Here is a 230,686-nt window from a genome sequence, read left to right on the forward strand (position 1 = left end):
ACACAGATTTTACTGGAGGGGGGCTTAACCTATCTCGAGATGGTTTCGGCTTCAATGTTAGTTTTGTACACAATACAGTTGGTGCTTTTGCACATTACGTAGTTGGAGATCACAATAACACATTAGATTTTGAGGTTAGCTACGGAGGAGTAGTCGAAATAAATGGCAGTAAATCGTTAAGGCTTTCTTATAAATTAAATAAAGGCTCTAGTCGAATAGACGGTATAACCGTTGGTAATCTTTTTGCTGATACTACCCAAGATTTAACTCCATCAGGAACAGCTGTTAGTAATTGTTTATTAGAATATTTAGAAGAAAATTCAGAAACAATCTCAAGTGTACCTTTTGGAGGCGGTGATCCTGATTCGGGTTCTGGCGATGGAATAGGTGATGGTGATGATGGTGGAAATAATATAAATCTATGTACAAAAACAGTAAAAGCTACTGTTTGTAATAGTCAATCAGGTCAGTGCACTACGACTATATTTAGATTTGTCAGACCGTGTAATTAGTTTCTTTTAGGTACTTGTTTGATGGGTTTGGCTGTACATCAATCAAGTACATTATGGTTATTAGAACAGCTTCAAATGTACAATTTCAAAAATTTTATTAGGTCGTCATATACGATGCAATCATTAAATTAATAACATTTAAATTTATAACTATTTCTTAAAACTAATTTTTCCTAAATTAAGCCGCAACGTCTTTTTTATAGCTGTAGAAGTAGTTTAATTTAACGACCGTTATTGTTAACTAAAGCTTCAAGCATACTTCAAACAATAGAATCAGCTTTATATGGTTAACTAAACTGGTTTACTTTATCTACGTTCAGTTTACTATTTACTCATGAGTAAACTGAACGAATTTCAATTATGAAGATTGGTTATTGCCGAATTAGCACTAAAGGACAAAATTTTGATTTACAACTTGATGCATTAAACCGTGAAGGCTGCGAGAAAATTTTTAAAGATATAGTGTCTGGTTCCAAGTCAAATCGTCCAGGATTGGATGAAATGCTTTCTCAGCTCAGAGCAGGCGATATTATCATTGTTTATAAGTTAGATCGCCTTGGACGATCGCTGCGACATTTAGTTGAGCTGATTAATGATTTGTCACATCGAGAAATAGGACTGAAAAGTCTAAATGATCCGGTCGATACAACATCTGCACAAGGAAGGCTGATCACCAATTTATTTGCATCTATTGCTGAGTTTGAGCGAGAACTTATCCAAGAACGCACGATGTCGGGATTAGAAGCTGCCAGATCAAGAGGACGAACAGGCGGTAGACCAAAAGGGCTGGATAAGGAAGCACAATCAAAAGCAATAGTTGCCGCTACCTTATATGAAGAAGGGCTACTAAGTGTTCAGCAAATAGCTAACCAATTGACCATATCTAAAACAACGCTTTATAAATACCTCAAATATAGAGGTGTTGCAGTTGGCAAGTAATCAAAACCACTTTTTGAACAAATAAATACCTGTAAAATTAATTTCTTATACCAAAAACGGCACATTTGGGGGTTCTTCCACACGCCCCCAAATAAATCACCCCGGTCATAGGGGCGAGGAATTACCCTCAAAGTGATAAAAAATTCAATTTAGGCAGTAAAATAAAGTCCTAACAATCACTAAAATATGACTGTAGAGACTTTATCAAGAATATTATTTCAATGAATCAACAAATGCTTCTGCACTTCCAATATAATTTGAAGGTGTAAGCTTTTTAAGTTCAGCTTTTACATCACTTGGCAATTCTAATCCATCAATGAAAACGACTAATTGCTCAGCGTCGATTCTTTTCCCGCGTGTCAACTCTTTGAGCTTTTCGTAAGGTTTTTCAATACCATATCGACGCATAACAGTTTGAATCGGCTCAGCTAAAACTTCCCAATTTTGGTCAAGTTCTGCAAGTAATTGTTCTTCATTGACTTGTAACTTACTTATCCCTTTAAGGGTGGCTTGATAAGCAATTAGTGAGTGTGCTATACCAACACCTAGATTGCGTAATACTGTTGAATCAGTAAGATCACGCTGCCAGCGTGAAACAGGAAGTTTGCTAGCTAAGTGCTGCATTAGTGCATTCGCAATGCCTAAATTACCTTCTGAATTTTCAAAATCAATTGGGTTAACTTTATGAGGCATTGTTGATGACCCAATTTCGCCAGCTATTGTACGTTGTTTAAAATGACCCAGTGCAATATACCCCCAAATGTCACGATCAAAATCAATCAAAATAGTGTTAAAACGCGCAATGGCGTCAAACAATTCTGCAATATAATCATGTGGTTCAATTTGGGTTGTATAAGCGTTCCAATTAATACCTAAGCTTGTTACGAATTTTTCTGATAAGTCATGCCAGTTTACTTCAGGATATGCAGACAAATGTGCATTAAAATTCCCAACTGCGCCATTTATTTTACCCATCACTTCAACATTATTGATTTGATTAAGTTGTCTTTGAAGACGCATTACCACATTAGCCATTTCTTTACCTAATGTAGTAGGAGAAGCTGGTTGACCATGTGTACGGGACATTAATGGAACTGAGCGAAGTTCGTGAGCAAGCTGCTTTATAGTGTCAGTGACTTGGTTACAATAAGGAACTAATACAAGTTCACGTGCTTCTTTTAACATTAGAGCATGTGATAAATTATTGATGTCCTCGGATGTGCAAGCAAAATGAACAAACTCATCGACTGCAGCAAGTTCTGCATTATCTGCAATTTGTTCTTTAATGAAATATTCAACGGCTTTTACATCATGATTAGTCGTGAGCTCAATGTTTTTTACTCGCAAAGCGTGCTTTTCATTGAAATTATCTTTGATATTATCCAATACAGATATGGCCGCTGCACTGAAAGGTGGAACTTCCTTAATTCCTTCACAATCAGCTAAAAGTTTGAGCCATTCAATCTCAACTTGAACACGATACTTAGTCAAACCAAACTCACTAAATATCTCTCTTAATTCTGCGGTTTTACAGCTATATCGACCGTCTACTGGAGAAATTGCAGTCAGCGCGGAAAGTTCCATTGTAAGCTCCTTTATGAACTTTGATTTTATTGTAGGGTACAAATTTAATTATTTAGATTATATTTGGCGGCATCGATAATGGATTTACGCGAAAATATTAAATCTCGTCTTTTTCCACCAAGCTGGCGCCATAAAACAGCATTTCGTATAGCACTTAGAAGAAGGGCTCTTATTCTATGCATCGTAATAGGACGATTTATAACGTTGGGGTTGCCTGCGACCACAATTTTAGGGCCTAAATTACTGATTAAGTCAGTATAAATACTCGATAGATTAGCGATTACTTGTTCATCAGTAATTTTAAAATGTGCTAATTGTCGGTTAATTTCGTCGATTCTATTGGCCATATCAGACATTGACCCAGACCTAGAAAGTTTGCGTTCCAGTGATAATATACCCACTAAATAACGAGTTAATTCGATATCTTTTTGCTTTCTATCTTCTAACTGCTTAAGTAAAGTATGATAGCCATCTTTAAGCATTCGTTCATTAGGATATATATCTGCAATTTTGTCAGGATCTGTAACAACCAGTGTATTTAAACAGTCTTCAATAGCTTCATTATTAAAACTGTCATTTCTTGCGATAATCTGCACTTGTGCAAGCGCATGAATTGTGGCTGAAAACGCTTTAGTCCTATCAATTAACTGCTGATTCATTTTATTAACTCGTCAATAATCCCGCCACCCAAGCATACTTCACCATCATAAAATACGGCTGACTGACCAGGTGTGACTGCGGCGACTTCTTCATCAAATACAACTTTAAGGGAAGTGTTATCAACAAAGGAAATTTTACATTTAACGTCCTGCTGACGATAACGGGTTTTAACAGTGACTATTGAACCATCCTGAAGGTCATCTGAATTCACCCAATGCAATTGGTTTACTCGCATTCCTTTAGACATTAGACGAGGGTGCTTGCCACCTTGGGCAACAATAAGTTTATTCCGGTCTAAATCCTTATCGACAACATACCATGGATCCTCATTACTATTTTTGAGACCACCAATACCTAGGCCTTTTCTTTGACCTAAAGTGTGATACATCAAACCTTGGTGTTGGCCAATAACTTCACCATCAACCGTTTCAATTTCACCAGGTTTAGCTGGTAAATAATTGGATAAAAATTCTGTAAACTTTCTCTCGCCAATAAAACAAATACCTGTTGAGTCTTTTTTATTATGCGTAACGAGGCCGAGCTCCTCTGCAATACGTCTTACTTCAGGCTTTTCTAATTCTCCTACTGGAAATAGACTCCTTGAAACTTGTTTGTGGCTCAATGTATATAAAAAGTAACTTTGATCTTTGTTGCCATCGACGCCCCGAAGTATTTGAGTTTTTCCATTGATATCAACCCGGCGAACGTAATGACCCATAGCAATATAGTCAGCCTCTAAGATTTCGTCTGCAAAATCTAAAAAAGCTTTAAATTTAATTTCCTTGTTACACATAATATCAGGATTAGGAGTTCGCCCAGCTTTGTATTCAGCAAGAAAGTACTCAAAGACGTTATCCCAATATTCAGATGCAAAGTTTACGGTATGAAGCTTAATTCCTAATTTATCACATACCGCCTGAGCATCTTTGAGATCTTCAGCTGCTGCACAGTACTCATCATTATCATCTTCTTCCCAATTCTTCATAAATAAGCCTTCAACTTGATAACCTTGTTGTTGAAGTAAATAGGCTGAAACTGAAGAGTCAACACCACCGGACATGCCGACGATGACTTTTTTACCGTTAGATAGGGAAGTTGTAGATGTCATAAATCCTGAAACCAAGTTAGAAAATTTAGCCGACACTGAAATATGGATACTCTGAAAAGTGCATCAAAATTCGGCGCGTAATTCTAACATGGCTTTTATTTAAGGGCTATGTTGAAGCAAGTAATTTAAGCGTGTTTGAGTAATTATTTTAAGGTTAAAAACTCGTCTGATAGTGTATTTAAGCTTGCACTTTTACCTTCTTGATAATCTTTAATAGACTTTAATATAAGAGGGCTTCGCAATTGCGACTCTAGCGATTTTATTTCATCCAAAGTCATCCAATGTGAAGCGACGATTTGTGGATCTTGAGGCCTTGTTTGTGGTGGTTCAAGTGTTGTACCGTATTGATTTACGATGCAATGAAAAGTAAACCTTAAAAAGTCTAATTCTTCTGCTGCTTTGTATTGATATATTCCTGTCATGGATTGACATTTTGTGGCGATGCCAGTTTCTTCTAGAATCTCACGCTCACAGGCGCTTTGTATACTTTCATTTGCTTCTAAATGGCCAGCAGGCTGATTATAAACCGTTTCTCCATCGATAACTTCTTCTACCATTAAAAACCATTCCTGCCAGACTACAATTCCAGCAACGGTAACATTGGGTTTGAAACGTTCAGCCATTTTTAATTCCTTAAAATAATAATATTAAATGGAAGTATAGGGTATTTCGATATACTCGCCCGATGATAACATTGCAACATTATCTTTTTTCAGTGAATATTTTCCAATACTGTAACGAATAAGTCTTAAAGTTGGGAATCCTATGGCTGCGGTCATACGTCTTACTTGGCGGTTTTTACCTTCACAAATATGAATTTCGATCCAACTGGTGGGTATCGTTTTTCGTTCACGAATAGGGGGCACACGTTGCCACACAGGCGGTGCTACTATAACATTTACCTTTGCAGGTAAGGTTATGCCGTCTTTTAATTCAACACCTTTTCTCAATTTTTCTAAATCATTTTCTGTGGGTTGACCTTCAAGCTGAACCCAATATTTTTTGAATACTTTTTTCTTTGGCTGAGTCAGTTCTGCTTGTAACTTACCGTCATTGGTTAGAAGCAATAAGCCTTCACTATCTCTATCGAGCCTACCCGCTGCATATACGCCTTCAATAGGAACATAATCCTTCAGTGTCTTCCTTCCAGTTTCATCCGTGAACTGACATAAGACATTGAAAGGCTTATTTAATAATACGAGTTTAACTTGCTCCGATGGTAAGCATTTATTAGGTGATTGGATTCTTTGATACTTAACTCTTCGATTTGAAGAGCGATTTTGGCTAAATTTATTGGCCTTTGGTTTATTTGAACGATTTTGATTCACTTTAAAATGATTTTTGAAAGTTTGTGTGTTTATCTTGACAGTCTACTGGTGATTGAACCATTTGGGAATTTGAATATTACTGTTAATGATTTATGATTACTCATCATTTTGTAGGGCATCACGAAATCAACTTTTGATATCACAGGTCTACTTAACCCGACTCTATTCGCTTAACTGATATTTTCAGTTAAGCGATAAAATAACAATTAGTCATCCACTCATGTAGGACGAGAAATGAAAGCTGAATCTCCAACCATTATCTATACAGAAACTGATGAAGCGCCAGCATTGGCTACTTTATCTTTACTACCAATCATCAAACGCTTCACAGCTGTTGCAGGTGTAAATGTTGAAACACGAGATATTTCACTATCTGGTCGTATCATTGCAAATTTCCCTAGTTATTTAAAAGATGAACAAAAAATTTCAGATGCCTTAGCTGAGCTTGGTGAATTAGCTAAAAAACCAAAAGCTAATATTATCAAGCTACCTAATATCAGTGCATCAATTCCGCAGTTGAAAGCGTGCATTACAGAGCTTCAAGCTAAAGGTTATGCACTACCGAATTACCCTGATGAGCCTAGCTCTGAAGAAGAAATAAAAGTTAAAGCTATCTATGACAAAATTAAAGGTAGTGCTGTAAATCCTGTTTTGCGTGAAGGTAACTCTGATCGCCGTGCTCCTAAATCAGTTAAGAATTATGCGAAGAAGAACCCACATTCAATGGGGCATTGGGCTTCTGGCTCTAAATCACATGTTGCACATATGACTGATGGTGACTTTTTTAGTACTGAACAATCTGTAACAGTTGCTCACGAAACAACTGTAGATATAGTATTAACAGAAGTTGACGGTACTAAAAAGGTACTAAAAAAAGGTATTAGTTTACTAGCGGGAGAAATTATTGATTCTGCTGTTATGAGTAATAAGGCTTTAACCTCTTTTTTTGAAACAGAAATTGAAAAAGCTAAACAAGAAGATTTGTTGCTTTCGCTTCACCTTAAAGCAACCATGATGAAAGTGTCAGATCCAATTATGTTTGGTCATGCTGTCAAAGTATTCTATAAGCCATTATTCGAAAAGTATGCTACTGAATTTACCAATTTAGGTGTCGATGTCAATAATGGTTTTGGTGACGTTCTTGCAAAAATTAAAACCTTGCCTGCTGAGCATTGTGCACAAATTGAAGCTGAAATTGCTGAGATTTACAAAAAACAGCCAGCACTAGCCATGGTTGATTCAGATAAAGGGATCACCAACCTGCATGTTCCAAGTGACATTATTATTGATGCTTCAATGCCAGCGGCCATTCGCTCATCAGGACAAATGTGGGGCCCTGATGGTGAGTTAAAAGACACCAAATATATGATCCCTGATCGTTGTTATGCAGGAATATACCAAGAAACAGTCAACTTCTGTAAAGAACACGGTGCTTTTAATCCTAGTACAATGGGAAGCGTACCAAACGTAGGCTTAATGGCACAGAAAGCTGAAGAATATGGAAGTCACGATAAAACATTCGAATTAGCAAGCTCGGGTGTTGTAAACGTTACAGATCAGAGTGGCGATGTTCTAATGACTCATAATGTGGAGCAGGGCGACATCTTCCGCATGTGCCAAGTGAAAGATGCTCCAATTCGTGACTGGGTTAAATTAGCCGTGAATCGTTCTCGATTGAGTTCAACGCCTGCTGTTTTCTGGTTAGATGAAAACAGGGCTCATGATGCTCAAATAATTTCGAAAGTTCAAAACTATTTGAAAGATCATGACACATCAAATCTAGACATTAAAATTTTGCCACCACAAGCCGCAACAGTACATACATTAGCTCGAATTAAGGATGGAAAAGATACCATTTCTGTTACAGGTAATGTGCTGCGTGATTATTTAACCGATTTGTTCCCAATTCTTGAATTAGGAACAAGTGCAAAAATGTTATCTATTGTTCCATTAATGAATGGTGGCGGATTATTTGAAACTGGTGCCGGTGGTAGTGCACCAAAACACGTGCAGCAAGTTGAAAAAGAAAACCACTTACGTTGGGATTCATTAGGTGAGTTTCTGGCATTAGCAGCTTCTCTTGAGCACTTAGGCCACGCTACCGATAATCAGAAAGCACTTGTTTTGTCTAAAACACTAGATGAAGCTATTGGTGAGTTCTTAGACTTGAACAAGTCACCATCAAGAAAAGTGGGTCAACTAGATAATCGTGGTAGTCATTATTATCTCGCTAATTATTGGGCCAAAGCAGTTGTTAAACAAGGTGACGATGCTGAGTTAGCTTCTGAATTTGTTGAATTATCTAAAAGTCTTATATCTAATGAAGACTTAATAGTAGCGGAGTTGAATGACGCTCAAGGCCCTTCTGTTGATCTTGGTGGTTACTATCGTTTAGATGCAGGTAAATCTGTTAATGCGATGCGTCCAAGCACAACATTAAACCGCATAATCAATGCATAGTTCTTGATAATCAGAAATAAAAAAGGCAGAGTCAATACCCTGCCTTTTTTTGTCCGTCATACGAGTAATATTATTTTACAGCTGTAATAGCTGATGCATGCATGCCTTTAGGGCCTTCTTCTACCTCATAATTAACTGGTTGACCAGCCTTTAGAGTTCGATAACCTTCCATATCGATGGTAGAATAATGTGCAAAAATATCTTCACCGCCTTGATCTGGACATATAAATCCGAATCCTTTGGCGTTGTTGAACCACTTAACAGTTCCGCTTGCCATACTTCCACTTCCTTCTGTTGTCTACTTCCCAGTAAGATGATTAAATAAAAAAGTTAATCACTCGATGACCAGAATGAAATCCCTAAAAGAATATGTCAAGTTAATTTTAACATTATTACAACAAATTTCGTATGATTGTAACAATAACAGATGAAAATTGTATAGTCGTCATCAATTCGTTAGTAAATTTTAATTTATTCACTTAAAAAACTGAATTAGTTACTGTAGTGTAGATGTGCAAGCTTGAAGTCAAGTCAAAAACTAGGTGTTATTAATAAAATGAGTAAAATAGGTAGCATAGAACAACTCGAAGATGTTGTTGAAACAGAAGTTGCCCCTCCGTCAATGTATCAAGTCATACTCAATAACGATGACTATACTCCAATGGACTTTGTTGTAGAAATATTGCAAACATTTTTTAACAAAAATGAACAAGAATCCACGGATATTATGTTAACCATACATCATCAAGGTAAGGGGGTTTGTGGTGTTTATCCTTTTGATATAGCAGAAACAAAAGTACTGCAAGTTAATCAGTTTTCAAGAGATCATGAACATCCATTGCTTTGTTCGCTAGAGAAAATATGAAAATAGATTACGCTGTATATATAGGATTATTTTTTTGGGGGGCATATGCTAAATAAAGATTTAGAGATAACGTTAAATTTAGCATTTCAACAAGCAAAAAATTCACGTCATGAATACATGACAGTTGAACATTTATTACTCGCACTTTTGGATAACCCATCTGCACGTGAAGCTTTACTCTCATGTGGCGCTGATATTGATAAACTTCGAGATGAAGTCGCTCGCTTTATTGAACAAACAACACCGTTGATGACAGATCCTGATCTTGAAAAGGAAACTCAACCAACCCTAGGTTTTCAAAGGGTTCTTCAACGCGCCGTATTCCACGTTCAATCTTCGGGTCGAAACGAAGTTACAGGTGCAAATGTACTTGTTGCCATTTTTAGTGAACAAGAATCACAAGCTGTCTATTTATTAAGACGTTGCGATATTACACGTTTAGATGTTGTCAATTTCATCTCTCACGGTGTTTCAAAAACTGAGGATACGGAAAGCGCAATCAGTTTTGAAAGTGACGATTCTGATGTTAATACAGAAGAAGAACGCAGTATTCTGAGTCAATTCACGACTAATTTAAATGCTCAGGCTGAAAGGGGGGAGATAGATCCACTAATAGGCAGAGATAATGAAATAGAAAGGACAATTCAAACCCTCTGCCGTCGTAGAAAAAATAACCCTCTACTCGTTGGCGAAGCTGGTGTTGGCAAAACCGCAATTGCCGAAGGCTTGGCCTTGAAAATACATTCAGGAGAAGTCCCTGATGTAATGGTTGATGCAACGGTTTATTCGTTAGATCTTGGCGCCTTACTTGCGGGCACTAAATATCGAGGGGACTTTGAAAAGCGATTTAAAAGTCTTTTAAAAGAGCTTTCATCGGATGAACACTCAATTCTATTTATCGATGAAATCCATACTATTATTGGTGCAGGAGCGGCATCAGGTGGAGTGATGGATGCCTCAAACCTGCTAAAGCCACTTCTTTCTAGCGGAAACCTTCGATGCATGGGCTCAACGACTTTTCAAGAGTTTCAAAACATTTTTGATAAAGATAAAGCGTTAGCTAGGCGTTTTCAAAAAATTGATATTAACGAACCCACAGTTGCAGAAACAACTTTGATCCTTAAAGGCTTAAAGAGCAAGTATGAAGATCATCATAGTGTACGTTATACGCTTTCTGCTTTAAGTACCGCGGCAAAACTAGCTGCAAAACATATAAATGATAGACACTTACCTGATAAAGCTATAGATGTTATTGATGAAGCTGGCGCTCGTATGGTGATGCAGCCATCAAGTAAAAGAAAAAAAACAATTGGGCAAACAGAGATTGAAGAGATTATTGCCAAAATAGCAAGGATCCCAACTAAGACTGTTACTGCCACGGATAAGGATGTTCTAAAAAATCTCGAAAGAAATTTAAAAATGGTGGTGTTTGGTCAGGACAAAGCCATTGAAAGCTTAAGCTCAGCAATTAGACTATCACGCAGTGGATTGAGTACTGAACAAAAACCTGTTGGCAGCTTTTTATTTGCAGGCCCAACAGGTGTAGGTAAAACAGAAGTGACTAATCAATTAGCCTCTTGTTTAGGTATGAAACTTCTGCGGTTTGACATGTCTGAATATATGGAAAGCCATGCCGTAGCCCGTTTGATTGGTGCGCCACCAGGGTACGTAGGTTATGAGCAGGGTGGATTACTCACTGATGCAGTGATAAAACAACCCCACAGTGTTGTGCTACTCGATGAGATAGAAAAAGCTCATAGTGACGTTTATAACCTGCTATTACAAGTTATGGATCATGGTACTTTAACTGATAATAATGGCAGAAAAGCTGACTTTAGAAATGTCACGTTAGTGATGACAACGAATGCTGGGGTGCAAGAAACAATCAGGCAATCAATTGGTTTCCAACAGCAAGATCACAGTGCAGATGCATTATCAGAAATAAACCGTGTTTTTTCTCCAGAATTCCGTAATCGACTGGACTCAATCATTTGGTTTAATCACCTCGATATGACTGTTATTGCAAAAGTTGTTGATAAATTCTTAGTTGAACTTCAAGCTCAACTTGACGAAAAGAGTGTCAATTTATCAGTAACAGATGAAGCTAGAACGATGTTATCTGAAAATGGGTATGATAAAAACATGGGCGCTAGACCTATGAGTCGAGTAGTAACTGACTTATTGAAAAGACCGTTAGCTGATGAAATCCTATTTGGGAACCTAATGGATGGTGGTACAGCAGTTGTTGATGTCGTTGATGGTAAGATTAAGGTAAAAACTGAAGGTGTAAAAAAATTAGTTAATTAAATCTTAGTAGGTTATCGAGCAATAGAAAAACCCGGAGCACCGGGTTTTTCTTTGCTTGAAGTCTAATTAGCGTGCACGGAAAACGATGCGCCCTTTAGTTAAGTCATAAGGTGTCAATTGCACCGTTACCTTATCACCAGTAAGAATACGAATGTAGTTTTTACGCATTTTTCCAGAGATATGCGCAGTAACAACGTGACCGTTTTCAAGTTCTACACGAAACATTGTGTTCGGCAAGGTTTCAAGGATAGTGCCTTGCATTTCAATGTTGTCTTCTTTCGCCATTAAATAATAGTCCCATTAGCCTTCAAATATAAAAATCGGGCGTATCATGCCCCAATTTCAGGCTAGTGTAAAGAGTAGGTTAGTATCAATATGAAACAATTGGCCTAATTCATAAGTTAATATTTCAAAAATGCATAGTGCGAGTTTAATAAATACAACAAGTTATTCAGGTTTCCATCCATTCTCAGTTAATATCTGAAATGGACGATAATTTTTTTTATAACTCATTTTTCTATTACCATCTACTTGAAAACCAAGGTAAAGGTAGTCTTTATTTAGTTTTTTTGCTAATTCGATTTGGAGAAGGATTAAGTAACTTCCCAAAGAGTGCTTATCGTAACTAGTAGAAAAAAAGCTATAAACAGCACTTATACTGTTGTTCAAAACATCAGAAACCGCAACGCCAATTAAAATATCTTCGTCATATAACTCTATAAATTGTGGTTGCAGCCAATCACAGAATAAAAAATGTTGATATTGCTCTTTAGTTGCAGGAAACATTGGTCCATCATCATGACGTTCGTTGATGTAACGCTCATAAAGATAGAAATATTCATCCTTTGCCGTTGAGCTGCATTTCCAAATGAAATTGATGTTTTTTTTGACAGTTCGCTTTTGACGTTTTGAGTGACAAAAACGCTGAACAGGTAATCTTATTGGGCGACATTGACTACAAAATTGGCAATGAGGTTTATAAATTGCATTGCCGTTTCTCCTAAAACCGAGGGTTAGTAATCTTTCATAAATCAGATAATCTAAAGGATATTCAGTCAAAGTTAAAAGCTGTTCTTGTTGATTATCCAAATAACTACAAGGGAAAGGCTTTGTTAGGCCAAAATAAATAGACTCGTTTTCATCTGTTTCTTCAGTCAATTTCTACGCCTCATTCATCAAGTATTTTGGGCTGCCAACAATTATTATTTGGGTGTAATGATTTTAACTGCGAAAGTAATTTTATAAAGTGATTTCTGTTTATTGTTTTTGCGCCTAAACTTTTTAAATGAGGGTTCATAAGTTGGACATCGATCAAAGCAAAATTATTTGACTGAAGATGTTTATCTAACTCATACATTGCAACCTTAGATGCATTTGTTCGGGTGTGAAACATCGACTCTCCACAGAACACTCGTCCCACGCTAACCCCATAAAGCCCGCCAATGAGCTCTTCACCTTCCCAAACTTCAAGTGAATGTGCTTGGCCAATTTCGTGCAAATTTATATAGGCTTGCTGTATTTCATCTGTAATCCAAGTACCTTGATGTTTCTCCCTAAGTTTGGCACATTGCTTAATTACTTGAGAGAAACTTTTGTTGATAGAGATTGTCCACAAACTTTTTCGAATAAATTTGCTTAAGCTACGGCTGATATGTAATTGACCAGGAATTATTACAGCCCTTGGGTCGGGTGACCACCACAGAACAGGATCTTCTTGGTTAAACCACGGAAATATGCCATTCCAATATGCAGATAAGAGTCTTTCTGTTGATAAACTCCCACCAATGGCTAACAGTCCATTCGGCTCATCAAGTGCTAAACTTGTGTCAGGAAAAGGCTGATTAGTATCAGAAAGAAAAGTTAATGAATTCACAGTTATCTAATTTTTTTAAACTTAATTATAAATTAGCGGAAAAATGGCCATGTTGAAACCTAAAATGTTTACTTTGTTATTTCTATGTCTACTAACAAGTATTACTCATGCAACCCCTTATAATAGAAATAAAGCTGAACCAGTAGAGAAAGTTATATATGGAGATATAGTATCGGTAAGAAATATCACACAAAAAGAATTAGTAACGGATAAAAACAGAGGATGGAAAACATTTGGCGGTGCAATACTTGGTGGCATAGTCGGAAATCAGTTTGGTAAGGGAAGCGGTAGGGATATTGCTACTGTGCTCGGTGCGTTAGCTGGAGGGACAATTGCATCTCAAAGTAATAATCAACCAAGATACAAACAATACCAGCTTGTAGAACTAATGATTAAACAAGACGACAGCCAAACCGTGATGATTATACAAGAAAAAGATTCAGGAATGATTTTCAACTCTGGAGATAGAGTGAGAGTAGTTTATCTTATAGGGCGTGTACGAGTTGATTTAGCGATGTAAATTAGATTAAAACTTTTTGAGTCTAGCAACTCAGTTATCCCGTGCTACCTGAAGATATATCTTCAAACATCACGGGCAAAAATAGCAAAGATTTTATTATTTATAACTTAAAAACCACGAGGCAAAGTAAAAGTACCGCCGATGGTAGTAAGGCGTTCTAACCACAGCTCTTTTGGTAACTTGCCGACGATTGTACTTTTAGTTTTTTTCGATGTCATTTTCTGAACTATTGGAGCTGTTTTATTTTTTGGTTTAGCTTCAGCTACAGGCTTTGTCTTAACACTATCAGATGATGAACCTGAATTAAAAGATTCTAACATAGATTCTAGTTCGCCAAATCTCAGTGATTTTCCACCATCAATTTTGTACCAACTACCTTTTTGTTCGATGGCAACCTTACGGCCTTCATGATTTAAAATAGCAGCTTCTAAGGCACTGATTGTTTCTTCTTTGGTCAATTTAGACATGGTATAACCTATTTGTTATTAATCTGTTGCAACATATTTTATGTAATTCTAGCTCTTAACAGAACATAAAGTCCAATCGAGCTGTTGTTGCATTGTTGCAAAGTGAAAATATCATGTTATTAAAAGCTGTTTTTGGGTTAAGTTCATGGCCATGTTAATATTAATTTCAGTAGAGAAATGATATTGGAAGCCCCTAATGACACGAAATGAGTTAATAAGCTATTTAGATAACTACCTAAATGTACAGCAGTATAAAGACTATGCACCCAATGGTATTCAGGTTGAAGGGAGAGACCAAGTTAGACGAATTATTACTGGTGTTACCGCTTGCCAATCACTCATTGAAGAAGCTGTAAAACTAAATGCTGATGCTATTTTGGTACATCATGGCTATTTTTGGAAAGGTGAGCCACAGGTGATTGTGGGGATGAAACAGCGTCGAATTAAAACCCTACTAATGAATGATATAAGCCTTTTCGGGTATCACTTACCATTGGATGGACATCCTGTTGTAGGTAATAATAAACAACTAGGTGTAAAGTTAGGAATATTAAATCCTACAGTAATCGATGGTGTCGAACAAAACCTCATTTGGAAAGGTGACTTGATTGAAGCTATACCTGCTTCAGAGTTCTCAAATCTAATAAATATGAAGTTAAATCGTAAACCGTTGCATATTGGTGAACCCAATTCATTAATTAAGTCAGTTGCGTGGTGCACAGGAGGAGCTCAAGACTATATAGACATTGTTGCAAACCTCAACATTGATGCTTTTATCAGTGGTGAGGCATCTGAGAGAACCTTTCACAGTGCTACCGAGCAAACCATTCACTACTTTGGGGCTGGACATCACGCGACAGAGAAATATGGAGTACAAGCCTTGGGTGAGCATTTAGCAAATCAATTTGGTCTTGAACATCATTTTATTGATATTCCCAACCCTATTTAATCTTAACGTTTTTTTGTATTAGACTTTTAATCTATACATTATTCAAACTGGCTGTAAGACAGAGACTTATTTGTATATTACTTTGATTGTAAGGTGTTAGACCAATCCACATTCAATAGTGATCGCTCAGTAAGAGCGAAAGGCTTTCAGTACAAGGCGCAAGTTTGCAATACTAGCGGGATAATATAAAAACTTGTAACGCAGTAATGGCCTTCTTCCTTCTTGCCCTTTAGGAGCTTACCAGCGACCAAACTACATCATCTAATTGGCTTGATGTAGAACAGCTGTGACACTTCCAATTAGGTTTGTATTGTGCTCGCTGATAGAGCACTGAGTAGATCAAATTTGAGTAAGGATTGGTTTTACTGCACACTTAGGGATCTAGCGATTTAGAAAGTACCAATCTTTGTCATGCCAGCAAAGGCACTAGACTACCGAGATACAAAACTGTCGTTACTTTGTTTCCAGCCTGCGCTGGAGTGACGAGAACTCATCGGTATACTTTCTTCCGCAACTGTCCTTATTTAAAATAGGTACTGCTATGAAATCGCATATTCAAAAAGTTATTGTTCTAACTATTGGCACTGTAGCGCTCTGTCCTTATGCCCATTCAACCAGCATAGGATTCAAGTTTCAAAATATTACCAAAGATCAAACTAAAGTACTTTACATGGGATCATGTGGAAATCAAATAGGAACTGGGGTTAAGACAAGAGAAGGGAACTGCGGAGGGAAAAAAGGGCACGAAGGAAGTTGTGGCGGAAAGCTTTCACAACAAGGCAAATGTGGTGAAGGTAGATGTGGATCCATGAGTTCTCATAAGGGAAAGTGTGGTGAAGGTAAATGTGGAGAAAAAATGACAGGAAAAGCCGCAAAAAGTGGTGAAGGAAAGTGTGGAGGAAAGACAGCACATGAAAGCAAATGTGGAGGAAGCATGTCTGCAGAAGGTAAGTGTGGTGAGGGACGTTGTGGAACTAAAAAAGAAGATCGTTTCTGAAATTAAACACATTAAAGCTTGAAAACTGTTCAAGCTTTAATGTTTAACAAATTAGTTATTTCACCCCGTCGGGGAGAGTAACATTTAACTCAAGCACAGAAAGATTTTCATCATTTTGATCTACGTGAACTGAGACTTGATCCTCGGATATCTGTACGTATTTTCTGATAACTTCAACAATTTCCTGTTTCATCTTAGGAAAGTAATCAGGTGTACTTTGCGCTCCTCTTTGATGAGCAACAATAATTTGTAATCTTTCCTTGGCTAAAGATGCCGAGGAGGATTTTTTATTTATTTTAAAATAATCAATAAGAGACATAATTTAGCTTCCAAATATCCTTTTTAATAATCCTTTCTTTTGTTCTTCTACAAATCGCAAAGGCAAATTTTCACCTAATAAACGAGCAACAGCGTCAGAGTATGCAAGTCCTGCGTCACTAGCTTCATCTAAAATTACAGGAACTCCCGAATTAGAAGCTTTGAGAACAGCTTGAGATTCCGGAATTACACCGAGTAATGGAATAGCAAGAATTTCAGATACATCATCAACACTAAGCATTTCCCCAGATTTTACTCTAGATGGTGAATAGCGAGTTAAAAGTAAAAATTCTTTAATGGGTTCAAGGTTCTGTTCTGCTCTTCGAGATTTACTTTGTAGCATCCCTAAAATTCTGTCTGAATCTCGTACAGAGCTAACTTCAGGGTTTGTTGTTACAATGGCAATATCTGTAAAATATAAAGCCATCATTGCGCCTTGCTCAATCCCTGCTGGCGAATCACAAACAATATAATCGAATTGTTTTGACAATTCATCTAATATTCGACCAACACCTTCTTTCGTTAGAGCATCCTTATCACGAGTCTGTGAAGCAGGCAAAATAAATAGATTTTCACAGCGCTTATCTTTTATCAGAGCTTGATTGAGATTTGCTTCTTGATTGATAACATTGACAAAATCATAAACTACGCGCCGTTCACAACCCATTACTAAATCAAGGTTCCGTAAACCAATATCAAAATCAATAACTACAGTTCTATTGCCTTTCATAGCTAAACCAGTTGCAATCGCAGCACTGGAGGTGGTCTTTCCGACGCCACCTTTTCCGGATGTGACAACAATGATTTGTGCCATATATTTTTCCTTATTTAGCAACTAAAGTGCTAAAGATTCAATAATTAAAGATTTATTTTTTAAGCGAATGCAAGCTGATAGCCCATCGCAATGCTCTTGTAAACTTTCTGTTAACCAATACTGACCAGCAATAGAAACAAGTTCAGCTTCAGTTTTTTTTGCAATGATTATAGAGTGTTCATCACCAGAAGCCCCAGCCATTGCTTTGCCACGTAGGGCTCCATAAATATGAATATTCCCATCAGCGATAACTTCAGCCCCATTACTCACTGCACCAATAACGATGAGATCAGCATTTTTTGCATATATTTGCTGACCTGAACGAACTGTTTTTTTGACTAACATTGTTGTTCTTGCAGGTGGAGGAGGGCAATTAACTGATTTTCCGGATTTCATAATCGCAAGACCAATTGATTTAGCTTGCTGATTAATGGATTGTGCAGCACCTGTAATCCCTACAATAACAAGTTTTTTATTCGATAAGATATCTCTTAATGCTATCAGATCAAAATTATCATTATCGATAAGTGAGAAGTTTAACACTAGTGGTGCACCCAAAAAAAATTGAGGTGCCTGATTAAGCTTGTTATCTAACTCTCTAGATAACAGCTGCAAATCTGAACTTTTTAAATGAAGAACAGATAAAGTAAAGGATGAACCCTTTAACTCGAGATTTGATTCTAGCATCCCGGCTTACGCGCTCCTGAATTTCATCAGATATTATACTGATTCAGATTATTTTTTTATAGCATCATGTTATAGTGTGAACCATTAACTGGCAAGCTGTAACCTAGGGATTTGTAGACAAATATGATATGTGCTGTTTATAAAAGTAGTTTAAAAGAAGAAACATATCTTTTTATAGAGAAAAAAGGGCAGTTTGATAATGTGCCAGAGCCTTTATTAGCAATGTTTGGTACTCCTCAATTACTCATGCTTTTGCCTCTCAGTAAAAGAGAAAAGTTAGGCATTGCTGACATAAACAGAGTAAAAGAAGAAATTCTTAACAAAGGGTTTTACTTACAAATTCCACCTCCAAAAGAAAACTTACTGGACATTCACCGGAAAGAGCTTGGGGTAGAGGCCTAGAGCACACCAAATTGGTGGGTATGACAATATTTACCCATCATGATTATTGGTTTTTAAAGCTAACCTCGTCACTAATTTCAACAAAAACATGTTGTTTTACACTGTCGTTACGCTAGTATTCATACTTAAGTATTATAATAATTAAGCTTGACCACTTTATATTGTTTACTTAATGACAATAACCCAATGCTTAATTTGTTATACATGGACGGTTTATATATGGCAGTTATTAGAACAATAAGATCGGGGTTATTCTGTACAAGTTTACTTCTTGCTCACTCACTTTCAGCTGAAGAACAAAGTTTTCGACAATACGCAGATTCTATAAATCAAGAAGCAATACAGCTAGGTGTAACAGAGCAAACGATTTCTATAATTGAAGAAAAATTAAAATATTTTCGAAAAAAAGTAATAAATAATAATGCCGATTCTAGTTCTGAAGTACATTTCGAAGATTTTTTAACCAAATCACTTGCGGATGAAAAAGTAGACAAGTTACTTAATTTATTTATTACCTACCATCAGCAGCTCACAGAAATTGGTGAACATTACCAAGTTCAACCACGATTTATTCTTGCATTGTGGGGGGAACTTTCAAACGCGGGTACCAGCTTAGATTCCTTTTCCGTTTTATCAGTAATGTTATCAAAAGCTTTTATTAGCCAGTCTGATTTTGACAGAAATCAATATCTTGCTGCCGCAGAGGCATTAAATAGAAATATGGTGAGTATCGAAGAACTGAATAGTGATCATAACGGCTTAATGGGACAGTTAAAAATATCTCCTAAGTTTTTTGAGAAATACGGTCAAGACTGGGACTCTGACGGTAAATTTGATATTTGGCATAATAAGTTAGACAGCTTTGCTACTATTGCCTATTTTTTACAGCAGTCAGGTTGGGATAACTCTCTAACTTGGGGAAGGCAAGTTAAGATTAAAAGCAATTTAACAGAGCCAAAAGATAGTTACCTCGGCACTAAAAGTTTCGCCCAATGGGGAAAACTTGGCGTTACAAAGTTTACCGGAAGTCCTCTTCCAAACCGCCCTGATGTTTTAGCCACTTTCCTTACACCTGCTAACACAAAAGACCGTCATTTTTTAATTTATAAAAATTATAAAATCATCAAAACATGGCCTAATTTTGATGATTATAAAAGCCTAAGCGTCCTCTTTCTTTCTGAGCGCCTAAATGCCTCCATCAAGAAATGGCGAAGCAAGCAGCAACTACAAACTGAAACATGACTATCCAATTTTAATTTTTATTTCTATGTTGGGGTAAAGGATGATGTTTTGTAGTAATATATTTATCCTTTTTTCATTATAAAAAACTATTATGCCGTTCTGGGAATCAAAATCACTTGCTGAAATGTCTACTGAAGAGTGGGAATCATTATGTGATGGTTGTGGAAAATGCTGTTTAAACAAACTCATCGATGATGATACAGAAAAACTTTACTATACAAATTCGGCCTGCAAACTCCTAAACCTCAAACAGTGTAGTTGTAAAAAATACAAAAATCGTTTGAGTATAATTCCAGAGTGTACCGTTATTAAGATCCAAGATTTGCCTGAATTAGATTGGCTTCCTGAAAGTTGCGCATATAAACGTTTATATTTAGGGCAAAAGCTTCCAAGTTGGCATCCACTTATCACAGGCTCAAAGAGTGAAATGCATAAAAAGGGTATGTCTGTAAGAGGAAAGGCCGTTTGCAAAACAAAAATCGACGATATTGAAAATCACATAGTTTCTTGGCCTTTAGAGTTTATAGAATAAAAGAGTACTAACAACCATAAGGTTAGTACTCTAGAGCTATTCGTTAATCTTTTCTGAGAGATCCAAATAATGAAGGCAGAGAAAATAGTCCAAAAGTTATTATATAAATGATAAATACCACTACCATCCATTCTCCCATGGTTACATTAAATAAACTCCAAGGACTATCGCTACACATGCCGGTAGGCATAAAGACAGAAGGTAACCACTCATGAAGTGGCATCCAATTTGGAAACTCAGGTAAAAATGAACAAGTAGCGAATGGAGATGGGTTAGATTGTAGCTGAACAAGCTCAATGGCAACTTTCAAGCCCCAAGCAGCACTTACTCCCCACAATAAAACCCCAATGCTCCTAAATGCCCTAGATTTTGGGTTTATAAAACCAATAAACCCTGCTGCAAAGATTCCAAAAATGGCGAGTCGTTGATATATGCACATCACACACGGATCAAGCTTCATGAAGTACTGAAACCAAAGAGCGGTTATTTCTAATCCCAATGCGGTTCCAATTAATAACAGCCATGATATTCTTTTTTGAGAGAAAATAGTTAACTGGTTCAAATCAAGCTCCGTTTACAAATAGCCCTCCAATTGGAGGGCTAATATTATCGATATCAACACAATTTAAATGTTAATGGCTAGAAACCGCCGTTTCTAAAACTTCGCTCACCGTATGATGCATTAATAATTGTGAATCATAAAAATACTGAGTGAGATCTTCCAGTAATCCCATTTGAATACACATTACGCCAACAATAGATAAAACAATTGTGTAAGGTAATGCCATCCAAACCATACGACCATAAGATAAACGTATAAGTGGAGCTAATGCCGAAGTCAATAAGAATAAAAAGGCTGCTTGTCCATTTGGAGTTGCTACTGAAGGTAAGTTTGTACCCGTGTTAATGGCCACTGCAAGTAAATCGAATTGGTCTCTTGTAATTTGACCATTAATCAGAGCCGTTTTAACTTCATTAATGTATACCGTACCTACAAAAACATTATCACTTACCATCGATAACAAACCATTTGCAATATAAAAAACAACAAGCTGAGTGTTTCCTTCGAAACTCAGAGCCCATTGAATCACTGGTCCAAATAGTTGTTGGTCAATAATTACACCAACAATAGCAAAGAAGACAGCTAATAATGCTGTGAAAGGTAAAGCTTCTTCAAATGCTTTCCCTAATGCATGTTCATCTGTGATTCCGTTAAACGCGGTATTAATTATGATTACAGACAATCCAATGAGACCTACAGAAGCAAGATGGAATGCTAAACCAACAACTAACCATACGCCTACAAGAGCTTGGACAATTAGTTTAACTTTATCTTTTTGTGTTCTAGTTCGGTCTTCATGTTCTGCGTAATCTGATAAGATTTTGTGAACAGCCTCTGGTAATTGAACACCATAGCCACAAATCTTGAATTTCTCTACCAAACCACAAGTAATAATACCAGCGATAAAAACAGGAAAAGTGACTGGTGACATTCTAAGTGCGAACTCACCGAATCCCCAGTTTGCTTGTGCCGCGATAATCAAGTTTTGAGGTTCACCGACCATGGTACAAACACCACCAAGAGCCGTACCTACACCAGCATGTAACAGAAGATTACGTAAAAAGCCGCGGAAGTTTTCGAGTTCTTCCTCGTTAAGTTGCTGTCGTTCTTCTTTTGTGTGGTCATGCTCATCATGGAAGTTCTTACCTGATGCAACTTTATGATAAATCGAATAGAAACCAACAGCTACAGCAATTACTACAGCAATCACTGTAAGAGCATCTAAAAAAGCTGATAAAAAAGCTGATGATGCACAGAAGAGCAAAGAAACTACAATCTTAGATCGAACACGGGTAATAATTTTAGTAAAGCCAAAAAGTAACAGCTGCTTCATGAAATAAATGCCCGCAACCATAAAGATTAAAAGTAGTAATACTTCAAGGTTAGCTTGAATTTCATGTAACACTTGGTATGGGGATGTCATACCAATTGCGACAGCTTGAAGAGCCAGTAAGCCTCCGGGTTGTAAAGGATAACACTTTAAAGCCATCGCCAAGGTGAAGATGAACTCGATTACAAGAAGCCAACCAGCTGCAAATGGGTCGACAAAAAAGAAAACTAAAGGGTTAATAATTAAACAAGCTAAGATAGCGATTTTGTACCACTTAGGCGATTGGCCTAAGAAGTTATCAATAAACGCCTGACCCATTGTCAATGGCATAAGGTTTCTCCAACTCTTATTTGTACCTAGATACCTTTCTAGGAATTAACGAAAATAATTAATCGACTTACTTTAGACGAAAAAACAAATAAATAAAATTACAGTTAATCGTCAAAACATCAAAACTTGATGTTAATGACAAAATAGTAGAGTTTTAATTAAAAAATTGCTATCTCTGTCGTACACATGAAGTAAAAAAGTGCCATATTTCTTCATTTTTGGTGAATTGAGGAGTTTTTATTTGCCCTCGCTCTGGTATGATCAGTTTATTAGACATGAATCTTGATAGTGGAAAATTAGGCTGATGATAATCAATGCCAAAGGACCTGCGAGTTTTGCAGAAAAGTATATCGTACGTTCTATTTGGGACAATAAATTTGCTCCTGGCACTATATTGCCTGCCGAACGAGAGTTATCTGAGCTAATTGGAGTAACAAGAACCACATTACGTGAAGTTTTACAGCGCTTGGCAAGAGATGGTTGGTTGACCATTCAGCATGGGAAACCAACAAAAGTAAATAACTTTTGGGAAACATCAGGCTTAAATATTCTCGAAACTATTGCAGACTTAAACCCTGAAGGTTTTCCTCTATTAGTTGACCAATTACTTTCTGCTCGAACTAATATAAGTACAATTTTCTTTAGAGCCGCAGTTCGAACTAACCCTCAGATCGTTGTTGAAGTTTTAGAACAAACTCATGATATTGAAGATACTGCTGAAGCCTATAGCGAATTTGATTACCAGCTTCATCATAAACTTGCTTTCTCTTGTGGGAATCCGCTTTACGTACTAATTTTGAATGGCTTTAAAGGGTTATACAGTCGTGTAGGTCGTTATTACTTTTCTAGCTCAGAAGCAAGAAAACTTGCTCTCGATTTTTATAAGAAACTTGAAAAGCTGTCAATTGAAAAAGATTATGAATCTGTTCCAAGCCTTATGCGTGAATATGGGATGGCGAGTGGAAGATTATGGGCATCTTTAAGAGATTCGATGCCTGCTGAAATTGCCCACGAAAGTTAAAGTTTTATTCGATAGAATGTATAAAATGCCATTACTTTAATTAGTTGATGGCATTTTTTTGTCCTCATTTTCAAATTTTAGCTCAGGACAACTCGATAGATATTTTACTTCTCCACTTAATGCCTGTTCTTCTATGTGTACGTTAAATTTCCATAACCTATGCAAATGCTTCATCACCTCAATGTAATCATCAGCGAGTGGTATTGAATTAAAAGGAACATGCCGTAATGTTAATGATCGGTCTCCGTTAACATCGACGCGTTGAATTTGAATATTAGGTTCAATATTAGATAAGTTATATTGTTGAGATAGCAATTTTCGTATTTCCTGATAACCAGAATCGTCATGTATTGCTGAAATGGTTAAATGGTCTTTTTCACTGTCATTCACAACGCTGAAAAGTTTAAAATCTCTCATGAGTTTCGGTGATAAATACTGGCTGATAAAGCTTTCATCTTTAAAGTTTTTCATTGCAAAGTGAACTGTTTCTAACCAGTCAGATCCAGCGATATCAGGAAACCATCTTTTATCTTCTTCAGTTGGCGATTCACAAATACGCTTAATATCGCAAAACATATTAAAGCCTAGTGCATAGGGGTTTATGCCTTGATAGTAAGGGCTATCAAAATTTTGCTGTTTAACAACGCTTGTATGGCTCTGCAAGAATTCAAGCATAAATCTATCTGTTACTACTCCATCATCATATAAATGATTCAAGATTGTGTAATGCCAAAACGTCGCCCAGCCTTCATTCATAACTTGGGTTTGTTTCTGTGGGTAAAAATACTGTGCAATTTTCCTAACTATTCGAACAATTTCTCTTTCCCATGACTCCAATAGTGGGGCGTTTTTTTCGATAAAGTAGAGAATGTTCTCTTGAGCATCTTCCGGAAAACATTTCTGTTCGATTATATTTTTCTTTTGATAAGTGTTAGGAAGTGTTCGCCATAAATCATTAACTTGGCTTTGCAAATACTCTTCACGTTGCTTTTGTCTAGCTTGTTCTTCTTTAAAAGAAATTTCAGAAGGACGTTTGTACCTATCTACACCATAATTCATAAGTGCATGGCAAGAGTCTAGAAGGTTTTCAACCTTTTCTTTCCCGTGAGCCAACTCACATTTCAATATATACTCTTTTGCAAAGACCAAATAATCTATGATTGAACTTGCATCAGTCCAAGTTGTAAACAGATAATTGTTTTTAAAAAAACTATTATGTCCATAGCAAGCGTGTGCCATAACAAGTGCCTGCATAGTAATTGTGTTTTCTTCCATTAAATAAGAGATACATGGATCGGAATTAATGACAATTTCATAAGCCAGCCCCATTTGACCACGCTTATAACCTTGTTCTGTTTGAATGAATTTTTTCCCAAAAGACCAATGAGTATAACTAACAGGCATACCAATAGCCGCATAAGCATCCATCATTTGTTCTGCAGTTATGATTTCAATTTGATTTGGATAACTATCAAGACCATAGTAATTAGCAACTTTATCAATTTCAGATTCATATAAACTTAAAAGCTCAAAGGACCATTCTGGACCATCATCTAAAGGGTATTTTATTTCTGTTGTCATAATCTTTTCCCTTAACTGGTTTGCTTTTTAAACAAATCCATTTCCTGAAATTTTTTTGTCATACCTGCATAAGCCGGTATCCAGTGACTTTTATTGAAAAGAGCTAAAGACGCTAGACTCCTGCCTTCTCAGGAGTGACGCGAAACCTGTGTCTGGTTTAATTCTATATTCATGCACTATTTGACTGACGTTTGAATAGCTCTCTGAAAACAGGATAAATATCACTTATTTGTTTAATGTGTTGAACAGTCATATTATCGAAATCATTTTGCAGCTTCTGGTATTGCTTCCATAAAGATTGATGTGCTCGTTGAGTGATCTCAATATAGCTATAGTACCGAACAACTGGTAGTATGTTTTTTGTTAACGTTTCTACACATTTATTGCAATCATCCGCCCAATTATCACCATCTGAAGCTTGTGCCACATAGATGTTCCACTCATTCTCTGGGAAACGTTTTTTTTGTATCTCTGTTACAAGATTCAACGCACTAGAGACTATGGTTCCTCCTGTTTCTTGAGAATAAAAGAACTCTTGTTCATCAACTTCTTTAGCTTGAGTATGATGCCTTATGAAAACAACATCGAGATTTTTATAAGTGCGAGTAAGGAATAAATACAACAATATATAAAATCGTTTTGCCATATCTTTTGTTGCTTGATCCATTGAGCCTGATACATCCATGATACAAAACATTACCGCTTGAGATGATGGAATTTCATGCTTTGCATAATTGTTGAATCTTAAATCAAAGGTATCAATAAAGGGTACTCTTTTGATTCGTCCCTCAAGGCTTTGAATAATATTTTTTTTCCTTTCAATTTCATCGATGTCAGAACCCGGAACATTAAACAGTTTTTCGAGTTCAATCTTAGTCTGCTCTAATTCTTTTTTCTTACTTACAGTTAGTGCAATCCGTCTTGCTAATGAAGATTGTAAAGAGCGAACAATGTTGATGTTTGCAGGAACACCATCATTAGTAAAACCAGCTCTATGTATCTGGTATTCTGAAATTTTATTAAGTTCAGTGTTTTGTAAATTTGGTAACTCTAGATCTTCAAAAAGTAGCTCTAAATACTCATCTTTTGATATCTGGAAAATGAAATCATCATCTCCATCTCCAGTATCGGAAGCATTCCCGTCACCAGAACCACTTTGTTCACCGCTATCAGGGCGAGGGATTTTGTCACCTGCCGTAAACTCTTTATTTCCTGGATGAACTTGCTTGCGAATTCCACCAGAGCCTTGGTGGAAAATAGGCTCAGATAGATCTTTAGTAGGAATGCTTATGCTTTCACCTGTATCTATATCAGTCACACTTCTTTGGGTTACAGCATCGCTAACAGACTTTTTAATCTTAGATTTATACCTTTCAATAAATCTTTGCCGATTAACAGTACTCTTACCTTTGGCATTTAGCCGTCTATCAATAAAATTAGCCATCAATCCTCCTCATAATGGGTTAGAATTTATACCCACTAGATAATTCTGTTAAAAACCTATGAGGATTTTCTCACTCGCAAATACCACTCAGAGAGAAGTCTGACTTGCTTTTGTGTGTAGCCTTTTTCCATCATTCGATTGACGAAGTCATCATGTTTTCTTTGATCATCAGTTGAGGTTTTAGCATTGAATGAAATGACAGGTAATAAGTCTTCAGTGTTTGAAAACATTTTCTTTTCAATTACTGTTCTTAATTTTTCATAGCTTGTCCATAACGGATTGTTTCCTTCATGATTAGCACGAGCTCTTAGTACAAAGTTAACAATCTCGTTACGAAAGTCCTTTGGGTTACTAATTCCTGCAGGTTTTTCTATTTTCTCTAATTCAGAATTTAAAGAGGTTCTATCAAATAATTGTCCTGTTTCAGGATCCCGATATTCTTGATCTTGAATCCAAAAATCAGCGTAAGTGACATATCGGTCAAAGATATTTTGTCCGTATTCAGAATATGACTCTAAATAAGCTGTTTGTATTTCTTTTCCTATAAACTCAACATATTTAGGAATTAAATATCCTTTCAAAAATTCTAAATATCGTTCGCCTATGTCTTGTGGAAATTGCTCTTGTTCAATTTGTTTTTCAAGAACGTAAAAAAGATGGACAGGGTTAGCTGCAACTTCTGTTTTATCGAAATTAAACACTCTAGACAATATTTTAAAAGCGAAACGTGTTGATAACCCAGTCATACCTTCATCAACTCCTGCAAAATCTCGATATTCTTGATATGACTTAGCTTTAGGATCTGTATCTTTTAGTGACTCACCGTTATATACACGCATTTTCGAATAAATAGATGAATTTTCAGGGACCTTTATTCTTGATAACACAGCGAACTTTGCCAAAATATCTAGTGTTGAAGGTGCACAGGGTGCATCTGAAAGTTCAGAATGTTTAATGAGTTTATTGTAAATCCTGATCTCTTCAGTAATACGGAGACAATAGGGGACTTTAACGATGTAAACACGATCTAAGAATGCTTCATTGTTTTTATTATTTCTAAATGTTGACCATTCAGATTCATTAGAATGAGCAAGAATGATTCCATTATATGGCAGTGCTGATAAGCCCTCGGTACCATTGTAGTTTCCTTCTTGTGTTGCTGTAAGAAGTGGGTGTAAGACTTTTATTGGAGCTTTGAACATCTCTACGAATTCCATTACACCTTGATTTGCTCGACATAGTGCTCCTGAGTACGCATAAGCATCCGCATCGCTTTGTGAAAAATGTTCTAACTGTCTAATATCTACTTTACCTACTAGTGATGAAATATCTTGATTATTTTCATCACCAGGTTCCGTTTTTGCGATAGCAATCTGATCTAAAATTGAAGGAAATGCTTTCACTACTTTAAATTTAGAAATATCACCGCCAAATTCATGCAAACGCTTAACAGCCCATGGAGACATGATGTCTTTGAGATACCTTGAAGGAATGTTATATTCAATGTTTAAAAGCTTTCCATCTTCTTCTCTTGAAAATAAACAAAAAGGGTGATCATTAACAGGACTTCTTTCGCCATTTGCGCTCAGAACATATATAGGCATATGCTGCATTAATGATTTTAGTTTTTCAGCCAGCGATGATTTACCACCACCAACGGGGCCAAGTAGATATAGGATCTGTTTAGATTCTTCCATCCCTTGTGATGAATGTTTTAAATATGCAACAATTTGCTCAATGGCTTCTTCCATGCCATAAAAATCTGAAAAAGCAGGGTATTGCGTTATCACCCGGTTTGAAAAGATTCGACTTAGCACCGGATCTTTTGATGTATCGATAGTCTTAGGATCACCGATAGCGAGAAGAAGACGCTCAGCAGCCGACACATATGTACTTTTATCCTTAGCACAAATGTTTAAAAATTCTTCTAGCTCATACTCTTCGTCTAGTTTGTGTTCATAACGCTCTTGGTAATGTTCAAAAATACCCATAGTTTTTCCCTCAAAATGACGTAAAAATAATTTGAAAATTTACTTAGCGAATATTTTGAAGTTTAGACGTTTAAGGAAAGCTAGCAATAATATTGGCAATAAAAACAATGAAAAAGGTTGCATATGCAACAATCTAAGTGACTTAATTGGCCCGAATAATTTACTGAAAAATAATTTTCTAATGAGGTGTCCAATTAAAGATTTGGTTATTAATATCGCTATCTCCAACTAATGGCTCGGTTTACTCAATAAACTATACAATTATCATTATTAACCACCTTATTTCATTGCAATGACAGGGAAAGAAACCTCAAAGACTTTGAATCAAAAAATCATACGAATGTATACTATTTTATCAATTATGGTTTAGCAAAAATTAATTTTGTATACTGGGATTTTAGTTTTGTATTGTATTCTTCTCATTCCTGTTTACCGTTTATTTGAATTAAAACTCTAGAATGTTATTTTTTTGACAGCACAAATTTAAATATTTTCATTCACAACACCTATAAATGTCAGGTTTAAATATTGAGTCATCTAAAAAGCTCGAAATAAAAACCGATAAATAATAGGTGGTATAACATTTAATAATTCCACATCATTAACAGTGTCAATTTTTCAACTATAGCGAAATGTTAAATTGACTGTTAAAATCCCTTTTACTCGATTTATGCATATTTACGTAACAAAACAGCAAAAGTAAAGGTTGATAGTTATACGTAAATTTGTTCAGTTTTATTCTTTTTATTGTATCTGCAATTAGGGATTTTAATGCGTACAAACCTTCCTGTAACTCAACGAGAATATCCATTTGTAGGTTCTGAAAGGCTTATTTCATCTACCGATGCGAATGGAATAATCAAGCACTGTAATAAAGCATTCGCAGAAATGAGTGGATATACTTATGATGAACTAATAGATCAGCCACATAATATAATACGTCATCCAGATATGCCTGAACCGGTTTTTGCTGAAATGTGGAAGACGATTAAAAGCGGTAATGTTTGGATGGGTTTGGTTAAAAACCGTCGGAAAAATGGTGATCATTATTGGGTTAGTGCATTTGTAACTCCTGTGTTTGACGGAAAAACTTTAGTTGGATATGAGTCTGTACGAGTTTCTGCAGAAACCAGTGAAAAAGTCAGAGCAACTGCGGCTTATAAGAATTTATCGGCGGGAAAGAAATCAATTTCTCGAATGAAATCATATTATAATCATTTAATGGATTCAGTTTCGATTCTAGTACCTGTGCTTATTACTTCTATTATTCTTGGTGCTTTTTATTCTACATCAGCAGCTTTCGTGGCTGTCCTAATCGGTTTAATTAGTTTAATTTGGAACAAAACCGTTAGATATAAAGAATGGAAAAGCTTAATTGATATAAGCCCTAAATCATATTCGAACCAAGAAGTCGCTCAAACCTATTTTCCGGATATCGGTATTTATGCCAGAGCTAAATTAGTCTTAGCAACCGAAATATCTCGTACAAGAACGGCTTTAACCCGAATTAATGATTCCGTATCAAGTCTAGATGAAATAACCCAAGTAACAAAAACAGAAGCTAGCAAAACAGCTACAGTTGTTGAAGAACAAGGAAGCGCTACTCAACAAATAGCTTCTGCCGTTACTGAGATGTCTCAAGCTATTCAAGAAGTTTCTGAAAAAATAGAAGCAAATTCACAAAGTGCTGAACTTGCTATTAACAATGTAGATTCCGGTGCGCAACTTGCGAGTGAAGCACTTCGTGTTATTCACGACTTAAACGATTCAGTGCGCTCAATATCAAGTACTGTTGAAGAGTTGGCTGAATCCACCACTCAAATTGGACAAGCGGCAGATTTAATTACGTCCATAGCGGATCAAACTAATCTACTCGCACTGAATGCCGCCATAGAAGCTGCCCGGGCAGGGGAGCATGGTCGTGGCTTCAGTGTCGTAGCTGATGAGGTTAGAGCTTTAGCGTCTAAAACTCGAGAGTCTACCGATCAAATACACACTGTTGTTCAACAACTATCTAAACGAGCTTCTGTTGCTGTGGAGGCCTCAAAGCAAGGAGAGATCGCAGCAAATGAAGGAGTCGAAGTTGTTGATAGAACAAAAAATGCGTTAAATGAGATAAAAGAAGCAGTAAAACAAATAACAGACATGACATTCCATATGTCTGCTGCAGTTGAAGAACAAAGTTCAGTAGCTGATCATATTAATCAACAAATTGTAGATATCGCCGATGGCTCAACTCATACGAAAGATGCATCAAATCAATCATTAGCCGCTGCTGAGAACCTCGAAAAAACAGTGGGTGTATTCAGATCACTAATTGCACGTTTTGCAATTAAATAAAGTAGAGTAGACTACTGGCTTCGCTATCGCTTATCCAGTAGCCTACTTTACATAAAGATAGCGTGTTAGAAGATTTATTTGTTCTAAGTACCTGAGTATAAGTTATTGAGTACTTTTTTGTTCATAGGTTGAGTACAATACAAGACGTGGGGAGGGACGCATAGCGGTAGCTATGCAACCTGAGACACAACACTGTAGAGTGCTTAAGATATGAGCAAAATGTTTGATAATTTATCGTCAGGTACTTAACCTTCTGACGCTCTACAAACTAAGTTGTTTAATCGCTCAATTTTTCCTGATTGCTCTCTAAGAAAGCAGCCGTGAGCATCTATTTTAAGAAAAATAATGTAAGGCCGCTCAGATGAACGGTCGTTCATTAAACTACCGCTCAAACTCGAATGCTCCCTTCGTTCAATTACAAGCCGTGATTTTTTTACAAACACATTTTCAGATATGACCAGTGTTTTTAGTTTAAGTAAGTTTTTGAGCCCATTGGTGATCACCGCTGAATTCTGGGGGCTCAAGTCTATCATTGCTGGAGATGCCATATTATTTAATGTATTCGAATTATCTTCAATCATGGTACAAGCACATAAAATCAATACAATTAAAAGCATTGAGTTGTGATAAAAGATTTTCATCAAAATTGCACCATGACTATTTCCCTCTAAATTAGTGACTAATCAACACTTTATTTTGCATTATGGACTCAAATTTTAGGATAGGGCGATCTTGAATAGCTTTACCTGACAGCTCTTTATTCCGTGACAAAGCTAATTTACTCGTATTATTTGGTTGAGGGCAAGTTTGGTTGTTTCTATACTGTAATGCGGCTTTTAATAATGCTTCGTTGTTATCGCCTAGTTGGTGACTAAAATCGTCCAAAACAGAACAACCATGTAATTGATCACCTGTTATTGGATTACTGTTTGGGCTAAATCCTTCAGAGTAATCACCAAAGCCTTTGTTGTTTACGCCTTGAAACTGAATTGTGAAATAAGTGGTTCCACAATTTGGAGCTGGATAAAAGCCATAGGGTTTGCCGCAAGTTTTACCACCGATTTGTATTACTTCAACATCTATTCCCTTTAAACCATTCATAAAAGCTTCGCTGGCTGAACATGTGGAGTCTGTAGTCAAAACAAATACTCGTTGAAGGTCTAAAGAAGGCAGTAGGGTATTAGGTGCTAAAGAAAAATCAAGGCCAACATTATAAAAGGGTATTGGTTGTATAGTCTGACCAGTAATTGGATTAATAGTAGGATGTTTATCATTAAAATTAAGCAATTCAAATGTGCTAGTTTGAGAGTTTGATCCTGCAACCATGTAGGCTAATTGACTTGCGAGTGCTAATAACCCTCCACCGTTGTATCTTAAATCGACGATTAAATCTGTTACATTTTTCTCATTAAGATAAGACATGGAGTCAAAAAGCTCTTTCTCAGCTGTTGCGATATGTCTATTGAATTGGAAATAACCGACTTTACCCGTTTCGGTATCTATGACTTTAGTATTATGAACTGGACTGGATACCACTACCGAAGGTGTCATTGTAACACCGAATACAATACCTAAATTGGGGCGAGCGAATTCAAAAGAATAGTTATTGTCATCAGATATAGGAAACAATGCAGAATTTATAATGGCAATATCTGACTCTGAATTGGAGTTTATAACATCCACACCATTTACTGTTTGAATTACATCGCCACGTCTAATACTTGCTTCTGACGCGGGGCTATTTGGTTCAATGTATGCAACAACAACTTTTCTCGGAGGCGTCGCATTTATGACCTCAAACCTTGCGCCATACCCCAGTGAAGCTCCAGATTGATTTCTTTGCTCCCATTCTTCTGTTGACATAGAAAAATGAAAGTTATCCTTATTTGCACCACTTGGTGTTTGCTCATTTGTTTTTAGTTGTTCAAAATAATCAACTAAACTAAATGTATTGGGATTGTTATCAACTATTTCATCGAACCATAAATAAGTGTCATTGGACCAAGATCTTAACCACAACTTTTCGTGTAGTTCACTACCATTTTTATCTGGGAATGAACCACTTCTTGGGTTAGCACAAAAATCTTTAAACAGACTTTGATCTTGAAAGGTTCCTTGCTTCCACTCTAAATCAGAAGCCACTGGAGGAGTAGAGCTTTTATCATTATTAGAGCCTCCACAACCAGAAAGACTGAGAGTAATGAATACACATATCGACGAGCGTATTAATGACATTGTAAAGGCCTTTGATTATTTTTTAACATTATAATAACTTTAAACATGCCTTTTCTGCAATTACGCTTTTTTACAAATTTTTTATGCCTTCATATTTGATTTTGTAGTACACATAGTTTTTCAATATAATGCAGATATAACTTAGAATAAGAAAAAGTTATGATTACATTCTAGGGGCTGTTTATCTTTCGTGATTATTTTTGCAGCGATAAATTGGTCGTTTTATACAAGACAGAGCTTGTGCGGTTTGCTATTCCAAATAAGCAAGCGATAATGCAGTAGAAATGACCAATTTACGCTGTCTTAGATGGTTTTGAGCGTTCACTGTTCTGTGTTGTAACCCGTTTACTTAGATGACTAAGCTTCACGGCTTACGCCATGAACAGATAAACGCTCAAATAGCACAAAATTTAATCCTGAAAGATAAACAGCCCCTAATAATAAGAACATAATGCAAAAATTAAGGACAACTTATTGAAAACCGGCAGAATAGGAAAGTTTACATTAGCGCTGGGATCGGTCATCGTTATTATTTATGGATTAAGATTATATTTTTTGCCCACCACAGTAAACGAACAACATGAGTTAGTTTTAACAGCCAAAAATAGGCAGCAAGCACAAGCCTTGCCAGACTTTTCTGCAATCAAAGATATTCCTTCACGAAAACAAGCTTTTTTTGACTACTTAAGACCAATTGTGCAAAAAAGAAACACCATAATCGGTGAGCAACGTAGCTTTTTAACGTCGACACAAAGAACGTTAGAAGAAGGTCATCAACTTGATAATGCCGCACGATTCAGAGTTAAAAAAATAGCCAAGGAATATCAATTCAGTTTCACTAGAATCAATAAAAAGACAATAAGAAATTTATTGAAGCGAGTGGATGTTGTGCCTATTGACTTGGTTTTAGTGCAAGCAGCTAATGAATCTGGTTGGGGAAGTTCTAGATTTGCTAGAGAAGGACTAAATTTCTTTGGCCAATGGTGTTTTACAAAAGGTTGTGGTCTCGTCCCCAGCTCAAGAACAAAAGGATTGAGTCATGAAGTTAGCGTATTTGATTCAGTTGAAGATTCTATTGCATCCTATATGCGTAACCTAAATTCCAATGGCGCATATCGTTTATTCCGATCTATTCGAGCTGACTTGAGGAATCAAGGATTCGAGCCTGCAGCTGCAGAGCTAGCCTATGGCTTAATTAATTACTCAGAACGTCAAGAAGCTTATATTGATGAACTACTTGACATGTTACGTCACAATAAAAAGTATTTGGTGAAAAAATAATGTTCAGAAAACTGCTTCTTGTTACTTTAGCAACGATTTCTTTTTCAAGTCTTTCAGAAACAATATCCCTTGATTACAAAGGTTTTTATGACCGCATTAAAACGGTTAATAAAGGTAAATATAAACTAATTGAAATGGCATTTTTCGTTCCAACATCTCAAGATTGTCAAATAAAAAGCGGCTCAATTACAACAGAGAGTAAAAACTATCCTCTTACGTATAATTCAGAACAGCGTCTTTTACTTCCTTTCGATGAAAAATTAAAATCGAATAGAGCGCTTATTAATTTAAGCGTGTCAGGCAATGCAACGTTATGCTCAATTCAGATGAAGATTACGGAAAAACTTCCATCAAATACTTATGATAGCGCGCATCTGCAACAGTTAGAATCAGAAATGAATGAACTACTCTATAGTTTACAAGGGTTTCCTGTTAAATATTTTAGCGATCCAATTTCTGGTTTAAATTTTAACTTTAATGGCAAGAATGCAGAAGTTGTATTGGATGGGAAAGCTATTTCAATAGAGAAAGGTCAGTTTAAAATTACTAGTGCCAAAATAAAAAATACAGATAGTCTCCAATTCAGCCAAGTGCCTGATTCAGTTACACCTTGGTCTAAGTAATAATGAGGTTAAAATTGAGTGTGTTCAATCGTTTCAATCCACTCAATTAAAATTAAAGGTCGACAGGTATTTAGGGAAGTTGCGGAAGAAAGTATACCGATGAATTCTCGTCACTCCAGAGCAGGCTAGAAACGAAGTAACGACAGTTTTGTATGTCGGTAGTCTAGTGCCTTTGCTTTTTCCCATAGAACGTCTCTGGATACCAGCCTTCGCTGGTATGACAAAGATTGGTACTTTCTAAATCGCTAGATCCCATAAGGCTTCTATCTGTTGAGTGATATTCAAGCATATTTTATTTTAAATTATTAATTTAAAATAATTTTTTGTTTTAATGCTTTCGTTTCGATTTAAATTTAAAAGAATAAATGGCTAGGATAATCACTTTACGATTTTCAAAATATATTTAAAGACAGTTTAAAATAAGTATAATTCACTCCCTTAATATGAATCACACTTTAAAATTCTAAATCCTTGAGAAATTATATGAGTCCGATTAATGATAAAAAAAATCTTTATGAATTTAATAAACTAGAGAAACGACTACGTAGAAAGGTAGGAAATGCTATTAAAGATTACAACATGATTAAAGATGGTGATGTGGTAATGGCATGTATCTCAGGAGGCAAGGACTCTTTTGCAATGCTTGAGATATTGCTGAACTTACAAGCGAGGGCTCCTATTAATTTTAAAATCATTGCTGTCAATTTAGATCAAAAACAGCCTGGCTTTCCAGAAGATATACTTCCTAATTATTTTGATTCTTTAAATATTCCATTTTATATTGTTGATAAAGATACATACTCTGTCGTAAAAGAAAAAATATCTGAAGGGAAAACAACATGTGGATTGTGCTCTAGATTGCGACGAGGAACATTATACTCTTTTGCAGAAAAAATAGGAGCTACAAAAATAGCGCTAGGTCATCATTTAGATGATATCGTTGAAACCATGTTCTTAAATATGTTTCATGGTTCTAGATTAAAAGCTATGCCACCAAAATTACGTTCTGATGATGGACGAAACATAGTTATTAGACCTTTAACTTATTGTAGAGAAAAAGATTTAATTAAATATTCAGAACTGAAAAACTTTCCAATAATCCCTTGCAACTTATGTGGTTCACAAGAAAATTTACAAAGAAAAATGATCAAGAAGATGCTTACAGATTGGGACAAACAATCACCAGGACGTGTGGATAACATTTTTAAATCAATACAAAATGTAAGTCCAAGCCAGTTAGCTGATAATGAACTTTTTGATTTTGTTAACCTTCCATTAGACAGAGATGGAGATAGAGAAAAATACTTATTTGATGAAGCTGTCGTTTCTTCAAGTAATATAGATGAATCATTATTTATCAATATTGCAAATATCTAATGCAATCTATGACATTTTTTAATAGGATTTGTCTCTTTAAACAGAAATCGAAGCAATACATTTAAGGATTTTTTTCGAGTAGTAACTGACATTGAGTACATCTATTAAAAACCCAAAATTAACGAATGGTTACTCATTTTTGCGTTGTGAAAATGTTCATGTCGGTTAATTTTAAGTAAAACATAGATAAAAAGTGATTTCTTAATCAACCTTAACCACATAACTATTCCGTGTGCGCAATGTCAGGTAGTAAGTGACCGAAAATTGTTTTAGTTTATAATGTATCTTAAACGTAAATCATGCTTAAGGGACATCAGTAATTACGTAAGCGCTCATTCTTGTTTTTTGGGTACGTTTGTTTGTACTCGTTATTAATCAAGATACCTTTGCAAGGTAAGTGGTCAATATGAGATGACTTTCAAAATTTAATTTCAATGGGGATAGTAACTATCTCTTATATCTAACTGCTAACCATTATTACACCTTTAAAAACTTGAGTCTATAGTACCTAGTCTCAAGTAATAGCATGTGCCAGTTGCGTCATTGAATAAGCTTCTGAGTTAATCTAAGGCAAAGAGAATCTTATGAAAGCAATTAAATGTGTCTTGATGTTTTATTTACTATTAAGTTCGGCCGATGTGTTTGCGGTTACATATCATGGTAAAAACATAGATGGAAAACTTTTCCAGTGCAATGTTTGTAAGTATCCATATCCCAGTGGTGCACTGATCCGTGAGTGGACTAATGCTAGTTGTATATTTAAAAATAAAACAGCGACTTTAACGCTTCCTGAAAACTTTAAGTCAAATAATTTCAGCACAGATCCAACCGTGGATATCACTTTAGATAAGGAAGATTATGACTCTCTTTGGTACATGACTGGCTATAGCAGCGGGTTTAACTGGGTATTAGATATAAAACAGCCTCCGAAAGGTACTGTTCAAAAAGCAGCTCTTTGTCACTTTTCAGATATTCTAAAATGAAAGTAGAAGAGGTTTATTTTAAGTAGTTGCCTCTAGATCCGACATCAAATTGTATCGTTTAAATTTAATGTTCCACTGCTTTGGTATCAACTCTTCAACCTTGGAATTAGGATGCTGTGATACCCGTTGTAGCACGTCAACCAGATAATGGTACGGATTATCCCTTGTAGTCGGCAGGTGACCATCAGGCTTTGCAAAATGCCCAAATGTTCAGCACCCAGCTCCGTCCAGCAGAACAGGTAATATCAGTATGACGCTTGAGCATGATTTGACGGCTATTCTCCGAATGAAAAAAACAAAATGAAGTACTGCTTAGCGGATAAATCAGAGTGCAGTGCCGCCGAACTATTCAAAACTCAAGTAAAAGGCTGATGGCAAAACTAGCAGGGTTGCCTTATCAAACAAAGTCCATTGTCGTTGAGTTGAATCTAGCAGAAACGGCAAAGCTTGAGCCGAATTGGATTAAGGTTAAACTCGTCTTTTGTCGAGGTGTTAATCCTGATAATAAAAAGCAGGTAAACACTATTGGGCATTATTTTTAAGTACGGACGCTTCGCTAAGCGATGAAAAAATTCTTGAGATTTACGCTTTGCGTTGGGGAATTGAAGTGTACTTCAAGGAAGCCAAACAACATCTTGGCTTTTTGAGTGAGCAAAGTCGTCATTACAGTGCTTATATTGCTTCAATTCATCTAACAGGGTTGAGGTTTTGCTTGTTTCTGCATGCGAAGCAAAATGATGAAAACAGCAAAGTCTGTGACTCAAGGAACCTACTTTGCGACAGTCTACAAAATTTAGATTTTGCTTGTAAATTATGGGGCTTATTTAAGGCTTTGATCAGCGATGCAGTTTCTAGTATTTCTTCGTTATCAACAACAGAAAGCGAAATCATACTGAATAAAATCAACGAAGAAGTGACCTCGTTTTTTAATCAAGTAATGCAAATGGATACTTTACATTACGCCAAGATGCTATTTCTACTGGAAAGTACCCATGATTTTAGCTAAAAATGAACTCCGAAACTTGAGTTAATAACAATATTAAATCGAACACATGATTTTATTTGCCAACTTCAACCTACACGTTCATGATAGGCATAGATGTTATATGCGTTTACTTTGACTACTATTTTTCTATCACCCTACACCATGAAAATTGTATTCGCTGAGATTTGAAGATTATTTCCAACCTAAGCTAAAGGCGAAGTGATTTTTAGCTTTTATGCTTTCACTAACAGGCTTGGGAATAGGTGTTAGCGGCGATTTTCACGGTAAATAAATCGGTTGAACGCACAATTTAACTTTAATTTATTGAAATTATATACAAAATTAAACAACCCTAATTCACCTATCAGGGGGTGTAAGCCCAAACCCCAGATTTTTTTCCTCAGCTGTACGGATAACAATAGTCAGTTGAAATACAAATAATTGAAATTTAATTTGGGGCGGCGAAGATATCGAGTATAAATTTTTTATATTTTCTTGGTTATCAGAAAAAGTCATAGTTGATGATTCCAATTATTCTTACCTTTTAGCACATACTGCATTATAAGCGTTACTCAACCTTTAAATTTGTCTGCAAAGACATTAAGAAAGTGCAAGTTGGTTAAAAATGAGCTTTAACTTAACTGTTTTTAGTCAATGATTGTGAATATATCTGAGAAAGTAGTTTTATTTTTATTAAAAAGCTGTTCAAAAACCATAATACTCTTGCTGTATACCTTGTAGTTTGGATAAGGCTACAATAAATTTGACGGAACTCAATAAAATATGTTTAAGTTGGTCGACTTCAAAATTTGATAGGGATTTCAATGAAAGTTAACTTCAAACATCATATTCAAACTATACCTCTTACTCTATGTGCAGCGTTCTTTTATTCAAATTTTGTATTTTATGCAATTGGAATAAGTTCTGCCATTTCTAGGTCTCCAACAGAAAAAGCTATTTATGACATTATTTTTATTTTTTTGTCGGCTATTATTCCGATGCTAGCTTTGCTGAGTAAAGATAAGAGTATTAGTTATCTAAAAATTATCATTATGCTTGTTTTTTTTATGCATTTTCAAGGAGCTATACACTCTACACCGTTTGATATAAAGGGAGGATTCTATTTTTACAAAAATGTAACTATGGGTGACATATCAGCTAGTCCTGCATTGCTATCTATATTTTTATCTCCATTATTAATTTCAAAGCTAATCGAACATTACAAAAAAGGAATTTTAGATGTTTAAAAAATTTTTACCTATAATGGCTTTACTACTATTACCTTTGGTATCAGAGGCAAGCCCACAATTAAGCTCACTAAAGCGTTCTGTATATGTTGAATGTAATAGTTGTGAGTCAATTTCATCATACAAAAATTTCGCAGTTGGTCATTATAAATCAGCTTATAGGGCAATGGCACTAACTTAAGATTTAGCTGAAGGTTTACTAATTGAACAATAGAGAGTAAATCATACAGATTAAGGTTTTTCTAGTGTCACGCCATGAATACTACAACTCGCCAATTCTTCAATGATGCCCCAGAATTGTTACGTCGCTTTGCTCAAACGGAAGAAGATGAACTTTCTTCAATTCTCACTCTGCAAGATTTAGAAGATTTTCAAAAAGATAATACTCAAAGAGTACGCAAGTATCCCGCCTGCCACACACTTTCGCTTTTCATGAAGCAAGTAGCCAGTGAAAACAAGTCTTGTCGTTGCACACTAATCAGTGACGCTAGAGATCAAATTGCTATAGGTCGAGAGAAAAACAGCACAATTACAGGTCCCTACTGCAAAGCAAGAAAACGGTTATCTCCAGAGTCAATTAAATCGCTATTGAAGAAATCAGGAAAAAACTTAGATGAAGCGATTCAAGGGAAATACTTATGGCATGGCCGTAGAGTGCTATTAACTGACGGCTCAACACTATCTATGCCTGATACGCACGAGAACCAAGCCCAATTCCCTCAACCTAAATCACAAAAAGAAGGGCTGGGCTTTCCTCAGCTGCGGATTTTAGTGTTAATTTCTTTGGGAAGCGGTGCAGTCATTGACTCGGCTGTTTCACCTTGTAAAGGGAAAGGTACTGGCGAGCAGGCACTATTAAGAAGTATGCAGTCAGACTTGAAACAAGGCGACATTGTGCTGGGAGATGCTAATTTCGAAAACTACTTTGTTCTTGTAGGACTAATGGGTTTAGGCGTTGATGCTGTTTTCGAAAAAAACGGAGCCAGAAATGTCGATTTCAGAACCTGTGAAGAAAAGCTGGGTAAGCGAGATGGTTTATTTAAGCTAATTCGTCCATCCTGTCCAGAATGGATGACCCCAGAGGATTACGCTCAAGTGCCAGAAGAGCTTATCGTCAGAATGGTAGGAACAAAGAAACGTATCATTGTTACCACGCTCACGGATAAAGAAGTCTATCCGAAGCAAGATATTATTGATTTATACGTTTCACGATGGCATATCGAGTTGGATTTTAGGTCAATCAAGACCATGATGAAAATGGATATTTTAAGGTGTGGTAGTCCAGATATGGTGCGTAAGGAAATTGATGTTCATTTGTTAGTTTACAACATGATAAGGGCACTTATGTGCCGAGCGGCAGAAAAAAAAAGGAATATCGCCTAGAGAGGCAAGTTTTAAAGCCGCACATGACGCATTACAAGATTTTCAGATATTACTTTTGCAAGCCACCGAAGGGATCATTGACACTTTATTGGATGTGATAGCAAATATTATCGGCGAGCATATCGTTGGCAATCGCCCAGGGAGAAAAGAACCGAGAGCAAAGAAAAGGCGACCGAAACCGACACCAAGGTTACAACATTCAAGAAAGCAAGCACGTAGGCTTAAGGTATATCAGAAGTAATTCTTAAGTTAGTGCCATTGGCTTATAGGGGCTTTACAAATCTAGTATTTGCTTACACTGTAGTTAATCAATCAACTAACAAAGCCGTGTTTATTAATGTTATGCGTTTTTATGAATCGGAACCTGGTTTAACTATTGACAAGATTATACCAAGAGTGATGACAACGGAAGATGAAATGCATGATGACTATCTTCTGAGTAGATTTGTTATTAGAAATACTGGCCAATCCAGTACCTATGATTCAGTTGTCAATGGTAACAACGAAACGTCCATAAATTCATGGTTTAATAATGATCCTGAAGTTATAGAAGTTACATTAAATACAACTATTTCCGATGTGATGGTCACACAGTCTCATACAGGTTTGGGAATGGCATCAATTGCTGGTCAAATTAGTACAGCATTGAAATCTCATGTTAGTTCGGGTGCGTGGGCAAAATTAGCTGGTCGTACAGTTTTGATCGTTAATTTTGATGATGGTAGGTTAGCTTCATTTTTTGTAAATATCTATGTAACTGAACCTTATGTTTATTTGGAAGGCACTGCAGTTGATTTAAATGGCGAACCAATTTCGGTTAACTTTTCAGGCAATCCATCAAATGGAAGTGGAAGCGGTGGTACTGGTGGTTCAGGAGGTAGCGGACTCACAGGCTCTGGTTCAGGCTCTTGGATAATAAACGGCTCTGGTGGTAGTTCAGGTGGTGGAAGTATTCTAGCCTGTGTGAGTATAGATGGTGGTGAGCCAGAATGCACCATTGTACATACATAAATTAAATTTCTACTATCATGAATATGGTTAAGCTTGATTTTATAGTTTTTGAATAAACTAACTCTGTTAATTTCAAGCTTTGCATTAAACAAATATTGACTGTTTGTTTTTAATTCAGTATTTGAATTACATTTACCTTCACCACGAAAGAAAATATTTTATTTAGAGGCAGTAACTAATCAAACGTAATATTCAATTCGTAGTGAGGTGTGTTCTTTCTGAAGCAGGGAGCCATCGATAGAGGGTTGGTATTGAAACACCTAAATCTGAAGCTACATCTTTTGGTGGAATACCGTCTTCAAGTAATCTTTTAGCAGCTGCTATCTTGGAGTCTGTCATTCTTCGCTTACGTCCTCCAATTCTCCCACGCTTTCTGGCTGAATCTAAACCAGCTTTCGTTCTTTCAAGCATTAATTCTCGCTCCATTTGAGCAAGACTAGCCATTACATGAAAAAAGAATCTTCCAGCTGGAGTTGAAGTGTCAATATTATCTGTAAGGCTCTTGAAGTTGATTCCTTTTTGCTCAAGAGAGCCGACCATCGTAACCAAGTCCTTAACATTTCTTCCAAGGCGATCAAGCTTCCATACAACAAGGCTGTCGCCCTCTCTTAAGACTTCCAACGCTAAACAGAATTCTTTTCGGTCAGTTTTGATCCCACTTATTTTATCAGCATAAATTTTTTCACAACCAGCTTGTTTTAAAGCTTCTAACTGAAGTGATAAGTTTTGATCCTTTGTTGATATACGGGCATAACCAATCTTCATAACTTCTACTCTTTAATCATGCTGGTAAAGTCTGACCATTGCTCAACCCTGAATGCTCGTATATCCCGAACTGAATCAGAAAACCAAGGAAGTGCTTTCAAGGCTGTGATAGCTCGGAATAAGTTTGCCATATCTTCATTATCACAAACATATAAGCTGCCTTGAATTCTATTAAACCCAAAACCAGAAAGGGTTGAGGCAATATCAGTATAAGCTTGAGAGACACTTTTCGGGTGATGACGGTCAGTGTCTGCGACAACTAGATCAAAAGCGATAGCAAACATTAATGTACCTTTGGATCGTTTTTGACTTTTGAAAACCGATATTCGGTTTCCTCACCTGTTTCTAAGACCTCGATTAATAATACCCAATCATCTTTATCTACTCGACGAACAGGTCTAACTATTTTATAGGCAGGCCCCATTTCTCCAAACTGTCGATATTCACCGATAAGATCAGGTGATGGAAATTGATCATTTAACATAAGGTAAACCAAATCGTTCTCAAAACTCACCCTATAATAGGCAATCGAGAACTTTAATTCAAGAATGGTTTTTGATAACGTGTAAAGCCTTTTTGTTCGTTGTCGAAAAAGTTGAGTATTTAATTCTCAAAAACGACCGTTTTCGAGAAAAAGAATCATTATATTTTTATTCGAAATAGTTATAAATGAATCGAACATGGAGTTGTGATACTAGAAGAGCACATTCCGTATGGCTAACAAAAATAAAAATCTTAGTGTCTTATCTGAAGCTGAAATTTTTGCCTACTATGGTCTCCCCGATTTTGATGAAGAGCAACAGGTTCGTTTTCTACTCTTATCTGAGTCAGAGTTAGCCCTCGCAAAATCCCGACCAAATATTAATTCTCAAATATACTGCGCCTTGCAACTAGGTTTTTTCAAAGCAAAGAAGCTCTTCTTTAAGTTCGATTGGACTGAGGTTGAAGCTGACAAAGATTTCATCATTGAAAATTACTTCAGCTCTGCTGATGTTATTACGGCTAACGCTATTGGAAACAAAGAATATTACATGCAGCGAAAATTGATAGCCGAATATTTCGGTTATCAGATGTGGTCAACAGTTCATAAACCACAGTTGTTAAAACTTGCCAAGCAAGTAGCAAGAAGAGATGTTACGCCAATTTACATATCTGTTGAGTTACTATCTTGGTTAGATGAAAGTGAGATAATGCGTCCCGCCTACACCACCTTACAACTTATTGTTGTTGAAGCGTTGTCTTTCGAAAGAGGAAGAATTGAGCTTTTGATCGAAGAGACCTTAACCACAACACAAAAGCTCAGTCTTGATAACTTGTTGATTCGTGAAGATTCACTGTCGAATTTGGCTGCTTTAAAACAAGATGCTAAAAACTTTAGGTGGAAGCAAATGTCTTTAGAACGTGAGAAAAGAAGCTCTCTAAAATCAATTTACAAAATATCAAAAATGATATTACCAAAACTTGATATCTCTCTACAAAATCGGCTTTACTATTCGAGTCTTGCAATTTTTTACACAATTTATGACTTACGCCGCTTACCCAAAGGGCAGTCTTATCTTTACCTTCTTTGTTATGCATTTTACCGCTTCAGACAATTAACTGATAATTTAGTTGATGCAATGAAATTTCATTTAAAGAAGCTGGAAACAACTAATAAGACATCTGCGAACATTAAATTCAACAAACTACACGCTAATGAACGGAAGAAGGCGCCACTAGTTGGGAAGTTACTTTTATTGTATGTCGATGAAAAATTAACTGATATTACTCCTTTTGGTGAAGTAAGGAGAAGAGCATTTAATATTCTTTCAAAAGAGGAATTAAAAGAAGCTGGCAATAGTATGCTTGATAAATCAATCACAAGGTTATCATTGAGGTGGCAACTCGTTAGTGAAATATCAAAGCTCGTCACATATCATTTAAGACCTATTTTCAGAGAAATACATTTTGAAAGCTCAATCCCCAACAACCCATGGCTAAGAGCACTTAATTGGGTCAATAGCACACATGATAAGAAACAAACACTATCATCGAGATCGATAGATGAATGTCCATCAGAGACTCTACCAAAGAGATTGAAATCTTTTCTGTGCCAGTTCGATGATGACAATCAACCTATTTCTGTTTATGCAGACAGATATGAGTTTTGGCTTTACAGGCAGTTACGTAAACGATTGCAAGCGGGTGAACTCTATATTGATGACAGTATCCAATATCGAAGGTTAAACGATGAATTGGTTTCTGTTGATGACAAGGTATCAATTCTAGAGCAACTGAATATCCCTTGGTTGCAAAAGCCAATTGAGAGTCAGCTTTATGTATTAGGAAGAGAATTAGATGAACTATGGCAAAAGTTCGATAAAGAGTTAAAAGCTGGGAACTTAAAACATTTAGATTATGACACCCAAAAGCACAAACTTACTTGGCATCGAAATCAAGCTAAGGAGCCACCGACATTAGATACAATATTCTATGATCAAATACCATATTGTGACGTGACTGAAGTTTTCCGATTTGTTCACGAAAAATGTCAGTTTTTGGCGGCATTAAAACCACTACAACCCAGATACGCTAAAAAAGCAGCAAATTTAGATGACTTAATGGCAGTAATCATTGCTCAGGCTATGAACCATGGAAATAAGATTATGTCACAAACAAGTGACATTCCTTACCATGTACTCACAGCGACATACGAGCAATATTTGCGTCAAGCGTCATTGCAAGCGGCAAATGATACTATCAGTAATGCGATCATGGAATTACCCATATTTCAGCATTTTTCGCTTGATCTCGATGCATTATATGGAGCAGTTGATGGACAAAAATTTACGGTAAAACATTCAAACATCAAAGCCAGACATTCTAGAAAATACTTTGGTAAAGGCACTGGTGTAGTAGCATATACATTATTGTGCAATCATATTCCGCTACAGGGCTACTTGATCGGAGCCCATGAATATGAAGCTCATCATGTATTTGATATTTGGTATCGGAACACGTCAGAAATTACACCATCAGTGATTACTGGCGATATGCATAGCATCAATAAAGCTAACTTTGCAATATTGCATTGGTTTGGTCTAAGCTTTTCTCCCAGATTTACTAGCTTGAACAAACAACTAGATGACATTTACTGCTTTAGCCGTATTGAAAGGTTTAACGATCAGCTTATTAAACCCACTAAACAAATAGATTGTGATTTAATCGTTCGAGAAAAAGATACTATTGATCAAATTGTGGCTACACTTGGCTTAAAAGAAATCACGCAAGGTGTCTTGATCAGGAAGTTATGCACATATGCTGCGGCAAACCCAACAAGGCAAGCGATCTTTGAGTACGATAAATTAGTTCGAAGTATTTACACATTGAAATATTTACTAAACCCTGATGTAGAACAGATAGTTAACCATTCTCAAAACAGAATCGAAGCCTATCACCAATTACGAGCAGCAATAGCGAGAATCGGTGGAAAAAAGGAATTGACAGGTCATACGGATATAGAGCTTGAAATAAGCAATCAATGTGCTCGATTGATGGCAAACGTCATTATTTACTATAACTCAACACTTTTGTCTCACTTACTAACTAAATTTGAAACACAGGGGAATAATAGTGCTGTTGAACTTATCAAAAGAACATCGCCGATTGCATGGCGACATCTCCTTTTAAATGGCCACTATACATTTCATAGTGATGCACCATTAATTGATATTGAGAGTATCATTGAGCGAATAGAGTTGGATTAGGACTTAATCACCCTGAATTTTATAATAAAAAACCTTTATCGTATGATTGAGGAAAAAAATCTGGGGTTTGGGCTTACACCCCCTATCAGGATAGTGCTGAACATTCATATACTTGCCAAAATCACCGCTAGCTGCGTTATAAATTTTGCAAGTAGAACCACTACTTGTTGCTATTCATGCCTTGCTATCAATAATTTCTTCTGCGTATATGAACGCTCCCAACCGATTTATTTAGGATAAAAGTCGCTGGTATGAAAAAGATTGGTACTTTCTAAATCGCTAGATCCCTAAGTAAGCGATTTTGAAGTTTATGTTGTTGAGTTTGTTGTTTTAAAATAAAGTAAATGCGTCGTTACACATAAAAATGCACCTTGAGAGTATACTCAGGGCGCATATTATTCCACTAATAAAAGAGAAAGTTATGTTGTAACTGGCGAAATGTAACCGTCGGGTTTTAATGCCAATAAATCACAGTTTATATTATCAATTACATGTTCTGCTGTATTTCCAATTAATGCTGCTGAAATGCCTGTTCGCCCGACAGTACCAAGTATAACAAGCTCAGAATCCAACTCTTGGGCAACTTCAGGTATTACGTCTTCAGGTAAACCTTCTTTTGCATGACAATTTACTTGATTAATGCCATGCAACTCTGCCATTTTGATTAACTGATTTTCGTGTTCAATACGGACTGATTCGTTATAGCTAAATGCATCAAAAGATGGAAGCTCTATAGAAATGTTTACAGGTGTTCCTGGGTAGGCATTAACCAGATGAACTTCTGCTTCAAATTGATTGGCTAATTGCTTGGCATGTGCAATTATCTTGGTGTTAATAGCTTGATGTTCGTTATCGTCACTGACATTTACAGCGCAAACAATTTTCCCGTTTACTGGCCATGCATGATCTTTAACTAACAGAACAGGGAAGGGTGCTTTTCTCATCAAATGCCAATCAGTTGGAGTAAAAATCACTGATTTAAGTTTATCGTGTTCATGTGTGCCTTTGATGATGACATCATAATCACCCTTGATAGCATGTTGAATGATACTTTCAAAAGGCCGGTTATGCCAAACAACTACTGAATTTATATCAATGCCTTCAGATAAATACGGCTCTAAAATGGAATCTAACCAAGCTTTTCGTTGTTGGATAACTCCTTGACGCATGCCTTCTCGTTCATCAGCGGACAAAATAGAAGTCATTTCATAAGAGAAATCAAAAATAGTAAGAAATACAGTTATAGGGGAATCATTTTTTTGAGATAAAGCGACTGCACGATCAAGTGCAATTTGATGGTCTGTAGAAGGGGCAATAACAACTAGTAGTTTCTTATAATCCGTCATAAGATAATCTCGTAGCAGAATTCATAGTTAAAAACTAACATAACTGCTCAATAGAAAAAACAAAAACTATTGAGCAACATTAATTTCTAACTGTGTTTATTTAGATTTATTGTCCTAAATCAATAAAAGCTATTAGCCAACTCTAGTAGTCCCTGCTAAGGCCTTCAGTGCTTCAAAATTAATTATTGTAATGTACTTTCCATTGACCTCAATCAAATCAGATTTTTGGAAACGCCCTAAAATCCTACTTATGGTTTCAACCGTTAAACCAAGGTAATTACCAATGTCAGTACGAGTCATTGTAAGTCGGAACTCTTTTGTAGAGAATCCTCTGCTGCCGTAACGATGTGCTAAGTTGCTAATAAATGTAGCAAGCCTTTCTTCGGCGCTTTTTTTACTGAGAAGCAAAATCATTTCTTGATCAGTCATGATTTCATTACTCATTAAGCGCATTATTTGCCTTCGTAATTTTGGCATCGTTGCTGATAAATCATCAAGAGTCATAAATGGAATTTCACAAACCATTGATGTTTCTAATGCTTCAGCAAAACTTTGGTGTAACTCTGATTGAATGCCATCAAATCCAATAACATCTCCAGCGAGATGAAATCCTGTGATTTGTTCTTCGCCATGTTCTGTGATGGTATAACTTTTAACGGTTCCAGAACGAATAGCATAAAGTGACTTTAAAGGATCACCAGATTTAAAAATTTGCTCCCCTTTTTGAATGGGTTTTTTTCGCTCGATGATATCATCAAGTTTATCAAGTTCATTACTATTAAGCGCTACAGGTATGCAGAGATCAGCCATGCTACAATCGTGACAGTGGATTGTGCAGCCAGTTGCTTTGCGGGCCTTTTTTAATTCTAATGTCATTTTTTAATCCCACAATTATACGAATACATTACGTTACAGTCTAAAAATCAGCATATAATGCCTGTTAGCTCACAATTCGGCAAGTAAATAAAGAATTTTCAGTTCTAAGATAGTTGTTGAACAGCTATGAACAGTGTGTGAATACCAAATAAAATAATTGATACACCGCTAACAACTTTTATAGCACGTTGTTGTAGCCATGAAGATACGGTCTTTGCTGCTGCACCTGCTGCCAGTAAAGATGGAAGCGTACCTAATCCAAATGCAGCCATAATCGTAGCGCCATCAAGAGCAGACCCTGAAGCAACAGCCCAAGTTAACATTGAATAAACTAACCCGCAGGGTAACCATCCCCAAACAAGGCCAGCTATTATAGCCTTAGGTCTTGTTTGGATAGGCAGCAATTTTGTAGCGAAGGGTTGTATGAACTTCCATAAAAACTTGCCAATAATTTCAATTTTGGTTAATCCAAACCATATTTGTGACACATATAGACCTGTAATAATCATCATTAGGCCAGCGAATATTCTTAGCCCAATGAGATAATTATCAATTTCAAAAAATGAGCCTAATGACGCTGCTGAACCACCAACAATGGCTCCAGCTAGCGAATAACTCACTATGCGGCCAAAATTATAGCTCAATTGCAGCCATATTTGCTTTAATAATAGATTTTCACCGATTTTTACCGTCGTAGTTTGACTGGAAAAAGCAGCAACTAAACCTCCACACATACCAAAACAATGGCCAGCGCCCATTAAGCCAACAAGTAGGGCGCCTGAAACATCAAAGTTAATCATTGTTTGACACTTTTATATCGTTTGATTTGTTAACCTCACTTTCTGGCGATTCATCTTCAAACAAAATCGACGAACCTTGTCGATTTAAATCATCAAATTGATCTGATTTAACAGCCCAGAAAAAAATACCTACCGCAATTGCAACAAAAAGCATTGCGATTGGAATCAATACGTAAATTATACTCATGTTGGTTCCTTTAATAATCTCAAACTGTTTGATACAACAATTAATGAACTAAGTGACATACCAATTGCAGCGATGTAGGGAGCAATATTACCTGAAACAGCTAATGGCAATACAATAATGTTGTAACCTAACGCCCAAAATAAATTTTGCTTTATTATTGCGGTTGTCTTTTTAGCAACCGTTATAGCATCATTAAATCGTGAAAGTTTATCGCCTAAAAAGATTAAATCTGCACTGTTTTTTGCAATATCAGTTCCGCTTCCAATAGCGACAGATAAATCTGCACCAGCTAGAACTGGAGCATCGTTAATTCCATCACCAAACATTGCGACTTTTTTGCCATTAGCCTGAAATTCATTAACAAGCTGAAGTTTATCATTTGGCGATAAGTTGTGATGAATGTTTCTCACGCCAAGCTGCTCGGCGACCATTTTTACTGGACCCTTATTATCACCGCTGGCAATAACGATCTTAATTTTTTGCTGTAAAATGTTATCTATCGTGGCATATGCGTCAACACGAATAACATCTTCAAATGATATTCTGGCAATAATTTCATCATTTTTTGATAACCAAATAGTTTGGTGATTTAATTCATCAGCTTCATGCTCAAAAGCAAGTCCCGAAGAATTAATATTTTGTAACGGGAGACATACAAAACTAAAGCTGCCTACTTTATATTTATGTTCACCAATTTTACCTAAAAGTCCTTTTCCTACATGATGCTTTATAGAATGAACTTGATATTTATCATTGCGGTAGTAGGGTGAAAAAGTTTTTGCAACTGGATGAATAGAGCCATGTTCTAGAGAAGCAATAATTTCAAGTATGTCTGTTTTTTGATTTGAAACAGAGGTATCTACGGACTTTATTGAAAGGTTACCATAGGTCAAAGTTCCAGTTTTATCGAAAATAACTTGCTGGATTTGGGGTAAGGTCTCAAAAACTCCCGAGCGACGTGTAATGATCCCTAATTTCGTGAACATTGCTGTTGCACAAGTTACTGCTGTTGGCGTTGCAAGCGATAATGCACAAGGGCAGGTGGCAACAAGAACAGATAATGTTACCCAAAAAGCATCTTCTGAAGAAATGAAATAATACCAAATGATGTAGGTGATAAAACTAATGCTTAGCACTCCTGCTGAAAAATAACGTGCAAGTTTATCAACTAAAAGTGAAATAGCAGGGCGATTGTTTGACGCTACCTCTTGTAACCTTATGATTTCTGCTACAAATTGATCATTCCCAATAGCATTAATTTCGACTTTAATAGGTTGCTCTACATTTATGGTACCCGCGAACACTTGTGCTCCAATATTTTTTGTTACGGGTAAATGCTCACCCGTCAACATTGACTCATTAATACTGGTTGAACCTTCAATAATAAGGCCGTCAGCAGCAATCACCTCACCGGGTTTAACTAAGATAATTTGGTTAACTTCAAGTTGCTTGGCCGCAACCTCTATTATTTTATTATCAGTGAGAAGATTTGCTGTTAATGGTACAAGTTTATGTAGGTTACTTGAGTTAACGGATGCTTTTTGTTTCGCTTTTTGTTCAAAATAACGGCCTAAAAGAAGAAAAAAGGTAAACATTGAAACGGATTCATAATATACCTCGCCTGATCCGTTAATCGTTGCAATACAGCTCGCAAAGAATGCACCTAATATGGCAATCGACACTGCAACATCCATATTAATCTTGCCAGCAAAAATTGACCTGATAGCACTAAAATAGAAAGGCTGCGCTGAATATAATGCAACTGGTGCCGCAAAAATCATGCTGACCCAACGAAAATAGTCTCTAAATTCAATATCTAAGTCAGTAAAATAACCACGATATAAAGCCAAAGCAAACATCATAACTTGCATTGTCGCAAAGCCTGCAAGCCCGAGTCTTAACAGAAATTGTCGACTATTTTTATCTGCTTTTTCTTCTTGTTTGTCTATTTGAAATGGAGCTGCCACATAACCAATTTTGTTGATAACATTAAGAATTGCACTTAATTTAATTTCTGAGTTAACCCACTCAACGATTGCCCGTTGTGTTGTAGAGTTAACTAGAACTTTTACTACACCAGCAAGTTGTTTTACCTTATTTTCGATTAACCAAGCACAAGCCGAACAGGTAATACCATCAATCGAAAGAGAAACTGATTGAATGTCATTTTTATTATGAACAAATTCTTTTTGAACTTCATTTAAATCATAAGCACTGAAACTATTAAGCTCGTCTGGTACGAGCGTTGATTGTTTTTTTCCTGGCTCAGTTCTGAATTTATAATAATTATTAAGACCAGCATCCATGATAGCTTGTGCAACAGCTTGGCAACCGGCGCAGCACATTAATTCTGTACGTCCGTTTATATCGGTTGTAAAAGTTTGACCAGATAAAACAGGTTCAGAACAATGGAAACAACTCACTTCTTTCATAACATGATTCATACCTAATCTAGGTACTTTCCAATAGTTAGTTTAACCAGCGCTCAACATCACTTGTAAGATTGAATCGTTTTTGCAATCGCCAGCTTTTATTGAAATTTTCGACTCTGATTTCCCATTCACCTTCTAAAGGCTCTTTTAGTGTGATGTGATATGTATGGTTACCATCAGCTGACGCTAATGCAGCAAAATCTTTTTGTTGAATTGTCGGGTGATAAAATTCCACATTCAAAGCAGCGTTATACGGTTTGCCGCCATGCTGCTTTATCAGTACTTCGTCATCAAGGACATTAATTGAAAACTGCAATCCTAGCGACCGAGCTTTCTGTATTTTGTGTATATCCTGATTGATACCTTTACCTTTCTTGTAGTAATCATCAGCAACCAATGAATCTGCATTATCTAATGCAATTTTGAAAGTGATGACACTTGCAATAATAACAATAGAAGGGAGAATAATTAAGAACCAAGGCCAAAATTGCTTATACCAAGCTTCAGGTTTTTCCATGATATGCACCTATAAATTTTTCTTGTATTTTAACGCTAACCGCTAGGCTACGCATCAAAAAAAAGGCCTCGAACATTACGAGGCCTTAAATATCTATAAAAAAGATTATTGGTTAGACAAACTGTAAACGTAAGCTGTGATTACGTGAACCTTTTCTTCACCAAGTACATCTTTCCAAGCTGGCATAGCACCGCTTCGACCAAACTTAATGCTTTGTTCGATTGATTTACGAGATCCGCCGTATAACCAAGCATTATCAGTTAGGTTAGGCGCACCCATAAACTTATTACCTTTACCATCCATTCCATGACAAGCAAAACAGCCTTTCATAAATGAACCTTGACCTTGGGTTGCTAATTCAGCATTAACTTCATGACCAGAGATTTGGTATAAATATTCAGTCAATCCAGCAAGTTCACTATCTTCGATTGGTAAACCACCTTTAGGCGGCATAAAACCATTTCGACCACTCATGATTGACGTTTTAATCGAAGCTAAATCGCCACCATACAACCATGCACCATCTGTTAGGTTAGGGAAGCCAATACCACCTCGAGCATCAGATCCATGACATTGAGCACAGTTTTGAACGAATAAACGTTTACCAACATTCAAAGCGTCTTTGTTCTTAACAAGTTCCTCAAGCGGGGTAGCTAAGTATGCTGCGAAAATAGGACCATATGTATCATCGGCCTTTTTAACTTCTTGGTCGTACTGTACATAATGCCCATTTTCTTTAGCTGCTAAAACTGCAGCCTTAGAATCCGCTTTAATACCTTGTTCTGTACCAATACTTTGGTTAGAACTACTCCACTTAAGCACGCCTTGGAAATTACCTAAACCTGGATATAAAATCAGGTAGATAACCCCAAAAACAATAGTGACGTAAAACATATAACTCCACCACTTAGGTAGTGGGTTATTAAGTTCTTCGATGCCATCAAAGGAGTGTCCCATAGACTCACCTTCTTTAACACCTGTGTTATTTTTTGAAACGAGTCGAAGTAGGATGAAACATCCTGCAATCACAAATAAAGATATTACTGTGATCCATATACTCCAGAAGCTACTCATCAACATTACTTTTGCTCTCCTGAGTCCTTGTTTTTCAGCTGCTTAGAATCATCTTCATCAGAGAAAACAAGGTTGGCCGCTTCGTCAAATCGAGATTTACGTCGCGAGCCATAAGCCCAAGCGAATATACCGATAAAGACTAGCATTACAATAACTGTAATAATTCCTTGCAATGTGCCGTAATCCATATATTGCCTCCTTACTTGAGGGCGTGCCCCAATGACTGTAGATACGCAATCAACGCTTCAAGCTCAGTTTTACCTTCAACTGCTGCTTTTGCATTAGCAATTTCTTCATCAGTGTAAGGAACACCAAACCCTCTGAAGACTTCCATTTTTTTGCCTGTTAACTCACCATCTAGTGTGTTATCAGCAAGCCATGGAAATGCTGGCATGTTTGATTGTGGTACTACTGCGCGCGGGTCTAATAAATGTACTTCATGCCATTTATCACTATAACGACCACCTACACGAGCAAGATCAGGACCTGTCCGCTTAGAACCCCACAAGAACGGATGTTCCCATACTGATTCGCCAGCGACAGAGTAGTGACCATAACGTTCAGTTTCAGCACGAAGAGGGCGGATCATCTGGCTGTGACATACGTGACAACCTTCTTTGATGTAGATATCACGACCTTCTAGCTCAAGCGCAGTATATGGTTTAAGACCTTTTACAGGTTCTGTAGTATCTTTCTGAAAAATCAGTGGGGTGATTTGTACTAAACCACCAAAACTAATTGCAATAACAGTAAAGATACCAAGCAGACCGATGTTTTTTTCAACAAACTCATGATTAAATTTCATCGTATCTACTCCTTATGCTTCAGCTGGTTTAGGCAAAGAGCCGGCAGGTGCTTTAACTGTCTTGATAACGTTATATGCCATAATAAACATACCTGTTAAGAAGAAAGCGCCACCCAAGAAACGAACAAAGTAGAACGGGTAAGATGCTTCAATACTTTCAACGAAGCTATAGGTTAGAGTTCCATCAGAGTTCACAGCGCGCCACATTAATCCTTGCATTACACCAGAAATCCACATTGATACTATGTATAAAACAGTACCAATTGTTGCTAACCAGAAATGTACATTAATTAAATTAGTGCTATACATACGGCCTTGGTTGTATAAAACAGGAATCAAATGGTAAAGAGAACCGATAGAAACCATAGCAACCCAACCTAGTGCACCAGAATGTACATGACCAACAGTCCAGTCCGTATAATGCGAAAGTGCATTAACTGTTTTAATCGCCATCATTGGACCTTCAAAGGTAGACATACCATAGAAAGATAATGAAACAATCAAGAAACGAAGGATAGGGTCAGTCCGGAGTTTATGCCATGCACCAGACAAGGTCATAATACCGTTGATCATACCGCCCCATGAAGGTGCGAATAAAATCAGAGACATCACCATACCTAAAGACTGTGTCCAGTCAGGAAGGGCTGTATAATGCAAATGGTGCGGGCCAGCCCAAATGTAAAGTGCGATCAATGCCCAAAAATGAACAATTGATAAACGATACGAATAGACAGGACGACCAGCTTGCTTAGGTACAAAATAGTACATCATACCTAGGAAACCAGCGGTAAGCAGGAATCCAACTGCATTGTGACCATACCACCATTGAACCATGGCATCGATGGCGCCAGAGTACAATGAATATGACTTAAATAGGCTGACAGGAATCGCCATTGAATTAACAATGTGCAACACTGCAACGGTTATGATGAAAGCACCGAAGAACCAGTTAGCCACATAAATATGGGACGTGGTTCGTTTAATAATGGTACCGAAGAAAACAACTGCATATGCTACCCATACAATGGTAATAGCGATATCAATTGGCCATTCTAATTCAGCATATTCTTTACTACTTGTTAAACCAAGAGGTAATGTGATTACTGCTGACAAAATGATTGCTTGCCAACCCCAGAATGTAAACGCCGCTAATTTTGGCGCAAACAGTCGAGTTTGACAGGTACGTTGAACAATATAGTAGGAGGTAGCAAAAAGGGCTGAAGTACCAAACGCAAAAATCACCGCATTAGTATGTAAAGGTCGTAAACGACTATACGTTAACCAGGGAGTTTCAAAGTTTAGCGCAGGCCAGATTAACTGGGCCGCAATAAGTACACCAACTGCCATACCAATAATTCCCCACAATACTGTTGTGAGGGCAAATTGACGAACAATGGTATAATTGTAATCAGCGCCTGTAGGCTGGGAATGGTTCATCATAGTGCTTCCACTGCTTATTACTTTTACTTTAGCAAAGTAAAACTTTACTAGATTAAATAACACAAGCATTTAATTTTTATCATTAAAAAGTAAATACTGTGTCGATACGTTACTTGATCAACATTTGTGACGTTTTTCAAGCAAGGGTATGATACTTTAGCTCATCAAAAAAAGATACTGACTGAGCATGGCTAAAATTGATCTGGATCATGTTACAGCCCAGTATGTGAACGATATATCATTAAAGGCTTGTTAAAGTGCGTAAACTATCGATTACAAAAATATTTACCTTAATTATCATTATCCTAGTAGTGCAGGGGTGTGGCAAAAAAACAGATGAAAATATAAAACCCGACCAAAATGATAGGTCTTTATGTCAATTTTCTGTGGGTTCATGTAATAAGAAAGTAGCAGGGGTAGATTTCTCTATTTTGATCAACCCAGAAACAATCCCAAGCGAGAAAATGTTGCATTTAACACTTCAAACTAATCAGAAGGTGGATGCGATTAGTGCCAGAGTTGAGGGTAGAGATATGTTCATGGGAGTTATTCCAGTAACTCTGAAAGGCGTTGATAAATCGCATTATTCTTCCGACTTTATATTAGGCTCATGTGCCAGTGGTTATATGGTGTGGCGATTATTTATATCAGCTGAAGTTAACGGAAAAGCTGTGAGTGTTTTTTTTGATTTTCTCGCAGATAATAAACGGTAAAAAGAATTAAGCTTTATAATTGTCTATATTTATAGCAATTGAACAACCGAAATAAAAATAACCGAAAAAATCCATTTATTCATGTTAACTTACAATTATGAGTTAATGCCGATAAACACCATTATCGGCAATTTACATGAAATAAAATAATGAATTTGACTTTGCCTCTTGTAATCCCTCTGTTCGATAAACCAGAATTTCTTTTTCAGGGCAATAGCTTTGTAAACCAATATATAACTAATATAAGCCTTTCAAATGTAACCGATGCGGGTATTTTATTAGAACACAGCACGGATTGGCTTTATGAGCAAAAAAATCACGAAAATAACTACAAAGCATACCGTAGCGAACTCACAACTTTCTTACATTGGTGTTTTGATGTTGCTTCATTATCACCGATAGAAATGACTCGAAAAGATATGGCCAAGTACATTAACTATTGCCAAAATCCACCAAGTGAACTCATTGGTTATTTTAATGTCGCGCAATTCAAAGGCAAAGCTGAAAAAGATCGTATTCCAAATTCTGCTTGGAAACCCTTTGTCGGTAAAAAGGTAGATGGCGAGCCAATACCATACGAGTTAAGCGACAACGCATTAAAAACTAAACTTGGTATTTTGTCATCATTCTATACATATCTAATAACCGAAGAATACTGTGAGAAAAATGTCGCTCAAATTTGGATGAATCACAGTCGATTCTCAAAGCACAAAAACTTTAAATTAGATAACTCAGAGCCAGTATTGCCGATATTTACAGATTTACAATGGTCGTATGTAATGTCCACAGTAACAAGTTTGGCCAATGAAAACCCAATAGTATTTAAAAGACACAAGTTTTTAGTTCAATTGCTTTATTCTTGTTATTTACGAATTTCAGACGTTTCTGCACGCTCTGGGTATTCACCAGTGATGGGCCAATTTATTCAAAATCGTCAAACTGGTGTGTGGTTATTTCATATTCCTCAAAGCAAAGGTGGGAAAAAAAGAACCGTAACTGTATCAAACTCGCTATTAGAAGCGTTTAAAGAATACAGAAAGCACTTAGAACTAACAGACTTACCATCAAGCAATGAAACAACTCCATTATTTATTAGGCATAAAGCCGCAGGTCGTGGCCGTCAAACAGGAATTATCAACGCTAACCTTGGTATTAGGCAAGTACGTGAAGACATTCAGAATATTATTGATTTAGCAGCACAAGCTGCACAAGAAGCAGGTTTTGAACAAGATGCAATACAAATGAAACAGCTTAGTGCTCACAATATTAGACATACAGGGATCAGTCACGACATCAACTTAAATAACAGGCCATTAGCACACGTTCAGGCCGACGCTGGGCATGAAAGCATAGACACTACATCACAATATATACATACATCAGACGTTGAACGAGCTCAAAGTGCAGCAAACAAATCGCTTAATCACCTTGAGGGTATCGATTAAAGTAGAACATATAAGTATGCGCACAATGTATATTATGTTAAATACCCAACACTACTGATTTACTACATCTTAAAATGTAGATGTAAATTTACCAGCCAAAATATAATGCCGATAATGGTATTTATCTGCATTAATGAATCAGAGTTAACAAGTAAACTTTCACAACTAATTTACACCACTTTATATGCACAAATTAAATATTCATTTGTGTTCTATGTCACCCAAACACGCATTAGCTTTGAGTTCTGTTAAATGATTTTTTGATATTAAGAATATCAAGCGACTGAGATTCTTCTGATGTTTGCAATCTATTAAAAAGTATTTACTCATAATTTAATTTATCTAACCGAGAAATAATAAATACTTTTCCTTGTTTAAAGTTTGGTTGTCTGTAAATATGGGTATTATAGATAATGTTTATGCATCATTTAATACTTGGATTTAGATTATATAGGTAAATTACTACATGCTAAAGGTTTTAAAAATTGATGATAAGAGAGTTAGCCTGATTGACTCACAGACATTGCTCCCTACTTTTCTTTCTTTGACATATTGCATTCACAGTCTTCATAGGAAGTCAGTTAATTATCAACAGAAAGAATTAACTAGTATTAAATTTTTCTACGAGTACTGGTTAACCAAAGAAGGTCAATCTCTCGACTTTTCAATGATCAAAAGTAACTTTTCGGGTAAGACTTTATTATCGATGATTGAATTACTTGATGGTTTTTGGCTTTATTTGAACAACTCTAGAATTGAGCAAGCAAAAAATGTCTATAGCCTTAAAGCTTCACCTTATGACGTTCCTACTGAGGCATATAGCACTAATGCAGCGCATTATCATTCTGTCTGCCGATTTATCGAGCAGTTAATATCCAACTATATATCACCACATTACATTACTAAAGCACCTGATGAGGTTGAATTATGTAGACGAAACATTCTTGCCTTGTTAAGCCAAAAAAAGAAGCAATATTCGAGTTACTCCTCTGACAAACACAAAAACGATTATAAAAGCCTTAATGAAAATCAATTTAGAGATTTTGTTTCTGTGTTTCCTGTGCCAACAAATCCAACAAAAGATGGGTTAGGCAAAGTATCTAACTCTGTATATAGACAATACAGAGATCACATTTTACTTAGATTCTTGTCTAGTTATGGCTTGAGAATTGGAGAAGCTCTTTTATTACGTGGCTCGTCATTCAAACCAAACTTTTCTGAAACTAAATTTTTCATGATGGTTACTAACCTTGAAGACAATGTTGACCCTCGCTCAAAAAAACCATCAATTAAAACTGCTAGTAGTCACAGAGAGTTAGAGATTTCACAACAAGATTATATGATTGTTAAAGGGTTTATGTCACAAGTTAAATTAATAAGCCAACATGATTTTCTTTTCACTTCGTCAAGTACCAATGCGTCTCCTCTTTCATATCAAGGAGCCAGAAAGATAATAATAGATGCCAGTAATAGAATGAAAAAACTGTTTCCACATCATTTTGATATTACTAAGTCTGACCATTTACAAACTATTTCCCCTCATATGTTACGCCACACTTGGGCTTACTTTCAGCTTGAGCATATATTTCGCAGGTATACGGCTGATTTCATAAAGGCTGGAGCTGTAGACCCCAAAGGCATTATGAAATCAGCAATCGATCACTTAAGAAGTCTTGGGGGCTGGTCTGCAAGATCACAAATGCCTGCTTATTATGGCAAAAGGTTTATCGCTAAACGTGCAAATGAATTGAGCATGTCAAAGTTTAAAGAAGATGCCTTTAAGCATTTTAATATCGAATTACCAATTTTTTTAAGGAACATTGATGAGTCCTCAATTGATAAATAGCCAACATGAAACCAACGCAACTTTGACGCTTGAACAAATAGAATTTATTGACAAGATCAAGTTACAGGATACCGTTAAACAACAAACCTCCTCCAAGTTTGATAATGCTGAAGCTTTCACAAGTGATGAAAAATGGAATTTTAATATAGGTGGAAGAAGTGAAACTCTCACTTTTCCAAAAATAAAAAATATTATCCTGAGGAAACTTGCAAAATACTATTGCGTGTCAATGATTAATTCAGGAAAAGTTATCAGAAACACTCAGTTTGCTTTGATTGTATTTGCATTTACATTAGAAGAATTTTCCTCTGAGTGGTTTTTGAAAGAACTTGAAACTCCGTATTTACTTGATGAATCACCTGAGCGCTATTTTGCTGTAAAGAGTGTTTTTCGATTCTTGTGCCAACTAGATTGTCCTAGATTTCCAGCCAGCGCTCTTGACAAAATCCCTCACATCCCCACCCCAAACTCATCTAACAATTTCCATAAATATCAAGATATTGAAAATGCTTTCCCTTCAGCTTTAAAGGGACAAATAACCAGAGCTTTAATGGTTGCAAGCAAAAAGAGAAAAAATATCGAAAGTAATACGCTAACAAATCTGACTATTATTGGCTTGTTTTACTATGTTGGGCTTCGACCTATTCAATATGCTGGAATCACTGTAAATAACTTTAAATTGGATACTAGTGATAACGAAACAGGGCTCTATCGTTATAGCCTTGATTTGCCTTACGCGAAACAAAGTAAAATAACTACACAGACAGTTAAAATTGCATTGCCAGCAGAATTAGGTCTTCTTATTAAGGAGTATATTACACGCAATCAGCTAAAGTTGGATGATCGCTTTTGGCTAAAAAGTGCAGATATTACGAACTATATTAATTCAAGGCTTCAACATGCCTTACTTTCAATACAGCCCCAAGATGTTCAAAAAAACGTGAAATATGGTGAGTTCACTTTACCGAGGCTTACTTCTAGTTGTTTTCGTCACAACGTAGGACACTCATTAGCATTGGGAGGTGCTAGTGCTGAGGAAATTGCCCAACAGCTTGGACATACTTCATTGATAGCGGCCAGTTACTATATATCAGCCACGCCAGACTTAGCGTTATTAAAAAGTCGTGCGCTTGGTGAAAATCCCGTATGGGAAAACATGGTTAACTTAATGTTAACGGGCTATATAGTTGAATCTAGTGAATGGAATGGGCGAACTGTTACAGGAGCAATAGGAGATCAATTACACATTAAAGTGGGTGGATGTCAACGACCTGATAAGCAATGTCTTTTAGCAAAGGTACGATCTTGCTACGGTTGTTTTCATTTCAGACCTTTTAACATTTTAGATAAACATAAATCTGTCCTTGCTAGCGTTAATAAAGAATTGATTGAAACATTAGTTGTAAGTGAATCTTGCGGTAACTCCAAAAACCCAGCATTGAGTGTTCTTACTGATTTGAAAGCTGAGGTAAAAATGGTTATTAATCGATTGTCGATAGGTACACTTTAATGAAACAAAATATGCAAAACCTGAAATTATTCATCTCTGAGTATAAAGCCTATTTCGATACAGTCATTCGCCATGATGTATCATTTAATTGGGATGACGATAGTTGGAGTGCTAACACCCAAAATAAAGGTGTATTCTCAGGTGCAAAAACTGCTACTTTAAATTTCAATAAGCTAACGACCTTCAAAAAAGGAATATATTTTGAGGGCGATAATGAAGTTGATTTAACTGTAGGAGTTCATAAAGAGTTCAGGGATTTTATTAAAGCTTTCATGTGCTATTTAATAAAACTCAAGAATAGAAAAGTCTCTATGTCAGCACTGAATCGAGATTTATTACTTATAAAAAAAGTTTATATTCAACTCTTAGTTAATGGTCATATAAAGCCTGATGTTCATGTTATCAATAACGATATAATCCTTCATACCATGACGGCACACTGTACAGCCATCGCAAAAAAAACAAATGGTGTTGCTGACAGCCAGACTGCAATGCGTAGTCTTTGTAAACGTTTAACCGTTTTGGCTGTTACATTAACCCCCATATCTTTTAATGTTACGCAAAAACGTGCTTCTTCAGAAGCGACTGCAAAGGCTAAAGAAGCCGCTGAGAAATTTCACAATGCAGAATATGTCGAAGAAACTGACGAAGACGATAGCGACAAGTTGATTTCAATCCAGACATTCCTCAACATCGTTGCATTACGGAGTATGGTATCAACAGATGGCGAAAAAATATTACTTAATATGCTATTACTACTAATGGTGACTGGCTTTCGGTTCGGGGAATGCGCACGCCTTCGAACTGATTCATTAAAGAAGCTTGAGATAGATGATTCTGAAGCTATAAATATTCTAAAGGAAAAAGGACTCACACCTTATTATCTGGGCATAAAATATGTCGGTGAAAAATCTGCTGGAACAAGAACTCATTGGGTTGAACCCTTGGCAATTTCACTGGTAGAAATAATTTACGAAGATACTTTAAAACTGACAAAAAAACTTCGAACTCATATCTCAGAGTGTCGTAAACATAATTTCAATACGTTGTTGCCTATTGAGCTTCAAGCTAAGATTGAGATTCCTATTGACGACATTACAGATTATATTGTTGAATCACTTTCAGAAACTGCACAAAAAGGTGAGAGCCAAAGACGGGACTTTACGAACCGAGCATTAAAAAAAGCTAAAATAGAGCCATTACGGATAGAATTTGTTAATTCTAGGAGAAAAGTACAATACTATTCTGCTCGTGATATAGAAACATATTTACAAGAGCGTGTTTTAAAGTCGAAATCTTTGAGCAGCGATTTCATTCTGAACTTTCAGGATTCAAAAACAGGAAAAAATGTAAGAGTTTGTTATGAAGATATCCTTTTTATTGCCCCAGAAGGTTCTCTTGCACTTATAAAAACACAGGTGATAAAGCCTCTGCCAGCGTTGATATCCATACATGACATGAGTAAATTTCTTGGTGCAGCAGATGGTCAATCTGGTACTTCAATTTTTAAGAAATATGGATTGACTGATGAGAATGGTAACCACCCTTCTCTCACAACACATATGCCACGACATACTATTAACACTTTCTTAGCAATCGCTGGAATAACTGATCACATACAAGCTGCAATAATGGGGCGTGTTGATATTACACAAAACTCTGCATATCAACATCTTGCAATTCAAGAAAGAGCCATGGCGAGTGACGCTTCTTTTTCCGGAAATCAATTAGATATATTCGATAAAACAGTAACTGTGCAAGAGCCGTCTAGTTCTAACCCAATGGAGCTCATAAAGGAAACTGCTCAAATATCAATAAACCCTGACCTAAATTTAGCTAATGGTATTGCTCAAAACACACATTCATTCACTACTACTCAAGATGTAACCTCGTTAGTTTCAGATGTTTTCGAATCGAGTGGAATCGACCTAATGGCAGGTCTTGGCGTTGCCTCAGCTAATGAACAATCTAATGAATTGATTGAACGACATGCATATTTGTACTCCCTCGATTTTGGAAGTTGCATGAGAAACTTGAAAGCTTGGTCATGCCCATATTCAATGCGGTGTCAGGATGGTTCACCATGTCCATATTTTACCGTCATAGGGAGAGCTGACGATCAAATAAAACTTGAAAGTAAACGTGAATCGCTTCGAAATCAACTTCGAGAAATAGAGCTACTTTTCAGTAATGGCGACTTATCACTTGAGGAGTATCAAGAGCTTTCAGTTGATTTCAAAAGAAGACGAGAGTCACTAATGGAAATTAATGTCAATTCAAATAAAATTGAGGCAACGAAGCAAAAAATAAATCTTATTGAATTCGATCATCATAAAAAACCAAAATCGCTAGCTACCATTTTCGCCATTGAACACAGAAAAAAAGAACATTTAGAGAAAGCCAAATCATGAAAAAATTAGTCGGTCAGCAATTAAATGATGCCATTGAAAAAGAACTTAGAGCTATGGTGCGTGAAGGTTTTGATGTATCCCCTATTTCAAATAAGAATTTATATAATCGGCTCAAATCAAAGGGAATCATATCTGGTGCTATCAGTACATTAACTTCAAGAAAAAGTCTTATTGAACACTATAAGAAAACTCAATTAGATGAAGTGGGTGGAACTTTAGGTGATAGCCTTCGAAATGGTTCAACTCAAAGCCGTGCAGAATTAATCAAGGCTAATGCAACCCTCAGAGAGCAGGTAGAAGAATCAAAAGAACAATTAAAGCAAAATGTTGATACGGTTATTAAAATCATAACCGAAATTAAAGCTACAGGTATTCATCGAAATGTTGAGCGTACTCTTTCTCCTTTTTTTCTTCGTGAGCTTGAACGAAAAAAACTAAACAACATCCATGAAGAGGATGAAGAGGATGAAGAATTGTGAGTCAACAGAATAATATCGATAAGTTTTTAGCTTGGAAAGCTTCAATAAGCAAAGAAGACCTTACCCAAATGGTTTATAGGGGAAGGCTTAATCGTTCCATTATATGCAAAGAGGCTGGCATCGGAAGAACAGCCTTTAAAACCAACTCCCAACTAATACAGTTAATAGACGAATTCGAAGATTATCTGAGCCACCAAGGAGTATTAGGAAATAAAACGAAATCCCCAAAAGGTTCAGTAGCTGATGTTGATAGAAATATTTTTCCAATCAGAGATCTAAGTGCCGCTAAAATAGCGCAATTAGAGAGGGTGAATGGAAAGTTGACCCAGCAAGTTTTGGAGTTAAAAGCAGAACTATCTAAACTTCAGGAGTTAAAAGAAGTAGTGTCTGAAATGGGGTTACTGAGTGATTAACACAACTTCAAATATTAGAATAAAAGTTACTAGCGTTGTTAAGTCAGATGGCACAACTACTCACCTAAATGGCATGATTGTTAGTAAAGGCATTCATTTTACAAATACATCAGCTCGTTCTTATGTAACAGTAATTCTTCCGTCTTTCAGTTGTAATGCTATCCCGGCAAAAGGGCAAATATGGGAAGTTATAGGCTCACCTAAACTTGTTCAACAAGAAACTGGCAAGTATTCTGTAACCAATATACGCTTTACTCCACCCGACTCAGCAAAAATGGTAATGCCTGAGACTGCCGAAGAATTTAAAGACTTTATTATCAAAGAGCCAAAATTTGAAGGCATTGGAATTGTGGCCGCAGGCAAATTGTTCAATGAATTTGGTCTTGAACTGCTAAAGATGTTGGAGCTAGGCGACTTATCAAAAGTAGAGTCGCATCCAGACTTTCGAAAGTTTGCTGTTCCTCTAAAGAATGGTTACCGACAATTTGAAAATCTGAAATATGCAGCTTATTTTGCTGAGTTAAAAGTTCCTCCTTCAACACAGCAAAAACTATTTAAATTCCATAATGTTGATACCGTTGCGCAAATTAATAATAATCCCTACATTCTTCAAATATTTGGTATGGGATTTAATGCAGTTGATGAAATCGCCAAGCGTTGTTTTAATGTTTTAGATGATGACGTAAGACGTCTAAGTGCCATTGTAGAAAATGTTCTTAATGAACATTGTTCACATGGTCATACATATGCAAACTTGAATGTGTTATATAACAAACTCAGATCTCAAATTGGTAATCACTCATTAGTCATTGATGCGCTGATCAAAACAAAAAAGAATCTTGGCTTTTTCTACAACAAGCAATCAAAATCCGTACACCCTACTCCACTTTTCATTATGGAAAGTACAATAGCTAAACGTATCAATAATTTGTTGAGATTTGATCGTTCGGATAACGATGAAACCAGATGCGCTATAGACCATTCGTTACAACAAAATCCTTTCAAGTTAGCACCAAAGCAAATTGAAGGTGTTTATAATGCTGTTTTAAATAATATCAGTGTCATAGTAGGCGGAGCAGGAACAGGTAAAACCACAGTATTAAAAACGATAACAAGAACCTATTTTTCTTTAGGGTACAATATATATTCAATGGCTGTATCAGGTAGAGCGGCAAAACGTTTACGGGAGTCGATTGGATTTAACACCATGACTATTTATAAGTTCCTTTCTAATAATAATCTTGATAGTTCCCAGCCAAATATTATTGTTATCGATGAATCATCAATGCTTGATATACTATCCTTATTCTCAATTATCACTTCAGTCCCAGCCAACACCAAATTTTTATTTGTTGGTGACTCTGCTCAATTACCGCCTATCGGTAAAGGTTTAGTTTTGTCTGAATTGGTTGATTGTGGAGCTGTTCCTGTAACTGAACTTGACATAGTTCAAAGGCAGGATGAAACCACAGGTATTCCCGCATATACCAAATCCATAAGAGAGCAAGCGATCCCCGTTAGCTTGTCTTACAAAGACATACAGTTTGTCGAAATAGACACCCGATCTATTGCAGACAGATGCTTAGAATCCTTTAGTGAAGGAACACAAGTTCTTTGCGCTACAAGGAAGATGGCACACAGAATTAATCAAATATGCCAAGCAAAACTGAACAATTCAGAAGAAATAATCGTATCTGGGGAACGAACTGGTATCAGGGTTAATGACCCAATAATATTCACAAAAAACGATTATAACCTTGATGTTCAAAATGGAACACTCGGTTTTGTTTTGTCTCAAGACTCGAATGCTATTCAAATAAAAGTTGATGACGGACGGGTTATTCAAATTCCAGCAGCTGATGACATTATGCTTTCCTATGCAATAACACTCCATAAAGCTCAAGGCAGCCAGTTTGACACTGCAATTATTGCACTCGAAAACAGCCGATTAGTCGATAATTCATGGATATATACAGCTATTACCAGAGCTGTTAAACAAGTAAAAATCTACGGCATCAAACAGAAGTTTATTTCGGCTATTCAAACTAATTCAGCAATTCATAAGCGAGATGTATTTTTAGCTGACCTAATTAGAGAAAAAGCGTAAGCTCAGAAAAATGGTGTGTGAAGTGTAAAAATTAGTGGAACAACGACTACACTTCAATTCTGAAAGTTGCCGTATTTTAGTAGTGACTGCCTTGCCGTAAAACTTAAAGTTAATACGAAACTAATTCTAACGCTATTAAATCTCCCTCGCTTTTTCTGATTTATATTCTTAAGATTTTAAGTGATAGGAATACAAATTAACTAAACTCCTAACCCTTCCCCATGCTGTTTTAACCAATCCTTACACTCAGCATAATCAGGCATAATCCTTTCAACTTCACTCCAAAACTTTGGTGAATGATCATGATGAATCAGGTGGCAAAGTTCATGCACTACCACGTAATCGACAATGCGATTGGGAGCCATAACGATTTTCCAATTAATGGTAATATCCCCTTCAGCACTACAGCTCCCCCAGCGGTTTCTGTAGGTTTTTATCCCGACTGAAGCGTACTCAACCTCTATTATTTTGGCGTAGCGTTTTACTTTTTGTTTTAGCTTTATGTTGGCACTTTTTTTATACCAACTCTGAAGCGAATCTTGAATTAACTCAGGGTTCTCGCTACCACCTTGCAAGGTAATAACAAAGCGACCTTGGTTAAGCTTTGCAGGTTGATAATTACCCTGATGCACTTTTAAACGATAGTTACGCCCTAAATATGAAAAGCTTTCACCCGACACAAACTGTTTACTGCTCTTAGGCTGAGCTTCACGATGCAAAGCTAACTTCTCTTTAATCCAGCGGTTTTTATCTTTCAATAACTTGCTGATGCGCTCATTTTCAAGCAACAGAGGCACAACGACACACACATGACCTTCTTCAACCGTTATGGTGGCTGACTTAATGCGTTTGGTTCGCTTTATTTCAGCAACAAAGCCATTACCGTCAATGTACTCTGTTGCTTCTGTAGTAGTTGATAGTGTCGTCATGTTCAGCATTATCGCTTATTAAACTTCGTTTTGCCCAATTCCATAAAACGCTCTTGCACGATTTTAACTAAACTTGGCTCACCAAAAGAGGTTTCAATGATCGCTCGTTTAATGGCTTTTTTCATGCGCTTTACTTCATCTTGTTTGTTAAAAAAATCGACTATCTCTGTCGCTTCATCAAAGGCGCTAACCAAGATTTGAGTGGTGTTTTTTATTTCTTCAAAAACCTCAGCGTCAACCACATCAGTACCTTGAGCACTGGTGACTTCAGCCATTAAAATATTATAAAACGCATATTCAGTGTCAGACAAACCCACATCTTGTGCGGCTTTTTGATGTTCAACTTCAATGTTATCAACCATCACAAGCAACAATTCTAATTGACGTTCCCAGTGTCCTGCATTTTTAACAATAATATCCCTGAGTCTTAAACTCAGCGATTTATAGTATTCAGGATCTTCCTCAAGGTTCACAGTAATATGGTGCTTAATGGCACTTTCAACTTCAGAGGCTTTAGACTCAGTTGATTTAACCTCTTTAAGCATCTCTTTAAAGTTGGCAGCTAATAAATCAATAGGCGGTATCTTCGGGTCAACGCCCGTACTGATTATGTGTTCATCAACCAGTTGCCTTACCTTTTCGCCAACGCCCGATAAATCGAGTCCTTCTTCACGGTAACGCACTCTGGCAGCGTTTAGCACTTTGCCTAAAAAGGTTAAATCCTTAATAAATGGCGATGCCGCTTTGTCAGGTAAAATCACATTCATTTGTTTCGCAAAGCGTTTAAAGGCGATTTCAAACTGCGCTCTAACATCTTCGTTTTTCAATGCCAGCACGTAATCATCAACATTATCACTGGGTTTGCCATTGTGAAGCACATCTTTAAAAAAGCCCATTGCAACTGTATGAGCCGCTTTCAGCTTGGGGATCTCATCTTTGAGTGATTGATAAGTGCCATCAACATCGTCACTGGTGAATAACTCCAGTGCATCAGTTAAATGCTTTGACAGACCATAATAATCGACAACAAAACCACAGGTTTTGCCTTTGTATGTACGGTTAACTCGTGCGATAGCTTGCATTAACGTATGGTCTTGCAGCTTGCGGTCGATATACATCACTTGTGCAATAGGTGCATCAAAACCTGTTAGCAGCATGTCTTTAACGATTAAGAATGAAGTCGAATCTTCGCTTAGCGGTTTAGTAAAACCAGCAATGGCTTTTTTGTGTTTGGCTTTGTCGGTGTACTGCGCCAAATACGCTTCATCATTATGATCACCTGAGATAATTACCTCTGACGGTGGCGCACCTAATTCATCCAGTGTTTTTTTATAAAGTGCAGCAGCGTGGCGACTACCTGTCACTATCATGGCTTTAAAGCCATCGGGTTGAATATGCTCACGGTAATGCTTGAGCAAATCAATGCACACCCAACGAATACGGGCTGGCGCTTCACGTACAGCACGTTCAACACCATACTTTTTCTTGATTTCACGCTGTTCTTCTTTGCTGTAATCGGCAAAGTATTCTTCAAACAACTTATCAAGTGATTTACTGGACACATCGGTAATGACTTCTCGACCTTCATATAAAATACGAACCGTTGCACCGTCATCAACAGCTTCATTAATTTTATATTGGTCAATGTAACCACCAAACGCATTGCCCATTTTTTGAGTTTTTAACAGTGGCGTACCTGTAAAACCGATTTTAGGCGCATTAGGCAATGCGGCATTAATCACCATTGCTAAGCCGCCAAACTGGGTTCGGTGGGCTTCATCAGCCAGCACAATGATTTTGTCGCTTGTGTTTAAATCGGTAAAAGCGTTATCAACATCACCATTGATAAGAGAGGTTGCCGCTTCTTTTTCAGCATCTTGGAATTTTTGCACCATTGCCGTAACTAAGTCAGACGAATCTTTTTTAAGTAACTCTCGTAGCTTAGCGACTGAGGTAGCGTTATAGACGGTTTCGCCTTGAGTATCACGAAAGGTGCTTGATAGCTGTTCATCAAGTTGAGTACGATCAGTAATAAACACTAATTTGTACTGTTGAAGAATCGGATCTCTTCGCATTTTAACCGCAAGCATCACCATTGTGAGTGACTTACCTGAACCCTGCGTATGCCACACCACACCACTCTTTTGTTTACGAGAGGTATCTTTGCGGTTTTCGCCTCCTTTCAAGCGTTCAATAACTTTATTTACGGCTCTGAACTGCTGGTAACGGGCAACCTTTTTAATTAACTTACCTTCGACTTTTTCGAAAATAATAAAGTTTTGCAGTAAATCTAAAAAGGCGCTTTTGCTGAACATTCCTGCTAGTAGACGTTGTTGGGCTATTGTGTTCTCACCATTAAGCTCAATATCTGTAAAGGGATATGCATCTTTCCAGTCACCATAATGCTGAGAGCTTGAGCTAATCGTGCCGACTTTAGCTTGGTCTCGACAGGTTGACACCATAAGCTGGTTATACCAAAACAGCTTTTCAGCGCCTTCAGCCTCGTGAGGGTGGCGTAAGTTTGCATAGCGTCTTAGTTGATTAATGCCCTCAGCCATAGGGCTAGTAATGTAAGGCGATTTACACTCAATAACCGCCAGCGGCAAGCCATTCACAAAACAAATAATATCAGGGATGATATTTTGATTCGCTCCTTCAACCTTAAACTGGTTGCTGCAAATGAACTCATTATTATCAAGATTATCAAAATCGATAATCTTAACGGTTTGCCCTTTGCGTCCCCTGCCTAAGTCTTGCTCGACGGATTGATAACACACTAAAGTTTGATATATGGCGTGGTTATATTCCATTAACCCTGCAAAATTAGGATGAGTAATTTCACGAGAAACTTTATTTAAGTTTTCATCGCTTATCCAAGGGTTAATCCGCTTTATCGCAGCGTTTAATTGCTCAATCAATACTACGTCACGCATATAAGCTCTGGCACTCAAGCCGTCAGCATTTAAAGCATCTGGCGTGAGATCAGCTCCGTGAATATAGTTCCAGCCGAGTTGTTGTAGTTGTTCAATGGCTGGCAGTTCTACCTTGTTTAACTCATCCTGATTCATACTAATCCTTAGTTGGTTTTTTCCATTGCTGCATTTTTTCGATATATGGTAACCAATGTTCTCTACTGGCAGATAATTCCAACGTATGTGCTATAGATGCTTTTGTTAGCTCACTTGTACAATTATCCGCCTGCGTATCAGCATATGTATGAAGTATTCCAAGGAAGTGAAAAAAAGATTTATTAGACACCTCTGTAAAATACTGACTATGAACATAATCAAAATATGAAGACTTTGAATTATGCTCAAACATTTTTTTATGGAGGTTTTCTAAAAACGAATCTACAACTTCCGATACATCTTCATGATCTTTACCTGTATCAGCGACAACTTTCTCAATGATGGTTTTGGTCATGAGCTTTGAACTCTAACTTTGCCAGTGAGCAGGTCTTGCATTAGGGCTTTTTTAGTATCAATACTCTTCGACAATTTTCGTTCCTTAATAATTAGGCAATCATCAATGCTATTTAATGACGCTACAATTTGGTTCTGTTCTCCTAGAGGTGGAAGTTTGATTAATATTTTTTCGCAATCAGGAACTCTCATATGTGCAACTGTACTGCCACCACTAAAATCCTCTAATTGCTGTTTTCCGTAATCACTCATTATTGAGTACATCAAAAATTGTGAGGATGTTAATCTTTCATCTGCTCGGTACATCATTGTACGTTGACCAAGAAAAACACCTCGTGAGTCATTTAAAATTCCACACTCGCCAACTGGTGCTTCTCTAGTGAAAATAAGATCTCCATCTTCAGGTAAAAGCCTTCTAGTCCACGCTTCAAATGTCTCTTTTGTGACATAACGAACATTTTCGGTATCAACACGACCATGCCTAACATTTGTGGTTCGAATCATCTTATAAGGTGTTTTGTGATCAACAACTTGAGCTGTTTTATTTACACAGTCAACAACATGAATACATAGTTTAGATATTTGAACAACCTCCCACTCAACAGGGATTCTGCCGACTGGTGAATCTTTGAATTCAGTGTGTCCGATGCCGTTGGTGAGCAGTTCTTGCATCATGCCTGTTTTCAGGTCTTTTAACTTATTGATTTGCGCTTGTGTTTTTTCAATCACTTCATCAACAGAGGTAAGGATCTTGGCGATTTTTTGTTGTTCGGGGAGTGGTGGAACTAAGACTTGAATACTATCCATTTGTGATTGATTCACTGATGGCACAGCTCCACTCTGAACTATATCACCTAAGTCAATATCTTGAAGTAAATAATATAGAAACAAACCATTATCAATATAAGGGGTTGCTGCCATCATATTATTATCAATTGCGGTATCGCGAATTAAAATTCTTCTTCTGTTTAAAAGTAGTGCAGCACCTACTTTTGCGAACACTACAGATTTAGATGGGAATAGTTTAGTCTTTCCTTCTAACCTAGTTTTTTCATCAATCCAATTATTAGATTTAGTTATAAACCTTTCGTTACCAGCAATATTCATATCGCTAACTTTTATAAATGGATAATCACCAACATTACAACCTTGATATTTCTCATTAAAGGCGCTTCCACCTGCAAATTTACAAAGTTCGCTTAAATAAGAAAAAGACCAGCCATCAGGAACTAAATCACTCATAACCCAATTCCTTCAAATAGCCATGCATTTCTGTTTCTGCTGCTGCCACTTGTTCATCAAGTTCATGCAACGAGACCTTGTACTTGTCCCACCAACGTTCTAACTGAGTGATAACGGCTGCGTTAACATCTGGCACACTCTTATCGACAACAATGCGAATGTCTTCTTTTGAAGTGATTTCAGCTTTAAAGTCGTAATACTCTGGATTCCCGCCTTCGCGGGAATGACGAAGGGGGGAGTTTGAGTTATGACGAGGAGTGAACACCGTCAGCACATCAAAACCTGCCAGAATTTCCTCTTGCATGTATTCGCTTTGCACTTCACGTACTGGAATGCCGCCATGCAATATGGCTCGTACATCATAAATCTCTGGCGGTGGTGAGGTGTCTGCGTAGCGCCTGATGTTAAGGTTAAAGTCGTTTTCTTTAATCTCGCTAATGTCTACCACTTTGGCGTAACGTTTTATGTCTTGGTAGGTATCAAAGGTAGTGATGATTTTTTCAATGTCTTGTTCACGCAGTTTGTTCTGGTTTTTGCCTTCTTCATACTCAAGTTCAGAGTTAATAAACAAGACCTTGTTTTTACGTGCTGCCGCTTTGTTCTTATTGATGATAAGCAAACAAGCTGGAATGCCTGTGCCATAAAACAAACCTGATGGTAAACCGACTACGGCTTCTAATAAGTCGTCTTCTAAAATACCTTGGCGAATTGCTTTTTCACTCGAACCACGGAACAACACACCATGTGGCATTACGATGCCAGCTATACCTTCGTCATTAATCGAGGCTATCATGTGTTGCACAAAGGCTAAGTCACCTGCATCTTTCGGTGGTGTGCCGTAAGGGAATCGCCCGAAGCCATCGTTATCGCATTCATCTTTGCCCCATTTTTTTAAGCTAAAAGGTGGGTTGGCGATAACACGGTCAAAGCTCATTAACTGCCCATGCTCTGTGTGTTGCGGATCACGCAGGGTGTCACCTTTACGAATGTCGGCACTGAATACGCTATGCAAAAACATATTCATTTTACAAATCGCCCACGTATTTAGATTCATCTCTTGCCCTGCGAGTGACAAGTTGGCTGCATTTTCGCCATTAGCTGCAAGGTAGTTACGGGTTTGCACCAACATTCCGCCTGAACCAGCGGTTGGGTCGTAGATACGCATACCCGCATGAGGTTTTAGCAGTGCCACCAATAATTGCACCACTTCACTTGGGGTAAAGAATTCACCGCCTTTTTTACCTGCTGAGTCGGCAAACATTTTTATTAGATACTCGTAAGCTGTGCCGAGTAAATCAGGTTGTTCAAAGTCGCAATTACGTAAGCGATATTTATTAAAGTGTGACAGTAAATCACGCAGCTTTTTATCGGATAATTTGTTTTTGATATTGAAATCAATACTCACCAATACGCCTTCAAGTGAGCTGTTGTGTTCTTCAATCGCTTCAGTGGCTTTGTTTAGCTCAGCACCAATGTCATGCTTTAAGTCTTTAAGTACATTCCAACGAGCGTTTTCAGGAATAAAAAAGGTGCTGTCGTATTCGTCTTCATCTTGTGCGAGTTCTTCAGCTTGTTGTTGGCTTTTGCCTGTTGTTAAGTAATGAGCAACAACGGCTTCTTTTGCTTCATCAAATGAGTCAGAAAGACGTTTTAAGAACATCATCCCGAAGATGTAGTCTTTAAATTCAGAGGCATCCATATTGCCACGTAAAATATCGGCAGTTTCCCAAAGGAAAGATTCTAATTGCTGGAGAGTAATTTGGGTCATAATTGATGCGTTTTTCTTGTGATGATTAAGCTTGCTTGCTACCACATCAGGCAGCATCAGATAAGCTAAATGCTTTTATTGTTGGGAGGTAATTTAACAAGTTGAGACTGGTTAGGCTATGTATTTTCTTAATTTTATTGAGCAGGAAAATGTTGAGAGGATATAAGAGTTTGTTCGAGTATTTTCGCTTAAAATAAACGACTAAATTATAAGCTGCCATTTAATTAAATAAGGCTACTTTTATACCACAAAAAACTTATTTATTTGATTTGCAGTATTTGCTAGATCTTCTATTTCCCCCGAATCAATAACATCTAAGGGCGCACGACCTTCAAAGAACTCATTGTCATTTATCATGCGCATAAAATCAGTAGTATTTGTAGGATTATTAAATAATGAACGCAGTACTGAATGCATATTAAGCAGATAACTAATACGAGTAAATTGCTCATTGGTAAGTTCTGCTTTCTCTGGATTTGCCTTAAATATTAGAAATGAAGTATCGTCCAAAGATAGTATTTTCTGGATTTGTTGATCATTGCACTCCCATGATTTTAAAATCTTAAAAGCAGCTTTGAATCCAGTGATAGATCTACTATTTGGGACATTACTCAAAATAAAAAAACTTTTGTGTTGATATACTTAATTTCATTTTGTTACCACATCCTAACTTAGTGTATTTTTAATCTTCACTGTAGTTGATTGATGGCAGCAGGTCTACAGGCTGACACTTCAACGCTTTTGCTATTTCATAAAGTTTGTCAAGGCTGATGTTTACTTCCCCTCTGTCAATACGACCAATATAACTTCTATCAATGTCTGTAAGTTTAGATAATTTATCCTGAGAAATGTTTTGTTGTTTTCTCAAAGCTCTTACGTTTTCAGCAAATACTTGTTTTGGTTCACTCACTGGATACCCCTTTAATCCAAATGAGCAACTATTCCATATTGCGAATTTTTATATAACGGATTATAATCCCACGGACTATAATCCGTTATCGGTTTTTATATACTTTATTCATAAGGAATTGAATATGATAATAAGTAACCTTATATTACAGGTTCTCTCAAAACCAACGTTTGATCACTTCTCTGTAATTGAGTTACACGAACACCTGTCGAACTCAATTGATGACGATATTGATTCTGATGAGGTAACTAAATTAGTCGAGAGAGAAGTCGAAAAACTTGTCCATTTAGATTGGATAAAACAAACTTTACAAGAAGCTACTGAATTTCATATATACCATAAAACCAGTAAGTTTGATGCTGATATCCTGCTGTCAGCACAGACTTCAGTTGGTTTGAGATGTCGTAATTCTACTTCGACTAAAAAAGATTTTTGCGGAAGCCTTACTGATAGATTAAAAATGTACACAGATGAGCTATTACTTGGTGTTGGTCAAATAGAAGAGTACGAGCGTATTGAAGCACAGCATCCTGAACTGCATGATAGACTAAAGCCTAAATACAAAAAAATAATAGACAGCAACAATAAGTTACTGGGGAATATTGTAGCTGTTGAGTACCTTCTTGAATGTGAACAAACTAACTAACTTTTTGTGAGTCGTATTTATGCGCCAAATACCTAAATCTGAAATTGAAACATTGACAGAAGCATTTGCTAAAGATGGATCACACTTTGATGCTGGCTGTGATGAGAGTGATGTCGAAAAATACCGAGCTAAATGTCATGAACTCATGCCGTCCAAACATGTTTGTATAGTGAAAAACTGGACGTGGTGGGATATCGAAACTTCAGAACAAGACCAAAATCATTTTAACTCTAATAGTCTTTACCCTGCATTAATAAAAGCTGATTGCGTTATCGAAGATGAAGCATGCCGATTTGCTAATGGCGATTGGGTGAGAACATCGTATCTCGTAAACTTTTCGGACAATTGTATTTTTGAAACTAATAATACGGTTTATCTGTTGGTAGGCAGTGGTAACAGGAAGACCGTTGAATTAGATGCTGCAATGTCATTTTTCTAATATTGTAAAAACATATTTGCGCAGAGGCTGGTTTGATTTGAATTTATATAAAGTCGTTGTAATGTATTTTATGTCTAAGATAATCAATCTCTTGATATCTGTACTTCCCGTCTACTTAATGTGGAACTGGGTTGTTCCTGATATCTTCTCGCTACCGAGTATTGGCTTTTTTCAAGCCGCTGGGTTGATACTTTTGGTTCAGTTTCTAACGCCTACAGGATTGATTAAACTTGGTGAGTAGTATTTTCGACAATTTAAAACCCTACTCTTCAAAAAAACTGAAGGAAAACTGATATGTCATTAAAGTCAACGAAGGTATAACTCTTGCTGCCGCTTTAGCTTTCTTATCAAACTTTGATGCTATGAGAATACCCCGGACATCATCACGCTCCTCTTCATCCATAACACTTCCAATGTAACTCAATACTTGTGCCACAGCACGTTGACCAGCGACACCTGTTTTCAACTCTATGATAACTGGAACGTCATCAAGATCTTTAGCTGTAATGTCTATATAACCAGATTCCACAGCCCGTTCCCTTCCACCATCAGTAATAATTAGACCTTCCTCAACTTGAGATATATTTTGTCTAATTGCCGCCTGCATATCTTTTTCTAAACCTATTGTCTGTGTCGATACTGATTCTGGCTCTGTTTTTATTTTTTCATCTTCTGTAAATGAAACCAATGATTCAGGCTCATCTATTACAAACCTTTTATAGCGTCGCACGGCATCCCTATAAGAAGACAAGTTATTATAAGCATTCCCCGAAAATGGGATTTTAGTTTCATTTGGTCTGTTATTTCTTCGATCTTGAGTAGTATATGTTAGTTCTGAGAGAAGGCTATTAAGCTGATCTTTATTGTATAATTCATCTAAATCACCATAACAATCTTCGACTCTTCCAGCTCTATGCATTTGAGCCGCTATCGTTCCACCTTGATAATTCTGTGCAACCAGCCAGTTTTTGTACTTTTCAATCTGCATTGTGTCTCCATATGTATTTTTAAGACTGGATTGCATTAGTATTTATGATAAACACTAAAACCATCTTTTCAATAAGGTAGTGATTTAATTATTGAATTTATCAAAATTATAAGCAAGAGAAGTTACCAACATATACAGAAATACATTAAATAAGTCCTTTTAATATTCTTTCGTCAAATTGAAAATCGATGCGCTTTGCATTTCCCAAATGCCTTTGTACTTCCTTGTGATCAATTTTTAACAAAAAATTCTGATCTCGTGGTGAAATTGTGGATTTAACTTCGAGTGCAATCACCCCATTATCCGTTTCAGTTAAAAACTGATCGCCAATTTGTTGAGTCGCTGCATTCACAGTGAGACTACGCCAATCATCGGGGTAATCTTCATCTGCAAGCGTCATGATTAAATTTGTGGGAATGTGTACCTCGTATAATTCGTACTGATTCCTTATACTTAAACAACCCTCTGTGTGAGCCAACACATCAAGAATGGCTAATGACTCTGAAGATGAAAGATAAAGGGCTGGAATACATTGTGAGTTCCAGCGTCCTCCAAATTTTTCAGCTCCAATTACGCTGAATGGAGTTTTGCTAAATTGTTTGTTCGTAAGTCTATAAAGTTTAGTAAGGGGCATTATGTAACCACTCCGTGTTGTAGCCTTCCAATTAAATCTTTAACAGATTGAAAGTCTATGCTTGTGTTGATCATATCGATCGGTTTTTTGTAATCTAAGCCTCTTATTTCGCTTCTGATCCACTGCATAGCTTTCTCTTCGGTGGCGAATAGCTCAATAGATAGCTCTACAATTTTTGCAAAGCGATAAATCACATCGCTCTCTTGTGTGCTAAATCTTTCTTTATTCTTTAATCTCCTCTTTAGTGTGCTCATAGGGATATGAGTAATGGATTGAAATTCCAACTGTGACATTTTTGTTTTTTTCAACAAATTCTCACAGACATAAAATTGATAACCTTTTGTGATGGCGGCTGATTGCGTCTTTGTTTGTTCATCAAGTACGCCCATCGCTTGCCAATAATCGAGTTCTTTGAAAACGGGAGGTCTTGGTTTAAAACTTCTTGTTTGCTTAATAGGTTTTTCCATTTGATAAATCCTCATTAGTTTTATCTTTTCATTGGTTTTTTAACCCAATAATTTTGTATTAACATTCCTTTTTTTGATACTAAATCTTGACTCTGATTTGTTTCGACCATTTAGTATACCTATTGTAGGTCATTTGGTTTGCAGTTCAAATTATACTCAATCCGTGAATGAAATTAAGTAGATTCGGGTGAGGAGAAATAAACACAGAAAACCACAATTGCGGGTAAAAAAAGAGAAATAATTATTTTTTGGGGGTGGTTTTAAAGGTGATATATTGTTTTTTTATCTTGTAATGAGCGAATAAAAATAGGATCGGATTTTACAGCATCAAAGAAGCCGTTTAATTCTGAGGTTGTATCGAGGTGCTTAATTGAACCTTTGATTGCGTCCTCGTAAGCAACTTGGATGCGCATGACCTTTGTTTTATCGTATTTGGTCTTACGCCCTCCCCTCGCTATTGTCCCGCCATGCTTTCTCTTTTTGGCGTTGTCATTAAACATGTAGATTGTTGCAGAGAGTTGTGTATTGCTCTTTTGAGTCGATAGATGTGGCGGCTCAATATCATAAGCACTTCGACTCGATTACATCAGAAATTCTGAGACCACATTAAGTTAGAATAAGCGTTAATGTGGTAAAAATTGCTGATAGAGGCTATTTCTACTAACTTACATTTGTAAAAAATGCCATTAACTTAGGATGTTACTAACAAGATTCTGCCCCACCCCTTGTTAGTGCTTTTAGTCTAAATTACATATTGTATATGCTCATATGCATCAGATTTTTATACAACTTTATATTCTATTTTCAAGTGTAATTGGTGTTAAATTTATTGGAAATAATAAATTCAAAAGGTAAAAATATAAAGTTAGAAAGATTGAAGGCATAGAGATTTCTACGCCTTATAGCAATTATTCAGGCTTATTGGCAATCTTGTTTAGATTTTCGTGAATTTTAAACAAAACAATCAACAATTCACACCAAATTCTTGTGCCAATAACGCCACCGATTAGAACACCAAGACCATATAACAAGCCACCTCCATATTGAGTGAACATAATCGATATGCTAGATATCACTGTCCCGAAAAGCATCAACCAGTATACAAAGGTAATAATTTTTGGTGTCAGCATTGAATCAAAAAAGAATATATCTCTCATCACGTTTCCTTGTAGTTATAGATGTAATCTCAGTTACTTCATTGAAATACTCAGCAATCAGTGCTGAGTATTATTCAATTCTTTTTCCAGCTCCTTCATCGCTTTCTGAGCTTTAAATTCTTCATATAACGCTTCTTTTGAAGTTGGATCGAGCTTTTTTCCTGAATTTTCAACTAGTTCATTAAATGCCTTTTCCGGGTCTGGCATTGAGACTAAAACACAAAGCTGTTTTGCATTATCCAATTTTGCAAATGCTACTTTTTCTGGTTTTGAACCGACCAAATTCTGTTCAGCAACTTGTTTACTTACTTGTTCGAAGGTTCCGCCAACATTAGTGGCTTGTTCACTTTGGACTTTACGCTGATATAGCTTATCCAGCACAGCGGCCTTAACCTTTATCTGCTGTGTTAAATCTGCCCTTGCAGCAGCTACAGCCTGAGCTTTATCAATCGACAGGCTTCCAGACCAAGGCACGCAAGAACTAGAAGCCAAAGCATTCTCTAATGTTGGTTGTAATACCCAAATAGGAACACTGTCATCGTTATGAAGTGGAGTCGATTGGGTTGTAGGGGTTGAGTTACAAGCCGCAAGTACTAGAGTTGTGGATAGCATAATAAATTTTTTCACGAATTAAATTCCTTTTATTTGTTGCTCGTAATCATCACTGCGCTTGAGTACTTTTCTCAAATAGTTTCGAGTTTCTTCAGCCGGAAGGTTGCGCAATAACTTTTGATGCAGTTGTTGAGGTGACATTAAGTTGGCGGCGATTGCAGCTCTGTTAAGTGAATTCGTTCCCGTTAATGTTTTGGCTACATTTCCAATACCAGTGTTATATGCAGCAATACATAAGTATTTTCTTGAGGTTGCATTACGTACCGCTTTAAAATATCGCTGGTCAAGAATATGCAGATAAGCGCTGCCAGCTTCAATATTATTTGAAGACTGATATAGATACTCAGGTGAGTAAAGCATCGGCTTACCATGCATTAACGCACTGACATCTTTTCCTGCTGTCGTTGGCACAATCTGCATTAGTCCAAATGCAGGAATAGGTGATCGAGCCATAGGGTTAAAGCTAGATTCAGTATGAATAATTGCGAGCAACAATGAAGGCGAAACATGCCAACGTCTCGCTTGTTTACTGACTTCCTTTAAAAACGGTTTTGCTTTCTGTGGTAGGCTTTGCTTTGGTAGAGCAAAAGTAACAGAAGTTGCTTGTGCGCCATAGGTTACTACAGGTGCTTTCTCTGCAATTGCTTGTTGTACAAGAACTGGTGATAATAATTTAACTCCCTCATTTTCCAATGCAAAGGTCTGTTTAACGACCTTATTGCTCGTTTCTATTCTTTTCTTAACTAGAGTTTGCTCTGCACTTTGATAGACAGGATCATTTGAAAGTGCTTGTTGAGTGCTTTGATTTGCTATCTTTTTTAAGACATTTTTAGCCTCAATAGTTGGGGATAAATTGCTATTTATTTTTTTAAACTCGATTTTAACTTTACCCGTATCATAATCAATACTGGTTCTGGTATTTAAATCATCGCTATAGCTCACCCACACTTTTTTACTTGGGAGAAGTGCTTTGTCCCACTTTTGACCTATTTGCTTTTTATATTGAGTTTCTGCTTGCTGCCATGCAGTAACAAACTCGCCAAATTCCTCTATATGCTGTTGTTGGAATTGAGCAAACTCACTATGTTCCTGCTTTAAAAATAATTCAAAGTCTTCGTCTGTAGCCAAAGTTGATTGCGTAAACCCAACGAACACGAGTAAAGGTATAATGCTGTTTTTTTGAAATTGCATCATTTTGCTTTCCTTAACTTAAAAGTAGCTGCGTAGATCATCAGCTTGTTCACTTTCCAAAGCTTCCTGCTTATCGATAATTTGGTTTCTTAAAGCTGTGCATTGCATCGACTTACAACCATCCAACAAGGCTAAAGCTTCATTTAATTTATTTGCTTGCAACCACATATTCCCTACAGCAACCTTCGACTCAATAAGGTGTAACTGTTGGTTAGTTAGGTGTTTATCAAGATAAGCTAAGCCTTTATTTAAAGGAGATTGACTCGCAATAAGTGCGATAGAATCAGCTTTTGTTTGAGGTTGGTTAAGAGAAATTTCAATTACGCTGCGGAGGCGTTGTTTCTGCTTAGTTTCAATAAAATACCATGCTAGTTTTAGTGCTAGAAAAGCTTCATTTACTTCAACAGAATTTACATGAATATCGCCTGTACAATTCAACCAGTCATTATTTTTCTGCTGTTGATAATTATTAATATCAGCATCAATAAAATGAACCTTGTCTGGAATAGTCAAATTAAGCTTTTCTGACAGTTTTAGCTTTATACTTTCTTGGCTTGGCAAGGTAAGTGCTCGACGGCAAGCCTGCTCTGCAGCAGGCTTAGCCGATGGCTTTAATATTTTTACCCTAGCCCCATTTTCGTTCGCTTGGCTTAGAAAAAAAGCACTACGTTTTTCAATGGTGCTGGGTGTATTAAAGTCGACCGAATGACTTGATAACGTTAGCAGCAATAAGCTGGTTAACATTAAAGGTCACCCTTCTTTGTTACCTGACCTGAAGCACCTTTTGGGTTTTCAGCCTTTTCGTTTTTGCCACCTACAGCTTTAATTTTTCTGCCAGTAGAGCTTACAGTACCGTGACCTTGTATCTTACTGACCATTTCTGCATTAGCTTTCTTTGCCGCAGCTTCTAAGCTAGGTGCATAAACCGCAACCGTATATTGCCAATGACCATCAGCACTTTTGAAGCTTTTGGTATTCACACCCGCTGGTAATTTCCCTTGTGCAATGGTGGCATACTCATCACTGGTTTTAAGTTGATTTAGAAATTCACTTCTTTCTTCATCAAGTACTTTAACTTGTTGTGGGTCATTGAAATCAGGATCGTCATACTCGAACTGGGTTGTTCCTTCCATTTGGTTTTCATCAAAACTACCTTGCCAGTAGACTTTTTCACCTTTCATTGTTGCTAAAAGCGCTGATCTTGCTCGTGTTTGGGATTGTCTCTTTGCAACTTGCTTTAATTTACGAGCAACACTGGAACTCTTGTTATTGCGGATAATAGCTGAGCCATAACCTAAAATAATCGTTTCACCCGTTCTCGCATCTGAAAGTACTTTAGCGCCGACAGGCGGAAGAACGCCACTTTTAATATCTTTTATAACTTGTTTGAAAATACTATTGGGATCAGTATTTACAACTAATGCACCACTATTTTTACTGATCTGTGAACGAGTTTTTGGTGTAGAGATTAAACTAACTCGAACGGTTTTGTTTTCAACATCATCATTAACATCGAAAGTCACAAATCCAGCTAAAGATCCAGATACAGCTTCTTTACATGCTTCTGTCATTTTATTCTGAGTATTCGCAACGCCTTCGTTACCTGTTTCGATATTTTCAAGACTAAGGCTCGCCACATTATTACATTGATGTTCAACCCCTTTCATATTTTCTATGAGTTGCTTTTTCGCAACCAAATATGCTTGGTTATAGGCTCCACGCTTAGAAAGTAGAGTCGCATTCATGTTGTTATAACCGGTATAGCTGGCACTACCTATTGACAAAATACCTGTGCCGCTTCCTACTTGGATCATTTTCACACCGTCTTCGTCATCTTCTAGCAGAGCTTGATGAGCGACAGCTACAGCGACTTTAGGATCGGACGATGCAACAACCACATCACCTTTTACTGTGACATTTTCTGCGCCTTCTATGGTTGTATTTGGCGTTGCTGGAAGCATATCGGTTAGATCAAAATCATCACTTGCTTGAGAAGCGAATGAGAGGCTTAGCGCAAGTCCGAGAATGTGAAGTTTCATTTTGTTTCCTTACAAATAAGTGAGCGTAAAGTTATTGTTAATTTTAATTTGAGGCAGTGGTTTTGCTGCAATGGCGGCTAATGCTAAATGAACCACTTGCGCTAATTCTCCAGAACTGCCCTTGTAGCGAACTCGTACAACGGTATTGTTATTATTTTGATGAATAGCAACATTTGATACCCCAGCCAAAGTATTAAACACTGAAGCTATGTGTTCAGTTTGCTTCAATAGTCTATTTGGTATGATGATTTCTCTTGATAAACCACCTCGAGCTACTACTTGAGTAAAACCTTTCTGTAAATTTTTGTGTAAGTCTTGCAATTGGTTTTCATCAGCAAAATGAACATCAATAAGATCAGTCATAATTGAATCGTCTTTTGGCAACGCAATGAGCGACGGATCATTTTTCCAACTTGAATAGATGTTATTATGATCTTTCACATTAATTCTGATATCCAACCTTTGATTATTACCACTAGTTCTTAGTTTAGCTTTGGCTTTTACTGTTAATGATGAGTCGGAAGTTACCTCTATTCCTTGTTCGCCTAACCAAGCCGAAATAACTGTTTTTAACGGTTCAGGGGCATCAACTTTCACATACGGAGAACCTATTTGGCTCAACATTTGTGATGCTTGTTGAATCAGTGGGCGTTTCTCAACCACAACATTCAAAGTAATTTGAATGCCTCGATTATCCATTTTTGTGGAGTCTAATGTTTGCCAACTTTTAATCAGCCCTTCACTGTGCATAGAAAGCTGCTGCCCAATGATTTCTTTCATGCTGGTTGACTCAACATCATTTTCGATTAGCAAATCGGTCTGAGAGGATTGAGCATGGCTCTGAGTAAGCCATACACCAACGACTTGTGAAACAGCTCTTTGCAGTGCATCATTTTCAGCATTTTTTAATGCCGTTTTTCCCTGCTCAGGCCATCCTTCCCCAATAACGGTAACTGCGATCTGTTGCGCTGCATCATCCCATTTAACAGGCTGAATTTTGGCTTTAGTATTTAACGCTAAAGTTGCAGTTACACAAGTATCATTGCCTTCTAATCGAGGAGATGAAGTATCAATCATGAGTGCTTGATGCTGAATGCCTTCCAAGAGTTGTTCACGATTTGATTCATATAAGCGATGAACATCATCGTTAACGATACTCACATCAGAACTGCTTGAATTTAGATTTAAGCTCTTATTGCCTTTAATGAACTCAGCCAAAATTGATGCTGCTTGTGCTTTCGCACTACTAATAGCCGTTGTACCTCGTCCATAAGCGCAGGCTTGTGTTTCAAGCCTGCCATCTTCAAGTACTATAACTTCAGCACTTACAGCAAAAGATAAACCCGTGACTACAGCAGCCAATACGGATTTATTTATCATGTGCGGTTCTCCAAGAAGTTCTTTGGAGCACCTACAGATACTGCAAAAATTTTAGCCCCATTTGATGGGCGATAGATACCATTTTTAGCCTGCCTCTCAATTTTTTCGGCTTCTGAACTATTTTTCCAACGAATGATTTTTCCGTTAGCACTATTTTTTGAGGGAGAAACACTTGCAACACCAATTGGCTCAACAAAACCAGCTTCATAACTAAAAATGATCATTGTTTCGTTTTTCAAAACACCTGCATTTTGACCTCTGTCTAGGCTAATTTGATCGCCTTTAATTCCTAATACTTGTGCAGTAGCTGGCATTTCAGAAAGCATGCGAGTAAGAAGAATATCGATGCCACGAGATGCCATGTCATTAAGTACCGCATTTACGTGTGCAGCATCAAAGTAACGGTAGCCACTTACATAACGATTACTCGCCTTGATATACTTCATTTCTGATCGTTCACGCACATCTTCAGACTTTACACGAATTTTTCCTAAATTCGGATGCGACAATTTTTCTCGAGTATAAGGGTTTAATACAGATGAAGTAATTTCTAACGTATAATCCATCCAACTGGTGATACTGCCTTCGCTCTTAACTGTTCTGAGTGAATCTAGCTTCACAACAAAATCAGGTTGAAGTACACGTTGAGATGCAACCTTCTTTGCTAATGCTTTGGCACCCTGTTGTTCAAGAAAGATTTTTTGTTCTTTTGAAACCGTATCGTCATCACGAGTGACGATACGAAAACGATTTATGCCTGCAAACTGGTTTTCAAGCATTTTTAATAAATTGTGATCGTCGAATTCTCTTAACGCTTTAACGCCTTCACCCTCTCCAGACACTCCTGCCACATCAAAATACATACGAACAATAGGTTTCTTAAGTGGGCAACCTTCATTCTCTGTGTTTGGATTAAAAGTACAATTATCTAATCCTTGAGTATCAAAATATGAAGGAACGACAATATCATCATCACGAAAATCGTATGCGCTTTTTGCAATTAGTGCACTTGAAGCACGATTTGAAACTTTAGTGGCTTGTGTTTGCGACGGAGGTGTACTTTTACAGCCAGCAAGAAAGGCTAAAGTTAATACCGACAGAGTGAGATTCTTATAGAGTTTCATTTGTTATCCTATTGTTCAGAATTCCATTGGCGAATAGGTCTATTTAAAATGATGACCAGTCGATTTATGGCTTCGTCCTTAGCTGTTTCCATTGAACGGCCTGATGACGTTGCAACGATGTTGTATTCTTTTAATGTATTAAATGGATGAATTGAATGCGTGAATTTGATGTGTAAACTCGCCTCTACGTATTTAATATGTCCACTATCCGAGTAGCGCCAATTGAGTTGTGGTTGCACCCAAATTACTTTTGCGCCATTACATTTGAGTCTATTATCAATAGCGGCAACCACATTTTTTGGTATTGAATTATTTATGATTTGACAAGATATTTGCTTTAACGCTTGTTGGTGATGTTGTTTTAGCTTTTTTAATTCCGATCTAAATTTTAATTGCTTTCCATCTAGAGCTTCTAAAACCTGCAAGATCTGGGTGCTTCGATGTAGTTCCTGCTCGTGTTCAAGAGCGTGAATAAACTGTTGCTCTACCGAAGCATCAGGAATAGCAAGTCGATTTAAACCTGAAAGTTCGCCATAGAGCGAGCCTATTAAGTGCTCTTTTTTAATCCCAAGCAGCATTGCCGTTTGCTGGCCTTTCGAAGAAGTTTTTATTTCTTCAACACCAACTAAATCGAAAGGTAAGCTCGTAGTTTGAATTTTTTGTTTGAATTCTGAATCAGAGGTTGAACCAGACTTGGAGATTTTTAAAGTTTGGCTAACGTTAATATTAATGCTGAGTTGCGATGCTATCTCTGCCAATGCCGCTTTATGGGCATTGACACGAGAATCAGCGACGCCCTGACCAACTATATAACCATCAAACTCTTGCTTTTGCATATCCCATTCAGGCCATGCAAAAGCAAAGTTAGTCACTAATAATAGAGGAAGACCCGCTAACCATTTAAACATTAAAGCTTTTTGCCTTTTGCTTCGTGTTCAGCCTGTAATTGTTCAATTTGCTTTATAGTATCTTGCTCAATTGAGATAATTTCATTAGCATCCATTGCAAGTGATAATTGGTCTTTCGCTTTAATCAGAGCTGAACCTAAATCTTTTGTATCATCTTTTTTCTCGTCATCACTCGAGAAAGAAGAAAATAGCGAACTAGTAGCATTTAATGCTGTAGCTTTTGCTACGGCTGTACCGTGTTGCGAAAGAATATAAGCAGATTTAGCAATTTCTACTGTTAAATCACCTGCTAGCTCAACATTCGAATCATAAATTGTTTCATTAGCACTGTTATAAGCCGTAATCTTGTGAGCAATTTTATCTCCATCATTGGTGATATCAGCATCGAACTTAGCAATCGCTTGTTTCAATTCCTCATCAGACTTACCACTGCTCGCATATAAAAATGCTTGTACATCTGTGTGATTAACTCTGAGCTGACGATATTCTTCCATCACATTGCGTTGGCGCTTTAAGATGGCTGCTGAAATATTTAAAAACTCATCGACACCCGGTTGAATTTTTACGGATTCATAGCCAAGGTCATCCATTTGTGTAGTGAGTTCTTTAATAACTTTCGCTCTGTCTATACTGCCAGCTGATTTATCATCAGTTGAAACACAGCCAAAAATTAGGGGGGTAGCAATTAGAGAAGCAAGTAACGTTTTTTTCATGATTCAATTCCTTTTATTATTTTTAGACAAGGAATTGCAAAGTTAAAAATTATTATTATTTTCAACATCTACACTTCCTTGTAGTGTTGGCAACATAACTTATAACTAATTAACATAAAATATATATTTTAAAATCACGCTCTGTTTGCTGAGTAAATACTCAATTAGTGTTTTTTTTATACTCGAAGATGTTTAAAGCATATAAATTCAAGTAAATACCCATGAAAATGATTTTTTTCTGATGATGTCACTACGAACAAGGCGCTCAGCAGGAAAATATTCGATTTCATTTGAATGTGCACTTAATAAACACTTTGTAATTTTTTGAATCAAGAGTCGATTGGCAATAACTTAGTATTCAGTTTGATTGGGAAAAGAAATTGTTGAAATTTCAGATGAGGCGTGTACCCCCCTTTTTAATCTCTGGGGTAGGATTCCCCGCCCCTTGAGGTTTTAGTTAATCTAGATGAGACCCCGATGCTTGCGGCGTGATTATTCATTCAACTCGGGATCAATTAACTAAAAGATTCATTTTAATAATTATTTATAAGAGGTAGTAATGAAAGGGGAAAATGAAGCGCTAAATTAAAGGCAATTTAGTATTATTCTTTTACCTATTTGTTGTAAACCCTTTTGGTTTACATAATATTTTTTTAAATTTGTAATCATAAGCTGAATGATTAACTTTACTTTACGATTCATTACCATATGGAAATGTATTTTGATTTAAGTTACCTTACGTGGTCTACAATCCTTTAGTACATGTAGTAATCCTGTAAAAATACCTAAAATAGGTCATATTTCTCTAAGTACATGTAACATGTTTATTCATAAACCTTATGAAAGGATTCTAAGTGCATGAATCTATTGACTGAGCACCCGACCGACCAACCATGTAGTGATTATCTAGTGAGTATTTGTTAAATACTATGCGTAAAAAATTGTTAATACAGTTGCTTATGATCAAAGACTTCTAAATTGAGATTTGGGACAAACTTGAGACTTGAGATCAAATCTACTTCAGACCGATAAATTGAGATTATTAATCTTTAGTTCAAAAGCCTGTTAACGACTCACGGTACTTTACTTTTTTAAAGTAAAAATAGTGATCCATAATACCTTTAATAGCAAGAATTAATGGATGATGATAGATATTGTGCTCTTTTAAGTTAGTTTGCTTAAGCTGAAATATTGCATAGTTAAAATGGTAATAGCCATAAGTATTTGTTAAAGACCAATTAATGCTTCCACCGTGGTTTTCAACAAGCCATTGCGCCAACTCAAAGTCATGTTTTCTCATTGCCAGCATCAGCGCATCAAGTTTATATTTTTGTTCATGTGCAGTTACATTCGCCCCTAGCTCGATAAACCTTTTTGCTAGCTCAACCTGATTTTCTTCTATTGCCATCATTAAAGGAGTATCACCCGTTGTAATCGGTACATTCACATTATTAAATTTTTTCAGTAGCAACTCTGAAAGCTCAAACTTTTTTTGCTTTAGTGCTATCGTTAAGCATGTATATCCTTCAGTGTCCTGCTTTGAAAGTAACTTCTGTATAACACCTTTGGGTAACCTCCTTAGCGCCCATGGAGTTATATCGTCATTTTCGGATAATATCGCTATCATTAAAAAATTTTGCTTAAAGGTATTAGTTGCTTCTACATTAGCGTTGTTTCTTATGAGCATCTTGACCACTTCAGTTTGCCCCGTATGGGCTGCTAAAACTAGAGCTGTTCCATATTTCCCCTGTATGTTGATATGTTTGGAATGTGGTATCAGCTTCAACGCCATTTGTTCATTCTTAATCACAATCGCTGATTGCAGCGGAGTTTTACCATCAAATTTTTCATCACAACTGACACCCCGACTCAGCAATAAGTCAACCAATGAAAAATGTCCGCCGAGAACCGCCCAATACATTATGCCATATCCGGGTAATGTTTTCGCAGACGGTGTCGCTCCATTGAGGATTAACGCTTCTGCGGTCTTACTATCTCCTAAATCCATGGCTAGACTTAAAATGGTTCGTCTTACATTGCCTTTTTTGCCAAAATTACCCTCGGATTTAAGGTCGAGCATCTTTGGTTCAACATGTGGAATGAGCTTATGCGTTAACTCAGGGTTCCCTGCTTTTATCGCTTCCCCAATTATATTGATTCCGGCACGAAAACAGTCTTCCTCAAAGCCGTTAGCCAACATAGCTATCAACAACTTCTCATTATTTTTTTGGATACACTTAATGAGTTGAGCTCTATCGCTCGCACTCTTAATATTTAATTTATGCCCGTGTTCGACAAGCTCTAAGGCTATATCATCCATTTCATAATAAATTACCAATGCCAGTAACGAATACCCAACATATAATTTAGAACTCGGTTTCGCCTTGGATAAAAGTAGCGCTGCGATATTTCTTTTTTTTAATCGTATTGCCGTTGTTAATGGCGTATCACCTTCACTATCAATGGCCTCGGCATCACAATTTTTTTCTATCAATATTGGTACCATAGAATCAGCGAAATCTTCCATTACGGCTAAATGCAGAGCCGAAGTACCCTCGTTATCTTTAAGATTTAAGTCATTAACGTCTGACATTTTCTCGATTAAACACTCAGCCATTTGCTGCTTGCCTAGAGTTAGGGCCACAAGTAATGGTGTTTGTTTATTTTGATTAGTCACAGATAAACCGATAGATAAGTTAAGCAACAATTTTAAGATCTCAAGTTTCCCATACCTTACTGCTACAAAAACAGCGGTTTCCCCTTGACGATTTCTGTGCAGGAAATTGCATTCAGGAAAGGCATCTAAAAGCATCTTTACAACTGTTGTATTTTCGCTCATTATTGCAGCCATTAACAAAGAATACCCTGAATTTGGTGCCGCATAGAAAGTTATAAGGGGTTCTTTTAATAAGCGGGTTATTTCTTGCTCATTTCCACGCCACAAAGAACAATGCAAAAGATGACTGTTATTTAGCATGATTTCTGTTTGCTTACACCATTCCCCCTCATTAGTTCCCACATTACTGCCAACTGAATTTCCCCTTCCAGCCTCATTATGAAAATTATTTATTAATTTGCACGCCCATCTAGAATTTTTACCTAAAGTAACTAAAAATGAATGTGATTGTCTTGCACTCGTTGTCACTGAAATCGTATTTTTAGTTTCTAATTCTTGCTCCGATAGTGCTGTAATTAATTCAGGGAGCATTGCAACATCAGGGAGCATTGCAACATCAGGGAACATTGCAACATCAGGTAAAGCATTAATACATGATTCAGAGCTCATCATTTTTAACCCCAATAGGTTTTGAACAATAACTTTACAAGAAAGAAAACTGAGCACAAATAAACCTTTATTAACTTTTATTCGATTCTACAGTTTTTTCTGCTTCAATTTTGCGCTTGTCCACTTTTCAGATATAACCAACAGAATTCAACTGAGTTCTCTTCCCTCCAACGAGGCTGGAAACGAAGTAACGATAGTTTTGTATGTCGTTTAGTGCCTTTGCTTTTTTCTATAAAAGTCACTGGATACCAGCCTTCGCTGGTATGACAAAGATTGGTACTTTCTAAATCGCTAGATCCCTTACAGATTTTAGCGTTTGAAAATTGTCAGTATTCCTACTCGTTAAAGTATCTGCAATTTCTGGTAATGTTTTATCGAAAAATTTATTCTCTGTCGAAACAATTTGCTTGACGCAAACATTACTTTCCAAAGTCGTTCAATCGGATTCAAGTTGGGACTATATGGCGGAAATTATGAAGTTTATTATTGAGTAATTCAGCCTGCTCTTATACGCTATCTGCTCAATGGCAAGCCGCTCCATCTAAACTTTGCTGAGGAAGGTACTCTTGAATGTGTCGCTTAACAGTCGTTTCATCAATTAGCAATACCTCAGCAATTAAAGAGTATGACCAACATTCAGAGCATATCAATATAACTTTAATTCAGACACTTACGACTGTCATTAGACTTTTCATGCAGTGATTTGAGTGTTTACCAATTACAGTAATCAGTGAATTTGGGTATTCAAATAAAAGGTGCTAGATTCCCACTTTCTTGGGAATGACGAAATTACCACATGGAGTTGTTTATATATTGCTCACTCGTGCGCTTGCCCTGTATTATTTCCCCTACTCGCATTATCTACTAATTGATTCCTGTAAGTATATTGAGTGATAGAAGGTTGCATTCTTAGGCTTACAGGCATTAATTCATCTTTTAATCCAGAATCCATCATGCCATAGCACTTTTAATAGCAAGAATTAATGGGTGATGCTCGATATTGTCATTTTCTAATTCAGGTCTATATAGATGAGATAATGCAGACTTCAAATGGGAATTACCATGAGTATTTATTAAAGACCAATTAATGCTACCTCCGTGGTTTTCAACAAGCCATTGCGCCAACTCAAAGTCATGCTGTATTATTGCCAGCATCAGCACATCAAATTTATTTCTTTGTTCATGTGCAGTTACATTTGCCCCTAACTCGATAAACCTTTTTGCAAGTTCAACCTGATTTCCTTCTATTGCCATCATTAAGGGAGTATCACCTTCTGTAATAGGTACATTCACATTATTTAATTTTTCCAGTAGCAACTCTGAAAGCGCAAACTTTTTTCGACTTAGTGCTATCGTTAAGCATGTATATCCTTGAGTGTCCTGTTTTGAAAGTAACTTCTGTATAACACCTGTGGGTAATGTCCTTAGCGCCCATGGAGTTATTTCGTCATTTTCAGAAAGTATCGCTAGCATTAAAAAGTTTTGATTAAAGGTATTTGTTGCTTCTACATTAGCGTTATTACTTATGAGCACCTTGACCACTTCAGTTTGCCCCGTAAGGGCTGCTAAAACTAGAGCTGAACCATCTTTACCCTGTGTGTTGATATCTTTGGAACGTGATATCAGCTTCAACGCCATTTGTTCATTCTTCTTCACAATCGCTGATTGCAGCGGAGTTCTACCATAAATTTTTTCATCACAACTGACACCCCGACTCAGCAATAAGTCAACCAGTGAAGAATGTCCGCCGAGAACTGCCCAATACATTATGCTATACCCGGAGGATGGTTTCGCAAACGGTGTCGCTCCCTTGAGAATTAGCGCTTCTGCGGTCTTACTATCGCCTAAATCCATCGCTAGACTTAAAATCGTTCGGCTTACACTGCCTATTTCGGGGTAATTAACCTCGAATTTAAGGTCGAGCATCTTCGGCTCAACGAGTGAAATGAGCTTATGCGCTAACTCAGAGTTCCCTGCTTTCAACGCTTCCCCAATTATATTGATTTCGGCGCGAAAAAAGTCTTCCTCAAAGCCGTTAGCCAACATAGCAAACAACAACTCATCATTATTTTTTTGAATACACTTAATGAGTTGAGCTCTATCGTTCGCACTATTAATATTTAATTTATGCCCGTGTTCGACAAGCTCTAGGGCTATATCATCCATTTTGTAATAAATGACCAATGCCAGTAACGAATATCCTTGATATAATTCAGAACTCGGTTTCGCCTTGGGTGAAAGTAGCGCTGCGATCTTCCTTTTTTCAAATCGTATTGCTGTTGTTAATGGCGTATCACCTTCACTATCAATGGCCTCGGTATCACAGTTTTTTTCAATCAATATTGGCACCATAGAATCAGCGAAGCCTTGCATTACGGCTAAATGCAGAGCCGAAGTACCCTCGTTATCTTGAAAATTTAAGCCATTAATGTCTGACATATTCTCGATTAAACACTCAGCCATTTGCTGTCTACCTATAGCTAGGGCTACAAGTAATGGTGTTTGTTTTTTTTGATTCGTCACAGATAAATCGATAGATAAGTTAAGCAACAATTTTAAGATCTCAAGGTTCTCATACTTTACTGCTACAAAAACAGCGGTTTCCCCTTGTCGATTTCTGTGCTGGAAATTGCATTCAGGACAGGCATCTAAAAGCATCTTTACAACTGTGGCATTTTCGCTCATTATTGCAGCCATTAATAAAGAATGTCCTGAACTTGGTACCGCATAGGAAGTCATATAGGGCTCTGTTAATAAGGGATGCTGCGACTTAGGTTATACCGACGTATAATCCAAACAGAGTAATTTACGGTTGCAGCCAAATGTCTACTTCAATTTACCTTTCTAGTGAGTCCAAAAGGATAATTAAACTTGCATCCAGTAAACTTCATGGGATGGAGAAAAGAGTTTTTATGGCCGAAGTATCCAAAACCTTCTGCTGTGGGAGTCCACGCTTAACTGAAACAGAATTTGGCTGGTGTCGAAAGGCTGTTGCGCTTGGGCTTCATGAACAAGAAACGGGCTTCGAGTGTTTCGGAAACTATGACGGAAAACCTCGAAGTGAAGTGAGTCAGCCTCAATTAGAAATAGATATTAGAGCGTTAGTAGATCCTGAATCGCAAGCCGACCCGAAGTTTAAAAATACGTTTGTGTATACCCGAATTACAGCGAAAGGCGTCAGAAAAAAGTTAATTGAAGAAAAAGGCTGGCTACCTGAAGAATTACCTAAAGAAAGAACCATTAACGACATATTAAATCGACTGGGATACAGACTTCGACGAGTCCAAAAAACTAAACCCCAAAAAAAATTCCTCAAACAGACGCTATCTTTGAAAACGTAAACAAAATCAATAAAGAAACAACCGGTAATAAAAAAGTCATCCGTATTAGTATCGACTGTAAAGCGACAGTTAATGTTGGTGAGTATTCCCGTTACGGTAAATCTCGTAGTGCTGATGCTGTTCAAGCGTTGGATCATGATATGGAAATAAAAAAGAAAATGATCCCGTTCGGAATTCTTAACCTCGACAATGATCAACTTCATGTTTTTTATGGCAACTCAAATAAAACAAGTGACTTCATTTGTGACGCACTTGAATGGTGGTGGGATTCAGTTAAAAGTGAAAATCTAGAAGTGGAAGAACTCATTATTTTTTCAGATAATGGTCCTGAAAATAGTGGCTGTCGTACTCAATACCTGTTTAGATTAGTAGCGTTTAGTGAACAATCGAAACTCAAGATTCGAAACGTCTACTACCCGCCATACCACAGTAAGTACAACCCGATAGAACGAGTCTGGTCATCGTTAGAGAGGCATTGGAATGGCACATTACTGAGTACAGCCAAAACGGTAATAGAATGGACAAAAACAATGACATGGAAAGCGATGAGCCCAGTAGTCAATTTAATTGATAAAATTTACTCAAAAGGAGTCAAGCTCAATAACAAAGAAAAAGAAGAGCTGGAAAGTAAAATAGTCAGAAATAGTGAATTACCAAAGTGGGATCTTACAATCACTCCAATTGCGGTAGATTTTTAAATGCTAGATCCCTAAGCGGGTTATTTCTTGCTCATTTCCACGCCACAAAGCATTATGTAAAAGATGGCTGTTATTTAACACGATTTCTGTTTGCTTACACCATTCCCCCTCATTAGTTTCCACATAACTTCCAACTGAATTTCCCCTTTCAGCCTCATTATGAAATTTATCTATTGACTTGCACGTCCATCTACAGTTTTTACCTAAAGTGACTAAAAATGAATGTGATTGTCTTCCACTCATTGTCACTGAAATCGTATTTTTAGTTTTTAATTTTCGCTCCGATAATGCTGCTATTAATTCAGGGGGCATTGCAACATGAGGTAAAGCATTAGTACATGATTCAGAACTCATTATTTTTAACCACAATTGATTTTGAACAACAACTTTACAATAAAGAAAATTGAGCACAAATTAACCTTTATTAACTTTTATTCGATTCAACAGTTTTTTCTTCTTTAATTTTGCGCTTGTCCACTTTTCAGGTATACCAAAAAGAATTCAATTTAGGAAAGTTGCGGAAGAAAGTATACAGATGAGTTCTCGTCACTCTCGCGTTTAGCGTTTGAAAAATGTCAGTAATCCTACTCGTTAAAGTATCTGCAATTTCAGGTAATGTTTTATCGAAAAATCTATTTACTCTTTGTCGAAACTCTTTGTCCGACAGAACTATTGAGTGATAGAAGGTTGCATTCTTAGGCTTACAGGCTTTAATTCATCTTTTAGTCCAGAATAGAGTCCATCACGCCATAACATTTTTAACACTCGATGCTGCAGTTTTTAGCGCTTGATAAGTTTTTAGCGCTTGATAAAAAGTTGATTTGACTTCATAGATCAAACTCCCCTGCTGCGACTCCATGCTAAGACATCCGAAGCATAATCTGCATCACAACAGCAGTCTGATGTGTTAGATTGAACTCAGAGACTATATTCGTCAAGCACTTCATTATGTTCATTCGTAGCCTTTCAATTGTTACTCAACGGTTACTCAATTTTTTGATACTCTAACTGTTTCATTATCCTTAATTACTACCTTTTTAAAGTTAACAAGAACTGGGCGGCTTTTGAACGGAGAAGTTTAGGCGTTTTCAAGTCAACGGGGTTATGCTGGATATTCTGCAAAGCCAAAATCCCTTTACATTAACAACTTCAAGCAAGTATTGCCAATATATTCAAACATTATCAGTTAACAAACGGTCAGGGCAACCGCACGAGTGAGTGATAGATACAACTCCATTTGGTAATTTCGTCATTCCCACGAAAGTGGGAATCTAGTGCCCTACCCTTATATTGTATACCCAAAGTTATTAGGGTCTGTTTATCTTTCGTGATTATTTTTGCAGCGATAAATTGGTCGTTTTATATAAGACAGAGCTTGTGCGGTTTGGTATTCCAAATAAGCAAGCGATAATGCAGTAGAAATGATCAACTTACGCTGTCTTAGATGCTTTTGAGCGTTCACTGTTCTGTGTTGTAACCCGTTTACTTAGATGACTAAGCTTCACGGCTTACGCCTTGAACAGATAAACGCTCAAATAGCACAAAATTTAATCCTGAAAGATAAACAGCCCCTTGTATCATCTGTAAATTGAACTCTGTTGGGTATACCTGAAAAGTGGACAAGCGCAAAATTGAAGCAGAAAAAACTGTAGAATCGAATAAAAGTTAATAAAGGTTAATTTGTACTCAGCTTTCTTTCTTGTAATGTTGTTGTTCAAAATCTATTGTGGTTAAAAATAATGAGCTCTGAATCATGTACTAATGCATTACCTCATGTTGCAATGCTCCCTGAATTAATAGCAGCATTTTCGAAGCAAAAACTAGAAACGAAAAATACAATTTCAGTGACAATGAGTGGAAAACAATCACATTCATTTTTAGTCTCTTTAGGTAAACGTTCTAGATGGACGTGCGAATCAATAGATAAATTTCATAATGAGACAAAAAGGGGAAATTCAGTTGGAAGTTATGTGGAAACTAATGAGGGGGAATGGTGTAAGCAAACAGAAACAGTGCTAAATAACAGCCATCTATTGCATTATGCTTTGTGGAGTGGAAATGAGCAAGAAATAACCCGCTTATTAGCAGAGCCCTTTATGACTTCCTATGCGGCACCAAAGTTAGGGTATTCTTTGTTAATGGCTGCAATAATGAGCAATAACACAAAAATTGTGAAGATGCTTTTAGATGCCTGTCCTGAATGCAATTTCCAGCACAGAAATAGACAAGGGGAAAGTGCTGTTTTTGTAGCAATAAGGTATGGGAAGCTTGAGATCTTAAAATTGTTGCTTAACTTATCTATCGATTTATCTGTGACGAATCAAAAAAAACAAACACCATTACTTTTGGCCCTAGCTTCAGGCAAGCAGCAAATGGCTGAGTGTTTAATCGAAAAAATGTCAGACATTAATGGCTTAAATCTTCAAGATAACGAGGGTACTTCGGCTCTGCATTTGGCCGTAATGCAAAATTTCGCTGATTCTATGGTACCAATATTGATAGAAAAAAATTGTGATACTGAGGCCATTGATAGTGAAGGTGATACGCCATTAACAACGGCATTACTACAAAAAAAAAGGAATATCGCAGCGCTACTTTCACCCATGGCGAAACCGAGTTCTGAATTATATCATGGATATTCGTTACTGGCATTGGTCAGTTATTATAAAATGGATGATATAGCCTTAGAGCTTGCCGAACACGGGCATAAATTAAATATTAAGAGTGAGAACGATAGATTTCAACTCATTAAGTGTATCCAAAAAAATAATGAAAAGTTGTTGTTAGCTATGTTGGCTAACGGCTTTGAGGAAGACTGTTTTCGTGCCGGAGTCAATATAACTGGGGAAGCGGTAAAAGCAGGGAACCCTGAGTTAGCGCATAAGCTCATTTCACTCGTTGAGCCGAAGATGCTCGACCTTAAATTCGAAGTTAGTTATGCCAACAAAGGCAGTATAAGCCGAACCACTTTAAGTCTAGCCATGGATTTAGGCGATAGTAAGACCGCAGAAGCGCTAATTCTCAAGGGAGCGATACTGTCTGCGAAAACATTATCCGGATATGACATAATGAATTGGGCGGTTCTCGATGGGCATTCTTCACTGGTTGACTTATTGCTGAGTCGGAGTGTTAGTTGTGATGAAAAATTTGATGGTAGAACTCCGCTGCAATCAGCGATTGTGAAGAAGAATGAACAAATGGCGTTGAAGCTGATATCACATACAAAAGATATCAACACACATGGTAAAGATGGATCAGCTCTAGTTTTAGCAGCCCATACAGGGCAAACTGAAGTGGTCAAGGTGCTCATAAGTAACAACGCTAATGTAGAAGCAACAAATACCTTTAATCGAAACTTTTTAATGCTAGCGATACCTTCTGAAAATGACGAAATAACTCCATGGGCGCTAAGGACATTACCCACTGGTGTTATACAGAAGTTACTTTCAAAACAGGACATTAATGGATATACATGCTTAACACTAGCACTAACTCACAAAAAGTTTGCGCTTTCAGAGTTGCTACTGGAAAAATTAAATAATGTGAATGTACCGATTACAGAAGGTGATACTCCTTTAATGATGGCAATAGAAGAAAATCAGGTTGAGCTTGCAAAAAGGTTTATCGAATTAGGGGCAAGTGTAAATGCACATGAACAAAGAAATAAATTTGATGTGCTGATGCTGGCAATATCAAAACATAACTTTGAATTGGCGCAATGGCTTGTTGAAAATCACGGTGATAGCATTAATTGGTCTTTAATAAATATTTATGGAAGATCCCATTTAAGCGCTGCATTATTTCAGCTTAAGAGAGCTAAATTAGGAAGTGTCAATTTCGCGCTTCACCCATTAATTCTTGCTATTCAAACTGTTAACAAGAAGCCAAGTGATATTTGCCGACGTTTTGCAACTGAGCCCTTCTCCACTACTCCACAATCAAGCACTCAATATACCAAGCAAATACAGCAACCATCTTCCTCCCCTAGTCCCTTCAATACTCAGACCAGTGCGCTTATTCACTCTTGGAAACTGGAACAGAAAAGCAAAAATCAACTGGGTATTGAATTAAATGCATTAATTGCTCGTTGCACTAAAATTTCGCAGCTTATTGAAATCATTCACACCCTAAAAAACGACAAACGAGTCATGGAAACATCATGGGACATAGGGTTAATCCATGAATTGTTACACAAAGCTACCGAGTTTTCTGACAGCCATTCATCTAATTTCGATGGCATTTTTAGTGACATAACACGATTTAAATCTTCCTATGAAGCGAAAACATGCACACTATTACTGAAATTAAATAAGTTAAATTTAAATTTTTCAGATGCCAAAGGATTGATGCTAGGCAATGCACCTGAACTCAGCCTAATACAACAATGGGGCATCAAGCCTGATGTTGCCATTTACTGTGCCTTTCTGTCGGTATGCGCTGAAACTGGGCATTATGCAGAAGCCGAATCATTGGTGTTGGGCGATGGCGCTCACACTACAGGCAGTTTAATGCAACAATATTGGAACCAGGCTCATGTTGCCATTTACAATGCCTTTATCATGGTATGCGCTAAAACTGGCCAGTTTGATAGAGCTTGGCAACTGGTGTGTGGTGATAAGCCCATGATGGGACTTCATTTGCCATTAAAGGTAGATTCAATCACTTGCCTGAATTTGCTGACTGCCTGCGTTGAAATGAAGCGTTATGCAGAAGCCAAAATATTGGTGTTGGGCGATACAGTTACAGCCAGCTTAATGCTGCAATGGGGTATCAAGCCTAATGTTGCCATTTGCAATGCCTTTATCATGGTATGCGCTAAAACTGGCCAGTTTGATAGTGCTTGGCAACTGGTGTGTGGTAATAAGCCCATAATGGCACCTGATTTGCCATTAAAGGTAGATTCAATCACCTGCGTGAATCTGCTGACTGCTTGCGCTGAAGCGGGGCGTTTTACAGAAGCCAAAATATTGGTGTTAGGCGATACAGTTACAGCCAGCTTAATGCTGCAATGGGGCATCAAGCCTGATGTTGCCATTTACAATGCATTTATTAAAGTATGTATTAAGGCTAAGGAATTTGACACTTTAATATGGTATTTAGAAAAAATAATGAACAAATGTAACATGAGTACTCTTTCACAAATAGATATTCAACTAACGCCGCTTGAAAAAGCTAATTGCATAAGCAAAATTGATAAAGGGATAACACAAGGAATATATGAAAAAAATGTTGGCTTAATGAATCTTCTTCTTTCGCGAGGAGCTAAACATTAATCGAAATATCTATGAAACGGGTAGCGATGAGTTGATATTGTACCCAAGGTTTACCACCTTCCTCGGAAGCAAAGTCGGGGATCATCGCCATTTTTTTGATACGCTATGTAAAGCTACATTATTGCACTTTGAGCACATACATAGCTCTGAATTGAGCATTTAATTATTGTAATTGGTATTACCTAGACTATCTCCTGCGAGGTACTTGTAGTCGAGTAAAGATCATACCGTACTAAACAGCTTTTTGGCAAAAGTGAAGATACAAATCAACACCTTATGTTTACACTAGAAAATTGTAAAAGATTGAAGAACTCCATCTTCACTCGCTTACAGTTTATTTTTTCGCAAAAAACACACCTATTTTATCTTTCGTGGATACCAACTTAATACCTTTCCATTCCAGTATTAGAGTAACTACAACCTCATGCTTATATTTACGTGCCAGTTTTAGCGGTGACATTCCAAATTCTTTACTAAACAATCGAATAGAATCTATCGGATGTGTGGATAAATAATCTAGCAGTACCTTCACCACCTTCTCTTTACCAAAACGGCAAGCCACATGCAATGGCGTATCTTTATATCTTGGATGCACTCTGGTCAGCCCGATATCGGCATTAGGGTTCTGCCCTTTATAATCCAGCAGTACCTTCACAACACCATCATGACCGGCGATACAAGCCCCAAGCAGCGGCGTATTCTTAGATTCTGGATGCACCTTGGTTAGCCCGATATCGGCCATAGGGTACTGCCCCTTATAATACATCAGTACCTTCACCACGCCATCATGACCGGAAATACAAGCCTCATGCAGTGGCGTATTGGGAATAATGGCGTGCATTTTTGCTAGCCCGATATCGGCCTTAGGGTACTGCCGTTTATAATCCAGCAGCAACTTCACCACCTTCTCTTTACCAAGATTGCAGGCCGCATGCAGTGGTGTAGTCTTAAATGTTGAATGCTCCCTAGTCAGCCCGATATTAGCATTAGGGTTCTGCCCTTTATAATTCAGCAATTCCTTCACCACACCATCATGACCAGCGATACAAGCCTCCAACAGTGGTGTATTATGACTTGTTGAATGCTCTCTGGTTAGCCCAATATCGGCATTAGGGTGCTGCCCCGTATAATCCAGCAGTACCTTCACCACCTTCTCTTTACCAAGACCGCATGCCGCATGCAGTGGCGTATCCCCGTTTTTGTTAGCGCTATTAACCTCAACACTAGGAGTCTTCAATAATGCTTCCACCACATCCGCTCGTCCAAAGTACGCTGCGATATGCAACAGTTGATTATCATTTTTAAGGATTGGTAAAGTGTAATGTATTACTTCATTGAAATTAACCTGATGACTCAATAAATCAATTAATTTTGGCCAGTCTCTTGAATTTATCCAAGCTCGCCAATTAAGTGAACTTAAAGGTACCTCATCTGCTCCTGAGCTATGAAGCGCTTGTATTATAGAAAAACTGACGCCGCCTGAGATGCATTGCTGCAATAAGTCTTGTTTACGGTTTAACGGTAAGGTTTGCCAAACCTCTCTGTTATTCAGGTATTTTTCTACTACATCATCGTATTTTGCATTAAATTCAGTTAATCGCTCAACAATTTGCTTACTCCAAACAGTGACAAACTCCGACTGAACTTTTAACTGTTCAAGGTGCCTACATAACGTATCACTGTAGAGCCTCTGCCATGTATGTGACAATAAACACATCATCAACGGACGTTTATCAAACACGGGAAGACAGTAAACAACAAGTGCTGCCAGCGCACAAAAATCACCACAATAAAGTTTTTTACACCAGTGGCTGACATTGCCAGTGTAATCCGTTAGCTCAGGCTTTTCCGGTATAAATGCACTTTCTAAAAAAAGTGTTAGCTGTTGGTCTGTGTGAATGCGCTTTAAAATCTCATTACTGATGCTATCTCTTGTCTGGCTGCCATAATAAAAATGGTTAGGAGCAAGTTTTAATAACGCAGACCAAGCGTTTTCCTTTAACCGATCAACTATGTCATTCATTTCAATTAACAGATCATCATTATCATCTTCAGACTGAATGTATTGCTCTTTCAGGAATAATACCTGCTGCGATAAATCCATATAATCGTCAATACTGCCCAATAAACGGCGGTGATAATCTTCTGGGGCAGTGAGAAGTAAATCATAAATATCTGACGCAAACAGGTCGTGCAGCGGTAACTTAAAATGAGTGTCTTTCTGAGAGTCGATCCCAGTAAGCAACCAAGGCACCGCCGCCGCTAAATGTACCCGATTGGCAGATCTAACCTTTGAAGTTAACTTCAGGAATGCGTCACTCATTTGATCCCGACACAATAAATTAAAAATCGTTGTCGATGGCCTATCACACAATTCTAAACGAATACGAAGACCGTCTATGCACTGCCATTCACCTTCGCTTTCAACCGCCATAGGAAATGCTCCCAGATGAAGCAGCTGTTGTGATTCAGGCCAGTGTTTCATTTTGTTCAGTCGGTTTGAGAGTTCAACAAGAAAACATAAGGCGTCATCCGGTAATTGTTGATCGAAATTGATCTGACCAATAATATGCGTCTTTAATTTTTCGAGTCGCGCAAAATAATCCTCCCTGCCTTTTTTGTCCCGAGCTAGAATGGTCTTTCCTTGTTGCTCAGCCCGCATTATTACGCCTGTTAATTTTTCATCAAAATTTGCCCCTGGTAACTTCGCTATATCATCAGGTAACTCCAGTTCGGCATGTTTTTCCGTTACTTCTTCATCACGAATAAACTTGAGGAATGAATCATATTGCCCAAGCGGGCTGACCATAAACAACTGACCGTCAATATTAACGGTGTTTGATTCAAGGTTTGCCTTCTGAGGCTGAAAGTCTAACTGTGCAGCGATTGAAGTATTTGAGCTGACGGCGCCTAGGGGATTGCACATTCACGTTCCAATTCATTGTCTTCGATGAGTTGATAAATTGTAAGAGTTCTAGCGAGTTAGAAAGTACCAATCTTTATCATGCCAGCGAAGGCTGGTATCCAGTGACTTTTTATAGAAAAAAGTAAAGGCACTAGACTACCGACATACAAAACTGTCGTTACTTCGTTTCCAACCTGCGCTCGAGTGACGAGAACTCATCGGTATACTTTCTTCCGCAACTTTTGTAAGCGGTCAATATGAAGCGTCTTTCAAAATTAAATCTAATGGTAATAACTATCTTTTATATCTAACTGCTAACCAATATACCCCACCTTCACTCGCTTACAGTTTATTTTTTCGCAAAAAAAACACCTATTTTATCTGTTGTGGACACTAACTTAATACCTTTCCATTCCAGTATGAGGTTAACTATAACCTCATGCTTATATTTTCGTGCCAGTTTTAGCGGTGACATTCCAAATTCATTACTAAACAATCGAATTGAATCTATCGGATGTGTGGATAAATAATCCAGTAGTACCTTCACTACCTTCTCATTACCAAGACAGCAGGCCACATGCAATGGCGTATCTTTATATATTGAATGCACTCTGGTCAGCCCGATATCGGCTTTAGGGTACTGCCCCTTATAATCCAGAAGTACCTTCACTACGCCATCATTACCGGCGATACAAGCCCCATGCATTGGTGTATTCTTAGTATATGAATTCTTCATGACCAGCCCGATATCGCCATTAGGGTGCTGCCCCTTATAATCCAGCAGTACCTTTACCACACCATCATGACCAACGACACATGCCTCATGCAGTGGCGTATTTTTACATGTTGAATGCTCCCTGTTCAGCCCAATATCAGCCTTAGGTTCTTGCCCCTTATAATCAAGCAGTACCTTCACCACCTTCTCTTTACCAAGGCGGCAGGCCACATGCAGTGGCGTATTTTTATATGTTGAATTTTGCCTGTTCAGCCCGATATCAGCTTTAGGGTACTGCCTCTTATAATCTAGCAGCACCTTCACTACAGCATAATGGCCAGCGATACAAGCCACATGCAATGGCGTAGTCTTAGATATTGGATGTTCCTTGGCTAGCCCGATATCAGCTTTAGGGTGCTGCCTCTTATAATCCAGCATTACCTTCACCACACCATCATGACCAGCGTTACAAGCATAATGCAGTGGCGTACTTTGATATGTTGAATGCTCCCTAGTCAGCCCTATATCAACTTTAGGGTTCTGCCCTTTATAATTCAGCAGTACCTTCACCACCTTATCTTTAGCAATCCGGCAAGCCATAAGCAGTGGCGTATACCCGATTTCGTTAGTACTATTAACTTCAATACTCGGAGTCTTCAATAATGCTTCCACCACATCCTCTCGCCCAAAGTACGCTGCGATATGCAACAGTTGATTATCACTTTTAAGGATTGGTAAAGCGTAATGTATTACTTCATTGAAATTAACCTGATGTCTCAATAAATGAATTAATTTTGGCCAGTCTCTTGAATTTACCCAAGCTCGCCAATCAAGTGAACTTAAATGCACCTCATCTGCTCCTGAATTACGAAGCGCTTGTATTGTAGAAAAACTGACGCCGCCTGAAATGCACTGCTGCAATAAGTCTTGTTTACGATTTAACGGTAAGGTTTGCCAACCCTCTCTGTTATTCAGGTATTTTTCTACTACATCACCGTATTTTGCATTAAATTCAGTTAATCGCTCAACAATTTGCTTACTCCAAACAGTGACGAACTCCGACTTAACTTTTAACTGTTCAAGGTGCCTACATAACGTATCACGGTAGAGCGCCTGCCATGTATGTGACAATAAACACATCATCAACGGTCGTTTATCAAACACGGGAAGACAGTAAACAACAAGTGCTGCCAGCGCACAAAAATCACCACAATAAAGTTTTTCACACCAGTGGCTGATATTGCCAGTGTAATCCGTTAGCTCAGGCTTTTCCGGTATAAATGCACTCTCTAAAAAAAGTGTTAGCTGCTGGTCTGTGTGAATGCGCTTTAAAATCTCATTACTGATGCTATCTCTTGTCTGGCTGCCATCATAAAAATGGTTAGGAGCCAGTTTTAATAACACAGTCCAAGCATTTTCCTTTAACCGATCAACTATGCCATTCATTTCCATTAGTAGATCATCATCCTCAGACTGAAGGTATTGCTCTTTCAGAAATAATACCTGCTGCGATAATTCCAAATAATCGTCAATACTGCTCAGTAAACGGCGGTGATAATTTTCTGGGGTAGTGAGAAGTAAATCATAAATATCTGACGCAAACAGGTCGTGCAGCGGTAACTTAAAATGAGTGTCTTTATGAGAGACGATCCCTGTAAGCAACCAAGGCACCGTCGCCGCTAAATGTACTCGGTAGTCAAATCTAACCTTTGAAGTTAACTTCAGTAATGCGTCACTCATTTGTTCCCGACACAATAAGTTAAAAATCGTTGTCGATGGCCTATCACACAAACCCAAACGAATACGAAGCCCGTCTATGCACCGCCATTCAGTTTCGCTTTCAACCGCCATAGGAAAGGCTCCCAGATGAAGCAGCTGCTGTGATTCAGGCCAGAGTTTCATTTCGTCCAGTCTGTTTGAAAATTCAACAAGAAAAAGTAAGGCGTCATCCGGTAATTGTTGAGCGAAATTGATTTGACCAATAATATGCGTCTTTAATTTTTCGAGTCGCGCAAAATAATCCTCCCTGCCTTTGGTGTCCCGAGCTAGAATGGCCTCTCCTTGTTGCTCAGCCCGCATTATCACTCTTGTTAATTTTTCATCAAAATTTGCTCCTGGTAACTTCGCTACATCATCAGTTAACTCTAGTTCAGCGTGGTTTTTCGTTACTTCTTCATCACGAATAAATTTGAGGAATGCATCATATTGCCCAAGCAGGCTGACCCTAAACAACTGACCGTCAATATCAACGGTGTTTGATTCAAGGTTTGCTTTCTGAGGCTGAAAGTTTAACTGTGCAGCGATTGAAGTGTTTGAGCTGACAGCGCCTAGGGGATTGCACATTCACATTCCAATTCTTTGTCTTCGATGAATTGATAAATTGTAAAGGATCTAGAGACTTAGGAAGTACCAATCTTTGTCATGCCAGCGAAGGCTGGTATCAAGTGACTTTTATAGAAAAAAGCAAAGGCACTAGACTACCGACATACAAAACTGTCGTTACTTCGTTTCCTGCCTGCGCTTGAGTGACGAGAACTCATCGGTATACTTTCTTCCGCAACTTTTGTAAGCGGTCAATATGAAGCGTCTTTCAAAATTTAGTTTAATGGTAATAACTATCCCTTATATCTAACTGCTAACCAATATTACACCTTCAGATACTAGGAAACCTTACGACACCATTGCTGTAATACAGGTAAATTCATTGACGAAAAATTTATCATATCACAAAAAATTCAGATTAATAATGTTTGACAAGTTTTCAACCAATGGCCTAATAAGTATCCATAACAATATAGATTTTTTAGGAAAATAGAGAAGCAGTTGATATTCAACGGTAAGTGGTGGCTGAGATTTTAAGGAAATAAATCAATATATACTTAAAGTTTATATAGATCTTCTCAGAGAAATTTTAATTGGTTTCAAATGGCGTTCTCATTATTTATTGTGGTGGTAATTCCAAAGTACGTTTAGTTTCTTACTGTTTTGATATACAGTGCATTCAATAGCAACGCCTTTTTCGCTCCAACCATACGGTAAGTTCGACTTCTGGGAAAAGCCTGATTCATCAAAATAATAAAGATCTATTACCCCTTCCTTTTCCATTTCTACACAACTCACTAATTCATCGTAGGCTCTTTCAAAATAGACTTCATTTCGCTGTTTTTTAAGTGAATGTCTCATGCGTTTATGGCTGTAGTTAAAATTTTTTATCGTCCGTTTTACTGTGCCTAGACTGCACTCTTTACCTGTTGAATTCTGTATTAAAGGCTGCGCTCTTTTAAGTTGATGAGGCTCTTCATCAACAAATGATTTTAAGAGTGAAGCTTCCTCTTGAGAGTAAATACTAGGTCGACCTGAACGTTTGTCATCAAATAAACTTGAGACACCTTGCTCGTACCAAGCGGTAATCCAGTTTGATACTGTAATTTCGCAAACTTCGAAAATGTCAGCTATCTGTTTAATTGAAAACTTCTTATTACTTAACAGAAATGCGTGTGCTCTGGTTCGACTACAATCTTGAAGAAGTGCGAACGGGCTATGTGCTTAGTACAAAGTAATTGAATAAAATTAAGCAGGAGCCGTATACGAGACCCGTACGTACGGTTCTGCGAGAGGGATGGGGCACTAACGCCTCACCCTACTCGATGTTTCTAATACCAATTACAGTAATTAAATGCTCAACTCAGAGCTGTGTATGCGCACAAATTGCAAACGAAATTGGTGAAAACACAGTTATTCTACGTTGAGAAAATTTGTTGAAGTAATTTTTGCGCATACAAGCTCCCTGAGGGTAAGGCTAAAGGCTTCCATTACTGCGTTGCATGTTCTTGAATTATCCCGACAAATGCACTAAGTGCGTTGAACGCCAGTTTTGTATGGCGGCCGTAGGGAATATAGTACTTCGAACATACGCCTTGTACTGGAAACCTTTAGATCTTGCTGAGTGAGAGATTAATTACTGTAATTGGTATAATTAATTATTTTATGTAATTTTTCGTAGATAAACTTGGTGATCTGTTTCGAAGTAATCGCTGAAACCAAGCATTCTCATAACAGGAACTAATGGATTTTCATGGCGCATTCTTACCTTAAGTAAATCACCTTTATTTATATGATTATCAATCAGATTTACTAAGACTTGTTGTAATAGTGAATTATGCTCAGTATCGTACCATAGCTGTATGTCTTCTATTTCTGTATTGTCTTGTTCTTTTTTAAAGGTAACTCTTCCTACATCAACCCCATCTAACGAGATTATTTCTGAAGTTTCTTGACCAAACCTTGCTTGTTTTAATCTAATAAAATGATTTTTATCGTGCTCATAAGGCCATAATGCATTTAAATATGATTTCAATTCATTTTGAATTAACAGGTTAACGAAAGGCCAATCTTTTTCTTCAGCTTGTCTGAGCTCGATATTAGGCATGTGTTACTCCGATCAATTATTAAGGGCTCTAGCGATTTAGCAAGTACCAATCTTTGTCATGGCAGCGAAGGCTGATATCCAGTGACTTTTATAGAAAAAAGTAAAGACACTAGACTATCGACATACAAAACTGTCGTTACTTCGTTTCCAGCCTGCGCTGTAGTGACGAGAAATCATTGGTATAGTTTCTTCCGCAACTTTCCTAAGTAAGTTCTAATTTAAAAATCGACATGCCTGTCATAGAAATATTGATTCCATTATCAATAAGCGTAGCCTTAAATTTGGTGATCGCTATCAAGCTAAATACACCAAAAAAAGTAAAACGAATTATTTTCAAAAATAAAATAAGTTAGTTGCCGTAACTACTTGTAACTTAAAGGATAAATCGTTTTATGAATTAAGATTAAAACCATATGAAAGATGATTTAGGCTGTTAAATCGATTGAAAGCAGTCTTAGATTTTTTGAGAATGGCTTAATATTTAGTACCAATTACAGAGATAAATCTCTCACTCACCAAGAGCTAAGGGATCTAGCGATTTAGAAAGTACCAACCTTTATCATACCAGCGAAGGCACTAGTTTCCAGCCTGCGCTGGAGTGACGAGACTCATAGGTATACGTTCTTCCGCAACTTTCCTAAAGGGTTTCAGTGCTAGGCACAAGCTCGAAGAACCATTGCAATAATTCAAGTACTTGTAACGCAGTAATGGAACCCTTTAGCCTTGCTTTTGGGGAGCTTGTATGTTGTCAAAACTGTCTTGACGTAGCAATGTAATAACTACAGCTTTTTAGGTCGGTAACAATGTCTTTATCAATTTCGATTGCACTTTGAGCACATACATAGCTCAGAATTGAGCAGTTAATTACTGTAATTGGTATAACTTTGTATTTGCTATCAAGAAGCAAAAATATTATTTAAAATATTCGCAAGACGAATTCCTGCCTGTTGCATGCGCTGTTCAACTTCCGATCTATGCTTGAAAATATAACCATAACCTAAGTCAGGTTTCCCTGATCCATCAACTCGATAGTCATAAACTTTATTCCTAAGAACCATCGATTCTTTCGCCCAATCGGTATAGTCACCTAATATCCAAGATTGTCTGTTCTTGTGACTTATAGGTAAGAAGTCGACATATTCAGTGTAACTTAACTGCTGATGCTCAATGATAAGTGTGTCCCAAACATTATGGAAGTTATAACGATTAGTTTCGCCAAACCACTTTACCGGAATACTAGTTCCGCCTTTATCAGCCGCTCGACTTACATGCAAAGGCTGGTGTAAATCACCCATAAAGTGAATTAAGAAAGCCAACGCTTGCCACCTTTTTTCATTACTGAGTGACGAATCGCTTAGTTGATTCTCAAATCTTTCAAGAGCTTCGAGGATGTCTCCAGCAGAACTTCTTGGCAACTTTTCCCAATCAGCATCATCTTCTACATTGATATAATGCCAAGCAGAAGCATGTCTCCAATTCTTATCAGACTTGATCTCATCTGGCCAAGTTGAAAGCCGAGCTAATGGTATTCCGCTAGTTATTTTCATCAACTGTGCGTGAGCATTAACAGTAAGATATTGCTCAGCTATTTCAGCTACGATTCTATGACCATTTCGGCCAAATGCAGAGACTTCAAAACAAGTCAAAAAAACAACAAGTGAAGTAAATAAAACAACTGCTAACTTTCTCATATATAGTCCTAAGTATTATTATTTTAAAATATCACCTCATTTTAATGTTACGTTTTGTTTACATCGAGGTGAATTAATTTAGCTAAAAACTTTCGTTTTTAAAAGAAGGTTTCTCATACCCCCTATTCCTACAGGCTTTGTTTAAAAAACTAAAAAATCGAAAAATAAACAAGCGTTTTAAAAACAACTGATCATGAATTTTCTGTTTCATTATTGTAATGAAATTGTAGGAAAAATCTGTTTTAATTCGCACCTGATTCCATTTACAACAAATTGGAATTTTTTTGCTTAATTTTGCCAGTTTAAAAATAAGATAAAAAAGCAAAAAACAGATTAGATTTTAACCATATAATACCTCTACTAAAGGAAAATGTGATGACCAATCATCGTCTCTCACGGATCTCGAGTGCGTTAATTCTCGCATTAGGGTTAAGTACCTCTGCTCTTGCTGCCGACACTTCATCTGCAGTTAAAGGGGAAATAGTTGGACCTCTTGGAAATCCAGCTGCCGGTACTACTGTAACTCTCGTGCATGTACCATCTGGTACAAGTAAAACAGTTACAGTTAACAACTCCGGATTGTTCTCAGCTAAAGGTTTACGTGTTGGTGGTCCCTACACCATCAAGATTGATTCAAATAAATTCAAAGATCGCTTAGTTAAAGATGTTTTTTTGAATTTAGGTGAGCCACTAGACCTTAGCTTTAAACTAGATAAAGATGATACTGAAACTATTGTTGTTAAGGGGTCGCGTTTAACAGCAACAGAATATGGCTCAACAAGCCCTGCTACTCACTTCAACCTTTCAGACCTAGAAAATGCTGCATCAGCAGATCGTGATATCAAAGACTTAGTTCGTATTGATCCACGTATCAATATTGAAGAGGCGGACGGTGAAGAAGCCATTCTTTGTGCAGGCAGTAACCCGAGATATAGTAGTTTAACCGTCGATGGTGTTCGTATGAATGACAGCTTCGGTTTGAACCGTAATGGTTATCCTACAGTTAGAATGCCATTTTCATTTAGCTCTTTAGACCAAATTGAAGTAGAAATAGCTCCGTTTGGTGTTGAAGCTGGTGGCTTTACTGGTTGTAACATTAATGCAGTTACTAAATCAGGCACTAATGAAGTACACGGAAGTGTATTTTATGATTATTCAAGCGACTCTCTTCGAGGAGACAAAATAAAAGGTGAAGACGTAGATGTTGGTGATTACACTGAGGAACGTTTTGGCTTTGACGTTGGTTTACCGCTTATCGAAGACAAGCTTTTCTTCTTTGGTGCTTATGAAAAATTAGAAGGTGCACAAATTTTCCAATACGACGCACTAGGAAATCAAATCTCTCAAGCTGAACTTGATCGTGTTATTCGTATCGCAAAAGATGTGTATGGTTATGATGCCGGTGGTACACCAGCTTCTATGCCTGTTGAAGATGAAAAAGTACTGGTTAAACTTGACTGGAATATTAATGATAATCACCGTGCTTCATTAGTTTATAACTATAATGATGGTTTTCGCATAGATCAATCAGATGAACGAAATAATACAATAACTCTTTCTAACCACTTTTATGAAGTGGGTGCTAAATTAAATTCAATTGTTGGTTCGTTATACTCAGATTGGAGTGATGACTTTTCAACAGAATTGCGTGTTGGACAAATTAAGTTAGACAACCGTCAACAATCTATTGATGCTGCGAGTGGGTTTGGTGAAATTCAAATTGAACGAATTAATGGAGCCAGCATTTATATCGGCCCTGATGATTCGCGTCAATCCAATGATCTTGACTGGAAAAGCCAAACATTAAAGCTGAGCGGTTCTTATTATTTGGATAGCCATACCATCACAGCTGGTTATGAATATGAGAATTTAAATGTATTTAATTTATTCATGCAGCACACTATTGGTGAATATCGTTTTAATGGCCTAGATGATTTCGAAGCTGGTCTTGCAGATGATATTTATTACAATAACTCTGCAGGAACGAATAACCCTAATGATGCAGCTGCGAATTTTGAATATGCTACTCATGCAGCTTATATTCAAGATGAATATACATTCGAAGATGTAGATCTTTCGATAGTATTTGGTTTACGTTACGATTGGTATACCAGTGATGATAAGCCACGCTATAACGAAGTTTTCCACAACCGTTACGGCTTTAGGAATGATGAAACTCTTGACGGTAAAAACTTATTACAACCTAGATTTGGTTTTAATTGGCGTGTTGAAGATAACCTAGAGATACGTGGTGGATTTGGACTATATTCTGGCGGTAATCCAAATGTATGGATTTCAAATTCTTACTCTAACGATGGTATAACAAACATCGATACCTATCGCCGTGACTCCCAATTACTTAATGATGATGGCACACCTATTGATGGTTTGTTCAGTGGCGAAGGTCGGCCTATCTTTGATCCACTACAAGACCAAGTTGATGAAGTTACAAATAACAACCCTGCTTTAGGTAATGAGCCATCAGTTAATGCAATCGATCGGGATTTTGAAATTCCATCAGAATGGAAATATAACTTAGGTTTTACTTACACCACTGAAAACGATTATGTGATTCAAGGTGACTTCCTTTACTCTCAAAAGCAAGATAGTGCAATTATTACTGCTGCTCATTGGGATAACGCGAGTCGTACAGAAGCTTCTGATGGTCGTGCAGTCTACGACTATATTGTTGTCGGTCAAGATGAAGATGGCGATGATGTAAAACGTAATTTCCGTAAGAGTGACTTTGTATTAACCAATGCAAGGGAAAATGGTAAATCAACTACCGTTTCATTCGCGATTAAGAAAGAATACGATTTTGGTCTAGATGCCTCTTTTGGGTATGCATTTAACCGTTCAGAAGATGTTTCACCTATGACCAGTGCTGTTTCGTTTTCAAACTTTACAGGTTTTGCTACAACTGATGCACAAAATCCTGGTTTAGCCACTTCGAATTATGAAACACCACATAGATTCACTTTCAACTTGCATTATGGAACTGAATTTTTTGATGGTTACAAAACTGGATTCACTTTGTTTGGTTCCCATACTCAAGGTCGCCCTATTTCTTATGCATTTGATGGATTGAGTGTTGGTGCAACAGAGTTTAGAAGCCGTAGACAATTACTTTATATTCCAACAATAGATGATGCGAACGTTACTTATGGCGACGATTTTGATCAAACCGCCTTTAATCAATTTGTTGAAGATAAAGGCTTTACACGTGGTGAAATAGTTGATCGTAATTCACATAACTCTTCATGGCACACTCGCCTTGATTTTCGTGTAGATCAACAATTGCCGGGTTTTTACAAAGATCATAAAGCAAGTGCATATTTAGTCATCAAAAATTTAGCTAATATGTTGAATGATGATTGGGGTGTGAAAAAAGTTGGTAACTTTACTGCTCAAAATGTTGTTGACGCGTCTTTAAATAGTGACGGTACATACGTTTATAATGAGTTTTTACCTGATAATGCTGAAGAAACTACTTTCTTAGCACAATCATTATGGGAAGTACGTCTAGGTGTTAAATACACATTCTAAATAGTTTCATTATTTAGGCCAAAGCCAGTAACAATAGTTACTGGCTTTTTATTAGAGTGCTATAAAAGCGTCAAATCATAAATTCCTATCTCAGTACATGCAATATTACGCCATGCTATAATTTCGTTTTTTATTCTGCGAAGTTATCATCAAATGGCTCAAATTAGTTCTGATTTTATTGACAACATTAAAACCCAATTTCCTGAACATCTTTCTTTTGATAAATTTATAGAATATTGTCATAAACCATTGCGTCGTTCTATTCGAGTAAATACCCTCCGCATTACTGTTGATTCATTTCTTAAAATGATGGAATCCAAAGGGTGGACTTTCGAGTCAATCCCTTGGTGTGAGTCAGGGTTTTGGATTACAACTCCAAACATTGATGGTATTGGGAATGTGTTAGAACATTTACAAGGCCTCTTTTATATTCAAGAGGCAAGTTCAATGTTGCCTCCAATTGCATTATTTGATGAATTGAATTCAGCAGATAATGTACTTGATATGGCTGCAGCACCTGGTTCAAAAACCACCCAAATAGCAGCAATGATGAATAATAGTGGAAGTTTGATTGCTAATGAATATTCGTCAAGTAGAGTTAAAATGCTACACGCTAATATCGTGCGGATGGGAGTCAAAAACTGCACATTAACCCATTTTGATGCCACTGTATTTGGTCAATACTTATTCGAAGAGTTTGATGCAATATTACTTGATGCGCCATGTGGTGGCGAAGGCACAGTAAGAAAAGATCCTTCCGCGTTAAAAGATTGGAGCCTTGATAAAGTGCTCTCTATTTCTGAAAAACAAAAAGAACTGATTCAATCAGCTTTTGCAGCGCTTAAAGTTGGCGGGACATTAATTTATTCGACTTGTACACTGAGCCAACAAGAAAATCAACAGGTTTGCCTTTATCTAAAAGAGTTATACCCTGAAGCTGTTGAATTTGTATCACTTCACCAATTATTTGATGGAAGCAGAAAGTCATGTACGCCTGAAGGCTTCTTGCATGTATGGCCACAACTATTCGATAGTGAAGGTTTTTTTGTAGCTAAAATCAAAAAATTACAATCCATCGAAAAAATAAAACCTGAACCAAAATTGAATACTAAGTTTCCATATACTCCGATTCGGATTAAAGAAAAAAAAGATTTAATGCTTTGGCTTGAAAATTCATACGGTATTACACTGCCGGCAGATGCTCCAATCATGTGTAGAGAAAACCAGTATTGGTTGTTCCCAATCCACTTTAAGCATCTTATGTTAAGAATGCGATACCAAAGAATTGGTCTTAAACTTGCTGAACAAAAAGGAAAGCGTTTAAAAGTAAGTCACGAAGCTATTGTTTCGCTCTGTTCAACGAGTGAGCATCGAATTGAATTAACAGAACTACAAGCTGTCGAATATTTGAAAGGTCGAGACATTCAACTAGATATTGCAGAAAAGTCATTAGGTGAAAAAATAGTTTGTCACAAATCTAGTCCATTAGGCTTAGTAAAGCATTTAGGAAATAGACTAAAGAACAATTTACCTAGAGATTTAGTCAGGGATAATACTGCTATTGGTTAATGAAAATTTTAACCAACAAATATGTTTATTTAATTATACCAATTAAAGTAACGACTTGCACTGAAACCCTTTAGCTCTTGGCTGAGTGAGAGATTAATTACTGTAATTGGTATTACACTAAAAAAATCGAAAAGTTTTTTGGCAAAAACTAAATTAGTGTCCTAGACTAATTAATATTGAATTTCATTATTAGTGAGTTTCAAGCTCATTAATGAAAACCGAGTAGCGCACGGCTCGAAAGAGCCATTTCCCAATGCCCAAGCAACCTAGTTGTTTGGGCTTTTTTTTTATCAAAAAATTACCTTCTTCAAAATGGGAACTATCTCAATTTATTGGCACAACTAAAGAGCTTAAAGAAATTTTCACTGGTATATTTGGCAAGTTCATCATAATTTTCGCCACGTAATTCAGCTACAAACTCAGCAACATCACGAACAAATGCTGGTTGGTTTTCTTTACCTCTATGGGGAACTGGTGCTAAATAAGGAGAGTCTGTTTCAACTAACAACCTATCTTTAGGGACTTTACGAATAACGCTTCTTAATTCACCTGCATTCTTGAAAGTTACAATCCCTGAAACTGAAATGTAAAAACCTAAATCTAAGGCCGCTTTCGCCATTTCCCAGTTTTCGGTAAAGCAATGCAATACACCACCTACTTTATCGGCTTGCCCTGCTTTTAGCATTGCGATTGTATCTTCACGAGCATCTCGGGTATGAACAATCAGTGGTTTGTTTATATCTACGGCTAACTTGATTTGTTTTTCGAAGCAGTCTTGTTGTTGAGCTTTGGTTTCATTCGAGTAAAAATAATCTAAACCTGTCTCTCCAATTGCAACAACTCTTTCATCTGCCGCTGTTAACTTCAAACTATCTACATCAAGCCCTGACTCTACATCCAAAGGGTGAACACCTGAAGACAAGAACACTTGAGGAAAAGCCGCTACTTTTTCTTTCATATCGCAAAATTCTTGTTGTCGTACATTTACGCATAAAAAGTACTCTACCCCACGTTTTGAGGCTGTTTCGATAATAGTTTTTAAATTTGAGTGATCTGGGGCAGATTTTAGGCGATCTAAGTGACAGTGCGAATCAATTAACACAAATGAAGTCCGATTTAAAAATAATGGGAAAGGATAACGAGCTACATGGTAGAGGTCAAATCTCCAGAGCCTAAATTACTCGCCAGTAATTTTTCAATTTGCAGTCGTTGTTCATCTGAATCGGTTTCAAGTTTAATTCCAACACCAACTGGACGGCCACCTGATGCACCGATTGGGTTTATCCAGACAACAGTGCCTGATAATTGGTTTTCGGAACCATTTGGGAGCTGATAAGAGATTTCTAAAAAATCCCCAAGATGGTGAGAATGATGTGTAGGGATAAAAATAGCGGCTGGTTTGATAAACGGCATGTAAGAACGATATAGCTCATTCAACGACTTAAATTCCATTTTAATGTCGACCATTCATCCCACCATATATTGCAAGCAATATTTTCAATTATCTATTAACTAGGTGCCGATATTTCAATATAAATTGTTGGCACAATGCTGGAGCATTAATATTACTCATTAAACTCAATCTTTGGCGCATGTGCATGACTTCAGCTGCTAATTTAACGACTTCAGCTTGTAATAAAGCATCATTAAACTTGTTTTGTAAAATAAATTGCCTAAAAACGAGATACAAAACATCTAACACATCAACAATAGTTTGTTCATCGACTGTTAAAAAACTAGCACACAGATGACCAGCCGACAAACTTTGACTCCAATTATTTCTATAATTCAATAACTTGTTATAGTGTCCGGACGAGATACTTTCGATTAAACCTAATGGCCCACCGACTATAGGAATGCACCAATTCGTACCTTTATATTCTGGAGATTGTGAAATTAACCAATCATTAATTTGAGACTTCGAGGGTTTTTTAACTAATATATTTTGGCAGCGGCTTGTAATTGTCGGCATTAACAATCCAAAACTTTCAGTTTGCAATAATAATAGTGTTTGCTTTCCAGGCTCTTCCAGCGTTTTCAACAATGCATTAGCTGCAGATTTATTAAGCTTTTCACAGCTGTAAATTATTGCAATTCGCCAACCACCTTGTTGTGCCGTTTCTGTTAGATCACCGCATAATTCACGAATTTGATCAACTTTAATTTGATTACCATCTGGAACAATTTGATGGAAATCAGGGTGATTACCTGACTCGACTAGGGTACAGCTTTTACAAAGACCGCAAGGAGTAAACTGAGTAGGCCTTTCACAGAAAGTGAGTTGAGCTAAACTACCAAGCAACTGTTTAGCGCCATAACCTTTTTCTAAGCTCAAAAGCTGTGCATGAGAAACTGATTTTTTTTCTAATTGACGCGAAAATATATGTTTGGCCTCATCAAGCCAAGGCAGCTCATTTAGCTTAACCATGGCATAGCCTTTAAAGCACTGATAATGTCTTTGTGAACTTCTGTCATTGCCTGACTTGCATCGATGACATGTATACTTTCATCTTCTGTTGCAATTGATAAGTAACGAGATCTTGCTCTTTCAAAAAAGTCTAATTTTTGTTGCTCAATTCGGTCAAGCGCTCCACGAGAAGCGGCACGTTGCAAACCTAGGGAAGGTTCTATATCTAAATAAAGTGTCAAATCAGGCTTGAAGTCCTTTAATGTTGCTTCACTAATGACATCTACTAAATCACCAAGTCCTCTGCCCCCACCTTGATACGCTAATGAAGATAGATTATGACGGTCGCCTAGCACCCACTTGCCATTATTTAATGCTGGTTTGATGACGTTTGCGATTAACTGCGCGCGGGCTGCGTAAATAAGCAAGCATTCTGCTTCGTCACATAAGGGATCTGTTTTATCGGCGATTTTAACTAAATCACGCATTTTTTCCGCAAGAGGTGTACCGCCTGGCTCTCTGGTGCAAACAAGTTTAGTGCCTGTATGCTTTTCAATGTAGTCACGTACTAAAGTAATAGCACTTGATTTTCCTGCACCCTCTAGGCCTTCAATAACTATAAATTTGCCTTCATACTCATTCATTTTTTATTTCTCTGATACTTATTCACTGCGCGATTATGCTCTTTCAGCGTTGTAGAAAATACATGACTTCCATCATTTTTAGATACGAAATAAAGGAAACTGACATCAGATGGATGTGCGGCGGCCTTAATCGATGCAATACTTGGTGCGGCTATTGGAGTTGGTGGAAGACCATTAATTCTGTAGGTATTAAATGCTGTTCGCTCTCTAAGATCTTTTTTTCTGATATTTCCATTAAACCTATCTCCCATTCCGTATATTACGGTGGGATCGGTTTGTAATCGCATCTTTTTTCGTAAGCGATTGTTAAATACAGCTGAAATTATCTCACGCTCTTCTGACTTTCCAGTCTCTTTTTCAATGATAGAGGCTAATATTAACAATTCATAAGCCGATTTAAGAGGGATATTTTTTGCTCTATTTCTCCACGACTTATTTAATTCTACATTCATTTTAAGATAACTTTGAGTCAAAATTTCATTCACACTTGTCGAAGAAGTGTAATGATAGGTATCAGGATAAAATTTACCTTCAGGAAGACCTGTGTCATCTCCTTGTTCAAGCAACACATTTAAAAATGCATCTTCACTGACTTTTAATCGAGGTTGTTTATTTAAAGTGTTCAGCCACTGTTTAACGGTGTGACCCTCGATAAGTGAGACACTGTAATTTTTAACGGAACCTTTGTGCAGTTTAGATAAAAGAGATTTTGGTGTATCAGTCACGTCTAATTGATAAACCCCTTTTTTGATGCTCATTAACTGAGGGTTTAACTTAACAAAGGCTTTGATTTTCCATATATCTTTTATTACTTTTTGCCTTTGTAGTTTAAGCAGTGTTCCATTTAAAGATGCGCCAGATTCAACCCAAAGTTCTCTTGGCTGAGTAATATTTATAGGTGCTTCTACATAATCAAAAATATTTTTATACAAGAATGCACATGCAATTATCGCAAAGAGAATAAGTATGGTTAAGACTTTAATCAGTGAAATAATCCATCTTCTCACAATGTCACTCCTAGAGAATTTCTGAGGGAATTAACGCCATCCCACATATCAAACAGTTGTTGATTAATTTTTTTAATTGCAACAACGCCAAATAAACTATTTGTTATAAACACATATTTAGCGCACATTAAGCTATTTATTGAGATTTCTGTTACTGATACAGGATGATTCATTTCAGGCAATGCCATCAAAACTTGCTCACGCATCACTCCTGATACTCCACAATTGGACATGACAGGTGTGCACCAAACACCATCAATGAAAGCAAAAATATTAGCCATAGATGATTCTGCGACATTATTATTAGGATCAAGCACTAACCAATCATCAAAACCATCGGGAAGTAACACTGATTTTATTAGAACTTGCTCTAATCTATTAAGGTGCTTTATTCCTGCAAGTAACGGCTGATTAGCAAGCTTCACCTCAGAAATCGACAAAGATACTCCTTGTGATTGCCAACCTTTATAATGGTCGGGTAAATCAAAAATTGTAATGATTTCTGTATATTGAGCGTTTTGGCTCGGTGCATAACCTCGCCCACCTTCGCCGCGAGTAAGGAGAAATTTGATGCCTCGGTTGGGATTTTCTTTTGCTAGTTGTTTTATAAGCAGTATTGAAGATGGTGTGATTTTCCAAAAATCTTCACCATCAAAAAATTTTAATCGTTGACTGCCCTGTTCAAGGCGGGAACAATGAGCATCGAAGAATTGAATACAGCCTCCATCATCAATTCTCATTGTTGCAAATACGCCATCCCCGTAGGTTAACCCACGATTAGATGAGTTTACCAGCGTTCCCTGCTGTCCATTTATCCAAGTATCAGACATTTTTAGTCCTGACTAATACGGCTGGCAACGGCTTCTTGTTGATCTTTATACTTTGCATTTTTACGTGTGTTATAAGGCTTAGCAACTGCTGTATTTAAACGTTCAAAATTCAATGCACCAATCGTCATTTTAGGTCTTAACGCAAGTGGCAACTTACCACTGTTAAAGAACTCAAGAACTATCTTACCCTGCCATCCGGGATCGATACGGTGTGCAGTTACGTGTACCATTAAACCTAAGCGAGCTAGTGAAGAACGACCATCAAGCCAACCAACGATATCTGCTGGTAACATAACGTTTTCGTAAGTCACGGCTAGTGCTAATTGACCAGGGTGGAGGAAGAAAGCTTCACCCTCAGGAATGTCGATTTGATCACTCATAACGCGGTCAAGTGCCTCTTGCACATCAGATTTAGCGCCGCTTAAATCAATATAAGGAGCAGTGTGATCATTGAAAACTCGAAATTGGTCGCCTAAGCGTACATCCATACTTACTCCGCTTATAGCATCATCACTAGGTCGTGGCGAGATTACGATTTCACCGTCATCTAAACTCTTTATAATTTCAATATCCGTTAATCGCATATCGCTTACTACTCCTTGTTATAAAAAATTAGCTATTTAGCCAGTAAGTGCTGAATTCTAGTTTTTAGAATATCAGTTGCGATTCTATTTTTACCACCGCGTGGAACAATAATATCAGCATGTTGCTTAGAAGGTTCGATAAATTGAAGAAACATTGGTCGAACAGTCTGTTTATATTGTGAAATAACTGATTCCATAGTTCTTTCACGTTCCTCAACATCGCGTTGTAAACGTCTTAAAAAACAAATATCTAATGGTGTATCCATAAAAACACTGGCATCAAACAATTCACGCAATTTAGGATCGGTTAAAAGTAAAATTCCTTCTAAGATGATCACTTTCTTTGGTGTTATGCTGGTTGTATCGGCAAGTCGAGTATGCTCAGTATAACTATATTTCGGAATTTGAATTTCTTTACCCGATTTAAGCTTTAATAAATCTTGTCTTAATAGTTCATGATCCATCGACTTTGGATGATCGTAATTTGTTTTTACTCTTTCTTCCATCGTCATGTGACTTTGGTCATGATAATAAGCATCTTCATTTATGACGGCAATTTGCTCTGTGCCTAAATCACGACGAAGTTCATCATAAATTGTTCGTGCAATTAGACTTTTACCTGAAGCCGAAGCACCTGTTATTGCTATGACGACACACTGCGGAGAATTCATACTGTTAAACCTTACTCATCATCTGAAATACTGATTGATACACTGCTGTTTTGTTGAGATGCAACTTCAACGATCGTTTTTCGTGCTACTTCTTGATACAACTCGCTAAATGCTGAATCAGGATCCGAAACAATTAACGGTTGGCCTGAGTCCATAGCTTCACGTACTTGAACGTGTAACGGTATTGCTCCTAAAAATGGTATTAGATATTTTTCGGCGGTTCTTTTACCACCATCGGTGCCAAATATATGTTCTTTGTGATCACAATTGCTACAGATATGGAAACTCATATTTTCAATCAATCCTAAGATTGGCACATTAACTTTTTGAAACATGTTAATGCCTTTCCGAGCATCTGCTAACGCAATATCTTGGGGTGTCGTAACAATGATAGCCCCAGTAAGTGGTATTTTTTGTGAAAGCGTTAACTGTATATCACCCGTACCAGGCGGTAAATCTACAATAAGATAGTCTAACTCTGGCCATTGTGTTTCATTAATCAATTGAGTGAGTGCTCCAGCCGCCATTGGTCCGCGCCAAACGGCGGCATCTTCGCTTTTGATTATAAAACCTATTGACTGAGCAACAATCCCATACGCATTTGCAGCAGTCATTTGCTTTTCCCCAACGGCTTGGGGAGTGAAGTCTGATAGGCCAAGCATAATTGGAATTGAGGGGCCGTAAATATCAGCATCCAAAACACCAACTTTATAACCTTCTTTTGCAAGTGCTAATGCTAAATTTACTGTAGTTGTAGACTTGCCAACGCCACCTTTGCCTGACGCAATGGCAATAACATGCTTAATACCCGCTAAAGCTTCCATTTCAATACCTAACTTCACGAACAAAATATTTATTATTTTGAGTGAATAATATCTTTAAAAAATTTTTTGCAAGTGTACCAGATAATGACAAAAAGATTAGTGCAGAATTAGTGCATTTAACCGATATACTAATGAAAAATGAGTAAGCATAAGTTAATATGCTACCTAATATTTCGAGCAATTAATGAATCAATGAAAAATGGCTGAAACAAAACGTAAAATTCTACTAACTTATGCTCTTCCATATGCAAATGGCTCTATTCATCTTGGACATATGTTAGGATTTATAAAAACCGACATTTGGTCGCGTTATCAAAAACTACGTGGTAATGAATGTCATTTTGTTTGTGCCGATGATGCACATGGCACACCCATTATGCTATCAGCTCAAAAAATGGGAATTTCTCCTGAAGAAATGATTGCAGATGTTCAAAAAGAGCATGAGCAGGATTTTTCAGATTTTGGTATCGATTTCGATAATTATCATACAACACACAGTGAAGAAAACCGTGAACTCGCAAGCTCAATCTATCTGAAACTTAAAGAAAATGGGCATATAAAAGTTAAAACTATTTCTCAGTTATTTGACCCTGATAAGTCGATGTTTTTGCCTGATCGTTTCGTGAAAGGTACCTGCCCAAAGTGTAAGTCAGATGATCAATACGGTGATAATTGCGATGCTTGTGGTGCAACATATAGCCCTACTGAACTCATCAATCCAAAATCTGCCGTTTCCGGCGCAACACCAATCATGAAAGATTCTGAGCATTATTTTTTTGACCTTCCAGCATTTGAGGGGATGTTAAAGGAGTGGGTTCATTCAGGATCCCTTCAATCTGAAATGGCTAATAAACTAAATGAATGGTTTGGGCAAGGTCTTCAGCAATGGGATATCAGCCGTGATGATCCTTACTTTGGCTTTGAAATTCCTGAAGCACCGGGTAAATATTTTTATGTTTGGTTAGATGCTCCTATTGGATACATGGGATCATTTAAAAATCTATGTGATAAGCGTGATGATTTAAACTTCGATGAATTTTGGGATAAAGATTCGAAAGCCGAAGTTTATCATTTTATTGGTAAAGATATCATGTACTTCCATAGCCTTTTCTGGCCAGCATTATTAGACGGTTCAGGCTATCGACAACCAACAAACGTATATACTCACGGATTTGTTACCGTCAACGGCTCAAAGATGTCTAAGTCTAAAGGCACCTTCATCAAGGCTCGAACTTATTTAGAGCATCTTCAGCCTGAATACCTTCGTTATTATTACGCCGCCAAATTGAGCAGTAGAATTGATGACTTAGATTTAAATCTTGAAGACTTTGCACAAAGAGTTAACTCCGATCTTGTTGGAAAACTGGTTAACCTTGCATCAAGAACAGCTGGTTTTATCAAAAAACGCTTCGATGGAAAATTAGCTACAATTTCAGATATGAGTTTAATCACTCAAGCACTTGAAAAGAAAGACACCATTGCAGAATGCTATGAAGGCCGCGAATTTGGCAAAGGCATGCGTGAAATTATGGCTCTCGCTGATGTGGCTAATGCTTATGTAGCAGAGCAAGCTCCTTGGCAACTTGTTAAAGATGATGAAAAACTTCCTCAAGCACACCAAGTTTGTTCAATTGCATTAAACATGTTCCGTATCCTTGCGACCTATCTAAAGCCTGTACTGCCAAAACTTGCTTCTGATGTTGAGGCATTTATGAATACCGAGCTTTTATGGAGCAATTTAGACGCTGACTTTAGTCAGCATGAAATTAATGCGTTTAAACCAATGATGCAGCGTGTTGATATGGATAAAGTGGAGGCAATGGTTGCAAACTCGAAAGAAAATCTTGAAGCAACGCAGGAACCTGAGGCAGCTAAAACAACGAGCCCATTGGATCACGACCCAATATCAGAAACCATTAACTTTGACGACTTCGCCAAACTTGATCTCCGCATTGCCCGAATAGCCAAAGCTGAACATGTCGAAAAAGCGAATAAACTTCTCAAACTTCAGCTCGATTTAGGCGGAGAAACCAAACAAGTTTTTGCTGGTATTAAGTCAGCTTATGCTCCAGAAGCTCTTGAAGGTAAATTAACGGTTATGGTTGCTAACTTAGAACCAAGAAAAATGCGTTTTGGAATGTCAGAAGGTATGGTTTTGGCTGCGGGTCCTGGTGGCAAGGATCTTTGGATTTTAGAACCTCACGATGGTGCGCAACCTGGTATGAGAGTTAAGTAAAACCAAAATTAAAAACAGCTCTCAATTTGATTGAGAGCTGTTTTGTTAGAAAAGCAATTTATAATAATTATTTCTTTTGTTGTTGTGCTTTTAAACTTGCTTTCTTTTTGCGTCGATTTTCAATCACACCTTTTACATCACTACCAATATGAGCTTCGTTTCTCTCCTTAGCAAGTTGAACTTGGCGTTCACGTTCACTGAAACGTTGTTTTTGGGCATCGCTAATTTTATCAATGCACTTTGGACAGCTCACTCCTTTTACATAATCAGCACTTTCCATGTCAGCGTCTGTTATTGGTAATCGGCAGGCATTACACTGTTGATACTGACCTTTTTCTAAATTGTGGTTCACTGCAACACGGTTATCGAATACGAAACATTCACCTTCCCATAGGCTTTCTTCTTGTTTTACTTCTTCAAGATATTTTAAAATACCACCTTCTAAATGATAAACTTCATCAAAACCTTGTTCTTTCATATAAGCCGTGGATTTTTCACAACGAATACCACCGGTACAAAACATAGCCACTTTTTTATTTTGTTTAGGATCTAGATTATCCTTTGCGTACTGTGGGAACTCTCTGAATGTTTCAGTTTTTGGGTTTACTGCATGCTTAAATGTTCCGATTTCAATTTCATATTGGTTTCGAGTATCAATAACTGTGACATCAGGATCAGATATTAGAGCATTCCATTCACTCGGTTTGACATAGGTACCAACAACCTTCTTAGGATCAACCCCGTCTACACCCATTGTCACAATTTCTTTTTTGAGTTTTACCTTAGTTCGATAAAATGGGATTTCATTCTCATAAGAAAACTTAGTAACAATACTTTCTAAGCCCTTTTGCTGTTCGAACCAATCAAGTAATACACGAACAGATTTTTGTGTGCCTGCAACGGTCCCATTAATCCCTTCACTTGCAAGCAATAAAGTCCCTTTAATGTAAAGCTCGGTCATTTTTGAAAGCAAAGGTTTTTGGATATCTTCGAAATTTGGTAAATCTACGAACTTGTATAACGCACACACACAAATTTGTTCAACCGAAGAGTTTTGGAGTTGATCTTTTGACATTAATACCTCTTGCTAGCTGATTTAATCTAAATAAATTGGTTGAACGCACAATTTAACTTTAATTTATTAAAGTTAAATACAAAATTAAACAACCCGAATTCACCCATCAAGTGAGTGACGAACATTCATAGACTTGCCAAAATCACCGCTAGCTGTGTTATAAATTTTTCAAGTAAAACCACTACTTGCTGCTATTCATTCCTTGCTATCAGTATTTTTTCTGCGTATATGAACGCTCCCAACCGTTTTATTTAGGTTTAAGAAGCAGACTAGCCTAAATTCACTTATTGAAATGCATTGATATAGATCATGTATTTTAGACATTTCGTCACTAAATTGCAGCAAAAAAGAAAATTCTCTCAAAGTTGCAAGCGATAACTACACCAAAGAATATCTACGAAACAGGGAGTTTTTCTGTGAATTGAAAGGAAGAAATTAACACTGATGCCATAAAGAAATGAATAGCATAACAGTGTCATTGGTTAAACAGACATATAAATAACCCTCTCCTAGAAATTTAAAAGAGAGGATATTTATTCAAATAAAGCTCAACAATCAGGTTGTTACAATTGTTTACAGTTATTGAAATAAGTGTTGAAATATAATCATCCAAGACTTTGCAGCTTGATCATGACTCTTTTTTCACTTATTGGGTATTTAGTTCCGAGTATTTGTGCAAAGCAACTCACACGATACTCTTCGATCATCCACCGTGCTTCTGTTAATTCTTCAGGAATAGCTGCCATTTTTGGTAATTTATCTAATTGCGCCTGAAGCGCTTGTTCGACTTTATTAATCGAATGCATGTGCAGACGATCTCTATTGGGGTCTACAGGAAGCTTCTCTAAACGGTTTTCGATGGCTTTAAGATAGCGTAAAACATCTGGTAACCTTTTCCAACCTGATGTTTCAACAAAACCTTTGAAAACCAACCTGTCTAAATGGCTTTGTATATCACTCATCGCAAATGCAATATCTAAGCTTATTTTGCCTTTTAATCGCTTTTTAATTTTTTGATAGCAAGTAAGAATTTCTTCCGCTTGAAGAGCAATTTTTTCAGCGCTTCCATTCAGCTCTTGCCTTACCCAGTCTCTTGCTATATCAAAATCTGTTTGATTACGAACATCTAACTTTTTTTCATCAAGTAGCTGGTCAACTGCGGCCGCGACAATATCATCGATCAGTATTTGAACTTGACCAAAAGGGTTAAAATACATAGATAATTTGGCTTTATTTGGAAGCTTTTGTTGTAAATGCTTAACTGGTGATGGAATATTTATTAATAACAAACGTCGTAAACCAACTTTGTGCACTGCAGCAGCTTGATGTTCGTTATCAAATAATTTGATTGCAACCGTATTTTTATTATCAACTAAGGCAGGAAACGCCTTAACTTCGAAATTCCCGCGGCGTTGTTCGTATTGCTTTGGTAAGTCACCAAAACTCCAGGTTTCGAGTTTGTCTTGTTCAATACCAGAGTCAGCTACATTTCTTATAGCCTGATTTACTTTTCCTTGAAGTGTTGCTTGAAGCTCTGGTAAGTCTCTTCCCTGTGCGACTAATTTCCCACGTTCATCTTCAATTTTAAAGTTAATGGTTAAATGCGTAGTGAGTTGGCTTAAGTCAAAATCATCTTCACTTACTTGTGTGCCACTCATTCTTAATAGCTGTTTGCACATAGAAGTAAGCAAATCTGATTCAAAAGGTTTCATCGCTTGCACACAAGCAGCCGCATAGTCGGGGGCAGGTACGAAATTACGACGCAATGTTTTAGGTAATGACTTTATCAATGCGATACATTTTTCAAGTCGTAAACCAGCCACCAACCAATCAAAGCCTTCATCTTCTATTTGGTTCAGCAAAGCAACAGGAATATGCACCGAAACACCATCATCTTCGGTTCCTGGCTCAAACTGATAACTTAAAGGAAGAGTTAAGTTACCTTGATACCAATTATCAGGAAAATCTAATTTTGAAATATGATCTGCATCTCGCTTATACAGCATTTCAGGATCAAAATGTAATAACTGGGGATTCTTAGCTTTAGCTTGTTTCCACCATTTATAAAATGTAGGAGCACTGTATATTCCCTCCGGAATATGCTGTTCGTAAAAGTCCACCAGCACCTGTTCATCAACAAGGATGTCTCGACGGCGGGATTTATGTTCAAGCTGTTCAATTTGATCAAGCTGTTGTTGGTTATGTTTGAAGAAGGTTTCTTTGGTTTTTAATTCACCATTGGCCAGTGCGCTACGAATGAATATCTCACGAGCTTGAACCGGATCAACTTTTCCAAACTGAATTTTACGTTTGTGAACTGTTGTTAAACCGTAAAGAACCTGATTCTCAAATGCGACAACACTGCCTTGCCTTGCTTCAAAATGTGGTTCGATGTAATTTTTCTTTATCAAATGCCCTGCAAGAGGCTCTATCCATTCTGGATCAAATTTTGCGCACGTACGTGCAAACAACTTAGAGGTTTCCGTTAACTCTGCTGTCATGACCCATTTAGGTCCCTTTTTAGCGAGTGGTGAGCCCGGGAAAATGAAGAATTTACGGTTCCTTGCACCTAAATATTCATTATTATCTTTAAAACCAATATGACTCAATAAACCTGACAACAATGCTTGATGCACAGAATCTCCTGTCAACAACGTATTATCGTCGGAAGATTTTTGATCGTGAAGTTTCCATTTTAGTTCGTGAGCTGATTGACGGAGTTGTGAATACAAGTCTTGCCATTCTCTAACTCTCATATAGGCTAAAAATTCAGTCTTACATGTTTTTCGAAATTGACTTGCTGACAGTTCTTTTTGCAAGCCTTGTACGTATTGCCATAAATTAAGCCAACTAGCAAAATCTGACGTTTTATCGCTGTATTTGCTATGAGCTTCATCTGCAGCTTGCTTCTTATCTATAGGTCTTTCTCTAGGATCTTGAATAGATAAAGCAGCAGCAATTACCATTACTTCTTGCAGACAACCTAATTTATTTGCTTCAATCACCATTCGTGCCAATCGTGGATCTACAGGTAAATGTGCTAATTGCTTACCTAAAGGCGTAAGCTGCAGCTGCCCTTTTCTTTTTTGTACCGCTGTAAGTTCTTCAAGCAGTAGAAAACCATCTTTTATATGTCGCTCATCAGGTGGCTGAATAAATGGAAAACCAGAAATTTGGCCAAGACCAAGGGAAAGCATTTGCAAAATAACGGATGCAAGATTAGTTCTTAGAATTTCGGGATCAGTAAATTCGGGTCGATTAATAAAATCTTGCTCATCATACAGCCGAATGCATATACCTGCACTTACACGACCGCAACGTCCTTGACGCTGATTAGCACTAGCTTGTGATATGGGTTCAATTGGTAGGCGTTGAACTTTTGTTCGATAACTGTAACGGCTAATACGAGCAGTGCCGGGATCTATGACATATCGAATACCGGGCACCGTTAAAGATGTCTCCGCGACGTTGGTTGCTAATACGATACGCCTTCCAATATGACTATTAAACACTTTCGATTGTTCGCCATAGGAAAGACGTGCATATAAAGGCAATATTTCAGTATCACGATATTGCCGTTTCTTTAACTGGTCTGCTGTATCACGAATTTCACGTTCACCATTCATGAAAATCAGTATATCCCCAGCCCCTTCTGACATTAACTCCTCTACAGCGGCAAAAACCCCTTCTGTGGTATCGAGATCTTCACCTTCATCTTGCAATAGAGGACGATAACGGGTTTCAACAGGGTAAGTACGTCCTGAAACTTCGATTATAGGTGCGCCAGAGAAATGTTGAGAAAAACGTTCAACGTCTATCGTTGCAGAAGTAATGATCACCTTTAAGTCGCGGCGTTTTTTTAATATATTTTTCAAATACCCTAAAATGAAATCGATATTTAGGCTTCTTTCATGAGCCTCATCAATGATTATTGTGTCATACTGATTTAGATATTTATCACTGGTAAGTTCAGCAAGTAAAATACCGTCAGTCATCAACTTAATATAACTGGTCTCTTTTATCGAATCAGCAAACCTGACTTTAAATCCTACCGCTTTTCCTAACGGTGAATTCATTTCTTCTGCTATACGTGTAGCAACCGAACGAGCAGCAAGCCTTCTCGGCTGTGTATGACCAATTAGTCCACGACTCCCTAATCCTAACTCTAAGCAAATTTTAGGTAACTGTGTGGTTTTCCCAGATCCTGTTTCACCTGCAATAATAACGACTTGGTTTTTAGCTATTGCATCAGAAATCTCATCACGTTTTTGAGAAATTGGTAAGCTTTCTGGATAAGTAATTTGAGGTCTATTATCGCGTCGTGAATCAGCTTTAACTTTTGCGAATATCGCTCGCTCTGAAAGCGCTTCAAGCTCGGCTTGTTTTTTAGGTGAATCAGCTTCTTTATTTAGTCGAAACAAACGACGACGGATTTTCGCCGTATCTAGCATGAAACCTTGATTCAAAAAGGAATGAGAAAGAGGATTAGAAGCCGAAGTCAAAATGTAAACCTATAACAAATATTAAAGTCGCTGATACTAACAAGTAAACCCAATAATTGGTATGTTAATACCTCAATTTTTGCGGTTCAAATATACTGTTTTCCTTGCACCTTTACTGTTTCCTTACGACAATAAGTTTAGGTTACGGCACTTCTTATTTGTTTTGTGACGAAGAGAGAAATCATTGAACAACAACATTCGTTTACTGTTATTGATTATTGTTTATTTTTTTGTGTTTTCTGCCGTTGCTAAAAATGAGCAGTTAATTGAGATAAATGTTGATGGCGTTAATGAGCAGGTAAGACAAAACATTAAAGCTTATTTAAACCCTTTACCTAAAAGTAAATCACAACGACGAGCGTTTATATTTAATGCAAAAAACCAGATTCGTAATGCTATGGAGTCTTTAGGCTATTATCAATTCCGATCTTCAACAAAACTAATTCGAAACGAACATAGCCCTTGGTTATTCGAAATATCAATAGAAAGGGGCTCACCAACATTAATAAATTCAGTTGAAATTGAGGTCAAAGGTGAACTCCATAATGATCAAAAGTACATTCATTGGCGCTCAAAAGTAAAACTGAAACCCAATGAAAGGTTAAACCACGGGAATTATATAGATACGAAAGATCAGCTTATTGGTTTGGCTCTTTCACATGGATATTTTGATGCCAAATACAGTACATCTCAAATCGTCATTAACCGAAGCTTAAAAGTTGCAAATATTAAACTGATACTTGATTCAGGAACAAGATACCAATTCGGATCGGTTAACTTCAAAGGCTATACCCTCGACACTAATCTTCTTAGCCAATTAACACCATTTAGCCGTGGTGATCCTTATACAACAACTTCAATCTCAAAATTAAATCGGGAATTGAGTTCATCTGGTTACTTTAGAAATATAAAAGTCATTCCACAACTTAGCAGTACAATTAATGAAACGATTCCAATCAAAGTGGAGCTTCAAAATCGCCCAAGACATTCAATCGATCTTGGCTTAGGAGCGGATGGAGGTGGATCCACTGACAGAAATATAGACCCAAGAGTTCGGTTTACTTGGCGAACGCCACAAATCAATAAACATGGACATTCACAAGAAACTATCAGTGAGTGGTCACGAGACAGACCCAAACTGAGAACGAGCTATACTATTCCGCTAACTCACCCACTAAATGACCAATTAAAAATCAGATTTGGATTATTTAGAGATAAGTATGGCGTTACGCAAGTATACAAACCCATTCAAAGAGAGTTTGATACAACTGACAAGCTCGAATCGGAAAAAGTTTTGATTGGAGTAGGAAGACAACAAACGCTAACGAATGGGTGGTTACGCAACTACTCTATATTGGGCATGAAAGAAAAGTATATTCAAGAAGATGTCATTCATTCTCCTCGTTATTTTATATTCGGGATAAATTATTCTCATACCAAAAGAGGCGACGACACGCTAGATCCTATATCAGGTTTCAGACAAACTTATAATTTTGAGTATGCCGATCCAGTATTTGGCTCCAGCATTCGATTGGCTCGATTACAAGCAAGATTTAAGTGGGTATTTACGCCAATTGAGGATCATAGGTTTGTTTCACGCCTAGATTTAGGCATAAACATTACCAAATCTGACAAACTTTCGAAAATAGCCCCATCTTTACGTTATTTTGCAGGTGGCGATCAAAGTATCCGTGGATACGGATATCAAGAGCTCGGTCCTTATAGAGAATATATTGATTCTAACGGAGACTTATTTCGTCAAGTTATAGGTGGACGATATTTAGCAGTTGCAAGCATCGAATATCAATATTATTTAAACAAAAATTGGCGTTTAGCAACATTTGTAGATGCAGGTAATGCGTATGACTTGAGTCAATTTAAACCATTAGTTTCAATTGGAGCTGGAATTCACTGGATATCACCTGTCGGGCCAATTAAGCTTGATTTGGGTATTGGGCTTAATGAAACAGAAACTGTAGCAAGATCATGGCGATTTCACCTCACTATGGGTTCAACGTTATGAATAGAAAATCCTTTAAAACCCTTATCCGCTTTGCGATATATTTATCATTAACCTGCTTAATTTGTTTTGCATTACTCATTGGTACTACTTTTGGGAGTAAGGTCGCTATTCATTTGGTCGATTTATTCATGCCATCACTCAGTGTCAAATATGGATCTGGGACGATTAATCGAAATTTAGTTCTTGAGGCCGCTGGTTGGAAATCAGATGGGGTTACAATTATCACTTCAAATTTGAATGTGAAGTGGAAGCCAAGTTGTATTTTGCGTAAACAACTTTGCCTAGACCACTTATCAGCAACAGATACAAACATTGTTGTTTATAATTCATCAAAACTGAACAATGATAAAATTTTGACCATTAATTCTAATAACTCTTCAAAATTTCACATGCCCGTCACAATACAGATAGGGGATGCTCGTTTTAACAATATTAATGTCAATGTTTATGGGCAGCATTACGAAGCCAAAGACTTAATTTTCTCGGGAAGATGGCTTAAAGATGGTTTGACGTTACGAAGCTTCAATAGCTCTAATCTTAAAATAAGTGGTATTTCTAAGACACAAAATCAACCAGCCAACGTAAGTAGTTCAAATAGACCCATTACATTGCCCGAAGTTCGTTTACCTTTTCCCATTTCAGTTCAACAGTCTCATTTAACTCAAAGTCAAATTGAGCTTTTTAATAAAACCTTCGATATTGATGACATGAAAGTAATCGGAAATTGGTTAGGAACCAAGCTGCAGATTACAGAGTTATACATTGATTATGAACGCAACAAACTTAACACCAGTGGCGTCGTTAATTTTACTGATAATTACCCACTAAACTTGACGTCTAGCCTGATATTGGCCGAGCAACAAAAAATAAATAATTTTCCAAGTAATTATTTCGCAGAACTCCTACATGGTATTAAACAACAATCTGTATATACAGAAATAACCAATGATTTATCAAAACTTAAGATAGACGCTAATCTATCAGGTGATATTAATACTCAAATTACAGCACAATTAAATTTACTTACGCCAAACACTCCAATTAACGTAAAAGTATCTGAGCTCAACGCTGCTTTCTCATTTAAAGATGAAAACTATATAGCAAGTAATGCCAATTTGATGTTACAAGGGGATCTTTCACAAGCACAACTTAAGATAAATGGTGATTTTGAATCGTCCTATTTTCCACACTTAAATGTTCGCGCTAATACCACACTATTTGAAACTGGTGTAAATATTTCATCTGCCGATATTAAAACTGCAGGCGGTGATGTTAACTTAACAGGTTCCATAGAATGGAAAAATGGTTACAAGTGGAATACTAAAGCTCAATTCAACGATTTTTTTGTAAAGAATATTAGCTCTAAAATATTTAATTCTGTACCAGACTCACAACTCAATGGTTTTATTGAAACGAAAGGTTTTTGGAATCAAGAGCATTGGCAACTGAACATCGAAAACAGTGATCTTTCAGGATTTTTAAACCAGTTTCCACTAGCAATCAAAGGAACCATTGAAATCAATTCCGATTACAAGATGATAGGAGAAACTTTTTATGCCGAACTACTAGGAAGTCAAGTTAAGCTCAACAAATCTACAATAAAAGGTGTTTCTTCAACTGATGCTTCAATTGTGATACCTGATCTGTCTAATTGGTATGCATCTATTCGAGGTAAGCTTGATGCGAAATTAACAACAATAGAGCCATCAAAATCAGAACATTCAAACGGTTTTGATTATAATATTCGTCTAAGTAATTTTCAGTTTCAACAATATGTGTCAGAAACTATTTCAGCTGATGGTCAGTTTTTTCCTAAAGACAATCTGTTCTTCAAAACAAAAATCACAAGCCAGAAGTTTTATATTGATCAATATTTAATTAATTCCTTAAGTGTGAAAGGTAAAGGTGACCAAAACGTTCAGAACTTTGAAGTAAATCTTAACAGTCTCTATAACTTACAATCAAAAATACAAAGCCGCCGAGTTAATAACAATTGGAAGATAAAGATTCCAGTGTTCGATGTTTATACGGAAGATTCCCGTTGGATGATTAATAATGCAATTCAAATGAGCTGGGATCAGCAAAACCTAATAGGACAAGTAAAGACATTTTGCCTGAAGAATGATTCATTATCGGCTTGTCTAAAGAGTCCAGCAAATTTCGGTAAAGAAGGTTCAATAACTGGCCTTCTAGAAGGAAGGTTTGATCATTTAATAAGTCCCTTTTTACCTCCTCATTTAGCTGTTGAAGGAAGCGTGAGATTAAACGCCGATATTGACTGGAAAGCAAAACAAAAACCAATCGCTCAAATTTCATTAGCTTTAGATCCTGGGAAAGCCGTTTTATATCCGCATAGTAAAATATCGACTGAATTTGACTATCAATCCCTAACTCTAGCCGCAAAACTCAGTAAAAAATCACTGAAATTAGAATCAAAGCTTGTAGCCAATGATCTTATTAATTGGAATACAGAGGTTCAAATAACCACTAGCCCACCTCATAAGCTAAATGGGTACATCAAACTTAATAATATTCAGCTCACTCCTTTTTCTGGTTTTTTCCCTATGTATGAAAATTTAAGTGGTCGAGTTTCAAGCCAATTAAATTTACATGGTTCACTGGATGTTCCAACAATTACAGGTGTTATTGACCTAGACGATGCTGAATTCTCGCTAGTACGGAATCCGACAAGGGTTCATAACTTACACCTTAATTTAAAATTGCTAAATCAAAGTGGTCAGCTTACGGGAAACTGGAAAATGGGTGAAGGCGATGCCAAGTTAAGCGGCAATATTGCGTGGCCACAAGGTAAGCTAAGCGGAAACCTTAATATTTCAGGTGACAATTTAACTTTAATACAACCACCATTAGCTATTCTTTCTGTTAGTCCAGATGTTTCAGTGGACCTAGCTGAAAACAACATTGATGTAAATGGAGCAATTAATGTCGAAGGTGGTGAAATTACAATTGCTCCATTGCCTCAACAAGGCGTCCCATTATCGGATGATGTTGTATTTTCAGACGAAGAAGCAATTGATATTAAGGAAGAATACCTACAAATCTCATCCAATTTAGATATAGATGTACAAGATAGCCTGAAAATTGAAGGTTCAGGCTTATCTGGCAACCTTTCAGGAAAGCTTTCTTATAGGCAAGAAGCTGAAAGTCCACCAGCTTTATTTGGAAATATAAAAATTAACAAAGGTATCTATCGCTTTTTAGGACAAACTCTTGAGATATCACAAGGAACCTTAGACTTTTCAGGCCAAACGAATAACCCATCTTTAAATATCGAAGCAACAAAACTAATTAAAGATGAAGATCTCAATGTTGGTGTACGTATTGTTGGTACAGCTCAAAAGCCAATTGTTTCGCTTTTTTCAAACCCAAATAAAGATCAAGCTGAAATTGTCTCCTACTTAATACAAGGTAGAGGCTTTAATAATTATGATGATCAAGCAAACAACAGTTTATTGTTAAGCGCCGCACTCACACTTGGTACTCACTTAGGAGACAATACAATTGCTGACATCGGAGAATCAGCAGAAAACCTATTAGGAAACTTAGGGATTTCCAATTTACAATTGAATGCTAATGATGATGGTAAAATAGCTGTCAGTGGGTTTTTCGGCAAAAAACTTCGGGTAAAATACGGGTACGGTGTTTTTTCTCCCGGTTATGAACTTTCATTGAGATATTATTTATTGTCGCAACTTTACTTAGAGAGTATTTCAAGTGCGCTTGGTCAATCACTTGATATTTATTATCGATTTAATATCGAATAAGAGTTTACCTGATTACCTACAAAGTTCAGCTAATTTAGACCTCATTCCAGCGAATTCTTGCAACGAAGTAACCACAGTTTTGTGTATCTGTAATCTAGCGACGTTTTTCCTTAGAAAAGAACTAGATACCAGTACATGCTGGTAGATACAAAAAAGCGCCCTTAGGCGCTTTTTCGACTTATTTACTCATTAAGCGTAAACAAAATCGACATGTTCAATTAAAGTTTTGTAAGCGTGGCGCTGCATTGCTTGCACACGAACTTTAACTTCTTTACCATCTAAAGCAATTGTCAATTCACTTGTATAGAAGTCTTCGTTTTCTTGAATGTGAATGATATCTTTGTGATCAAAAACAATAGAAACAGCTTCTTTACCTTTACCATAGATAACTGCAGGCACTTTATTCGCGTGACGTAGGCGGCGGCTCGAACCTTTCCCTATTTCAGTACGGATTTGTGCTTCGATAGTGTAAGACATAATTAAACTCACTTATTTATATATTTAAATTAAGACCATCACCTCGACCAGTGACAATCCATGAAAAGCTGCGGGATAATAGCAAATCAACAATCTATGAGCAAGCTTAAGGAAAATTAACAACATATAGTGCAATTTATCAACTTGTATGATTTTCTTTTTAATTCAAATATAGAAACAATCTATTTCGCCTGAACACCAAGGAAAGTTGCGGAAGAAAGTATACCTATGAGTTCTCGTCACTCCAGCGCAGGCTGGAAGCGATAACGCAGCACCTTTTATTTAGAAAGAGCGACCAATTTACGCTCTCTCTTTCTTCGATGCTTTTGAGCATTCACTGTTCTGTGTTGTGACCAGCTCACTTAGATGGCTAAGCATCACTGCTTACGCCTTGAACAGATAAATGCTCAAATAGCACAAAATTTAATCCTGAAAGATCAACAGACCCTAGTGCCTTTGCTTTTTCTATAAAAGTCACTGGATACCAGCCTTCGCTGGTATGACAAAGCTTGGTACTTTCTAAATCGCTAGCTCCCTTAGTTCAGGCGAAATATTAATTCTTACTTTAACTGTTGCATCAAATATGCATAAGTCATTGCCCGTAGTTCAGCGGCCTGAGTATTATCTGCAGCTCCAGCGTGACCGCCTTCGATATTTTCATAATATAAAACATCAATGCCCATGTCTTCCATCTTAGCGACCATTTTACGTGCGTGGCCTGGATGAACTCGATCATCACGTGTTGAAGTCGTGAAAAATACTTTTGGATAATGAACCTCTTTTTTCAAATTATGATATGGGGAATAAGTTTTAATGTAATCCCATTCATCAGCAATATCGGGATTTCCGTACTCACCCATCCAGCTTGCACCTGCAAGTAATTTATTAAAACGTTTCATATCTAATAAAGGCACTTGACAAACCACAGCATTATACAAATCAGGACGACGGGTAAATGCCGCACCCATTAACAAACCACCGTTACTGCCGCCTTGTATTCCAAGATTTTTACTCGAAGTAATTTTGCGTGCAATAAGATCTTCTGCAATTGCTTCAAAATCTTCATAGGCTTTATGACGGTTTTTCTTTAATGCCGCTTGATGCCATGCAGGGCCGTACTCTCCACCACCACGAATATTAGACAAAACATAAACACCGCCTTGCTCTAACCAGTTTTTCCCTAATAAAGCTGAGTAAGATGGCCTTAGTGATACCTCAAATCCACCGTATCCATAGAGCAAGGTTGGGTTTTTACCGTTAAACTGTGTTTCTTTTGCCATGACAACAAAGTATGGGACTTTTGTGCCATCTTTTGATGTCGCAAAGTGTTGCTCCGTTTTGAATTTATCCGCAGCAAACTGTTGAGGCATCGCTTTAACTTTATTAATGCTCAAGTTGTTACCATTTACACGATAGAGTGATGAAGGCTCAAGGAAACTTGTATAAGTGACAAAAAAATCGTTACTGTCTTGCTTTACGTCAAATACACTGATCGCACCATTAACATCGAAAGGTACAGTTTCATCTATCCATTTTCCTTTACCGTTTGACTGATAACGTACTAATTTACTTTTTACATTATCAAGCCAGTTAACAAATATCGCGCTCTTAGTAAAACTAAGGCCTGATATAGAAGCTGTTGGTGTCGGCTCAACAAATACTTTGTATTTTGGTTTTTGATTCAGCAAAGCACCAACGGGAGTGTATACAATAGTGCCTTGTTTAAAGGTTTTACCATTAGAGGTTAAATCACTTTTTAACTCTATATACAAATTGCCTTTGAAATAACCCTGCAAACTTGCATCATCCGGTAGCGGTAATGAAATTAGTTTACCGTCTTGATAGACACTTTGCTTTGATGTGTAAAAAGTTTCAGATTCATATACCAAGTTTAACGGCGTTTTATCGTCATACATGACATAAGCGCCAATAGATACAGATTGTTGTTTACCACGGTAAACCACTTTTGCTTCACTTAAATCTGTTCCGCGTGTCCATAACTTAACAACTTTTGGATAACCCGAATCGGTAGCACCTTCATCTCCGCCGAAATCAGTACCAACAAAGACATGATTCTTATCTATCCAGCTGAGGCCTGATTTAGCTTCTGGTAAAAAGAATGGTTTTTCTGATTTAGGAACAAAATCTTTGGTTGAAAGATCAAATTCTCTAATTTCAACTGCATCTGCACCACCTCTTGATAAGGAAACTAGACAGCGAATGTTATCTGGATATTGGCAGTTCATGCCTTTATATACCCAATTAACACCCTCTTTTTTCCCTAACGCATCGATATCTAGCACGGTTTCCCATTTAGGCTCGGCTTTGACGTACTCTTCCATTGTTGTACGGCGGTAAATACCACGGGTATGAGTTTCATCTTTCCAAAAGTTATATAAATAATCGCCGCGACGACTTGCATAGGGAATTCTTTCTTTCGAGTTATAAATATCTAACCCGTTATTTACTAGATCATTAAATTTTGAGTACGACTTAATTGATTTGGCTGAAACGGCATTATGCTGTTTAACCCACTCCATTGGCTTAGCGCCTTCAACATCTTCAAGCCATATAAATTTGTCTTGCTCAGCATGGACCGTATTTGACATCATTAATGTCATCCCTGCTACTAGCAAAGGAGATATTTTCTTGTTCATTTTAGTATTCCATAAAAAATGTGCAGTATGACTATACCTAAACTTTTTAGTAAGTTAAATTTATCAACCAAGTAAACGGCTTATCAAAATGTAACCAAATTTGATAAGCCAAAACTTGAAAAGATTTATAAGTTTTGAGGACTGATAAAGCCGTTAAAATATTTAAAATAAAAACTCAACGGCTTCACACTCAAGACAATTACAATTCTGCAAGCATTAACTGACGAATATACTTAACAGGAGCACTACCATAGCTTAAAAATTTCTCATGAAACGTTTTTAAGTTGAAGTCATCACCTTTTAATTTCTTATACTCTTCACGAAAATCATAGATCTCTCTATATCCTGAGTAATAGCTGGTTAACTGTACTTGACTCAAGGTTGCTCGGCGCCATTTACCTTCTGCTTCTGCTTGCTGTTGAAAAGCTTCATCCATCATTAAGCTTAAAGCTTCATCTTTTGTCATTTCTTGAGTTTGAATGCTGTAGTCCAAAATGGTGTTACAAATCACTCTTAGATTCCACTTGTAATACATCAGCCACATTTCTGGCTCCATATCGCCATAACCTTGCTCTAACATCATTCTTTCAGTGTAAACAGCCCAGCCTTCAACCATTGCGCCGTTACCAAAAAGACTCTTCACCAAACTTGGCGACTCATTGGAATATACTAGCTGAGTGTAATGACCTGGTATGGCTTCATGAATGTTTAAAACTTGCAAGATCCAATGGTTATATTCCCGTAAATAACTTTCTGCTTGTTCGTCAGACATACCATCTAAGGGGGTTACGTTGTAGTAGGTGTTGCCTTTTTTATCGTATGGACCTGGTGCACTGATTGAAGCCCCTGCAAAGCCTCGCATATATTCTGGAGTTTTTCGCACTACAAGTGGTTTGCTTGGATCTAACGTAATCAAGTTTTTATCATTTACAAATTTAACCAAGGCTGGTATTTGTGCTTTTACTTCTTCGACAAAATTTTCACGCTTAACGTGTTTACTCGATAATTTATCTATGAGTTGTTTAATTGCAAGGTTTGCTTGTTCTGGCTTTTTGGTGTCGAAATATTTTGACCATAGCTTATCTGTGAGCTTAGCCATTTCAGCTTGGATATTGTCTTTATCAGCAACCGCTTTTTGATATAGTTGTTTTGCAGACATTCCAGACTGAATATTTAGTGCGAACTTTTCTTCATATAACTTTTCACCAATGCGGAAACTTCGGCTGCCTTCTTTTGCCAATTTGCTTTCAAGAATAGTTAACCATTCAATTTGTTGGTTAACCGCTGTGATGGCAGAATCAAAACGTTTTTTAAATAGTGCTTTATCATCAGTTGGTAAAGATGAGTCATTTACTTTCTCAAGTAACTTATCTGACAATACAGAAAATACACCTTTGTTTTGTTGAATTGCTAACTGAGTATGTTCAATTGTTGGTTGGTGAATGTTTTGTCTTGCGGCTTCATAATAGGCTGGTACATTTTCGAGGCGACCTAATACTGATTTGAGCCGTTCATCTAGTGGAGCAAAATCTTCATTAATGATTTGAGCAAAACCACCCGCAACATTATATTTAGACGGATCCCATTGCCATGATTTACCACGATTAATATTCCACTCTAGACTATCGAGCAAATTTTCAATCAGACGGTAATCAATGACTTGGTTGGTTGATAATGTTTCTTCGGCAATATTTTCTAACTTTAAACGCTGTTGTTTTACAAAAGCGATAGTTTTATTACGACTGTCCTCATTCGGGATAACTAAAATGGAATCAAATTTATGGAAACCACTGTAAAGAGCCCAAGTCGGGAATTGTTGCCAGAGACTATCAATGAAATTAGTTGAGAATTCAGTGAACTGGTGATTTTTTACATCAATGTGTTGCATTTCTTCTTGCGTAGCAGGAACACTGACATCAGGCCCACATGCCGTTAACCCTGTAATAGAGAAAAGTACCGCAAGTGAAAGAACTGTTTTTTTCATTATGATATCCCAAACAAATTATATGGTGTTCGATATCATACGCGATTTAACAAGCTTGATAAGTATAATTTAACCTGAGATCGGGATAATAAAACCTATAACTCAATGTTTTATAGGCAATAAGTTAAATTCAACCTACCTGTGCGGTTAGTTTCGTCTAGTTCAAGCCGTAATTTACTGTAATAGCCGGTTTTTTCAGAGAATTACAACACTGGAATAGGCGGAAATAGCTGTGCTGTAGAGGTGTGCTTATCCTGAGTTCAGGTTAGTCAATTTACGAATTTCAAAATCAAAACCAATAAAAATGCCAGCAATAGCCGGCATTTTTGTATACATAAAAAAGGTTAAAACGTTAGCCTATCTTTTGAAGACCGCCCATATAGTTTTGTAATACTTTAGGTACGGTAATCGAGCCGTCTTCATTTTGATAATTTTCTAAAATTGCAACTAGTGTACGACCAACAGCGAGACCTGAGCCATTCAATGAGTGCAGTAATGCAGGCTTAGTTTCTGTTTTGCCCCGATAGCGAGCCTGCATACGACGAGCTTGGAAATCTTTCATGTTTGAACAAGAAGATATCTCACGGTAAGTGTTTTGAGCTGGCAACCAAACTTCTAAATCATAAGTTTTGCTTGCACCAAAGCCCATATCGCCCGTACATAGGTTCATTACTCGGTAAGGTAATTCGAGAAGCTGAAGTATTTTTTCAGCATGTCCTGTTAATTCTTCCAATGCTTGCATTGAATCTTCAGGGCGCACAAGTTGTACCAATTCAACTTTATCAAACTGATGTTGACGAATTAAACCACGGGTATCGCGGCCGTATGAACCAGCTTCACTGCGAAAACATGGCGTGTGTGCCGTAAATTTAAGTGGTAACTCTTCGTAACTAACGATAGTGTCACGTACTAAATTTGTTAATGGTACTTCAGCAGTTGGAATAAGACTTAAGCCTTGACCTTCTTCAGTTGCTGGCTGGGTATGAAACAAATCTTCACCAAACTTAGGTAACTGCCCAGTACCTAATAAACTGTCACTGTTCACTAAATAAGGTACGTAAGTTTCAGTGTATCCATGCTCTGTTGTATGAGTATCCAACATCAACTGAGCTAATGCCCGATGCATACGTGCAATTTGGCCTTTCATAACAATGAAGCGAGAGCCAGTTAATTTCACCGCACTTTTAAAATCAAGTCCAGCGAGTGACTCACCGATATCAACATGATCTTTAACTTCAAAATCAAACGTTTTTGGTGTTCCCCAACGTCTAACTTCGACGTTGTCATTTTCATCATTACCATTTGGTACTGTTTCATCTGGCAAGTTTGGTAATGTCATTGCAATGTTTTGCAATTCTTCAAGTAATGCAGATAACTGAGACTTTTTCGAATCAAGCTGTGCACCTAAATCACCCACTTGAGCCAAAATTGGAGCAACATCCTCGCCTTTGGCTTTAGCTTGGCCAATTGATTTTGAAATAGCGTTGCGACTAGCTTGAAGCTCTTCAGTTGCAACTTGCAAAGATTTACGTTCTTCTTCTAGTTTTTTGATTCGTGCTACATCAAGGATAAAACCACGGTTTGCCAGTCTTTCGGCAGTAACTTCAACTTCATTACGAAGATATTTAGGATCTAACATGCTTCAATTCTTATTTATTAAACGCGAGAAATAACAAGCTGCTGAGCAAGGTAAACCATAAATAAACAAAGGCATACGTTCAGCAACACATTCAAAAATGCTTGTAACCAATCTCCTTCTTGCATCAGTAAGAAGGTTTCATTTGAAAAAGTGGAAAAAGTTGTCAGCGCACCCAGCATTCCAACACCAAAAAAGGCTTTGTAGTCTGGCGGTACATGTGAAACTTCACCAAGAGTAAAAATTAATCCCATTAAAAACGAACCGATTACATTAACTAACAGTGTACCAAAAGGAAAACCGGTTCCAAACACTTGAATCATAAATATTGAGATCAAATATCGTAAAGTGGCACCGATTGCACCGCCCACAGCAACAAAGAGCACGTTAATCATAACGTTTTCTCTCACTTATAAGGTCAAGTTCTGATAATTGCTCTAATTTTGATTGGATTCGTTTTTCAAAACCATGACTTGTAGGGTGATAAAGTTTTACATCCTTAAACTCTTCTGGGAAATAATTCTCACCTGCTGCATAGCTATTTGGCTCATCATGAGCGTAACGATACTCAGCACCATAACCTATATCTTTCATCAAGTTGGTAGGTGCATTTCGAAGATGAATTGGTACTGGCTTGTCTCCACCATCTCTTGCTAATGCTCTGGCCGCTTTAAAAGCGGTATAAACGGCATTACTTTTTGGTGCGCTGGCTAAATACAAAACAGCTTGCGCGATAGCCCGCTCCCCTTCACTTGGGCCAACACGATGAAAACAGTCCCATGCATTAAGAGCAACTGTCATTGCATTTGGATCGGCGTTGCCTATATCTTCAGAAGCAATAGCAAGAAGCCTACGGGCAACGTATAAGGGATCACCGCCACCTTCTAATATTCTACAAAACCAATACAAAGCTGCATCTGGGGCTGAACCTCTGATTGACTTGTGCACAGCAGAGATTAAATCGTAAAATTGGTCGCCCTTTTTATCGTAATTTGCAACTTTATGCCCTGCTACTTCGTTAAGCAACTGAGATGTCAGCTCAGCGCCATCACTCACCATGTCCGCCATGAGTTCGAGTAAATTTAGCGCTCTGCGACCGTCACCATCGCTCACATGTGCTAATTTTTTTAGTGTATCAGTTGAGAGTATTAACTTTCTTTGACCTAGCCCTTTTTCGTTATCTTCATTAGCTTGTCGTACAAGTAACAATACTTCATCATCAGTAAGTTTTTTAATTAAATAAACTCTCGCTCTTGATAACAAGGCTTTATTAATTTCAAATGAAGGATTCTCGGTGGTTGCACCAATAAAAATAACGGTTCCATTTTCGATGTAAGGTAAAAAAGCATCTTGTTGGCTTTTGTTAAATCTATGAACTTCATCGACAAATAGTAGTGTTTGTTGACCACGGGACTGAGCAATAGATTGCGCCTGTTCGATAGCAGCACGAATATCTTTAACACCCGCAGAAACGGCTGAAATACGTTCAACATGTGCATTGGTATAATGAGCTATCAACTCTGCTAAGGTCGTTTTTCCTGTGCCTGGCGGCCCCCAAAAAAGCATAGAATGAGCTTTACCATTTTCTAGCGCTTTACGTAGAGGCTTATCCACTCCCAAAATGTGCTCTTGACCAATATATTGCTCAATACTTTCAGGTCGCATTCTCGCTGCAAGAGGCCTAAAATCTGGAGAAAAGTCTAATGACAAACTACTCACTACTTGTGCCTACTGGATCTTTTTTGCACGTTGATCATCAACATCAACATTATCTGGAATAACAAAGTTAAAAATTGACCTTTCTTCTTCATTAAGATTACGTTGCTCAGTTAAATCAAAAGTGCTGATGTTGCCTTGAGAATCAAATATAGCGAACTTATTTAATCGGTTATGATTAAAACATGCATCCACTTTCACGACTGTCGAGTCTGAGAATTTTGGTGTAATTGAATAGCAGCTATCATCTTTTGGAGAACCTTTAGTAACTTCAGTTTTAGTGACCCTATAGTTAGACCATGTAGCCTCATCTCTATGGATCAATAATGTCATAGGAGATGTAGAAACGGCTTGCTCTAAATCTAGAATAGTGACTTCCTCAGCAAAAGGGTTATATAGCCAAACACTCTTTTCATTGGCAATGATCAGTGACTCATCAGGCTCAGTTAAATGCCAATATAGTTGATTAGGATAAGCTAAAGAAAAAATTCCTGAACCTTGTTGAATATTTTTATTATTAACATCCACTACATTTTGTGTGAATTTTGAATGAAGTGTTTTAACTTGATTAAGCTGCTGTTTTAATTCGTCCTTAGCGTCAGCATGAACTTGAGAAGAAAACACCACAAGTGATGTAAAAAAAAACTGACCTATAATTTTTTTCATTTTGTACCCTAATAATCATTTTTCGGAGGTGGTGGAGCTAAAACTTCACGATTGCCATTGTTACCAGGTGAACTTACCACGCCTTGTGTTTCCATAGATTCAATAATTCTTGCCGCACGGTTATAGCCTATTTTAAACTTTCGCTGAACACTAGAAATAGAGCCACGTCTAGTCTCTGTGACAAATGCAACCGCCTCATCATAAAGCGCATCAATGTCTTCTTCTGATTCAGAGCTTTCACCAGGTAAAAGTACTTCGCCACCTTCGCTTGATCCATTCAAAATGTCATCAATATATTGAGGTTTTCCACGGGCTTTCCAATCACCGACAACTTTATGTACTTCATGATCATCAATAAATGCACCATGTACACGAATGGGAACCGATGTGCCTGGTGGCAGATACAGCATATCACCCATTCCAAGCAGTGTTTCAGCGCCTTGCTGATCAAGAATTGTACGAGAGTCAATTCGAGACGACACTTGAAACGCAATACGCGTTGGAACATTAGCTTTAATGAGACCTGTTATCACATCTACAGATGGTCGCTGTGTCGCAAGAATAAGGTGTATACCAGCGGCACGGGCTTTTTGTGCGATTCTAGCAATAAGTTCTTCAACTTTTTTCCCAACAATCATTATCATGTCCGCAAATTCATCGACGATAACAACAATAGAAGGTAGTTTTTCTAAATCTGGAGCGTATTCTTCAAGCCCATCGTTTGGCTTCCAAAGCGGATCTTTTATTGGCTCTCCTTGCTCTTTCGCCAATGCTATTTTGCTGTTATAACCTTTTAAATTTCTCACGCCTAACGCTGACATTAGCTTGTATCGACGCTCCATTTCCCCCACACACCACCGTAGTGCGTTAGCGGCTTCTTTCATGTCGGTAACTACATCACATAATAAGTGTGGAATTCCTTCATAAACTGAGAGTTCGAGCATTTTTGGGTCAATCATGATGAAACGAACATCATCGGGAGATGATTTATACAACAAGCTGGTGATCATTACGTTCACACCAACAGACTTACCAGAGCCCGTAGTACCAGCGACAAGTAAATGTGGCATTTTCCCTAAATCAACAACAACGGGTACTCCTGAAATGTCTTGTCCAAGAACCATCGATAAGTTTGATGCACTGTCCTCAAATATTTCACTGTCTAAAACGTCACGCATAAATACGGTTTCACGGAATTTATTTGGAAGTTCAATACCTACATAAGGTTTGCCTGGAATAACTTCAACAACTCGTACACTTTCAGATAACAAGGAACGTGCTAAATCTTTCGATAAATTGGTAATTTTAGATGCTTTGATCCCTGGAGCTAACTCAAGCTCAAAACGTGTTATCACAGGTCCCGGAGAAACACTGACAACTTTGGCCGTGATATTAAAATCGGCAAGTTTGATTTCAACTAAACGTGCGACTTGATCCAATTCTTCTTGGCTAATTGGATTTTTCTTTCGATTAGGCACGTCAAGCAAGGTTATACTTGGTAAAGGCGGCATGTCTTTTCTTGAAATGATTTCTTCTTGCCCAGGCAAAACAATAATGCCATCTACAACTTGGGCTTTATCACTTTTAGGGACAAGTTCAGTTTTAGTTTTTTCTAAAACTTCATCATTTCCTTCAACTAGGGCTGTAAAACTATCACCTAATTCATCTAATACTTCTTCAGAGTGATTATTACCAAAAGGAGTATCTAAGTTTGGTTCTATTTTTTGTTCTGTATAAAATTCTTCTTGCGTCGAACTTTCAGAATTTTCTCGGCGTTGACGGACTTTAGCCACGATAGACATAAATCCATTGGCATCTTCTGATTGTTCCCTTCGTTTAAATTTTGATGGCAGGCTATACAAAAATTTGCTGAATGTAATCGTTCCGTGTCCAATACTATCAACAATTGTAATAATACTGATGCCTGTAAAAAGCGTAAAACCAGCGATTAAAAAACATAACAGAAGCAATGTTGAACCTAGGTGACTAAAATAACTCACCATTATATGACCTATTACATTCCCTGCGAGCCCGCCTGCAGAAAATTGGTATACGTCCTCAGCATTCATGCTGGAGAGAGCGCCGATGCTTAATAACGCTAAAAAGAAACCAATTAAACGCAAAGCTACTGTAAAATAATCAATCTCGATGAGCCGATAAGCTCTTTTGAAAAGCAACCAGCCGAAAGCTGCAATCATCATCGGAATAAAAAAAGCGACATAGCCAAAAAAATAAAGTAAAACATCGGCAACCCATGCGCCGACAGTTCCACCTAAATTATCCACTTTTCCTTGATAACTTGATTGGCTCCAGCCTGAATCCATTGGGCTATAACTTGCTAAAGCAATTAAGACAAATGTTGCTATCATGCAACATAGAATCAAACTTCCCTCAAGTAACCTTTGTACGCCAGTTAGCTTTGAGACATCTTTTCCCTGAGACAAATTCACGCGCCTTTAATCGTTTGTAATAAAAAGAAGCTTAAAAATATAAGCAATAACATAATAATTATCTTTAAAGATACCAGAATCCAGCTTTTTGTGCAGTCATCAGATTGCTTTAGTTAAAAAATAAGGGAGCCAAAGCTCCCTTTCATCTTTTAGAAATTAATAATTAATCAATAGTTGGATCAATTGCAATTCTATTTGTTTGTTTTACTTCTTCCATTACAACATAAGTTCTTGTATCTGATATAGAAGGCAACTTTAGTAAAGTTTCACCAAGTAACTTTCTATAGGCAGACATATCAGGAACTCTTGTTTTAAGTAGATAATCGAAATCTCCTGAAACTAAATGACACTCTTGAATTTCATCTAACACTTGTACCGCTTTGTTAAAATTATCAAAAACATCTGGAGTATCTCTTGTAAGGGTAATTTCAATAAAAACGAGTAGAGAGGCACCAAGATAATGTGGATTTACTAAAGCAACATATCCATTAATGTAACCTTGTTTTTCTAATCGTTTTACTCGTTCCAAACAGGGAGTAGGACTTAAGCCAACACGTTTTGATAATTCAACATTAGAAATGCGACCATCGGTTTGTAATTCGTTAAGAATATTGCGATCTATACGATCCAAGTCTTTTATAGGACTTTTTTTATTATGTGACATATATTAAACCAGCTTCCCCTACGTGAAAGGTGTTTTATGCTGCTAAAGGGGAAATTTTAGTAACATAAACTACAACGAGAATACTATACTAAATATCCCTGAAAGAAGCACGTCAGGGTTGACTAAAATAACAACATTTCCCAAAAAAAATGGGAATTTATGCAATTCGAGGCTCAAAAATGATTATTGGTGTTCCAAAAGAAATCAAAAACCATGAATACCGTGTGGGTATGGTACCATCTAGTGTTCATGAGTTAACTTTGAAAGGACATGATGTATTTGTACAGTCTACGGCTGGAGACGGAATCGGCTTTACAGATCAAGACTATATGAATGCTGGTGCTGAGATTTTACACTCTGCTGAAGAGGTCTTTGCAAAAGCTGAGATGATCGTAAAGGTAAAGGAACCTTTAGCAGTTGAACGTGCTATGTTGCGTCAAGATCAGATACTTTTCACCTATTTACACCTTGCTCCTGATCTTCCTCAAACTGAGGATTTAGTCAAAAGTGGATCTGTATGTATCGCATACGAAACTGTGACGGATGATCGTGGTGGTTTACCATTACTCGCTCCTATGTCTGAAGTTGCTGGCCGCATGTCAATTCAAGCTGGAGCTATGGCTTTAGAAAAATCTGCTGGTGGCCGCGGAATATTACTTGGCGGTGTTCCAGGTGTTGAGCCTGCAAAGGTTGTTATTATTGGTGGAGGCATGGTTGGTGTTAATGCTGCTCAAATGGCAATAGGGCTAGGTGCTGAAGTAATTATATTAGATCGCAACATTGATGCACTGCGCCGCATTAATGTTCAGTTCGGTTCTCGTGTTCAAGCGGTCTATTCGACTGCTGACTCTATCGAGCGTCATGTCTTAGATGCTGACTTGGTAATTGGCGGAGTGTTAATCCCAGGAGCAGCCGCTCCAAAACTCATTACACGCAGCTTAGTGAGTCGTATGAAACAAGGCAGTGCTATTGTTGATGTCGCAATTGACCAAGGTGGTTGTGCTGAAACGGCAAAAGCCACTACTCACCAAGATCCAACCTATATCGTAGATGGCGTTGTGCATTATTGTGTAGCAAATATGCCTGGTGCTGTTGCTCGTACATCTACATTCGCCTTGAATAATGCAACACTTCCATACATTATCAAGCTCGCTAACCTTGGTTACAAAGAAGCATTAAAATCAGATAAGCATTTAATGAATGGTCTTAATGTCATGCACGGCAAAGTAACAATAAAAGAAGTTGCTGAAGCTCATGGCTATGAATACGTACCTGCAGAAAGCATGATCTAAATATTCATTTATATTGTTAATAAGTGAAAAAGAGAGCTAAGGCTCTCTTTTTCTATTAGAGCAATCGCTATTTTACACTTTACCCCTCTAAATAAATTCCATACAATCGCTTCAATTTGCTAATGCACGGAGAGAATAATGAGCCAAGCTCGTCACTGTAAACTTTTGATTCTGGGCTCAGGCCCTGCGGGTTATACTGCTGCTGTTTATGCCGCTAGAGCTAACTTAAACCCTGTAATGATCACAGGTATCCAGCAAGGTGGTCAATTAACTACGACCACTGAAGTTGAAAACTGGCCTGGGGATGCTGATGACCTTACGGGACCAGCGTTAATGGAACGTATGCAAAAGCATGCTGAAAAGTTTGATACCGAAATTATTTTTGATCACATCAATGAAACTGATTTAAGTCAGAGACCTTTTAAATTGAAAGGCGACTCTGGTGAATATACTTGTGATGCATTAATTATCGCAACAGGTGCTTCAGCCCGCTACTTGGGACTTGAGTCTGAAACAGCATTCCAAGGCAAAGGCGTATCTGCTTGTGCTACTTGTGATGGCTTCTTTTATCGCAATCAAAAAGTTGCTGTAATTGGAGGCGGAAACACTGCTGTTGAAGAAGCACTTTATTTAAGCAATATCGCTTCTGAAGTACATGTTATACATCGTCGTGATACATTCAGATCTGAAAAAATCTTAGCTGATCGTATGATGAAAAAAGTGGCTGACGGAAACATCACTTTGCACCTAAATCAAACAATGGATGAAGTTGTTGGTGATGACATGGGTGTGACTGGTCTTAAGATGAAGAGTACCAGTGATGGTAGTATTTCTGATTTAGAGGTTGCTGGTGTTTTTGTGGCTATTGGACATAGCCCAAATACAGGTATTTTTGATGGTCAGCTTGAAATGAACAATGGTTACATCAAAGTTCAAAGCGGCTTACAAGGTAATGCAACTCAAACTAGTGTTGAAGGCGTTTACGCTTGTGGTGATGTAATGGATCAACATTATCGCCAAGCAATTACTTCTGCTGGAGCAGGTTGTATGGCCGCTTTAGATGCTGAGCGTTTCTTAGACTCTCAAGACTAACCCAAACACAACTAGTAAAAAAGCGACTTTAAAAAGTCGCTTTTTTATGATTGAGTTAAGCTAATACCATAAGTAGTGGGCTAATTTAGTGGTAGGCATGAATATCAATCCCAAATTCTACTCGATTGATTAACAAATCTATTACCGTATCGTGCATACTTTCTAACTTAGAAAAACAAATCGTTCTATTAAATACCATGTCAATGGCTGTTTCTTTTACTCCATCTTCCCAAGCACGCTTAACATAATGAAGTAGAAATGTTTTTTCGGGCACTCAGAGTTGGTACATAAACCTAGAAACATTAGTTGACTGCGTTCTCAAGCGTAGAAAAAATGGCTGATAGCAAGCTATAACGCAGATAGCAGTCATTTTAGCAAGCTTGTGAGCGTAGAGCATTTCACTCATTGGATGAAAAACATGATAATAAAATCATCGTATTGCTCAAACAGTTACTCGTATACTCAGCGTTCAACTGATGTTTTTAGGATAAATTTCTTTGCTGCCCCTTTGGGCTTTTTCGTGCTTTTGATATTGAAGTACTTTGACAGTGAGGGCATTGAACATCTACAGAGTGACGCATGATATTCTCTAAAATAAATGAAACTAGAGTGCAACTATAATAGATCAATTCACTGCTTCAGCCCACTACCGACTCGCTCAATACTATCATTCCTGAGTTGAATTTATCCTCGATAAACTCAAGTCCAAATTCATCTTTGAGAAAACTTATCATTCCATTTTTTAAAGTATTATAGCCATGGTATCCAGTTATGATCGATGTTATTTTGGGTTCATTGTTTTTTTTGTGGTAACAAAACAATAGTTTTGCGAAAGCTAATGGAACACCTCGAATATGTGTTCCATCCCCTGAATGTTCTTCGAAGATTTTATCCATATGCAAATCGATACAATGATTCATTAAGCCAACATTTTTTTTATATATTCCTTGTGTTACCCCTTTGTCAATCATGCTTGCGAAATTATCTTTTTCAAGTGGCGCAAGTTGAGCATGTATTTGTGAAAGAGTATTCATGTTACATTTATTCATTATTTTTTCTAAATACCATATTCCAGTGTCAAATCCCTTAGCCTTAATACATATTTTAATAAAGGCATTGTAAATGGCAACATCAGGCTTGATGCCCCACTGCTGCATTAAGCTGTCTGTAGCAGTATCGTCATCGCACAACACCAATGATTTGGCTTCTGTAAAATGCTCCATTTCAGTGCAGGCCGTCAGTAAATTCAGGCAAGTGATTCGATTGGCTATTAATGGCAAATGAGGTGCCATCACGGGCTTATCACCACACACCAGTTGCCAAGCACTATCAAACTGGCCCGTTTTAGCGCATACCGTGATAAAGGCATTGTAAATGGCAACGTTAGGCTCGATGCCCCATTGTTGTATTAAGCTGGCTGTATCTGCATTGCCCAACACCAATGATTTGGCTTCAGCATAACGCTCCATTTCAGCGCAGGCCGTCAGCAAATTCATGCAAGTGATTTGATTAGCCTTTAATGGTAAATGAGGTGCCATCATGGGCTTATCACCACACACCAGTTGCCAAGCACTATCAAACTGGTCAGTTTTAGCGCATACCGTGATAAAAGCATTGTAAATGGCAACATCAGCCTTGATACCCCATTGTTGCATTAAGCTGGCTGTAGCTGTAACTGTATCACCCAACACTAATGATTTGGCTTCTGCATAACGCCCCGCTTCAGCGCAGGCAGCCAGCAAATTCATACAGGTGATTTGATTGGTTTTTAATGGCAAATGAGGTGCCATCATGGGCTTATCACCACACACCAGTTGCCAAGCACTATCAAACTGGTCAGTTTTAGCGCATACCGTGATAAAGGCGCTGTAAATGGCAACATTAGGCTTGATGTCCCATTGCTGCATTAAGCTAGTTATAGCTGTATTGCCATCGCCCAACACCAATAATTTGGCTTCTGCATAACGCCCCATTTCAGCGCAGGCAGCCAGCAAATTCAGGCAGGTTATTGAATCTGTCTTTAGTGGTAAATGAGGTGCCATCACGGGTTTATCACCACACACCAGTTGCCAAGCACTATCAAACTGGCCAGTTTTAGCGCATACCGTGATAAAGGTGCTGTAAATGGTAACATTCGGCTTGATGCCCCACTGCTGCATTAAGCTGGCTGTAGCTGTATCGCCCAAAACTAATGATTTGGCTTCTGTATAACGCCCCGCTTCAGCGCAGGCCGTCAGCAAATTCGTGCAGGTGATTGAATCTGCCTTTAGTGGTAGATGAGGTGCCATCACAGGCTTATCACCACACACCAGTTGCCAAGCACTATCAAACTGATCAGTTTCAGTGCATACCGTGATAAAGGCATTGTAAATGGCAACATGGGGCTTGATGCCCCATTGTTGCATTAAACTGTTTGTAGCTGCATCGCCCAACACCAATGATTTGGCTTCTGCATAACGCCCCGCTTCAGCGCAGGCCGTCAGCAAATTCGTACAGGTGATTGAATCTGCCTTTAGTGGTAAGTTAGGTGCCATCACGGGTTTATCACCACACACCAGTTGCCAAGCACTATCAAACTGGCCCGTTTTAGCGCATACCTTGATAAAGACGCTGTAAATGGCAACGTTAGGCTTGATGCCCCACAGTTGCATTAAGCTAGCTGTATCACCATCGCCCAACACCAATGATTTCGCTTCTGTAAAACGCTCCATTTCTGCGCAGGCAGTCAGCAAATTCAGGCAGGTGATTTGATTGGCTTTAAATGGCAAATGAGGTGCCATCACAGGCTTATCACCACAAACCAGTTGCCAAGCACTATCAAACTGGCCAGTTTTAGCGCATACCGTGATGAAGGTGCTGTAAATGGTAACATTCGGCTTGATGCCCCACTGCTGGACTAAGCTAGCTGTATCACCATCGCCCAACACCAATAATTTGGCTTCTGCATAACGCCCCGTTTCAGCGCAGGCCGTCAGCAAATTCGTGCAGGTGATTGAATCTACCTTTAATGGTAGATGATGTGCCATCACGGGCTTATCACCACACACCAGTTGCCAAGCACTATCAAACTGGCCCGTTTTAGCGCATACCGTAATAAAGGCATTGTAAATGGCAACATTAGGCTTGATGCCCCATTGCAGCATTAAGCTGGCTTCAGCTGCATTGCCTAGCACCAATTCTTTGGCATCTGAAAAATTTAGATTTAACTTAATTAATTTCAGTAATAGGATGCATGTTTTCGCTTCATAGGACGATTTAAATCGTGTTATGTCATTAAAAACGCCGTCGAAATTAGATGAACGGCTGTCAGAAAACTCAGCCGCTTTGTGTAACAATTTATGAATTAACCTTATGTCCCATGATGTTTCCATGACCTGTTTGTCGTTATTTAGGCTGTGAATGATTTCAATAAGCTGAGAAAGTTTAGTGCAACCACCAATTAATGCATTTAACTCAATACCCAGTTGATTTTTGCTTCTCTGTTTAAGTTTCCAAGAATGAATAAGCCCACTGGTTTGAGTAAAAAAAGAATTAGGGGAGGAAGATGGTTGCTGTATTTGCTTGGGATACTGAATGCTCGATTTTGGAGTAATGGATCGGGGCTCAGTTGCAAAGCGTCGGCAAGCATTACTTGGCTTCTTACAATAATGAGCATCTTGTGTACAAGAGTTAAAGCGAGTCGACGATGATTTATTGTTGAAAAAATCATACAGCTTTTGTCTATTGGTTTTGCTTAACCTTTGATAACACTGTTGTAAGTTTTCATCACCATCAAACCTTGAAACCTCAAAGTTCAGATAGGATATGGCTTCGCTTGGGTATTCTTGGAGACTTTTGAGCATGAATCTATATATTGATTGTTGCTCAGCAGGTGTGCGCACTGTCGCCATCACATTACTCAATAAGTGAGTGAATTAACAAGCTAAGAAATAACGCACTGAAATGATAAATACAAAAATATTCAGCTTTAAGGCATTCTATAAATGTATAACAGAAAATTATCTACTGAACAGAGGAGCCGTTTCATAACTCATAGTTGCCCTTCAGACTCAAAAATAATGAAATTGAACGTGTATTGATTTTATCCCTCCTTTGCCAACTTGGTCGGCTGGCGCACGTCCATTGGTGAGTCTGTTCTGAACATTAACTAACTCGGCTTTGCACGTGCGACGTGATGTCGTATGAAGTGCTGTTCACCGCTTAGAGTGAACCGTCTGTATCACCAGATGCCCCTAAGGTTCTGAATAAAGCAAGCGAGCCTAACAACGTAACAAAGTCTTTCTTTTAGACGGGAAAATAATCGTGAGAGGACGTTCCTCCTGATAACCACATAAATCGGGTGAGTGCTAGGGAGTCAGTATGATGAAGTAAGTGAATCCACACAGTGCGACGTGAAGTCGTATGAAGCGTTGTTCACCGCTTAGAGTGAACCGTCTGTATCACCAAATGCCCCTAAGGTTCTGAATAAAGCAGCGAGCCTAACAACGTAACAAAGTCTTTCTTTTAGACGGGAAAATAATCGTGAGAGGACGTTCCTCCTGATAACCACATAAATCGGGTGAGTGCTAGGGAGTCAGTATGATGAAGTAAGTGAATCCACACAGATGCGTAATTTCACAAACAGCGGAAGTGGTTTATACGCTGTAGCCAAAAGGCAACGAGAGCAGGAAAGAAATTTACGTGTGTTCTTTCGTGATCAACAAGCTCTCCGCATTATAGTGGGCATCTAACCTGACATCACGTGTCATACGGAACACGGTAAGCCTGTATCGCTCCCTTTGGGAAAGCTGACTGCAAAGCCAGCCGATAGCAATGCAGGTAAAGGAGGCTGGAGAAAGCAAATGCTGCATTGTAATGATGCAGATACAGATTTATATCTGACACGAAAGTGAGCCCACTTCCAGCTGGTATCCCGTTGCAAGAAAAGTTGAAGAACTTTATTAATGGAGAAACGCAAATGATGACCTCATATGGGGTTAGTGCCTCTCCTGACTGTAATAAATGGAATCCATTATGCTGCAGAGATTAAAGCTTCAAGTGTGTATTGCAAAGGTAACTCTTTGTAGTTGCCGGGTAACGTTGTACGCCTCAGTGGAGGCTTGAGCCGTATGCAGTGAAAGTTGCACGACGGTTCTGAGGAGAGCGGCATCTGGCAACAGGTGTCGCTTATCCGACCAAAACAGTTTATAGATGTCTCTTTAAATTATAGCGGCAACATATCTATTTGCGATAGAACCCTCAAGCGAATATAGATCTTCAGACGTCACTTAGAAAAAACATGAAAGATGATAGACCATAGAGTGGGTTAAAACTTTTGATGAAAACTAGACGAAGAATTGAAACAATAATAGGTTAGCTTATTCAATACGTTGATATTGAAAGGATTAACTGCCGTGATTTATGGCATCACACCAGTCGAATGAGTAGGATGATGTGGGTGTATTTTTCAATATTAAAGCTGGTGAGGAAGCTATGCAGTTTGAAGGTATGCTCACCGACTACATAATCACACATCGGGTATGCAGTATGATTAAGCCTTGTTTAAGTTTATAGTAGTAAAAAACACTTTATGTTGAAATAAGTTCTCCATTTATATGCAAAAATTCTTTGGAGTCTTTGAAATGTCAGCAGGTTGCGCATTTTCGCCTACTTTAGCCCATAAGTTTTTTGAACATGGTAATTCTGTTTCACGCCTCACTGATGAAACCATGTTCAATGGCAGTCATGGTATTGCTTGTTCAAAGGATGGTTGCGTGTATAGAGTGTACCTTGACAAATCCCTTTATGTTAACCGTTTTTTTGAAATTGACGTTGTGAGTTTTAAACAAGTGCATCAATCTCGTCTTACAGGGGGGGCTCTTGAACAAGTATTTTTGGTTACTGATAAACATCGGAGCCTAACAACACAGGCACTTATACAGTTTCATCAAATTTTTAACTGTTCGTATTTGAGTATAGGCGGATATAAAGTAGATTTAAGCTTAGTATCTGAAGGGCTTAGGTTAGGTAATATAAAACATGAACAAGATTTAGATGACATTAAGCTTAAACTCGAGAAGCATTTTAGGCGTAGGCCTTTGGAGTCGAGGTATGAGATGATGCTAAATACTAACAATAATTCTGTATATCAGGCATACGAATCACAATTTTCGAGTTTGACAAATTTATTTGAGACTCTCGGCTTACTGTCTAAGTTGCAACCACCAATGTGCGATTACCAAAACATACTTGTCCTAGGCTCGACAGTGCAAAATATGCGGCAAAGATTAGAGTCTTTAAAGCAACAAGAAATTTGTTACGAAAACGTATTTATTTTAGTTGGCAATAGAAAACTATATCAGAGCGAGCGGAGTTTTATTGATGAGAGATCAGCTTTAAAACACTGTAATGCAGCATGTGATACAGAGTCAGATGCAGCAAGCTGGTTGATAAAGCATCAAGGTTATGGCTTTTTTTTTCCTAATATAAAAGTTATTACAGCTGAAAATACCTACGAAAATGGCAAAGAGCGAACCGCAAATACAGGAGATACGATCAAGGCTTTTTTGAAATTGAAGGCTGATACTACGAATACTTTAGTAGTCAGTACACAACCCTTTGGAATCTATCAATGTCAATATGCAAAAAATGAATTTATGGAAGCAGGGAGAGATCCTGATATTAATGTGCTAGCTGATGTGCCATTAGTTTCCGCAACAGAACAAGAGAAAATAAAGATTTATTTTAATACTCTTGATTCTATTTTTAGGGTGCATAGAAGTGAGAAAAGCCATTAAGAAAATTAGGTTCTGTCGCATATTTGCAGCCTAAAAATTGCTCAGCTTGATGTTTTATATCGAACCCTATATTGCTTTTTTGAAGTAACATTCGACAAATCTAAAAATAATCAGAACCTAGAAGTGTCATGTTGAATGATTTTGAGTAAAAGCACTAACTAGGTTCTATCCAAAATATGTGCTAGTTGCATCTAAATTATTTAGATTTCAACTGGCTACTATTAATCCGTATAGTTGAGGAAAAAAATCTGGGGTTTGGGCTTACACTCCAAATTACAGTAATTAAATGCTCAACTCTGAGTTATGTCTGTGCTAAAAGTGCAATCGAAATTGATGAAGACATAGTTGTTACCGACATACACAGCTGTCGTTATTACATTGCTACGTCAAGACAATTTTGAGAAGTATTCTTTATAAACCAAAGTGAGCACATATAAGCTCCCGAAGGGCATAGCTAAAGGGTTCCATTACTGCGTTACAAGCACTTGAATTATCCCGACAAAAGCACTAAGTGCGTTAATCGCCAGCTTTGTATGGCGGCCGTAGGGAATATAGTACTTCGAGCTTGCGCCTTGCACTGAAACCCTTTAAATCTTGCTGAGTGAGAGATTAATTACTGTAATTGGTATAAAACTTAACTTTCTTTCAACTCTGCTTCCAATTTTATTGCTACAGCATCAGGAGTTCCACTATTCCGAGCAAACAAACCGTAAGCTGTTGGAACTACTAATATCGTAAACATTGTCGCAAGCATTATTCCAAACAACACTACAACACCAATTACAAAACGCGTTTCAGCACCAGCTCCAGTTGCCAATACTAATGGTATAGCTCCTGCTGCTGTTGTGATACCCGTCATTAAAATGGGTCGTAATCTTTGAGAGGATGCCGTTATGATGGCTTTTTCAAACTCAACACCTTTATCTCTTAATTGGTTTGCAAATTCGACAATTAAAATTCCGTTTTTGGCCGCTAAGCCAATCAACATAATAATACCAACTTGACTATATATGTTTAAACTTTGCCCCGTAAAATATAAACCTAACAAAGCCCCTAAAGTGGCTAATGGTACAGTTAACATGATAATTACAGGATGTATGTAACTTTCAAATTGAGCGGCTAATACTAGGAATACAACCCCAAGTGCCAAGATAAATACAAAATAGATTGAGCTTCCAGATTCCTGAAAATCGAGAGATTGCCCCTTATAGCTAACTACAGCTTCAGCGGGAAGGTACTCTTTTGCCAAATCATTTAAATATAACAGTGCTTCACCAAGAGAATATCCATCTGCTAAATTAGCTTCTAAAGTAATCGATCTTGTACGGTTGTATCGGTTAAGCGAACTGGCATCTGCAAACTCTTCAACAGAGACTACATTCGATAAAGGTATCAGTTTACTTGTCGTATCGGATCGAACATAAATATTTTGTAAATCATCAGCAGTGTTTTGCTGTTTCCTCACCCCTTCAAGTACGACATCATACTCTTTACCTTCTCTCATGAACGTAGTCACTAAGCGAGAACCCAGCATAGTTTCTAAAGTACGACCAATGTGCGAAATAGAGATCCCAAGTTCACTAGCCCTTTCGCGATCAATAATCACTTTTAGCTGAGGTTTTGTTTCTTGATAGTCATGATCTAAACCAATCAAGTTTTGGTTTTCTTTGGCTTTTTCTATAATGATATCTCGCCAATAAGCAAGTTGTTCGTAATCTGGCCCACCGATAACAAACTGTACTGGCTTACCTACTCCGCGACCAAAAGCTTGACGCATTATCGGAAAAGCTCTAACACCTGCTAAGTCTGAAAGTCTTGCTCGAATATCACCAATTATGGCATTAGCTGGTCGGCGATTTTTCCAATCCTCTAAGACAATGATTGCCATGCCATTAGAAAAGTTTGCAATTCTGCCAAACCCTCTAGGTGCACGAATAAGTAGGCGTTTAATATCACCAGAATCGACTAATGGCGTTAAGCGTTTCTCAATTTCATCCATATATTCTTCGATATACTCGAAACTTGCACCTTGAGGGCCGTTCACTATCAGAAATAACGAGCCTCTATCTTCCCTCGGCGCAAATTCTTGCGGGACTTTAGTCACAAGAATGGCACTGAGCCCAATAGCAATGACAACAATGATTGACGTAAACAATGGTCGATTCAGCGAATACCTAAGTATGACTTGATACTTTAAGATGAGGGCATTCATCATTGAATCGATTTTTCTTACTAGCCACGGTTCTTCCCCTACTGGCTTCAATAATTTTGAACACATCATTGGGCTAAGTGTTAGTGCTACAACACTGGAGAAAAAAACAGCGGCACTCATTGTTATCGCAAACTCTTTAAATAATTTGCCTAAATCTCCTTCAAGGAAGGTTATCGGCAAGAATACGGCAATTAACACGGCTGTAGTAGCAATAACAGCAAAGGAAACTTCACGAGCTCCAAGGAACGCTGCTTTTAAGGGGGAGTCGCCCTCTTCAATTCTTCTATGAATGTTTTCGAGCATGACGATGGCATCATCCACTACCATCCCGATAGCTAAAATCATCGCCAGTAAAGTAAGTAAATTAATACTGTAACCGAGTGCATAAAGCACAATAAAAGTAGCTAGCAACGAAACAGGTACTGTTAATGCTGGAATTAAAGCGGCTCGAACACTACCAAGAAATAAATAAATAACAATAATTACTAGTGTTAGCGCAATAAATAAGGTTTGGTAAACTTCTTTAACCGATGCTTCGATAAATACTGAACTATCATAAGATCGTTTAATCGACATTCCCTCTGGAAGGGTTGGATTAATAACATCAATTAAGTTGTTAACCGTTCGTGCAACGCTTAATGTATTCGCTGTCGACTGTTTAGCAACACCTAAACCAATCATGGCTTGACCGTTACCACGAAACATTATCCGTTCTTCTTCTGCTGCAACTTGTAAGTCTGCTACATCACCCAGTTTGATAAGGTAGCCATCATCACCTGTTTTTAGCACAAGCTTGCTAAAATCTTCAACCGTAGAAAAACTTCGCTCTACTCGAACAGTAAACTGTCTATCTTTTGACTCAATTGACCCTGCTGGTAATTCGACATTTTCAGAACGTAATTTATTTTCGATATCAGAAACCGTTAAATTACGTGCCGCTAATGCTTGTCTATCAAGCCATATTCTCATTGCATAATCTTTACCGCCACCAACACGAATGTTCGAAACGCCATCAACAACTGATAATCTATCAGTCAAATATCTCCGAGCGTAATCTGTCAGTTGAATTGTTGTCATCTTCTCAGAAACTAAATTCAACCACATTATTACATCATCACCGCCTGAAGCTTTTTGTACTTCAGGTGGTTCGGCCTCTTCAGGTATATTATTTAGCAGTCCTGATACTCGATCTCTTACATCATTCGCCGCGCTGTCAATATCTGTATCGACATTAAACTCTAATGTTATAGAAGAGCGACCGTCTTGACTTGATGACGTAATGTGTTTTATTCCTGACACACCACTAATACGGTTTTCAATTATTTGAGTAATTCTGCTTTCCACCACAGCAGCACTAGCACCACGATAATTAGTACTGATTGAAATAACTGGTGGATCAATATCTGGGTATTCTCTTAACGGCAGTTTATCGAAAGCAACTAAACCAAAAACAATAAGTAGTAAACTGATTACTGATGCTAAAACTGGCCGCTTTACTGAAAGATCTGTCAGGATCATACGCTCAACTCCTGATTAGATTTACGCTTGAAACTGAAGCTTTCTTCGTTTTCTGGCTTCACTTTATCACCCGGTCTTACTTTTAAAATACCTCGAGTAATGACTCTTTCACCAAGCTTTAAACCCGATGTTATTTCGACGATGCCAAGCTTACGTAACCCGATATTAACTTGAGTTTCAATAACCTCATCCTTTTCATTGACTTTATAAACATAATGCCTCTCTTGGCGAGGAATGATCGCAGATTCTGGAATAACAATTGTGAGTTTTTCTTGTTTAATGAGTTTAACCTTCATCAACATTCCCGGTAATAACTTCATTCCAGGGTTTGCTAATTCTGCACGAACAGAGACGGCTCTAGTGCTGGTGTCTATTCGACTATCGATAGACTTAACTGTCCCAATGAAAACCTCATCAGGGTAAGCTACTGCAGTCGCTTCAACACGTTTTCCCGTCATGAGCATTTGTACATAGCGCTCTGGAACTGAAAAATCGAGTTTCATCGTAGAAATGTCGTCTAAGGTAGTGATTTCGGTTGAAGGTGTAAGCAATGAACCTACGCTTATGTTTCTTAAGCCTAATTTTCCATCAAACGGTGCTCGAACTTGCCTATCAGTGACTTCTGCATTAGCACTATCGAGTTCAGCCTTTGCAGTTTCAATTTGAGTAATCAGACGGTCTTGTTCTAATTCAGCGACTGACTTTTCACGAACAAGCGCCTTAATCCGATTAAATTCTCTCGTACTATCCTTTAATTTTACAGTAGCAATTTGAACATTGGCTTTTTGTTCTGCATTGTAAAGTTGAACTAATAAATCTCCTTTTTTAACCATGTCGCCATCGTCAAAATTTATATCGCTCACAACTTGAGTCACTTTCGATGTAACAATAATTGATTCTCGGGCTTCAAGACTCCCAAGTGCTTCTATTTCATCATTTAGTTTTTTCTGGGTAACATCTTCAACAACAACACGAGTCATTGGACGCTGTTTTTTATTAATCTTTTTTTCTGTTAATGTGAGTTGGACCCCTGCAATTATGGCTATAACTACACTGACTAGAATTATTATTTTTTTCATTAAATATCCAGATTGGACAAGGCTTATGAGCAGAGTTTACTTGAGAAAAAGTCTCCATCAAGGGGTTTTACTTTTCCTTACAATTATCAACAAATGGAAAACATCGAGTAGGGTGAGGCGTTAATGCCCCATCCCTCTCACAGAACCGTACCTACGGGTCTCTTATACGGCTCCTGCTTAATTTTATTCAATTACTTTGTACTGAGCACATAGCCCGTTCGTACTTCTTCAAGATTGTATAGCCCCATCTCTGCAAACCATTTATTCGGCATTGCATAATGAGAGAGTGGACTACTTGCGTTCTTCCACTTCATCATTTGAATGAACTTAAACCTAAATAAATCGGTTGAACGCACAATTTAGCTTTAATCTATTGAAGTTAAATACAAAACTAAACAACCCTAATTCACCCATCAGGTGAGTGCTGAACATTCATATACTTGCCAAAATCACTGCTAGCTGCGTTATAAATTTTGCAAGTAGAAACGAAGTAACGACAGTTTTGTATGTCGGTAACCACTACTTGCTGCTATTCATGCCTTGCTATCAGTAATTTTTTCTGCGTATATAAACGCTCCCAACCGATTTATTTAGGATGATAGAGCTGACTGAGTATATGGCGTTGCGCTATTTCGCACGCTTACCTCTCTATTATGCCGAATCAAGTTCGCTTTCGCTGTGTACCTCTAACTTCCTATGGCTTCCTTCAGACCTTGCCGTTAGCCCGCAACCCCCTTGCCATTCGGATTATCTTCCCCTCAGTCTGGGTGATACAGGCTTCTTTCTGCCTGTCGGGTTTGCCAGCTTCGCTGGGCAAACAAAAAAAAGGCGCTAAAAGCGCCTTTTTTACAAAATTAAACTTATTTCGAAAAGTCTAACCTCGATTTTCTTCCATCAACTTAGAAAGTGCAGGACCTACGCTATTAATCACCTCTGTGCTTAATGGCTCGTTTTCTTTGTCTCTTAGTTTAATGATTGATGTATTGTCATCGCCTTCTTCAACTGTTATGCGATAAGTTCCATCTTCAAGAAGTAACTCATGGTCGTCTCCCCAAAGTGAACTCCAAAAACCTTCGTTATTTTTGAATTCAACAAAATACAGGCCTTTACTCGTATCTATATCAATAATTTCGAAACCAACTTCCGGTAAGACAATTCTTAAACGCTGCCAAACTTTATCGAATGGTGCATTGGAAACCCAATGAGTATCTTCTGAAGTGCTAATCACCTTAGTAGCAATACCTAATGAACGGGCTTTACGCTTCGCCTTTATTAAAGCTGTTCTTTCAGTACTAAAATATGATATAGCGCTATTTAGCATATCAATTGTGTATCGGCGTTTATCTTCACCGCTTAACAGTATTTTTTGTTCTGCACCATTATAATTTTCTTGATGATCAATTAATTTAATTGTTATATCACCTGTTCTACCATGAGGCTTAACATTTACGATAAATTCATAACGTTGTTTAAGATGATAGACTTTATCAGCTCCCCACATACTGGATTCAATTATCTGACTTTTTTCAATCCAGTCAGTTTCGAAGCTAATTGGGTTGTCAGCCTTTTTGAGAATGGTAATATCACGTTTTACAAAAAAACTTTGAAGCGTAGAGATAATTTCAGATTTTAAGTTTATGTCTGGGTCAATAGACTCAACAACAACTTTAATATTATCAGCTCCCTCAACAACTCTTGTACCTTCCGCAGTTGCTAACACTTGAAGCGGCGGGCGGATATCCAGCATCGATCCAACATGCTTACCTTTAGTGGCTACAACTGAAGGTATTTTAAATTCATCATTATAATCTGGATCTTTTAAACCTTCTGGTATCACCAACTTACCTTCTGTTTTAGCGTTAAGATATTCATGATCACCATTTGCTTGACGACGGTCGAGTGGTGTTGAACACGCTGTAATGGTCGCTATCAGGACCACAGGTGATAATTTTTTAAACATTAATTAGTTAACCTCTATCTGGGCTTTTTCCATTGCTTCTATTAGCAGACCATGATTTACCTTAGAAAGTTCAGTCAAAGGTAAACGAATATATTGATTTTTTATTATGCCCATTTTACAAGCAGCCCACTTAACAGGAATTGGGTTTGCTTCGATAAAAAGTGATTTATAAAGCCCTTGCATCAAAATGTCCAGTTCATCAGCTTTAATCACATTTCCCTCTAGGGATGCGGAACACATTTTTTTAAACAAATTGGGAACAATATTATTCACAACTGAAATAACGCCTTGCCCGCCTTCCTGAAGGAAACGCTTGGCAGTGCCATCATCACCACTTAATAAAACAAAATCATCCCCACACAGTTGCCTTAACTGCGAGACACGAGCCACGTCACCAGATGCTTCCTTAATTCCAATAATATTCGAAATCTTTGATAAAACCGCTACCGTTTCAGGCAACATATCAACAGCAGTACGACTAGGAACGTTATAAAGTATTTGTGGAATATCAGTAACGGCCGCAATAGACTTAAAGTGTGCGATTAAGCCTGCTGGAGAAGGTTTATTATAATATGGAGTCACACATAACATGGCATCAACACCAGTCAAAGCCAATTGTTTTGTTAGCTCTATAGCATGGGCTGTCGAATTTGCACCGTTTCCTGCTATCACTGGAACTCGTTCATTGGTATAACGCACTGTGTGCTTTACTATGGCAATATGCTCTTCAACTGTAATGGTAGTTGATTCACCTGTAGTGCCTACAACAACTATTCCGTCAGTGCCTTGCTCAATATGAAAATCAATAAGCTTTTCTAAATCATCATAATCAACCTGACCATCTTGAGTCATAGGCGTGATTAAGGCGACAAAACTTCCCTTAAACATCAGATATCCCCATACATTAGAGTTGCACTATGTTACTTATGGGACGATGTAATGACAAGCACAAACAAAGAGATAATAATGTGGTAGCATTGCAAACCGCGACTTAAAGCGTACAAGACATTATTTCATTATCGAGGTATTTAATGACCGAACATTTAGTTGTCACAGCTATGGGTACTGACCGCCCTGGTATTGTTAGTAAACTGGCTCGCCTTGCGAGTGACTGTGACTGCGATATTGTAGACAGTCGAATGGCCATTTTTGGCAATGAATTTACACTTATTCTTATGCTTTCAGGCTCTTGGTCTGCAATAACACGTATAGAAAGCAATATTCCAAGCTTGAGTGCCGAACTTGAACTGCTAACTGTAGTTAAGAGAACTTCAAAATATATTCAAACGAACTATGCCACAAGATTAGAAATAAGTTTTACAGGTAAAGATGAGCGTGGCACGATGAAAGCCATTACTGAATTTCTCGCCGCTAAGCATGTAGATGTTGCTAGCCTTCGCTCCCACGCCGAAGAAGATAACTTAAGCCAGCAAATTCAATTAACGGTTAATGTACCTACCCAGATAAACTTAAATGAATTACAAAAAGACATACACAGTTTTGCTGCCTCTATTTCACTTGTTTGTGAAATCACTCAGCAAACTGATATCAAAAAATAATTTTTAACAACTTAGGTAAAAATATGACAGCTTTAGAGCAAAACGATCAGGCTCCTCAATTTACATTACAAGATCAATTTTGTACCGAGCATTCGTTATCTGATGCACTTAAAAACGGACCTGTTTTAGTTTATTTTTATCCAAAAGCCAGTACTCCTGGCTGCACTGTGCAAGCTTGTGGCTTACGTGACTCAGTAAAAGCTTTAGCTAGCCATAATGTAACTATTTTTGGTATCAGCCCAGATCCAGTGGCAAGATTGAAAAAGTTTTCTGATAAACAAGAGCTCAATTTTACTCTGCTAAGCGATGAAGATCACAGCATTTGTGATAAATTCGGGATTTGGCAACTCAAAAAGTTTATGGGTAAAGAGTATATGGGCGTGGTGAGAACAAGCTTTTTAATCAACCAATCTGGTTATATCGAGCATGTATTCAACAAGTTTAAAACTAAAAATCACCATGAAGTTGTTTTAGATTATTTGAATCGCTAAGGAACGCCCTAGTAGTCACTCAATAATCAGCCATTTTAGAATGTTGTTAATAAATTTAAGCTCTCCGTAATCAAACCTTTATTGATTTCATTACGGAGAGTCTAAGTCAATATAGATTATTGTAATTGTCAGAACTTTGTGTCTGGTTAAAGTAGCCTACTCTACTTAAATAAAGTCATATTCTTTCATATCCACAACAGTACTTGTTTTAGCTTTTTGGGCTGCTTTAGCTTTTTCTGACTTTTTAAGTTCCTTTAACTGAATGATTTCAAATTCATCATTTTTCTTGTTATCTTGAGCAGCAGAACGTGTATCAGGCTTATTTACTGTGACTTTTGTTGACTGAGTTCTTGCTTTTAACAATTCAAAAGCTAGGTCACTATAATTAAAAGTTTTATCAGCTTTATGTCGGATTAAAATAACCGCAGCTTCATCAAATGTCGCGTTCAAATTATCGGTAGTACGATTCAATTCTCGTTGCATTTTATATATTGCTTTTCTAGCATCACTTCGGTGTTTAATGAAGATCCCGAAAACGGTCATTGTACTTAGCACTGCAAAAACGCCACCAATTGTTCCACCAACAATTGCCCCTAAAGTGATATCATCACCTTCTTCATCACTAGAAGAATTGGTGGGTCTAAGAGATTCTTCCAATGCTTCAATAGCATCCACAATTGCAAAATCATCGCCTGCTCTAATTTTAACTACTGGTGACAAACTGGGGACTACCCCTTCAAATAAACAATCATCATTTAAATGATTTCGTATATCACCCCAAAGGTAAATCTTTCCTTTATGAAGGATTTCTTGTGTTGCAGGAATATAAAGCCCTTTACTACCAAATTTAGGGTATAAAGAAGCCATGGTTTCACCAAGTGTAGCTGCATTTACTACATCACCCATATGGGGGATTTTTATATTGTCACTGTCGACAAAAAAATCAATTAAAGTATCATTAACTTCAGACAAAGTATCGACACAGGTAATACTTGGCGCATCTGCAGTTTGATTTTGCTCAACGATACCCCTAAACACATCTTCCAGAGAATCTCGGTCTATTGAAACAGCATTACCACGAGCCACTGCATCTGGAGCGAAATCGCCATTAATTTCTACAAATGACGTAATATTTTTCCATTTAATATAACTTCCTTCGAAATAAACATATTTTTCTGGACCAATACAAATAAAATTTTCAGTATTATTATCTAAAACATCAAAATCAAACTGATCAAATAATCCAGCAAGGTCAACAACTTCACCGTAAAGATGTCCTTGTAAAGGAAAAGCGTTATCTACCATCTTATCTAATCCGCATTCGCCGTTTGTTGTAACAAAAATGAAATCATCAGGATTAGTTGGTTCACAAAATTGAGTTTCATTCATTTCAGTATCGTTCATTTGTCGAACATATCGGCCAACGCTTCTTTGCGAGATAGATTTAGGTGATAATTGTTTATCTCCCATAAAGTTTGAAAACTTTTGGCCTATAACTTGTCCGCCTGCATTAAACAAAGCAGCACCTGATATTGAAAATAATATGTCACTAATTGTTTTTAGTACGACGTTTGTTTTTTTAGGCGGCGATAATTTGTCAGACACTTTTTTACCTGCATAGCCACCAGCTATACCTAAAATTGCTTGTGGAATTGATTTAGAAAATGAGTATGCTGCGGCAGTTCCTGTGAAAAACTCAGCCATTCTTCCACAAAATTTGGCATTTTTTTCTGTCATAAAGAAAAGAGAGCCTGCAGTTGTACACAAACCAACAATGTGTGTTCCTGCTCCGAGAGATGCCCCAGCATAAGCACCTACCGCAATGCCAGCAGGCCCACCGGGGATGCCTGCTATACCTCCAACAGCTATACCTGTGCCAACTTTATGTGCCGCTTTTGTAGTTGAGTTTTCGATTGTTCTTAAAAAACTTCCTGTTACTGAATTAATTGCCATTTATAAGTTCCTGTAGTAATTAAAAAGGTTTTATTTAAAAATGTGAGTTAATTTTTCATTAAACATTAATAAACCATTTATATTTATTTTTTGGAATTGCGATAGTTAACTTTTTAAATTTGGCTTTATAAATGAGCTTATTTGTTTGAGTTAATATATTCGTAGCTCAATAATATTAAAGGCTACACAAAGCATCATTTCTTTATAAAATGCTATCAACATATAACGACATAAAAATGACTTTATTAACAAGAAGCCATATTGTATTTGATTGTGAGCGCCAAAATCTCTTTGGTCATAAAATATAAAACCGAGTTAAGCATAGTCCGCGAATAGTATACGAACACATTAATTTTATATTTTGGGACAACTTAATAAACGCTATTGATCAAATAACTTTCAAAGTTTGATTTTTCTATTAACTACTACATTATTAATTTTAATAAAGCCCGCTATTTATTTCCGCTTATAAAAAATTTTTTGGTTGTCATATTTAAATTACATCCAACTATGTTCAGACCAATCGCACAAGAGAGTGATATAAGCACAACTCCATGTGGTAATTTAGTGCCTTATATTCGAATACCCAAAGTCACTGGATTCCAGTTTTCACGGGAATGACGGATTGTAAAGTCTACGGTTTTACTCGAAAAACATTCATGCGTTTACCCTGCAATTATGACTCTCTTTAATTCGGCTGTTGAGTACCATTTCAATTTTTTGAAATTTCATGTAGCTAAGAATTTGATTATCCCAGTTTACTCACTGCACTTTTGTCAAATTCTTTAACGTCTTTATCGCCTTCGAGCCTTACCTCTATTTTGTCACCCTTGTTGACCTTAACAAAGGTAGCTGCTGTTACTGTGTTCCAAAATGTGCCCTTTTTAATCACAACATTTACCTTTTCACCTTTTTGAAAGGTAACCTGTGGTTCAGGTGATTTTATTGCTGCTGATAGTATTGCACTTGGTTTGTGTGTCGCTTTTGTGACGGTTTCAGGTTGTTTTATTACCTCCTTAGTGACGCCTTTTGCTGCTTCTTTTTTTACTGCTGGTTTAGGAATTTCTAGTTTAGAGGCTTCTACCTTAGGGGATACCAATTTACTCACTGAACTTTTTTCAAACTCTTTATCTTCTTTATCACCTTTAAGCCTTACCACTACTATATCACCCTTAACCTTAACAAAGGTTGCAGACGTTACTGTATTTCCAAACATATTTTTTTTAGTCACCACATTAACTGTTTCACCTTTTCTAAAGGTAATCGCTGGCTCATGTTTATTTCCTGTTGTTGAAGGTGCAGCACTCACTTTAGGGATCGTTTTTTCGACGCTTTCTGGCTGTTTCGTTATCGGCATCTTGGAGACATCTTTTTCTACTTCAGTTTCAACTTCTTTTTTTACTGATGGTTTAGGGGCTTCGGCCTTAGGAACGGCTTGTTTATTCACTAAACTTTTTTCAAATTCTTTATCTTCTTTATCGCCTTTAAGCCTTACGACTATTTTGTCACCATTGACCTTAACAACGGTTGCAGACGTTACTGTATCCCCAAACATACTTTTTTTAGTCACCACATTAACTGTGTCACCTTTTCTAAAGGTAATCGCTGGCTCAAGTTTTTTTGCTGTTGTTGAAGATGTTGCACTCGCTTTCGGTGTCGCTTTTGCGCCGCTTTCTAGCTGTTTAGTTATCGGATTCTTGGGAACGTCACTTGCTGCATCTTTTTTCGCTGGGAGTCTAGATGCTTCAGCCTTAGGATCGGCCTGTTTTCTCACTATACTTTTGTCAAATTCTTTATCAAGGTTATCCCCTTTAAGCCTTACCACGACTTTATTGCCCTTATTCTTAACCACGGTGGCAGACGTTAATGTATCTCCAAGTATGTTTGTTTTAGTCACCACTGTGACTGCTTCACCTTTTCTAAAGGTAATCGCCGGCTCAAGCTTTTTTTCTTTATTAGGAGGTGTTGTACTCGCTTTAGGTGTCGATTTTTGGGCGCTTTCTGGTGGTTTTGGCATCACTGGCGGCTTGGTTGAAACCATCTCTAAATCAACCCATTTTTCTTTATCTACTCCACTTTTAACAGAACGTGATTTGACTGCTACAGATGCTTTACGAACAGCAGTTAAATCAAACTCTTTTACTTTTCCTGATGATGTGCAAATAAATGCTTTTTTATTTGCGGTATCAATATGGTCAATTGTCCCTCTAGCCACAACAGAAGCACCAGTAATTTTCGATCCTGTTAAACATAAAACCTCGACACTCTCACCGACTGCAAATAAAGCTTTTACATTTGACGTACCCCCTGCTTTTCTAAGTACTTTTACTTCTTCAGTAATCGCTTTAAAATCCATTTTTTTATCAGTTTTATGCTGCAGTAATATGTACTTAGCTTCCTGCTCACTCAAGCGTAAAGCCCCATTAGTCTCAGCGCTGACTTCTTTTTTCAGTTTATAAATGGCTTTTTTTGCTTGCCTTCTGGTCACTATACAAGTACCAAAAATGGTACACCCAATAAGAGAAGTCGCACCAACCGCTACTCCAGCAGGCAATCCATATTTTTCAACGACATCTAATACTAGGCTTTGCCTGTATCGATTGATTGCACTAATAAGAGTTGACTCAGTGACTCCTTTGTAAGCATTAAGCTCACCATCTACTGTTTCGAGTGATTGTTCACAGGTATTTTGCTCTGGCAAAAAGGGAGCAATATCTCTCCACAAATAAACTCTGTCCTCATGCATGATTTCTTGATTGCTATTAATCGCTAAACCAGTAGTGCTCCATTGAGGATATGATTGAACAAATATTTGGCTAATGTTATTAACTTCTATCACTTCCGTTGAATTTAAAAAATCTACCTGAAAACTACATTCACGTTCCGCAAAACTAGCTCTTGGTGCCTGCTCAATGCTTTTAAAGAGTGTATCTCTGCTGACATTTCGCCATGCATTTCTATCCCTCACACAGGCGCTATCTTCATAATTAAAGCCCCTAGACACGTCTTGCCATAAAACATGTTTTTCACCGTTAAACACAATATCATTGGGGGCTAACTCTACGGCGCTGCCATTTTGGAATGCTGTAGATAAATCGTCGGCATGAACAACATTTCCATAAATAATGGGTGTTTTTCGATTATCAACAAAGCAAATTCGGTCAAGTGCTTTAGGTGCATTAATTATCGCTTGACGCATTTGCTCAACACCGACTTTTTTTATTCCCCTGCTTTCAAGATGGCACTCTGACAAAAGTGGTTTGACATCACGCCAGTAACTGATGTGATTACCGCCTGCCGAGACCAAGGCGTCATCAGGAATATTTAGCCCTCGTGAATCGGTAATGTTACCAATATCTTCTACGGATATAGGGTGGTATTGAGCATCATTTAGCACAACAGGTGAGTCACAAGTCCTAAAGGCTCGCCTTAAAAAACGACGAGTTAAGGTTCTGCTGTTTATGCTTCCGGGATAACGTGAAGAGTCACTGCATATCCCTCGAGAGGCCGCACTGCTTTGTAACCGCCTTTCGAAAGTTACCCAAGGGATACTCACGAAACCATCTGTCACCATAGGAGGGTTAGCACTGCTTTCAACCAATGCCTGCCCAAGTACATCGATGGTAATATCATCAAGATGTAAAACGCCATTGCTAGCATCCATTGAAGCTGTTGTGCAGTTAGAAACAATATCGTTATAAGCTTGGTTATAGTCAGTGATAGTTAAAAATTCAGTATTGGGTTGCCCCTGATTATTACCCTCGCATCGAGCATGTGGGTTTTTCTCCCTCACTTTTTGATAAAACATGGACCAAGGTACAAGAATATTATTATTAGGAGTCCTTACCATCACATTCGAATTTGGGCTTAATGCTTGGTTGAATTCACTTGGTATGTCTGTGGTGTTAATTACGCTACCAAAAGGAAGGATAAGCGCTGAATTACAATCGTAGGCTTTTGCGTCCGGAGGCACGCATTGATTACTCACATTAACGGGTGTTGCGTGGAATTGCTTAAATGAAGTGCCTTGCCTAAATTTAACTCCATGGCCTCCACCGTTACAATTGACAAATACTGGGGTACAACCTTCCATATAAGACGGTATGCTATCAGTGGTACTACTAGCGCCGCGAATTTGAAGAATTTCAAATATTGGCACACAACCAGTTGACTTAATTTTAGCAGGCGCAAGCCCTACAATCCCTTGATTATTTACAGTATTTCTAACAGAGCATTCTTCGACCCCGCCCAAAGGTTTAATTGCCCCACGATTATCATCTCTACCTAATGGTACAAACCACTTTCGTCTATTTACTCCCCTCCCCATATCTACACAATTTTCAGCATCTCTGCTCACTCGAGGATGCTGCCGTGGTGGCTCATTCATTTTAGGGTTTTCATTCACCGATAGAATATTGCGCCCTCCCCCCATCCTTGATGGATTATGACTATTATCTGGTGGACCATCTCTAATATCTACTTGTTTAGGATTGGTTAACAAACCTTCTAATGTGTCATCGTTTATTGGCGCTTTATGGTTTGCTTTTAGTGGCGAATCATCGTGCTTTTCAATCAAAAGAGTGTTTTCGGGTTGTTTAATGTCGCTTTCATCGTCACTTACATAGCCTTCATCGTTTTCAACGGTTGGTGCTGATGCATAATCCAGTGCTGTGCCCGCTAATTTTGTACCGCCATAACCGGCTGTTGTACCAACAAAAAAATTCGTTATACATCGTAAGTAACTGTCTTTGGGTACATCTAACTTGTCTTGTACGCTATTTGACACGGCAACAGCGCCTTTACTCGCCAATATACCAGATGTACCTGTAATGGCACCGTGAACAAGGCCTTGTGGAGCGAGCGCCCCAGCAAATGTACCTTGAAGAGCTGTTTTTATACCGCTTGTTGTATATTTTCCTACTGTACTTTCTTTAACCTTATCAGGTAGGCAATCCACTGTCTTTTTTGCTATAAAATCGATAACTTCATCAGCTTTAGGCTTGATTGCAACTTGATAGGCTAATCCCACCGCCGCTCCAGCCGGACCTCCTGTAGCTAAACCAACACCAGCCGTTAAAGCCGTTTGAACAATAGTTTTTCCAGAAGGCATAGCATTATAAACCTGCCTTGCTAAGGTAGGGCTCTGCTTAGGTGCTATCGATGTTTCTGCACTCATTATGACTCGCTTCTGGGTAAATGACCGTTAGAATACAGTGCATTAAATACGAGCAATCATTTAAGGTAAAGCCCAAACGAGCATATTTAATAATACGCAATACCGAATGCCGATCACCAGAAAGTAAGCCATTGAAAAAAAAGAAGTTAGCATTAAACAGCAAAGATTACTGTTAGATTAAATTATATTTAACATAATAGGGAGTGTAGATCTTTGTGATTGTTTTAGAGGGGGTTAAATCAAAAAATAGCTGGGCAAGGAGCAAAAATTCAACCCTGAAAATCTGCTCACCATAAACTAGTTTTGTTAGGGTCTGTTGATCTTTCAGCTTTCAGGATTAAATTTTGTGCTATTTGAGCATTTATCTGTTCAACCTAAAAACATCAGTTGAACGCTGAGTATATGAGTAACTGTTTGAGCAATACGATGATTTTATTATTATGTTTTTCACCTAATGAGTGAAATGCTCTACGCTCACAAGCTTGCTAAAATGGCTGCTATCTGCGTTATAACTTTTGCAAGTAGAATAACTACTTGCTGCAAGCTACGCCTTAATATCAGCCATTTTTTCTACGCTTGAGAACGCAGTCAACTGATGTTTCTAGGGAGCGCCACGAAGCGCTTTATTCTGTTGCGGGATTTGTCTCAACGTATACGCAGCCAAGCGATTACATGGCCATAAACCAGAGACAGCAACGTTATTATTTATAATAAGTCCATCAGGTTGAAACGTACCTGACGGGATAATTACCAGTTCATCCCGAAATCTGACGGGCATGCATAATGGGTAACCGCTATGACATGAAGCCCTGTGACAAAGGCCTTGAATAAAGGTTGAGATGCAATGTAGGCCGCAGCATCAAGCGAATTCAGTTAAGCGTCGTAAATCAAAAAATGAAGATGGGGAGTCTTTCCTAGTTGACGAACCCTGACACAAACAGAGAAGCAACTGGTAAATGCATCTGTTTGATCTTCCGGCGTAATATGAAGTGGCATGTATTGAAGGAAATAAAGTGAACGTGGGAGAGCCTGAGTGTTGGAAGGTAGTGACTTGCACTATCCGAATATAAGGTAAACCGAAATTTCAGATAGGGCGCTCAGGCAGTCGGATGAGCCCATAGTACCGTTAACCGTGAAGACAACATAACTTCACATCAGGGAAGGGGCTCAGTGTTACACCCGTTTTTAACGTAACTTTTGAGGTGAAATTGCCATATGGCTAACACTCCAGTAAATATCAGAATATTACAGCGAAAACTTTACTTACGCTCAAAGCTTAACTCGGAGCTACGATTTTACAGCTTGTACGATAAACTCAGTCGCCTAGATATACTCGAAGAAGCCTATCGACGATGCAAAGCCAATAAAGGCGGAGCAGGAATTGATGGCATCACATTCAGTTATCTAGAGCAGCAAAAGAAAGTCGTTGCGCTGTTAAAAGAAATTCAAACTCAATTACAACAGAAAAACTATCGACCTAGCCCAGTCAAACGAGTAGAAATACTCAAAGACAACGGCAAAACGCGGAAACTTGGGATCCCGATAATCAGTGACAGAATTGTGCAAATGGCGATGACAATAGTGATGCAACCCGTCTACGAACCTCATTTACATGAACACAGTTATGGCTACCGTCCATGTCGAAGCGCCCAGCAAGCGGTAAAAGTCATTGAAATGAGCCTAACAAGGCTATCAGCACGTACTCGATGCTGACTTGAGCGCCTATTTCGATACCATCCCGCACGCTAAGTTGATGGCAAAAGTAGAAAGGCGAATAAGCGACAGCAGCTTTCTGAGTTTGCTGAAAAGCTTTATCAAAGCGCCCATCAGCATAGAGACGGTCAACGGGAAATGGCGAATAGAAGCAAGCCGATGTGGCACTCCGCAAGGCGGAGTTATCTCTCCACTACTGGCTAACATCTATCTCAACGATTTCTGTTTGAAAATACACGAAAAAACACCGTGTAAAATCGTTACCTATGCAGATGATTTTGTTGTACTTCATAAGCAAACCTACACACAAGAGCAACTGGACTGGATAGCACAGCAATTAAGTGATGAAGGTCTGAAGCTAAATCAAAGTAAAACCCACTGTGTGGATATGGGAAAGCTGATGAATGAGTTTGATTTCCTCGGTTTTAACTTTCAACGGATCACAGGCCTCATCAAAGGCACCAGTTACATTAAGATACAGGCGTCTAAGGGATCTAGCGATTTAGAAAGTACCAATCTTTGTCATACCAGCGAAAGCTGGTATCCAGTGACTTTTTATAGGAAAAAGCAAAGGCACTAGACTCCAGCCTGCGCTGGAGTGACAAGAACTCATCGGTATACTTTCTTCCGCAACTTTCCTAAGAAGAGCCAAACAAAGCTGAAAAATAAACTCAGAGACATAGTGAAGCATCGAACCTCAAATACACTTGGCGTACAGATAAATAAAGTTAATCAAGTTCTGAGGGGATGGAAACACTATTTTGGTGGGATAGGATATCCCAGAGGAGTATTTTTCAGAATAAATGGATTTGTAGTAAACCGATTCTATCGATGGCATCGTCGCTTAAGTCAACGTCGAAGCAAGTATCTATCACGAGGTGCTTACGAAAAATTACGCCAAGCTGGTCTTGAGTATTTACCCACGACAAGATGATAAGCAAAGTGAAGGGGCTGAGAGAAGTGTAACAACAGAGCCGTGTGAGGGAAAACCTCATGCACGGAATCGAAGAGGGGCTGCTGGATAAGCGATAGCGAAGCCAGTAGCCTACTCTACTTCAAGGTGTGAGCAGTGATGCTTAGCCATCTAAGTGAGCTGGTCACAACACAGAACAGTGAATGCTCAAAAGCATCGAAAAAAGAGAGAGCGTAAATTGGTCGCTCTTTCTAAATAAAAGGTGCTGCGTTATCGTTTTCTTATTTGGAAACGAAGTAACGACAGTTTTGTATGTCGATAATAACCAAACCTCACAAACTCTGTCTTGCATAAAATAACCAATTTATCTCTGCAAAAACAATCACGAAAGATCAACAGACCCTAGTATTTTTAAGCAACAAGTTCTCGTTGAGGCCATGCGTTTAATACTGCTTTTACCAGTGATGCTAATGGTATAGCAAAAAACACTCCCCAAACACCCCATAGCCCTCCAAAAACCAGTACAGCAGCGATAATAATCACAGGATGTAAATCTACCGCGTCAGAAAACAAGAGTGGAACCAACAAATTACCATCAAGAGCCTGTATAACCCCATACCCAAGCATCAAATAACCAAATTCAGGGCTAATTCCCCACTGAAAAAAAGCAACTAGCATGATAGGAAGTGTCACTAATGTTGCTCCTAAGAAAGGAATCAACACTGATAAACCAGTTAAGACTCCAAGCAATGCAGCATATTGCAAATCCATCAATACAAAGAAGATATAAGTTGCTATTCCCACCACAAACAACTCAATCACTTTACCGCGAATATAATTAAATATTTGTTGATTCATTTCTGCCCACACTTTGCCCGCAAGCTGTCTATTACTAGGGAAAAACCGCTTACTTCCACTGAGTAAAGTAGCTTTATCTTTCAAAAAGAAAAACACCATCAGCGGGACTAAAATTGAGTAAACCATTAACGCAAGAACAGACGCAGAATAGCCTATTAACTGCTTAACGAAATCTAAAAGGTGTTCAGTGTTGGCCAGTGCTTTTAATTCACCAATAAGTTCATTAATCTGATCTGTGCTTATATATTCTGGATATTTTACAGCCAAGTCATTTGTGAACATTAACCCCTTATCAAGCATATTGGGTAATTCCGTAACCAAAGCCCCGCCTTGACGCCAAACACTAGGTACAATCCCTAACACTATCATCAGCATCAGCCCTACAAACATAAATAAAACAACAGAAGCACCTGTGGGGCGGTTAATGCCAATACGTTCCATTTGAGTGACAGGCCAATCGAGTAGAAAAGCTAAAACTAACGCCACTATCAGTGGAGCAAGAATTCCTGCTGCAAAATAGAGAACGAAAAACACACCAAGTAAAATAAGTAAAAGAGTTACGGCCTGTGGATCACTAAATCTTTCTTTATACCAACTGGATAATAGGGTTATCATGAATTTTCACTTTTGCATTAAGTTAATTTTTGTCATTTGAGCTTATTGAATTTTAGTCACAAACAAATTCAAATGACCATGTAAATTTGTTGATTCTTCGACCAAATGGCCTTTTTGTTTCAAATATTTGGGAACATCTTGCTTAGAACTGCGGTCTGATAATATAAGATGAAGTCGTTCACCGTTTGATATTTTTTTCAACGCGAGTTTAGTTTTCACCAAAGGTAGTGGACAACGAAAGTTACTTAAATCAATAAAAAGCATAATGATCTTGCTCTAACATTAGTATGACTATTATCCTAAGTTGTTGCAAAAACCACAAGCTGAACCAGAACCAATCTCTATCAATTAATGATAAATAACAAGTTGCGAGCATAAATTGACTATTAAAAGCACATTCTCATTATCCAAAGTATGTTTAGCCAGCGCGACAAGCATAGCTTTGCTCGTTAGCTCGGCAACAAGTTTTGCGAAAACTGAATTACCAGACTTAGGCACAGCTGCTGTAAACACTTTCAGTCTTGAAAAAGAAACCAAATATGGTGATGCGTATATGCGAGCAATTCGCTCTTCAGCTCCCATTCTTTCAGATCCAGTATTAAACCAATATTTAACAGAACTTGGTAATAAACTCGTCGCACATTCATCAGGCGTTAAAACACCATTTTATTTCTTCTTGATTCAGAACGATGAAATCAACGCATTTGCATTTTTTGGGGGGCATGTTGGTATCCACTCGGGACTGTTTCTCAATGCTGATAATGAAAGTGAACTCGCATCGGTTATTGGGCATGAAATTACTCATGTTACTCAACGTCATTTAGCTCGCTCTATAGAAGCTTCAGAAAAAGCTGGACCAGCTGCGCTTGTGGGAATGCTGGGTGCAATTTTACTTACTGTTGCAGCTCCTCAAGCAGGCATAGCGGCTTTAGCAACAACACAAGCGTTGGCCACACAGGCTAAAATAAATTACACCAGAAGCCATGAGAAGGAAGCCGACCGGATAGGAATGCAAGTTCTCGTCGATTCAGGGTTCGATCCTAATGCGGCAGCAACTTTTTTTAACAAATTATCAGCAAGATATCGTTTTACTAGCAAACCACCTCAAATGTTACTGACACACCCGTTGCCAGAGTCAAGGATCTCAGAAGCAAGAAATAGAGCGGCTCAATATCCACATCGTTACACGCCGGATAATCTAGATTTTCAACTCGCAAAAGCCCGTATACAAGTTAGGTTTTCAAACTACAACGAACAAGCTGCCCTTTCACTATTTCAAAAACAATTAAAAAATAACAAAACCAACTTCAATGAGGCTTTGCAATACGGGAAGGCTTTAGCACTGTTTCGATTAGAAAGGTTTGAGGAATCATCCGAGATTATTAATGAACTTTTAGCGAATGACAACAGCAACCTGTTCTATATCGACACTAAGACTGATTTATTACTTGAATCTGAAAAGTATGATGAAGCAATCAATTTATTATCAGAGCAGTATGAACTAAAGCCTACTTCTCAAGTAATCAATATTAACTTAGCAAATACTTATATAGAAGCAGGTATGGCTGAAAAAGCAATCCCTTTACTTCAAGAAAGCATTTTCCTTGATAAAGATAATGTTTTGCCTTATCAGCTGTTATTTACGGCCTATCAAAAGGTTGGCAATTCTTCTTTAGAGCACTATACAAAAGCCGAAATTCTGGCATTAAACGCTGATTATAAAGGGGCGATTGATCAATTAAATTATGCTCATCAAAAAAATGGCGATAATCCTCTGCAACTTGCAAGAATCGAAGCAAGAATTAGGCAATTTAAACAAGACGATAGAGAGCTAGAAAAACTGAAGTAGTTTATCTAATTTGTTATCATCACACACTTGCCTATATTAAAAGACAATTACAGGTTAATAAATGACTAAAGTAACCATTTTTCATAATCCTAGATGCTCGAAAAGCCGTGAAACTCTCGCCCTTTTAAATGCAGAGAATTGCGAAATTACAGTGATAGAGTACCTTTCAAATACACCTACGATAGAAACGCTAACTGAGATATTAGAAAAACTTGCTATAAAGCCACGTAACTTAATGCGTATTAAAGAGTCAGAATATAAAGAGTTAGGGTTAAACAATGAGTCATTAACTGATATTGAGCTTATTAATGCGATGATTTCTTCCCCTAAATTGATAGAACGCCCCATTGTATTAGCAAATGGAAAAGCAGCTATAGGCCGCCCGCCTGAAAATGTTTTAAATATTTTGTAACGGAGCAAGTATGAAAACACAAACTCTGTTTCAATTGTGTCGCATAGGATACATGGCTTTAGTTCTACTGCTTTCTGGGTATTTTATTCGTTTAGGATTGAATGGGAATTATAGCTTAGTTTTCAGTTTACTATGGGTAATCCCTTTGCTTTTACCACTCAAAGGCATCATAACAGGCAATCCTTATACTTACGCATGGGGTAGTTTCATTCTTTGTTTATATCTACTTCACGGCTTAACACTTGTGTATGTAGCAGATGGTGCCTTTTACTTTGCAATTGTTGAGTCTTTGCTAATTGGTGCACTTCTTATCGGGTTTCCATACTATGCCCGTTACCGCGGCAGAGAATTAGGTTTAGGAATTAAAAAGAAGAAAAAATAGTGAAAATGCCATTTTCTTAACAAATGGCATTCTCTTAACAAATCCGATTATCACAGGTATATCAAGTACATATCACTTACAACTAACTCAATTAATCCTGAGGCTGTTTATTGTTTATGTAAAAAATCATTATAAGCAGGGTTTTGTGTTGCTTCTTGCCATTCATAATTTAAGTATTTAAGATGCTTAAAAAAGTCTAATTCTTGCTCAACCGTTACTTCGAATCCTGCTAATACTTGGCCAAATGCGGCACCATGGTTCCGATAATGAAATAAGGTAATATTCCAACGCTGGCCCAAAGTTTCCAAAAATGCATCTAATGCTCCGGGATACTCTGGAAACTGAAATTGAAAAATACGTTCTGTTTTTGTCTCAGGTGGTTGCCCACCAATCATGTAGCGAACATGCAGTTTTGCCAATTCATTCTCGGTAAAGTCTTTCACTTGGTAGTTCACTTCGGTAAGTTTCTTTTGTAATGTAAGCCTTTCTTGCACACCTCCAGTAATGCGGACACCAACAAAGACTTTTGCGGCACTGTCGCCAGAATAACGATAGTTAAACTCAGTAATCCCTCTTCCAGAAAGTGCTTTACTAAACTGCCTAAAAGATCCCTTTTGTTCAGGGATAGTCACTGAAAATACAGCTTCTTTATTTTCACCGAGTTCACATCGCTCAGAAATATAACGTAGATTATGAAAATTCATATTCGCGCCTGACAAAACAGCGACCAACGACTGACCGCCGATGCTAGTTTGACAATATTTATTGAGACCAGCGAGTGACAAAGCGCCTGCGGGTTCAGCAATGACACGCGTATGTTCAAAAATATCTTTGATCGATGTACAAATTTCGTCGCTATTAACTGTTATTACTTCATCACAATAATGTTTTATTAGATTGAAAGTATGATCACCTATCCGTTTGACAGCAACACCATCAGCAAAAAGACCGACATTATTTAAATCTATCGGATGACCTTGTTCTAATGCTGCTAATAAGCAAGCGGAGTCTTCGGCTTCTACACCAATTACTTTAATATCAGGCCGCAATTGTTTTAAGTAAACTGACATTCCCGCGAGTAAGCCACCACCACCAACTGGAATAAAAACAGCATCAATATTTGACTGCTGTTGCAGAATTTCTTTCGCAACAGTACCTTGCCCTGCAATAACGTCAGGGTCGTCAAATGGGTGTATAATGAGCTTTTGCTCTTGCTGTGAAATGGTTAGGGATTCATGTTGTGCTTCATTAAAACTTTTGCCCACTAAACGAACATCAGCTCCTAAGCGACGAACATTGTTCACTTTAATGTCTGGCGTGGTAATAGGCATAACAATCGTCACATTTATGCCAAGCTTTTTGGACGCTAGCGCTAAACCTTGTGCATGGTTGCCAGCGCTTGCGGCAATGACGCCATTAGGAAGTTGCGATTTATTCAATTTCGATAATTTATTGTATGCACCGCGCAATTTAAATGAGTGGACAGGCTGTTGATCTTCTCGCTTTAAAAATATCTGATTATTGTGTCCTGCCGATAATTGATCTAACCGTGTTAAATCTGTCACTTTGGCAATATCGTAAACAGGAGCCAAAAGAATACGCCGCATGTAATCCAACGCCAGTTCACTCGTTAATACAGCCGATTGATTTGCTTGAGATTGACAACTGGCGTTAGTATCAAGCATCGCTCTCTCCCACTTCTATACCATCAAGCACCGCACGATCACGCACGGCACCTTTGTCTGCGCTAGTGGCTAACATGGCGTAGTTTTTTAAAGCATAACTAATTGGGCGAAGACGGTTTTGAGGCTTCCATGGTTGAGCTTTTGACATCATCGCAGCTTTTCTTGCATTAAGTTCATCATCATCAATTTCTAGTAGAATACTTCGATTAGGGATATCAATCGCAATCTTGTCTCCATTTTCGACCAATGCGATCACGCCTCCACTTGCCGCTTCTGGAGATACATGACCAATTGATAACCCTGATGTTCCGCCTGAAAATCGACCGTCTGTGATCAAGGCGCATTTCTTTCCAAGCCCCATTGATTTTAAGTAAGTGGTTGGATACAGCATTTCTTGCATACCCGGACCACCTTTCGGGCCTTCATAACGAATAACCACAACATCTCCAGCTATAACTTGACCTGATAAAATACCCTTAACTGCATCATCTTGGCATTCGAATACGAGAGCAGGACCTTCAAAGATTAGACTATCTGAATCAACACCAGCCGTTTTAACAATGCAACCATCAGTAGCAAGATTGCCTGACAATACTGCCAACCCACCATCAAGTGAAAATGCATTATCAATGTTACGAATACAGCCTTGTTCTCTATCATCATCTAGAGTATCAAATCGACATGTTTGGCTGAATGCTTCAGTGGTGCGAACACCGGCAGGTCCAGCTCGATAGAAAGATTTAATTTGATCATCGGCGGTGCGGGTGATATCAAATTGCTCTAACACATCAGCCATTGTGATCCCTAATACATTGATGGTATCTGTATGTAACAATTTAGCCCGTTCTAATTCACCCAAGATGGCAATCACACCACCCGCACGGTGAACATCTTCCATATGATATTTTGGTGTTGACGGAGCAACTTTACATAAATGAGGCACAATGCGAGACAGCCGATCAATATCAGCCATAGTAAAATCAATATCCGCTTCTTGAGCCGCCGCAAGTAAATGAAGCACAGTATTTGTAGATCCGCCCATTGCTATATCAACACACATGGCATTTTCAAATGCTGCTTTATTGGCAATGTTCCGCGGTAATGCTTGTTCATTGCCATCTTGGTAATATCGTTTGGCTAAGCTAACAATTTTATTTCCTGCTTGTAAAAAAAGCTGCTTGCGATCACCATGAGTTGCTAACATAGAACCGTTGCCGGGTAAGGCTAAACCTAGTGCTTCTGCAAGACAGTTCATCGAGTTTGCGGTAAACATACCTGAGCAAGAGCCACAAGTTGGACAAGCTGAACGCTCTACTTTGTCACTTTGTTCATCAGAAACTGAAGGATCGGCACCTTGGATCATCGCGTCAACCAAATCAAGTTTAATTATTTGATCTGACAGCTTGGTTTTACCAGCCTCCATCGGTCCACCAGAAACAAAAATAACAGGAATGTTCAAACGCATCGCTGCCATCATCATACCGGGTGTAATTTTATCGCAATTTGAAATGCACACCATTGCATCGGCACAATGTGCGTTGACCATATACTCAACAGAATCAGCTATGAGATCTCGTGAGGGTAGACTGTAGAGCATGCCACTATGCCCCATTGCGATGCCGTCATCGACCGCGATTGTGTTGAATTCTTTGGCAACTCCCCCTGCTTCCTCAACAGCACCTGCTACTAACTGCCCAATATCTTTTAAGTGCACATGACCGGGAACAAACTGAGTGAAGGAATTCACCACAGCAATAATGGGTTTACCAAAATCATTATCCGTCATTCCAGTTGCACGCCACAAAGCTCGCGCACCAGCCATATTTCTGCCTTGAGTTGAAGTTGCGGATCTAAGTTTTGGCATGGTTATTCCCTAAAATTTTTTCATTAATGAAATACTATTTAACGGGCTCAAGCCAATTATGTTTGTCTTCTGTTGAGCCATCAAAAATACCAAAAAATGCTTTTTGTAATGCTTCAGTAACAGCTCCACGTTTGCTATCACCTACAGGCAAGCCATCTACAGATCTCACTGGTACAATTTCTGTCGCTGTGCCAGTCATAAAAAACTCATCGGCTAAGTACAAAGATTCTCTAGAAATTGGTTCTTCACGAACTAAATAACCGAGATCTTTAGCTAATGTGATCACCGCATCTCGGGTCAAGCCTGGCAAAATTGAAGAAGTGCTTTGTGGAGTGTAAATTACACCTCTTCGAACCAAAAATAGGTTTTGGCCAGCCCCTTCGCTCACCATATTGTTAACATCAAGCGCAATTCCTTCTGCATAGCCGTGTCGCCCAGCTTCCATTGAAATAAGCTGTGACGAAAGGTAGTTCCCTCCAGCTTTAGCTGAGGTTGGCATGGTATTCGGAGCCAAGCGATTCCAACTTGAGACACCAACATCAACGCCACTTTCGACTGCATCAGCCCCCAAATAGGCACCCCATGCAAATGCCGCCACCATAAGTTCTGCTTGCGTGTTTTCTGGTGGACGCAGTCCCATTCCAATATCACCCAAAAAAGCTAACGGACGTAAATATGCTGAACTCAAATCATTTTTAGTAACGGCGTCTTTACAGGCTTGTATCACCTCTTTATGACTAAAAGGAATGTCCATGCGATAAACTTTGGCAGAATCAAAAAGCCGATCTACATGCTCTTTTAGTCTAAAAATACAGGTTCCTTTGTGAGTTTCATAAGCCCTAATGCCTTCAAAAACTGACGAACCATAATGTAAAGCGTGACTCATCACATGAACAGTGGCATTTTGCCAAGGAATTAACTTGCCATTAAACCAAATAAAACCTGAAACTACTTTAGCCATCTTTTTCCCTTACTCATTGTTGTAATTTTATGCTCGGCACTGTTGCTCGATAGCCTGTTGAATACTGATTTGGTTCACATCAAATAATTTGTTTAATTGAAGACGCAAACGTTCAATAGGTTGTAGAGATTCAACCGTCATTTCAATTTCAAATAATTGACTTTCAACATCTGGAAGCATGTTAATTTCGGTGACTTCAAAACCACGATAACGCGTGACTTGTAGTAGTCTTTCTAACACCGTTGGCTGTTGAGAAGCCAAAATCTGTAATGTATATTGTTGCATTCTCAAACTCCTGTTTTATGCCTAATTTATGCTTTGCTTGCGCCTTCTAACATATGCTCATTAGCGGTTTCAGGCGGAACCAAAGGCCACACGTTTTCATTTTCATCTATTTTAATTTGTAATAAATATGATCCTTGATGACTCAACATTTGATCAATCGCTTCTGAGACATCTGACTTTTTGGATATCATTCTCGCCTTTATATCGAATGCTTCAGCTAGCATAGGGAAATCAGGGTTATCAGATAAGTCTGTCTCGCTTAACCGACCATCAAAAAACAATTCTTGCCATTGGCGAACCATGCCTAATTTACTGTTATCAATCAGTACGATTTTTATTGGCAATTGGTAGCGTTTTATTGTGGTTAGCTCTTGAATATTCATCATAATTGAACCATCACCCGATACATTGATAACCATATCTTGTGGACGGCTGATTTGAGCGCCGATAGCGGCTGGTAAGCCAAAACCCATTGTTCCAAGACCACCACTTGTCAAAAAATTCTCAGGCCGAGTGAAAGTCATGTGTTGAGCCGCCCACATTTGATGTTGCCCAACGTCTGTTGTAACAATGGTCGAAGCAGACATCTTTTTGCTGATCTCATTTAATACTGCTGGAGCGTATAAGGAATCACCTGAACAATTGTAATTCCAAGCAAATTTTCGCTTCATATCACGACAGTGATTACGCCATCCATTAATGTTTAATTGCACGGCTAAAGCCGGTAAACAAACTTTAAAGTCGCACATAATCGCGACATCAACAGCGCGTCGTTTACCTATTTCTGCACAATCAATATCCAAATGAATGACCTTGGCATTACGGGCAAATCTAGCAAGTTTTCCAGTTACTCGATCATCAAATCTTGCTCCGACTGCGATCAATAAATCACATTCCTGAACAGCCAGATTTGCAGCCTTGGTGCCATGCATACCTAGCATACCTAGGTAGCAATCATCGCTATTATCAATTACACCTAAACCTTTTAAGGTAGTCACACTAGGGAGATGAGTTGTTGCAATAAAATCACGTAACTCGGTAACGGCTCCGGCCATTCCGACACCGCCACCAACATATAAAATGGGCTTTTTGGAATGATTCAATAAAGCTAAAGCTAAATCAATTTGAGTAGTATTTAGGCTCTGTTGTGGCTGTAACTCCGACAACACATTGCACATTTTTGTTACTTGCTTTAATTGAATGTCTTTTGGGATATCAATAAGAACTGGGCCTTGTCTGCCACTTTGAGCAATTGAAAATGCTTGCTCGAGTGTATTGACTAAATCATTTACGTCTTTAACTTGAAATGAATGTTTTGTACAGGCAAAAGATAATCCTATCATGTCAATTTCTTGAAAAGCGTCAGAGCCCATAGCTGTAGTTGGAACTTGCCCTGTAATTGCGATAACGGGAATGGAGTCGGCCATAGCGTCTGCAAGCGCTGTAATTAAATTCGTTGCTCCTGGGCCCGACGTCGCCATACAAACGCCCACTTTTCCTGACGCTCTTGCATAACCAATGGCTGAAAACGCAGCCCCTTGCTCATGACGACATAAAAAATGGTTAACATCATAACTATAAAGTGCATCATAAATTGGCATGATTGCCCCACCAGGATAGCCAAAAACATTTTGGACGCCGTGTCTTTTCAACACTTCAAACAATTGCTCTGCGCCAGTTAATGATTTTTCGTTAGCCATTTTTATCGTCCTAAAAACTAAAAAACCCCCGAACCTTTCGGTGCGGGGGTTGTTATTTGTTTATTCTAAAATTCTTAGTGCAACAAATTTCCCCGCGGTGCACTGAGCACCACGACTAAGAGAATAATTGTTACTAAGGTAAGAATTTGCATAATCATTTTATTAAACTTATCTTCTCTGTTTCATTTTTATAGGCTTAATTTAATTAGTACCATAAGCGTCATTCTAAATACAAGTGTTTTTTTAATTAATTGTAAATTTTATAATACAAATAAAAAATAATTATTTCCGAGTTTAGTCACCCCAGCTATTGACAAGGTAAACGTGAATAAACCCGTTAGTCTAAGAGTAAAATGGTAATAAATAATGTCAAATAAAAAATTGTTACTTAGGTTTAAGTTGCCTAAGAAATTACACTTATATTATTTTTTTACAATACGAATAGAAGTGTAAACATATTTCGCCACCCATTTTTTTGGTCTAACATAGGATCAAGAAGCCTCCAGCAATCAGATGATTTATGCATTTCATTTGAATTTAATATTTTGAACCTAAATGAATCGATTGAATTCACAATTTAACTTTAATCTATTGAAGTTAAATACAAACTTAAACAACCCGAATTCACCCATCAGATGAGTGTCGAACATTCATATACTTGCCAAAATCACCGCTAGCGGCGTTATAAATTTTGCAAGTCGAAACGAAGTAACGACAGTTTTGTATGTCGGTAAACACTATTTGCTGCTATTCATGCCTTGCTATCAGTAATTTTTACTGCGTATATGAACGCTCCCAACCGACTTATTTTAGGTTGACGAGAGCAACAACGAAAACTTAGATATTACAAGTGCAAGATTACGTTTTGTTATTGTAATAGCTATTTAAAGTCATTAATCAATGAAATTAGCGTTGTTTTGCCTGTCAATTGAACAATATCACGCACAAAAATAAAAAATTTTATTGTTTATAATGTTCAAGAAAGTGTGCGATGCGAACAATAGATATTTCCAACTCGTCCACTCGTGGCAGAGTAACAATTCTGAAGTGATCAGGCTTTTTCCAGTTAAACCCTGTACCTTGAACAATTAATACTTTTTCTTGTCGTAACAAATCTAATGCCATTGTTTGATCGTCCAAGATTTTGTAATGTTTAAGATCTAGTTTTGGGAAAAGGTATAGCGCGCCTTTTGGCTTAGTACAACTTACTCCTGGTATATTATTTAACATTTTCCAAGCGAGATTACGTTGCTCTAATAATCTTCCTCTTGGTAATATCAACTCATTAATACTTTGATAGCCACCAAGTGCTGTTTGAATTGCATGCTGAACAGGAACATTTGCGCATAATCTCATTGATGCGAGTATATCTAAGCCTTCAATATAACATGATGCTAAGTGCTTCGGCCCAGTGATAACCATCCATCCGGCTCTAAAACCTGCTACACGATAGCTCTTGGATAGTCCATTGAACGTTACCATCAACACATCATCAGCTAAGGTCGCAACGGAAGTATGTGTAGCTTCATCATAAAGAATTTTGTCATAAATTTCGTCGGCGAATACAACCAATTGGTGTTGACGAGCAATTTCAACAATTTCGAGCAACAAGTTTTTAGGGTAAACAGCGCCAGTTGGATTGTTCGGGTTGATGAGCACAATGCCACGAGTTTTGGAAGTTATTTTAGAACGAATATGATCCAAATCTGGTAGCCAATCACTTTCTTCATCGCAGATGTAATGAACTGCGTTACCGCCGGATAATGATACAGCCGCAGTCCATAAAGGATAATCAGGAGATGGAATAAGTACTTCATCATCGTTATTTAATAAAGCCTGCATCGCTAACATTATCAGTTCAGAAACGCCATTTCCGATATAGACATCTTCGATATCTAAATTAAGTAAACCAAACTTTTGATAATACTGTACGACTGACTTGCGAGCAGAATACAAACCTTTCGAGTCACAATATCCTTGCGCATTTGGTAAATTACGGATCACGTCGACCAAAATTTCTTCAGGTGCATCAAAACCAAATGGAGCAGGATTACCAATGTTTAATTTTATGATCCTGTGCCCTTCTTCTTCGAGGCGCTTCGCTTCTTTTTGTACAGGTCCGCGAATGTCATAACACACATTATTTAATTTTCTGGATTTTGTAATTTCTTGCATAGCAACCTTACAGCATTTATTTACTCTTTAGGAAAGTTGCGGAAGAAAGTATACCGATGAGTTCTCGTCACTCCAAGCGCCGTCTAGAAACGAAGTAATACCAATTACAGTAATTAATCTCTCACTCAGCAAGAGATAAAGGTTTTCAGTACAAGGCGCATGTTCGAAGTACTATCGGGATAATTCAAGAACGTGCAACGCAGTAATGGAAACCTTTAGCCTAGCCCTTCGGGAGCTTGTATGCGCAAAAATTACTTCACAAAATTATCTCAACGTAGCAATGTAATAACGACAGCTTTGTATGTCGGTAATAGCTATGTTTTCACTAATTTCGTTTGTACTTTCTGCGCATACATAGCTCTGAGTTGAGCATTTAATTACTGTAATTGGTATAACGACAGCTTTGTATGTCGGTAGTCTAGTGCCTTTGCTTTTTTCTATAAAAGTCACTGGATACCGACCTTCGCTGGTATGACAAAGATTGGTACTTTCTAAATCGCTAGCTCCCTTAGATAAAGTGAATGTACACGAATCAGACATCACTGTTACATATTTATACATAGAGTCACAATAGCTCGCGTTAGTTTTAACCTAAAATCATCAGTTGAACGCTGAGTATATGAGTAACTGTTTGAGCAATACGATGAATGGCTTTCACCCAATGAGTGAAGTGCTCTAAGCTCACAAGCTTGCTAAAATGACTGCTATCTGCGTTGTAACTTTTGCAAGTAGAATAACTACTTGCTGCAAGCTACGCCTTACTATCAGCCATTTTTTCTATGCTTGAGAACGCAGTCAACTGATGTTTCTAGGGAGCGCCACGAAGCGCTTTATTCTGTTGCGGGATTTGTCTCAACGTATACGCAGCCAAGCGATTACATGGCCATAAACCAGAGACAGCAACGTTATTATTTATAATAAGTCCATCAGGTTGAAACGTACCTGACGGGATAATTACCAGTTCATCCCGAAATCTGACGGGCATGCATAATGGGTAACCGCTATGACATGAAGCCCTGTGACAAAGGCCTTGAATAAAGGTTGAGATGCAATGTAGGCCGCAGCATCAAGCGAATTCAGTTAAGCGTCGTAAATCAAAAAATGAAGATGGGGAGTCTTTCCTAGTTGACGAACCCTGACACAAACAGAGAAGCAACTGGTAAATGCATCTGTTTGATCTTCCGGCGTAATATGAAGTGGCATGTATTGAAGGAAATAAAGTGAACGTGGGAGAGCCTGAGAGTTGGAAGGTAGTGACTTGCACTATCCGAATATAAGGTAAACCGAAATTTCAGATAGGGCGCTCAGGCAGTCGGATGAGCCCATAGTACCGTTAACCGTGAAGACAACATAACTTTATATCAGGGAAGGGGCTCAGTGTTACACCCGTTTTTTAACGTAACTTTTGAGGTGAAATTGCCATATGGCTAACACTCCAGTAAATATCAGAATATTACAGCGAAAACTTTACTTACGCTCAAAGCTTAACTCGGAGCTTCGATTTTACAGCTTGTACGATAAACTCAGTCGCCTAGATATACTCGAAGAAGCCTATCGACGATGCAAAGCCAATAAAGGCGGAGCAGGAATTGATGGCATCACATTCAGTTATCTAGAGCAGCAAAAGAAAGTCGTTGCGCTGTTAAAAGAAATTCAAACTCAATTACAACAGAAAAACTATCGACCTAGCTCAGTCAAACGAGTAGAAATACTCAAAGACAACGGCAAAACGCGGAAACTTGGGTTCCCGATAATCAGTGACAGAATTGTGCAAATGGCGATGACAATAGTGATGCAACCCGTCTACGAACCTCATTTACATGAACACAGTTATGGCTACCGACCATGTCGAAGCGCCCAGCAAGCGGTAAAAGTCATTGAAATGAGCCTAAAACAAGGCTACCAGCACGTACTCGATGCTGACTTGAGTGCCTATTTCGATACCATCCCGCACGCTAAGTTGATGGCAAAAGTAGAAAGGCGAATAAGCGACAGCAGCTTTCTGAATTTACTGAAAAGCTTTATCAAAGCGCCCATCAGCATAGAGACGGTCAACGGGAAATGGCGAATAGAAGCAAGCCGATGTGGCACTCCGCAAGGCGGAGTTATCTCTCCACTACTGGCTAACATCTATCTCAACGATTTCTGTTTGAAAATACACGAAAAAACACCGTGTAAAATCGTTACCTATGCAGATGATTTTGTTGTACTTCATAAGCAAACCTACACACAAGAGCAACTGGACTGGATAACACAGCAATTAAGTGATGAAGGTCTGAAGCTAAATCAAAGTAAAACCCACTGTGTGGATATGGGAAAGCTGATGAATGAGTTTGATTTCCTCGGTTTTAACTTTCAACGGATCACAGGCCTCATCAAAGGCACCAGTTACATCAAGATACAGGCGTCTAAGAAGAGCCAAACAAAGCTGAAAAATAAAATCAGAGACATAGTGAAACACCGAACCTCAAATACACTTGGCGTACTGATAAATAAGGTTAATCAAGTTCTGAGGGGATGGAAACACTATTTTGGTGGGATAGGTTATCCCAGAGGTGTATTTTTCAGAATAAATGGATTTGTAGTAAACCGGTTCTATCGCTGGCATCGTCGCTTAAGTCAACGTCGAAGCAAGTATCTATCACGAGGTGCTTACGAAAAATTACGCCAAGCTGGTCTTGAGTATTTACCCACGACAAGATGATAAGCAAAGTGAAGGAGCTGAGAGAAGTGTAACAACAGAGCCGTGTGAGGGAAAACCTCATGCACGGAATCGAAGAGGGGCTGCTGGATAAGCGATAGCGAAGCCAGTAGCCTACTCTACTTTAACTAAATTTGTAATTTAACCACTTTTGAAAATTTCTATTTGATCGACTCTAAAAATGCATTTATCAGTGGTTGTTTTTTCCGAATACTAAGACAACAGATCCCGAGTTCAAACGGTGCGATATTGTGATCAATATTTAATGAACAAATACGATCTTTCACTGGACTATGCTCAACCACTACTTCTGGTGCAATACCAACACCACATCCAAGTGCTACCATGCTTACAATCGCTTCATGTCCTGAAACTGTAGCGTATAACTTAGGTTTACCTAATTGCATCGACCTAAACCACTTTTCAAACCGACTGCGTGATAAGCCATGCACAGGTAAGACAATCGGAATTTGAGACCAATCTATAGTTTTCTGATGTAATTGTTGCTGTACTTGGCAAATGATTGTCGGCGCAATCAACTTAAGAGGCACATCAGTTAGATGATGGAAAAAATACCCCGTAGCCAGATTATCAGGCTTAACAGCAATCGCGAGATCAACCTCTTGTCGCTGTATTTTAGGCAACGCATCTGCATGATCCCCCGTTGAAAGCATAATTTCAATCAAAGGGTGTTGTTCTCTAAATTGATCTAATAAAGCAGGTAAATGGCTGTAAGCTGCAGTTACTGAACAATATAAGCGTAGTTTTCCCTTCAGTTGAGTTTGATTGTTATTTACAGATAACTTCAACAATTGCAATTGTTCAATCTGCTGCTCAGCAAACTTTTTAAAACTTAAACCTTCTGGAGTTAACATTGCTGTACGGTTATTGCGTATGAGTAACTTACAACCAAGCTCTTCTTCAAGGCGGGTGATTGCTCGGCTGAGTGTCGAAGGACTCAAATGAAACGCCGCGGCCGTTTTTCCAAAATGTAACTCTTTGGCCAAGTGATGAAACATTGCCACTGATTTAGAATCCATAAGTTATACCCCAAAACACATTGCATTATACGCAATATAATATTGCAAACATATCACTTTAAGCAACGTGGTATTTAATTTAGTCTGGGAGAATCAAAAAAAGGAGTGCTAACATGACCAACTATTTCAACAGCCTAAAATTGCGCGAGCAGCTCGCACAGCTTGATAAATGCCGATTCATGGAACGTGAAGAGTTTTCAAATGGTTGCAGTTTTATTAAGCACTGGAATATTGTCATTATTGGTTGCGGTGCCCAAGGTTTAAACCAAGGGTTAAACATGCGCGATTCAGGTTTGAATATTTCTTATGCTTTACGCGGAGCTGCCATTAAAGAACAGCGTCAGTCATGGAAATGGGCAACTGAGCATGGGTTTACTGTTGGTACTTTTCAAGAACTTATTCCTCAAGCAGATTTAGTACTTAACCTCACTCCTGATAAACAACACACTTCCGTAGTTAATACGATCATGCCGCTAATGAAACGTGGCGCCACTCTTTCTTATTCACACGGATTTAATATTGTTGAAGAAGGCATGAAAGTACGTCCAGATATCACTGTCATCATGGTGGCGCCAAAATGCCCAGGCACTGAAGTGCGTGAAGAATACAAGCGTGGATTTGGCGTACCGACTCTGATTGCAGTACATCCAGAAAACAATCCAAATAGCAATGGCCTTGATATTGCGAAAGCTTATGCTGCAGCAACAGGTGGTGATAAAGCAGGTGTTCTTGAGTCCTCATTCATTGCTGAAGTTAAATCCGATTTAATGGGTGAGCAAACTATCCTTTGCGGAATGTTACAAACTGGCGCCATTTTAGGACATCAGCAACTTGTCGCCAACGGAATTGATGCAGACTATGCCTGCAAACTTATTCAGAATGGTTGGGAAACCATTACTGAAGGTTTAAAGCACGGTGGTATCACCAACATGATGGATCGCTTATCTAACCCAGCTAAAATAAAAGCTTATGATATGGCCGATGAGCTCAAAGTAATCTTGCGCCCCTTGTTTGAAAAACACATGGACGACATTATCGACGGGACATTTTCATCCACAATGATGAAGGATTGGGCTAATGATGATCAGAATCTTCTAACATGGCGCGCACAAACAACTGAAACGTCATTTGAAATCGCAAATGATTTTGCCGGTGATATTTGTGAACAAGAATATTATGACCACGGAATTTTCTTAATCTCTATGATAAAAGCTGGTGTCGAATTAGCTTTCGAAACTATGGTTGCAGCAGGCATCGTTGAAGAGTCAGCTTATTATGAATCGCTCCATGAAACACCATTAATTGCTAATTGTATTGCACGAAACAAACTATATGAAATGAATATAGTGATTTCAGATACTGCAGAATACGGTAATTATTCGTTTAGCCATGCTGCCGTGCCATTGCTTTCAAATTTTGTCAGTAAACTGAGTTTAGCTGAGCTAGGAAATGCCTCAATAAGCCGTTCGAATGAAGTCGATAATATTAGACTAATAGAAGTGAATGATGCTATTCGAAATCACAGAGTTGAAATTGTTGGTAAGAAACTTCGTGGTTACATGACTGATATGAAAAAAATCGTTGCTTCAGAGCAATAATTACTAATTTAAATGCTTGGAGTAGAACAATGAGAGTAATGAAATTTGGTGGTTCTTCCCTCGCAAATTGGCAACGTTTTTCTAAAATAGCTGAAATTATAGCCGTTGCGGCTGAGAAAGAACAAGTTGCCTGTGTATTATCAGCGCCTGCAACTGTTACCAACACCTTGATTGAAACGGTTGAATTGGCGATTAAGGGTCACAATTTTGAGCTTTTGCTTACCAATATTGAGCAAATTTTCATCCGACTTCATTCTCAAGCGGCAGAAGAGAAAATCAGTGACACCCAGCTCTCAATTCTGAACAGTGAGTTAATCGCTCACCTGTCAGATTGGAGGCAGAAGCTGGCAGGAGTTAAGTTATTAAATGAGTGCCCTGATAGTGTACAAGCACAAATTATAAGTTCTGGAGAGAAGCTCAGTGCAAATCTTCTGGAACAAATTTTAATTGCTAAAGGGATCACAAGCAGCCAACTAGACCCTCAGGAGCTGTTTCTTGCCCATGGTGCGCCTTTAGAGGCAGTTGTTGATATCAATTTGAGCAAACCGAAATTCAAAACAATTTCATTAAATAACAACCGTGTGTGGGTAATGCCGGGATTTTCAGCTGCAGACTCTGAAGGTAAAATAGTTACGTTAGGCAGGAACGGTTCTGACTATTCAGCAACAGTATTGGCAGCCTGCATAAATGCATCTAGCTGTGATATATGGACTGATGTTGATGGTGTTTACAACACAGATCCTAGAGTCGTACCAGATGCTAAGCTACTGACTCAACTGAGTTATCAAGAAGCGATGGAACTTTCTTACTTTGGGGCTAAGGTATTACATCCTAAAACAATTGCACCTATTGCTCAGTATCACATCCCTTGTTATATCCGTAATAGCTTTAATCCTGATTCGCTTGGCACATTAGTGTCTAATGATACAGATACAACGGGACTAAATGTAAAAGCAATTTCTAATTTAGATGAACAATGCATGTTCGATGTATCAGGTCCCGGCATGAAAGGGATGGTCGGTATGGCTAGCAGAATGCTTGGCGCTATCAGCCAGACAGGTGTTTCAGTTTCGCTCATCACGCAAAGCTCATCTGAATACAGCATGAGTTTTTGTGTGGCAACGCTTTCAGCAGCAAAAGTGAAAGCAGCTTTAGAGCAAGAATTCGAGCTTGAACTTAAAAGTGAATTACTCGAAGCCATAAAGGTGCGAAAAAATCTAGCCATTGTGTCATTAATTGGCGATGGAATGCGTACACGAAAAGGTGTCGCGGCTCAATTTTTTAAAGCATTAGCACAAGCTAGTGTAAATATTATTGCGATAGCTCAAGGTTCATCTGAGCGTTCAATTTCGACGGTTATCGAACAAAGTAAGACTAAAAATGCTATCTCAGCCTGTCATCAAAGCTTTTTTGATGTGCAGCATTATCTTGATGTTTTTTTAGTCGGTTGTGGCAATGTTGGTACTGGCTTGCTCGAACAAATCAATAAACAGGCACAAATGCTTAAAGCTCAGAATATCACTGTACGAGTTTGCGGTATTGCTAATTCTACTAAGATGTTACTCAATGCAGAAGGGATTGAATTATCCAAATGGCCTTTATTACTTAATGAAAGTCAGCAAATATCAAACATTCCTGAGATACTTAACTGGATTTGTGATCAACAATTGCTCAATCCTGTGTTGGTTGACTGTACATCAAGCAGCAAAATAGCCGAGCAGTATGTTGATGTTCTAGAAGCTGGTTTACACGTTGTGACCCCGAATAAAAAAGCTAACACTCGTGACTTAGCTTATTATCAACAGTTGCGTCAGGTTGCTTTAAAACAAAAACGACAATTTCTTTATGAAACCACTGTTGGTGCTGGTTTACCTGTTATTGATAACTTGAAAAAACTTCTCTGCGCAGGAGACAAATTGCTTCAATTTAATGGCATTTTATCCGGTTCGTTATCTTATATTTTCGGAATGCTCGATGAAGGTATGCGTCTTTCTCAAGCAACTAGCATTGCACGAGAAAAGTGCTTTACAGAACCCGATCCTAGAGATGACCTTAGTGGAATGGATGTCGCCCGTAAGGTATTAATTTTAGCCAGAGAAGTCGGGTTAACATTAGAACTAGATGATGTTGATATTGAATCTGTTTTACCTGAAGGTTTTGATAGTAGCGGCAGCATCGATGAATTCATGGAGAATTTAACTCAGGTTGACGAAGCGTTTATGCAGCGCATTAGCCGCGCTAAGGCCAATAACAAGTTACTCAGATATGTCGGTCAAATTAATCAAGGAAAATGCAGTGTAAACATTGTCGAAGTTGACAGTAGCGATCCGCTATATAGTGTCAAAGGTGGCGAAAATGCTTTGGCTTTTTATAGCCAATACTATCAACCCATACCATTCGTGTTACGTGGTTATGGTGCAGGTACAGATGTAACCGCAGCTGGCACTTTTTCAGATCTGCTTCGTACTCTCAATTGGACTAGGGAATTAGACTCATGAGCATCACAGTTTACGCTCCAGCCTCAATAGGAAACCTTGGTGTAGGGTATGATCTACTCGGTGCAGCACTGGCACCGATTGACGACAGTTTATTGGGTGACAAAATCACAATAGAGGCTGCATCGGATGGTATCAAACTCGTGTTATCAGGATCATGGGCACATGATCTGCCAGCCGATAACAAACTGAACACTGTCTATCAATGTGCTGTTTTTTTTGTTGATATTATGCAACAGCTTCACAGCCAAAGACACGGTACAGGTCTTGTCATTCACCTTGAAAAAAATCTTCCGGTTGGTAGTGGCTTAGGCTCTAGCGCCAGCTCAGTGGTTGCTGCACTTTACGGGCTTAATGAGTATTTTGATAAGCCATATTCGGATAACAAATTACTCGCTTTAATGGCTAAGTTTGAAGGTCAAATTAGCGGCAGTGTTCATTACGATAACATCGCACCAAGCTTTTTGGGTGGGATACAATTAAACCTAGGGCTTGCTGAACAATTAACGGACTCAATTCCAGCGTTTGATTCATGGTATTGGGTGGTTGCTTATCCGGGCACACCATTATCTACCATGAAAATGCGTCAATTATTGCCCCGCGAATATCCTAAAGGCAAGGTCATTGAATACGGACGCAACATAAGTGCATTTATACATGCCAGCTACAAGCAAGATCAGCAGTTAGCTATCAATGTACTAAAAGATGTGATTGCAGAGCCATTTCGAGCACCTGCTATTGATGGTTTTCAACAAGCAAGAAATGAGTTATCTGAGTTGAACATGTTGGCCAGCGGCATTTCTGGTAGCGGTCCAACGCTTTTCTCAATCACTGATGATCTTGTTAAAGCAAAACAAGCAAAAGCCATTCTAGAACAGCAATATGCCTGCGCACCTAGTGGATTTGTTTACATTTGCAAAATCGATCACCAAGGTGCGCGTAGAATCCATTAAGGTAAGCTATCAATATGCAGTTATATAATTTAAAACACCCTTCACAGGTAGTTAGCTTTGCCCAAGCGCTCACTCTCGGGCTTGGCAAGGATAGAGGATTATTTTTTCCCTCGACAATCCCTATGTTAGAAAATATTGACCAACTTCTTACCATGTCCTTTATTGAACGTAGTAAAGCAGTGATCGGAGCTTGGCTTGCCGACGAACTAGGTCAAGATGTAATAAACAACTTGGTTGATAGTGCCTTTAACTTTGAAGTACCAATGGTAAATGTTGATAATAAGCGCTTTAGCTTAGAGTTGTATCACGGCCCTACCCTTGCCTTTAAGGATTTTGGAGCTCGGTTTATGGCTCAATGCATTAATCATCTCAGCACAAACAAAACACTCACTATTTTAACCGCAACATCTGGTGATACAGGTGCAGCAGTAGCAGATGCTTTTTATGGCCTTAAAGGTATTCAAGTTGTAGTGCTATACCCTCAAGATAAGATCAGTGAACTTCAAGAAAAAATGTTTTCCACATTAGGAAACAACATTCACACCATCGCTATTAAATCAGACTTTGATGCTTGTCAAGAACTAGTAAAACAAGCCTTTGAGGATAAGCAGTTAAAAAAAATCATTAATCTAAATTCAGCAAACTCAATTAACATTAGCCGATTACTTGCACAAATTTGTTATTATTTTGAAGCCGTCTCACAGTTTAAAAAACGTTATAAAAATGACCCAGTAATTTCGGTACCCAGTGGTAATTTTGGTAACCTCACAGCTGGATTATTTGCAAAGGCAATGGGGCTGCCAATTAAACGCTTTATTGCTGCCACTAATAGCAATGACACAGTTCCAAGGTATCTTAAGAATCAAAAATGGCAACCCAACGCTACCGTAGCCACCATGTCAAATGCGATGGATGTATCTGAGCCTAGTAACTGGCCGAGAGTTGAAGCAATTTTGCAAACTCAAGAATGGCCAACTTCGGTAATCACAGGTTTTAGAGTTTCAGAACAACAAACATCACAGTCGCTTAAGCAATTAGAAAATTTGGGTTATCTTTCAGAACCACACGCTGCTATTGCTGCTGAAGCTTTAAATTCTAATTTAAACCTAGACGATAAAGGTATATTTCTCTCCACCGCCCATCCTGCAAAATTCAAAGATGTGGTAGATAAAGAACTCGCCCTTAACCTTTCATTACCAAAGGAGTTAGCTGCTGTAGTAAACAAACCAAGCTTGTCGATTACACTTGATGACGATTTTGAACAGCTTAAAAAACAGTTAATTCGTGTTTAGTGAAAGACAAGGTATAACCTAAGTTTTTACGCCATAAAGCGTTTAATCAAAGCAGTGAATCACCCTGCCAGAGGAGCGAGGTATCGTTTAACGTTATAGTCACTCTAACGAAAGTTAGAAACGAAGTAACGACAGTTTTGTATGTCGATAGTCTAGTGCCATTTTCTTGTTTAATGAAAGTCGCTGGATACCAGCCTACGCAGGTATGACAAAACACAAACCTTTTGTGTTAGTTCACCCCAAGGGACGAGGAATTAAACTCGGAGTGATTAAAAAATACAAAGTAAATTATAGTCAGCTACTTAAAAGCTAGTTGTTGATAAATTAGGAATTATATACACCGTAATGATAAGTAAGAGATTATTATGCTTTATAAAACTGACGACGTACGTATTAACAAAATAAAAGATTTATTGCCACCTATTGCATTGTTAGAGCGCTTTCCATTATCAGAAAAAGCGTCAAAAACTGTTTATTCTGGTAGGCAAGCTATACATAATATCCTCAACCATAAAGATGACCGACTCTTTGTTGTCATTGGCCCTTGCTCTATTCATGATCCAAAAGCGGCACTTGAATATGGTGATCGCTTATCAAAATTACGCCAGCAATATAAAAGTAATTTAGAAATTGTGATGCGCGTATATTTTGAAAAGCCACGAACCACCGTCGGCTGGAAAGGGTTAATTAACGATCCTTATATGAATGGCAGCTTCGAGCTTAATGATGGTCTTCGTATTGGGCGAAAACTATTATTAGACTTGAACGAATTAGGATTACCTACGGCGGGTGAATATCTCGATATGATAACACCTCAATATATGGCTGACTTTATGTGTTGGGGGGCTATTGGTGCACGTACCACCGAGAGTCAAGTGCATCGTGAGTTAGCATCGGGTTTATCTTGTCCTGTCGGTTTTAAAAATGGCACTGACGGTACAATTAAAATAGCCATTGATGCCATTGGCTCTGCTGCTGCACCACATCATTTTTTATCAGTAACAAAATTTGGTCATGCAGCGATTGTAGAAACCACAGGCAATAAAGATTGTCATATTATTTTACGTGGTGGTAAAACAACGAATTTTGATCAAGATAGTGTCAGTAATGTTACGAAACAGCTCAAAAGTTCAAGTCTTAATACTAAAATTATGATTGATTTTAGTCATGCTAATAGCTGTAAGAAATTCAAAAATCAGATGCTAGTTTGCGAAGACGTGAGTAAGCAAATTCGACAAGGTAATGAAAACATTTTTGGTGTAATGGTTGAAAGCCATTTAGTTGAAGGCCGTCAAGATTTAATTAATGGTGAAGCCATAACTTACGGTCAAAGTATCACTGATGCTTGTATAGGTTTTGAAGATACTGAAATACTCATCAAAGAACTAAATGATGCTGTTGCTATGCGTAAAGCTAAGAATAAAATCTAATTAACATCAATTAGCATTTCTAGTCACACACTTTTTTTAATACTCGCCGATCAACACTTAACGAGAACGCAGCCAATTAAGGGATCTAGCGATTTAGAAAGTACCAATCTTTGTCATGCCAGCGAAGGCTGGTATGACAAAACACAAACATTTTGTGTTAGTTCGCCCCAAGGGGCGAGGAATTAAACCCGATTGGATTAAAAATCACCACATTAAATCATCTGGAATAGCATAATCTGCGTATGGGTCATCTTCTGAAGATACTTCTTCTTGTTGCTCTGTAGCCAAATACCCACACCATTGTGGAACAAGTAGATTAACTCTTTCTGCTAGTTTAAAGGGCACAACATAAGTTTTATCTTCGTAACGGACAATACCTAGTACCCCACGCAAGAGTTGGCTTTGTATTTCATCCGTTATATAAAGCGAAAATACTTTACTATTCATCGTATAGTTAAACTTTAGCTCTGCTTTTGCATCAATGACCAATGCACATCGTGTAAACTCAGTAACTAATGATCTAACCTGACCTTTTTCCATTGCCTCATTGAAACGTTGTTCATTTAATTCACGATCTTTTTCAGTTTGCTTCAATTTCTGATCAGCAATTTGCTTTTTTAACTCAGTGGAACCATCATCAATCTTCGCTTTACGATTGCGACGTTTTTGAGTTTTTACGTCTCGTACTTTTTGCTTGCTAGATAAGCCAGCTTTTAGCAATTGCTCTTGTAATGCGTTTGCCATTATTTATTCTCTCTACGTTTTTCAAAAATTAACTTTGCCATGGATCAAATAGAACAAACTAGTGACAAAATGAATATCTGCATGACTGCAGAATTAGCCGATTGAGTTATAAATAGATTCTAGGGATTTTAAAGGATCGTCAGCCTGTGTTATCGGTCTACCTATTACCAAATAATCTGAGCCTGCGGCTATTGCTTTTTCTGGCGTCATGACTCGCTGCTGATCACCAACATCAGCTCCTACAGGTCTAATTCCGGGAGTGATCAATTTAAAACTTACACCAAAATTTGATTTTAAAACAGTAGCTTCCTGAGCTGAACACACTATACCATCCATACCTGATTCATGAGCCAGTTTAGCAAGTAATTGAACTTGTTCATTAGCCGTTTGCTTGATGCCAATAAGCGGCAGCTCAGAATCTTTCATAGACGTAAGCACAGTGACAGCAATCAATAAAGGAGCATCCTTACCGTATGGAAGCAGTGCTGACTTTGCTGCTTCCATCATTGCTTTTCCGCCGCTAGCATGAACATTGACCATCCAAACACCAAGTTCAGCTGCCGCTGCAACAGCCTTAGCGACGGTATTTGGAATGTCATGGAATTTAAGATCAAGAAAAACGTCAAACCCTTTGTTTTGAACTTCAATAACAAACTGAGGGCCAAATAAAGTGAACATCTCTTTACCAATCTTTAGTCTGCATTTTGAAGGATCAAGTTTTGATACTAGTTCTAATGCTTTTTCTTTTTTGTCAAAATCTAATGCTACTAGAATAGGCTTTTCTAACATTGTTACTCCGCTTTATTCACCATCGAGGCCTCGAATACGTTTCACTTTCCCCCAATTTTTGCATGATGGGCAATGCCAATACAATGCATGTGAAGGAAAACCGCATTCTTGACAGCGATAACTTGGTCTATGTTTTATTTGTTGTTGAACGAGCTTTTCCAACATGGTTAAACTGTCTTTTGCTTTCCCGCTTTCTGCTTGTTCAACGTGAAGTTGCATTAATTGATGAAAACCTTTCATCGTTGGGTGCCGTTGCATAGCGGCAAGCAATATGGTTTGAGCATCTTCAACATGATTTATGTCTAAAAAAAGTTTTACAAGTGCAACCGTTATGGAAACACCAGCCCCTTTATCAAGGGATTGTTGTAAAAATTCTTTATAACCATCGAAATCTTGTTCACGCAAGTATACTTCTCGTGCGTATTCCAAGACTTCAGAAATAAGATCTGGATCCGTTAAAATAAGTTGTAATAACGATTGTTTACATTCTTTGTTTTGATTGTTTTTAAAATATATTTCAATTAATTGAACTAAAGCTCGTCCACATTTTTCGTCTTGTTTCAAAGCAAGTTTTAGAAACTTAACCTTTTGCTCAGTGGTACTACTCTCATCGCTTAGCTGGCAATAATAATGTGCGTGACTAGACGCAAATTCTTTTCTACTCACACGATTCATATTTTTAATAATATTTATCGCTTTTTGCCATTCTCGCGTGGTTTGGTAAATCAAAATTAGCTGAGATTCAGCCTCATCTGTTTCATCTGATAACTCGATTAAACTTACGAACATTTCTTCTGCTCGATCGTAAAAACCTGCCGCCATATAGTCTTTACCAAGCTCCATCATTGAAATTTCAAGTTGTTCAGATGGGAGGTTAGGTCTTGAAACCAAACTTTGGTGAATACGAATAGCTCTATCTACTTGCCCGCGAGTTCTAAACAATGCACCTAAAGACAAGTGAGTATCGATGGTGTCGTCATCAACATCCAACATATTAATGAAAAGATCGACGGCTTTATCTGATTCATTAGATAAGATGAAGTTTAGCCCCGTGAAATAATTTCTATCTCTTGAACGTTGTTTATTGTTTTGTTGATGACGCATACTACGGCGTCCCATATACCAACCATAACTAGCTGCTATCGGAAGGAGTAAAAATAAAACTTCAACCATTTAAACGTCTTCAACACTATCAGATTTAGTTTCAGCGAGTGCCAGCTTCTTAGACAAATGTCTTATATTGAGCCTAAGTTTTAGAATATGATAACCTGCAAATAGCCAACTTATTAAAAAGCCAAGTAAGAAAACAACGGCAAGAACTATAGGTAAACGATATTCCCCTTTAGCAACAAAATAGCTAATAGTTACTAGCTGCTCATTACGAGCCCCAAAAATGATCGCCAAGAAAAATATCAAGGCTAAGACAACAGTAACTAAAAATGATTTCACTTGTATCTCCATATAGGCCAGTGAGTTCAACAGCAATTCTCGACATCTTAAATAGAATTACTGGTTCAACGCTTAACTTACACCTAAAAATAAATTTTGAGGGCAAGTAACTCTTAATACAATATAAAACTAATAAGATAATTCTATCACTAAATTATCAATAGGCTGAATGTATAAATTTAGTAATAAGCAAAAAAATGCTGAATTAACGATCGTTTGTTTTGAGGCATAAAAAAACCTCCAATTAGGAGGTTTTTATTTAAAGCTCAATTAAGCGCTATGAACATCGACTCTTTCGCGAAGCTCTTTGCCTGGCTTAAAATGCGGAACGTACTTGCCTTCCAAATCAACAGAAGTACCCGTTTTAGGGTTACGACCAATACGTGGTGCGCGATAGTGTAGAGAGAAACTGCCAAAACCACGGATTTCAATTCGATCTCCGCCTTCTAATGTTACAGCCATTTGCTCTAACATCTCTTTCACAGCACGTTCTATTTCTTTCGCCGACAGCAACGATTGCTTGCTGGCGAGCCTACCGATCAGTTCGGATTTTGTCATCCTAGCTATCCCCTATTATCAAGCCAAACTTAATCATATTGAGGAGTGCAGACTCTGCACTCCGAACAATGATTACTTACGAGCAGCTTTAAACGCTTCTGCCATAGCATTACTTACAACAGCATCATCTTGTTTGTTAACAGATGCTAATGCTTCTTTTTCGTCAGCTTCGTCTTTCGCTTTGATTGACAAGCTGATAGCACGATTCTTACGATCTACGCCCATGAACTTAGATTCGATTGCATCACCAACACTGAATACAGTAGATGCATCTTCAATACGTTCACGTGAAATATCAGCAACACGGATGTAGCCTTCAACAGACTCAGCAAGCTCAACAGTAACACCTTTAGCATCAACTGCAGATACAGTACCATTAACAATAGTACCTTTCTTCTTATCAGCCAAGTATGCGTTGAATGGATCATCTTCAGTTTGCTTAACACCTAAGCTAATGCGCTCACGCTCTGGGTCAACAGAAAGAACAACAGCATGGATCTCATCGCCTTTCTTGTACTCAGATACAGCTTCTTCGCCAGTACCATTCCAAGAAATATCAGATAAGTGAACCAAGCCATCAATACCACCATCAAGACCGATGAAGATACCAAAGTCAGTGATAGATTTGATCTTACCAGAAACTTTATCGCCTTTATTGAAACGAGTAGCGAAATCATCCCATGGGTTTGTCTTACACTGCTTAAGACCTAGAGAGATACGACGACGTTCTTCGTCGATATCTAGAACTAGAACTTCAACTTCATCACCTAAGTTAACAACTTTTGATGGGTGAATGTTCTTGTTAGTCCAATCCATTTCTGAAACGTGAACAAGACCTTCAACGCCTTCTTCAATTTCAACGAAACAACCATAGTCAGTCAAGTTAGTTACGCGACCACTTAAACGAGTGCTCTCTGGGTAACGCTTGCTGATTTCTAACCATGGATCTTCGCCTAGTTGCTTAAGACCAAGTGATACGCGTGTACGCTCACGATCGTACTTAAGAACTTTAACGTTGATTTCATCTCCAACATTAACGATTTCAGATGGGTGCTTAACACGCTTCCAAGCCATATCAGTGATATGTAGAAGACCATCAACACCACCAAGATCAACGAACGCTCCGTAATCAGTAAGGTTCTTAACGATACCTTTAACTGATTGACCTTCTTGTAGATTCTCAAGAAGTGTATCACGTTCTGCACTGCTTTCTGATTCGATAACAGCGCGACGAGAAACAACAACGTTGTTGCGCTTCTGGTCTAATTTAATAACTTTGAATTCTAGTTCTTTATATTCAAGGTGTGAAGTATCGCGAACTGGGCGAACGTCAACCAAAGAACCTGGCAAGAATGCACGGATACCGTTTAATTCAACAGTGAAACCGCCTTTAACTTTGCCATTGATGATACCGATTACAGTTTCAGCATCTTCATAAGCTTTTTCTAGAACAATCCAAGCTTCATGACGCTTAGCTTTCTCACGAGATAGTTGAGTTTCACCAAAACCATCTTCAACAGAGTCAAGAGCTACGTCAACATCATCGCCTACTTGAATTTCAAGTTCGCCAGCAGCGTTCTTAAATTGTTCAGCAGGGATTGGGCTTTCAGATTTCAAGCCAGCGTCAACAAGAACCATACCATTTTCAATAGCTACTACTGTACCACGTACGATAGAGCCTGGGCGGAATTCAAGTTCAGAAAGGGATTGTTCAAACAGATCAGCAAAAGATTCAGTCATGTTTAGTTACTTATATAATAAACCAAGTTCAACCATGAACGAGGAGTCAGTTAATTTAAGTCATATCATCCTTGATATGATTGCTTACCGAACAATACGACTTTACGTAAGGTTCGATATGTTTCTTTCAATGTGCTCAATAGTAATATTAAGCACACTTTCAATGTCTATGCCTGTAGTATCAACTACTAAGGCGTCATCAGCGGGTTTTAATGGCGCAACAGAGCGATTCATGTCGCGTTCATCTCTCTCGATGATTTCTGCCAAAAGGCGACCGATTTTAACATCGAAGCCCTTGCCCTGCAACTGATTAAAGCGTCTTTCCGCTCTTTCTTGTGCGGACGCCGTAAGAAAAATTTTTACTGGCGCTTCTGGGAAAACAACCGTACCCATATCACGGCCATCAGCAATTAAACCTGCTTCGGTTTTGAATGCTCTTTGTCGCCTTAATAATGCTTCTCTAACTCTTGGAAATGCTGCAACTTTAGATGCAGAATTAGAACACTCTTGGGTTCTAATTTCGGTGGTGACATCTTCTCCTTCAAGAATGACTTTTACGCCATCAGAGTCTGTTCCCGGTAAAAATTGTACGTCAAGGTGAGCGGCTAATAAGCTTAGTTCTTCTTCATTAGCTAGTTCTACATCATGGTGCATCGCTGCTAATGCTAAAACTCGATATATTGCACCACTATCTAAAAGCTGCCACCCAAGACGCTTAGCTAATAGAAAACAAATAGTCCCTTTACCTGCACCACTTGGTCCGTCGATCGTCACCACTGGAGTCCGTTCAGACATAAATCCTCCAAAAAAGACATCTTCCATGAACAATGTAGCCATGAAATTTTAGAAATCAATTTAAGCATTTCAAAAAATATAATAATCAGGCTTACTAAATTTAAGCGCGGCGGATTGTACACCAGAGGTAATGAAAAATCTGTTGATTTTTCATTACAAACAAAATAAATGCGTGAATAATCACTATTTAGGCAATTTTTAAGATGAAAGTTCTTTAAGTTGCTCAAAGTAAGATGGAAATGTTTTTGCTGTGCATTCTGGATCGTTGATAGTGATACCTGCATGAGAAAATGACAACAATGAAAAACACATTGCCATTCGATGATCATTGTAGGTATCAATCTCAGCATGCTTTATTTCAGCGGGAGGGGTTATCTCAATATAGTCATGACCTTCAGTTACTTCAGCACCTACTTTTTTTAATTCTGTAGCCATCGCTGCAAGTCGATCAGTTTCTTTAATACGCCAATTATAAATGTTTGAAATTTTGGTCGTACCTGATGCGAATAAAGCCGTTGTTGCGATAGTCATGGCTGCGTCAGGTATATGGTTTAAATCAAGGTCGATACTATTCAATTTTCCAACTGAAGAAATGATGTAGTCATCACCCCACTGGATTTTAGCGCCCATTTTTTCAAGCACGTCGGCAAATGCTGTATCGCCTTGAATGCTTAACCTGCCTACACCAGTAACTTTTATTGAGCCACCATTAATTGCTGCAGCAGCAAGAAAATAAGATGCAGATGAAGCGTCTCCTTCAACCAAAAACTCACCAGGAGTTACGTACTTTTGACCGGTAATTATCGAAAAGTTTTGGTAATTATCATTAACTACATTCACACCAAATCGTTTCATTAGCTCTAAAGTAATATCTATATAAGGTTTAGAAACTAACTCTCCAGTAACTTTAATTTCAACGGTTGATTTGGCCAGTGGTGCTGCCATTAATAGTGCCGTTAAAAACTGACTCGACAAACTGCCTGAAATGGATACTTCTCCACCTTCAAGACTATTTGCATTTATTTTGACTGGTGGAAAGCCTTCATTTTTTTGATATTCAATATTAGCACCGAGCTGCGAAAGAGAATCCACCAAATCTTTGATAGGGCGCTCTTCCATTCTTGGTTCACCAGTTAGTTCAAAAGTACCAACTCCAAGTGTCAAAGCAGCACAAAGTGGTCGCATAGCTGTGCCTGCATTGCCTAAGTAAAGGGTTTTCAATTGTTCAGAATCAATCACACCGCCAAGACCATCCACATCACAAATCGTTTTATCTTCATTGAGTCGATAACTTACTCCTAGTGCTTGCAATGCCTTCAACATATATCGAATGTCGTCTGAATCTAAAAGATTAGTTAATCTAGTAGTCCCTTTGGCAAGTGCAGCTAGCAAAAGCGCTCGATTGGAGATACTTTTTGAGCCAGGAATATTTATTTCACCTTGAATTTTTGATATGTAATCTAGTCGTAATTGTTTCATTAAATTTTTCTAAAGCCTTTCATTCGTGCCGAGCGAGTAAGAAAGTCAATAGACTCCCCTATTCCTGCAGTCTGTGCAAGCATTATCCCTTATAATTTAAAACTATTTCATCGAACATATTTGGTTTTTAAATATGGCTTAAGATCAAAAGTTAAAAATCAATCATGTAACAATTGTGTTAAAACAAATTATTCAATTATAAAACATATTGAGTAAATTATTCACAAAAACATCACGAGCCTATCAATAAAAACAGACGTTACGCTTATAGTTCAAAATAATTTATTTTTTTGAAAGATAATCTCAATCCACTTGGTCTTAACAATTACGTTACAAGTTTAAGCAATTAACTTTGTATCAAACCTATCGTTTCAACTGGATGAGAACTATGACTAACAAATTAACGCACACTAAATTCCCAATCAAAACAACGTTAGCAGCATTATCTTTGATGTTTGTATCTGCTAACTCTATGGCTGGCGCTTGGGTTGGTGAAAAAGGAACCGGTTACACTAAAATTGGCTTTTCTACTTATGAGGCCAATGGTTATCGTGGAAATAACCCTTCATTTGATAACTTTGAAAGCAATAGCATATCTTTTTATGGTGAGTACGGATTAGGTAATAGTTTTTCTTTGTTTGGTTCTTTGTTACATCAGTCATATGATCAAGTAGATACTGTACTTGGTAAAAGCAGCTCAAGTGGATTAGGTGATGTTGAGTTAGGTTTACGTTATCAATGGCAAGCGGATCCGTTTGTTCTGTCTACATCCTTTCTAGTTAAATCTCCATTTTTATATGATGCTGATGATGGCCTAGGAAACAATCAAACTGATTATGAAGCCAAGATATTATTAGGGAAAGGACTCGATAAATTTGGTTATGTTGGTGCCGAGTTTGGTTATCGTTTGCGTACTGGTGAGCCATCTGATGAGTATAGATACTTATTAGAATATGGATTCAGCGTTAATGAGAATTTATACTTCCGCACCAAATTAGACGGCATATTAAGTGCGAATAACTCTGATGTTGCACCTGGTTCTTTAAGTGGCAATTTATCAAATCCCTTCGAATTTGACTCTGGAAAACTTGAGTTTACGACCGGATGGAACTTTGATAAATCGACTGCCCTAAAAGGCTTCGGTTTAGAAGTCACTTATACCCGTGAGATTTATGGTGAAAACATATTAGAGGGTAATACAATTCAGCTTGGTTTAACCAAAGTTTTTTAAATTCAAATTATAAAGACTCAGTTAAACAAGGGTTAAATTAAAATGTCGTTACTTAGTTCGTTCATAATTGCTGTTCACTTCTTTTTATTAGTGATTTTATGTTTGTTTGGTTTGCACCGTTTATCTATGGTTGTTCGTTGGTTTAAATACCGTACTTTTAAGCCCGAAACACCAAAAGTGTTTAAAGAACTGCCCAAAATTACGGTGCAAATTCCACTTTACAATGAAGTGCTTGTTGCTCAAAGAATTGTTGACTCTATTGTTTTGCTCGAATATCCAAAAGATAAGTTGCAAATTCAAATTGTTGATGACTCTACAGACGATACAAGCCGTGTTATTGCCGAGCGCGTTGATTTTTTTCAGCAGCAAGGAATAAACATACAACATGTGCAACGAACTAATCGACACGGCTTTAAAGCTGGCGCTTTAAAGGAAGCAATGGACAGTGCTACGGGTGAGTTCATTGCTATTTTTGATGCTGACTTTATACCGACTCCCAATACTTTGTTGAAAAGTATTAACCACTTTACTCAGCCAGATATTGCTATGGTGCAGTTCCGCTGGGAACATTTGAATCGCCGTAGCAGCTTATTAACGAAGATTCAGGCAATCATGCTTGATGCACATTTCGGGCTTGAACAACATGTACGTTGTGCCAGTAATATGCTGTTTAATTTTAATGGCACAGCTGGAATATGGCGAACAACAGCAATTATCGATGCTGGCCATTGGAGTGCTGACACATTAACTGAAGATCTTGATCTTAGTTATAGAGCGCAACTGGCAGGTTGGAAGATGTTGTATTTGAATGACCTTACTTGCCCTGGCGAACTTCCAGCTGACATGAACGCTTTTAAAAGTCAGCAATTCCGCTGGGCTAAAGGTGGTGTAGAAGTCATGATGAAGATGCTGCCAACAGTATGGAAATCCAAATTACCGGTTACTAAAAAAATCGAATCAAGCTTTCACTTAGCCAACAATTTAGCTTATTTCATCATGTTAATTGATACATTAATATTTTTGGTTCCGAGTTTGTACCTACGAGATCAATATGACTTTCTAAATATTTGGTGGGTTGATATTCCATTACTGCTTTTGTCGTCTGGTGGACACCTTGCGTATTTATACTTCGGTCAGCATGTGCTTGGCCGTTCAAGAAGTCGTGCCTTTATCAAGCTACCAAGTCTAATGATGCTTGGCATACAGCTAGCTATAAACAATTCAAAAGCGGGAGTAGAGGGTTTATTTGGGAAAAAAACCGAGTTTGTACGAACCCCAAAAACAGGCGAACTTGAACAAGGTTCTGAGCCATCTAGAAATAGCAACTCAAACAAACAAACCTATAGAGCTATTCCCCCAAAAGGCGCTTTGTTTGAAATAGCTATTGCTGTGATCTATTCGATAGTATTCCTTTGGGCGGTTACCCATCAGCATTGGTTTATGTTGCCATTTTTATTCATCTTAACATTAGGTTTTGTAGTTTCTGCATTTCACAGTTTCTATAGCCATTATCAGTTATCAAAATGATGAATATTATTAGAAACCTCAGCTTACGCCCTCAAATACGTACTTGGGGGTATTACGGAAGCCTTATATCAGTACTTTTTCTCTGCTTGCTGAGCTATCAGCTTTCTGATTTTGTTGAAAGCAAACATACAGAGTTTATATCACAAGTCGGCAGTTTTACTGTTGTCCAATATACATTGATGGCTTTATTTATGTTGTTGGCGTGGGGATTATCATCAGAAAAACTGCGGATAAAAGATTATAAAACGCTGTTGGTTGTAGCCATAACAGCACGTGTACTTTTAATTGATATAGACCCATACACATCTAATGATGTCGATCGTTATCTATTTGATGGGCGTATCGCCTATGAAGGAATCGATCCTTATCGAGTTAGCCATGATGATCCACAACTCACTGAACTAAGAGCTCAATGGCAACCACCGCAAGAGCATGCAGCTTATGTCACAATCTATCCGCCATTAGCATTAGCGTTATTCTCGTTATCTGCATCTTTTGGTGTAGATTATGCTCAACTTGTTTGGAAATTGATTTTACTCATTGCAAGTATTGCAACTGTTTTTATAACAGCGTTAACTTTGCAACATATAGGTAAACTTCAACACCTTCCACTGATCGCCCTATCCCCGTTATTAATAATGGAAACAGGTGTAGGTTTACATTTAGATACTCTTTCTGCTCTAGCAGTAAGTGTTGTCTTATTCCTGTGGCAAAAGAAACGATTAGCTTGGTGTGGAATTGCGATAGGTGTTGGCATGTCATTAAAAGTATTGCCTATGATGCTATTACTACCGCTTATTTTTATTCAAAGAAAGTTAAAAATGATCGGACTATTACTCATTTGTAGTTTTGGGACTGTAGCTGTTATTTACAGTTTTACACTGCTTTGGGGGTATCATCCTGTAGGTAGCATTGGGGTTTTCTTTGAAAAATGGCGCTTTGCTTCACCGTTATTTATTTCTCTTGCATCTTTTCTCTCCGGCATTAAAATTTTTTCTGTAATCTTGTTTATTGCAGCCTTCGTATGCAGCGTAATCGCTTATGTTACTTATAGTGCACAATCTGTGACAAAGTGTGACCGAAACATTGTACTAGTCTGCATGCAATTATCTTTAGCATTGCCGTTGTTACTAAGCCCAGTGGTGTTTCCTTGGTATTTGATGCCTTTAATACCTTTATTGGCTTTACGTCCCAATATTTACCTGATTATTTGGACAATGTTAATGCCTTTCACTTATGAAGTATTAAATGCATTTTTGCACAATCAACAATGGCAACCTGCCCAATGGCCTGTTCTTCTACTCGGATTATTTTACCTTTTTACCGCTTATAAAGTGAGTCATTGGTTATTCACAAATAGAGTCGAAATAATGAAAAGCTTCAGCCGTTCATTTTCAATAATTAATAAAAAATAGTAGTGGAAATATCATGATTGGAATAATAAAAAATTATGCTCACTGGTTACATGGACGCTGGCCAGACCGCGAAGTAGAAAAACAACCAGTTGTAAACTCAGACGGCACGACCAATATAAAAGGGGTTTACGTTGTCGGTGACTTAACGGGTGTTCCACTTTTAAAGTTTTCTTCCGACACCGGAGCCAAAGCTATAAGAAAAATCGTATCAGAAAGCACGTTTAATAATCGTAAATCAGATAATATTACTCAAGATGTAATAATCATTGGTGGTGGTGTCAGTGGATATGCCGCAGCAATTGAAGCTCAAAAAAATGGCCTTTCCTTTAAATTACTAGAAGCTAATCAATCATTCTCTACTATTGAAAATTTTCCGAATAAAAAACCTATTTATACTTACCCTACTGATATGCAGCCGCAGGGTGATTTACAATTTTCCGATAATGTAACTCACAAAGAAAATTTGCTTGCAGAACTTAAGCAACAAGTCATTGAACACGGCGTATCTACAGAAATTGTAAAAGTTAGCCACATTGAAAAAAAGAGCGACTTTCTTAGTGTCATTTTAGAAGATGGAACTCCCCTTCAGTCACATCGTGTGATAGTAGCTATAGGCCGTTCTGGAAATTACCGAAAGCTAAATATTAATGGTGAAAACCTCGATAAGGTTGCAAACAGACTGATTGATCCTGCAACCTATAAAGGAAAAAAGCTTTTAGTTGTAGGTGGTGGCGATAGTGCGCTTGAAGCTGCCATTGCAACATCACAGGCAAACTCTCAAGTAACGTTATCGTATCGAAAAAATGAATTTACCCGTGCCAAAGCAGAGAATGTAAACCTGCTTAATCAACTAGTTGAAGATAATAGAATCAATTTAAAGCTAGACACTGAATTATCTGAAATTAGTGATAAAAGCGTTAAACTTAAAACATCAACAGATGAATATGAAACTATCGACAATGACGAAGTATTGCTTGCGACAGGTCGGGAAGCACCGCTAGATTTCTTTAGACGGTCAAAAATTTCGATAAGTGGAGAAAGCTCTTGGTTAGGTTGGTTATACTTTGCATTGTTTTTAGTAGCGTTAACTGCATTATATGATTGGAAAGGTTATGGCTTTTTAAATTCATTTTGGGGTAGTTTTACTTACCCAGATCAAATGCCAACTCTTATTGCCAGCATGGGCGAATGGTGGCAACAACAGGTTAATGACCGAAGTACGCTCATTGGAACCCTCGCAGTATCACTAAAAAGTCGTTCTTTTTATTACACTGTTTTATATACTTTATTGATTGCAGTATTTGGCTGGCAACGTATCAAGCGGCGTAAAACACCTTACGTGACAGTACAAACAACAATACTTTTTTTGATTCAGTTATTTCCATTATTTTTATTGCCTGAGATCATTCTTCCATACCTTGGTTATAATAGCGTGTTTGATGCCGGTATTGGCAAATCTGTCGCAGATGCCCTTTTCCCAAGTTATATATCTGCACAAGAGTTAGCTGCACATACATGGCCTGACTGGGGGCACCCAAGAGCTTATTGGCATGCTTATAGCTTCATATTTGCATGGCCTCTAGGTGTTTACACTGTATTTACTGATACCCCTCAAGTTGCATGGTTAGTTATTGGTGCAATCCAAACTTTCATCATTATTCCAATTATCGTGATGAAATGGGGTAAAGGTGCATATTGCAGTTGGATTTGTTCATGCGGTGCAATGGCAGAAACCATGGGTGACCAACATAGACATAAAATGCCTCATGGTTCCAAATGGAATAAATTAAACATGCTCGGGCAAGTTATTTTATTTATCGCTACAGTATTGCTTGTCATTCGTATTCTGGGTTGGGTGTTTCCTGACACTTGGATGAATGAGATGTTTAATTTATTTTTAAAAGGTGAAAATTCAGAATATAAGCTAGTCAATGCTTTTAGCTATAAATGGGTTGTAGATATACTGCTAGCCGGTATCTTAGGTTTCGGACTTTATTTTAAGTATTCAGGTCGTACTTGGTGCCGATTTGCTTGCCCACTTGCCGCGTTAATGCACATTTACAATCGATTTGGCCGCTTTGCTATTGTCAGTGAAAAATCTAAATGTATCAGTTGTAATCAATGTACCAGTGTATGTCATCAAGGTATTGATGTGATGTCGTTCGCGAGCAAAGGACAGCCGATGACTGATCCTCAATGCGTTCGTTGTTCTGCATGTGTACACACTTGCCCAACAGGTACGCTTACATTTGCTGAAATTAATCCAAAGACGTCAGTTGTAATTCGAAAAGACAAACTGGCAGCAAGCCCTGTTCAAATGACCGAATTGGCCAAAAACGGAGTGCAGATTATCGAGGTAAAAAATGTATAAAGGCCATAAAATTTCTGTAGTCATACCTGCACTGAATGAAGAAGCCGCGATTCACAAAGTAATCAAAGGCTTATTTACTCTAAAAGTTGGCGAACATAGGATCATTGACGATATAATCGTCTGCGATAATGGCTCAACCGACAATACCGGTGTCGTCGCTATTGCTGCAGGTGCAGAAGCTGTCTCACAATCAACTCCAGGCTATGGTATAGCCTGTTTAACGGCTATAGCTCACTTATCTGAATGCGACATCGTCCTGTTTGTTGACGGAGACGATTCATGCTTTGCCGAACAAGCTCTCCCTATGCTTAACGGAATCATAAATGGTGATGATTTAGCCATTGGATCTCGTACATTAGGCCACATAGAAATTGGAGCCCTTACTGGGCCCCAATTATTTGGAAACTGGCTCTCAAGTCGTTTAATTACTCTTTTTTGGGGCCAAAAAATTACCGATTTAGGGCCATTTAGGGCAATTAAAAGATCTTCTTTACAAACATTAGATATGGAAAATAAAACATTTGGTTGGACAGTCGAAATGCAGGTAAAAGCTATCATTCTAGGAATGCAAGTTAATGAGTATCCTGTTGACTCCAAAATACGCATTGGCCAATCAAAAATAAGTGGAACTGTTTCTGGTTCAATTAAAGCTGGGGTTGGAATTTTGTCTATGATAGCTAAATTATTTGTTAATCAAGCCCATTTTAAACGCCGCATAAAACAAACCGCTGAACAACTTTAAAACGGGAACTTGATGATATGACAAAGTTCAAATTCCTAATGCTACTGGTTTCATTAGTGTTTATAGGCGTTAGCATAAAGGCTTATTGTCTTTATCAAGCCATTAGCCCTAATGGGATAAGTTACTGGAATACTAGTAACGAAACTAATCAGCAAAAAATTGATCATAACCTGTGGCAGCAATTCCTATCAAAATATTTGACCAGTGATGAAGAGTTAAGTATTAGATACATCAATTATGGTAGTGTAAATAATGAAGACAGAAAAATTCTGGATAAATATTTAAACCAATTACAATCTATTGATCCAAGGCACTATCAAAAAGATGTTCAACTGGCCTATTGGATTAATTTGTATAATGCTTTAACAGTACAAATTGTTCTGGAACATTACCCGATTGAGTCAATTAAAAATATAGGAGACGGGTTCACTGGCCCTTGGAACATGGAGCTTGTGACAATTTCAGGTCAAGCCGTTACCTTGAACCAAATTGAGCACGGAATCTTACGCGCTTTTTGGAAAGACAATCGAGTTCATTACGTCATTAACTGTGCCAGTATCGGTTGCCCAGACTTGCCAACACATGCATTCTCTAGTGATAATATTGAGCAGCAATTCAATATTGCTGCTATTCGATTTGTTAACCAAGAAAAAGCGGTGAAGTTTATTGATGGCAAATTACACTTATCCAGTATTTACAGTTGGTTTTCAGAGGATTTTGGATCGAGCACCTCTGCTACCATCGAACATGTTAAACAGTTTGCAAAGCCCACTCTAAAAGCGCAGCTTGATGAATTTTCTGCCGAAGTCGAGTTTGAATATGATTGGAGATTGAATGAAAATAAATCTAGATAGCGTTTAAGCTTCACGTTTTTAAATTAACAAAAGTGCCAAACATCCTTGATTGCTGATTTTAATAAATTTTATTTAACGTATAGCACCAAGACTTTAGGTAAGCTATTCGTTAAAATAGCAATAAGATTATTTATACCAAGACTAGAAGTATGAGCCTACCAGTCGGAACTATAAGCGTCCGTTGGGATAATTTGCACCAAAAAATAACTCATGTAGAAGATTTGCATTTATTTGACTGTAATGCACAAAAACTCGTGATAAAAAGTGTTGCCGCCAATGATACTGAAGTTTACTTGTATCGCTACAAGAAACCCGTTGCGGATCAATTATTACCAAATTTACCAGAAGCTGTGAGCATACTACTTAACTCAAGCTCAAAACCTGCAATTAAAGGCATTCGTGATAGTTACACTTTTACAATAACCCAGCAACCCATAGAAAGCTGTAGCACTAACAGTTTTTTAAAATCATTTTGCAACGTAATAAAAAAACTGTAACTAAGCAAAGATATTAACCCCCTAACCTATACGGTTTGCTATCAACAATACTGTTTCATTAGGAAGGTTGCGGAAGAAAGTATACCGATGAGTTCTCGTCACTCCAGCGCCGGCTAGAAACGAAGTAACGACAGTTTTGTATGTCGGTAACCACTACTTGCTGCTATTCATCTGACATTGCGCACACGGAATAGTTATGTGGTCCAGGTTGAATAAGAAATCACTTTTATCTGTATTTTACTTGAAATTAACCGATATGAACATTTTTACAACGCAAAAGTGAGTAACCATTCATTAATTTCGGGTTTTTAATAAATGTGCTCAATGTCAGATTCATGCTTTGCAATCATTAATTATTCTGCTTATATGAACGCTCCCAATCGGTTTATTTAGGTTAAAAATCAAATTTCAAAAAGATGGAAATTAAATTAACTCTGCTCAGGTCTTTTATCTTAATAAAAATAATCAATGTGAAACGAATAAATAACAACTATGACTACCGTGCTCCCAACTCTTGTCATCTTTTGCAAAAGACCTAAACTCCATCAAGGAAAACAAAGGCTTGCTGAAGACACATCACCAGAAATTACACTCCGTATCGCTGAATCACTTTTAGCTTGTGTTATTGAGGATGCTGAACATTGGCAAGGTAATGTGGTAGTTGCTTGTTCTAGTAAAAACGATATTAAGTGGGCTAAATCCAAATTTAGCAACGCGCGTGTTATCTCTCAGACGCCATTTGAGACTTCAGAATCCATATTCAACCTCGGTGAACGCTTAAATTATGTTGATGATAAATTACGTTCTCAAGGCCACCAGCAATTAATTATGATCGGAACTGATGCTCCTATTCTTAATCAAACTCATTTTGATGAAGTGGTTACCGCGCTTACATTTAATGATATTGCGCTCAGTCACGCTGATGATGGAGGAGTTGTAATCATGGCCAACAACTTATATTGGCCAGATTTATCTGCGCTACCATGGAGCACGAATATATTATCTGATTCTTTGGCTCAGCTCTGTTCTGTGAAAGAATTGAATGTTCGTTACACATTATCTGGTTATGATATTGATTATGTTTCTGATCTAAAAAAAGTATTTATCGATTTACAAACTGATAACCGTACAGCTCGCAAAGCCTTAGTGAGTCTTATCGATGAATTGTTTCATTTCTCAGGGAAAGTTTCTCATGTCTAATTCAACCAACTGTTGTTCACCTTCTCAAGCAAAATCGAACACTGATACCCATGACGCAGTAAAAGATTATTACGGTAAAGTATTAGCAGGCTCCGATGATTTACAAACCAATGCTTGTTGTACTGATGATGATTTAACTCCTGAGCTTAAATTAATTTTATCGAATATCCATGATGATGTATTAATTCGTTATTACGGCTGTGGTCTAGTTACCCCTGAATTACTTGAAGGCTGTCATGTACTTGATTTGGGATGTGGTGCAGGTCGTGATTGTTATGCCATCGCACAAATGGTTGGTGAACGCGGTTCCGTAACAGGTGTTGATATGACCGACGAGCAGCTTGATATTGCAAATAAACATATCGATTACCACCGAATGAAATTTGGCTTTGATTGCGCAAACACCACCTTTTTAAAAGGATATATCGAAAAACTTAACGAACTCGATATTGCAGACAATAGTTTCGATGTGGTTGTTTCAAATTGCGTAATTAACTTAAGCCCTGATAAAAACGCCGTTCTCAAAGAAATATTTCGAATTTTAAAACCCGGTGGTGAAATATATTTCTCCGATGTTTATGCTGATAAACGTGTACCAAACCACTTACGTCAAGATCCATTGCTCTATGGCGAGTGTTTAAGTGGCGCTCTGTATTGGAACGATTTTGAAAACCTTGCTAAATCAGTTGGGTTCACAGAGCCAAGATTAGTCAATAGCCGAGTTATCACTGTCGATAATGAACAATTAGCCAATCGGTTGGAAGATATTAAGTTTACCTCAGCAACTTACCGATTGTTTAAAGCGGTACATCTTGAGACAGATGCTCAAGACTATGGCCAATCAGTCAAATACCTTGGTTCGATTCCTCACAGCAAAGAATCTTTTAATTTCGATCAATCAACGACCTTTTATCAAAATAAGCTGGTTAATGTTAGCGGCAATACTTTTCACACGCTTCAACAATCAAGATTTTCCGAACACTTTGAGTTCAATGGAAGTTTTGAAAAACATTTAGGTTTATTTAAAGCTCAAATAAAAGCACTTGATTTTTCATCTCATAAAGATTCATTGAATGATTCAAGTTGTTGCACACCATCACCGGTAGTTAAAAAGAGTTGCTGTTAATGAGCCTTATTTCAGATAATCAACATTGGTCGATTACACCCACTGGTGATGCGAGAGGATATATTAAACCTCATGCTTTAAATGAACTTTGGTTTCATACTGGAACTAAATGTAATCTTGAATGTGACTTTTGTTTAGAAGGTTCTAGCCCATCTGATAAACGACTACAAACTCCAAAATTTGATGAAATAAAACCTTACATTGATGAAGCTCTTACACTTGGCGTCGAGCAATTCTCTTTTACAGGTGGAGAGCCCTTTCTCGCTAAAGATATAGTTGATATCTTAGATTACGCATCAAAATTTAAACCTTGTATTGTTTTGACGAATGGCACTGACCCTTTATTCAAACGGATAGAGTCACTTAAAACTTTACAGGCCAAAAATCAGCATGCAATTTCATTTAGGATCAGCATCGATTCGCCTATCGAAGCTGAGCATGATAATGGCCGTGGAACAGGCAATTTCGCTAAAGCATTTATTGGAATGAGGTTATTGCACAATAATGGTTTTAATGTGTCACTCGCTCGACATATGAGTAAAGGTGAAAATACAACATTAGTTGATAAGCAATATCAAGATCTATTTGAACTTAATGGCTTACCTTTTGACACACACATTGTTGCTTTTCCTGATTTTCTTCCCCCAGGTTCACTACCTAGTGTGCCGCATATAACGACAACTTGTATGACATCGTATCAAACCGAAGTTCAGCGGAAAAATTATATGTGTGCTACTTCAAAAATGATTATTAAAAAAAATGGTCAAATGCAAGTTTATGCGTGCACTTTAGTTGATGATGATGAAGATTATTTTCAAGCTATAACGCTTGTTGAAAGCATGACAAAACAAGTTAACTTAAAACACCATCGCTGTTATAGCTGTTTTGCATTCGGTGCCAGCTGTAGTGAAATGTGAGGAAATACTATGAAATCTATCTTATTTTTATGCACAGGAAATTCATGCCGTAGTCAAATGGCTCATGGGCTTGCAAACTCTTTGCTCAGTGATAAATTTGTGAGTTATTCTGCTGGTATTGAGTCCCATGGGCTTAATCCATCTGCCGTTAAGGTTATGGATGAAATAGGCATAGATATTAGTCATCATCAGTCGAATACTTTATCTGAATTTAATGACGAAAAGTTCGATTATGTGGTCGCAGTTTGTGAACACGCTGCAAGCAACTGCCCTACTTTCCCTGATCAAACTAATGTCATTACACGTCAGTTTGATGACCCACCAAAGCTTGCTCAATTAGCAAAGTCACAAGAGGAAGCGCTTTCGCACTATCGTCGTGTACGAGACGAAATAAAAGATTGGATAACAAAATTACCAGCTCAAGTGAGCTGAAAAGAAAGGAAAAAACTATGTTAGCCGTTATTGGTGGAACAGGTATTTATAATATCGATGGTCTAATCACTATTGAAAAACATGATGTTGATACGCCTTATGGCAAACCGTCTGCTGAAATTGTTCGCGGTGTATATCACGGCAAAGAAATTCTATTCTTACCTCGCCATGGTAGCAATCATTCGTTGTTGCCATCTGAGGTAAATTATCAAGCTAATATTTGGTCATTAAAAAGCTTAGGCGTTAAACAAGTTATAGGTCTTTCTGCCGTTGGTAGTTTACAACAAGACATTAAGCCTGGTGATCTGGCTATTGCTGATCAATATTTTGATTTTATTAAAAACACACGTGAAAAAACATTCTTTGGAAATGGGTTAGTTGCCCATGTATCAACGGCAGAGCCAACATGCAAAGCATTAGCTGACGCTTTATCTAATGCGGCAGAAAAGTGCGATATAAGTATTCATCGTAATAAAACATACGCTTGTGTAGATGGGCCAAGACTTGGTACAAAAGCTGAAAGTTTATTTCTTAAAAATGCAGTTAATGCCGATTTAGTTGGTATGACAAATGTTCCAGAAGTTTTTTTGGCGCGTGAAGCACAAATTTGTTACTGCACAATAGGCATAGCAACCGATTATGATTGCTGGCAAGATGATCCGAAAGAGCATGTTACTGTTGAGCAAGTAATTAGCCGTTACGGTGCAAGCCTAGAAAGAGCAAAATTAGTTTTAGAAACCTACATTAAAGGTACTTCAGCGCGCTGTAGTAACCGTTGCAACCATGCTTTAGAAAGTGCGGTATTGACACCAACCGAATCAATGACACAAGATCAAAAGAATTTATTTGAAGTATTATCTACTTAACCAATTTTGATCTATTAGGGTTAACTCATAAGATTAGCCCTAAATCTAAAGCAAAATCACACTTATTCACAAGCACTTAACTCGATGTAAACAGGACTCCCTTCTTGAATGAATGAAAACAAATCCACAATATCTTCATTTTTCATTCTTATACAACCATGTGACGCTTTTGAGCCAATTTTATATTCTTCATTAGTACCATGGAAATAGACATAGCGCTCAAAACTATCAACATTATTAAAAACTTCATTTCCGTTGTAATCTCGATGACCGTTACTTCCTTTATTGACGCCTTGCTCCTGACCTTTTAATTGCAAAATCCGAGTCAAAATATAATCGCCTTTCGGCTCAACAACTGGCTTACTCTTTAGTATTTCAACAATTTCATTCTGAGCTTTCCTACCCACAAAACGTTCGCCAATTGGAACCCCATCACCAATCCGTTTACTGATGATATGCATACCAAAAGGAGTACCACTACTATTTTTTAGGTTAGACGTTTTTTTAGATGTTGATATAGGGTAAGTTCTGTAAACTTCAAACTCTTTATTAAATACATAACATAACTGCTCTTGAGTATTAACTTGTATAGCAAAATTACTAATACCCCACTTTTGCAACGCACTGCAAGGGGATATATCCCTATGTTTCATTTGAAGTACCTTATAACTATCTGAATATAAATCATATGAACAATTTTGCACTCAGTACCCACTTGTTGTTCATGACTGGTATAACTGACATTGAGCACATCTATTAAAAACCCAAAATTAATGAATGGTTACTCATTTTTTTCGTTGTAAAAATGTTCATACCGGTTAATTTTAAGTAAAACATAGATAAAAAGTGATTTCTTATTCAACCTTAACCATATAACTATTCCGTGTGCGCAATGTCAGGTATAAGCCTAAACCACAATAGCACAAAGTTTAACTGTTAATATTGCATCATAAGGCGAAAGGATTATTGTCTCATTAACTTCTGCCAGTGAAATAGCAAAACAAACAGATCATGTAATTTGTTAATAATGACAACTTAACACCCTAATTATAGTGCTGTTAACTGAGTCATTAATTCTTTTGTTTTTTGTTTCATTAACTCCTTATCTCCTTTAGATTCAACATTAAGCCTTACTAATGGTTCAGTATTTGAGTTTCGTAAGTTAAACCGCCACATTTTTCCTTTTTCATTAAACTCCAATGAAATCCCATCGGTTTCATCAAAGCTTGTCGACAAGGGTAAATAAAGAGCTGATATCTTTTTAATCGCGTCTTGTGGTGACCTCAAGCTTAAATTAATTTCGCCAGATGATGGATAAGCCGCTAATCTTGCAGCAATAGCTTTTGATAAACTTATATCATTAACACTTAATAATTCAACCACCAATAACCAAGGTATCATTCCAGAGTCGCAATATGAAAAATCTCTAAAATAATGATGTGCTGACATTTCACCACCATATACAGCGTCTTCATCTCTCATTCGTTCTTTGATAAATGCATGCCCGGTTTTGCACTGAACAGAACGCCCACCATTAGTTTTAACGATATTAATAGTGTTCCATGTCAAACGTGGATCATGAATAATTTTTGCACTAAGATCTTTTTGTAAAAAAGACTCTGCAAGTAAACCAACAATGTAATACCCTTCGATGAACTGACCATTTTCATCAAATAAAAAACAACGATCAAAATCACCATCCCAAGCGATTCCCATGTCCGCTTTATACTTTATCACTGCATCACGAGTGCTTTGCCGTTTTTCTGGTATAAGAGGATTAGGTATACCATTAGGAAAAGTAGCATCAGCCTCATGGTGAATTTTAATAAAATGAATCGGAACATTTAGCGCTTTAAATTGATCTTCTAAAGCATCAATAACATGCCCTGCTGCGCCATTACCCGCATTTACAACCAGCTTTAAGGGTTTGATATTTTCGAAATTAAGGTATGAAAGCAAATGGCTAATATAGGGTGCTAGATTTGAAACTTTTGAATAACTACCCTTTTGAATACTTCGCGTTTGTTCAAGTAACCAGGGTTTATTTTCAGCAATCGTTTTTATCTCTAACAATCCAGTGTCGCCAGAGATAGGCCTGCTTTGCTCCCGAACAAGCTTCATGCCGTTGTAATCAATAGGATTATGTGATGCAGTTACCACTATTCCACCATCAAGGTTGAGGTTTGATGTTGCGAAATAGATCTCTTCAGTACCTACCAAGCCAATATCGAGAACATCTACACCTTCTTCCCGAAGCCCATCTGATAACGCAATTTTTAAAGTTTCACTGGTTGCTCTTACATCACCGCCCACAACGATTATTTTTGGCTTGATTACTTTGGCATAAGCGCGACCAATATCATACGCAATTGATTCATTGAGATCGTCCCCTAACTTCCCTCGAATATCGTAGGCCTTAAAACAACTTAGTTCTGACATTATTATGATCGTCCATATTTATCTTCATAGCGTACAATATCATCTTCGCCTAAATAGGTGCCTGACTGCACTTCAATTAGCTCTAGATTTACTAGCCCCGGGTTTTCTAGAGCATGAATGCTGCCAATGGGAATATAAGTCGATTGATTTTCAGTAAGCAATACTTGTTGTTCACCGTTAGTGACTCTGGCAGTGCCTGAAACAACGATCCAATGTTCGGCTCTGTGGTGATGCATTTGTACTGATAGTTTTGCACCGGGTTTTACCGTAATTCGTTTCACTTTAAAGCGGTTTCCACTGTCGATAGCATCATACTTACCCCACGGACGATATACTTCACGATGATCTGTGGTTTCACTACGACCATCTTGCCTGAGTTTTTCGACAATTGATTTTACTTTTTGAACTTCAGACTTTTTAGAGACTAAGATTGCGTCTTTAGTTTCAACGACGACAACATCATTAAGCCCAATCGTCGTCACCAGCTTATCTACGGCTTTAATGTAAGAGTTGTTTGTATCAATATTCACCACATCGCCGTGACATACATTTCCATGTGCATCCTTTGCTTCGATATCCCATAATGCGGACCAACTACCAATATCACTCCACTGTGCATCAAGCGGAACTACCATTGCCTTCGAAGTTTTTTCCATCACAGCATAATCAATTGAATCACTTGGACAAGTTTCGAAAATCTGTTGATTAATACGAATAAAGTCGGCGTCAACTTTCAATACATCAGTAGCTTGCTTACAAGTGTTGTATATCTCAGGTGCATACTGTTCAAGTTCGTTTAAAAACTTACTCGCTTTGAACATAAACATGCCACTGTTCCAATAATGATTACCACTCGCAATGTATTTTTTTGCAGTATCAGAATTGGGCTTTTCGACGAATTTTTCAACAAAATATCCACTCCCTTCGCTTTGCCCAGCTTTAATGTATCCATAGCCTGTTTCAGGAGAAGTAGGCTTGATACCAAAAGTTACCATGTAATTTTTCAGTGCTAAAATAGATGCGCTTTCAACAGCTTTGTTAAACGCCATTTTATCTTTGATTACATGGTCGGCGGCAAGCACTAACAACAATGGATCTTGATTGGTTTTTATAGCCTGAAATGCTGCCAATGCAATCGCTGGCGCAGTATTACGCCCTACTGGTTCCAGAATTATGTTGCAACCATTGATTTCCTCAGTTCTTAATTGCTCTGCAACTACAAACCTATGTTCTTCATTACAAATAATTATCGGTGCTAAATGATCAAGTTCATTAATCCGAAAAAATGTATCTTGCAGCATAGATCGTTTGCCATTTATTGACAAAAACTGCTTAGGGAATAACTGGCGGGATAATGGCCATAAACGAGTTCCTGAACCACCAGCCATAATAATAGGTAAAATCATATCAGTCCTTAACGGTTTTATACCCGTGTTGAAGATGCAACTTTCAGGGCATCTTCAGCTGTTCATTTTTTAAGGCGTGAAAGTGCTGGACTAGTGGGCTAATTCAAGCTTTTACAACGTAGAAAAATAAGCATTGAAGTGCCCACCTAGTGCGACTTATCTTAACAACAAGTATTGCCATTTATCCTGCTTTGCTTATCCTTGCAATAGAATAACTATTACCTCGAATAAGCGCCTTGTCTAAACGGCAATTAACTCTCGCTGAAATCATAAGTACCTGACCATAAGTTTCTTAAGATTTTCTAGTGCCCAGTTTCAGCACACTATGGTGCTGCAACTTCGGTTACATATCTACGGCTATGCGCCCTACATTGCGTCTTGTATAGCACTAAACCTGTCGATAATTATCAAAGAACTTATCGACAGGTACTTACATCTTCAGGTAACACGGGTATGGTTCTGCTTAGCGCAAAATAATTAATTGTATGAATAGACATGACTCAAGCTATATATCTTTCACTGTAGTGCCATCTGCAGGCTAACTTCTGTGATTTATTATAGAAATTTTGCTAATAATTATGCTGGTAGTTTGCTAACTATGTTCACCACATCTGTTCGATATGTTAACCTACGGTAAGCAATTCCTATTTAAAATAACCACAGGATGTACGGAATAATGTTTGATACCCTCAGCGCTTTACCTGCCGATCCAATTCTTGGTCTACTTAATCAGTACCGTCAAGATTCGAACTCAAATAAAGTTGATTTAGGTGTCGGTGTTTATAAAGACCCAAATGGTCACACTCCCATACTTAATTGTGTAAAAACAGCTGAGAAGTTTCGCTTCGAAAACGAGCAAACTAAGGTATACATTGGTCCAACTGGCTCTGCTGATTTCAATACTCTCATTACCGATCTCTGCTTTGGCGCATCACACTCAGCCATTTTAAGTAATCGAATTCGTACAGTGTCAACTCCTGGTGGCACTGGCGCCTTACGCGTTGCGGCTGATTTTATAAAGCGTTGTAAAAAAGACGCTGTAATTTGGGTGAGTGATCCAACATGGGCGAACCACACAGGTATATTTGAAGCTGCTGGCGTTCAAGTTAAAACTTATCCTTACTATGATCATGCTAATGAATCGCTTAAATTCGATGAGATGGCTCAGTGTTTATCACAAATTAGCTCCGATGATGTTGTGTTGCTCCACGCGTGTTGCCATAACCCGAGTGGAATGGATTTAACAAATGATCAATGGGACATCGTTGTAGAGTTAACCAAAGAAAAAGGTTTTACACCACTAATTGATATGGCTTACCAAGGCTTTGGTACTGACGTTGAAGAAGACGCTTATGGCGTACGAAGAATGGCTGACTTTATCGACAATATGATCTTATGTAGCTCATGCTCTAAAAACTTCGGTCTTTACCGTGACCGCATTGGTTCATGTTCAGTTATCAGCAAAGACAGTAACCAAGCTGACATTGCTTTTTCAGTACTTCTTTACGTAGTTCGTTGTATCTACTCTATGCCACCTGCACACGGTGCCGCTATAGTCGAAACTATCCTAGGCTCTGAAGAACTAAAACAGCAATGGCTTGATGAATTAAAAGTCATGCGTGATCGCATTAACGGTAACAGAGAAATATTGGTTTCTACACTTGCTAATTCAGGCGTTGAAAGAGACTTTAGTTTTATTAATGTTCAAAAAGGTATGTTTTCATTCTTAGGTGTCAATAAAGACCAAGTAACGCGACTTAAAGAAGAATTCAGTATTTATATGGTTGATTCTAGTCGTATTAGCATTGCTGGTATCAGCAATGACAATGTGGGATATTTAGCGTCATCTATTGCAAAGGTTTTGTAATCGAGAAGTTTTTTCTAATATTTATTTTCCCCAATAAAAAAGCCCTTTCAAAAAGGGCTTTTTCCATAATTCAATTTCAACAACTTAAACCTAAAAACATCAGTTGAACGCTGAGTATATGAGTAACTGTTTGAGCAATTGGATGATTTTATTATCATGTTTTTCACCCAATGAGTAAAATGCTCTACGCTCACAAGCTTGCTAAAATGACTGCTATCTGCGTTGTAACTTTTGCAAGTAGAATAACTACTTGCTGCAAGCTACGTCTTAATATCAGCCATTTTTTCTACGCTTGAGAACGCAGTCCACTGATGTTTCTAAGTTAAAGCTTAAATTTGGTCAAGCTTTTATTTAATTCTGCTGTATCTAAATTCACGGACATTTCTTTAATCGATAACTGGTAGTCAGGCGAATCTTGATGTGCTTTACCGAAACTACGAACCACAATTGGTTTTACCGAATACAAAGCATAATCATAGAATTCAACCATTGACTTATGATCAAGTAACTCAACGGCTTTTGCCAATTGCTCATTACTATTGAAATCAAACTTTTGTTTACTAATCTCAGACCAATAAAAACGAGTACGCTCTCCTTGATTCTTATGCTTGGTCCTTAAGTTTTTAACAACACCTTGCTTATAATTCTCGAATTCTACAGTTGTTAACTTAGTTAACGTTTCTTTGTAGTCAGCAATGAAGGTATCCACTCTACGGTTCAACTCAACAGCCCCTACTTTTGGAGATTGAATTAAAAATGAAATCAATGGAAGCTCTTCTAAAGAGGAACTATTACCGCCAACAATGTAACCCAGTTGCTGCTCAGTACGGATTTGTTGGAAGAAAGGCGCACTTATCATATTGCCAAGTAACGCATACTTCGCTTTAATATTAATTGACTTGTCATCGCTAACATAAGTCATCACAAGCGTAGAGTCGTTATGATCAATATCAAGCTGCTGAATAACTGCTTGCCCAGTTGTGTTCAACTTAACAACTTTCTGTGCTCTAACTTTTGGTTTTGAGCCTCTCATGATTTGTTTATAAAACGAATCGGATATCTTCAACGATTCTGCTTTCGTTTTATTACCATGGATCATAGCTTCGACTTCGATTTCTTTATGAAAGTCAGAAATATAATTGGCAAGTGTCTCACTGGTAACCGAGCTTAATGCTTCAGCAAGGTTTTCTTTTGAGTACGCCTTATCACGTTGTAATTGACTTAACGCGGAGCGTGCTTGGCTGTATGGACGGTCGAATTTAGCATTATTCCATTGGCGAATTAAGCGCTCTTTATGTAATTTAAATGAATCAGGGTTTATTTCTAAATTTCTAACACGATTATTAATCGTAGATAATAAAGAAGTAGATTTCTCATCGTAACCTTCGACACCAAAACCTATACCTGCACTGGTAGACCAAACATTATAATTAAGACCTGCTTGTCTTGCTGGGTAACCAAATTCATTTAATGAATCGTTTAACAATGCTGTGTAAAGGTAATTTTTTGCCCGTGAGTTTACATCCTTACCCGCCATATCTGAATAAATTTGTACGTACAGAGCCGCTTTTGGTACATTAAATTCAGAATCCTGTTTATGCCATACTTTAAACCCTGCTTTTTCAAACACTACAGATGGCTTATCTAGTGAACCTTCTGTGGATTTGAGCGATAGCTCTTGGGCAATAAATGGATTGGCTTTTGGCAGTTTTAATGCATTTATCTTCTTAGGTTTATTATACCTAGCGACTTCGTCAGCATTTAATTTGGTCATCGAGTACGGAGTATCATACAAAGGCTGTACTTTGTCAGTTTCGAGGCCTTTTGCCGTAAGTACAAGACGCATATTTTCAGGAGTCAATTTTGATAAATAGCCAGTCACAAGCTTATGAGAGTAATCACCATAATGGTAACTAGAATTTACAACATGATTTGCTGGATAATATTGTAACTTACTTGATAGGCTTCTAGCCGTACCTGCCGGTGATTGTTTTTCACTGAAATCGAAATTAATTTTTGCTATCGATTTCATTTCCTCGAAATAGTTACGATTATAAGATTCATCAGATAATAAGCTAATATACGAAAAGACGGACTCAGTAACAGATTGATAGTTATTAAGACCATCTTCTGTCAACGTCATGGTCACTACAAACTGCTCGTGGTCGTCTGGCCCATAATGATAACTACTCAAAGACTCTAAAAGTCCTTCCTGCTTTAAATAGCTAAATAAACTCCCTTCACCTTCATTGGCAAGTAAATCTGAAATTAGATCCAATGGTTTTTCAGCGAAATATTTTGTTGAGCTTTCGACAGGAAAATACAGTGTTAAATTGCGTGTATCTTTCATTGGTTCGATATTAATACGAACCGCTAACTGTTCATCTAAATAAGGCTTAACTTCCACTGGTAAAGAAACAGAGCCATTATTAGGTACGGCCGTAAATTTTTCTTTCGCCCATTTCTCAAGTGTGTCTAAGTCTTCTTTACCAACAAGCACAAGAGACATACGGCTTGCTGTGTAATACTTTTTATATTGTTCAGTGAGATCGTCAATCAGAAGATCATTTTCTCTATCTGCGAGCGTATCTAAGTTACCAACACTAAATTGACTCGCTGGATGCGCCTGATTTGTCGTATCTTTTAGTACTTCACGTATTCTTCGCGCATCGTCTTTAATTTTCATGCTGTATTCTGAATGCACAGCGTTCTTTTCACGTTCAACAAACTCAGGGTCTAAAGAAGGTGAAATGAAGAACTGAGCGAATCTATCTACCGCTTCTTCGAAAGCATTTTGGTTCACTTCAAAAAAGTAGTTAGTATGCTCTTGACCAGTTCCAGCATTCGACCAACCACCATTGGCTTTTAAATATTCATTATATTCGCCTACTTTTGGATACTTTTCAGTCCCCAAAAATAACATATGCTCTAAAAAGTGTGTCAGACCTTCACGGTCTTCAGGATCAGCCATATGACCGATATGAACATCAATTGAAGCAGCAGATTTATCAGCTTTGCTATCAGAGACCAAAACGGCCTTAAGCCCATTTGAAAGTACGATATGACGATATTCACGTTGGTCATTTTGGCTTTTTACCACGACATTAGGATCTAAAGCCGCAACTGGTGTGGAAACATTGCCACATGATGCGAGGGTTGTTACACCAATAGCAAGAGCTACTGCTGTAGATAAAAGATTGAACTTAAGGTTTTTCATTAATCGTCCTAATATGTGAGATAATTCCATTTTCAATAATGAAATATCAGATTTTTCATGAAAATTTAAGTTACTAAAATGTTAACTAGCAGTCAATTTGGAGAATTTCTAGACAAAAAATATGAATCAATAAAATTATAATAAAAACAAGTTATTAAAATATAAAACAGTAAGATCAACAAAAAAGGTATGAACCTGAAAACATTTTATTACAACTTAACTATTTATGAGCCTTAATTTAAACGAAGTTTAGCAAAAGGATAAATGCCAAATGCTCAATCAAAATTTCAATTATGGCTAACCGTTATACCAATTACAGTAATTAGGGGTAGTGACCAAATTACTGCGATAAGTGCCAACTTTTACCTTCGGACTAAAAACCGCTAAAGTAAGCCCCTTCATTTATATTTGGTGCGAAGAAGATGAAACAGATCTGGGATGCTGTAGAGCTAACAGAATACTGAACGTTATCGCTTAAGGAATTAGAGCTTCTAAAGACAAAACCATCAACAAATCAATTAGATTATGCACTAAATATGAGGCTGGTGCGTAACATGAATTAATCACCTAAGTCTTGGTTTAACTTCGCTCTTTTTTATTATGCCAAACTCGAACAACAGCGATAGTGAAGTTATCTTCTCTGTATCTTAAAAAATAATTTCCAGCACCAAATGGAATTAAAATTTCCCGAAAAGAACTCAATCCATCAACTGGCCTCCCTGATTCAGGGTTGTTAGTTAAAGTAAGCGAACCTTCTTTAATTTTAGTTGCTGCTCTTTTTGGAGCACTTGGATTTTTTTCTTGGATAAACTCTCTTAACCGCACTAAATCTGTTACTGCATCAGGTAACCAAATTACTTCTCTAGACATGCTTTTTCCTGATCAGTTTCCCAACTATCCGGCCTTGATGGCTGTGTTTGCTATTCACAGCGACTT

At 37.8% G+C, this 230,686-nt stretch carries 181 protein-coding genes and 6 pseudogenes (2 of these 187 running past the window's edge); 71 read left to right on the forward strand and 116 right to left on the reverse strand.

Going from position 1 to position 230,686, the window contains the following annotated elements:
• Both E2I05_RS10555 and E2I05_RS10560 read left to right on the forward strand, forming a co-directional pair.
• Nucleotides 1-512 carry the end of a hypothetical protein gene (locus tag E2I05_RS10555; RefSeq protein ID WP_121852406.1) on the forward strand. It extends 619 nt beyond the left edge of the window, so the window shows 512 of its 1,131 coding nt (coding positions 620-1,131); the start codon falls outside the window, past its left edge; it ends in the stop codon at nucleotides 510-512.
• A gap of 360 nt (nucleotides 513-872) precedes the next feature.
• Entirely contained in the window at nucleotides 873-1,451 is a 579-nt protein-coding gene (locus E2I05_RS10560; protein WP_121852405.1) for a recombinase family protein, read from the forward strand.
• A 213-nt stretch (nucleotides 1,452-1,664) separates the two neighbouring features.
• Here E2I05_RS10560 and purB read toward each other — a convergent pair whose 3' ends face one another.
• The 5 genes from purB to E2I05_RS10585 all read right to left on the reverse strand — a co-directional run bounded on the left by purB (nucleotide 1,665) and on the right by E2I05_RS10585 (nucleotide 6,131).
• On the reverse strand, nucleotides 1,665-3,035 hold the full coding sequence (purB, locus tag E2I05_RS10565; protein ID WP_121852404.1) for an adenylosuccinate lyase: 1,371 nt from the start codon (nucleotides 3,033-3,035) through the stop codon (nucleotides 1,665-1,667).
• 44 nt (nucleotides 3,036-3,079) lie between these two features.
• Nucleotides 3,080-3,694, reverse strand: a complete 615-nt coding sequence (gene hflD / locus E2I05_RS10570) for a high frequency lysogenization protein HflD (RefSeq protein ID WP_121852403.1) — start codon at nucleotides 3,692-3,694, stop codon at nucleotides 3,080-3,082.
• A complete protein-coding gene (mnmA, locus tag E2I05_RS10575; RefSeq protein ID WP_121852402.1) occupies nucleotides 3,691-4,803 on the reverse strand; it encodes a tRNA 2-thiouridine(34) synthase MnmA in 1,113 nt (370 codons plus the stop codon). The genes hflD and mnmA overlap by 4 nt, the downstream gene beginning before the upstream one ends.
• Nucleotides 4,804-4,946: 143 nt before the next feature.
• Entirely contained in the window at nucleotides 4,947-5,426 is a 480-nt protein-coding gene (locus E2I05_RS10580; protein WP_121852401.1) for an NUDIX hydrolase, read from the reverse strand.
• Nucleotides 5,427-5,450: 24 nt separating this feature from the next.
• Entirely contained in the window at nucleotides 5,451-6,131 is a 681-nt protein-coding gene (locus E2I05_RS10585; protein WP_121852400.1) for a pseudouridine synthase, read from the reverse strand.
• Between the two features lie 234 nt (nucleotides 6,132-6,365).
• On the opposite strand from E2I05_RS10585, the gene E2I05_RS10590 reads away from it, so the two are divergent.
• Nucleotides 6,366-8,591 (forward strand): NADP-dependent isocitrate dehydrogenase, encoded by a 2,226-nt coding sequence (locus E2I05_RS10590; protein ID WP_121852399.1) that lies wholly within the window; start codon nucleotides 6,366-6,368, stop codon nucleotides 8,589-8,591.
• Between the two features lie 70 nt (nucleotides 8,592-8,661).
• On the opposite strand, the gene cspD is transcribed toward E2I05_RS10590, so the two are convergent.
• Complete coding sequence (cspD, locus tag E2I05_RS10595) at nucleotides 8,662-8,868, reverse strand: cold shock domain-containing protein CspD (protein WP_121852398.1); 207 nt, start codon at nucleotides 8,866-8,868, stop codon at nucleotides 8,662-8,664.
• A 279-nt stretch (nucleotides 8,869-9,147) separates the two neighbouring features.
• On the opposite strand from cspD, the gene clpS reads away from it, so the two are divergent.
• Both clpS and clpA read left to right on the forward strand, forming a co-directional pair.
• On the forward strand, nucleotides 9,148-9,456 hold the full coding sequence (clpS, locus tag E2I05_RS10600) for an ATP-dependent Clp protease adapter ClpS (RefSeq protein WP_121852397.1): 309 nt from the start codon (nucleotides 9,148-9,150) through the stop codon (nucleotides 9,454-9,456).
• A gap of 45 nt (nucleotides 9,457-9,501) precedes the next feature.
• Nucleotides 9,502-11,763 carry an ATP-dependent Clp protease ATP-binding subunit ClpA gene (gene clpA, locus E2I05_RS10605; RefSeq protein WP_133309631.1) on the forward strand — a complete coding sequence of 754 codons (2,262 nt, stop codon included), beginning with the start codon at nucleotides 9,502-9,504 and terminating at the stop codon, nucleotides 11,761-11,763.
• Nucleotides 11,764-11,829: 66 nt separating this feature from the next.
• Here clpA and infA read toward each other — a convergent pair whose 3' ends face one another.
• The 3 genes from infA to aat all read right to left on the reverse strand — a co-directional run bounded on the left by infA (nucleotide 11,830) and on the right by aat (nucleotide 13,636).
• A complete protein-coding gene (gene infA / locus E2I05_RS10610) occupies nucleotides 11,830-12,048 on the reverse strand; it encodes a translation initiation factor IF-1 (protein ID WP_025820228.1) in 219 nt (72 codons plus the stop codon).
• A 162-nt stretch (nucleotides 12,049-12,210) separates the two neighbouring features.
• Entirely contained in the window at nucleotides 12,211-12,921 is a 711-nt protein-coding gene (locus E2I05_RS10615; RefSeq protein WP_121852395.1) for an arginyltransferase, read from the reverse strand.
• Between the two features lie 10 nt (nucleotides 12,922-12,931).
• Nucleotides 12,932-13,636 carry a leucyl/phenylalanyl-tRNA--protein transferase gene (gene aat, locus E2I05_RS10620; protein ID WP_121852394.1) on the reverse strand — a complete coding sequence of 235 codons (705 nt, stop codon included), beginning with the start codon at nucleotides 13,634-13,636 and terminating at the stop codon, nucleotides 12,932-12,934.
• A gap of 49 nt (nucleotides 13,637-13,685) precedes the next feature.
• Between aat and E2I05_RS10625 the strand changes: the two genes are divergently transcribed.
• On the forward strand, nucleotides 13,686-14,156 hold the full coding sequence (locus E2I05_RS10625) for an outer membrane lipoprotein (RefSeq protein WP_121852393.1): 471 nt from the start codon (nucleotides 13,686-13,688) through the stop codon (nucleotides 14,154-14,156).
• A 107-nt stretch (nucleotides 14,157-14,263) separates the two neighbouring features.
• On the opposite strand, the gene E2I05_RS10630 is transcribed toward E2I05_RS10625, so the two are convergent.
• The gene (locus tag E2I05_RS10630; protein WP_121852392.1) at nucleotides 14,264-14,623 is read right to left on the reverse strand and encodes a hypothetical protein; all 360 of its coding nucleotides are present in this window, start codon (nucleotides 14,621-14,623) and stop codon (nucleotides 14,264-14,266) included.
• Between the two features lie 196 nt (nucleotides 14,624-14,819).
• Between E2I05_RS10630 and E2I05_RS10635 the strand changes: the two genes are divergently transcribed.
• Entirely contained in the window at nucleotides 14,820-15,572 is a 753-nt protein-coding gene (locus E2I05_RS10635) for a Nif3-like dinuclear metal center hexameric protein (protein ID WP_121852391.1), read from the forward strand.
• 541 nt (nucleotides 15,573-16,113) lie between these two features.
• Entirely contained in the window at nucleotides 16,114-16,569 is a 456-nt protein-coding gene (locus E2I05_RS10640) for an HvfA family oxazolone/thioamide-modified RiPP metallophore (protein ID WP_121852390.1), read from the forward strand.
• A 55-nt stretch (nucleotides 16,570-16,624) separates the two neighbouring features.
• On the opposite strand, the gene minE is transcribed toward E2I05_RS10640, so the two are convergent.
• From minE to minC, 3 genes are read right to left on the reverse strand one after another with little or no spacing between them, the layout of a single operon-like run.
• Complete coding sequence (minE, locus tag E2I05_RS10645) at nucleotides 16,625-16,888, reverse strand: cell division topological specificity factor MinE (RefSeq protein WP_121852389.1); 264 nt, start codon at nucleotides 16,886-16,888, stop codon at nucleotides 16,625-16,627.
• A gap of 3 nt (nucleotides 16,889-16,891) precedes the next feature.
• Complete coding sequence (gene minD, locus E2I05_RS10650; RefSeq protein ID WP_121852388.1) at nucleotides 16,892-17,701, reverse strand: septum site-determining protein MinD; 810 nt, start codon at nucleotides 17,699-17,701, stop codon at nucleotides 16,892-16,894.
• Between the two features lie 21 nt (nucleotides 17,702-17,722).
• The gene (minC, locus tag E2I05_RS10655) at nucleotides 17,723-18,388 is read right to left on the reverse strand and encodes a septum site-determining protein MinC (RefSeq protein ID WP_121852387.1); all 666 of its coding nucleotides are present in this window, start codon (nucleotides 18,386-18,388) and stop codon (nucleotides 17,723-17,725) included.
• Between the two features lie 123 nt (nucleotides 18,389-18,511).
• On the opposite strand from minC, the gene E2I05_RS10660 reads away from it, so the two are divergent.
• The 3 genes from E2I05_RS10660 (at nucleotide 18,512) to E2I05_RS10670 (ending at nucleotide 20,564) form a co-directional block, all read left to right on the forward strand.
• Nucleotides 18,512-18,790, forward strand: a complete 279-nt coding sequence (locus tag E2I05_RS10660; RefSeq protein ID WP_121852386.1) for a YcgL domain-containing protein — start codon at nucleotides 18,512-18,514, stop codon at nucleotides 18,788-18,790.
• 219 nt (nucleotides 18,791-19,009) lie between these two features.
• A complete protein-coding gene (locus E2I05_RS10665; RefSeq protein ID WP_165905437.1) occupies nucleotides 19,010-20,032 on the forward strand; it encodes a lytic murein transglycosylase in 1,023 nt (340 codons plus the stop codon).
• A 91-nt stretch (nucleotides 20,033-20,123) separates the two neighbouring features.
• On the forward strand, nucleotides 20,124-20,564 hold the full coding sequence (locus E2I05_RS10670; RefSeq protein WP_121852384.1) for a YcgN family cysteine cluster protein: 441 nt from the start codon (nucleotides 20,124-20,126) through the stop codon (nucleotides 20,562-20,564).
• Nucleotides 20,565-20,607: 43 nt separating this feature from the next.
• Here E2I05_RS10670 and dsbB read toward each other — a convergent pair whose 3' ends face one another.
• Both dsbB and nhaB read right to left on the reverse strand, forming a co-directional pair.
• Nucleotides 20,608-21,126: a disulfide bond formation protein DsbB gene (dsbB, locus tag E2I05_RS10675; RefSeq protein WP_121852383.1), complete on the reverse strand. Its 519-nt coding sequence runs from the start codon at nucleotides 21,124-21,126 to the stop codon at nucleotides 20,608-20,610.
• A 70-nt stretch (nucleotides 21,127-21,196) separates the two neighbouring features.
• Complete coding sequence (gene nhaB, locus E2I05_RS10680) at nucleotides 21,197-22,786, reverse strand: sodium/proton antiporter NhaB (RefSeq protein ID WP_121852382.1); 1,590 nt, start codon at nucleotides 22,784-22,786, stop codon at nucleotides 21,197-21,199.
• A 304-nt stretch (nucleotides 22,787-23,090) separates the two neighbouring features.
• Here nhaB and fadR point away from each other — a divergent pair, with 304 nt between their 5' ends.
• A complete protein-coding gene (gene fadR, locus E2I05_RS10685) occupies nucleotides 23,091-23,807 on the forward strand; it encodes a fatty acid metabolism transcriptional regulator FadR (RefSeq protein ID WP_121852381.1) in 717 nt (238 codons plus the stop codon).
• A 36-nt stretch (nucleotides 23,808-23,843) separates the two neighbouring features.
• Here fadR and E2I05_RS10690 read toward each other — a convergent pair whose 3' ends face one another.
• From E2I05_RS10690 to E2I05_RS10700, 3 genes are all read right to left on the reverse strand, one after another.
• Complete coding sequence (locus tag E2I05_RS10690; RefSeq protein WP_121852380.1) at nucleotides 23,844-25,388, reverse strand: SpoVR family protein; 1,545 nt, start codon at nucleotides 25,386-25,388, stop codon at nucleotides 23,844-23,846.
• A gap of 169 nt (nucleotides 25,389-25,557) precedes the next feature.
• Complete coding sequence (locus E2I05_RS10695) at nucleotides 25,558-26,832, reverse strand: YeaH/YhbH family protein (protein ID WP_121852379.1); 1,275 nt, start codon at nucleotides 26,830-26,832, stop codon at nucleotides 25,558-25,560.
• Nucleotides 26,833-26,888: 56 nt separating this feature from the next.
• Nucleotides 26,889-28,823, reverse strand: coding sequence for a PrkA family serine protein kinase (locus tag E2I05_RS10700; protein WP_121852378.1), 1,935 nt, complete (start codon nucleotides 28,821-28,823; stop codon nucleotides 26,889-26,891).
• A gap of 771 nt (nucleotides 28,824-29,594) precedes the next feature.
• Between E2I05_RS10700 and E2I05_RS10705 the strand changes: the two genes are divergently transcribed.
• Complete coding sequence (locus E2I05_RS10705; RefSeq protein WP_121852377.1) at nucleotides 29,595-31,163, forward strand: methyl-accepting chemotaxis protein; 1,569 nt, start codon at nucleotides 29,595-29,597, stop codon at nucleotides 31,161-31,163.
• 245 nt (nucleotides 31,164-31,408) lie between these two features.
• Here the strand turns inward: E2I05_RS10705 and E2I05_RS10710 are convergent, their stop codons facing one another.
• Nucleotides 31,409-31,804, reverse strand: a complete 396-nt coding sequence (locus E2I05_RS10710; protein ID WP_121852376.1) for a hypothetical protein — start codon at nucleotides 31,802-31,804, stop codon at nucleotides 31,409-31,411.
• Between the two features lie 31 nt (nucleotides 31,805-31,835).
• Nucleotides 31,836-33,305, reverse strand: coding sequence for a S41 family peptidase (locus E2I05_RS10715; protein WP_244935382.1), 1,470 nt, complete (start codon nucleotides 33,303-33,305; stop codon nucleotides 31,836-31,838).
• 567 nt (nucleotides 33,306-33,872) lie between these two features.
• Between E2I05_RS10715 and E2I05_RS10720 the strand changes: the two genes are divergently transcribed.
• The 4 genes from E2I05_RS10720 (at nucleotide 33,873) to E2I05_RS10735 (ending at nucleotide 37,662) form a co-directional block, all read left to right on the forward strand.
• On the forward strand, nucleotides 33,873-34,679 hold the full coding sequence (locus E2I05_RS10720; RefSeq protein WP_121852374.1) for a glucosaminidase domain-containing protein: 807 nt from the start codon (nucleotides 33,873-33,875) through the stop codon (nucleotides 34,677-34,679).
• Nucleotides 34,679-35,302 carry a DUF2987 domain-containing protein gene (locus E2I05_RS10725; protein WP_121852373.1) on the forward strand — a complete coding sequence of 208 codons (624 nt, stop codon included), beginning with the start codon at nucleotides 34,679-34,681 and terminating at the stop codon, nucleotides 35,300-35,302. Before E2I05_RS10720 ends, E2I05_RS10725 begins: the two co-directional genes overlap by 1 nt.
• 483 nt (nucleotides 35,303-35,785) lie before the next feature.
• Nucleotides 35,786-36,679, forward strand: coding sequence for a tRNA 2-thiocytidine(32) synthetase TtcA (ttcA, locus tag E2I05_RS10730; RefSeq protein WP_121852372.1), 894 nt, complete (start codon nucleotides 35,786-35,788; stop codon nucleotides 36,677-36,679).
• A 584-nt stretch (nucleotides 36,680-37,263) separates the two neighbouring features.
• Nucleotides 37,264-37,662: a hypothetical protein gene (locus E2I05_RS10735; protein WP_121852371.1), complete on the forward strand. Its 399-nt coding sequence runs from the start codon at nucleotides 37,264-37,266 to the stop codon at nucleotides 37,660-37,662.
• Between the two features lie 18 nt (nucleotides 37,663-37,680).
• Here the strand turns inward: E2I05_RS10735 and E2I05_RS23010 are convergent, their stop codons facing one another.
• Nucleotides 37,681-37,797 carry a hypothetical protein gene (locus tag E2I05_RS23010; protein WP_376707893.1) on the reverse strand — a complete coding sequence of 39 codons (117 nt, stop codon included), beginning with the start codon at nucleotides 37,795-37,797 and terminating at the stop codon, nucleotides 37,681-37,683.
• 236 nt (nucleotides 37,798-38,033) lie between these two features.
• Here E2I05_RS23010 and E2I05_RS22035 point away from each other — a divergent pair, with 236 nt between their 5' ends.
• The 6 genes from E2I05_RS22035 (at nucleotide 38,034) to E2I05_RS10765 (ending at nucleotide 42,288) form a co-directional block, all read left to right on the forward strand.
• Nucleotides 38,034-38,204: a hypothetical protein gene (locus E2I05_RS22035; RefSeq protein ID WP_170179628.1), complete on the forward strand. Its 171-nt coding sequence runs from the start codon at nucleotides 38,034-38,036 to the stop codon at nucleotides 38,202-38,204.
• Between the two features lie 47 nt (nucleotides 38,205-38,251).
• Nucleotides 38,252-38,668, forward strand: coding sequence for a hypothetical protein (locus tag E2I05_RS22835; RefSeq protein ID WP_342354315.1), 417 nt, complete (start codon nucleotides 38,252-38,254; stop codon nucleotides 38,666-38,668).
• Nucleotides 38,669-39,471: 803 nt separating this feature from the next.
• Nucleotides 39,472-39,894: a hypothetical protein gene (locus tag E2I05_RS10750; RefSeq protein WP_121855301.1), complete on the forward strand. Its 423-nt coding sequence runs from the start codon at nucleotides 39,472-39,474 to the stop codon at nucleotides 39,892-39,894.
• 255 nt (nucleotides 39,895-40,149) lie between these two features.
• Nucleotides 40,150-41,277, forward strand: a complete 1,128-nt coding sequence (locus E2I05_RS10755; RefSeq protein WP_133309407.1) for an IS4 family transposase — start codon at nucleotides 40,150-40,152, stop codon at nucleotides 41,275-41,277.
• Nucleotides 41,278-41,332: 55 nt separating this feature from the next.
• Entirely contained in the window at nucleotides 41,333-41,518 is a 186-nt protein-coding gene (locus tag E2I05_RS10760; protein WP_133309493.1) for a hypothetical protein, read from the forward strand.
• A 17-nt stretch (nucleotides 41,519-41,535) separates the two neighbouring features.
• On the forward strand, nucleotides 41,536-42,288 hold the full coding sequence (locus tag E2I05_RS10765; protein WP_133309635.1) for a hypothetical protein: 753 nt from the start codon (nucleotides 41,536-41,538) through the stop codon (nucleotides 42,286-42,288).
• A gap of 192 nt (nucleotides 42,289-42,480) precedes the next feature.
• Here E2I05_RS10765 and E2I05_RS10770 read toward each other — a convergent pair whose 3' ends face one another.
• The 3 genes from E2I05_RS10770 to E2I05_RS10780 are packed head-to-tail and all read right to left on the reverse strand — an operon-like array spanning nucleotide 42,481 to nucleotide 43,537.
• Entirely contained in the window at nucleotides 42,481-43,053 is a 573-nt protein-coding gene (locus E2I05_RS10770) for a recombinase family protein (protein WP_121852538.1), read from the reverse strand.
• Between the two features lie 5 nt (nucleotides 43,054-43,058).
• Nucleotides 43,059-43,337, reverse strand: coding sequence for a virulence factor (locus E2I05_RS10775; RefSeq protein WP_121852537.1), 279 nt, complete (start codon nucleotides 43,335-43,337; stop codon nucleotides 43,059-43,061).
• The gene (locus E2I05_RS10780) at nucleotides 43,337-43,537 is read right to left on the reverse strand and encodes a DUF5397 family protein (protein WP_121852536.1); all 201 of its coding nucleotides are present in this window, start codon (nucleotides 43,535-43,537) and stop codon (nucleotides 43,337-43,339) included. Before E2I05_RS10780 ends, E2I05_RS10775 begins: the two co-directional genes overlap by 1 nt.
• Before the next feature lie 229 nt (nucleotides 43,538-43,766).
• On the opposite strand from E2I05_RS10780, the gene E2I05_RS10785 reads away from it, so the two are divergent.
• Nucleotides 43,767-46,799 (forward strand): Tn3 family transposase, encoded by a 3,033-nt coding sequence (locus E2I05_RS10785; protein WP_121852535.1) that lies wholly within the window; start codon nucleotides 43,767-43,769, stop codon nucleotides 46,797-46,799.
• Nucleotides 46,800-47,218: 419 nt separating this feature from the next.
• On the opposite strand, the gene uspE is transcribed toward E2I05_RS10785, so the two are convergent.
• From uspE to ccoN, 10 genes are all read right to left on the reverse strand, one after another.
• On the reverse strand, nucleotides 47,219-48,145 hold the full coding sequence (gene uspE / locus E2I05_RS10790; RefSeq protein ID WP_121852534.1) for a universal stress protein UspE: 927 nt from the start codon (nucleotides 48,143-48,145) through the stop codon (nucleotides 47,219-47,221).
• A gap of 132 nt (nucleotides 48,146-48,277) precedes the next feature.
• Nucleotides 48,278-49,021 carry an FNR family transcription factor gene (locus E2I05_RS10795; protein WP_121852533.1) on the reverse strand — a complete coding sequence of 248 codons (744 nt, stop codon included), beginning with the start codon at nucleotides 49,019-49,021 and terminating at the stop codon, nucleotides 48,278-48,280.
• 104 nt (nucleotides 49,022-49,125) lie between these two features.
• Nucleotides 49,126-49,821 (reverse strand): sulfite exporter TauE/SafE family protein, encoded by a 696-nt coding sequence (locus tag E2I05_RS10800; RefSeq protein WP_121852532.1) that lies wholly within the window; start codon nucleotides 49,819-49,821, stop codon nucleotides 49,126-49,128.
• Nucleotides 49,814-50,008: a cbb3-type cytochrome oxidase assembly protein CcoS gene (ccoS, locus tag E2I05_RS10805; protein ID WP_121852531.1), complete on the reverse strand. Its 195-nt coding sequence runs from the start codon at nucleotides 50,006-50,008 to the stop codon at nucleotides 49,814-49,816. The genes E2I05_RS10800 and ccoS overlap by 8 nt, the downstream gene beginning before the upstream one ends.
• A complete protein-coding gene (locus E2I05_RS10810; RefSeq protein ID WP_121852530.1) occupies nucleotides 50,005-52,440 on the reverse strand; it encodes a heavy metal translocating P-type ATPase in 2,436 nt (811 codons plus the stop codon). Before E2I05_RS10810 ends, ccoS begins: the two co-directional genes overlap by 4 nt.
• 37 nt (nucleotides 52,441-52,477) lie before the next feature.
• On the reverse strand, nucleotides 52,478-52,957 hold the full coding sequence (locus tag E2I05_RS10815) for a FixH family protein (protein WP_121852529.1): 480 nt from the start codon (nucleotides 52,955-52,957) through the stop codon (nucleotides 52,478-52,480).
• 105 nt (nucleotides 52,958-53,062) lie between these two features.
• On the reverse strand, nucleotides 53,063-54,031 hold the full coding sequence (gene ccoP, locus E2I05_RS10820; RefSeq protein WP_121852545.1) for a cytochrome-c oxidase, cbb3-type subunit III: 969 nt from the start codon (nucleotides 54,029-54,031) through the stop codon (nucleotides 53,063-53,065).
• A 5-nt stretch (nucleotides 54,032-54,036) separates the two neighbouring features.
• Complete coding sequence (locus E2I05_RS10825; protein WP_121852528.1) at nucleotides 54,037-54,219, reverse strand: cbb3-type cytochrome oxidase subunit 3; 183 nt, start codon at nucleotides 54,217-54,219, stop codon at nucleotides 54,037-54,039.
• Nucleotides 54,220-54,230: 11 nt separating this feature from the next.
• Nucleotides 54,231-54,836, reverse strand: coding sequence for a cytochrome-c oxidase, cbb3-type subunit II (gene ccoO, locus E2I05_RS10830; protein ID WP_121852527.1), 606 nt, complete (start codon nucleotides 54,834-54,836; stop codon nucleotides 54,231-54,233).
• A 12-nt stretch (nucleotides 54,837-54,848) separates the two neighbouring features.
• The gene (ccoN, locus tag E2I05_RS10835; RefSeq protein WP_121852544.1) at nucleotides 54,849-56,276 is read right to left on the reverse strand and encodes a cytochrome-c oxidase, cbb3-type subunit I; all 1,428 of its coding nucleotides are present in this window, start codon (nucleotides 56,274-56,276) and stop codon (nucleotides 54,849-54,851) included.
• 257 nt (nucleotides 56,277-56,533) lie between these two features.
• Here ccoN and E2I05_RS10840 point away from each other — a divergent pair, with 257 nt between their 5' ends.
• From E2I05_RS10840 to E2I05_RS10875, 8 genes are all read left to right on the forward strand, one after another.
• Entirely contained in the window at nucleotides 56,534-56,989 is a 456-nt protein-coding gene (locus tag E2I05_RS10840; RefSeq protein ID WP_121852526.1) for a hypothetical protein, read from the forward strand.
• Nucleotides 56,990-57,144: 155 nt separating this feature from the next.
• On the forward strand, nucleotides 57,145-58,434 hold the full coding sequence (locus E2I05_RS10845; RefSeq protein ID WP_121852543.1) for a tyrosine-type recombinase/integrase: 1,290 nt from the start codon (nucleotides 57,145-57,147) through the stop codon (nucleotides 58,432-58,434).
• 466 nt (nucleotides 58,435-58,900) lie between these two features.
• Nucleotides 58,901-60,280 carry a tyrosine-type recombinase/integrase gene (locus E2I05_RS10850; RefSeq protein ID WP_121852525.1) on the forward strand — a complete coding sequence of 460 codons (1,380 nt, stop codon included), beginning with the start codon at nucleotides 58,901-58,903 and terminating at the stop codon, nucleotides 60,278-60,280.
• Complete coding sequence (locus tag E2I05_RS10855; protein ID WP_121852524.1) at nucleotides 60,258-61,790, forward strand: site-specific integrase; 1,533 nt, start codon at nucleotides 60,258-60,260, stop codon at nucleotides 61,788-61,790. Before E2I05_RS10850 ends, E2I05_RS10855 begins: the two co-directional genes overlap by 23 nt.
• A complete protein-coding gene (locus E2I05_RS10860) occupies nucleotides 61,790-64,201 on the forward strand; it encodes a hypothetical protein (RefSeq protein ID WP_121852523.1) in 2,412 nt (803 codons plus the stop codon). Before E2I05_RS10855 ends, E2I05_RS10860 begins: the two co-directional genes overlap by 1 nt.
• Entirely contained in the window at nucleotides 64,198-64,680 is a 483-nt protein-coding gene (locus tag E2I05_RS10865) for a hypothetical protein (protein ID WP_121852522.1), read from the forward strand. The genes E2I05_RS10860 and E2I05_RS10865 overlap by 4 nt, the downstream gene beginning before the upstream one ends.
• Nucleotides 64,677-65,093: a VPA1267 family protein gene (locus E2I05_RS10870; RefSeq protein WP_121852521.1), complete on the forward strand. Its 417-nt coding sequence runs from the start codon at nucleotides 64,677-64,679 to the stop codon at nucleotides 65,091-65,093. Before E2I05_RS10865 ends, E2I05_RS10870 begins: the two co-directional genes overlap by 4 nt.
• Nucleotides 65,086-67,200, forward strand: a complete 2,115-nt coding sequence (locus E2I05_RS10875; protein ID WP_121852520.1) for an ATP-dependent DNA helicase — start codon at nucleotides 65,086-65,088, stop codon at nucleotides 67,198-67,200. Before E2I05_RS10870 ends, E2I05_RS10875 begins: the two co-directional genes overlap by 8 nt.
• A gap of 200 nt (nucleotides 67,201-67,400) precedes the next feature.
• Here E2I05_RS10875 and E2I05_RS10880 read toward each other — a convergent pair whose 3' ends face one another.
• The 7 genes from E2I05_RS10880 to E2I05_RS10910 form a co-directional block, all read right to left on the reverse strand.
• Nucleotides 67,401-68,129 carry a M48 family metallopeptidase gene (locus E2I05_RS10880; protein ID WP_121852542.1) on the reverse strand — a complete coding sequence of 243 codons (729 nt, stop codon included), beginning with the start codon at nucleotides 68,127-68,129 and terminating at the stop codon, nucleotides 67,401-67,403.
• 8 nt (nucleotides 68,130-68,137) lie between these two features.
• The gene (locus tag E2I05_RS10885; RefSeq protein ID WP_121852519.1) at nucleotides 68,138-71,197 is read right to left on the reverse strand and encodes a type I restriction endonuclease subunit R; all 3,060 of its coding nucleotides are present in this window, start codon (nucleotides 71,195-71,197) and stop codon (nucleotides 68,138-68,140) included.
• 1 nt (nucleotide 71,198) lies between these two features.
• The gene (locus E2I05_RS10890) at nucleotides 71,199-71,552 is read right to left on the reverse strand and encodes a hypothetical protein (RefSeq protein ID WP_121852518.1); all 354 of its coding nucleotides are present in this window, start codon (nucleotides 71,550-71,552) and stop codon (nucleotides 71,199-71,201) included.
• Entirely contained in the window at nucleotides 71,549-72,793 is a 1,245-nt protein-coding gene (locus tag E2I05_RS10895) for a restriction endonuclease subunit S (RefSeq protein ID WP_121852517.1), read from the reverse strand. The genes E2I05_RS10890 and E2I05_RS10895 overlap by 4 nt, the downstream gene beginning before the upstream one ends.
• The gene (locus E2I05_RS10900) at nucleotides 72,786-74,561 is read right to left on the reverse strand and encodes a type I restriction-modification system subunit M (RefSeq protein WP_121852541.1); all 1,776 of its coding nucleotides are present in this window, start codon (nucleotides 74,559-74,561) and stop codon (nucleotides 72,786-72,788) included. The genes E2I05_RS10895 and E2I05_RS10900 overlap by 8 nt, the downstream gene beginning before the upstream one ends.
• A 240-nt stretch (nucleotides 74,562-74,801) precedes the next feature.
• A complete protein-coding gene (locus E2I05_RS10905; RefSeq protein WP_207805257.1) occupies nucleotides 74,802-75,176 on the reverse strand; it encodes an antitoxin Xre-like helix-turn-helix domain-containing protein in 375 nt (124 codons plus the stop codon).
• 67 nt (nucleotides 75,177-75,243) lie between these two features.
• The gene (locus E2I05_RS10910; protein WP_121852515.1) at nucleotides 75,244-75,471 is read right to left on the reverse strand and encodes a helix-turn-helix domain-containing protein; all 228 of its coding nucleotides are present in this window, start codon (nucleotides 75,469-75,471) and stop codon (nucleotides 75,244-75,246) included.
• Nucleotides 75,472-75,595: 124 nt separating this feature from the next.
• Between E2I05_RS10910 and E2I05_RS10915 the strand changes: the two genes are divergently transcribed.
• Nucleotides 75,596-76,117 carry a hypothetical protein gene (locus tag E2I05_RS10915; RefSeq protein ID WP_121852514.1) on the forward strand — a complete coding sequence of 174 codons (522 nt, stop codon included), beginning with the start codon at nucleotides 75,596-75,598 and terminating at the stop codon, nucleotides 76,115-76,117.
• Between the two features lie 19 nt (nucleotides 76,118-76,136).
• The gene (locus E2I05_RS10920; RefSeq protein WP_121852513.1) at nucleotides 76,137-76,556 is read left to right on the forward strand and encodes a DUF6957 family protein; all 420 of its coding nucleotides are present in this window, start codon (nucleotides 76,137-76,139) and stop codon (nucleotides 76,554-76,556) included.
• Nucleotides 76,557-76,818: 262 nt separating this feature from the next.
• Here E2I05_RS10920 and E2I05_RS10925 read toward each other — a convergent pair whose 3' ends face one another.
• The 17 genes and pseudogenes from E2I05_RS10925 to E2I05_RS10995 all read right to left on the reverse strand — a co-directional run bounded on the left by E2I05_RS10925 (nucleotide 76,819) and on the right by E2I05_RS10995 (nucleotide 93,794).
• Complete coding sequence (locus tag E2I05_RS10925) at nucleotides 76,819-77,544, reverse strand: endonuclease NucS domain-containing protein (RefSeq protein WP_121852511.1); 726 nt, start codon at nucleotides 77,542-77,544, stop codon at nucleotides 76,819-76,821.
• A gap of 145 nt (nucleotides 77,545-77,689) precedes the next feature.
• Complete coding sequence (locus E2I05_RS10930) at nucleotides 77,690-78,178, reverse strand: RES family NAD+ phosphorylase (protein ID WP_121852510.1); 489 nt, start codon at nucleotides 78,176-78,178, stop codon at nucleotides 77,690-77,692.
• On the reverse strand, nucleotides 78,178-78,645 hold the full coding sequence (gene parS, locus E2I05_RS10935; RefSeq protein ID WP_121852509.1) for a type II RES/Xre toxin-antitoxin system antitoxin: 468 nt from the start codon (nucleotides 78,643-78,645) through the stop codon (nucleotides 78,178-78,180). The genes E2I05_RS10930 and parS overlap by 1 nt, the downstream gene beginning before the upstream one ends.
• A gap of 260 nt (nucleotides 78,646-78,905) precedes the next feature.
• Nucleotides 78,906-79,145 (reverse strand): hypothetical protein, encoded by a 240-nt coding sequence (locus E2I05_RS10940; RefSeq protein ID WP_165905442.1) that lies wholly within the window; start codon nucleotides 79,143-79,145, stop codon nucleotides 78,906-78,908.
• Nucleotides 79,146-79,553: 408 nt separating this feature from the next.
• Nucleotides 79,554-79,802, reverse strand: a complete 249-nt coding sequence (locus E2I05_RS10945; RefSeq protein WP_121852508.1) for a DUF4282 domain-containing protein — start codon at nucleotides 79,800-79,802, stop codon at nucleotides 79,554-79,556.
• A 57-nt stretch (nucleotides 79,803-79,859) separates the two neighbouring features.
• The gene (locus E2I05_RS10950) at nucleotides 79,860-80,429 is read right to left on the reverse strand and encodes a hypothetical protein (RefSeq protein WP_121852507.1); all 570 of its coding nucleotides are present in this window, start codon (nucleotides 80,427-80,429) and stop codon (nucleotides 79,860-79,862) included.
• A gap of 3 nt (nucleotides 80,430-80,432) precedes the next feature.
• Nucleotides 80,433-81,608, reverse strand: a complete 1,176-nt coding sequence (locus tag E2I05_RS10955; RefSeq protein WP_243641040.1) for a murein transglycosylase domain-containing protein — start codon at nucleotides 81,606-81,608, stop codon at nucleotides 80,433-80,435.
• A gap of 15 nt (nucleotides 81,609-81,623) precedes the next feature.
• A complete protein-coding gene (locus E2I05_RS10960) occupies nucleotides 81,624-82,349 on the reverse strand; it encodes a hypothetical protein (protein ID WP_121852506.1) in 726 nt (241 codons plus the stop codon).
• Entirely contained in the window at nucleotides 82,349-83,644 is a 1,296-nt protein-coding gene (locus E2I05_RS10965; protein ID WP_121852505.1) for a hypothetical protein, read from the reverse strand. The genes E2I05_RS10960 and E2I05_RS10965 overlap by 1 nt, the downstream gene beginning before the upstream one ends.
• A 9-nt stretch (nucleotides 83,645-83,653) precedes the next feature.
• Nucleotides 83,654-85,024, reverse strand: a complete 1,371-nt coding sequence (locus tag E2I05_RS10970) for a hypothetical protein (RefSeq protein WP_121852504.1) — start codon at nucleotides 85,022-85,024, stop codon at nucleotides 83,654-83,656.
• On the reverse strand, nucleotides 85,021-86,148 hold the full coding sequence (locus E2I05_RS10975; RefSeq protein ID WP_121852503.1) for a hypothetical protein: 1,128 nt from the start codon (nucleotides 86,146-86,148) through the stop codon (nucleotides 85,021-85,023). Before E2I05_RS10975 ends, E2I05_RS10970 begins: the two co-directional genes overlap by 4 nt.
• A gap of 8 nt (nucleotides 86,149-86,156) precedes the next feature.
• Nucleotides 86,157-87,056, reverse strand: coding sequence for an LPP20 family lipoprotein (locus E2I05_RS10980; protein ID WP_121852502.1), 900 nt, complete (start codon nucleotides 87,054-87,056; stop codon nucleotides 86,157-86,159).
• On the reverse strand, nucleotides 87,056-87,769 hold the full coding sequence (locus E2I05_RS10985; protein ID WP_121852501.1) for a hypothetical protein: 714 nt from the start codon (nucleotides 87,767-87,769) through the stop codon (nucleotides 87,056-87,058). The genes E2I05_RS10980 and E2I05_RS10985 overlap by 1 nt, the downstream gene beginning before the upstream one ends.
• Before the next feature lie 1,054 nt (nucleotides 87,770-88,823).
• Nucleotides 88,824-91,058, reverse strand: a complete 2,235-nt coding sequence (locus E2I05_RS10990) for an ankyrin repeat domain-containing protein (protein WP_121852500.1) — start codon at nucleotides 91,056-91,058, stop codon at nucleotides 88,824-88,826.
• 280 nt (nucleotides 91,059-91,338) lie between these two features.
• A pseudogene (locus tag E2I05_RS22540) lies at nucleotides 91,339-91,523 on the reverse strand (IS630 family transposase); the annotation flags it as partial.
• Between the two features lie 349 nt (nucleotides 91,524-91,872).
• Nucleotides 91,873-92,010: a hypothetical protein gene (locus E2I05_RS22040; RefSeq protein WP_170179630.1), complete on the reverse strand. Its 138-nt coding sequence runs from the start codon at nucleotides 92,008-92,010 to the stop codon at nucleotides 91,873-91,875.
• Nucleotides 92,007-93,794 (reverse strand): ankyrin repeat domain-containing protein, encoded by a 1,788-nt coding sequence (locus E2I05_RS10995; protein ID WP_121852499.1) that lies wholly within the window; start codon nucleotides 93,792-93,794, stop codon nucleotides 92,007-92,009. Before E2I05_RS10995 ends, E2I05_RS22040 begins: the two co-directional genes overlap by 4 nt.
• Before the next feature lie 173 nt (nucleotides 93,795-93,967).
• Here E2I05_RS10995 and E2I05_RS22545 point away from each other — a divergent pair.
• Nucleotides 93,968-95,094 (forward strand): annotated as a pseudogene (locus E2I05_RS22545) (ISAzo13 family transposase).
• Between the two features lie 3 nt (nucleotides 95,095-95,097).
• Here the strand turns inward: E2I05_RS22545 and E2I05_RS11010 are convergent.
• Together E2I05_RS11010 and E2I05_RS22550 are read right to left on the reverse strand one after the other, a co-directional pair.
• Nucleotides 95,098-95,448, reverse strand: coding sequence for a hypothetical protein (locus E2I05_RS11010; protein WP_133309637.1), 351 nt, complete (start codon nucleotides 95,446-95,448; stop codon nucleotides 95,098-95,100).
• 205 nt (nucleotides 95,449-95,653) lie between these two features.
• A pseudogene (locus E2I05_RS22550) lies at nucleotides 95,654-95,758 on the reverse strand (IS630 family transposase); the annotation flags it as partial.
• A 1,075-nt stretch (nucleotides 95,759-96,833) separates the two neighbouring features.
• Here E2I05_RS22550 and E2I05_RS11015 point away from each other — a divergent pair.
• Nucleotides 96,834-100,367, forward strand: a complete 3,534-nt coding sequence (locus tag E2I05_RS11015; protein ID WP_121855100.1) for an ankyrin repeat domain-containing protein — start codon at nucleotides 96,834-96,836, stop codon at nucleotides 100,365-100,367.
• A 334-nt stretch (nucleotides 100,368-100,701) separates the two neighbouring features.
• On the opposite strand, the gene E2I05_RS11020 is transcribed toward E2I05_RS11015, so the two are convergent.
• From E2I05_RS11020 to E2I05_RS11040, 5 genes and pseudogenes are all read right to left on the reverse strand, one after another.
• Nucleotides 100,702-103,293, reverse strand: coding sequence for an ankyrin repeat domain-containing protein (locus tag E2I05_RS11020; RefSeq protein ID WP_133309638.1), 2,592 nt, complete (start codon nucleotides 103,291-103,293; stop codon nucleotides 100,702-100,704).
• Between the two features lie 328 nt (nucleotides 103,294-103,621).
• The gene (locus E2I05_RS11025; RefSeq protein WP_121855168.1) at nucleotides 103,622-106,330 is read right to left on the reverse strand and encodes an ankyrin repeat domain-containing protein; all 2,709 of its coding nucleotides are present in this window, start codon (nucleotides 106,328-106,330) and stop codon (nucleotides 103,622-103,624) included.
• A gap of 594 nt (nucleotides 106,331-106,924) precedes the next feature.
• Nucleotides 106,925-107,485: pseudogene (locus E2I05_RS11030) on the reverse strand (IS630 family transposase); the annotation flags it as partial.
• 487 nt (nucleotides 107,486-107,972) lie between these two features.
• The gene (locus tag E2I05_RS11035; protein WP_121852707.1) at nucleotides 107,973-108,416 is read right to left on the reverse strand and encodes a hypothetical protein; all 444 of its coding nucleotides are present in this window, start codon (nucleotides 108,414-108,416) and stop codon (nucleotides 107,973-107,975) included.
• An 896-nt stretch (nucleotides 108,417-109,312) separates the two neighbouring features.
• A complete protein-coding gene (locus E2I05_RS11040) occupies nucleotides 109,313-110,107 on the reverse strand; it encodes a S1/P1 nuclease (protein WP_121852708.1) in 795 nt (264 codons plus the stop codon).
• A 375-nt stretch (nucleotides 110,108-110,482) separates the two neighbouring features.
• On the opposite strand from E2I05_RS11040, the gene E2I05_RS11045 reads away from it, so the two are divergent.
• Together E2I05_RS11045 and rsmF are read left to right on the forward strand one after the other, a co-directional pair.
• A complete protein-coding gene (locus E2I05_RS11045) occupies nucleotides 110,483-113,653 on the forward strand; it encodes a TonB-dependent receptor (protein ID WP_243641044.1) in 3,171 nt (1,056 codons plus the stop codon).
• 153 nt (nucleotides 113,654-113,806) lie between these two features.
• On the forward strand, nucleotides 113,807-115,222 hold the full coding sequence (gene rsmF / locus E2I05_RS11050; RefSeq protein WP_121852710.1) for a 16S rRNA (cytosine(1407)-C(5))-methyltransferase RsmF: 1,416 nt from the start codon (nucleotides 113,807-113,809) through the stop codon (nucleotides 115,220-115,222).
• A gap of 319 nt (nucleotides 115,223-115,541) precedes the next feature.
• Here rsmF and E2I05_RS11055 read toward each other — a convergent pair whose 3' ends face one another.
• The 9 genes and pseudogenes from E2I05_RS11055 to apbC form a co-directional block, all read right to left on the reverse strand.
• A complete protein-coding gene (locus E2I05_RS11055) occupies nucleotides 115,542-116,324 on the reverse strand; it encodes a TatD family hydrolase (protein WP_121852711.1) in 783 nt (260 codons plus the stop codon).
• A gap of 41 nt (nucleotides 116,325-116,365) precedes the next feature.
• On the reverse strand, nucleotides 116,366-116,689 hold the full coding sequence (locus E2I05_RS11060) for a PilZ domain-containing protein (RefSeq protein WP_121852712.1): 324 nt from the start codon (nucleotides 116,687-116,689) through the stop codon (nucleotides 116,366-116,368).
• Nucleotides 116,690-116,723: 34 nt separating this feature from the next.
• Nucleotides 116,724-117,650 (reverse strand): DNA polymerase III subunit delta', encoded by a 927-nt coding sequence (gene holB, locus E2I05_RS11065; protein ID WP_121852713.1) that lies wholly within the window; start codon nucleotides 117,648-117,650, stop codon nucleotides 116,724-116,726.
• Nucleotides 117,638-118,273, reverse strand: coding sequence for a dTMP kinase (tmk, locus tag E2I05_RS11070; RefSeq protein ID WP_121852714.1), 636 nt, complete (start codon nucleotides 118,271-118,273; stop codon nucleotides 117,638-117,640). The genes holB and tmk overlap by 13 nt, the downstream gene beginning before the upstream one ends.
• Nucleotides 118,270-119,280 carry an endolytic transglycosylase MltG gene (mltG, locus tag E2I05_RS11075; protein ID WP_121852715.1) on the reverse strand — a complete coding sequence of 337 codons (1,011 nt, stop codon included), beginning with the start codon at nucleotides 119,278-119,280 and terminating at the stop codon, nucleotides 118,270-118,272. Before mltG ends, tmk begins: the two co-directional genes overlap by 4 nt.
• Complete coding sequence (pabC, locus tag E2I05_RS11080; RefSeq protein ID WP_121852716.1) at nucleotides 119,277-120,110, reverse strand: aminodeoxychorismate lyase; 834 nt, start codon at nucleotides 120,108-120,110, stop codon at nucleotides 119,277-119,279. The genes mltG and pabC overlap by 4 nt, the downstream gene beginning before the upstream one ends.
• A gap of 2 nt (nucleotides 120,111-120,112) precedes the next feature.
• Nucleotides 120,113-120,694 (reverse strand): dCTP deaminase, encoded by a 582-nt coding sequence (dcd, locus tag E2I05_RS11085; protein WP_121852717.1) that lies wholly within the window; start codon nucleotides 120,692-120,694, stop codon nucleotides 120,113-120,115.
• Nucleotides 120,695-120,726: 32 nt separating this feature from the next.
• Nucleotides 120,727-121,365 carry a uridine kinase gene (udk, locus tag E2I05_RS11090; RefSeq protein ID WP_121852718.1) on the reverse strand — a complete coding sequence of 213 codons (639 nt, stop codon included), beginning with the start codon at nucleotides 121,363-121,365 and terminating at the stop codon, nucleotides 120,727-120,729.
• A gap of 11 nt (nucleotides 121,366-121,376) precedes the next feature.
• Nucleotides 121,377-122,231, reverse strand: a pseudogene (gene apbC / locus E2I05_RS11095) (iron-sulfur cluster carrier protein ApbC); the annotation flags it as partial.
• A 157-nt stretch (nucleotides 122,232-122,388) separates the two neighbouring features.
• Here apbC and metG point away from each other — a divergent pair.
• The gene (gene metG / locus E2I05_RS11100) at nucleotides 122,389-124,425 is read left to right on the forward strand and encodes a methionine--tRNA ligase (RefSeq protein ID WP_121852720.1); all 2,037 of its coding nucleotides are present in this window, start codon (nucleotides 122,389-122,391) and stop codon (nucleotides 124,423-124,425) included.
• A gap of 67 nt (nucleotides 124,426-124,492) precedes the next feature.
• Here metG and trhO read toward each other — a convergent pair whose 3' ends face one another.
• Nucleotides 124,493-125,500: an oxygen-dependent tRNA uridine(34) hydroxylase TrhO gene (gene trhO, locus E2I05_RS11105; protein WP_121852721.1), complete on the reverse strand. Its 1,008-nt coding sequence runs from the start codon at nucleotides 125,498-125,500 to the stop codon at nucleotides 124,493-124,495.
• A 605-nt stretch (nucleotides 125,501-126,105) separates the two neighbouring features.
• Nucleotides 126,106-130,002 (reverse strand): ATP-dependent RNA helicase HrpA, encoded by a 3,897-nt coding sequence (gene hrpA, locus E2I05_RS11110; protein WP_121852722.1) that lies wholly within the window; start codon nucleotides 130,000-130,002, stop codon nucleotides 126,106-126,108.
• 184 nt (nucleotides 130,003-130,186) lie between these two features.
• On the opposite strand from hrpA, the gene E2I05_RS11115 reads away from it, so the two are divergent.
• Together E2I05_RS11115 and E2I05_RS11120 are read left to right on the forward strand one after the other, a co-directional pair.
• Nucleotides 130,187-132,025 (forward strand): autotransporter assembly complex protein TamA, encoded by a 1,839-nt coding sequence (locus tag E2I05_RS11115; protein WP_243641045.1) that lies wholly within the window; start codon nucleotides 130,187-130,189, stop codon nucleotides 132,023-132,025.
• Between the two features lie 848 nt (nucleotides 132,026-132,873).
• Nucleotides 132,874-135,810 (forward strand): translocation/assembly module TamB domain-containing protein, encoded by a 2,937-nt coding sequence (locus tag E2I05_RS11120; RefSeq protein ID WP_170179631.1) that lies wholly within the window; start codon nucleotides 132,874-132,876, stop codon nucleotides 135,808-135,810.
• Between the two features lie 189 nt (nucleotides 135,811-135,999).
• Here E2I05_RS11120 and rplY read toward each other — a convergent pair whose 3' ends face one another.
• The 9 genes from rplY to lrp all read right to left on the reverse strand — a co-directional run bounded on the left by rplY (nucleotide 136,000) and on the right by lrp (nucleotide 148,060).
• Nucleotides 136,000-136,287: a 50S ribosomal protein L25 gene (gene rplY / locus E2I05_RS11125; RefSeq protein WP_121852724.1), complete on the reverse strand. Its 288-nt coding sequence runs from the start codon at nucleotides 136,285-136,287 to the stop codon at nucleotides 136,000-136,002.
• Nucleotides 136,288-136,847: 560 nt separating this feature from the next.
• Entirely contained in the window at nucleotides 136,848-138,944 is a 2,097-nt protein-coding gene (locus E2I05_RS11130; RefSeq protein ID WP_121852725.1) for a prolyl oligopeptidase family serine peptidase, read from the reverse strand.
• 199 nt (nucleotides 138,945-139,143) lie between these two features.
• The gene (locus E2I05_RS11135; protein WP_121852726.1) at nucleotides 139,144-140,928 is read right to left on the reverse strand and encodes a DUF885 domain-containing protein; all 1,785 of its coding nucleotides are present in this window, start codon (nucleotides 140,926-140,928) and stop codon (nucleotides 139,144-139,146) included.
• 352 nt (nucleotides 140,929-141,280) lie between these two features.
• On the reverse strand, nucleotides 141,281-142,567 hold the full coding sequence (gene serS, locus E2I05_RS11140) for a serine--tRNA ligase (protein WP_121852727.1): 1,287 nt from the start codon (nucleotides 142,565-142,567) through the stop codon (nucleotides 141,281-141,283).
• Nucleotides 142,568-142,584: 17 nt separating this feature from the next.
• Nucleotides 142,585-142,959, reverse strand: a complete 375-nt coding sequence (gene crcB, locus E2I05_RS11145; protein ID WP_121852728.1) for a fluoride efflux transporter CrcB — start codon at nucleotides 142,957-142,959, stop codon at nucleotides 142,585-142,587.
• Nucleotides 142,952-144,283: a replication-associated recombination protein A gene (locus E2I05_RS11150; RefSeq protein ID WP_121852729.1), complete on the reverse strand. Its 1,332-nt coding sequence runs from the start codon at nucleotides 144,281-144,283 to the stop codon at nucleotides 142,952-142,954. The genes crcB and E2I05_RS11150 overlap by 8 nt, the downstream gene beginning before the upstream one ends.
• A 9-nt stretch (nucleotides 144,284-144,292) precedes the next feature.
• Complete coding sequence (gene lolA, locus E2I05_RS11155; RefSeq protein WP_121852730.1) at nucleotides 144,293-144,946, reverse strand: outer membrane lipoprotein periplasmic chaperone LolA; 654 nt, start codon at nucleotides 144,944-144,946, stop codon at nucleotides 144,293-144,295.
• 8 nt (nucleotides 144,947-144,954) lie between these two features.
• A complete protein-coding gene (locus tag E2I05_RS11160) occupies nucleotides 144,955-147,390 on the reverse strand; it encodes a DNA translocase FtsK (RefSeq protein ID WP_121852731.1) in 2,436 nt (811 codons plus the stop codon).
• A gap of 169 nt (nucleotides 147,391-147,559) precedes the next feature.
• Nucleotides 147,560-148,060 carry a leucine-responsive transcriptional regulator Lrp gene (gene lrp, locus E2I05_RS11165; protein ID WP_121852732.1) on the reverse strand — a complete coding sequence of 167 codons (501 nt, stop codon included), beginning with the start codon at nucleotides 148,058-148,060 and terminating at the stop codon, nucleotides 147,560-147,562.
• A gap of 179 nt (nucleotides 148,061-148,239) precedes the next feature.
• Here lrp and ald point away from each other — a divergent pair, with 179 nt between their 5' ends.
• Together ald and trxB are read left to right on the forward strand one after the other, a co-directional pair.
• Nucleotides 148,240-149,352, forward strand: coding sequence for an alanine dehydrogenase (gene ald / locus E2I05_RS11170; protein ID WP_121852737.1), 1,113 nt, complete (start codon nucleotides 148,240-148,242; stop codon nucleotides 149,350-149,352).
• A gap of 138 nt (nucleotides 149,353-149,490) precedes the next feature.
• On the forward strand, nucleotides 149,491-150,444 hold the full coding sequence (gene trxB, locus E2I05_RS11175) for a thioredoxin-disulfide reductase (protein ID WP_121852733.1): 954 nt from the start codon (nucleotides 149,491-149,493) through the stop codon (nucleotides 150,442-150,444).
• Nucleotides 150,445-150,631: 187 nt separating this feature from the next.
• Here the strand turns inward: trxB and E2I05_RS23015 are convergent.
• Together E2I05_RS23015 and E2I05_RS11185 are read right to left on the reverse strand one after the other, a co-directional pair.
• Nucleotides 150,632-150,735, reverse strand: a pseudogene (locus tag E2I05_RS23015) (IS1 family transposase); the annotation flags it as partial.
• Nucleotides 150,736-151,082: 347 nt separating this feature from the next.
• A complete protein-coding gene (locus E2I05_RS11185) occupies nucleotides 151,083-154,334 on the reverse strand; it encodes a pentatricopeptide repeat-containing protein (protein WP_133309640.1) in 3,252 nt (1,083 codons plus the stop codon).
• Between the two features lie 1,731 nt (nucleotides 154,335-156,065).
• On the opposite strand from E2I05_RS11185, the gene E2I05_RS11195 reads away from it, so the two are divergent.
• Nucleotides 156,066-157,220 (forward strand): hypothetical protein, encoded by a 1,155-nt coding sequence (locus E2I05_RS11195; protein WP_121854122.1) that lies wholly within the window; start codon nucleotides 156,066-156,068, stop codon nucleotides 157,218-157,220.
• Nucleotides 157,221-157,854: 634 nt separating this feature from the next.
• Here the strand turns inward: E2I05_RS11195 and E2I05_RS11200 are convergent.
• The 4 genes from E2I05_RS11200 to dapA all read right to left on the reverse strand — a co-directional run bounded on the left by E2I05_RS11200 (nucleotide 157,855) and on the right by dapA (nucleotide 164,877).
• Nucleotides 157,855-160,950, reverse strand: a complete 3,096-nt coding sequence (locus tag E2I05_RS11200; RefSeq protein ID WP_121854121.1) for an efflux RND transporter permease subunit — start codon at nucleotides 160,948-160,950, stop codon at nucleotides 157,855-157,857.
• Nucleotides 160,947-162,029 carry an efflux RND transporter periplasmic adaptor subunit gene (locus E2I05_RS11205; protein WP_121854120.1) on the reverse strand — a complete coding sequence of 361 codons (1,083 nt, stop codon included), beginning with the start codon at nucleotides 162,027-162,029 and terminating at the stop codon, nucleotides 160,947-160,949. The genes E2I05_RS11200 and E2I05_RS11205 overlap by 4 nt, the downstream gene beginning before the upstream one ends.
• Nucleotides 162,030-162,903: 874 nt before the next feature.
• On the reverse strand, nucleotides 162,904-163,989 hold the full coding sequence (gene bamC / locus E2I05_RS11215; protein ID WP_121854118.1) for an outer membrane protein assembly factor BamC: 1,086 nt from the start codon (nucleotides 163,987-163,989) through the stop codon (nucleotides 162,904-162,906).
• A 3-nt stretch (nucleotides 163,990-163,992) separates the two neighbouring features.
• On the reverse strand, nucleotides 163,993-164,877 hold the full coding sequence (gene dapA / locus E2I05_RS11220; protein ID WP_121854117.1) for a 4-hydroxy-tetrahydrodipicolinate synthase: 885 nt from the start codon (nucleotides 164,875-164,877) through the stop codon (nucleotides 163,993-163,995).
• Between the two features lie 143 nt (nucleotides 164,878-165,020).
• Between dapA and E2I05_RS11225 the strand changes: the two genes are divergently transcribed.
• Together E2I05_RS11225 and bcp are read left to right on the forward strand one after the other, a co-directional pair.
• Nucleotides 165,021-165,548: a glycine cleavage system transcriptional repressor gene (locus E2I05_RS11225; RefSeq protein WP_121854116.1), complete on the forward strand. Its 528-nt coding sequence runs from the start codon at nucleotides 165,021-165,023 to the stop codon at nucleotides 165,546-165,548.
• Between the two features lie 23 nt (nucleotides 165,549-165,571).
• Nucleotides 165,572-166,039, forward strand: coding sequence for a thioredoxin-dependent thiol peroxidase (gene bcp / locus E2I05_RS11230; protein ID WP_121854115.1), 468 nt, complete (start codon nucleotides 165,572-165,574; stop codon nucleotides 166,037-166,039).
• A 165-nt stretch (nucleotides 166,040-166,204) separates the two neighbouring features.
• Here bcp and E2I05_RS11235 read toward each other — a convergent pair whose 3' ends face one another.
• Nucleotides 166,205-167,992: a hypothetical protein gene (locus E2I05_RS11235; protein WP_121854114.1), complete on the reverse strand. Its 1,788-nt coding sequence runs from the start codon at nucleotides 167,990-167,992 to the stop codon at nucleotides 166,205-166,207.
• 748 nt (nucleotides 167,993-168,740) lie between these two features.
• Nucleotides 168,741-173,168 carry a hypothetical protein gene (locus E2I05_RS11240; RefSeq protein WP_121854113.1) on the reverse strand — a complete coding sequence of 1,476 codons (4,428 nt, stop codon included), beginning with the start codon at nucleotides 173,166-173,168 and terminating at the stop codon, nucleotides 168,741-168,743.
• Nucleotides 173,169-174,383: 1,215 nt separating this feature from the next.
• Between E2I05_RS11240 and E2I05_RS11245 the strand changes: the two genes are divergently transcribed.
• The 3 genes from E2I05_RS11245 to E2I05_RS11255 are packed head-to-tail and all read left to right on the forward strand — an operon-like array spanning nucleotide 174,384 to nucleotide 175,815.
• Nucleotides 174,384-174,881: a reverse transcriptase family protein gene (locus E2I05_RS11245; RefSeq protein WP_133309641.1), complete on the forward strand. Its 498-nt coding sequence runs from the start codon at nucleotides 174,384-174,386 to the stop codon at nucleotides 174,879-174,881.
• Between the two features lies 1 nt (nucleotide 174,882).
• Entirely contained in the window at nucleotides 174,883-175,461 is a 579-nt protein-coding gene (locus E2I05_RS11250; RefSeq protein ID WP_133309642.1) for a reverse transcriptase domain-containing protein, read from the forward strand.
• An 18-nt stretch (nucleotides 175,462-175,479) separates the two neighbouring features.
• The gene (locus tag E2I05_RS11255; protein ID WP_133309643.1) at nucleotides 175,480-175,815 is read left to right on the forward strand and encodes a group II intron maturase-specific domain-containing protein; all 336 of its coding nucleotides are present in this window, start codon (nucleotides 175,480-175,482) and stop codon (nucleotides 175,813-175,815) included.
• A 390-nt stretch (nucleotides 175,816-176,205) separates the two neighbouring features.
• Here the strand turns inward: E2I05_RS11255 and E2I05_RS11260 are convergent, their stop codons facing one another.
• Complete coding sequence (locus tag E2I05_RS11260; protein WP_121854692.1) at nucleotides 176,206-177,267, reverse strand: AI-2E family transporter; 1,062 nt, start codon at nucleotides 177,265-177,267, stop codon at nucleotides 176,206-176,208.
• Nucleotides 177,268-177,309: 42 nt separating this feature from the next.
• Complete coding sequence (locus E2I05_RS11265) at nucleotides 177,310-177,531, reverse strand: sulfurtransferase TusA family protein (protein ID WP_121854693.1); 222 nt, start codon at nucleotides 177,529-177,531, stop codon at nucleotides 177,310-177,312.
• A gap of 121 nt (nucleotides 177,532-177,652) precedes the next feature.
• On the opposite strand from E2I05_RS11265, the gene bepA reads away from it, so the two are divergent.
• The 3 genes from bepA to E2I05_RS11280 all read left to right on the forward strand — a co-directional run bounded on the left by bepA (nucleotide 177,653) and on the right by E2I05_RS11280 (nucleotide 179,910).
• Nucleotides 177,653-179,116: a beta-barrel assembly-enhancing protease gene (bepA, locus tag E2I05_RS11270; protein ID WP_376707909.1), complete on the forward strand. Its 1,464-nt coding sequence runs from the start codon at nucleotides 177,653-177,655 to the stop codon at nucleotides 179,114-179,116.
• 61 nt (nucleotides 179,117-179,177) lie between these two features.
• On the forward strand, nucleotides 179,178-179,528 hold the full coding sequence (gene arsC / locus E2I05_RS11275) for an arsenate reductase (glutaredoxin) (protein ID WP_121854695.1): 351 nt from the start codon (nucleotides 179,178-179,180) through the stop codon (nucleotides 179,526-179,528).
• 10 nt (nucleotides 179,529-179,538) lie between these two features.
• The gene (locus tag E2I05_RS11280) at nucleotides 179,539-179,910 is read left to right on the forward strand and encodes a DUF2069 domain-containing protein (RefSeq protein ID WP_121854696.1); all 372 of its coding nucleotides are present in this window, start codon (nucleotides 179,539-179,541) and stop codon (nucleotides 179,908-179,910) included.
• 107 nt (nucleotides 179,911-180,017) lie between these two features.
• Here the strand turns inward: E2I05_RS11280 and ilvA are convergent, their stop codons facing one another.
• The 6 genes from ilvA to E2I05_RS11310 all read right to left on the reverse strand — a co-directional run bounded on the left by ilvA (nucleotide 180,018) and on the right by E2I05_RS11310 (nucleotide 188,580).
• Nucleotides 180,018-181,595 carry a threonine ammonia-lyase, biosynthetic gene (gene ilvA, locus E2I05_RS11285; RefSeq protein ID WP_121854697.1) on the reverse strand — a complete coding sequence of 526 codons (1,578 nt, stop codon included), beginning with the start codon at nucleotides 181,593-181,595 and terminating at the stop codon, nucleotides 180,018-180,020.
• On the reverse strand, nucleotides 181,588-183,459 hold the full coding sequence (gene ilvD, locus E2I05_RS11290) for a dihydroxy-acid dehydratase (RefSeq protein ID WP_121854698.1): 1,872 nt from the start codon (nucleotides 183,457-183,459) through the stop codon (nucleotides 181,588-181,590). Before ilvD ends, ilvA begins: the two co-directional genes overlap by 8 nt.
• A 34-nt stretch (nucleotides 183,460-183,493) precedes the next feature.
• Nucleotides 183,494-184,420 carry a branched-chain amino acid transaminase gene (locus tag E2I05_RS11295; protein ID WP_121854699.1) on the reverse strand — a complete coding sequence of 309 codons (927 nt, stop codon included), beginning with the start codon at nucleotides 184,418-184,420 and terminating at the stop codon, nucleotides 183,494-183,496.
• A gap of 27 nt (nucleotides 184,421-184,447) precedes the next feature.
• On the reverse strand, nucleotides 184,448-184,705 hold the full coding sequence (gene ilvM / locus E2I05_RS11300) for an acetolactate synthase 2 small subunit (protein WP_121854700.1): 258 nt from the start codon (nucleotides 184,703-184,705) through the stop codon (nucleotides 184,448-184,450).
• Nucleotides 184,706-184,731: 26 nt separating this feature from the next.
• The gene (gene ilvG, locus E2I05_RS11305) at nucleotides 184,732-186,405 is read right to left on the reverse strand and encodes an acetolactate synthase 2 catalytic subunit (RefSeq protein ID WP_121854701.1); all 1,674 of its coding nucleotides are present in this window, start codon (nucleotides 186,403-186,405) and stop codon (nucleotides 184,732-184,734) included.
• A gap of 960 nt (nucleotides 186,406-187,365) precedes the next feature.
• The gene (locus tag E2I05_RS11310) at nucleotides 187,366-188,580 is read right to left on the reverse strand and encodes a pyridoxal phosphate-dependent aminotransferase (RefSeq protein ID WP_121854702.1); all 1,215 of its coding nucleotides are present in this window, start codon (nucleotides 188,578-188,580) and stop codon (nucleotides 187,366-187,368) included.
• Nucleotides 188,581-190,003: 1,423 nt separating this feature from the next.
• On the opposite strand from E2I05_RS11310, the gene ltrA reads away from it, so the two are divergent.
• Nucleotides 190,004-191,284 carry a group II intron reverse transcriptase/maturase gene (gene ltrA / locus E2I05_RS11315; protein ID WP_133309644.1) on the forward strand — a complete coding sequence of 427 codons (1,281 nt, stop codon included), beginning with the start codon at nucleotides 190,004-190,006 and terminating at the stop codon, nucleotides 191,282-191,284.
• A gap of 158 nt (nucleotides 191,285-191,442) precedes the next feature.
• Here the strand turns inward: ltrA and ilvY are convergent, their stop codons facing one another.
• On the reverse strand, nucleotides 191,443-192,321 hold the full coding sequence (gene ilvY, locus E2I05_RS11320) for an HTH-type transcriptional activator IlvY (RefSeq protein ID WP_121852967.1): 879 nt from the start codon (nucleotides 192,319-192,321) through the stop codon (nucleotides 191,443-191,445).
• 113 nt (nucleotides 192,322-192,434) lie between these two features.
• Between ilvY and ilvC the strand changes: the two genes are divergently transcribed.
• The 5 genes from ilvC (at nucleotide 192,435) to aroG (ending at nucleotide 200,089) form a co-directional block, all read left to right on the forward strand.
• A complete protein-coding gene (gene ilvC, locus E2I05_RS11325; RefSeq protein WP_121852966.1) occupies nucleotides 192,435-193,919 on the forward strand; it encodes a ketol-acid reductoisomerase in 1,485 nt (494 codons plus the stop codon).
• Between the two features lie 29 nt (nucleotides 193,920-193,948).
• Entirely contained in the window at nucleotides 193,949-196,417 is a 2,469-nt protein-coding gene (thrA, locus tag E2I05_RS11330; protein WP_121852965.1) for a bifunctional aspartate kinase/homoserine dehydrogenase I, read from the forward strand.
• Nucleotides 196,414-197,367 (forward strand): homoserine kinase, encoded by a 954-nt coding sequence (gene thrB / locus E2I05_RS11335; RefSeq protein WP_121852964.1) that lies wholly within the window; start codon nucleotides 196,414-196,416, stop codon nucleotides 197,365-197,367. The genes thrA and thrB overlap by 4 nt, the downstream gene beginning before the upstream one ends.
• A 14-nt stretch (nucleotides 197,368-197,381) precedes the next feature.
• On the forward strand, nucleotides 197,382-198,659 hold the full coding sequence (gene thrC, locus E2I05_RS11340; protein ID WP_121852963.1) for a threonine synthase: 1,278 nt from the start codon (nucleotides 197,382-197,384) through the stop codon (nucleotides 198,657-198,659).
• 365 nt (nucleotides 198,660-199,024) lie between these two features.
• The gene (gene aroG / locus E2I05_RS11345) at nucleotides 199,025-200,089 is read left to right on the forward strand and encodes a 3-deoxy-7-phosphoheptulonate synthase AroG (RefSeq protein ID WP_121852962.1); all 1,065 of its coding nucleotides are present in this window, start codon (nucleotides 199,025-199,027) and stop codon (nucleotides 200,087-200,089) included.
• A 204-nt stretch (nucleotides 200,090-200,293) separates the two neighbouring features.
• On the opposite strand, the gene E2I05_RS11350 is transcribed toward aroG, so the two are convergent.
• The 8 genes from E2I05_RS11350 to aroA all read right to left on the reverse strand — a co-directional run bounded on the left by E2I05_RS11350 (nucleotide 200,294) and on the right by aroA (nucleotide 207,643).
• Nucleotides 200,294-200,833: a DUF2058 domain-containing protein gene (locus E2I05_RS11350; protein WP_121852961.1), complete on the reverse strand. Its 540-nt coding sequence runs from the start codon at nucleotides 200,831-200,833 to the stop codon at nucleotides 200,294-200,296.
• 93 nt (nucleotides 200,834-200,926) lie between these two features.
• Nucleotides 200,927-201,622: an orotidine-5'-phosphate decarboxylase gene (gene pyrF, locus E2I05_RS11355; RefSeq protein ID WP_121852960.1), complete on the reverse strand. Its 696-nt coding sequence runs from the start codon at nucleotides 201,620-201,622 to the stop codon at nucleotides 200,927-200,929.
• 12 nt (nucleotides 201,623-201,634) lie between these two features.
• Nucleotides 201,635-202,795, reverse strand: coding sequence for a lipopolysaccharide assembly protein LapB (gene lapB / locus E2I05_RS11360; protein ID WP_121852959.1), 1,161 nt, complete (start codon nucleotides 202,793-202,795; stop codon nucleotides 201,635-201,637).
• The gene (locus tag E2I05_RS11365; RefSeq protein WP_121852958.1) at nucleotides 202,796-203,071 is read right to left on the reverse strand and encodes a LapA family protein; all 276 of its coding nucleotides are present in this window, start codon (nucleotides 203,069-203,071) and stop codon (nucleotides 202,796-202,798) included.
• A 270-nt stretch (nucleotides 203,072-203,341) separates the two neighbouring features.
• Complete coding sequence (gene ihfB, locus E2I05_RS11370; RefSeq protein WP_121852957.1) at nucleotides 203,342-203,629, reverse strand: integration host factor subunit beta; 288 nt, start codon at nucleotides 203,627-203,629, stop codon at nucleotides 203,342-203,344.
• Nucleotides 203,630-203,701: 72 nt separating this feature from the next.
• A complete protein-coding gene (rpsA, locus tag E2I05_RS11375) occupies nucleotides 203,702-205,369 on the reverse strand; it encodes a 30S ribosomal protein S1 (RefSeq protein ID WP_121852956.1) in 1,668 nt (555 codons plus the stop codon).
• A 102-nt stretch (nucleotides 205,370-205,471) separates the two neighbouring features.
• Nucleotides 205,472-206,164, reverse strand: coding sequence for a (d)CMP kinase (gene cmk, locus E2I05_RS11380; protein WP_121852955.1), 693 nt, complete (start codon nucleotides 206,162-206,164; stop codon nucleotides 205,472-205,474).
• Nucleotides 206,165-206,362: 198 nt separating this feature from the next.
• Entirely contained in the window at nucleotides 206,363-207,643 is a 1,281-nt protein-coding gene (aroA, locus tag E2I05_RS11385) for a 3-phosphoshikimate 1-carboxyvinyltransferase (protein ID WP_121852954.1), read from the reverse strand.
• 388 nt (nucleotides 207,644-208,031) lie between these two features.
• On the opposite strand from aroA, the gene E2I05_RS11390 reads away from it, so the two are divergent.
• The 12 genes from E2I05_RS11390 (at nucleotide 208,032) to mtnP (ending at nucleotide 220,821) form a co-directional block, all read left to right on the forward strand.
• Nucleotides 208,032-208,874: a hypothetical protein gene (locus E2I05_RS11390; protein WP_121852953.1), complete on the forward strand. Its 843-nt coding sequence runs from the start codon at nucleotides 208,032-208,034 to the stop codon at nucleotides 208,872-208,874.
• Nucleotides 208,875-208,916: 42 nt separating this feature from the next.
• Nucleotides 208,917-210,401 (forward strand): glycosyltransferase, encoded by a 1,485-nt coding sequence (locus E2I05_RS11395; protein WP_121852952.1) that lies wholly within the window; start codon nucleotides 208,917-208,919, stop codon nucleotides 210,399-210,401.
• On the forward strand, nucleotides 210,398-211,816 hold the full coding sequence (locus E2I05_RS11400) for an MptA/MptB family glycosyltransferase (RefSeq protein WP_121852951.1): 1,419 nt from the start codon (nucleotides 210,398-210,400) through the stop codon (nucleotides 211,814-211,816). The genes E2I05_RS11395 and E2I05_RS11400 overlap by 4 nt, the downstream gene beginning before the upstream one ends.
• Before the next feature lie 13 nt (nucleotides 211,817-211,829).
• Nucleotides 211,830-214,187: an NAD(P)-binding domain-containing protein gene (locus E2I05_RS11405; protein ID WP_243641057.1), complete on the forward strand. Its 2,358-nt coding sequence runs from the start codon at nucleotides 211,830-211,832 to the stop codon at nucleotides 214,185-214,187.
• Nucleotides 214,180-214,929: a glycosyltransferase family 2 protein gene (locus E2I05_RS11410; RefSeq protein ID WP_121852950.1), complete on the forward strand. Its 750-nt coding sequence runs from the start codon at nucleotides 214,180-214,182 to the stop codon at nucleotides 214,927-214,929. Before E2I05_RS11405 ends, E2I05_RS11410 begins: the two co-directional genes overlap by 8 nt.
• A gap of 17 nt (nucleotides 214,930-214,946) precedes the next feature.
• A complete protein-coding gene (locus E2I05_RS11415; protein WP_121852949.1) occupies nucleotides 214,947-215,783 on the forward strand; it encodes a DUF547 domain-containing protein in 837 nt (278 codons plus the stop codon).
• Nucleotides 215,784-215,932: 149 nt separating this feature from the next.
• Nucleotides 215,933-216,280: a hypothetical protein gene (locus E2I05_RS11420; protein WP_121852948.1), complete on the forward strand. Its 348-nt coding sequence runs from the start codon at nucleotides 215,933-215,935 to the stop codon at nucleotides 216,278-216,280.
• 492 nt (nucleotides 216,281-216,772) lie between these two features.
• Complete coding sequence (locus tag E2I05_RS11425; RefSeq protein ID WP_121852947.1) at nucleotides 216,773-217,480, forward strand: DUF2064 domain-containing protein; 708 nt, start codon at nucleotides 216,773-216,775, stop codon at nucleotides 217,478-217,480.
• The gene (locus E2I05_RS11430) at nucleotides 217,473-218,606 is read left to right on the forward strand and encodes a methyltransferase domain-containing protein (RefSeq protein ID WP_121852946.1); all 1,134 of its coding nucleotides are present in this window, start codon (nucleotides 217,473-217,475) and stop codon (nucleotides 218,604-218,606) included. The genes E2I05_RS11425 and E2I05_RS11430 overlap by 8 nt, the downstream gene beginning before the upstream one ends.
• Nucleotides 218,606-219,523: a radical SAM protein gene (locus tag E2I05_RS11435; protein WP_121852945.1), complete on the forward strand. Its 918-nt coding sequence runs from the start codon at nucleotides 218,606-218,608 to the stop codon at nucleotides 219,521-219,523. The genes E2I05_RS11430 and E2I05_RS11435 overlap by 1 nt, the downstream gene beginning before the upstream one ends.
• Before the next feature lie 9 nt (nucleotides 219,524-219,532).
• On the forward strand, nucleotides 219,533-219,955 hold the full coding sequence (locus E2I05_RS11440) for an arsenate reductase ArsC (protein ID WP_121852944.1): 423 nt from the start codon (nucleotides 219,533-219,535) through the stop codon (nucleotides 219,953-219,955).
• A gap of 17 nt (nucleotides 219,956-219,972) precedes the next feature.
• Nucleotides 219,973-220,821: an S-methyl-5'-thioadenosine phosphorylase gene (gene mtnP / locus E2I05_RS11445; protein WP_121852943.1), complete on the forward strand. Its 849-nt coding sequence runs from the start codon at nucleotides 219,973-219,975 to the stop codon at nucleotides 220,819-220,821.
• 62 nt (nucleotides 220,822-220,883) lie between these two features.
• Here mtnP and E2I05_RS11450 read toward each other — a convergent pair whose 3' ends face one another.
• The 3 genes from E2I05_RS11450 to E2I05_RS11460 all read right to left on the reverse strand — a co-directional run bounded on the left by E2I05_RS11450 (nucleotide 220,884) and on the right by E2I05_RS11460 (nucleotide 224,666).
• A complete protein-coding gene (locus E2I05_RS11450) occupies nucleotides 220,884-221,474 on the reverse strand; it encodes a L,D-transpeptidase (protein ID WP_121852942.1) in 591 nt (196 codons plus the stop codon).
• Between the two features lie 394 nt (nucleotides 221,475-221,868).
• On the reverse strand, nucleotides 221,869-223,260 hold the full coding sequence (locus E2I05_RS11455; RefSeq protein ID WP_121852941.1) for a phosphohexomutase domain-containing protein: 1,392 nt from the start codon (nucleotides 223,258-223,260) through the stop codon (nucleotides 221,869-221,871).
• Between the two features lie 2 nt (nucleotides 223,261-223,262).
• The gene (locus E2I05_RS11460; protein ID WP_121852940.1) at nucleotides 223,263-224,666 is read right to left on the reverse strand and encodes a mannose-1-phosphate guanylyltransferase/mannose-6-phosphate isomerase; all 1,404 of its coding nucleotides are present in this window, start codon (nucleotides 224,664-224,666) and stop codon (nucleotides 223,263-223,265) included.
• Between the two features lie 676 nt (nucleotides 224,667-225,342).
• On the opposite strand from E2I05_RS11460, the gene E2I05_RS11465 reads away from it, so the two are divergent.
• Nucleotides 225,343-226,533 carry an amino acid aminotransferase gene (locus E2I05_RS11465; protein WP_121852939.1) on the forward strand — a complete coding sequence of 397 codons (1,191 nt, stop codon included), beginning with the start codon at nucleotides 225,343-225,345 and terminating at the stop codon, nucleotides 226,531-226,533.
• A gap of 322 nt (nucleotides 226,534-226,855) precedes the next feature.
• Here E2I05_RS11465 and E2I05_RS11470 read toward each other — a convergent pair whose 3' ends face one another.
• From E2I05_RS11470 to E2I05_RS22045, 3 genes are all read right to left on the reverse strand, one after another.
• Nucleotides 226,856-229,750 (reverse strand): insulinase family protein, encoded by a 2,895-nt coding sequence (locus E2I05_RS11470; protein WP_121852938.1) that lies wholly within the window; start codon nucleotides 229,748-229,750, stop codon nucleotides 226,856-226,858.
• A 579-nt stretch (nucleotides 229,751-230,329) separates the two neighbouring features.
• Nucleotides 230,330-230,620, reverse strand: a complete 291-nt coding sequence (locus tag E2I05_RS11475; RefSeq protein WP_121852937.1) for a type II toxin-antitoxin system RelE/ParE family toxin — start codon at nucleotides 230,618-230,620, stop codon at nucleotides 230,330-230,332.
• A gap of 50 nt (nucleotides 230,621-230,670) precedes the next feature.
• On the reverse strand, nucleotides 230,671-230,686 hold the final stretch of the coding sequence (locus E2I05_RS22045) for a hypothetical protein (RefSeq protein ID WP_170179632.1). 131 nt of this gene lie beyond the right edge of the window; the window shows 16 of its 147 coding nt (coding positions 132-147); its start codon lies beyond the right edge, outside the window; its stop codon occupies nucleotides 230,671-230,673.

Source organism: Parashewanella spongiae, assembly GCF_004358345.1.
Lineage (GTDB): Bacteria > Pseudomonadota > Gammaproteobacteria > Enterobacterales > Shewanellaceae > Parashewanella > Parashewanella spongiae.

What these genes read in the sequence shown, in the direction of transcription:
- E2I05_RS10560 (WP_121852405.1), top strand. Translation starts at nt 873, where the DNA reads ATGAAGATTGGTTATTGCCGAATTAGCACTAAAGGACAAAATTTTGAT.
- purB (WP_121852404.1), bottom strand. Translation starts at nt 3,035, where the DNA reads ATGGAACTTTCCGCGCTGACTGCAATTTCTCCAGTAGACGGTCGATAT.
- hflD (WP_121852403.1), bottom strand. Translation starts at nt 3,694, where the DNA reads ATGAATCAGCAGTTAATTGATAGGACTAAAGCGTTTTCAGCCACAATT.
- mnmA (WP_121852402.1), bottom strand. Translation starts at nt 4,803, where the DNA reads ATGACATCTACAACTTCCCTATCTAACGGTAAAAAAGTCATCGTCGGC.
- E2I05_RS10580 (WP_121852401.1), bottom strand. Translation starts at nt 5,426, where the DNA reads ATGGCTGAACGTTTCAAACCCAATGTTACCGTTGCTGGAATTGTAGTC.
- E2I05_RS10590 (WP_121852399.1), top strand. Translation starts at nt 6,366, where the DNA reads ATGAAAGCTGAATCTCCAACCATTATCTATACAGAAACTGATGAAGCG.
- cspD (WP_121852398.1), bottom strand. Translation starts at nt 8,868, where the DNA reads ATGGCAAGCGGAACTGTTAAGTGGTTCAACAACGCCAAAGGATTCGGA.
- clpS (WP_121852397.1), top strand. Translation starts at nt 9,148, where the DNA reads ATGAGTAAAATAGGTAGCATAGAACAACTCGAAGATGTTGTTGAAACA.
- clpA (WP_133309631.1), top strand. Translation starts at nt 9,502, where the DNA reads ATGCTAAATAAAGATTTAGAGATAACGTTAAATTTAGCATTTCAACAA.
- infA (WP_025820228.1), bottom strand. Translation starts at nt 12,048, where the DNA reads ATGGCGAAAGAAGACAACATTGAAATGCAAGGCACTATCCTTGAAACC.
- E2I05_RS10625 (WP_121852393.1), top strand. Translation starts at nt 13,686, where the DNA reads ATGTTGAAACCTAAAATGTTTACTTTGTTATTTCTATGTCTACTAACA.
- E2I05_RS10630 (WP_121852392.1), bottom strand. Translation starts at nt 14,623, where the DNA reads ATGTCTAAATTGACCAAAGAAGAAACAATCAGTGCCTTAGAAGCTGCT.
- E2I05_RS10635 (WP_121852391.1), top strand. Translation starts at nt 14,820, where the DNA reads ATGACACGAAATGAGTTAATAAGCTATTTAGATAACTACCTAAATGTA.
- E2I05_RS10640 (WP_121852390.1), top strand. Translation starts at nt 16,114, where the DNA reads ATGAAATCGCATATTCAAAAAGTTATTGTTCTAACTATTGGCACTGTA.
- minE (WP_121852389.1), bottom strand. Translation starts at nt 16,888, where the DNA reads ATGTCTCTTATTGATTATTTTAAAATAAATAAAAAATCCTCCTCGGCA.
- minD (WP_121852388.1), bottom strand. Translation starts at nt 17,701, where the DNA reads ATGGCACAAATCATTGTTGTCACATCCGGAAAAGGTGGCGTCGGAAAG.
- minC (WP_121852387.1), bottom strand. Translation starts at nt 18,388, where the DNA reads ATGCTAGAATCAAATCTCGAGTTAAAGGGTTCATCCTTTACTTTATCT.
- E2I05_RS10660 (WP_121852386.1), top strand. Translation starts at nt 18,512, where the DNA reads ATGATATGTGCTGTTTATAAAAGTAGTTTAAAAGAAGAAACATATCTT.
- E2I05_RS10665 (WP_165905437.1), top strand. Translation starts at nt 19,010, where the DNA reads ATGGCAGTTATTAGAACAATAAGATCGGGGTTATTCTGTACAAGTTTA.
- E2I05_RS10670 (WP_121852384.1), top strand. Translation starts at nt 20,124, where the DNA reads ATGCCGTTCTGGGAATCAAAATCACTTGCTGAAATGTCTACTGAAGAG.
- nhaB (WP_121852382.1), bottom strand. Translation starts at nt 22,786, where the DNA reads ATGCCATTGACAATGGGTCAGGCGTTTATTGATAACTTCTTAGGCCAA.
- fadR (WP_121852381.1), top strand. Translation starts at nt 23,091, where the DNA reads ATGATAATCAATGCCAAAGGACCTGCGAGTTTTGCAGAAAAGTATATC.
- E2I05_RS10690 (WP_121852380.1), bottom strand. Translation starts at nt 25,388, where the DNA reads ATGACAACAGAAATAAAATACCCTTTAGATGATGGTCCAGAATGGTCC.
- E2I05_RS10695 (WP_121852379.1), bottom strand. Translation starts at nt 26,832, where the DNA reads ATGGCTAATTTTATTGATAGACGGCTAAATGCCAAAGGTAAGAGTACT.
- E2I05_RS10700 (WP_121852378.1), bottom strand. Translation starts at nt 28,823, where the DNA reads ATGGGTATTTTTGAACATTACCAAGAGCGTTATGAACACAAACTAGAC.
- E2I05_RS10705 (WP_121852377.1), top strand. Translation starts at nt 29,595, where the DNA reads ATGCGTACAAACCTTCCTGTAACTCAACGAGAATATCCATTTGTAGGT.
- E2I05_RS10710 (WP_121852376.1), bottom strand. Translation starts at nt 31,804, where the DNA reads ATGAAAATCTTTTATCACAACTCAATGCTTTTAATTGTATTGATTTTA.
- E2I05_RS10725 (WP_121852373.1), top strand. Translation starts at nt 34,679, where the DNA reads ATGTTCAGAAAACTGCTTCTTGTTACTTTAGCAACGATTTCTTTTTCA.
- ttcA (WP_121852372.1), top strand. Translation starts at nt 35,786, where the DNA reads ATGAGTCCGATTAATGATAAAAAAAATCTTTATGAATTTAATAAACTA.
- E2I05_RS10735 (WP_121852371.1), top strand. Translation starts at nt 37,264, where the DNA reads ATGAAAGCAATTAAATGTGTCTTGATGTTTTATTTACTATTAAGTTCG.
- E2I05_RS22035 (WP_170179628.1), top strand. Translation starts at nt 38,034, where the DNA reads ATGGCAAAACTAGCAGGGTTGCCTTATCAAACAAAGTCCATTGTCGTT.
- E2I05_RS10750 (WP_121855301.1), top strand. Translation starts at nt 39,472, where the DNA reads ATGAAAGTTAACTTCAAACATCATATTCAAACTATACCTCTTACTCTA.
- E2I05_RS10755 (WP_133309407.1), top strand. Translation starts at nt 40,150, where the DNA reads ATGAATACTACAACTCGCCAATTCTTCAATGATGCCCCAGAATTGTTA.
- E2I05_RS10770 (WP_121852538.1), bottom strand. Translation starts at nt 43,053, where the DNA reads ATGAAGATTGGTTATGCCCGTATATCAACAAAGGATCAAAACTTATCA.
- E2I05_RS10775 (WP_121852537.1), bottom strand. Translation starts at nt 43,337, where the DNA reads ATGTTTGCTATCGCTTTTGATCTAGTTGTCGCAGACACTGACCGTCAT.
- E2I05_RS10780 (WP_121852536.1), bottom strand. Translation starts at nt 43,537, where the DNA reads ATGTTAAATGATCAATTTCCATCACCTGATCTTATCGGTGAATATCGA.
- E2I05_RS10785 (WP_121852535.1), top strand. Translation starts at nt 43,767, where the DNA reads ATGGCTAACAAAAATAAAAATCTTAGTGTCTTATCTGAAGCTGAAATT.
- uspE (WP_121852534.1), bottom strand. Translation starts at nt 48,145, where the DNA reads ATGACGGATTATAAGAAACTACTAGTTGTTATTGCCCCTTCTACAGAC.
- E2I05_RS10795 (WP_121852533.1), bottom strand. Translation starts at nt 49,021, where the DNA reads ATGACATTAGAATTAAAAAAGGCCCGCAAAGCAACTGGCTGCACAATC.
- E2I05_RS10800 (WP_121852532.1), bottom strand. Translation starts at nt 49,821, where the DNA reads ATGATTAACTTTGATGTTTCAGGCGCCCTACTTGTTGGCTTAATGGGC.
- ccoS (WP_121852531.1), bottom strand. Translation starts at nt 50,008, where the DNA reads ATGAGTATAATTTACGTATTGATTCCAATCGCAATGCTTTTTGTTGCA.
- E2I05_RS10810 (WP_121852530.1), bottom strand. Translation starts at nt 52,440, where the DNA reads ATGAAAGAAGTGAGTTGTTTCCATTGTTCTGAACCTGTTTTATCTGGT.
- E2I05_RS10815 (WP_121852529.1), bottom strand. Translation starts at nt 52,957, where the DNA reads ATGGAAAAACCTGAAGCTTGGTATAAGCAATTTTGGCCTTGGTTCTTA.
- ccoP (WP_121852545.1), bottom strand. Translation starts at nt 54,031, where the DNA reads ATGAGTAGCTTCTGGAGTATATGGATCACAGTAATATCTTTATTTGTG.
- E2I05_RS10825 (WP_121852528.1), bottom strand. Translation starts at nt 54,219, where the DNA reads ATGGATTACGGCACATTGCAAGGAATTATTACAGTTATTGTAATGCTA.
- ccoO (WP_121852527.1), bottom strand. Translation starts at nt 54,836, where the DNA reads ATGAAATTTAATCATGAGTTTGTTGAAAAAAACATCGGTCTGCTTGGT.
- ccoN (WP_121852544.1), bottom strand. Translation starts at nt 56,276, where the DNA reads ATGATGAACCATTCCCAGCCTACAGGCGCTGATTACAATTATACCATT.
- E2I05_RS10850 (WP_121852525.1), top strand. Translation starts at nt 58,901, where the DNA reads ATGCTAAAGGTTTTAAAAATTGATGATAAGAGAGTTAGCCTGATTGAC.
- E2I05_RS10855 (WP_121852524.1), top strand. Translation starts at nt 60,258, where the DNA reads ATGAGTCCTCAATTGATAAATAGCCAACATGAAACCAACGCAACTTTG.
- E2I05_RS10860 (WP_121852523.1), top strand. Translation starts at nt 61,790, where the DNA reads ATGAAACAAAATATGCAAAACCTGAAATTATTCATCTCTGAGTATAAA.
- E2I05_RS10865 (WP_121852522.1), top strand. Translation starts at nt 64,198, where the DNA reads ATGAAAAAATTAGTCGGTCAGCAATTAAATGATGCCATTGAAAAAGAA.
- E2I05_RS10880 (WP_121852542.1), bottom strand. Translation starts at nt 68,129, where the DNA reads ATGACGACACTATCAACTACTACAGAAGCAACAGAGTACATTGACGGT.
- E2I05_RS10885 (WP_121852519.1), bottom strand. Translation starts at nt 71,197, where the DNA reads ATGAATCAGGATGAGTTAAACAAGGTAGAACTGCCAGCCATTGAACAA.
- E2I05_RS10890 (WP_121852518.1), bottom strand. Translation starts at nt 71,552, where the DNA reads ATGACCAAAACCATCATTGAGAAAGTTGTCGCTGATACAGGTAAAGAT.
- E2I05_RS10895 (WP_121852517.1), bottom strand. Translation starts at nt 72,793, where the DNA reads ATGAGTGATTTAGTTCCTGATGGCTGGTCTTTTTCTTATTTAAGCGAA.
- E2I05_RS10900 (WP_121852541.1), bottom strand. Translation starts at nt 74,561, where the DNA reads ATGACCCAAATTACTCTCCAGCAATTAGAATCTTTCCTTTGGGAAACT.
- E2I05_RS10915 (WP_121852514.1), top strand. Translation starts at nt 75,596, where the DNA reads ATGATAATAAGTAACCTTATATTACAGGTTCTCTCAAAACCAACGTTT.
- E2I05_RS10920 (WP_121852513.1), top strand. Translation starts at nt 76,137, where the DNA reads ATGCGCCAAATACCTAAATCTGAAATTGAAACATTGACAGAAGCATTT.
- E2I05_RS10925 (WP_121852511.1), bottom strand. Translation starts at nt 77,544, where the DNA reads ATGCAGATTGAAAAGTACAAAAACTGGCTGGTTGCACAGAATTATCAA.
- E2I05_RS10930 (WP_121852510.1), bottom strand. Translation starts at nt 78,178, where the DNA reads ATGCCCCTTACTAAACTTTATAGACTTACGAACAAACAATTTAGCAAA.
- parS (WP_121852509.1), bottom strand. Translation starts at nt 78,645, where the DNA reads ATGGAAAAACCTATTAAGCAAACAAGAAGTTTTAAACCAAGACCTCCC.
- E2I05_RS10940 (WP_165905442.1), bottom strand. Translation starts at nt 79,145, where the DNA reads ATGTTTAATGACAACGCCAAAAAGAGAAAGCATGGCGGGACAATAGCG.
- E2I05_RS10945 (WP_121852508.1), bottom strand. Translation starts at nt 79,802, where the DNA reads ATGAGAGATATATTCTTTTTTGATTCAATGCTGACACCAAAAATTATT.
- E2I05_RS10955 (WP_243641040.1), bottom strand. Translation starts at nt 81,608, where the DNA reads ATGATGCAATTTCAAAAAAACAGCATTATACCTTTACTCGTGTTCGTT.
- E2I05_RS10960 (WP_121852506.1), bottom strand. Translation starts at nt 82,349, where the DNA reads ATGTTAACCAGCTTATTGCTGCTAACGTTATCAAGTCATTCGGTCGAC.
- E2I05_RS10965 (WP_121852505.1), bottom strand. Translation starts at nt 83,644, where the DNA reads ATGAAACTTCACATTCTCGGACTTGCGCTAAGCCTCTCATTCGCTTCT.
- E2I05_RS10970 (WP_121852504.1), bottom strand. Translation starts at nt 85,024, where the DNA reads ATGATAAATAAATCCGTATTGGCTGCTGTAGTCACGGGTTTATCTTTT.
- E2I05_RS10975 (WP_121852503.1), bottom strand. Translation starts at nt 86,148, where the DNA reads ATGAAACTCTATAAGAATCTCACTCTGTCGGTATTAACTTTAGCCTTT.
- E2I05_RS10980 (WP_121852502.1), bottom strand. Translation starts at nt 87,056, where the DNA reads ATGTTTAAATGGTTAGCGGGTCTTCCTCTATTATTAGTGACTAACTTT.
- E2I05_RS10985 (WP_121852501.1), bottom strand. Translation starts at nt 87,769, where the DNA reads ATGAAAAAAACGTTACTTGCTTCTCTAATTGCTACCCCCCTAATTTTT.
- E2I05_RS10990 (WP_121852500.1), bottom strand. Translation starts at nt 91,058, where the DNA reads ATGATGAGCTCTGAATCATGTATTAATGCTTTACCTGATGTTGCAATG.
- E2I05_RS22040 (WP_170179630.1), bottom strand. Translation starts at nt 92,010, where the DNA reads ATGATGGATTCTGGATTAAAAGATGAATTAATGCCTGTAAGCCTAAGA.
- E2I05_RS10995 (WP_121852499.1), bottom strand. Translation starts at nt 93,794, where the DNA reads ATGACTTCCTATGCGGTACCAAGTTCAGGACATTCTTTATTAATGGCT.
- E2I05_RS11010 (WP_133309637.1), bottom strand. Translation starts at nt 95,448, where the DNA reads ATGAGTTCTGAATCATGTACTAATGCTTTACCTCATGTTGCAATGCCC.
- E2I05_RS11015 (WP_121855100.1), top strand. Translation starts at nt 96,834, where the DNA reads ATGAGCTCTGAATCATGTACTAATGCATTACCTCATGTTGCAATGCTC.
- E2I05_RS11020 (WP_133309638.1), bottom strand. Translation starts at nt 103,293, where the DNA reads ATGTGCAATCCCCTAGGCGCCGTCAGCTCAAATACTTCAATCGCTGCA.
- E2I05_RS11025 (WP_121855168.1), bottom strand. Translation starts at nt 106,330, where the DNA reads ATGTGCAATCCCCTAGGCGCTGTCAGCTCAAACACTTCAATCGCTGCA.
- E2I05_RS11035 (WP_121852707.1), bottom strand. Translation starts at nt 108,416, where the DNA reads ATGCCTAATATCGAGCTCAGACAAGCTGAAGAAAAAGATTGGCCTTTC.
- E2I05_RS11040 (WP_121852708.1), bottom strand. Translation starts at nt 110,107, where the DNA reads ATGAGAAAGTTAGCAGTTGTTTTATTTACTTCACTTGTTGTTTTTTTG.
- E2I05_RS11045 (WP_243641044.1), top strand. Translation starts at nt 110,483, where the DNA reads ATGACCAATCATCGTCTCTCACGGATCTCGAGTGCGTTAATTCTCGCA.
- rsmF (WP_121852710.1), top strand. Translation starts at nt 113,807, where the DNA reads ATGGCTCAAATTAGTTCTGATTTTATTGACAACATTAAAACCCAATTT.
- E2I05_RS11060 (WP_121852712.1), bottom strand. Translation starts at nt 116,689, where the DNA reads ATGGTCGACATTAAAATGGAATTTAAGTCGTTGAATGAGCTATATCGT.
- holB (WP_121852713.1), bottom strand. Translation starts at nt 117,650, where the DNA reads ATGGTTAAGCTAAATGAGCTGCCTTGGCTTGATGAGGCCAAACATATA.
- tmk (WP_121852714.1), bottom strand. Translation starts at nt 118,273, where the DNA reads ATGAATGAGTATGAAGGCAAATTTATAGTTATTGAAGGCCTAGAGGGT.
- pabC (WP_121852716.1), bottom strand. Translation starts at nt 120,110, where the DNA reads ATGTCTGATACTTGGATAAATGGACAGCAGGGAACGCTGGTAAACTCA.
- dcd (WP_121852717.1), bottom strand. Translation starts at nt 120,694, where the DNA reads ATGCGATTAACGGATATTGAAATTATAAAGAGTTTAGATGACGGTGAA.
- udk (WP_121852718.1), bottom strand. Translation starts at nt 121,365, where the DNA reads ATGAATTCTCCGCAGTGTGTCGTCATAGCAATAACAGGTGCTTCGGCT.
- metG (WP_121852720.1), top strand. Translation starts at nt 122,389, where the DNA reads ATGGCTGAAACAAAACGTAAAATTCTACTAACTTATGCTCTTCCATAT.
- trhO (WP_121852721.1), bottom strand. Translation starts at nt 125,500, where the DNA reads ATGTCAAAAGATCAACTCCAAAACTCTTCGGTTGAACAAATTTGTGTG.
- rplY (WP_121852724.1), bottom strand. Translation starts at nt 136,287, where the DNA reads ATGTCTTACACTATCGAAGCACAAATCCGTACTGAAATAGGGAAAGGT.
- E2I05_RS11130 (WP_121852725.1), bottom strand. Translation starts at nt 138,944, where the DNA reads ATGAACAAGAAAATATCTCCTTTGCTAGTAGCAGGGATGACATTAATG.
- E2I05_RS11135 (WP_121852726.1), bottom strand. Translation starts at nt 140,928, where the DNA reads ATGAAAAAAACAGTTCTTTCACTTGCGGTACTTTTCTCTATTACAGGG.
- serS (WP_121852727.1), bottom strand. Translation starts at nt 142,567, where the DNA reads ATGTTAGATCCTAAATATCTTCGTAATGAAGTTGAAGTTACTGCCGAA.
- crcB (WP_121852728.1), bottom strand. Translation starts at nt 142,959, where the DNA reads ATGATTAACGTGCTCTTTGTTGCTGTGGGCGGTGCAATCGGTGCCACT.
- lolA (WP_121852730.1), bottom strand. Translation starts at nt 144,946, where the DNA reads ATGAAAAAAATTATAGGTCAGTTTTTTTTTACATCACTTGTGGTGTTT.
- lrp (WP_121852732.1), bottom strand. Translation starts at nt 148,060, where the DNA reads ATGTCACATAATAAAAAAAGTCCTATAAAAGACTTGGATCGTATAGAT.
- ald (WP_121852737.1), top strand. Translation starts at nt 148,240, where the DNA reads ATGATTATTGGTGTTCCAAAAGAAATCAAAAACCATGAATACCGTGTG.
- trxB (WP_121852733.1), top strand. Translation starts at nt 149,491, where the DNA reads ATGAGCCAAGCTCGTCACTGTAAACTTTTGATTCTGGGCTCAGGCCCT.
- E2I05_RS11185 (WP_133309640.1), bottom strand. Translation starts at nt 154,334, where the DNA reads ATGGCGACAGTGCGCACACCTGCTGAGCAACAATCAATATATAGATTC.
- E2I05_RS11195 (WP_121854122.1), top strand. Translation starts at nt 156,066, where the DNA reads ATGTCAGCAGGTTGCGCATTTTCGCCTACTTTAGCCCATAAGTTTTTT.
- E2I05_RS11200 (WP_121854121.1), bottom strand. Translation starts at nt 160,950, where the DNA reads ATGATCCTGACAGATCTTTCAGTAAAGCGGCCAGTTTTAGCATCAGTA.
- E2I05_RS11205 (WP_121854120.1), bottom strand. Translation starts at nt 162,029, where the DNA reads ATGAAAAAAATAATAATTCTAGTCAGTGTAGTTATAGCCATAATTGCA.
- bamC (WP_121854118.1), bottom strand. Translation starts at nt 163,989, where the DNA reads ATGTTTAAAAAATTATCACCTGTGGTCCTGATAGCGACCATTACAGCG.
- dapA (WP_121854117.1), bottom strand. Translation starts at nt 164,877, where the DNA reads ATGTTTAAGGGAAGTTTTGTCGCCTTAATCACGCCTATGACTCAAGAT.
- E2I05_RS11225 (WP_121854116.1), top strand. Translation starts at nt 165,021, where the DNA reads ATGACCGAACATTTAGTTGTCACAGCTATGGGTACTGACCGCCCTGGT.
- bcp (WP_121854115.1), top strand. Translation starts at nt 165,572, where the DNA reads ATGACAGCTTTAGAGCAAAACGATCAGGCTCCTCAATTTACATTACAA.
- E2I05_RS11235 (WP_121854114.1), bottom strand. Translation starts at nt 167,992, where the DNA reads ATGGCAATTAATTCAGTAACAGGAAGTTTTTTAAGAACAATCGAAAAC.
- E2I05_RS11240 (WP_121854113.1), bottom strand. Translation starts at nt 173,168, where the DNA reads ATGAGTGCAGAAACATCGATAGCACCTAAGCAGAGCCCTACCTTAGCA.
- E2I05_RS11245 (WP_133309641.1), top strand. Translation starts at nt 174,384, where the DNA reads ATGGCTAACACTCCAGTAAATATCAGAATATTACAGCGAAAACTTTAC.
- E2I05_RS11260 (WP_121854692.1), bottom strand. Translation starts at nt 177,267, where the DNA reads ATGATAACCCTATTATCCAGTTGGTATAAAGAAAGATTTAGTGATCCA.
- E2I05_RS11265 (WP_121854693.1), bottom strand. Translation starts at nt 177,531, where the DNA reads ATGCTTTTTATTGATTTAAGTAACTTTCGTTGTCCACTACCTTTGGTG.
- arsC (WP_121854695.1), top strand. Translation starts at nt 179,178, where the DNA reads ATGACTAAAGTAACCATTTTTCATAATCCTAGATGCTCGAAAAGCCGT.
- E2I05_RS11280 (WP_121854696.1), top strand. Translation starts at nt 179,539, where the DNA reads ATGAAAACACAAACTCTGTTTCAATTGTGTCGCATAGGATACATGGCT.
- ilvA (WP_121854697.1), bottom strand. Translation starts at nt 181,595, where the DNA reads ATGCTTGATACTAACGCCAGTTGTCAATCTCAAGCAAATCAATCGGCT.
- ilvD (WP_121854698.1), bottom strand. Translation starts at nt 183,459, where the DNA reads ATGCCAAAACTTAGATCCGCAACTTCAACTCAAGGCAGAAATATGGCT.
- E2I05_RS11295 (WP_121854699.1), bottom strand. Translation starts at nt 184,420, where the DNA reads ATGGCTAAAGTAGTTTCAGGTTTTATTTGGTTTAATGGCAAGTTAATT.
- ilvM (WP_121854700.1), bottom strand. Translation starts at nt 184,705, where the DNA reads ATGCAACAATATACATTACAGATTTTGGCTTCTCAACAGCCAACGGTG.
- ilvG (WP_121854701.1), bottom strand. Translation starts at nt 186,405, where the DNA reads ATGGCTAACGAAAAATCATTAACTGGCGCAGAGCAATTGTTTGAAGTG.
- E2I05_RS11310 (WP_121854702.1), bottom strand. Translation starts at nt 188,580, where the DNA reads ATGCAAGAAATTACAAAATCCAGAAAATTAAATAATGTGTGTTATGAC.
- ltrA (WP_133309644.1), top strand. Translation starts at nt 190,004, where the DNA reads ATGGCTAACACTCCAGTAAATATCAGAATATTACAGCGAAAACTTTAC.
- ilvY (WP_121852967.1), bottom strand. Translation starts at nt 192,321, where the DNA reads ATGGATTCTAAATCAGTGGCAATGTTTCATCACTTGGCCAAAGAGTTA.
- ilvC (WP_121852966.1), top strand. Translation starts at nt 192,435, where the DNA reads ATGACCAACTATTTCAACAGCCTAAAATTGCGCGAGCAGCTCGCACAG.
- thrA (WP_121852965.1), top strand. Translation starts at nt 193,949, where the DNA reads ATGAGAGTAATGAAATTTGGTGGTTCTTCCCTCGCAAATTGGCAACGT.
- thrB (WP_121852964.1), top strand. Translation starts at nt 196,414, where the DNA reads ATGAGCATCACAGTTTACGCTCCAGCCTCAATAGGAAACCTTGGTGTA.
- thrC (WP_121852963.1), top strand. Translation starts at nt 197,382, where the DNA reads ATGCAGTTATATAATTTAAAACACCCTTCACAGGTAGTTAGCTTTGCC.
- aroG (WP_121852962.1), top strand. Translation starts at nt 199,025, where the DNA reads ATGCTTTATAAAACTGACGACGTACGTATTAACAAAATAAAAGATTTA.
- E2I05_RS11350 (WP_121852961.1), bottom strand. Translation starts at nt 200,833, where the DNA reads ATGGCAAACGCATTACAAGAGCAATTGCTAAAAGCTGGCTTATCTAGC.
- pyrF (WP_121852960.1), bottom strand. Translation starts at nt 201,622, where the DNA reads ATGTTAGAAAAGCCTATTCTAGTAGCATTAGATTTTGACAAAAAAGAA.
- lapB (WP_121852959.1), bottom strand. Translation starts at nt 202,795, where the DNA reads ATGGTTGAAGTTTTATTTTTACTCCTTCCGATAGCAGCTAGTTATGGT.
- ihfB (WP_121852957.1), bottom strand. Translation starts at nt 203,629, where the DNA reads ATGACAAAATCCGAACTGATCGGTAGGCTCGCCAGCAAGCAATCGTTG.
- rpsA (WP_121852956.1), bottom strand. Translation starts at nt 205,369, where the DNA reads ATGACTGAATCTTTTGCTGATCTGTTTGAACAATCCCTTTCTGAACTT.
- cmk (WP_121852955.1), bottom strand. Translation starts at nt 206,164, where the DNA reads ATGTCTGAACGGACTCCAGTGGTGACGATCGACGGACCAAGTGGTGCA.
- aroA (WP_121852954.1), bottom strand. Translation starts at nt 207,643, where the DNA reads ATGAAACAATTACGACTAGATTACATATCAAAAATTCAAGGTGAAATA.
- E2I05_RS11390 (WP_121852953.1), top strand. Translation starts at nt 208,032, where the DNA reads ATGACTAACAAATTAACGCACACTAAATTCCCAATCAAAACAACGTTA.
- E2I05_RS11395 (WP_121852952.1), top strand. Translation starts at nt 208,917, where the DNA reads ATGTCGTTACTTAGTTCGTTCATAATTGCTGTTCACTTCTTTTTATTA.
- E2I05_RS11400 (WP_121852951.1), top strand. Translation starts at nt 210,398, where the DNA reads ATGATGAATATTATTAGAAACCTCAGCTTACGCCCTCAAATACGTACT.
- E2I05_RS11405 (WP_243641057.1), top strand. Translation starts at nt 211,830, where the DNA reads ATGATTGGAATAATAAAAAATTATGCTCACTGGTTACATGGACGCTGG.
- E2I05_RS11410 (WP_121852950.1), top strand. Translation starts at nt 214,180, where the DNA reads ATGTATAAAGGCCATAAAATTTCTGTAGTCATACCTGCACTGAATGAA.
- E2I05_RS11415 (WP_121852949.1), top strand. Translation starts at nt 214,947, where the DNA reads ATGACAAAGTTCAAATTCCTAATGCTACTGGTTTCATTAGTGTTTATA.
- E2I05_RS11420 (WP_121852948.1), top strand. Translation starts at nt 215,933, where the DNA reads ATGAGCCTACCAGTCGGAACTATAAGCGTCCGTTGGGATAATTTGCAC.
- E2I05_RS11425 (WP_121852947.1), top strand. Translation starts at nt 216,773, where the DNA reads ATGACTACCGTGCTCCCAACTCTTGTCATCTTTTGCAAAAGACCTAAA.
- E2I05_RS11430 (WP_121852946.1), top strand. Translation starts at nt 217,473, where the DNA reads ATGTCTAATTCAACCAACTGTTGTTCACCTTCTCAAGCAAAATCGAAC.
- E2I05_RS11435 (WP_121852945.1), top strand. Translation starts at nt 218,606, where the DNA reads ATGAGCCTTATTTCAGATAATCAACATTGGTCGATTACACCCACTGGT.
- E2I05_RS11440 (WP_121852944.1), top strand. Translation starts at nt 219,533, where the DNA reads ATGAAATCTATCTTATTTTTATGCACAGGAAATTCATGCCGTAGTCAA.
- mtnP (WP_121852943.1), top strand. Translation starts at nt 219,973, where the DNA reads ATGTTAGCCGTTATTGGTGGAACAGGTATTTATAATATCGATGGTCTA.
- E2I05_RS11450 (WP_121852942.1), bottom strand. Translation starts at nt 221,474, where the DNA reads ATGAAACATAGGGATATATCCCCTTGCAGTGCGTTGCAAAAGTGGGGT.
- E2I05_RS11455 (WP_121852941.1), bottom strand. Translation starts at nt 223,260, where the DNA reads ATGTCAGAACTAAGTTGTTTTAAGGCCTACGATATTCGAGGGAAGTTA.
- E2I05_RS11460 (WP_121852940.1), bottom strand. Translation starts at nt 224,666, where the DNA reads ATGATTTTACCTATTATTATGGCTGGTGGTTCAGGAACTCGTTTATGG.
- E2I05_RS11465 (WP_121852939.1), top strand. Translation starts at nt 225,343, where the DNA reads ATGTTTGATACCCTCAGCGCTTTACCTGCCGATCCAATTCTTGGTCTA.
- E2I05_RS11470 (WP_121852938.1), bottom strand. Translation starts at nt 229,750, where the DNA reads ATGAAAAACCTTAAGTTCAATCTTTTATCTACAGCAGTAGCTCTTGCT.
- E2I05_RS11475 (WP_121852937.1), bottom strand. Translation starts at nt 230,620, where the DNA reads ATGTCTAGAGAAGTAATTTGGTTACCTGATGCAGTAACAGATTTAGTG.